The 230686-nt window shown below is 40.8% G+C and carries 221 protein-coding genes, 2 pseudogenes and 3 riboswitches (1 of these 226 cut by a window edge); of the genes and pseudogenes, 156 read left to right on the top strand and 67 right to left on the bottom strand.

What is annotated here, in order from left to right; all coding sequences use genetic code 11:
• The 3 genes from FN960_RS04440 to FN960_RS04430 all read right to left on the bottom strand — a co-directional run.
• A protein-coding gene (locus tag FN960_RS04440; RefSeq protein WP_143847313.1) for a DUF418 domain-containing protein crosses the window boundary here: on the bottom strand, nt 1–122 show its start. The gene continues 991 nt to the left of window position 1, outside the view; only the first 122 of its 1113 coding nucleotides appear in the window; its start codon is at nt 120–122; its stop codon lies beyond the left edge, outside the window.
• Nucleotides 115–708 (bottom strand): TetR/AcrR family transcriptional regulator, encoded by a 594-nt coding sequence (locus FN960_RS04435; protein ID WP_143847311.1) that lies wholly within the window; start codon nt 706–708, stop codon nt 115–117. The genes FN960_RS04440 and FN960_RS04435 overlap by 8 nt, the downstream gene beginning before the upstream one ends.
• 440 nt (nt 709–1148) lie before the next feature.
• Complete coding sequence (locus FN960_RS04430) at nt 1149–2009, bottom strand: alpha/beta fold hydrolase (protein ID WP_143847310.1); 861 nt, start codon at nt 2007–2009, stop codon at nt 1149–1151.
• Nucleotides 2010–2189: 180 nt separating this feature from the next.
• Here FN960_RS04430 and FN960_RS04425 point away from each other — a divergent pair, with 180 nt between their 5' ends.
• Nucleotides 2190–2774, top strand: coding sequence for a CGNR zinc finger domain-containing protein (locus tag FN960_RS04425; protein ID WP_143847308.1), 585 nt, complete (start codon nt 2190–2192; stop codon nt 2772–2774).
• Nucleotides 2775–2810: 36 nt separating this feature from the next.
• Entirely contained in the window at nt 2811–3206 is a 396-nt protein-coding gene (locus tag FN960_RS04420) for a GNAT family N-acetyltransferase (protein ID WP_143847306.1), read from the top strand.
• A 53-nt stretch (nt 3207–3259) separates the two neighbouring features.
• On the opposite strand, the gene FN960_RS04415 is transcribed toward FN960_RS04420, so the two are convergent.
• Entirely contained in the window at nt 3260–3829 is a 570-nt protein-coding gene (locus FN960_RS04415) for a sugar O-acetyltransferase (protein ID WP_143847304.1), read from the bottom strand.
• A 140-nt stretch (nt 3830–3969) separates the two neighbouring features.
• Between FN960_RS04415 and FN960_RS04410 the strand changes: the two genes are divergently transcribed.
• Nucleotides 3970–4863, top strand: coding sequence for a LysR family transcriptional regulator (locus FN960_RS04410; protein WP_143847302.1), 894 nt, complete (start codon nt 3970–3972; stop codon nt 4861–4863).
• 52 nt (nt 4864–4915) lie between these two features.
• On the opposite strand, the gene ahpF is transcribed toward FN960_RS04410, so the two are convergent.
• Nucleotides 4916–6445 carry an alkyl hydroperoxide reductase subunit F gene (ahpF, locus tag FN960_RS04405; protein WP_143847300.1) on the bottom strand — a complete coding sequence of 510 codons (1530 nt, stop codon included), beginning with the start codon at nt 6443–6445 and terminating at the stop codon, nt 4916–4918.
• Between the two features lie 15 nt (nt 6446–6460).
• Nucleotides 6461–7024: an alkyl hydroperoxide reductase subunit C gene (ahpC, locus tag FN960_RS04400; RefSeq protein ID WP_143847298.1), complete on the bottom strand. Its 564-nt coding sequence runs from the start codon at nt 7022–7024 to the stop codon at nt 6461–6463.
• Between the two features lie 323 nt (nt 7025–7347).
• On the opposite strand from ahpC, the gene FN960_RS04395 reads away from it, so the two are divergent.
• From FN960_RS04395 to FN960_RS04380, 4 genes are all read left to right on the top strand, one after another.
• Entirely contained in the window at nt 7348–7905 is a 558-nt protein-coding gene (locus FN960_RS04395; RefSeq protein ID WP_143847296.1) for a putative glycolipid-binding domain-containing protein, read from the top strand.
• A 412-nt stretch (nt 7906–8317) separates the two neighbouring features.
• Entirely contained in the window at nt 8318–9070 is a 753-nt protein-coding gene (locus FN960_RS04390) for a class I SAM-dependent methyltransferase (protein ID WP_143847294.1), read from the top strand.
• A gap of 19 nt (nt 9071–9089) precedes the next feature.
• Nucleotides 9090–9626: an HAD-IIIA family hydrolase gene (locus FN960_RS04385; protein WP_143847292.1), complete on the top strand. Its 537-nt coding sequence runs from the start codon at nt 9090–9092 to the stop codon at nt 9624–9626.
• Nucleotides 9617–10027: a GNAT family N-acetyltransferase gene (locus tag FN960_RS04380; protein WP_260681918.1), complete on the top strand. Its 411-nt coding sequence runs from the start codon at nt 9617–9619 to the stop codon at nt 10025–10027. The genes FN960_RS04385 and FN960_RS04380 overlap by 10 nt, the downstream gene beginning before the upstream one ends.
• A 9-nt stretch (nt 10028–10036) precedes the next feature.
• Here the strand turns inward: FN960_RS04380 and FN960_RS04375 are convergent, their stop codons facing one another.
• Nucleotides 10037–11119, bottom strand: coding sequence for a hypothetical protein (locus FN960_RS04375; protein ID WP_185970914.1), 1083 nt, complete (start codon nt 11117–11119; stop codon nt 10037–10039).
• Nucleotides 11120–11343: 224 nt separating this feature from the next.
• On the opposite strand from FN960_RS04375, the gene FN960_RS04370 reads away from it, so the two are divergent.
• From FN960_RS04370 to FN960_RS04310, 13 genes are all read left to right on the top strand, one after another.
• Complete coding sequence (locus tag FN960_RS04370; protein ID WP_143847289.1) at nt 11344–11814, top strand: DinB family protein; 471 nt, start codon at nt 11344–11346, stop codon at nt 11812–11814.
• Nucleotides 11815–12238: 424 nt separating this feature from the next.
• Nucleotides 12239–13108 (top strand): NAD(P)-dependent oxidoreductase, encoded by an 870-nt coding sequence (locus tag FN960_RS04365; RefSeq protein WP_143847287.1) that lies wholly within the window; start codon nt 12239–12241, stop codon nt 13106–13108.
• A gap of 106 nt (nt 13109–13214) precedes the next feature.
• A complete protein-coding gene (locus FN960_RS04360) occupies nt 13215–15212 on the top strand; it encodes a family 10 glycosylhydrolase (protein ID WP_143847285.1) in 1998 nt (665 codons plus the stop codon).
• A gap of 21 nt (nt 15213–15233) precedes the next feature.
• Nucleotides 15234–17306, top strand: a complete 2073-nt coding sequence (locus FN960_RS04355) for an alpha-amylase family protein (RefSeq protein WP_143847283.1) — start codon at nt 15234–15236, stop codon at nt 17304–17306.
• A 32-nt stretch (nt 17307–17338) separates the two neighbouring features.
• Nucleotides 17339–18295, top strand: a complete 957-nt coding sequence (locus FN960_RS04350) for an ABC transporter permease (protein ID WP_143847281.1) — start codon at nt 17339–17341, stop codon at nt 18293–18295.
• Between the two features lie 29 nt (nt 18296–18324).
• Nucleotides 18325–19203 carry a carbohydrate ABC transporter permease gene (locus FN960_RS04345; RefSeq protein WP_143847279.1) on the top strand — a complete coding sequence of 293 codons (879 nt, stop codon included), beginning with the start codon at nt 18325–18327 and terminating at the stop codon, nt 19201–19203.
• A 162-nt stretch (nt 19204–19365) separates the two neighbouring features.
• Nucleotides 19366–20874: an extracellular solute-binding protein gene (locus tag FN960_RS04340; RefSeq protein WP_260681917.1), complete on the top strand. Its 1509-nt coding sequence runs from the start codon at nt 19366–19368 to the stop codon at nt 20872–20874.
• Nucleotides 20875–20961: 87 nt separating this feature from the next.
• A complete protein-coding gene (locus tag FN960_RS04335; protein ID WP_143847275.1) occupies nt 20962–22983 on the top strand; it encodes an alpha-amylase family protein in 2022 nt (673 codons plus the stop codon).
• Nucleotides 22980–25283, top strand: a complete 2304-nt coding sequence (locus tag FN960_RS04330; protein ID WP_185970913.1) for a helix-turn-helix domain-containing protein — start codon at nt 22980–22982, stop codon at nt 25281–25283. Before FN960_RS04335 ends, FN960_RS04330 begins: the two co-directional genes overlap by 4 nt.
• A 23-nt stretch (nt 25284–25306) precedes the next feature.
• A complete protein-coding gene (locus FN960_RS04325; RefSeq protein ID WP_143847271.1) occupies nt 25307–25927 on the top strand; it encodes a YesL family protein in 621 nt (206 codons plus the stop codon).
• A gap of 364 nt (nt 25928–26291) precedes the next feature.
• Nucleotides 26292–26636 (top strand): ASCH domain-containing protein, encoded by a 345-nt coding sequence (locus FN960_RS04320; protein WP_143847269.1) that lies wholly within the window; start codon nt 26292–26294, stop codon nt 26634–26636.
• Nucleotides 26637–26988: 352 nt separating this feature from the next.
• Nucleotides 26989–27420 (top strand): hypothetical protein, encoded by a 432-nt coding sequence (locus tag FN960_RS04315; protein ID WP_143847267.1) that lies wholly within the window; start codon nt 26989–26991, stop codon nt 27418–27420.
• Nucleotides 27421–27453: 33 nt separating this feature from the next.
• Nucleotides 27454–27978, top strand: a complete 525-nt coding sequence (locus tag FN960_RS04310; protein ID WP_143847265.1) for a GNAT family N-acetyltransferase — start codon at nt 27454–27456, stop codon at nt 27976–27978.
• 42 nt (nt 27979–28020) lie between these two features.
• Here FN960_RS04310 and FN960_RS04305 read toward each other — a convergent pair whose 3' ends face one another.
• The gene (locus tag FN960_RS04305) at nt 28021–28371 is read right to left on the bottom strand and encodes a DUF2200 domain-containing protein (RefSeq protein ID WP_143847263.1); all 351 of its coding nucleotides are present in this window, start codon (nt 28369–28371) and stop codon (nt 28021–28023) included.
• Nucleotides 28372–28485: 114 nt separating this feature from the next.
• Between FN960_RS04305 and FN960_RS23010 the strand changes: the two genes are divergently transcribed.
• The 9 genes from FN960_RS23010 (at nt 28486) to FN960_RS04270 (ending at nt 34362) form a co-directional block, all read left to right on the top strand.
• On the top strand, nt 28486–28575 hold the full coding sequence (locus FN960_RS23010) for a lipoprotein (protein WP_221936791.1): 90 nt from the start codon (nt 28486–28488) through the stop codon (nt 28573–28575).
• Between the two features lie 142 nt (nt 28576–28717).
• Entirely contained in the window at nt 28718–29113 is a 396-nt protein-coding gene (locus tag FN960_RS04300) for a DUF3221 domain-containing protein (protein ID WP_143847260.1), read from the top strand.
• Between the two features lie 86 nt (nt 29114–29199).
• Nucleotides 29200–29736 carry a TetR/AcrR family transcriptional regulator gene (locus FN960_RS04295; RefSeq protein WP_143847258.1) on the top strand — a complete coding sequence of 179 codons (537 nt, stop codon included), beginning with the start codon at nt 29200–29202 and terminating at the stop codon, nt 29734–29736.
• A 75-nt stretch (nt 29737–29811) separates the two neighbouring features.
• Nucleotides 29812–30945, top strand: coding sequence for an MFS transporter (locus FN960_RS04290; RefSeq protein ID WP_143847256.1), 1134 nt, complete (start codon nt 29812–29814; stop codon nt 30943–30945).
• Entirely contained in the window at nt 30942–31382 is a 441-nt protein-coding gene (locus FN960_RS04285; protein WP_143847254.1) for a hypothetical protein, read from the top strand. The genes FN960_RS04290 and FN960_RS04285 overlap by 4 nt, the downstream gene beginning before the upstream one ends.
• A 237-nt stretch (nt 31383–31619) precedes the next feature.
• Nucleotides 31620–31988: a MazG-like family protein gene (locus FN960_RS04280; protein WP_185970912.1), complete on the top strand. Its 369-nt coding sequence runs from the start codon at nt 31620–31622 to the stop codon at nt 31986–31988.
• 20 nt (nt 31989–32008) lie between these two features.
• On the top strand, nt 32009–32170 hold the full coding sequence (locus FN960_RS22720; protein WP_185970935.1) for a hypothetical protein: 162 nt from the start codon (nt 32009–32011) through the stop codon (nt 32168–32170).
• Between the two features lie 85 nt (nt 32171–32255).
• Nucleotides 32256–33326 (top strand): M42 family metallopeptidase, encoded by a 1071-nt coding sequence (locus tag FN960_RS04275; protein ID WP_143847250.1) that lies wholly within the window; start codon nt 32256–32258, stop codon nt 33324–33326.
• Between the two features lie 574 nt (nt 33327–33900).
• On the top strand, nt 33901–34362 hold the full coding sequence (locus tag FN960_RS04270) for a GNAT family N-acetyltransferase (RefSeq protein WP_143847248.1): 462 nt from the start codon (nt 33901–33903) through the stop codon (nt 34360–34362).
• Here the strand turns inward: FN960_RS04270 and FN960_RS04265 are convergent.
• Nucleotides 34357–34815, bottom strand: a complete 459-nt coding sequence (locus FN960_RS04265) for a GNAT family N-acetyltransferase (protein WP_143847246.1) — start codon at nt 34813–34815, stop codon at nt 34357–34359. The genes FN960_RS04270 and FN960_RS04265 overlap by 6 nt on opposite strands.
• A gap of 96 nt (nt 34816–34911) precedes the next feature.
• On the opposite strand from FN960_RS04265, the pseudogene FN960_RS04260 reads away from it, so the two are divergent.
• The 8 genes and pseudogenes from FN960_RS04260 to FN960_RS04225 form a co-directional block, all read left to right on the top strand.
• Nucleotides 34912–35292: pseudogene (locus tag FN960_RS04260) on the top strand (tautomerase family protein); the annotation flags it as partial.
• A 15-nt stretch (nt 35293–35307) separates the two neighbouring features.
• On the top strand, nt 35308–35778 hold the full coding sequence (locus FN960_RS04255) for a DinB family protein (protein ID WP_260681929.1): 471 nt from the start codon (nt 35308–35310) through the stop codon (nt 35776–35778).
• A gap of 19 nt (nt 35779–35797) precedes the next feature.
• A complete protein-coding gene (locus tag FN960_RS04250) occupies nt 35798–36691 on the top strand; it encodes a hypothetical protein (RefSeq protein WP_143847244.1) in 894 nt (297 codons plus the stop codon).
• A gap of 29 nt (nt 36692–36720) precedes the next feature.
• Nucleotides 36721–36996 carry a hypothetical protein gene (locus tag FN960_RS04245; protein WP_143847243.1) on the top strand — a complete coding sequence of 92 codons (276 nt, stop codon included), beginning with the start codon at nt 36721–36723 and terminating at the stop codon, nt 36994–36996.
• A 182-nt stretch (nt 36997–37178) separates the two neighbouring features.
• On the top strand, nt 37179–38507 hold the full coding sequence (locus FN960_RS04240; RefSeq protein ID WP_143847242.1) for a copper amine oxidase: 1329 nt from the start codon (nt 37179–37181) through the stop codon (nt 38505–38507).
• Nucleotides 38508–38662: 155 nt separating this feature from the next.
• Nucleotides 38663–39313, top strand: a complete 651-nt coding sequence (locus FN960_RS04235) for a YdeI/OmpD-associated family protein (protein WP_143847240.1) — start codon at nt 38663–38665, stop codon at nt 39311–39313.
• Nucleotides 39314–39338: 25 nt separating this feature from the next.
• Nucleotides 39339–39632: a hypothetical protein gene (locus FN960_RS04230; RefSeq protein ID WP_143847237.1), complete on the top strand. Its 294-nt coding sequence runs from the start codon at nt 39339–39341 to the stop codon at nt 39630–39632.
• A gap of 115 nt (nt 39633–39747) precedes the next feature.
• On the top strand, nt 39748–40194 hold the full coding sequence (locus FN960_RS04225; RefSeq protein WP_143847235.1) for a hypothetical protein: 447 nt from the start codon (nt 39748–39750) through the stop codon (nt 40192–40194).
• A gap of 63 nt (nt 40195–40257) precedes the next feature.
• Here the strand turns inward: FN960_RS04225 and FN960_RS04220 are convergent, their stop codons facing one another.
• Together FN960_RS04220 and FN960_RS04215 are read right to left on the bottom strand one after the other, a co-directional pair.
• Nucleotides 40258–41043: an SDR family oxidoreductase gene (locus FN960_RS04220; RefSeq protein ID WP_143847233.1), complete on the bottom strand. Its 786-nt coding sequence runs from the start codon at nt 41041–41043 to the stop codon at nt 40258–40260.
• Nucleotides 41044–41169: 126 nt separating this feature from the next.
• Nucleotides 41170–41781, bottom strand: a complete 612-nt coding sequence (locus FN960_RS04215) for an esterase/lipase family protein (protein WP_143847232.1) — start codon at nt 41779–41781, stop codon at nt 41170–41172.
• A gap of 255 nt (nt 41782–42036) precedes the next feature.
• Between FN960_RS04215 and FN960_RS04210 the strand changes: the two genes are divergently transcribed.
• On the top strand, nt 42037–44427 hold the full coding sequence (locus FN960_RS04210) for a right-handed parallel beta-helix repeat-containing protein (protein WP_143847231.1): 2391 nt from the start codon (nt 42037–42039) through the stop codon (nt 44425–44427).
• A 41-nt stretch (nt 44428–44468) separates the two neighbouring features.
• Here the strand turns inward: FN960_RS04210 and FN960_RS04205 are convergent, their stop codons facing one another.
• The gene (locus tag FN960_RS04205; protein ID WP_143847229.1) at nt 44469–45383 is read right to left on the bottom strand and encodes an AraC family transcriptional regulator; all 915 of its coding nucleotides are present in this window, start codon (nt 45381–45383) and stop codon (nt 44469–44471) included.
• 123 nt (nt 45384–45506) lie between these two features.
• On the opposite strand from FN960_RS04205, the gene FN960_RS04200 reads away from it, so the two are divergent.
• Together FN960_RS04200 and FN960_RS04195 are read left to right on the top strand one after the other, a co-directional pair.
• Nucleotides 45507–45770: an Atu4866 domain-containing protein gene (locus FN960_RS04200; RefSeq protein ID WP_260681916.1), complete on the top strand. Its 264-nt coding sequence runs from the start codon at nt 45507–45509 to the stop codon at nt 45768–45770.
• A 26-nt stretch (nt 45771–45796) separates the two neighbouring features.
• A complete protein-coding gene (locus FN960_RS04195) occupies nt 45797–46534 on the top strand; it encodes an SDR family oxidoreductase (RefSeq protein ID WP_143847228.1) in 738 nt (245 codons plus the stop codon).
• A 56-nt stretch (nt 46535–46590) separates the two neighbouring features.
• Here the strand turns inward: FN960_RS04195 and FN960_RS04190 are convergent, their stop codons facing one another.
• Entirely contained in the window at nt 46591–47280 is a 690-nt protein-coding gene (locus FN960_RS04190) for an SRPBCC domain-containing protein (protein ID WP_143847226.1), read from the bottom strand.
• On the bottom strand, nt 47273–47587 hold the full coding sequence (locus FN960_RS04185; RefSeq protein ID WP_143847224.1) for an ArsR/SmtB family transcription factor: 315 nt from the start codon (nt 47585–47587) through the stop codon (nt 47273–47275). The genes FN960_RS04190 and FN960_RS04185 overlap by 8 nt, the downstream gene beginning before the upstream one ends.
• Before the next feature lie 161 nt (nt 47588–47748).
• On the opposite strand from FN960_RS04185, the gene FN960_RS22715 reads away from it, so the two are divergent.
• The 9 genes from FN960_RS22715 (at nt 47749) to FN960_RS04140 (ending at nt 57633) form a co-directional block, all read left to right on the top strand.
• Entirely contained in the window at nt 47749–48573 is an 825-nt protein-coding gene (locus FN960_RS22715; RefSeq protein WP_185970911.1) for a DUF4871 domain-containing protein, read from the top strand.
• A gap of 597 nt (nt 48574–49170) precedes the next feature.
• Nucleotides 49171–49926, top strand: coding sequence for an IclR family transcriptional regulator (locus FN960_RS04175; protein WP_143847223.1), 756 nt, complete (start codon nt 49171–49173; stop codon nt 49924–49926).
• 36 nt (nt 49927–49962) lie between these two features.
• Entirely contained in the window at nt 49963–50952 is a 990-nt protein-coding gene (locus FN960_RS04170) for an ABC transporter ATP-binding protein (RefSeq protein WP_143847221.1), read from the top strand.
• Nucleotides 50949–51986: an ABC transporter ATP-binding protein gene (locus FN960_RS04165; RefSeq protein ID WP_143847219.1), complete on the top strand. Its 1038-nt coding sequence runs from the start codon at nt 50949–50951 to the stop codon at nt 51984–51986. The genes FN960_RS04170 and FN960_RS04165 overlap by 4 nt, the downstream gene beginning before the upstream one ends.
• 11 nt (nt 51987–51997) lie before the next feature.
• Nucleotides 51998–53218 carry a dipeptidase gene (locus FN960_RS04160; RefSeq protein WP_143847217.1) on the top strand — a complete coding sequence of 407 codons (1221 nt, stop codon included), beginning with the start codon at nt 51998–52000 and terminating at the stop codon, nt 53216–53218.
• Nucleotides 53219–53255: 37 nt separating this feature from the next.
• Nucleotides 53256–54887 carry an ABC transporter substrate-binding protein gene (locus FN960_RS04155; RefSeq protein WP_143847216.1) on the top strand — a complete coding sequence of 544 codons (1632 nt, stop codon included), beginning with the start codon at nt 53256–53258 and terminating at the stop codon, nt 54885–54887.
• Between the two features lie 64 nt (nt 54888–54951).
• Nucleotides 54952–55899: an ABC transporter permease gene (locus FN960_RS04150; protein WP_143847214.1), complete on the top strand. Its 948-nt coding sequence runs from the start codon at nt 54952–54954 to the stop codon at nt 55897–55899.
• Between the two features lie 18 nt (nt 55900–55917).
• On the top strand, nt 55918–56793 hold the full coding sequence (locus FN960_RS04145) for an ABC transporter permease (protein WP_260681915.1): 876 nt from the start codon (nt 55918–55920) through the stop codon (nt 56791–56793).
• A gap of 12 nt (nt 56794–56805) precedes the next feature.
• On the top strand, nt 56806–57633 hold the full coding sequence (locus tag FN960_RS04140) for an alpha/beta fold hydrolase (RefSeq protein WP_143847210.1): 828 nt from the start codon (nt 56806–56808) through the stop codon (nt 57631–57633).
• 190 nt (nt 57634–57823) lie between these two features.
• Here the strand turns inward: FN960_RS04140 and pdhA are convergent, their stop codons facing one another.
• The 3 genes from pdhA to FN960_RS04125 form a co-directional block, all read right to left on the bottom strand.
• Nucleotides 57824–58897: a pyruvate dehydrogenase (acetyl-transferring) E1 component subunit alpha gene (gene pdhA, locus FN960_RS04135; RefSeq protein ID WP_143847208.1), complete on the bottom strand. Its 1074-nt coding sequence runs from the start codon at nt 58895–58897 to the stop codon at nt 57824–57826.
• Between the two features lie 123 nt (nt 58898–59020).
• On the bottom strand, nt 59021–59665 hold the full coding sequence (locus FN960_RS04130; protein WP_143847207.1) for a YpmS family protein: 645 nt from the start codon (nt 59663–59665) through the stop codon (nt 59021–59023).
• Between the two features lie 4 nt (nt 59666–59669).
• On the bottom strand, nt 59670–60575 hold the full coding sequence (locus tag FN960_RS04125; RefSeq protein ID WP_143847205.1) for a GDSL-type esterase/lipase family protein: 906 nt from the start codon (nt 60573–60575) through the stop codon (nt 59670–59672).
• Between the two features lie 262 nt (nt 60576–60837).
• Between FN960_RS04125 and FN960_RS04120 the strand changes: the two genes are divergently transcribed.
• From FN960_RS04120 to FN960_RS04100, 5 genes are all read left to right on the top strand, one after another.
• Nucleotides 60838–61437, top strand: a complete 600-nt coding sequence (locus tag FN960_RS04120) for a TetR/AcrR family transcriptional regulator (protein WP_143847204.1) — start codon at nt 60838–60840, stop codon at nt 61435–61437.
• Nucleotides 61438–62607, top strand: coding sequence for a twin-arginine translocation signal domain-containing protein (locus tag FN960_RS04115; RefSeq protein ID WP_143847202.1), 1170 nt, complete (start codon nt 61438–61440; stop codon nt 62605–62607).
• 62 nt (nt 62608–62669) lie between these two features.
• A complete protein-coding gene (locus FN960_RS04110) occupies nt 62670–63659 on the top strand; it encodes an aldo/keto reductase (RefSeq protein WP_143847200.1) in 990 nt (329 codons plus the stop codon).
• A gap of 449 nt (nt 63660–64108) precedes the next feature.
• Complete coding sequence (locus FN960_RS04105; protein ID WP_143847199.1) at nt 64109–64516, top strand: VOC family protein; 408 nt, start codon at nt 64109–64111, stop codon at nt 64514–64516.
• Between the two features lie 19 nt (nt 64517–64535).
• Complete coding sequence (locus tag FN960_RS04100; protein WP_143847197.1) at nt 64536–64892, top strand: hypothetical protein; 357 nt, start codon at nt 64536–64538, stop codon at nt 64890–64892.
• On the opposite strand, the gene FN960_RS04095 is transcribed toward FN960_RS04100, so the two are convergent.
• The 6 genes from FN960_RS04095 to FN960_RS04070 all read right to left on the bottom strand — a co-directional run bounded on the left by FN960_RS04095 (nt 64885) and on the right by FN960_RS04070 (nt 70613).
• Nucleotides 64885–65334, bottom strand: coding sequence for a hypothetical protein (locus FN960_RS04095; RefSeq protein WP_143847195.1), 450 nt, complete (start codon nt 65332–65334; stop codon nt 64885–64887). The two genes, FN960_RS04100 and FN960_RS04095, sit on opposite strands and share 8 nt — an antisense overlap.
• Nucleotides 65331–66116, bottom strand: a complete 786-nt coding sequence (locus FN960_RS04090) for a DUF3100 domain-containing protein (RefSeq protein WP_438799622.1) — start codon at nt 66114–66116, stop codon at nt 65331–65333. Before FN960_RS04090 ends, FN960_RS04095 begins: the two co-directional genes overlap by 4 nt.
• A 5-nt stretch (nt 66117–66121) precedes the next feature.
• Entirely contained in the window at nt 66122–66997 is an 876-nt protein-coding gene (locus FN960_RS04085; RefSeq protein WP_143847191.1) for an NAD(P)-dependent oxidoreductase, read from the bottom strand.
• 12 nt (nt 66998–67009) lie between these two features.
• On the bottom strand, nt 67010–68467 hold the full coding sequence (locus tag FN960_RS04080) for an aldehyde dehydrogenase family protein (protein ID WP_306461601.1): 1458 nt from the start codon (nt 68465–68467) through the stop codon (nt 67010–67012).
• A gap of 102 nt (nt 68468–68569) precedes the next feature.
• Nucleotides 68570–70081, bottom strand: coding sequence for a helix-turn-helix domain-containing protein (locus FN960_RS04075; protein ID WP_185970910.1), 1512 nt, complete (start codon nt 70079–70081; stop codon nt 68570–68572).
• A gap of 145 nt (nt 70082–70226) precedes the next feature.
• Nucleotides 70227–70613, bottom strand: a complete 387-nt coding sequence (locus tag FN960_RS04070; RefSeq protein WP_143847186.1) for a VOC family protein — start codon at nt 70611–70613, stop codon at nt 70227–70229.
• A gap of 135 nt (nt 70614–70748) precedes the next feature.
• Between FN960_RS04070 and FN960_RS04065 the strand changes: the two genes are divergently transcribed.
• From FN960_RS04065 to FN960_RS04030, 9 genes are all read left to right on the top strand, one after another.
• The gene (locus tag FN960_RS04065; RefSeq protein WP_143847184.1) at nt 70749–71759 is read left to right on the top strand and encodes a helix-turn-helix transcriptional regulator; all 1011 of its coding nucleotides are present in this window, start codon (nt 70749–70751) and stop codon (nt 71757–71759) included.
• A 104-nt stretch (nt 71760–71863) separates the two neighbouring features.
• Nucleotides 71864–72421 (top strand): DUF4352 domain-containing protein, encoded by a 558-nt coding sequence (locus tag FN960_RS04060; RefSeq protein WP_185970909.1) that lies wholly within the window; start codon nt 71864–71866, stop codon nt 72419–72421.
• Between the two features lie 308 nt (nt 72422–72729).
• A complete protein-coding gene (locus FN960_RS04055; protein ID WP_143847181.1) occupies nt 72730–77244 on the top strand; it encodes a sigma factor-like helix-turn-helix DNA-binding protein in 4515 nt (1504 codons plus the stop codon).
• A 6-nt stretch (nt 77245–77250) separates the two neighbouring features.
• Nucleotides 77251–77421, top strand: a complete 171-nt coding sequence (locus tag FN960_RS22710) for a hypothetical protein (RefSeq protein ID WP_185970908.1) — start codon at nt 77251–77253, stop codon at nt 77419–77421.
• The gene (locus tag FN960_RS04050; RefSeq protein ID WP_143847179.1) at nt 77421–79412 is read left to right on the top strand and encodes an AAA family ATPase; all 1992 of its coding nucleotides are present in this window, start codon (nt 77421–77423) and stop codon (nt 79410–79412) included. The genes FN960_RS22710 and FN960_RS04050 overlap by 1 nt, the downstream gene beginning before the upstream one ends.
• Nucleotides 79409–79858, top strand: a complete 450-nt coding sequence (locus FN960_RS04045; protein WP_143847178.1) for a hypothetical protein — start codon at nt 79409–79411, stop codon at nt 79856–79858. The genes FN960_RS04050 and FN960_RS04045 overlap by 4 nt, the downstream gene beginning before the upstream one ends.
• A 30-nt stretch (nt 79859–79888) precedes the next feature.
• Nucleotides 79889–81385, top strand: a complete 1497-nt coding sequence (locus FN960_RS04040) for a type I restriction-modification system subunit M (RefSeq protein ID WP_143847176.1) — start codon at nt 79889–79891, stop codon at nt 81383–81385.
• On the top strand, nt 81382–82632 hold the full coding sequence (locus tag FN960_RS04035; RefSeq protein WP_143847174.1) for a restriction endonuclease subunit S: 1251 nt from the start codon (nt 81382–81384) through the stop codon (nt 82630–82632). Before FN960_RS04040 ends, FN960_RS04035 begins: the two co-directional genes overlap by 4 nt.
• A 29-nt stretch (nt 82633–82661) precedes the next feature.
• Nucleotides 82662–85586 carry a type I restriction endonuclease subunit R gene (locus FN960_RS04030; protein WP_143847172.1) on the top strand — a complete coding sequence of 975 codons (2925 nt, stop codon included), beginning with the start codon at nt 82662–82664 and terminating at the stop codon, nt 85584–85586.
• Nucleotides 85587–85618: 32 nt separating this feature from the next.
• Here FN960_RS04030 and FN960_RS04025 read toward each other — a convergent pair whose 3' ends face one another.
• Nucleotides 85619–86341, bottom strand: a complete 723-nt coding sequence (locus tag FN960_RS04025; RefSeq protein WP_143847170.1) for a M48 family metallopeptidase — start codon at nt 86339–86341, stop codon at nt 85619–85621.
• Between the two features lie 67 nt (nt 86342–86408).
• A complete protein-coding gene (locus tag FN960_RS04020) occupies nt 86409–86942 on the bottom strand; it encodes a hypothetical protein (RefSeq protein WP_143847169.1) in 534 nt (177 codons plus the stop codon).
• Nucleotides 86943–87051: 109 nt separating this feature from the next.
• On the opposite strand from FN960_RS04020, the gene FN960_RS04015 reads away from it, so the two are divergent.
• The 4 genes from FN960_RS04015 (at nt 87052) to FN960_RS04000 (ending at nt 90683) form a co-directional block, all read left to right on the top strand.
• Entirely contained in the window at nt 87052–87885 is an 834-nt protein-coding gene (locus tag FN960_RS04015) for a HipA domain-containing protein (protein WP_143847167.1), read from the top strand.
• Nucleotides 87886–87901: 16 nt separating this feature from the next.
• A complete protein-coding gene (locus FN960_RS04010) occupies nt 87902–88639 on the top strand; it encodes an HIRAN domain-containing protein (RefSeq protein ID WP_143847164.1) in 738 nt (245 codons plus the stop codon).
• Between the two features lie 160 nt (nt 88640–88799).
• Nucleotides 88800–89885, top strand: a complete 1086-nt coding sequence (locus tag FN960_RS04005) for a Fic family protein (RefSeq protein ID WP_143847163.1) — start codon at nt 88800–88802, stop codon at nt 89883–89885.
• 87 nt (nt 89886–89972) lie between these two features.
• Nucleotides 89973–90683 carry a Fic family protein gene (locus tag FN960_RS04000; protein WP_143847663.1) on the top strand — a complete coding sequence of 237 codons (711 nt, stop codon included), beginning with the start codon at nt 89973–89975 and terminating at the stop codon, nt 90681–90683.
• Nucleotides 90684–91165: 482 nt separating this feature from the next.
• Here the strand turns inward: FN960_RS04000 and FN960_RS03995 are convergent, their stop codons facing one another.
• Genes FN960_RS03995 through FN960_RS03985 form a run of 3 tightly spaced genes read right to left on the bottom strand, consistent with a single transcriptional unit; the run spans nt 91166 to nt 93378 of the window.
• Entirely contained in the window at nt 91166–91645 is a 480-nt protein-coding gene (locus FN960_RS03995) for a FixH family protein (protein ID WP_185970906.1), read from the bottom strand.
• A 25-nt stretch (nt 91646–91670) separates the two neighbouring features.
• On the bottom strand, nt 91671–92003 hold the full coding sequence (locus FN960_RS03990) for a c-type cytochrome (RefSeq protein ID WP_143847159.1): 333 nt from the start codon (nt 92001–92003) through the stop codon (nt 91671–91673).
• 1 nt (nt 92004) lies between these two features.
• Nucleotides 92005–93378, bottom strand: a complete 1374-nt coding sequence (locus FN960_RS03985) for a PepSY-associated TM helix domain-containing protein (RefSeq protein ID WP_143847158.1) — start codon at nt 93376–93378, stop codon at nt 92005–92007.
• A gap of 113 nt (nt 93379–93491) precedes the next feature.
• Between FN960_RS03985 and FN960_RS03980 the strand changes: the two genes are divergently transcribed.
• The gene (locus tag FN960_RS03980; protein WP_143847156.1) at nt 93492–94505 is read left to right on the top strand and encodes a S66 family peptidase; all 1014 of its coding nucleotides are present in this window, start codon (nt 93492–93494) and stop codon (nt 94503–94505) included.
• 243 nt (nt 94506–94748) lie between these two features.
• Here FN960_RS03980 and FN960_RS03975 read toward each other — a convergent pair whose 3' ends face one another.
• A complete protein-coding gene (locus tag FN960_RS03975) occupies nt 94749–95360 on the bottom strand; it encodes an FMN-binding negative transcriptional regulator (RefSeq protein ID WP_143847154.1) in 612 nt (203 codons plus the stop codon).
• Between the two features lie 156 nt (nt 95361–95516).
• Here FN960_RS03975 and FN960_RS03970 point away from each other — a divergent pair, with 156 nt between their 5' ends.
• From FN960_RS03970 to FN960_RS03950, 5 genes are all read left to right on the top strand, one after another.
• Nucleotides 95517–95885: an ArsR/SmtB family transcription factor gene (locus FN960_RS03970; protein WP_143847153.1), complete on the top strand. Its 369-nt coding sequence runs from the start codon at nt 95517–95519 to the stop codon at nt 95883–95885.
• Between the two features lie 4 nt (nt 95886–95889).
• Nucleotides 95890–98016 (top strand): heavy metal translocating P-type ATPase, encoded by a 2127-nt coding sequence (locus FN960_RS03965; RefSeq protein ID WP_143847151.1) that lies wholly within the window; start codon nt 95890–95892, stop codon nt 98014–98016.
• A 59-nt stretch (nt 98017–98075) separates the two neighbouring features.
• The gene (locus FN960_RS03960; protein ID WP_143847149.1) at nt 98076–98366 is read left to right on the top strand and encodes a hypothetical protein; all 291 of its coding nucleotides are present in this window, start codon (nt 98076–98078) and stop codon (nt 98364–98366) included.
• Nucleotides 98367–98489: 123 nt separating this feature from the next.
• Nucleotides 98490–99173, top strand: a complete 684-nt coding sequence (locus FN960_RS03955) for a DsbA family protein (protein WP_143847148.1) — start codon at nt 98490–98492, stop codon at nt 99171–99173.
• Entirely contained in the window at nt 99174–99593 is a 420-nt protein-coding gene (locus FN960_RS03950; protein ID WP_143847146.1) for a disulfide oxidoreductase, read from the top strand. It begins immediately after the preceding gene.
• A 1306-nt stretch (nt 99594–100899) separates the two neighbouring features.
• Here FN960_RS03950 and FN960_RS03945 read toward each other — a convergent pair.
• Nucleotides 100900–102003: a 5-methyltetrahydropteroyltriglutamate--homocysteine S-methyltransferase gene (locus FN960_RS03945; protein ID WP_143847144.1), complete on the bottom strand. Its 1104-nt coding sequence runs from the start codon at nt 102001–102003 to the stop codon at nt 100900–100902.
• Between the two features lie 87 nt (nt 102004–102090).
• A riboswitch (SAM riboswitch) is annotated at nt 102091–102194 on the bottom strand.
• A 57-nt stretch (nt 102195–102251) separates the two neighbouring features.
• Nucleotides 102252–103412 carry a Gfo/Idh/MocA family protein gene (locus tag FN960_RS03940; protein WP_143847142.1) on the bottom strand — a complete coding sequence of 387 codons (1161 nt, stop codon included), beginning with the start codon at nt 103410–103412 and terminating at the stop codon, nt 102252–102254.
• A gap of 269 nt (nt 103413–103681) precedes the next feature.
• Between FN960_RS03940 and FN960_RS03935 the strand changes: the two genes are divergently transcribed.
• The 4 genes from FN960_RS03935 (at nt 103682) to FN960_RS03920 (ending at nt 106999) form a co-directional block, all read left to right on the top strand.
• The gene (locus tag FN960_RS03935; protein ID WP_143847140.1) at nt 103682–105085 is read left to right on the top strand and encodes a hypothetical protein; all 1404 of its coding nucleotides are present in this window, start codon (nt 103682–103684) and stop codon (nt 105083–105085) included.
• Between the two features lie 99 nt (nt 105086–105184).
• Nucleotides 105185–105415, top strand: coding sequence for a hypothetical protein (locus tag FN960_RS03930; protein WP_143847138.1), 231 nt, complete (start codon nt 105185–105187; stop codon nt 105413–105415).
• 70 nt (nt 105416–105485) lie between these two features.
• Nucleotides 105486–106391 carry a DoxX-like family protein gene (locus FN960_RS03925; RefSeq protein WP_143847136.1) on the top strand — a complete coding sequence of 302 codons (906 nt, stop codon included), beginning with the start codon at nt 105486–105488 and terminating at the stop codon, nt 106389–106391.
• Between the two features lie 2 nt (nt 106392–106393).
• Nucleotides 106394–106999 carry a DUF4166 domain-containing protein gene (locus FN960_RS03920; RefSeq protein WP_143847134.1) on the top strand — a complete coding sequence of 202 codons (606 nt, stop codon included), beginning with the start codon at nt 106394–106396 and terminating at the stop codon, nt 106997–106999.
• 400 nt (nt 107000–107399) lie between these two features.
• Here FN960_RS03920 and FN960_RS03915 read toward each other — a convergent pair whose 3' ends face one another.
• The gene (locus FN960_RS03915; protein WP_143847132.1) at nt 107400–108167 is read right to left on the bottom strand and encodes a class I SAM-dependent methyltransferase; all 768 of its coding nucleotides are present in this window, start codon (nt 108165–108167) and stop codon (nt 107400–107402) included.
• A 102-nt stretch (nt 108168–108269) separates the two neighbouring features.
• On the opposite strand from FN960_RS03915, the pseudogene FN960_RS03910 reads away from it, so the two are divergent.
• Nucleotides 108270–108674: pseudogene (locus FN960_RS03910) on the top strand (carbohydrate ABC transporter permease); the annotation flags it as partial.
• Nucleotides 108675–108834: 160 nt separating this feature from the next.
• Entirely contained in the window at nt 108835–109110 is a 276-nt protein-coding gene (locus FN960_RS03905) for a hypothetical protein (RefSeq protein ID WP_260681914.1), read from the top strand.
• Between the two features lie 48 nt (nt 109111–109158).
• Here the strand turns inward: FN960_RS03905 and FN960_RS03900 are convergent, their stop codons facing one another.
• On the bottom strand, nt 109159–109320 hold the full coding sequence (locus FN960_RS03900; RefSeq protein WP_143847131.1) for a DUF4021 domain-containing protein: 162 nt from the start codon (nt 109318–109320) through the stop codon (nt 109159–109161).
• A gap of 115 nt (nt 109321–109435) precedes the next feature.
• Here FN960_RS03900 and FN960_RS03895 point away from each other — a divergent pair, with 115 nt between their 5' ends.
• Nucleotides 109436–110059: a YIP1 family protein gene (locus tag FN960_RS03895; RefSeq protein ID WP_143847129.1), complete on the top strand. Its 624-nt coding sequence runs from the start codon at nt 109436–109438 to the stop codon at nt 110057–110059.
• Between the two features lie 30 nt (nt 110060–110089).
• Complete coding sequence (locus FN960_RS03890) at nt 110090–110752, top strand: YIP1 family protein (protein ID WP_143847127.1); 663 nt, start codon at nt 110090–110092, stop codon at nt 110750–110752.
• Between the two features lie 546 nt (nt 110753–111298).
• Here the strand turns inward: FN960_RS03890 and FN960_RS03885 are convergent.
• Nucleotides 111299–112564 (bottom strand): ABC transporter substrate-binding protein, encoded by a 1266-nt coding sequence (locus FN960_RS03885; RefSeq protein ID WP_260681913.1) that lies wholly within the window; start codon nt 112562–112564, stop codon nt 111299–111301.
• Nucleotides 112565–112900: 336 nt separating this feature from the next.
• On the opposite strand from FN960_RS03885, the gene FN960_RS23325 reads away from it, so the two are divergent.
• The 4 genes from FN960_RS23325 to FN960_RS03865 all read left to right on the top strand — a co-directional run bounded on the left by FN960_RS23325 (nt 112901) and on the right by FN960_RS03865 (nt 117293).
• Nucleotides 112901–113074: a hypothetical protein gene (locus tag FN960_RS23325; RefSeq protein WP_306461600.1), complete on the top strand. Its 174-nt coding sequence runs from the start codon at nt 112901–112903 to the stop codon at nt 113072–113074.
• Between the two features lie 188 nt (nt 113075–113262).
• The gene (locus FN960_RS03875) at nt 113263–114498 is read left to right on the top strand and encodes an MFS transporter (RefSeq protein ID WP_143847660.1); all 1236 of its coding nucleotides are present in this window, start codon (nt 113263–113265) and stop codon (nt 114496–114498) included.
• Between the two features lie 76 nt (nt 114499–114574).
• On the top strand, nt 114575–115867 hold the full coding sequence (rpoN, locus tag FN960_RS03870) for an RNA polymerase factor sigma-54 (RefSeq protein WP_143847123.1): 1293 nt from the start codon (nt 114575–114577) through the stop codon (nt 115865–115867).
• 85 nt (nt 115868–115952) lie between these two features.
• On the top strand, nt 115953–117293 hold the full coding sequence (locus FN960_RS03865; RefSeq protein ID WP_143847121.1) for a metal ABC transporter solute-binding protein, Zn/Mn family: 1341 nt from the start codon (nt 115953–115955) through the stop codon (nt 117291–117293).
• 58 nt (nt 117294–117351) lie between these two features.
• Here the strand turns inward: FN960_RS03865 and FN960_RS03860 are convergent, their stop codons facing one another.
• Nucleotides 117352–117762, bottom strand: coding sequence for a hypothetical protein (locus tag FN960_RS03860; protein WP_143847119.1), 411 nt, complete (start codon nt 117760–117762; stop codon nt 117352–117354).
• 151 nt (nt 117763–117913) lie between these two features.
• Here FN960_RS03860 and FN960_RS03855 point away from each other — a divergent pair, with 151 nt between their 5' ends.
• The gene (locus FN960_RS03855; protein WP_143847118.1) at nt 117914–118765 is read left to right on the top strand and encodes an N-acetylmuramoyl-L-alanine amidase family protein; all 852 of its coding nucleotides are present in this window, start codon (nt 117914–117916) and stop codon (nt 118763–118765) included.
• A gap of 617 nt (nt 118766–119382) precedes the next feature.
• Here FN960_RS03855 and allD read toward each other — a convergent pair.
• Nucleotides 119383–120390, bottom strand: a complete 1008-nt coding sequence (gene allD, locus FN960_RS03850; protein WP_185970904.1) for an ureidoglycolate dehydrogenase — start codon at nt 120388–120390, stop codon at nt 119383–119385.
• An 88-nt stretch (nt 120391–120478) separates the two neighbouring features.
• Between allD and FN960_RS03845 the strand changes: the two genes are divergently transcribed.
• The 7 genes from FN960_RS03845 (at nt 120479) to FN960_RS03815 (ending at nt 126761) form a co-directional block, all read left to right on the top strand.
• On the top strand, nt 120479–121153 hold the full coding sequence (locus tag FN960_RS03845; RefSeq protein WP_143847116.1) for a GntR family transcriptional regulator: 675 nt from the start codon (nt 120479–120481) through the stop codon (nt 121151–121153).
• Between the two features lie 47 nt (nt 121154–121200).
• Nucleotides 121201–122229: a TRAP transporter substrate-binding protein gene (locus FN960_RS03840; protein ID WP_143847114.1), complete on the top strand. Its 1029-nt coding sequence runs from the start codon at nt 121201–121203 to the stop codon at nt 122227–122229.
• Nucleotides 122219–122710: a TRAP transporter small permease gene (locus tag FN960_RS03835; protein WP_260681912.1), complete on the top strand. Its 492-nt coding sequence runs from the start codon at nt 122219–122221 to the stop codon at nt 122708–122710. The genes FN960_RS03840 and FN960_RS03835 overlap by 11 nt, the downstream gene beginning before the upstream one ends.
• Nucleotides 122707–123981: a TRAP transporter large permease gene (locus FN960_RS03830; protein ID WP_143847112.1), complete on the top strand. Its 1275-nt coding sequence runs from the start codon at nt 122707–122709 to the stop codon at nt 123979–123981. Before FN960_RS03835 ends, FN960_RS03830 begins: the two co-directional genes overlap by 4 nt.
• 15 nt (nt 123982–123996) lie before the next feature.
• Nucleotides 123997–125013 carry a zinc-binding alcohol dehydrogenase family protein gene (locus tag FN960_RS03825; RefSeq protein ID WP_143847110.1) on the top strand — a complete coding sequence of 339 codons (1017 nt, stop codon included), beginning with the start codon at nt 123997–123999 and terminating at the stop codon, nt 125011–125013.
• 105 nt (nt 125014–125118) lie between these two features.
• Entirely contained in the window at nt 125119–125622 is a 504-nt protein-coding gene (locus FN960_RS03820) for a hypothetical protein (protein WP_143847109.1), read from the top strand.
• Nucleotides 125623–125687: 65 nt separating this feature from the next.
• On the top strand, nt 125688–126761 hold the full coding sequence (locus tag FN960_RS03815; RefSeq protein ID WP_143847107.1) for a DNA alkylation repair protein: 1074 nt from the start codon (nt 125688–125690) through the stop codon (nt 126759–126761).
• A gap of 452 nt (nt 126762–127213) precedes the next feature.
• Here the strand turns inward: FN960_RS03815 and FN960_RS03810 are convergent, their stop codons facing one another.
• Nucleotides 127214–131512 (bottom strand): S8 family serine peptidase, encoded by a 4299-nt coding sequence (locus FN960_RS03810; protein WP_438799717.1) that lies wholly within the window; start codon nt 131510–131512, stop codon nt 127214–127216.
• Between the two features lie 450 nt (nt 131513–131962).
• Between FN960_RS03810 and FN960_RS03805 the strand changes: the two genes are divergently transcribed.
• Together FN960_RS03805 and FN960_RS03800 are read left to right on the top strand one after the other, a co-directional pair.
• Nucleotides 131963–132391 (top strand): SRPBCC family protein, encoded by a 429-nt coding sequence (locus tag FN960_RS03805; RefSeq protein ID WP_143847103.1) that lies wholly within the window; start codon nt 131963–131965, stop codon nt 132389–132391.
• Nucleotides 132392–132715 (top strand): ArsR/SmtB family transcription factor, encoded by a 324-nt coding sequence (locus tag FN960_RS03800; RefSeq protein ID WP_143847101.1) that lies wholly within the window; start codon nt 132392–132394, stop codon nt 132713–132715.
• A gap of 263 nt (nt 132716–132978) precedes the next feature.
• On the opposite strand, the gene FN960_RS03795 is transcribed toward FN960_RS03800, so the two are convergent.
• Complete coding sequence (locus FN960_RS03795; RefSeq protein ID WP_143847099.1) at nt 132979–134328, bottom strand: M20/M25/M40 family metallo-hydrolase; 1350 nt, start codon at nt 134326–134328, stop codon at nt 132979–132981.
• Between the two features lie 171 nt (nt 134329–134499).
• Here FN960_RS03795 and FN960_RS03790 point away from each other — a divergent pair, with 171 nt between their 5' ends.
• The 5 genes from FN960_RS03790 to srtD all read left to right on the top strand — a co-directional run bounded on the left by FN960_RS03790 (nt 134500) and on the right by srtD (nt 141034).
• The gene (locus tag FN960_RS03790; protein WP_438799715.1) at nt 134500–134943 is read left to right on the top strand and encodes a Dps family protein; all 444 of its coding nucleotides are present in this window, start codon (nt 134500–134502) and stop codon (nt 134941–134943) included.
• A gap of 1095 nt (nt 134944–136038) precedes the next feature.
• Nucleotides 136039–136557, top strand: a complete 519-nt coding sequence (locus FN960_RS03785) for an Rrf2 family transcriptional regulator (RefSeq protein ID WP_143847096.1) — start codon at nt 136039–136041, stop codon at nt 136555–136557.
• Complete coding sequence (locus FN960_RS03780) at nt 136554–139604, top strand: YhgE/Pip domain-containing protein (RefSeq protein WP_185970903.1); 3051 nt, start codon at nt 136554–136556, stop codon at nt 139602–139604. Before FN960_RS03785 ends, FN960_RS03780 begins: the two co-directional genes overlap by 4 nt.
• Before the next feature lie 147 nt (nt 139605–139751).
• Nucleotides 139752–140360, top strand: a complete 609-nt coding sequence (locus tag FN960_RS03775; RefSeq protein WP_143847092.1) for a DedA family protein — start codon at nt 139752–139754, stop codon at nt 140358–140360.
• A gap of 89 nt (nt 140361–140449) precedes the next feature.
• A complete protein-coding gene (gene srtD / locus FN960_RS03770) occupies nt 140450–141034 on the top strand; it encodes a class D sortase, LPxTATN-specific (RefSeq protein ID WP_143847654.1) in 585 nt (194 codons plus the stop codon).
• On the opposite strand, the gene FN960_RS03765 is transcribed toward srtD, so the two are convergent.
• A complete protein-coding gene (locus FN960_RS03765) occupies nt 141003–143060 on the bottom strand; it encodes a HelD family protein (RefSeq protein ID WP_185970902.1) in 2058 nt (685 codons plus the stop codon). The genes srtD and FN960_RS03765 overlap by 32 nt on opposite strands.
• 254 nt (nt 143061–143314) lie before the next feature.
• Between FN960_RS03765 and FN960_RS03760 the strand changes: the two genes are divergently transcribed.
• The 7 genes from FN960_RS03760 (at nt 143315) to FN960_RS22705 (ending at nt 150747) form a co-directional block, all read left to right on the top strand.
• Nucleotides 143315–143998 (top strand): ABC transporter ATP-binding protein, encoded by a 684-nt coding sequence (locus tag FN960_RS03760; protein ID WP_143847088.1) that lies wholly within the window; start codon nt 143315–143317, stop codon nt 143996–143998.
• Nucleotides 143985–146474 (top strand): ABC transporter permease, encoded by a 2490-nt coding sequence (locus FN960_RS03755; RefSeq protein WP_143847086.1) that lies wholly within the window; start codon nt 143985–143987, stop codon nt 146472–146474. Before FN960_RS03760 ends, FN960_RS03755 begins: the two co-directional genes overlap by 14 nt.
• A 108-nt stretch (nt 146475–146582) precedes the next feature.
• Complete coding sequence (locus FN960_RS03750) at nt 146583–147041, top strand: YozF family protein (RefSeq protein ID WP_143847084.1); 459 nt, start codon at nt 146583–146585, stop codon at nt 147039–147041.
• A 44-nt stretch (nt 147042–147085) separates the two neighbouring features.
• Complete coding sequence (locus FN960_RS03745) at nt 147086–148462, top strand: GAF domain-containing sensor histidine kinase (RefSeq protein WP_143847082.1); 1377 nt, start codon at nt 147086–147088, stop codon at nt 148460–148462.
• Nucleotides 148462–149109 carry a response regulator gene (locus FN960_RS03740; protein WP_143847652.1) on the top strand — a complete coding sequence of 216 codons (648 nt, stop codon included), beginning with the start codon at nt 148462–148464 and terminating at the stop codon, nt 149107–149109. The genes FN960_RS03745 and FN960_RS03740 overlap by 1 nt, the downstream gene beginning before the upstream one ends.
• A 192-nt stretch (nt 149110–149301) precedes the next feature.
• Nucleotides 149302–150591, top strand: a complete 1290-nt coding sequence (locus tag FN960_RS03735) for an MFS transporter (RefSeq protein ID WP_143847081.1) — start codon at nt 149302–149304, stop codon at nt 150589–150591.
• A gap of 12 nt (nt 150592–150603) precedes the next feature.
• The gene (locus tag FN960_RS22705; protein WP_185970901.1) at nt 150604–150747 is read left to right on the top strand and encodes a hypothetical protein; all 144 of its coding nucleotides are present in this window, start codon (nt 150604–150606) and stop codon (nt 150745–150747) included.
• Here FN960_RS22705 and FN960_RS03730 read toward each other — a convergent pair.
• Nucleotides 150712–151155 carry a VanZ family protein gene (locus FN960_RS03730; RefSeq protein ID WP_143847079.1) on the bottom strand — a complete coding sequence of 148 codons (444 nt, stop codon included), beginning with the start codon at nt 151153–151155 and terminating at the stop codon, nt 150712–150714. The two genes, FN960_RS22705 and FN960_RS03730, sit on opposite strands and share 36 nt — an antisense overlap.
• 969 nt (nt 151156–152124) lie before the next feature.
• Between FN960_RS03730 and FN960_RS03725 the strand changes: the two genes are divergently transcribed.
• The 4 genes from FN960_RS03725 (at nt 152125) to FN960_RS03710 (ending at nt 154856) form a co-directional block, all read left to right on the top strand.
• Nucleotides 152125–152901 (top strand): class I SAM-dependent methyltransferase, encoded by a 777-nt coding sequence (locus FN960_RS03725; protein ID WP_143847078.1) that lies wholly within the window; start codon nt 152125–152127, stop codon nt 152899–152901.
• 12 nt (nt 152902–152913) lie between these two features.
• The gene (locus tag FN960_RS03720; protein WP_143847076.1) at nt 152914–153462 is read left to right on the top strand and encodes a class I SAM-dependent methyltransferase; all 549 of its coding nucleotides are present in this window, start codon (nt 152914–152916) and stop codon (nt 153460–153462) included.
• 12 nt (nt 153463–153474) lie between these two features.
• Complete coding sequence (locus FN960_RS03715; protein WP_143847074.1) at nt 153475–154329, top strand: alpha/beta fold hydrolase; 855 nt, start codon at nt 153475–153477, stop codon at nt 154327–154329.
• Between the two features lie 167 nt (nt 154330–154496).
• Entirely contained in the window at nt 154497–154856 is a 360-nt protein-coding gene (locus tag FN960_RS03710) for a nuclear transport factor 2 family protein (protein WP_143847072.1), read from the top strand.
• 257 nt (nt 154857–155113) lie between these two features.
• Here the strand turns inward: FN960_RS03710 and FN960_RS03705 are convergent, their stop codons facing one another.
• Nucleotides 155114–155365, bottom strand: coding sequence for a GlsB/YeaQ/YmgE family stress response membrane protein (locus FN960_RS03705; protein ID WP_143847070.1), 252 nt, complete (start codon nt 155363–155365; stop codon nt 155114–155116).
• A gap of 276 nt (nt 155366–155641) precedes the next feature.
• On the opposite strand from FN960_RS03705, the gene FN960_RS03700 reads away from it, so the two are divergent.
• From FN960_RS03700 to FN960_RS03675, 6 genes are all read left to right on the top strand, one after another.
• A complete protein-coding gene (locus FN960_RS03700; protein WP_143847069.1) occupies nt 155642–156175 on the top strand; it encodes a stress protein in 534 nt (177 codons plus the stop codon).
• 750 nt (nt 156176–156925) lie between these two features.
• A complete protein-coding gene (locus tag FN960_RS03695) occupies nt 156926–159046 on the top strand; it encodes a YecA family protein (protein WP_260681911.1) in 2121 nt (706 codons plus the stop codon).
• Between the two features lie 60 nt (nt 159047–159106).
• Nucleotides 159107–159209, top strand: a riboswitch (SAM riboswitch).
• Between the two features lie 161 nt (nt 159210–159370).
• The gene (locus FN960_RS03690) at nt 159371–160399 is read left to right on the top strand and encodes a methionine ABC transporter ATP-binding protein (protein WP_143847067.1); all 1029 of its coding nucleotides are present in this window, start codon (nt 159371–159373) and stop codon (nt 160397–160399) included.
• Between the two features lie 73 nt (nt 160400–160472).
• On the top strand, nt 160473–161072 hold the full coding sequence (locus FN960_RS03685; RefSeq protein ID WP_438799712.1) for a methionine ABC transporter permease: 600 nt from the start codon (nt 160473–160475) through the stop codon (nt 161070–161072).
• Nucleotides 161073–161095: 23 nt separating this feature from the next.
• Nucleotides 161096–161965 carry a MetQ/NlpA family ABC transporter substrate-binding protein gene (locus tag FN960_RS03680; RefSeq protein WP_143847063.1) on the top strand — a complete coding sequence of 290 codons (870 nt, stop codon included), beginning with the start codon at nt 161096–161098 and terminating at the stop codon, nt 161963–161965.
• A 140-nt stretch (nt 161966–162105) separates the two neighbouring features.
• A complete protein-coding gene (locus FN960_RS03675; RefSeq protein WP_143847061.1) occupies nt 162106–162921 on the top strand; it encodes an arylamine N-acetyltransferase in 816 nt (271 codons plus the stop codon).
• 48 nt (nt 162922–162969) lie between these two features.
• Here FN960_RS03675 and FN960_RS03670 read toward each other — a convergent pair whose 3' ends face one another.
• Nucleotides 162970–163164, bottom strand: a complete 195-nt coding sequence (locus FN960_RS03670) for a hypothetical protein (RefSeq protein ID WP_143847059.1) — start codon at nt 163162–163164, stop codon at nt 162970–162972.
• Nucleotides 163165–163289: 125 nt separating this feature from the next.
• Between FN960_RS03670 and FN960_RS03665 the strand changes: the two genes are divergently transcribed.
• The 13 genes from FN960_RS03665 to FN960_RS03605 all read left to right on the top strand — a co-directional run bounded on the left by FN960_RS03665 (nt 163290) and on the right by FN960_RS03605 (nt 174684).
• Nucleotides 163290–163736, top strand: a complete 447-nt coding sequence (locus tag FN960_RS03665) for a DUF4385 domain-containing protein (protein ID WP_143847058.1) — start codon at nt 163290–163292, stop codon at nt 163734–163736.
• Nucleotides 163737–163755: 19 nt separating this feature from the next.
• Complete coding sequence (locus FN960_RS03660) at nt 163756–164019, top strand: DUF3006 domain-containing protein (RefSeq protein WP_143847056.1); 264 nt, start codon at nt 163756–163758, stop codon at nt 164017–164019.
• A gap of 188 nt (nt 164020–164207) precedes the next feature.
• On the top strand, nt 164208–164780 hold the full coding sequence (locus FN960_RS03655) for a GNAT family N-acetyltransferase (protein WP_143847648.1): 573 nt from the start codon (nt 164208–164210) through the stop codon (nt 164778–164780).
• 86 nt (nt 164781–164866) lie between these two features.
• Nucleotides 164867–165856 (top strand): Gfo/Idh/MocA family protein, encoded by a 990-nt coding sequence (locus FN960_RS03650; RefSeq protein WP_143847054.1) that lies wholly within the window; start codon nt 164867–164869, stop codon nt 165854–165856.
• 64 nt (nt 165857–165920) lie between these two features.
• Nucleotides 165921–166880 carry a carbohydrate kinase family protein gene (locus tag FN960_RS03645; RefSeq protein WP_143847053.1) on the top strand — a complete coding sequence of 320 codons (960 nt, stop codon included), beginning with the start codon at nt 165921–165923 and terminating at the stop codon, nt 166878–166880.
• A 225-nt stretch (nt 166881–167105) separates the two neighbouring features.
• On the top strand, nt 167106–168362 hold the full coding sequence (gene codB / locus FN960_RS03640) for a cytosine permease (protein WP_221936790.1): 1257 nt from the start codon (nt 167106–167108) through the stop codon (nt 168360–168362).
• A gap of 5 nt (nt 168363–168367) precedes the next feature.
• A complete protein-coding gene (gene codA / locus FN960_RS03635) occupies nt 168368–169621 on the top strand; it encodes a cytosine deaminase (RefSeq protein WP_143847050.1) in 1254 nt (417 codons plus the stop codon).
• Nucleotides 169622–169926: 305 nt separating this feature from the next.
• Nucleotides 169927–170634 carry a response regulator transcription factor gene (locus FN960_RS03630; RefSeq protein ID WP_143847048.1) on the top strand — a complete coding sequence of 236 codons (708 nt, stop codon included), beginning with the start codon at nt 169927–169929 and terminating at the stop codon, nt 170632–170634.
• Entirely contained in the window at nt 170631–172169 is a 1539-nt protein-coding gene (locus FN960_RS03625; RefSeq protein ID WP_143847047.1) for a sensor histidine kinase, read from the top strand. Before FN960_RS03630 ends, FN960_RS03625 begins: the two co-directional genes overlap by 4 nt.
• Before the next feature lie 60 nt (nt 172170–172229).
• Entirely contained in the window at nt 172230–173081 is an 852-nt protein-coding gene (locus FN960_RS03620) for an aldo/keto reductase (RefSeq protein WP_143847045.1), read from the top strand.
• 114 nt (nt 173082–173195) lie between these two features.
• Nucleotides 173196–173906: an MBL fold metallo-hydrolase gene (locus FN960_RS03615; RefSeq protein WP_143847043.1), complete on the top strand. Its 711-nt coding sequence runs from the start codon at nt 173196–173198 to the stop codon at nt 173904–173906.
• Nucleotides 173903–174457 carry a TetR/AcrR family transcriptional regulator gene (locus FN960_RS03610; RefSeq protein ID WP_143847041.1) on the top strand — a complete coding sequence of 185 codons (555 nt, stop codon included), beginning with the start codon at nt 173903–173905 and terminating at the stop codon, nt 174455–174457. Before FN960_RS03615 ends, FN960_RS03610 begins: the two co-directional genes overlap by 4 nt.
• A 14-nt stretch (nt 174458–174471) precedes the next feature.
• Nucleotides 174472–174684, top strand: a complete 213-nt coding sequence (locus FN960_RS03605; RefSeq protein ID WP_143847040.1) for a hypothetical protein — start codon at nt 174472–174474, stop codon at nt 174682–174684.
• 30 nt (nt 174685–174714) lie between these two features.
• Here the strand turns inward: FN960_RS03605 and FN960_RS03600 are convergent, their stop codons facing one another.
• On the bottom strand, nt 174715–175650 hold the full coding sequence (locus tag FN960_RS03600; protein WP_143847038.1) for an aldo/keto reductase: 936 nt from the start codon (nt 175648–175650) through the stop codon (nt 174715–174717).
• 316 nt (nt 175651–175966) lie between these two features.
• On the opposite strand from FN960_RS03600, the gene hutH reads away from it, so the two are divergent.
• The 10 genes from hutH (at nt 175967) to FN960_RS03550 (ending at nt 191177) form a co-directional block, all read left to right on the top strand.
• Nucleotides 175967–177454, top strand: a complete 1488-nt coding sequence (hutH, locus tag FN960_RS03595; RefSeq protein ID WP_143847036.1) for a histidine ammonia-lyase — start codon at nt 175967–175969, stop codon at nt 177452–177454.
• Nucleotides 177455–177893: 439 nt separating this feature from the next.
• Entirely contained in the window at nt 177894–179567 is a 1674-nt protein-coding gene (hutU, locus tag FN960_RS03590) for a urocanate hydratase (protein ID WP_143847034.1), read from the top strand.
• Nucleotides 179564–180838, top strand: a complete 1275-nt coding sequence (hutI, locus tag FN960_RS03585) for an imidazolonepropionase (protein WP_143847032.1) — start codon at nt 179564–179566, stop codon at nt 180836–180838. The genes hutU and hutI overlap by 4 nt, the downstream gene beginning before the upstream one ends.
• A gap of 12 nt (nt 180839–180850) precedes the next feature.
• The gene (locus tag FN960_RS03580; protein ID WP_143847031.1) at nt 180851–182161 is read left to right on the top strand and encodes an amidohydrolase family protein; all 1311 of its coding nucleotides are present in this window, start codon (nt 180851–180853) and stop codon (nt 182159–182161) included.
• A 715-nt stretch (nt 182162–182876) separates the two neighbouring features.
• Complete coding sequence (locus FN960_RS03575) at nt 182877–183638, top strand: ABC transporter ATP-binding protein (protein ID WP_143847029.1); 762 nt, start codon at nt 182877–182879, stop codon at nt 183636–183638.
• A 16-nt stretch (nt 183639–183654) separates the two neighbouring features.
• The gene (locus FN960_RS03570) at nt 183655–185481 is read left to right on the top strand and encodes an ABC transporter permease (protein WP_143847027.1); all 1827 of its coding nucleotides are present in this window, start codon (nt 183655–183657) and stop codon (nt 185479–185481) included.
• A 166-nt stretch (nt 185482–185647) separates the two neighbouring features.
• Nucleotides 185648–186661: a LacI family DNA-binding transcriptional regulator gene (locus tag FN960_RS03565; protein ID WP_143847026.1), complete on the top strand. Its 1014-nt coding sequence runs from the start codon at nt 185648–185650 to the stop codon at nt 186659–186661.
• Between the two features lie 68 nt (nt 186662–186729).
• Nucleotides 186730–189045 (top strand): alpha-xylosidase, encoded by a 2316-nt coding sequence (gene yicI, locus FN960_RS03560; RefSeq protein WP_143847025.1) that lies wholly within the window; start codon nt 186730–186732, stop codon nt 189043–189045.
• 14 nt (nt 189046–189059) lie between these two features.
• A complete protein-coding gene (locus FN960_RS03555; RefSeq protein ID WP_143847024.1) occupies nt 189060–190337 on the top strand; it encodes an ABC transporter substrate-binding protein in 1278 nt (425 codons plus the stop codon).
• 150 nt (nt 190338–190487) lie between these two features.
• The gene (locus FN960_RS03550) at nt 190488–191177 is read left to right on the top strand and encodes a YczE/YyaS/YitT family protein (RefSeq protein WP_143847023.1); all 690 of its coding nucleotides are present in this window, start codon (nt 190488–190490) and stop codon (nt 191175–191177) included.
• A 215-nt stretch (nt 191178–191392) separates the two neighbouring features.
• Here FN960_RS03550 and FN960_RS03545 read toward each other — a convergent pair whose 3' ends face one another.
• A complete protein-coding gene (locus FN960_RS03545; RefSeq protein WP_143847022.1) occupies nt 191393–192190 on the bottom strand; it encodes a formate/nitrite transporter family protein in 798 nt (265 codons plus the stop codon).
• A 244-nt stretch (nt 192191–192434) separates the two neighbouring features.
• Between FN960_RS03545 and FN960_RS03540 the strand changes: the two genes are divergently transcribed.
• The 3 genes from FN960_RS03540 to FN960_RS03530 are packed head-to-tail and all read left to right on the top strand — an operon-like array spanning nt 192435 to nt 195271.
• Nucleotides 192435–194036 (top strand): putative polysaccharide biosynthesis protein, encoded by a 1602-nt coding sequence (locus tag FN960_RS03540; protein WP_143847021.1) that lies wholly within the window; start codon nt 192435–192437, stop codon nt 194034–194036.
• Nucleotides 194036–194503, top strand: a complete 468-nt coding sequence (locus FN960_RS03535) for an ASCH domain-containing protein (protein WP_260681910.1) — start codon at nt 194036–194038, stop codon at nt 194501–194503. The genes FN960_RS03540 and FN960_RS03535 overlap by 1 nt, the downstream gene beginning before the upstream one ends.
• A gap of 30 nt (nt 194504–194533) precedes the next feature.
• On the top strand, nt 194534–195271 hold the full coding sequence (locus FN960_RS03530) for a sulfite exporter TauE/SafE family protein (RefSeq protein WP_143847020.1): 738 nt from the start codon (nt 194534–194536) through the stop codon (nt 195269–195271).
• A gap of 986 nt (nt 195272–196257) precedes the next feature.
• Here the strand turns inward: FN960_RS03530 and FN960_RS03525 are convergent.
• The gene (locus tag FN960_RS03525; protein WP_143847019.1) at nt 196258–197736 is read right to left on the bottom strand and encodes an NAD(P)H-binding protein; all 1479 of its coding nucleotides are present in this window, start codon (nt 197734–197736) and stop codon (nt 196258–196260) included.
• A gap of 138 nt (nt 197737–197874) precedes the next feature.
• Here FN960_RS03525 and FN960_RS03520 point away from each other — a divergent pair, with 138 nt between their 5' ends.
• Nucleotides 197875–198858 carry an aldo/keto reductase gene (locus FN960_RS03520; protein ID WP_143847018.1) on the top strand — a complete coding sequence of 328 codons (984 nt, stop codon included), beginning with the start codon at nt 197875–197877 and terminating at the stop codon, nt 198856–198858.
• A 75-nt stretch (nt 198859–198933) separates the two neighbouring features.
• Here FN960_RS03520 and FN960_RS03515 read toward each other — a convergent pair whose 3' ends face one another.
• Nucleotides 198934–199794 carry a DUF1206 domain-containing protein gene (locus FN960_RS03515; RefSeq protein WP_260681909.1) on the bottom strand — a complete coding sequence of 287 codons (861 nt, stop codon included), beginning with the start codon at nt 199792–199794 and terminating at the stop codon, nt 198934–198936.
• 137 nt (nt 199795–199931) lie between these two features.
• On the opposite strand from FN960_RS03515, the gene FN960_RS03510 reads away from it, so the two are divergent.
• Complete coding sequence (locus tag FN960_RS03510; protein ID WP_185970900.1) at nt 199932–200276, top strand: ASCH domain-containing protein; 345 nt, start codon at nt 199932–199934, stop codon at nt 200274–200276.
• A gap of 57 nt (nt 200277–200333) precedes the next feature.
• On the opposite strand, the gene FN960_RS03505 is transcribed toward FN960_RS03510, so the two are convergent.
• From FN960_RS03505 to FN960_RS03475, 7 genes are all read right to left on the bottom strand, one after another.
• A complete protein-coding gene (locus tag FN960_RS03505) occupies nt 200334–201104 on the bottom strand; it encodes an APH(3') family aminoglycoside O-phosphotransferase (RefSeq protein ID WP_143847016.1) in 771 nt (256 codons plus the stop codon).
• A gap of 19 nt (nt 201105–201123) precedes the next feature.
• Nucleotides 201124–201867: a type I methionyl aminopeptidase gene (gene map / locus FN960_RS03500; protein ID WP_143847015.1), complete on the bottom strand. Its 744-nt coding sequence runs from the start codon at nt 201865–201867 to the stop codon at nt 201124–201126.
• A 423-nt stretch (nt 201868–202290) separates the two neighbouring features.
• Nucleotides 202291–203478 carry a CaiB/BaiF CoA transferase family protein gene (locus tag FN960_RS03495; RefSeq protein ID WP_143847014.1) on the bottom strand — a complete coding sequence of 396 codons (1188 nt, stop codon included), beginning with the start codon at nt 203476–203478 and terminating at the stop codon, nt 202291–202293.
• A gap of 10 nt (nt 203479–203488) precedes the next feature.
• Nucleotides 203489–204625 carry an alpha-hydroxy-acid oxidizing protein gene (locus FN960_RS03490; protein WP_143847013.1) on the bottom strand — a complete coding sequence of 379 codons (1137 nt, stop codon included), beginning with the start codon at nt 204623–204625 and terminating at the stop codon, nt 203489–203491.
• A 16-nt stretch (nt 204626–204641) separates the two neighbouring features.
• On the bottom strand, nt 204642–205418 hold the full coding sequence (locus FN960_RS03485) for an enoyl-CoA hydratase-related protein (RefSeq protein ID WP_143847012.1): 777 nt from the start codon (nt 205416–205418) through the stop codon (nt 204642–204644).
• A 15-nt stretch (nt 205419–205433) separates the two neighbouring features.
• Nucleotides 205434–206255 carry a MetQ/NlpA family ABC transporter substrate-binding protein gene (locus FN960_RS03480; protein ID WP_143847011.1) on the bottom strand — a complete coding sequence of 274 codons (822 nt, stop codon included), beginning with the start codon at nt 206253–206255 and terminating at the stop codon, nt 205434–205436.
• A 98-nt stretch (nt 206256–206353) separates the two neighbouring features.
• Nucleotides 206354–206465: riboswitch (SAM riboswitch) on the bottom strand.
• A 75-nt stretch (nt 206466–206540) separates the two neighbouring features.
• Nucleotides 206541–208232: a DUF2207 domain-containing protein gene (locus FN960_RS03475; RefSeq protein WP_143847010.1), complete on the bottom strand. Its 1692-nt coding sequence runs from the start codon at nt 208230–208232 to the stop codon at nt 206541–206543.
• Between the two features lie 115 nt (nt 208233–208347).
• Between FN960_RS03475 and FN960_RS03470 the strand changes: the two genes are divergently transcribed.
• The 3 genes from FN960_RS03470 to FN960_RS03460 are packed head-to-tail and all read left to right on the top strand — an operon-like array spanning nt 208348 to nt 210674.
• Nucleotides 208348–208848, top strand: coding sequence for a PH domain-containing protein (locus FN960_RS03470; protein WP_143847009.1), 501 nt, complete (start codon nt 208348–208350; stop codon nt 208846–208848).
• A complete protein-coding gene (locus tag FN960_RS03465; protein WP_143847008.1) occupies nt 208838–210358 on the top strand; it encodes a PH domain-containing protein in 1521 nt (506 codons plus the stop codon). Before FN960_RS03470 ends, FN960_RS03465 begins: the two co-directional genes overlap by 11 nt.
• 10 nt (nt 210359–210368) lie before the next feature.
• Nucleotides 210369–210674 carry an MGMT family protein gene (locus tag FN960_RS03460; protein WP_143847007.1) on the top strand — a complete coding sequence of 102 codons (306 nt, stop codon included), beginning with the start codon at nt 210369–210371 and terminating at the stop codon, nt 210672–210674.
• Here FN960_RS03460 and FN960_RS03455 read toward each other — a convergent pair.
• From FN960_RS03455 to FN960_RS03435, 5 genes are read right to left on the bottom strand one after another with little or no spacing between them, the layout of a single operon-like run.
• Nucleotides 210671–211015 carry an STAS domain-containing protein gene (locus tag FN960_RS03455; protein ID WP_143847006.1) on the bottom strand — a complete coding sequence of 115 codons (345 nt, stop codon included), beginning with the start codon at nt 211013–211015 and terminating at the stop codon, nt 210671–210673. The genes FN960_RS03460 and FN960_RS03455 overlap by 4 nt on opposite strands.
• A 15-nt stretch (nt 211016–211030) precedes the next feature.
• A complete protein-coding gene (locus FN960_RS03450) occupies nt 211031–213040 on the bottom strand; it encodes a FapA family protein (RefSeq protein WP_143847005.1) in 2010 nt (669 codons plus the stop codon).
• A gap of 13 nt (nt 213041–213053) precedes the next feature.
• Nucleotides 213054–213857: a PP2C family protein-serine/threonine phosphatase gene (locus FN960_RS03445; protein WP_143847004.1), complete on the bottom strand. Its 804-nt coding sequence runs from the start codon at nt 213855–213857 to the stop codon at nt 213054–213056.
• Nucleotides 213854–214177, bottom strand: coding sequence for an STAS domain-containing protein (locus FN960_RS03440; protein WP_143847003.1), 324 nt, complete (start codon nt 214175–214177; stop codon nt 213854–213856). Before FN960_RS03440 ends, FN960_RS03445 begins: the two co-directional genes overlap by 4 nt.
• On the bottom strand, nt 214152–215144 hold the full coding sequence (locus tag FN960_RS03435) for an ATP-binding protein (protein WP_143847002.1): 993 nt from the start codon (nt 215142–215144) through the stop codon (nt 214152–214154). The genes FN960_RS03440 and FN960_RS03435 overlap by 26 nt, the downstream gene beginning before the upstream one ends.
• Before the next feature lie 202 nt (nt 215145–215346).
• Here FN960_RS03435 and FN960_RS03430 point away from each other — a divergent pair, with 202 nt between their 5' ends.
• Together FN960_RS03430 and FN960_RS03425 are read left to right on the top strand one after the other, a co-directional pair.
• Nucleotides 215347–215877 (top strand): hypothetical protein, encoded by a 531-nt coding sequence (locus tag FN960_RS03430; RefSeq protein ID WP_143847001.1) that lies wholly within the window; start codon nt 215347–215349, stop codon nt 215875–215877.
• Between the two features lie 178 nt (nt 215878–216055).
• Nucleotides 216056–216592, top strand: coding sequence for a DUF4269 domain-containing protein (locus tag FN960_RS03425; RefSeq protein ID WP_143847000.1), 537 nt, complete (start codon nt 216056–216058; stop codon nt 216590–216592).
• A gap of 709 nt (nt 216593–217301) precedes the next feature.
• Here FN960_RS03425 and FN960_RS03420 read toward each other — a convergent pair.
• The 7 genes from FN960_RS03420 to FN960_RS03395 form a co-directional block, all read right to left on the bottom strand.
• A complete protein-coding gene (locus FN960_RS03420) occupies nt 217302–218351 on the bottom strand; it encodes a galactitol-1-phosphate 5-dehydrogenase (protein ID WP_143846999.1) in 1050 nt (349 codons plus the stop codon).
• A 26-nt stretch (nt 218352–218377) separates the two neighbouring features.
• Entirely contained in the window at nt 218378–218548 is a 171-nt protein-coding gene (locus FN960_RS22700; RefSeq protein WP_185970899.1) for a hypothetical protein, read from the bottom strand.
• 19 nt (nt 218549–218567) lie between these two features.
• The gene (locus FN960_RS03415) at nt 218568–219599 is read right to left on the bottom strand and encodes a zinc-binding dehydrogenase (protein WP_143846998.1); all 1032 of its coding nucleotides are present in this window, start codon (nt 219597–219599) and stop codon (nt 218568–218570) included.
• Nucleotides 219600–219615: 16 nt separating this feature from the next.
• On the bottom strand, nt 219616–220881 hold the full coding sequence (locus FN960_RS03410; RefSeq protein ID WP_143846997.1) for a PTS galactitol transporter subunit IIC: 1266 nt from the start codon (nt 220879–220881) through the stop codon (nt 219616–219618).
• A 111-nt stretch (nt 220882–220992) separates the two neighbouring features.
• Entirely contained in the window at nt 220993–221274 is a 282-nt protein-coding gene (locus FN960_RS03405; RefSeq protein WP_143846996.1) for a PTS sugar transporter subunit IIB, read from the bottom strand.
• Nucleotides 221271–221759 (bottom strand): PTS sugar transporter subunit IIA, encoded by a 489-nt coding sequence (locus FN960_RS03400; protein ID WP_143846995.1) that lies wholly within the window; start codon nt 221757–221759, stop codon nt 221271–221273. Before FN960_RS03400 ends, FN960_RS03405 begins: the two co-directional genes overlap by 4 nt.
• 20 nt (nt 221760–221779) lie before the next feature.
• Nucleotides 221780–223648 (bottom strand): BglG family transcription antiterminator, encoded by a 1869-nt coding sequence (locus FN960_RS03395; RefSeq protein WP_260681908.1) that lies wholly within the window; start codon nt 223646–223648, stop codon nt 221780–221782.
• Nucleotides 223649–224050: 402 nt separating this feature from the next.
• Between FN960_RS03395 and FN960_RS03390 the strand changes: the two genes are divergently transcribed.
• Nucleotides 224051–224671, top strand: coding sequence for a peptidylprolyl isomerase (locus tag FN960_RS03390; protein ID WP_143846993.1), 621 nt, complete (start codon nt 224051–224053; stop codon nt 224669–224671).
• A 68-nt stretch (nt 224672–224739) separates the two neighbouring features.
• Here the strand turns inward: FN960_RS03390 and FN960_RS03385 are convergent, their stop codons facing one another.
• Nucleotides 224740–225252, bottom strand: coding sequence for a GNAT family N-acetyltransferase (locus tag FN960_RS03385; protein WP_143846992.1), 513 nt, complete (start codon nt 225250–225252; stop codon nt 224740–224742).
• Between the two features lie 95 nt (nt 225253–225347).
• On the bottom strand, nt 225348–225944 hold the full coding sequence (locus tag FN960_RS03380; protein WP_143846991.1) for a TetR/AcrR family transcriptional regulator: 597 nt from the start codon (nt 225942–225944) through the stop codon (nt 225348–225350).
• Between the two features lie 130 nt (nt 225945–226074).
• Here FN960_RS03380 and FN960_RS03375 point away from each other — a divergent pair, with 130 nt between their 5' ends.
• From FN960_RS03375 to FN960_RS03355, 5 genes are all read left to right on the top strand, one after another.
• The gene (locus tag FN960_RS03375; protein WP_143846990.1) at nt 226075–226491 is read left to right on the top strand and encodes a DUF4188 domain-containing protein; all 417 of its coding nucleotides are present in this window, start codon (nt 226075–226077) and stop codon (nt 226489–226491) included.
• A 70-nt stretch (nt 226492–226561) separates the two neighbouring features.
• Entirely contained in the window at nt 226562–227083 is a 522-nt protein-coding gene (locus FN960_RS03370) for an LURP-one-related/scramblase family protein (RefSeq protein ID WP_143846989.1), read from the top strand.
• Nucleotides 227084–227954: 871 nt separating this feature from the next.
• A complete protein-coding gene (locus FN960_RS03365) occupies nt 227955–228761 on the top strand; it encodes an ABC transporter ATP-binding protein (RefSeq protein WP_143846988.1) in 807 nt (268 codons plus the stop codon).
• Nucleotides 228724–229551, top strand: a complete 828-nt coding sequence (locus FN960_RS03360; protein ID WP_143846987.1) for an ABC transporter permease — start codon at nt 228724–228726, stop codon at nt 229549–229551. The genes FN960_RS03365 and FN960_RS03360 overlap by 38 nt, the downstream gene beginning before the upstream one ends.
• A 14-nt stretch (nt 229552–229565) precedes the next feature.
• The gene (locus FN960_RS03355) at nt 229566–230567 is read left to right on the top strand and encodes an ABC transporter substrate-binding protein (RefSeq protein WP_143846986.1); all 1002 of its coding nucleotides are present in this window, start codon (nt 229566–229568) and stop codon (nt 230565–230567) included.
• Nucleotides 230568–230686: the final 119 nt, after the last annotated feature.

Here is a 230686-nt window from a genome sequence, read left to right as displayed (position 1 = left end):
GGCGCACCATTGCCTTGTGCTCCTGTCACCACCATAAAGTTCATAACCAGCATCCCAAACATAGCGAGAGCTCGTGCAAAGTCTAAGCCCTCAACTCTGTTTTTACTTTGGTTATTACTCATGATTTTCTATGCCTCTAAGAACGCTATCTACAGCTTCTCTCCAGATTCGCTCATAGTCTAAATTCATATTGGTTAAGATGAAATTTGTGATGTTATCAAAAACGAGGGCAAGCAATTGAGACTTAATAAGAATGTTTTCGTCCTTTATCGCTTTAATCTCAACAGCATTTGTAAGCATGTCATGAAATGTGTTGAAGAATTCCTGTTGAATGTCTGCAAGCTTCTCTGCGTAATAGCTGTCACGAGTGGCCAGCATGATGTACTGATTAAATAATTGATTAAACGCAAGGTTCTTCTTTTGATGATTGATGGCATTTTCCCCTACATGATATAAGGTTTGCTTCACGTTTGTGGTATTCATTTCCTTTAGATCTATATACGTAATCGACTGGATTTCTTGAACGATGGTGTCAAAGAGGCTCTTAATCAATTCATCTTTAGATTTGAAATAATAATAAATCGCAGGCTTAGATATCCCTATCTCTGCAGCAATACTGGACAAGCTCGTTTGATCAAAGCCTTTTTCTGAAAACATGGAAAAAGCCGTTTCGATAATCTGCTTATACGTTTCTTCTTTGTTACGCATTTTGTTTCCTCCTTTATTTACTTACCGGTAAGTAAATTATATGCGATAACATTTTTTCTTGCAACCAAAAAAATAAAAGAGGTGAAGAAAATTGTAATTAACAAAAAGAAGAACGTAGTGTGATCAAGAAGTTTACTCACGAGCGAGGCAGAGGATTGTCCTTATTATTGTGTAAAAAACCATACTGATGCTTCACCTAAAACAAGAGGTCAAAATAACAGGGCTGACACCTGCGGGATGAAAAGGAGGCCACTGAAAAACGATCTTTATAAGACTGCGAAGTTCTACAATTGTTTAAGTCAGAACGTTAGCTACAGGAGAACCCGTAGACTCCCGCGGATAGCATAGGGTTCTCCTGTAGCGACGGGCCAGGACATTCATTTACACATAAACTTCGACACAGTGTCATTATTCAGTCACTTCAAGACTTATGAAAGAAGTTAATTCAAACGATCTCTCAAAAATTGTTTGATCAAAAATGCACTGGTCTCTAAGTCTTCCTCTAAAGGAAAATGACCGGTATTTAATAAGTGGACCTCGCAATCCTTAATATCGTTTTGGTAAGCTAATGCGCCTTCGGGTCCGAAAAACATATCATTTTTTCCCCATACGACTAGTGTAGGTGGCTGATACGTTCTAAAGAACTCTTGCCATTTTGGATACAATGTTAGGTTGTTTCGATAGTCATAATACAACGCAAGCTGGATGTCGTTATTACCGGGGCGATCCAACACAAATTGATCCATATTCCAGGCGTCGGGGCTAATCCGGTCGGGGTTACGGGTTCCATCGGTATATTGATACTTTGTAAAATCTGCAGATAAAAGGGACTTTAAGTTGTTTTTATTTTCCTCGGATGGATCCTCCCAATATGAGCGTATGGGATCCCACGCAGGCATTAAACCTTCCTCGTAAGCATTGCCGTTTTGTGTAATAATCGCTTGAATTCGCTCTGGGTGTTTGGTCGCCAGCCTAAATCCTACTGGGGCGCCGTAATCGTGTACATATATGCTATATTTCTCTAAATTTATGCTCTCTACAAATTCATTGATCAAATGAGCAAAGCTGTCAAAGGAATATTTGAAATCATCCATACTTGGTTGATCAGTATTCCCAAAACCCGGATAATCCGGCGCGATAATGTGGTATTCATCCATCAATTCAGTTATTAAATTTCGATACATATGAGAGGAAGAGGGGAAACCGTGAAGCAATAAGATTGTAGGGTTGCTTCTGTCACCAGCTTCTCGATAAAAAATATCAATACCATAAATTTTTACTGTTTTGTACTGTACGAACATCGTATCACCTCATAAGATTATTTGAATTCTTTGCCGACGTTAAGCCATCGTACGTTTGCTTCACCTCACTTTATAACCTTTATTAATTATTTTTAGTGGTTATAAACCACATCCTACATCACTTGACCTAACTTGTAAATATACTTTTTAACGGTTATAATTACTCGTGAGGTGAAACACTTGGACAAATTACTATTTTTAATAGGTGGAACGGCCTGGATAAACCTAGTGAATACAACATACATTTCTAATAAACAAAAAATTGATATCCTACAAAATCCAACAAACACATTAAGATGGTTAGAGGAAAATAACCTATTGAGAGAGTCGGATGTTTTGGCCCTAGCAGATGGGGAATTGTTTGATTCGTTATTAGTCGAGCTCCACTCGCTTCGTGATCTTAGCAAAATGATTCTCTCTGATATAGATCAACAAGGAGAACTCTCCCAAGAAAGTACGGATCAATTAAAAACAATTGTTAACCAGCTAAAAGTGAGTGTGTCGCTTGTTCCAAAGGATGAAAAAATAAGTCTGACCACTGAAGGAATAACAACGATAGATCATGTACTTTACACGATTGTGGATTCAATGATTCACACTTTGGACAGTGTTTCAAATAACCGTATTAGGAAATGCGAGCATGAGGAGTGCACGCTCCACTTCGTTGATACATCCAAATCAGGAAAAAGACGCTGGTGCAGCATGGAGCTGTGTGGAAATCGTAAAAAGGTTGCTGAATTTTATGCAAGGAAAAAGAATAAGTAGAAAAAATGATGGACTGACTGTTTGGAGGTGATGAATATGCCTTTAGAAATCGTTTTAAACCTCTCATTATCCCCTCACGAAGTGCCAGACCTTAGAGAGCGAGTGGGCTGGGGCAGAAGAGATGAAGACTATCCCGCTTTATTTGAGCGCTGTAATTTTTGGGCGGGTGTGAAAGATCATCATAATCATCTAATTGCCTTTGGCTATGTGTGTGGTATGGGGTTGGAACATGGATATATGGAGGATATCATTGTGCATCCCGAGTACCAAGGGCGTGGGATTGGAGCCCAATTGGTAAAAGGATTGTTAGAAGAGGCGGAGAGATTCGGTATAGAAATCATGACCGTATCCTATGCGGAGGACAAAGCGAGTTTTTATGAGAAGTGTGGATTTACAACAGGAGCAGGTGGAGTTTGGCGGGTAGTCAATTGAGTGTATAATGAAAAATCCTGTCTAACGCAGGATTTTTTTAATCTAGTGAGTTATTATTTTGAGTCAATCTCTTTAATTACTTTTGCAGGTACTCCAGCAACAATGACGTTGTCTTCAACATCCTTTGTTACAACGGCTCCTGCAGAAACAATAGAGTTTCTGCCTATGGTCACGCCAGGCATAATCGTTGCGTTGATGCCGATCCATGCTCCTGATTTAATATGGATGGGTTTATTATAGGTTGATCGTCGCTCTTCTGGTGAGATGGGGTGGTTGGTTGTAACCAGATTTACCTTTGGTGCAAAGAGCACCTTATCCTCGATGGTAATGCCACCCCTATCCATGAATGTACAGCCCTGATTAATAAAAACATCTTTGCCTACCCGGATATTTTGCCCGTAATCAGTGTAAAAAGGGGGCAGAAGTTCAAATGATTCATGGACTTGTTCACCGGTTAATTCACTAAATGTAGATTGTACTTCTTCTTTCGTATGATACGTATTGTTCAATTCTGAGATTATTTTTTGCGCACGCTCAATAGCTAAAGCCATTTTTGGAAATTCAGGATCTTGAATAGATATGACTTCACCACTTCTGTCTCTATCAAAAAAATCTTTTATCATTGCTTGTAACCTCCCGTTGTTTTAAAGTAGCAGCCCACCTGGCAAAAAGCCGTTTCATTTATTCTAGTTAACCTATCCTTTCATAGCCAATACCTATATCATATAATTAGTTATGTCTTTTAAGCATAGGAGGTCACTTAATGGAGATTAGAGTATTACGTTATTTTCTCACTGTCGCAAGAGAAGGTAACTTTACGGCAGCAGCTAAATTTTTACATGTCACTCAACCCACTTTATCTAGACAGATAAAAGATCTTGAAGAGGAGCTAGGAAAAAAGCTATTTGTTCGTAGTAATCACCGCATTCATTTAACGGAAGAAGGTATCCTCCTAAAAAGAAGAGCAGAAGGCATTCTTGAGATGGTTACTAAGTTAAAAGAAGACATTGCTTCAACTCCTGATACGATCAGTGGTGATGTGTTTATAGGTGGGGGCGAAACAAAAGCGATGAGACTTTTAGGTCGTGTGGCAAAACAGATACAAGATGATCATCCGAGCATTCGCTTTCACCTGTATAGTGGGAATGAGGAAGATGTGACGGAGCGCTTAGACAGAGGGTTATTAGACTTTGGAATCCTGATTCAGCCTGCTGATTTATCTAAATATCACTATATGGATATTCCTGCAAAAGATAGGTGGGGAGTTGTGATGAGAAAAGATAGCCCTCTCGCAGAAAAAAACAAGATACGACCTGATGAATTGATAGGGCTTCCTCTCATTTGTTCAAGGCAGGCTATGAAAGAATCCTATTCCAAAAACGAATTTGCCCATTGGTTTGGCGAAAACTACGATAAGTTAAACATCGTAACAACCTACAATTTAGCCTATAATGCGGCGATTATGGTTGAGGAAGACATGGGATATGCGATTGTGATTGATGACATTGTTAATACATCATCGGAAAGCACCCTATGCTTTAAGCCACTTGAACCTAAACTTGAATCTGGGTTAAGCATTGTGTGGAATAAGCATCAAGCGTTTTCTTCAGCTGCTGATTTATTTTTATCCAGGCTAAAGAATCGCTTTCTATCATAAAGGTGAGAAATCTAATGAAAAAAACTCGCCCGACTGGACGAGTTTTCTTTTTTTAATTTCGTATCAGGTAATCAAACGCTCCAAGCGAGGCCGTTGCACCAGATCCCATAGAAATGATGATTTGATTATATGCGCTATCTGCACAATCTCCGGCAGCAAAAAGTCCGCTGACGCTTGTTGAACCTCGCTTATCAACAACGATCTCACCCATGCGAGTACGTTCAACGGAATCATCTAACCATTCTGTGTTTGGCACAAGTCCAATTTGAACAAAGACACCCTGCAGCGCAACATGATGTTCTTGATCGGTTGCGCGGTCTTTATATGAAATTCCGTTTACGTTTGTGTCGCCTGTAATTTCGGTGGTTTGTGCATTTGTAATCACCGTTACGTTAGGAAGGCTGTGTAAGCGATCCTGTAGAACACTATCTGCTTTAAGCTCTGGAGCAAACTCAAGCACCGTCACGTGGTTGACGATTCCAGCCAAATCAATTGCTGCTTCAATGCCAGAGTTACCGCCACCGATAACAGCTACATCTTTTCCTTCAAATAGCGGACCATCACAGTGTGGGCAATAAGCGACCCCTTTATTTTTAAATTCTTCCTCACCAGGTACATTCACGTTTCTCCAACGGGCACCTGTTGAAAGAATGACTGTTTTAGCTTTAAGAACAGCATCATTTTCAAGTGTGACCTCGAATAGATCCTTTTTCACTAAACGTTTCGCCTTTTGCAGGTTCATGATGTCAACGTTATACGTCTTCACATGCTCTTCAAGGCTAGCTGCAAGCTTAGGACCTTCAGTGTGCGGAACACTAATGAAGTTTTCAATACTTAAGGTATCAAGCACTTGTCCACCAAAACGTTCTGCCACAACTCCTGTGCGAATTCCTTTACGAGCGGCATAAATGGCAGCACTAGAACCAGCTGGACCGCCGCCAACAACTAGGACATCAAATGGATCCTTAGCTGTTAGCTCATCGGCATCAATGCTAACACCCATTTTTGCAATCATTTCTTCCGTGGACATCCGGCCGCTTCCGAAGGGCTGTCCATTTAAGAAGACGGTAGGGACCGCCATGACTTCCTTGCTTTCAACTTCGTCTTTAAAAGCTGCGCCGTCAATCATTGTGTGAGTGATGTTAGGGTTCAACACACTCATCAAATTTAGAGACTGAACGACGTCAGGGCAGTTATGGCAGGTCAGGCTGATATAGGATTCAAAGTGATATTCACCTTCAATGCCTTTTATTTGATCGATCACTGACTGATCTACTTTTGGAGGTCTACCGCTCACCTGTAGTAACGCCAAGACAAGGGAAGTGAACTCATGACCTAAAGGAACACCGGCGAATGTAACGCCGGTGTCCTCTCCTACACGATTTACACTGAAGCTTGGCGTTCTGGGTAGAGCAGCCTTTTCAATCGTAATCTTAGAAGACATGGCAGAAAGTTCATCCAAGAGAGAGACCATATCCGAGGATACCTTGTCCTCTCCCGCGTTCACTTTAATCACAATGTCATTCTCCAAAAGTTGCATATACTGATTGAGCTGAGACTTTATCTCTGTATCCAGAACCATCTATTCATACACTCCTTAGATTTTACCTACTAGATCAAGACTAGGTGTAAGTGTTTCTGTTCCTTCTTCCCATTTAGCTGGGCAAACTTCACCAGGGTTATTACGTACATATTGAGCAGCCTTGATTTTATTTACTAGAATACTAGCATCACGGCCAATACCGTCTGCATTAATTTCAACTGTTTGAATAACGCCATCTGGATCAATCACAAACGTACCGCGATCTGCTAGACCAGATGTTTCATTTAGAACTTGGAAGTTACGTGAAATAGTTTGTGAAGGGTCACCAATCATTGTGTACGTAATCTTTCCAATTTTCTCTGAGCTATCATGCCATCCTTTGTGCACAAAGTGAGTATCAGTAGAAACAGAATATACTTCAGCACCAAGGGCTTTTAGATCCTCATATTGGTTTTGTAGATCTTCTAGTTCAGTTGGGCAAACGAAGCTAAAGTCAGCTGGGTAGAAACAAACAACACTCCATTGACCTTTAAAGCTTTCATCTGTAACCTCAACAAAATCTCCATTTTTGTATGCTTGCGCAGTGAATGGTAGTACTTCAGAACCGATAAGTGACATAAAAGAAATCCTCCTAATATTTACATCAAGCCGAAACTTAATGATAATTATTCTAATTACATACTCATTATTAAATAATTATTAGTGTTTGTCAACAGAAAGTAATTATATAAAGTTTAGCTTATTTCTACTGTGTTGTAAGTTTTGACTATTTCAATTTTAAATAATATTATCAATTATCTTCTAATGAGTGATAAAAAATTGTGACTTTATTCTCGCTTCATAGAGAAGGATTACCCTTTAGCCTAATCTTCTAAACTCATAGCTAACAGACATGCATTTTGTTTTATAATAGAAGAATAGACATTTATAGGAGGGATCCTGTGCAGGCTACATATATTTGGGAGAATCTTGAACATAAGGGGATGGAATATCTAAAGATTAGCTCTTCATCAGACCGCAGAGTTGTCACAAGTACCGTTATTCATACATTAGAGACTACGAAGATTGAATACGAAATAACTCTCACAAAAAATTGGGAATTTGTTCAGCTAATATTAAAAAACGATCAGCTAGATAAAGAACTCATACTAAATAGAAATAGGAATGGAACATGGAGGGAGGACAATACTGCAGAGTTGGATTATTTGGAGGGGGCGTGTGATATTGATTTATCCTGTACACCGTTCACGAATACCCTACCCATTAATAGATGTGGTTGGAAAAAGAATGAGCCAATACACTTTGAAATGGCCTATATAGATGCAAACGATCTTAGCATAAGAAAAGTGAAACAAACCTACACATTAATTACTCAATATCGTACTGAAAGAGTCTTCCATTACAGTAGTGGCTCATTTCAGGCCGATATCCTGGTTAACAAAGAAGGTATCGTTACAGACTATCCAGATTATTTTGGGCTATTATCACCTTCGACATAATAATGACCCAATTACTCGAGTAATTGGGTCAATTTTATAGAAATTAATTAAGGGGGTAATGAACTGTTCCCCGATCAATAGATGTTTAAACATCTATTATTACTTTATGGGATTTTATTTTTGGAGGGAAATTTCACGGGAAAGAAGAGGCACCCGAATAACCTGAAATGCGCGGAAAAAGGCCATAAACGCGCGAAAAGAGATACGAGATGCGCGGAAATTTTAATAATGCGCGAAAACAGAATCTGAATGCGCGCTTCAGCGCAAATATGCTCGATAAATTTAATAATGCGCGGAAAATGAGGGGAAGCGCGCGTTCCTAACATCTCACACCAAAATCTTGTCTATGCAGGATTTTTTCTTTTTGTATTGAAAGGTGTAGAGACGTAGTCCAAAGAGAGAGGGAATAATCATGACATCTAAAATCCTACTACAGAATAAACAAAGCTGGAATCGAGTGGCACATCATTTTAATGGAGTTGATGCGTTGCCTCATTATGGGCCGTTTGCTCAAAAAGAGGATGAACTAAATTTATTTGAAGATGTTAAAGGGAAAAAGGTATTAGATATTGGCTGTGGTAGTGGGCATTCGTTGCGTTATATGTCCAACAAAGAGGCAGCTGAGTTGTGGGGAGTGGATTTATCAGAAACACAATTAGATGCAGCAAGACAAACATTAAAGAATATGAAAACTCACTTATACTGTGGAGCGATGGAAGAGGATGTGGGGTTGCCAGTATCATATTTTGATGTCGTTTATTCAATTTATGCGATTGGATGGACCACAAATTTATCAGAAACATTCAAGCTCATATCTTCCTACTTGAAGCCAGGTGGTTATTTTATTTTTAGCTGGGATCATCCCTTATATGTTCATTTGAAAAGTAATCAGGGTCAGATCTATCTTGAAGGCTCTTATCAAGATGAGGGCAGTGTCACGTATCAGAGGTTTAAAGGCGAAGATGCCCCTATGACTATTCCAAAAAGAAAGCTCAGTACATATATTAATGAATTAATAAAGGCAGGGTTTACGATAGATACGGTTGTAGAAAGTGATGTTCCATCTGACCTTGAATCTATGGAAGAAGAAATTTCAGACAAGTATTATTCTTTATATAAAGCACGAAAATTTCCAAGTACGATGATCATCAAGGCGAAAAAATAAAGATAAAGGAGGCGGCACTTTGATAGAAGATCTCCAGGCTGTATTTATTGATCGAGATGGAACCCTTGGTGGAGACGGCCATTTTATACATCCAAAAGACTTCGCTCCTTATTCTTTCTCAAGAGGCGCACTAAATAAACTAAAACACCACCACATTAAGATATTGGCCTTAACAAATCAGCACAATATTAGTAAAGGAAAAGCAACGGAAGAAGATTTTAGACATGAGTTTAAAGAATTAGGGTTTGATGACTCGTTCATCTGTCCACATAACCCAGCAGATGCATGCAGCTGTCACAAGCCGGAAACCGGATTACTACTAGAGGCTGCAGAGAAATATCATCTAGATTTAACGAAAACCGTTGTCATCGGGGACGTAGGTTCAACAGATATGTTAGCTGCGCACCGGGTGGGCGCAGTAAAGGTATTAGTATCCACAGGATGGGGTGGGCGGTCCAATAGTGACTACCGCCATACGTGGTCAGAGGTGGAAGCAGATTATTATGCAAGGGATTTGGCGGATGCAGTGGATTGGGTGCTTAAGCAATGGCTATGACTATTATTGATTCCGAAGAGTTAGATCCTCATGTGTCGAAGCTCCTTTCCTATGCAACATCAACGAATAAAATCAAAAGTGAGTATAATCTATATGTACATAATTTCAATCGGTCACTCTATGGTTATGAAAGTGGTGGCATCATAGTCGGGTGTGTAGGAATTGAGGTTATTCATTCTGAAGCATGTGAGATAAAGCATATTGCAGTGGATGAAGCACACCGGGGTAACGGACATGGAAGTGAAATGCTACGTTATGTACGTAGCAAATACAGAAAAATAACGGCTGAAACAGATAAGGACGCCGTTCTTTTTTATAGGAGCAATGGCTTTGTCATTACAAGTCTTGGGGAGAAGTATCCTGGGGTGGAGCGGTTTAGGTGTGAGTGTGGTGTATATTAGGAACCCACTTTAAACAGTGGATTCCTTTGATGAAAAGGTTTCTAACTCTTGCGGTACCTTTTTTAAGATCTTTTCAGTTTGAGACATGATATCTTCAAATGTCTCTTCTAAGAAATCAAATTTCCATTTGTAAAGCGAATTATATTCACCAACCTGACGACGGTTTTGAGTTCTTCGTCCGTGCTTAATGTCTAAATTCATACAAATTAATTCAACCTGGTTCCGCAAAGCTATTAACTCATCGGATAACAGATTAGATTGTTCATCTATTTTAACCTTTAAGACAAATTCCTGATAATTAAACTCCCAATAGAATAACACTGCTTTCCCTTTGAACATTTTATTATTCCAACCAGGGGTCCAGTTCATTACGGGATTATTATTTCCGCTATAAATACTCCATTCGGAAGGAGATATAGACTCTAGTTTTAATTGATGATAGAGGTAATAAAAAGGTGAAAACATCGGTCTGTATCCACGATCTCTCCAATAATTTAAGTCTCGTATACTAGTCATTCCAGACATTTCACCTATTATGTTTTGGGATCGCTTAATTTCTTCCTCGAGGCTTGCTATCCAATCTATAAAAATCGTATCAGTAATGTCAGTGTCACAAAATAAGTCAATAATATGATTAACGTTACTAACGTAGAAATCCTCATTATTAGGTAACTTACAAACTTGTGAAGAACCAAATAACATTAGCATAAAACAAACATTTTCTTTATCTACTTGAACTGTATCCAGAAAGTCAGTGACTGTTCCACTAAGTTGTTTTTCATAGGGGATTGAATCCACTTTCATCTCAATAACAACATATTTCGTTGTACCCATATGTAATCTAATTTCAATTACCAAGTCAATTTTTCGTTTGCGGCCAAATGAGAATTCAGGCTTACAATGAATCGATTCAATATCTTCTTCATTAAATGGGAATGAGTTTTCACAGAACTTAAACATTCTTTTTAGTATTAAAAGCTTAGTTTGATTAGATACAGAAGAATTTTTTGTATCTAATATCCACATTATTATGCCAGTATGTACTCTTTCAAACTGATAACCTATAACGTTAACATAATTATTTCTATCCACGTAATCACCCACTTTTTTACATGTTATCATTATATATAACGGTTACTAATAATATGATCTTTAGAGTATGTACTCGTTAATTATCAATTGTGGAGATTTCGGAGTAATAAGGGTTTGAAAGGAACTTTGGTTATAAGGAGATGATTTTAAGTTGCGTTAGGTTTAGAGTAGATGTGTGGAAGATAGACATTACTTAAAAATAAAAAAGAATAGAGGGAAATGAAATGAGTGACTATATTTTTACTCAATTAAGGTTTATTCGGGCTAATACTCTTAGAGATGTTGTAGACGTTAATGATAAAATGTCTGAGATCATTCCTGTTGGCTCCAACAACAATATTAAGTGGAACCTCGGACATATTTATCTCATCCAAGAGAGATTTGCATTTTATTTTACAAAGGAAAACATGTTGCTACCGGAATTATTTATCGAGTCATTTCGTCCGGGGACAAAACCACACAGCAAAGGTAAAATTGAAGTGGGCTTTTCCGAGATCATTCAGCTGTTAGAAGGTCAGGTGGATCGAGTTGAATCAACGTTCAAAAATCGTTTGAAAGAAAAAACAAACGAATCCTATACCACATCAAAAGGCTTGCATTTATCTACTGTGGAAGAATTTCTAAGCTTTTGCTTATATCATGAAGGAATGCATTATGAAAAGGTAAAGGTTATTAAGAAACTTCTAACGACATAGCTGGTCCATACTTGAAGTAGTCTATTCTATTATCCATAAATGTATCGAAGCACGCCATATCGTTATGCTTTGAAAATAAAAAAACTCTGCGAGTGCAGGGTTTTTTTATGATTTTGGACTTTTTTTACGAGCCACGTGTAAAAGAGCATACTCCATTCTCGAATGCACATACCCCCAGTCCTCTAAATAACGAAATGCACGGAAATTCTTAAGACATGCTCTATTAATTTGAGAATCGCGATTCTTGCCTCTAAATACACGGCAGCTCGTCTTCTGATGGGAAAACGGAGTTCAGTATAAAGAGGACATTTTTTGTCCTATCCCTTAAAAACCCTAGTAAATCAATGAATCTCAAGATTTGTCTGTTTTAAGCCGTGCAACTATGCCAGTAAGCTTAGGCTAATCCAGAAAGGGAGTTGGTTCTATGAAAAAAGATGTATCCATTGGATTTATCGGGACAGGTGTTATGGGGAAAAGCATGGCCCGCAATTTGCTGCATGCTGGATATCCTGTACATGTATTTAGCCGGACGAAATCCAAAGCAGAGGAATTATTAAATGAAGGAGCGACCTGGCATGATGCTCCGGATGAGCTTGTTATGCACTGTGATGTGTTGATATCAATGGTTGGTTATCCAAAAGACGTTGAGCAAATTTATTTAGGTTCTAATGGTATCCTTCAGTCGGCAAAGCCTGAAACGGTCTTTATTGATATGACGACATCGAGTCCTATGTTAGCCAAAGAAATTGAAGCAGAAGCAAAAAAACATGATTGTTATTCGTTGGATGCTCCCGTTTCGGGTGGTGATATAGGAGCACGGGATGGAAAGCTTTCCATTATGGTAGGTGGAGATGCTGACATATTTGAAAGGGTTCAGCCGATGCTCGCAGTTCTTGGTACTAACGTTGTCCATCAGGGTGAATCCGGAGCAGGTCAACATACTAAAATGAGTAATCAAATTGCCATTGCTTCTACTATGATGGGGGCGTGTGAGGCGATCAAATACGCAGAAAGATCAGGCCTTGATCCAAACACTGTATTAAAAAGTATAGAAAGTGGTTCTGCGGGAAGCTGGTCTCTTAGTAATTTAGGTCCACGAATTATTCAGGAGAACTATGAGCCTGGCTTTTATGTAAAGCATTTTATTAAGGATATGGGTATTGCGATACAGTCTGCTGAAGAGATGGGACTGAAATTGTATGGGTTGGAATTGGCAAAGGCGCTATATAGTGATTTAGCAAATAAAGGCGAAGAGAACAGTGGAACTCATGCATTGTTTAAGCTTTACGAGTAAGGCAGAAAAAGCAGACATTCTTTGTCATTCATAGAAAGGAACAAAAGATAGCTGTATGATGCCATTTCTTAATTGATTATGGTGAAGCATATGAGGGGAGGCTTCTATGTTTTGGTGGGAACGAAATAACCTAAGGTTGATCCAAACCAATTTACGAGAGGTGGATGCCGCATTAAATGTGGATCAATTAATCTCTGATTTAAAAGAGTTCTCAGCGAACACGTTAATGATGAACGCCGGAGGAATCTTTGCCTTTTATCCAACAAAACTGAGATATCAATATCAAACGCCTTACTTGAAACAAGATGTACTGAAAGAGGTCATTGATAAAACACATCAAGCTGGAATGAAATTTATCGCCCGATTTGATTTTAGTAAGGCGCATGAGAGTATTTTCAAAGAAAAGCCAGAGTGGTTTTATCGTACGAAGGATGGTCATGAGGTAAATTACAATGGGATTGTTCATACGTGTATTAATGGCTATTATCAGCAGACCTATTCCTTAAAGATGATCGAAGAAGTCATCACAAAGTATAAGGTTGACGGTATTTTCTTCAACATGTTTGGGTACCAAACGAGTGATTACAGTAGCAATGATTACGGGATTTGTCATTGTTTAAGCTGCCAGACAAGGTTTAAGGAAATGTATCAGCTTGAACTCCCGCCATCAAATGATCGATCAAGTGAAAGGTACAAGAAATATAAGGAATTTCAATGGAGAACGACAAAAGAGATGCTGGATCGCATTCATGACTTTGTCAAAAAAATAAATCCTCATATCGCCATCAGCACGTATAACGATCACAAGGTCGACATTGTTCGTAACGAATCAAATACGAAATTAACTCGTCCGCATCCTGTATGGCTCTATTCTTCTTCTGAAAATGTAAAAGCAATAGAAGATACGTGGGAAGACAAACTGATTAGTAACTGTTGCATTAATGCGGTTGACTTACAGTATCGATTTATGGGTGTGTCCAAGGAAGAAGTAAGTATTCGGCTGTATGAGAGTATTGCGAGTGGATCAGGACTAGATTTTTGCATTATAGGCGTATTTGATGGCTATTCAGATCATAGGAACTTTCCTATCGTAAAAGAGATTTTTAGGTTTCACGAAGAGAATGAAGATTATTTTGGTCAACTAGCATCTGTTGAAGAAATTGCTCTTATCAAGCCAACAGGCCCAAGGGTTATGAACAACAAAGAGTATTTTGGCATCTTTAAAATGCTAAAGGAACAACATAAACCATTTGATGTGATCTGCCAGCATGAGCTTAATAGCAATGAAGCAAAGCTAGAGTCATTTCAACTCATTGTTATACCCGACATTAGAGAGTGGGAGGACGATCAGCTCGATGTGCTAAGTAGGATACACAAACAAGGTGTTAGGATAGTAGCGACTGGTCAGACTTTTACGGATACAAATCGTGCAGAAATCCTTCAATCTCTTTTTGATGCAACATTCATTAAGAGTACAACAGAGAATGATGCATCCTACTTACTGTCTCAAGGTAAGCAAGGTATGGAGGAAAGCTGGGTTTACATTGATGGGGCGTTTTCCATGATCAACTTTTCAGAATCAGTTGATCAATGGTTCCCTTTTCTTTCGCCATCGACCTTTGGCCCCCCAGAACGAGCATATAACCACAAGTTAAGTGATTTTCATGGAGTTGGTCTTCATCAATCAGAGTATGGATTAAATGCCTTTATCACTTGGCAACCAGGTACATTGTATTACCAGCATGGCTACGAGGAACACAAACAGCTATTCTTACATGTACTCAATCATATTGAACCTCGTTCCATTCTAAAGACAGATGCAGCTAGTAGTGTCGAGGTGTTTATAAACCGTACAGCGAATGAGAAGTATTTAGTCCAGGTCCTCAATTTATCAGGGTTTAATGGGGTCACATATACGGAACCGATTGCGATGGAACGTATTCAAATACAGTTGAATCTGGATAAAGCTCCAAAAAAAATTACCCAATTGAATCACAAAAAAGAGATTCTCTTTGAAACAGCTTCAGATGATACAATCCTTACATTTCACGTAGAGCAGCTTCACAGATATGCTGCTTATGTCATAGAAACGAACAATCAGTAACAGTCCAATGGAGGTGAAGGTATGGACAAACAAACCTATCAAAAAGATCCGGATTTTTGGAATACTAGATTTCGTCTAATTCAACCTAACCTACGAAAAATTGATGCCATTAATCTTGATATAGAAGAATTGATTAATGAGGTAAAAGAATATGGGGCAAATGCGATCCTGGTCAACGGAGGCGGAATTGTTGCCTGGTATCCAACTACAAACGCCTATCAAAAAGTGAACGAATATATGCATGGAGATTTTTTAGGAGACATTATTGCTGCTGCGCACCGAGCAAATATAAAGGTGTTAGTAAGAATGGATGTAAGTAAAAGCCATCCGTATTTGTTAGAAACACATCCTGACTGGTTCAGAAGAGACTCTGCCGGAGACATCATTAAGCATTGGGAGATGTTAACGACCTGCCCAACTGGCCCATATTGGGAGGAATATAACTTCCGTGTACTAGAAGAGCTGTTAAACAAGTATCCGGCTGATGGAATCTTCTTTAATGCCTTTAATTACTTGCGTTGTAATTGTAAGCGTTGTCAAACTTTCTTTAAAGAACAAACAGGATTTGACTTACCTACGGAAGAAAATTGGCAGAATCCAGCATGGAGAGCTTATGTATCTTATCGATATGAGAGACATGCAGATTATAATCGACGGTTAGCAGAGTTTGTAAATAAAGTCTCGCCAGGAACTGTGTTGACGATTGATACAAATATTACGTCAGATTCCTACAAAGGCATTCGTGAAAGTGGATGGCACACAGTGAACTTCTCTGAGAGTAATGGCTGCATTACAAGTGAAGCCTTTAACTTAGTGGATCGTCCTTTTCCTAAGTGGAGCTATTGGGCTGGGGAAGAAGTGAAAATAGGTAACCACTTGAAACAAACATCTATCATTTTAAGTTACTCAAAATCGATTTTTAGCCGAAGGGCAGCACAGCCAGCCGTACAGTTTGGATATGATTTAATGCAGATTGCAGCAAATGGTGGCGCGCCATTTGTAGCTCTTAGTGGAACCTTCGAGCAGGAGGATAAGCAAGCTCTTCCTATGACTAAAAAGATATACACCTATTTAAAGACATTTGATCAAGAGTACAACGATATGACGCCACTAGCAGATGTTGCGATTATTTATTCTCAAAGAACGGCAGATTATTACGGGAAGGAACATCCTGCAGAGCGTTGGCAAGCCCACTATCGTGGCATGTATGAGATCTTGGCTGAGAGCCATATTCCTTTTACTGTGCTTCATGAAGGGTGTTTGTCTATTGAGAAGCTACAAAACTATTCATGTCTCATCCTTCCGAATATCGCGGCACTTAGTGATGAGGAGGCATCTTTAATCGATAGATATGTTGATTCGGGTGGTCACATCATCTCAACCTATGAAACAGGCCTATACGATCATGAAGGACAACGAAGATCTGAGCAAGCATTAAAGTGTGTTGGCAGAGAGGTAAGAGGATCTGTGAAAAACGCATATACGTATTTGGAGGTTCGGAATCAATCATTCATAGAAGATTATCCAGACACAAGCGTACTCATGTTCACGGGGGATTTTTTAGAAACGGTTGAGAAGAAAGATCATATGAGATTAGTAAGTGAAGACTTATATGGGATTCCAAGCGTACGAAATACAACGCCTGAATTTGCTTATTGGGAGAAAGTATCTGATTCTCCTGGTCTAACAATTCATTCACATGGGGAAGGATCTGTTGCTTATCTTCCTTGGAGCCCCGATAAACTCTACCACCTGATGGGCATTCATGAATACAAGTCACTTATTGCTGGATTAGTCAAGCGTTTCTGCGGAGCCCTATCAATGGAGTCTAATGCTCCTGGAGGGGTTGAATGCCTTCTTGCTAAAAGAAAATCTGGTGGGTATCTTATTCATTTAGTAAATGGAGTGGGCACTCAAGGAAAGCCTTTAACTGAAACAGTGAAAGTAGAAGAGATTCAATTAAAGGTAAAAGGAAGATTTCAATCTGCCAAATCCTTAACAACAGGTGAGCACTATAACATTAAAAAAGATGGCGAATACTCTTCAATGATCGTACGGAGTCTGGGATTATTTGAAGCAATCATCATTGAATAGTGGTGGCTTTATGATTAAACAAGTTAGGAGTGATGAAGTTGGAGCAATCGCTTAAGACAAAGAGAGACCTTGCACCATCCTATAATAGGAATCTATGGAATCGAATTGTTTCACATAAATGGATCTACCTTCTGTTGTTACCTGGATTGCTTTATTTTCTAATCTTCAGGATCGCTCCAATGTGGGGGCTTCTGATTGCATTTAAGGATTACAATGCCTACTTAGGGTTTTGGGCCAGTGAGTGGGTAGGGCTGCAGCACTTTAGAGAGTTATTTGGGAGTACGAATTTTTATATCATGCTTCGGAACACGTTTGTTATCAATATCCTTAGCTTGGTATTCTTCTTTCCGCTGCCAATCGTCCTTTCCATTATGTTGAATGAAGTGCGCCATGATTTGTTTAAGCGTGTCAATCAATCTATTGTCTATCTTCCTCACTTTCTATCATGGGTTGTAGTCGCTAGTTTAACGGCGTTTATGTTATCAACGGATATTGGTGTATTAAATAAGTTAATCCATAGCTTAGGATTTGATCGAATTTCATTTTTATCAAATGCTAACTACTTTTGGGGTATCATCACGGTCCAGAATATTTGGAAAGAGCTCGGTTGGGGAACGATCATTTTCTTGGCTGCGATTGCCGGTGTGGACCCATCCAGATATGAGGCAGCTGTGATTGATGGGGCAAGTCGTTTGCGTCAGATTTGGCATATTACTCTTCCTGCTATCCGACCAACGATTATCATTCTCCTCATTCTTCGCTTAGGCAACATGGCAGATGTAGGGTTTGAACAAATCTTACTTATGATGAATCCACTTGTCATGTCAACTGCAGAAGTGTTTGATACCTATGCCTATACTCACGGGATTTTACAAGGTCAGGTTAGTATTGGGGTAACCGTCGGGATGTTTAAAGGTGTCGTAGGGCTAGTCCTTGTTGTAAGTGCTAATTACATTGTGAAACGAATGGGGCACGAGGGAATTTATTAAAAAAAATCTTGAGTAAGGAGGGATAGGTTTTGAGCTTTGTAACAACAAAAAAGATGACGACAGGTGATTGGATTAACTATGGTTGTCTTATTCTCATCTCAGCGATTAGTATCTTCCCATTCTTATATGTATTTAGCGTTTCTTTTACCGATCCTGAGGTTTATGTTCCACTAGGGTTCTATTTATTTCCTGAGAAGTGGTCGCTTGACGCATATTTTTATATTTTGCAAACGAATAGTTTTATTAATGCACTGAAAAGCACTGTGTACGTGACGTTTGTAGGGACCATCCTTAACGTTGTTGTATCCTTTTCAATGGCGTATGCACTGACAAAAAAGAATATGCCTGGACGCAAATATATTCTTGGCATTGTTATTTTCACGCTTGTATTTAATGCGGGGATCGTTCCTAACTATTTATTGATAAGAGAGTTAAATTTGATTAATAGTTATTGGGCGTTAATTTTAATGGCGTTAACGAATGGATGGAGTATTATCGTCATTAAAAGTTTTATGGACTCACTTCCTCCTGAATTGGAAGAAGCAGCAAAAATTGATGGAGCGAATGATATGGGTGTATTCCTAAGAATTATTATCCCCCTTTCAATGCCAGCGATAGCTGCCTTTACCCTTTTCTTTGCGGTAGCACATTGGAACACCTACTTTAATGCTTTGGTGTATTTGACTGATTCATCGAAATGGACATTACAGGTTTTGGTGAAAACCCTTGTTATTGATTCGGATTCTAATTCAATGAATACAGGTGGGGGTGGAGATGAAAGCGTTGTCCCACAGGAAACAATACGTATGGCATCAATTGTCTTATCGATGCTCCCGATCTTAGTGGTTTACCCATTCTTACAGAAATATTTTGCTAAAGGAGTGATGCTAGGGTCGGTGAAAGGTTGATTAATTGGAGGATGAACGGACATTTTTTGTACAGTAATGAATCAGTCAATTAATGTCTGTCCTGATTCTTTACGTATTCGATTAAACTTATGTTAAGAAAGCTGGCTCTATCAAATGACCATTCAACATCTGGTTCAAAATGATGAAACGGGAGGATATTTTATGGGAGCATTTTTTGGAAAGAAGTTTGTAATGGTAAGCTCGTTGCTAACTGTCTCGGTTTTAGCTGCATGTAATAACAGTTCGTCTGACCCAGTAGATAGTGGCGATTCTAACTCGGACGAACCTCTAAATATTCAAATGTTTGCGGGTCTTTATAATGAGTTACCAGAAATGGACAATGCTTTTTGGTCCGAATGGCAGGAACAGACAAACACAGAGTTAGATATTGAATGGGTCCCATCAGGAGACCTTGACACAAAAATGGATTTAGTACTGGCTTCAGGAGACCTTCCAGAAGTACTCTCTTCACCAAATGTTCGTCCACCACTAGTAAACGCGATAAAAAATGGTGCATTCTGGGAATTGTCTGATTTTCTTGGAGATTATAGCGATTATCCGAATCTTAAAAACAACCTCGCAGAAGATTGGCAGAAATATTTATCTGTAGATGGCGAACTTTACGGGTTACCACGTTCTAGGTCTAGAATGGATATCGGCATAAAAATACGTAAGGACTGGCTTGATGAATTAGATATTCCTGTACCCACTACAATAGATGAATATCAAGATGCGTTAAAGCAAATTGTTGAGGAGGATCCCGCAGATAGTAATACGCTTGGACTCATTGGCCACGGCACAATTGTTGCAGACGGAACAGATGCTTTTGCGGCAGCGTTTGGAGCCATGGATCCTTATTTTACGGATGAAGATGGATTGGTGCCGAAGCAATTGACACCGATGTATACGGATATGGTGGAATGGTTTAGTGAGTTATACGATGAAGGGTTATTAGCCCAAGAATTCTCTGTCATGAAGTTAACTCAAGCTGAAGAGTTATACAAAAGTGGTCGAGCAGCATCCTATGCAAGAAGTGTATGGTGGGATAAAGAATACGAGGATGCGATATCCAGAACTCAGCCAGATCCAGAAATTGTGAATCTTGCTTTAGAAGGTCCAGGCGGAGTAAGTGTTAATTTGGCAACTGGAGTATCGGGAGGTTATTTTATTTCTAAAAAAGTCCCAGAAGAGAAAGTCGTAAAGATTCTAGATTATCTTGAGCATACTGCTTCAGAAGAAATAACCGATTTAGCATATTACGGAATAGAAGGTGTTCATCACGAGGTTGTAGATGGACAGAAGGTTCTAAATGAACAAGGCGTGCATGAAATTAATACGACTAGTAAGGGAGCGGGCGTACTAGCTTATGCCAAATGGGGTAAGGTAGAGAGTGCTTCAGGTAGCAAAGAGTATAACGATAATAAAAAACAACAAGTGGAGCATTTTGATGAGATAGGAACTATTGATCCGATGACGGGCCTTCATTCAGATATATGGCTTACGGAATGGGCTAAGCATGTGAATGAGTGGGAAACGATGGTGACAAGAGTCATCGTAGGGCAGGTTAGTATTGATGAATATAAGGATTATATCGATTCAATCAATGAATCTCCGAGAATGATGGAAGCGTTTGCAGAACTAGGGGATGAATACAGAATATTTAATCAGTAAAGGTGATTTCTGAATCCGAAGCCACTCTGGGCTTCGGGTTTGTTAAAAGGATGGAGTGCTTAAAAAATCGTAGTAAGGAGTATGATAATGGCGGATCCCAAATTAGACGTATGGTGGAAAAAAAACCTCCGAGTCATCCAACCTAATTTACAAGTGAAAGATACTGGAAAGATAGATCCTGACAGATTAGCAGACCAACTACTTGAAATGGGTGCAAATACAGTCGTTTTTAATGTTGGTGGCATTTATGCATGGTACCCTACAGAGGTTTCAAGCCATACATTAAACAACTATCTCCCAGCTAATCAAGACTTGTTATTGAACATGATTGAAGCCGTGCATAAACGAAAGATGCGCTTTATTGCGAGATTTGATTTTAGCAAAGCAGAGGATTCCATATATTTAAGAAATCCACAATGGTTTGTAAGAGATCTTAACAACAAGCCGCAGATCATAGGTTCTCACAGACCGGGTAATTGGTCTTTATTAATGTCCACATGCATAAATGGAACATACCGTACTGATGAAGTGGCCATTCCCGTCATAAACGAGGTTATATCAAAATACCCTATTGATGGTATATTCCTTAATAATCCAGGATATATCCCGTGTTATTGTGATACATGTAAAAGAAAGTACGTTGCGTTGTATGGAGAAGAGCTTCCAGCAGAGAAAAAGCTGTTCCACCCTGAATGGGCTACAAAATGTATGGAAGATAATATTGATCGATTGTATAGTGAAATAAAACAGAAAAACGCTGATATGCCTTTAATTCTTTATTATAATCTGTATCGAGATAGCTTGTACGATCGTGCTAAAACGGCGGATATGCTCTGTACAGAGCCTCAGGATATCTTATCATTAGGGTCAAAAAATATCCCTGAATTTTGGAAGCCTGCCCTTAGTACTAAGCTTGGGCGGTCCTTAGAAAACTATCCGCATCCTTTTGGCATCGTCCATTCTAGTCCTGGCATGGACTGGAGACATACAGGATTGCCGCCTGCAGAGTATCAATTTTGGCTATGTCAAATCCCTGCAAACGGTGGTCAAATTTGGCATTCCTTAACTGGCATACCTGATACGATTCACGATAAACGAATACTTGAGGTTGTGACGCAGCATAACGATATGGTCAAAAAAGTGGCTCCATTCATGGAGAAGGCTGAAAGCAATAATGAAGTAGCGTTGGTCTGGAATGCTGCTCCATCCGGTGAAGGCTGGGCAGACGGATTATTAGAAAGACAAATCTCATTTGATGTGTTGCTCCCCGAACAGTTAGAACAACGGGATCTCGGTAAATATCGTGCAATTGTCATACCAGAAAATCTGCAATGGACGGAATCGATGCTTAAAGCACTAAACTCATATACATCTAAAGGTGGGGGACTTATAGTAGAAGGCTTGCCAGAAGATGTAGGTGCTTATGATTTACTAGGTATTGAACCTGAAACTCACAAGGGTGAGGAGTTAACGGCTTCATATCTTCGTTTCGAGAAAAACGGGAAATCCTTGCAAAAGGGTTTAGAAAAAACGGAGCTCATTGCTCATCGTGGGAATGTAGTTTATTGCAAACCTCAAGTAGGATCAGAAACATTAGCTACGCTGGTTCCGCCATTTTCTCCACTTGAAAGCGTGGGTGCTCCTCCAGAAAGAGCTTCTCTTGCTGTTGAAAAAACAGATATCCCACTTGTCATTCATAGGAAAAATGGAGATGGAAGAGTGATATTCCTCCCGTTTTCACTTAGCATGCTTATCAATGAGTTTCGTCTAAATGAGCATTATATATTGTTAGATAATATTGTGGAATATGCAGTGGGCACTAGCCTAAGTATAAAGGTAAACCATGCTCCGGGGTTACAGGTTTCTGTTTTTAAACAAGATAATGGTAATCTTTTGATTCATTTAGTGAACGGTGCTGGAAGAAGACCTTTAACTAGGAACCTCCCTATTCATAATGTAGAAGTAAAAGTAAGGTCATCAGATTTGAAAGCGCTTACTAGCGCAGATGCAGTAATATCTGGTGAAAACCTACATGTAGAAAAGGAGGATGATACGCTAGTAATCCAGCTACCTATATTAACAATATGGGAGGTTCTGTCAATATCATGAAGAACAGAATATCTGGAAAATCTAGAAATAGAACAACCTATTTTAAACGGCTAATATGGTTGGTGTTTATATGTGTATGTATACCTGTCATTTTAATAGGTAGCATCTATTATAAATTATCCGTGTCTCATCTCACGGAAGAGTTAAAGTCACAATACATGACCTCTTTAAACTCTTTTATGGAGAGTACAGAGGATCGGCTAGCCAGTATTGAATATGATTCCTTACAATTTTCGGGAAGCTTGATGGTGCGCGAATCCTTTTTTAGAGAGAATTTCAAAGACGATTATGTTTATCATGGGAACTTATTAGATTCTATGCTTTCCCGTAAAAATGTCCACCCGCCTCTTCAAGAGATGATCTACTACAATGATCAGTACGACATCGTTCTATCTACAGACTATGGGTACGTATCAAAAGATCATTACCTTTACAGTGCAGATATAGATCAAGGGTTTTCTCTAGATAAACAAGCTGGATGGATGTACTTACCGAACGCCAGTAGTCGAGGATATATCTCTTATGTTCGACTACTGCCCGTGCTCGGGTCTACTCAAGCTCAAGGTGCTGTCATTACGCATGTGAAAGAAGAAACGCTATCTCAGGAATTTCAGAAGCATTATGAGTCTAGTGACTATCTTACGTATCGAATTATTGATTCAGGTGGGGTAGAGCTGTTTCATTCCAATAGCATAGATAATCATGGTATGGACGTTTCTACAGATCCCTTATATAAAGAAATATCAGAGATTGAGTCGAGGTCCGGAATTGTATACGGGAAGGATGAGAACGGTCAGGCCACTCTTTATCTGTTTAGCAAAACATTACTTGATCGAATCTATATCACTTCATTAAGTGAAATGGCTATTGCAGAGCAGCTTGGGTGGATTAAGTTTGTCATCATATATACGGTTCTTATTTTTTTGGTCATCGGATTAATCATGTCGTATATCTGTTCAAGATATGTATATAACCCAGTAGAGAGGCTGATTCAGCAAGGGAAAAAGTTAACGGAAAAACAAAGCTTCCCTCAGTCTTCATCAAACGAGTTTGAATACATTACGGAGTGTCTTCACTACATGCACGAGCAAGCTGAATCCCTCAATAAACATTTAAAAGTCATTGAACCTAATATAAGAGATCAATTTATAGGTAAAGTCATAAAAGGAGAGATTTGGGACAAAGAAAGAATACAATCTGAAAGTGAGACTCTCCAGATAGAGGAAGATCAAATGTACACTGTCATTGTTGTGACACCGGAAAAGGCATACAAGTTTTTGCCAGAGGAATGGCCGCTAACGACCTTTGCGATAACGAATATCATGAAGGAACTTCTCCTTAAATATGAACTGAATGGCTATATCTCTAATGGAGATGGCATGGAAATCATTGCTTTAGTATATAGCGATGATATACATTCAAACGGATATATTAATCGAGACCGCTTAAATCGGTTTGCCGAACATACCTGTAATGAAGTGAAAAAGTGTTTATCGCTCACTGTTTCAGTAGGCGTTGGAAGCGAGTATTCCGGACTGAAAAAGGCGTCTGAATCCTACCAAGAAGCACTATTGGCATTACAATATCGAATGTATAAAAGCTCATCACCTATTAATTACTTCGATAGTAATGAGAACGCAAAGAAGCAGACGATGTTTTTCTATCCTAGGGACCTTGAGATGGAGATCTTAGATTACTTAAATAAAGGCGAGCAAGATTTGACTGAACAGTCTTTAAAGAAGTTTGCTGATGTAGTGAGGGCTTCTGAATCCTATAATTTGATCTATCAAAGCTATCATGTTCTGTTATCCTCAATCATTCGTTCAATTGAACAAAAAGGCATTGGATTGCTAGAAATCATGGAAAATAATTGGTTCGATCAGTTAAAAAGTAGACAGACGACAGGCGAGATTGTGGATTGGTTTATTGAAGTGTTATTCCCATTATACTTTGACATTATCGAGGAGAACCAAAATCTTAGCGGTCGAATAGCCGTACAAAAAGTATGGCAGCATGTGAAAGAAAATATCGGCATGAACATCTCACTGACAGAATGCGCCGAGTTAGTAGGAATGAGCCCCTCCTATTTAAGTAGACTTTTTAGACGTGAAACAGGAATCTCATTTGTTGATTATGTTAAGCGCTGTAAGGTAGAAGAAGCCAAAACATTATTAAGAGATAAAGACATGAACATCACACAAATTGCACAGAGAGTAGGTTATTCAGAAAGGAACCTTAGTCGTGTGTTTAAACATGCTGTCGGTATGTCACCAGGTCAATTTCGAGCAGAACATCGGTAATCATATAATTAGGAGGCGTTCTAATGGAATTGCGTGGACCCTTTGGGGTTATATATAATGCATCACTATGGGTAACAAAGCTAGCGTATGTGAATATACTTTGGATCATCTTCTCGCTAGCAGGGCTGATCCTATTTGGACTATTCCCAGCGACGGTCTCCATTTTTGCTATTATTCGAAAATGGAAAAAAGGGGACACAGATTTTCCGATCTTTAAAACATTTTGGACGTTTTACAGAACGGAGTTTGTAAAGAGTAACCAGCTTGGTTTCATCCTTCTTGTCATAGGATTCATTCTATATGTTGATCTTCGAATCCTTTATTTTTCTGAGGGATTCTTACAAATACTCTACTATCCTATTCTGATATTATCTTTTATTTTCATATTGGTATGTCTCAATGCTTTTCCAGTTTATGTGCATTATGAATTAAAGGCATTTCAAATCATTAGAACGTCGTTTATTCGAATTATCATAAACCCTATTCCTACAATAGCCATGTTAGGTGGAACAATTGTCTTGTGGTACTTGTTTACTTTCTTGCCTGGTGTCATTCCGTTCTTTGGTATCAGTTTATTGACGCTTGTATTAGTATGGTCCTTTTTTATTACGATTAAAGAGGTAAGGGGAGTTATCATTAAATGATAAATACAAATGAACATATCAACAGGCTGAGACAAAACATAAAATTTTCATTTTAAACACGAACATTGCAACAAATCCGCTCCAGGAGGATCCCTCGCACCCGCGAGGAACGGCCTCAGCCCTCGAAGCAGAAAACCACCACTTAGATGTCGGTCTGCCTCGTTCTTTTCCACAGGAGTCTCGGGTTCTCCTTACGCTCGTTCAAATAAAATATGAAAGACGAATGACTTAGAATCATTCGTCTTTTCATTATGTTTAATTACTTTTGTCCCTGCTAGTCTAGCTATCAATAGTTTGTAAATTTAATATAATGTATGATAATTAGCGAATGGAAGTGAATTAAAAAGGCAAGGGAGAGTTTCGCTTGAAGCATAGGATGGGGTTATATGAAACACCGTTTAGATCCATACAAAAAACGGCAAAGGTTTTTGAAGTAAGACTAAATGATGAGAAGAGAAGAAACATTAAGGTCGGTGATAGAATTGAGTTTGTATTAGTTCCTACAAAAGATGAGCTTTTAGAAGTGGAAGTACTTGAATTACGTGAATATCCTACATTTGAAGACATGTATCAAGACATCCCATATGACCTTTTTGATTGTAAGGGTTGGACCTTAGAAGAGTTAGTAGAATCAACATACGAGATTTATACGAAAGAACAAGAGAAGAAGTGGGGCGCTCTAGCAATTAGGATAAAGGTTTTGACATAATGAAGTGACCGAAAACCACAATGAAAAACCAAAAAAGACTAAATTCCACGCGTCATTTTTGAAAGCAATGGAAGAGACCAGGATGTTGTTCTAGGAGAGTTTGAGTGACAATTAAGACTCCGAAAAACTTTGGTCGAGGAAAGTTGGTGAGTCCTAGGTATGAAATCTGATGATATGAAAGCTACTTTGATTCCGCTCGGAATGACTTTTGGTGGTGGTCTTGGTGTCATCGTGGGCATGTTTATGGATCCGGCTTTTATTGGTCAATAAACGGCTGACTGAGGCACATACTGTCGTATCTCATTGTATAGCTCATTCCTAATATATCTTAAGAGTGGAGGTTTCTTTGTTCTTGGATAAAAGATTATTCATTATCGTAGCTGCTTGTGTCATGATATCTGCTATTTTTTTGGTCCTCTTATATTATTATTTTGTTGGCGATTCACACCATTCTACTGTGAAATTTTCGGTGGATGCTGACGAAGAGGTTGAGTTCATTTTAAAAGTTGAACCTATGGGGATACTTCAATATTCTCAAGAACATCCTATCTATTATGAAGATCAAGAGGAACGGGCAAAAGATAAGTATTTAAATCTCACTCAGAACAAGCAGCTTAGAAAAATGCTTGAGAAGGAACTTACGTATACTGTAGAGGTTTATCAGACTGACCTAGTAAAAGAGCCAGATGAACGTTTTTACTTACATCAAAACCTAGGTGATCTTATTCATTCGGAAGAAATATTAGTTACAAGAAGAACATCTCATAAGATTTCAATTGAATAAAAAGGTACGCTCTTGCCTTGAAGGAGGAAATATATGGAATATTACACGGATCGATTGCACATCAGACCGTTTAAGGGTAATGACTTGTTTGATACATATAACATTTACAATCAGGATTTTATCTGTAAATATCTTCTGCACGATAAGTGGACTAAAGAGAATATGCAGGAACAGTTTAATAAAAAGCTAGCCAATGATGCTCTCACAAAAGAAACCTCTTTGAGCTTAGCTGTCGTAAAGGATTTAGAAGTGATTGGTGATTTATCTGTTTGGTATACAGGTATGAAGGATACGGTTGAAATTGGTTATAGCTTTTCTACCAAGGCTTCAGGGAAGGGTTATGCTAGTGAAGCGGTGAAGAGTTTAGTCAACAAACTTTTTAATGAATATGGCGTGCATCGCATTCAGGCTACTTTAGATGCAAGGAATGAATCTTCAAAAAAGCTGTGCGAGCGTCTGGGTATGAGAAAAGAAGCTCACTTTATTCAAGATTACTGGAGTAAAGGTGAGTGGACAGATAGTATTGTGTTTGGAATGTTGTATTCGGATTTAGACTAATGAAAAACACCAATTCTCATCTGAGAATTGGTGTTTTTGTTTCTATTTCCGCAAAATTTTCTCCATCGCTTTTCCCTTTGCCAATTCATCAATCAACTTATCCAAATACCGGATTTCCTGCATCAATGGTTCTTCAATATTTTCTACACGGATTCCGCAAATGACACCTTTAATTAGATCGCGGGAAGGATTCATTTCAGGGGCTTCGGAAAAAAAGGTCTCAAAGTCTGTTTTGTTCTCTAGGATCTCTGCAAGCTTTTCCTGACTGTACCCAGTTAACCAACGAATGATTTCATCGACTTCCTCCTTGGAACGTCCCTTTTTCTCAGCCTTCGTCACATAATGAGGGTAGACGCTGGCGAAGCTTGTTGTATAAATACGGTGTTTAGTCATGGTATATCCTCACTTGTTTTTGTTTATTTTATCATGGGAAAGAGTCTCAATCATAGAAGTGAGTAAGTTTGAAATATTTTCAAGGAAGGTATATTTCTAAAGAGGAGGGATCTTGTGAAAACATTGATCGGGCTATTATTTGTTCTCTTTTTAACTGCCTGTGGCAGGAGTGGTGAGCTAGAGGATCGGTATTTCAGTGGGTAGTCAGACAGGAGGAACATGTAAAGCGCATTTATTTTGATGAAAATAATGAATAACCAAGTATTCTTACAATCAGTGGAGAAGAAGAGTTGTTGCCAAAGACCACCTCTTTGGATAAAATTGTATTAAGAAAGAGGTGACTAATATGGTTAACTCTCCAGCCTTTAAACAATTTTTTATCGCTTTTTTAGTGATAGTAGTGTTGATTATTATGTATAACGAAAGCACATCCCTAAAGGTGAGCTCAGTTGATTTAAGCGAGCTACCAGATGATACGTTGACGTTTGAAGGATATGTCGTTGCCAAAAGAATAAATTCAATCTGGATTTCAGAGGAGCCAGTTAGCTTTACTGGAAGGATCTTTGGTCTCTTTAGTGGCTACGGACCGGGAAGTGTGATCGTCTCTAAACATGATGAGGCGCCGGAAGAGGATTTATTTAATCGTCTTAAAACAAATCAGAAAGTGCGAGTGTATGGTGATATATTAAGAGAATCTAATCCACCTAGGACTTCAGCTTATGCTGTAGAGGTCATAGACTAAATTCTTTATAGTAAAATCAATCAGTTGATCTGATTCTTTTTTTACATTATATTTAGAGTGATCATTCTATCTAAAGGAGGGTGAGGATGAGTAAAAAAAAGCAAGCTTTATTAGAGCATTCTGAGAAGTTGTTTTATCAAAATGGATTTCATTCAGTAGGGCTAAAACGTGTTGTAACTGAGTCTGGTGTTGCCTTAATGACGTTATATAACCATTTTGATTCGAAGGAAGAACTGATTCAGGAAGTTTTGAAACATCGGGAGGAACGTTATTTCTCGCAGCTGAAATTGGCTGTTGAAAGATGTGGTTTAAAAAACCATTCTACGCTTGCATTGGAGTTAGCCAACTTGCATATTGAGTGGTTGCGAACGAGCGGGTTCAATGGGTGCATGTTCTTGCGTGCAAAAGAGGAATACTCTTATGAGAATCAAGACATTGTTAATCAAGTGTTAGACCACAAACGAACGCTTCTGTCATTTTTTCAGGAACTAGGTTTTAGTTATGCTGTGAGTGTTCAGTTTAGTATGTTGTTTGAAGGCGTGACTGCGTTGTCAGAAAGCCTCGAGCTAGATGACATAGCTAAAGAGTTTAAAGATATGATCGCACAAGTCATAGAGAAGTAAGCTAGATAAGCTGGCTTACTTTTATTCATAACTAAAAATATAATGATCGTTCTATCAAAAAAAGGAGTGGTTTTCATGTGGAAATTTGTCATGCCAGGAATTGCAATGATCGGGGTGACATATGCTTTTGCCCGTTTTAGTTTTGGGTTGTTCCTTCCTCAGATTTCTAGCACGTTAAATCTTACAGAAAGTCTTGCCGGTTCGATTAGCTCTGTTGCTTTTTTATCGTATACAGTTGCTTTGATTACATCTTCTTTTCTTATACAGAAGTGGGGTTCGTTAAGGGTTATACAATTTGCTGGAATGAGTGCCGTGTTAGGCTTACTTGGAATAGCCTTTTCTAATGGATATTATATGCTCCTCTTTAGTTCTTTTGTTGCTGGACTTGGGAGCGGCTGGTCTTCCCCTGTTTATGCTCAAGTAGCGATCACGCACTTGAAGGAACTAGATAGAGATAGAGGCAACACATGGATGAATACGGGAACTAGCTTCGGGCTTATCTTATCGGGGCCGATTGCGTTGCTGTTTACGGAGCATTGGAGACTTTCATATCTATTATTTGCGGCTATTGCTTTTGTCGTATTAGTTTGGAATACAAAGGTGATTCCTAAAGAAGGTAAATCTTCATCAAAAAGAGAAAACATTCAATGGTTCTCGCTTTTAAAAAGAGCGAAGCTTATGCTCCTCGCATCATTTATTGTTGGACTAAGCTCTTCTTTTTTTTGGACATTCTCGAGAAGCTTTTTAGCCGTCGAATATCAAATGAGTAACTTTGAAAGTGTGTTTTTCTGGGTGCTCATGGGGGTATCGGGAATTATTGGTGGTTTAGCCGGTGGTTTTATTAGTAAAGGGGGTATAGAGCTATCTTTTCGTGTCACCCTGTTATTAATGAGCACGGCTTTGCTATTAATTACAATACCTGGAGCTGTTACGATCTATTCCTCGTCTGTATTGTTTGGAATAACGTATATATGTATGACAGGAATCTTAATTGTTTGGTCCACTCGCATTTTTCCAGACCGCCCGTCTATAGGCGTTAGTTTATCCTTTTTTCTATTAGGGATTGGTCAATCTTTAGGTTCCTCGATTGGCGGTACAGTTATTGAAGCCACTTCTTATCCTTTAGGCTTTATCGTGTTTTTCCTCATTGGATTGTTGGGAATGTTTGTCCCATTTAGGAATCAAAATATCAAGGAGGTATCTGCATGAAAGAAGAAATCAAAGAGTTACTGAACGAGACGTTTAACGGACCTGATGGAACTCGGAGTTGGTACACGGAGACAAAAAAAGGTTCTGGCCTACTAGGAACAATTGAAGGAATATCAGCGGGCGATGCCTCTACAAATCTCCGGGGAACAACGATTGCCGCCCACACACATCACACGATGTACCACATCACTGTGTGTAAAAATGCGATTAAAAAGATTGATGTAAAGTCAGATTGGGGCATTAGCTGGAAGATAAAAGACGTAAGTGAAGACGAGTGGAATGAGATAAAAAAAGGGCTGGAAGATGAATACAAAGAATTCGTTGATTTAATTGATCAAAGTGAACTGTCATCGGTCACATTACGAATGATCTTAGCCAATTTAGCTCATTCAGCTTATCATTTAGGAGCGATAAGGCAGCTGGTGAAGGAGCTCTAGATGGATGAATGTGGTGGAAGACGGATGGAGTATTTTTCACGGCAGTTGAGTTATGAATACGGGTGGAGTTAATAAGAAGAACGCTTGGTCTAGCAAGCAGCTTTCTATTATGCTCCGCTCTAATTTATTTTGTGTTTATTTACTAAAAAGGTATACTGATTTCAGTGATATGTAGATTCATAAGGCGGGGATTAGCTCATGGAATAGCATGGAATCATGCAAAGAAAGGAGATTAGAATGAAAGACACTCAAGAGCACTATCAAAGGTTTCAAGAAGAAATGGGATTTGATCAATTTGATCGGACGAGTTATAAGGAACATAAAATGTTCCTACTATACATACATATGCTTCTCACAACGGAAGTCGCTGAAATAGCAGAGGAATTTCGACATCTGTTTAAGCAAACCGAAACATCTATCAGAGAAGGAAAAGATGAACTAGAAGCCTTTGAAGAGAGTAAAAAGATTATTAATGAAAGTCTCGGGAAAGAATTGGCGGACTGCCTTGCTTATCTCTGTAAATTATCTAACTATTTTGATTACAACCTTGAAGATGAGCTATATAAGAAATTAAATGAAATAAAAGAAGAACGTAGGCAAACGTAATAGATATGGGGGTTATGTAAGTGGGTATTCTTGTTTTTGTCATTATGATTATTTTAATGGTTGTTTTATTAGATCTTGAGAAAATTAGAAAGCAAAATGATAAAGTGATTAAGCTGAATGAAGAGCTTGTTGAACAGAATGGTAGAATGATTTCTTTATTAGAAGAGAAAAAACATGAATAGTGTAGTAGTGGGCAAGTTATTTCGCTTAGCTAAGTAAATTAGGTATACTAATTTTAAAAAAAGAGCTAGCCTAGGAGGAATTAGTGTGCAGAAACTATTAGAGCAACTCACGGGATTACATGGTCCATGTGGGAATGAGCAGCCTGTTAGCAAGTGGGTGAGAGACCGGGTAACAGCTCTTGTAGATGAGGTTCGCGTTGACGCACTTGGCAATGTGTTCGCCACAAAAAAAGGGACAAAGCCTGGTCCTCATGCTGTGATTACTGCGCATATGGATGAAGTAGGTTTTATCGCTAAGAAAATTGAAGAGAATGGATTGATCCGCTTTGAGAAGCTAGGCGGCAATGATGATCGACTTCTGCTGACACAAAAGGTGCAGCTACGGACAAAAAAAGGCTTTTTAACAGGTGTAATCGGAAGTATATCCGCTCACTATGCAAAGTTTGACGATGCATCTAAGGTGCGAAATCATCGGCAGTTATACATAGATATTGGTGCGAAGGATAAGGAGCATGCGCTTGAGTTGGGGGTTGAGGTAGGGACTCCTATCACTTGGAAACCAAACATGGAGTATCTCGGAAATGAGAGCACGGGCCGTTTTGTCGGAAAAGGATTTGATGATCGTGCAGGGTGTGCAGTGATTATTAAGTTGTTAGAAGAATTAGATGGTGTGGATTTTGCTGGTGCGGTGACGGCAGTGTTTACCGTCCAAGAAGAAGTGGGATTACGCGGTGCTCAAGTAGCTGCGCGTCAGGTTGATGCCGACGTTGCGATTGCACTTGATACCACTGCGGTGAGCGATACGCCTGAAGAAACGATGGATCGTTCCCTTGCTCTAGGGGCAGGCACGGGCATCAAGGTGCTGGACTTCAGTTTAATCTCTCATCCGGCTGTGCGAGACAAGCTGATTCAGCTAGCGGATGAGCAGGAAATTATTTATCAGAAAGAGATTTTCCCTGGAATTGGCACCGACGGCGGAGCCATCAGCCTAGCAAACGAAGGTATCCCTACCGGAGTCCTATCCATTCCCTCGCGCTACGCCCACTCCCCGGTGGAAGTGATCGATATGAAGGATTTGCTCGCAACAAAAGAACTGCTCAAAGTATTTATTCTGTCTCTTGAGGATGGGATGAAGTTTTTATTCATAGAAGACTAGATAAGACGAGGCAATCTACTGTGATGACAGTGGATTGCTTTTTTTGATTTGGAGGGGAGTGAGTATGGGGACGGAGTGGCGCGGGGAGGAGAGGGAATCGGCGGGAGGAGGTCTAAAGCGGCGTGAGAGGAGCAGGAATCGATCCATTGTGTCAAGAGGAATCAAGGATGTAGATCTTTATTCAGTCACTTTTGTACATAATTAAGTTAGTATTTAAAATGAGAAGCGGATATCAGGAAAGAGGGTCAGATATCGGAAAAGAGGGTCAGATATCGGAAAAGAGGAGCGGATATCGGGAAAGAGAAGTCAGATATCGGGAAAGAGGGTTGGATATCGGGAAAGAGAGGCGGATATCGGGAAAGAGAGGCGGATATCGGGAAAGAGGGTTGGATATCGGGAAAGAGGGTCGGATATCGGGAAAGAGAAGCCGATATCGGGAAAGAGGGTCGGATATCGGGAAAGAGGAGCCGATATCGGGAAAGAGCGACTGATATCGGGAAAGAAGCAGGATCCTAGGCACCGAGCGAAGAATGTAATGAAGACAGCAGCAGTTCTACATAAAGGAGCTTATTATATGCCATACACTACACTTAGCCACATTCCTTCTAAAGATCGAAAACATTACATTCCTTATTTACTTATGGCGGATGAAGCCGAAATGATTCCAGCCTATCTTACTAAAGGAGAGTTGTACGCTATCCTTTCTTCAGAGGAAGAAATCATTGGGGTTGCGCTTTTTATAGCAATAGACCACGAGACGGTTGAGTTAAAAAACTTCGCGCTTATTCCTGAGGTCAGAGGAAAGGGGATAGGAAAAGACGTTGTCACGTCTTTTTTCATTAGATTTAAAGATAAGAACTTTAAGAAAATGATCGTGGGCACAGCCAATTGCAGTATTGAAAATATTGCCTTTTATCAAAAGGCGGGATTTAGAATGGAACGGGTGGAGAAGGGCTTTTTTCTCAAATATCCTGAACCTATATTTGAAAATGGGATACAGGCAATGGATATGATTGTGTTTGAAAGGGAGTTATAGATCTTGTTGCAGATCTAACTCCATCCATTCATCTGAATCTTTAAAGCCGAATTTTTGATAGATAGGTCTTCCTAATTGAGAGGCTCCTAGCCACATTTTAGAGATGCCCTGTTGTTTTGTTTCATCTATTAACATGTTTAGGAGTTTTGATGCGATCCCCTTTCCTCGATAACTGTCAGCTGTATACATGTTTGTTATATATGCTTTCTTTCCAGTTTGATTGGTGTAGGAGGGAGGAAAGTCATAGATCATGATAGCGCCACAAGCAATCATTTTATCTTGATCCTCCACAACTAATTGAATAAGTGAGTTGTCTTTCAATTTATTAGTAAAGAATTCGTACAGCTCAGTATCAATATCTTTATCGGGGGAAATCCCTTCGTCCACTAGTTGAATTTTTCTCAAAGCCACTAGCGAGTCTATATCAGCTTCTGTTGCTTTTCGTATGTTCATGTCCTTTTGCTCCTGTCATTCAATAGATTGAATTCATTATAACTCAAATTAGTAAAAACGATCCAATTTAAGACGTTCTTAAAGGGAGGCAGGATATTGAGTCAAATCAAGATTTACGGTGAGAAACAGCACCTACAACCTATTAAACAGAGCCTTTCGGATATTATCCATTCGTGTATGGTAGACGCACTTCACCTTCCTTCAAGTAAGAGGTTCCATCGCTTTTTTCCAATGGAGAAAGAGGACTTTTACTATGCGGATGGGCGGACGGAAGCTTATACCATTATTGAGATTAGTATGTTCGAGGGGAGGACAATGGAAGCGAAAAAGCAGTTACTAAGGCTCTTATTTAAGCGTATTTATGAACATCTTCAGATAGACCCTAATGATATCGAGATGACTATCTTTGAAACACCCAAGCATAACTGGGGCATTAGAGGACTACCAGCAGATGAACTATCTCTAGACTATAATGTAAAATGTATAAAGGCATTGGAGGATCAAATGAAAAAAATAGTAGAGCAATACAGTCAGACTATATCTGAGATTTCTATATTAAAGCAGATGGATGAGATTTTATTAATTACTTCTATTAAGGAAGGAAGTTGGTCTATTAGAGAGATCATTGCTCATTTATATGGGTGGGACGACTATAATCTTAAACATATGATAGGAAGTATGGCACCCGGGGCAAATCTGCCAGCGTTTCCTGATCACGATGCACAGAACGAAAGAGCAGTGGAGTCCCTTAAAAACAAAACCGTTTATGAGATCATTGATCTGTTTACTGATAGGAGAAAAGAGTGTGTAGACGCTATTTTAAAAGTTGAACCGAAAACCAGATTTACAATAGGTGGTGGAAAAAGAGCCTTTTCTGCTGAGAGCTTTATAAAAATTTTTGTGAAGCATGATGCCCATCATTTGGGTCAGATTGATGCTTTTATGAAGAAAACTCTTACTTAAAAATAAAAGGAGAAACCCCTTGGAACAATACATAGATCGCGTACTTCAAGATTTGTCTGAAAAGAATCTCCAGTCTTACTGGCAGGATTTTAAAATGGTCGCTTATGCTATTTATGATAAGCAAACGGTTTACTTGTTTAATCATCCTAGTGTTTTAAGCGGACAGTTGTATCTAAAGCTGCTGTGGGATTCTCGTTTTTCGGGGTGTACTCTAATTCTATTTGAGAACTACCCTACAACTATTGTAGACGTTCATTTGTATGATGAGTATGAATCTATTTATTCTATTCTTGTTCATGAGTTGTTTCATGGATTTCAGTATATAAATGGAGAGCGTCGCTTTCCCGATGAATTGCTAGGGATGACGTATCCAATGACAGAAATAAATGTGGAGCTCCGTAATCAGGAGAGAATGAGCTTACTCCATGCGGTTTTAGCAACGGATGCGGATAGCAGGGATCAATGGATTCGTGAATTTATTGGTTTGCGGGAGAAAAGAAGAGATGAGCTACGAGATTATCTAAATTATGAACTGCGAGTAGAAGCGATTGAAGGTCCCGCTTGGTATGTTGAATTAATGGCATACCATGAAAAAAGTTCACAGTCCATAGAATCTCATAAGAAGAGTTTTATATCGTGTCTTCAAGATCGGATGGCGTCATCTCAAAACATTAGAAAGAGTTGTTACCATTCTAGATTAGCTATATGTCTTTTATTAGATGAAGTAGATGTGGATTGGAAGCAATCATTTATGATATCTGAGTGGACAGTTTATGATCTTCTTAAGCAAAACTTTCCTATTGCTGGGGAGGATACTTCAGAAGTGACCATCACACAACACAAGAGACAAAGGAAATTTGCAAGATTATTAACAAAAGTAAAGTTGATACTATTGAAGAATTTAAAGCACTAGCAGGCTATCATCTTGTAATTGAAGGAGAAATGAAGGTTACATCCTTTGACCCTATGAATGTAATCGCATTTGAAGATATACGTCTGTATCAAACATTCTTGAAAGTAGTTATCCATAATAAGGATTATTATATTCAGCAGCCCGTGCTGGCTGAGTTTCATTCAGATAATAAGAGCATTAAATTGATACACGTGAATAGTGAGAACGCCCCCCTAGTACATCCTGATGCGCTGGTCATTAAAGGCATTGGAGAAATAAAGGGATCCTATCAGAAAGAAGGAAATACTTTTTATCTAAAAGCATAGTATCAAGGTAAGTCCGAAACATTCTTTCGGACTTTTTTCAACGTGTGGAATGCAGTGGTGACGGCGATTTCACTAGATTTCTTATCATTACTTAAAATAATTTTTTAAAAAAAGTGATCCTCCTGCCCAATGTTCTCGTTACCTGATTAGATTAACCAAATCGAAAAGGAGAGAACAAAACCATGAAATTTAAAAAGTTTACTGCCGTTGCACTGGGTGCAGCACTCGTTGTACCATCGTTCGCACAAGCTTCAGATGGAGGGGAAAACGGATTTTCAGGAGCGTCTGATTTACGCGCAGATTTAGATCATCTATTATCGGAGCACTTTGTTCTAGCTGTTTCATCGATGCAAACTGCGTATGATGAAGCACCGAATTGGGAAGAAGTTGAATGGGCGTTAGATGAAAATGTGAAAGACATGGGTACAGCCCTTGAGCCACTATACGGTCAAGAGGGAGCAGATGAATTTGTTCGGATCTTTGAATCACATAATGGATACACAGATGATTATGTTCAAGCTGTAAAAGACGGAGATGATGAAGCAAAGCAGGAAGCTGAAGATAATATTGCAGGATTTGCCGATGAATTTTCTACCTTCCTTGATGGTGCAACAGAAGGGAATCTTCCAAAAGAAGCAGCGGAAGAAGCTTTGGTAGCACATGAAGATGACGTACAAAAAACGTTTGATTATTATGCAGCTGGTGACTACATGGAATCCTACACAGCTTACCGTGAAGGGTACGAAAGAATGTATGATATTAGTAAAGTATTATCAGGAGCGATTGTTGCACAGTTCCCTGATATGTTCTCAGGGTCGGTTGATTCACCAGATGCAGAATTACGTTCTACACTGAACCACTTAGCTGGTGAGCACTTTGCTTTGGCTTCACTTGAGCTAGAAAAAGGCTATACACAAGCGGATGACTTTGACTTTGTCACGTGGGCTGAAGATGAGCACACTGCTGACTTTAAGGCAGCAATTGAAAGCATCTATGGTGCAGAAGGTGCTGACCAATTCGAGGCAGTATGGCAGCAAGACCACATTAATGCCCAAAGTGATCTAGCGATTGCGACGCTTGAAGGGGACGACGAAGCACGTGAACAAGCTATTGAGCACCTTAAAACGTTCTCTCATGACTTTGCTGAATTCTTAGATACAGCTACAGAAGGAAATCTTCCTGCAGAAGCTGGTCAAGAAGCGATCTGGATGCATGAAGAGCAAGTCATCAAGACATTTGATCATTTTGTAGCAGAAGAGTATGAAGCAAGTGTACAAACGTATCGTGAAGGCTATGCGTTCATGTTTGGAATTGGTGAAACGTTAGGCGGAGCAATTGTCACGCAAATGCCAGAGCAATTTGGCGGCGAAGCAATGCCTGAAGAGATGCCACAAACAGGGTTCGGTGGAAGTGAACAGAATTCAATGATGGCATGGTTAAGTGCAATGGCAGCAGCTGCACTAGCTGGTTTGTATGTAATCCGTCGTAAAACGAATCAAGACAAGGCCTAAGTAAGAGGTCGTTACCTATTAAGAAAAACCCCTTCTAGTAATATTCACTACTGGAAGGGGTTTTTCTTTCTGCTTGTATTTTTTATACATTGATTTCTAAACAAGTATGGGGCAGAATAAATGCAACTAGTAGCAGTTTAGAAAGGGTCATATATATGTCTATTATAGATAAATTGAAGCTCAACAGCTATAAACACTTAGTTGTTCTTAACCAACCGGACGACTATCAAATATTTGAGGAACAGGATACAAAGTTAGGTACAGAGCATGACGCTATTTTTATCTTTATTGAAACGTTACATGAGATGGTTGAACATACGCAGCGTGTAATGGATCAACAGCCATTACTTGATGGAGGCTATTTATTTTTTGCCTATCCAAAGATAGGAAATAAGCGCTATGACACCTCTGTGCATCGCGATGAAATCTTTCCTGCCTTGAAGGTTGGGGAGGATGGCTATATAGGTGATAGTGATTTAAAATTCTCTCGCATGGTCAGCATGGATGGAGTCTTTACGGTTGTTGGTATTAAACGAACCACAAAAAAAGCTAAGAAATCTTCTGCGGCTAGTCAACGGGTAGCGGACTACGCGGACCGTATAAAAGAGGTTGAAGGCATGCTTGTGGACCATCCGCAACTGTTGTCGTTTTTTCAACGTCTTACCCCGGGATATCAGAAGGACTGGGCGCGGCACATTTTCTCGGCTAAACAGCAATCCACTCGTGACAAAAGGGTTAATCAGATGATTGAGGTTCTTTCAGAAGGGTATAAAACCATTGCATTGTACCGACAGAAGAAAAAATAGCTGATTCCATTAAGGAGTGCATGTTATGCATACATTTAATATTCCGTTATTGACCTTTCTTGCCTTGATTATTGCTTTTGGAGTACTTTATTTACAGTTACCTCGCTCAAAACGTAGGGTTAAAATTGCATTCTTTTTCTTTTTGGCTATCTCCGCTACTCCACTGATCTACATCCTATATGATGATTTTACTCATGCGTATCAGGATGCAAATATTGGACTCGGGTTGGCTTATTTTTATACATGGTTTATGACTGGAATAGTTGCAATCATGGCTATCATTTGGTTTCTACTCAGAAAGAAAAAGAAGCATAGTTAGCTTCTTTTTTTAGTTATTTATTATAATTTCACGTACCGCATTTAAAGTTGTAAACATGTTAGCCTTTCCATAATTAGGGTATAGATCAAAAAAGCATATAAAGGAGCGGGTTCATATGACGAAATTAAATTGGTCTAAGTTTAATAAACCAATGTTTACTCCAGTTATTGATCGGTTTATTATTTTAGGCTTATTAATGATTATGTCTTCACTTAGAATCTTTGCGGGTGATTTTTTTCGATCATGGCAAGGGCTTCTTACAATTCTCCTTGGCTCGGTTGTAATCGTTGTATTTTTAATGTACGTAGGGAAGCAGTGGAGGGAAAAGCGTGGTATTAGTGATGAAGATATAAAGCCTAACGAAAAGACGGAGAAAATATTCATGAACATAGCGGTTGGGATATCGGCATTTTTTTTCATTGGATTACTCATTCTAAATGTAGTCGCATTTGACTCGTTTAACTGGGCGCTCTTTTTATTAACAGGATCAATTCTTATACTCTGTCTAGGGATACGATTTATTCGTGGCAAACGTCTTGAGAATAATGCCACTACAGAATAGGTAACACGTAGGTAAATATAAAGAAGTGCAAACACTTAGGTTTGCACTTCTGATACCTTCTATCTACACTTCGTCCTTCCACACTTCCAGCTCTGTTTCTTTCATTTGGTCTTCCGTACTTTGAGGGAAGGCGGTACGGAATGGGTGATGGTCGGCAGGAATCACTTCAACCATCTTCGCAATCATTTCTTCTGGGTCATGCTGTTGGTCCAGAATTTCTTCTTGCTCAGAGATTGAACTCTCAGGCGTAAAGTTCTTATCTGAGTCATACCATTTCCATCTTTCTTCAAACATGCGATCGTTGAATCCAGTTTCAAATGGGCCTGGATTGATAGTGGCTACCTGCACATTAAATTCCTTTAGCTCCGCTCGTAGTGTTTTTGCAATGGCTTCAACAGCATGCTTGGTTGAGCTGTATGCGCCTAAGTAAGGCATGGCAACAATTCCGACAATCGAGCTTAAAAAGACGATTTTTCCAGATTTTTTCTTAATAAATTGTTTAGCGGCATGTTGTGCCGTCTCAAGCGTGCTGAACACATTTGTTTCATAAATGTCTCGCACACGGTCTACAGGGATTTCTGCTAACGGACCGCCTTCTCCAATCGCTGCATTGGCTACAAATACATCAAAATCAAATTCGTTGATTAAAGATTGATCACGTTTATTTCGAATGTCGAGCTTAATAACCTCAAGCTCCACACCTTCTTTTTTAGCTACCTCTCGTAAGCTTGTAATCTGTGGAAGATTTTCAACTGCAGCTATTACTTTATGACCTTGTTTTGCAAGTCCCAGTGCTGTGCCTTTGCCTAAGCCGGTGCCAGCTCCTGTAATAAAAATTGTCTTAGCCATCGTTTGTTGCCTCCTAGTTATCGTTGTGTAATGGGCTATTCCCATTCTATTTTGTTATTAAACCGGAAGAACAGGATTAAAAATACAAAAAAGACCACCAGATTTACTTGGCGGTCTAGGGTCTACCTAGTTTTCTAATGCTTCTATAATTAAACTCTGCACTCGATTATTGGTAAGAAGACCAAGGTGTGTGACGCCTGTTACGTGGATATTATTTGCGCCTGTAATACGAGATAAGCTATTGGCAACAATTAGATCAGAACTACTATAAATGGAGGTGAAATCTACACCAGCAGGCACAGAGCTTGCTCCTAGGCGATTGGCGCCACCAAGTGTAATGACTTTATCTACGTTACCAACACCATCTAGCTGAGTGAGATATCGTAATGTATTAGAGCCTCCCATACTGTGGGCAATGATATTGACTTCATCTACTTCATATTGGCTAAGGACATCATCAATAAAATCTCTTAATTGACGAGAGTTTCGTAGATTATTACCGGATCTATCATCAAAATCAATAGAGTGTAAATCAGCCCTGTCATACCCTGCATCTCTCAAATGCCTTTCTATGCTAAAAAAGTTATAGCCAGCTCCGCCAATACCATGAACTAACACGACCGGTTTCTCGAAATCAATACTTGCTGCTTCCTGTGCCTGAGCTTCAGAATTAAGAGACATACTCAACGATAGAGCAAAAAGTAGTGTGGCAAAAAATGATAAACGAACAAACTTCATTAAAACCCTCCTAATAATATATTCAAGGGAAAGAATATCATCTATTGGAACCTCTTTGTCTGTAATGTGAGTTATCCCAATAAAGACAAGTCTTAACTATGTGTTGTTATGTCGTCCTTTTGTCACATGATGATGTACAGAGGGGCTGCAGATGGGAGTCATCAAAAACAAATGACTTGAAATATATTGACCGCAACAAAGTAAGCGCTTACAATTTTAAAAGGAGTGAGATATTTATTAAAAGGAGCTGTTTAAATGGTAAAGGTTTTAAAGATATGGAGTATGCTGTTACTCGTTATTTTACTAGTAACTCCGGCACAGATAGCTAGTGCAAATGCTGTAGATGACCTAGTCTGGGAATCGATTACGTTTGGACAATCGACGGATTTAGATTTTGCTGCAAATACGCTACCTGAAAAGGTGGGTGTAAACTTCGCGGAACCCGAGTTCCCTGGAACGATTGAGGGCGACATTTTTATGGAGAGTCGTGGTGGAAAGCTTGCGCCTGGTCATGATGGCTTAACTTTTTACTATACAACGCTTGACCCACGCACGGATAATTTTGTTCTAGAGGCAGATCTAACCTTCCATCAGCTAGGACCAGAAACGGGTGCGTCTCCTAGTGGACAAGAAGGGGCAGGCATCATGGTTAGGGATGTAAATGGAAGTCCGCGACAGGACCCGATGATCCCTGGCTACGAGGAGGTACCTGCTGCCTCTAACTTAGCAGCAGTTGGTTTGATGCGAGGTGGTGTAAGTGCACTAGCGAGAAAAGGGGTAACAGAGCCATGGGGCAACCCGGGCAGTACGTGGATTAACAATGTGATCCCAGGGGTGCCGAACCTACCCATGGATACACCAGTGAGGCTAAAGCTAGAACGAACAGATACGGAATTCGTCATGTCAGCAACATTTACCCATGTAGAGGACGAACCTGTCTTTGAGCAACGTATCGCAGGAGCGGACCTAGTACAGGTGATGGACCCTGAGGCGATGCAGGTCGGATTTTATGCGGCTAGAAACGCGGAAATGACGGTAAGCAATGCAAGCCTTTCTATTAGTGAAGCAAACACAATACCAACACCTGAACAGCCAGTGGCTGAGCCGGATGCCGAGGTTCATATCGTGTCAGCACAGGAGACTGGCTCGGATACCTATGAGTTCAAAACGTTAGCTAACTATGAGGGGACGTTGACGCTGTGGAAGGACGGAGAAGAGGTTGTAACAAATGAGGAAGTTCAGGCAAACGAGGTGTTTGTTTATTCATCAAAGCTACATAATGAAAAGACCTTATTTGAATTAAACTATAGGCCAAGCGGAGCTCCTTCAGATGAAGCAATTAAAAAGGATCTAACTGTAACGAAACGAGTATTCAAAGGTGGACCGGGGCTATTTGTCGCTCCTAATGGTTCAAAGGAAGCAAGCGGAAAAAAGAATGATCCACTAGATTTGGAAACAGCGATTAAGTATGTGAAGCCAGGCGAATCTATTTTCATGCGCGAAGGAATATATTCGAAGGCAATCACAATTAGCCAGCCTTATAGCGGCGAAAAAGGAAAGCTAAAGTCGTTAGTTCCTTATAAAGGGGAAACCGTTGTGTTTGATGGAAATTATCAAGAGGGAAATCTCATTAGCTTAAATGCAGATTATTGGCACATCGCTGGATTTGAGCTGACCCAATCAACGGGGAATGGGATGAGAGTAAACGGAAGCAATAACCTCATTGAGCTAATGACCTTCAGTTATAATCAGAACACGGGTTTTCAGATATCAGGAAGTGGGACAGACCCGGACAAATGGCCAAAGCATAATCTCATAATTAATAGTGAAGCCCATGATAATCGCGACCCTTCAGATATTAATGCCGATGGATTTGCGGCCAAGCTTGGCGTAGGGGAAGGAAACGTCTTCCAAGGAAATATTGCGCGTAATAATATCGATGATGGCTGGGATTTATATAACCGCACAAACGAGGGTGCCAACATGCCAGTCACTTTAAATGGTAATATCTCTTATTCAAATGGCAAGCTTAGTGATGGATATAACGAAGAGGGTACATCTGGTAGTGGCTTTAAGGTTGGCGGGGAAGGACTTCCTGTCGCCCATTCACTTAAAAATAACTTGGCTTTTGATAACAATATGGATGGGTTCACTGACAATTTCAACCCAGGCCGAATCGTCATGAAGAACAATACATCCGTTGATAACAAGCGATACAATTATATCTTTAGAATCAATCCGTACTTTGAGTCCGAAGATCAGGGCGTATTTAAAAACAACATCTCCTTTCATACAGATCCAGAACATGCACTTGGTGATTTTGTTTCCGGAGTAGTAGATGAGACCAACTTTTTCTTTGATGGCACACAAACGATGAATAGTGAAGGGATCATCATTGACGAATCTCATTTTGAGAGCACGACGATGCCTGATTCATATGAAAGAGATAAGGATGGAGCTCTTCTCTGGGGTAATTATATGCGACTATCCGGAAGCAGCTCCTTAATAACGGCAGGAGAGAATGGAAGCTATGTAGGAGCTTTACCACCTACAAGAATTTCTAAGAATCCCCCTCTTCCCAAACGACCGGTCACTCCGCTGGGACCGCCTGTGATTCCACCAGGTCATAAGGATAAAGATAAGTAATATAAGAGCAGTGAACCTTTATTGAGGGGCACTGCTTTTTTTTAATGTAATTTCTTTATTCTTTTGATATCTCTTATAGGAGACATACCAAACATACGAGAATACTCACGACTGAATTGAGAGGGGCTTTCATAGCCTACTTGGAAGCTGGCGCTTGCAGCATCAATAGCTTCAGAAAGCATAAGTCTTCTTGCCTCTTGAAGCCGTATTTGTTTTTGAAATTGTAGCGGGCTTGAACCTGTCACTTGCTTAAAATGATGATGTAGTGAGGACTCACTCATGCTAGCGGTTGATGCTAGTTTTTTTATACGTAAGGGCTGAGCGAAGTCTTGTTTAATTTGGTGGATTACAGTAGCTACACGCTCTGTGTGGCTTCCAGTGATGGCGATTTGTTTTAAAGCGTCTCCCTGTTCATTTTGCAAGACTCGATAAAGAATTTCCTGAATGATAGATGAGGAGAGAATAGGTATGTCCTCTGGAGTATCTAGGAGACGAACCAGTCTTAACACGGCATCAAGTAAAGAGGAATGCATATTGCTGATGTATAAACCACGCTGGGAGTCCTCCGTTTTTCTGTGGAGTTGTTCAGCCTTGGTGAGTAAGTCAAAGATTTGCTTCGGATCAAAATCTAAACGAAGACACAGATAGGGAACGTCCCCAGACGCCTCAATGACTTCACCGGATAATGGCAAATCTACTGACACTACAAGGTAATGGGCAGGGTCGTATTGATAAATGCGGTCTGCTAGGGTCACGACCTTTGATCCTTGAGCAATAATACATATTGCGGGTTCATGTATCTGATGGATAGGTTCAGATGTCTCTGAGGCACGAATGAAACGTAAGCGAGGAATCTCGGTTGAAAAAACGCCATCCATCACACAGTAACGCTGAATGGTTTGTGTTAATTCTGTTTGTTGCTCTTTAAATAGATTATTTGCAATTTCCTCACTCATAAAGTCAACTCCTTTGTTATGCATTAAATCAGTCTGGAGGATTAGGCAATGATCGGCTGTTAATTGGCTACCTGAGAAGACAGGATCTATCGCATACTATGAAAAAAAGAGGTGATTAAAATAGTGCATGAACTAAACAAAAAATCACATTCATATGTCGGTATGTGGGTGACGAGTGACGGCTATATACGACACGAGCTTCTACCTGATGGACGGTATGATGAGGCGCGAGGAAAAAGAAAAAGTGCCTATCAAGGTAAGTATACCATTACAGGCAATCATATTGATTACTTAGATGACACTGGATTTACAGCAGATGGGTACTTCCAAGAGGGTGTTTTGTATCATGCAGGCATGATTCTTTATCGTGAATCGAAGGACGCTTAAAATCAACAAAATAGGAGGAGGCTGTTATGTCTAGTATTGAAGGAAAAGTTGTTGTCATTACGGGTGCAAGTAGTGGAATTGGCGAAGCGACAGCACGGCTGCTTGCTAGTAGGGGAGCGCAAGTAGTTCTAGGTGCAAGGCGAATAGCGAATTTAAGGAACATTACCTCATCCATTCGTTCAGAAGGGGGACGTGCTGACTACCGTGAGCTTGATGTAACCGATGAAAACCAAATGATAGATCTCATCCAATATACAATGGATACATTTGGAAAGGTTGATGTCATTGTAAATAATGCTGGGATTATGCCCTTATCAAAACTTGAAGCTCTTAAAGTGGATGAGTGGAATCGTATGATTGACGTAAATATACGGGGCGTCCTGCATGGAATCGCAGCAGGTCTTCCCATTATGAAGGAACAAGGAGGTGGCCATTTCATTAATATTTCCTCCATTGGTGGTCATGAGGTCTCACCCACAGCAGCCGTATATTGTGCAACTAAATTTGCTGTTCGCGCCATCTCTGAAGGACTTCGAATGGAAGTTGGTAAGGAGATCCGAGTAACTAACATCTCACCTGGAGTAACGGAATCTGAGCTTGCGGAAAGTATCTCAGATGAGAGGGCGCGTCAAGTAATGAAGGAATATCGCAAAAACGCCATTCCCTCAGAAGCGATTGCACGAGCAATCCAGTTTGCAATTGAACAACCTGCTGATGTAGATGTAAATGAAATGATTATAAGACCTACTGCTAATGAAAACTAAGGATGATTGGAAAAAGACTCGTTAACAATGTTAATGAGTCTTTTTTCTATAGATGATTAGGCCGAAGATTCAGTACCAAAAGGAATGGTGCGCAGTGTTACCTCAAATTCTTGGTTCTCTCTTTTCACTAATAATGTCACGTCACGATCGACCTCTAAATGAGAGACGGCCAGCTCAGCTGCATCATAGTTAGATACTTTTTCATTATTCACTTGGAGGATATAATCCCCGCTTTGAATCACTCCATAAGCAGGAGTGTTAGGAATCGTTTTTACTACCTTCACACGATGGTTTTCTGTACGATTCATCAGGCCCAACCAGCTTTTCCAAAAGGCGTCGCGAATATCAACGTTTTCTTCAAGTACTTTTTTAAAATTAAGTAAGAACTGATAGGTACCAAAGAGCATGTTTTCCATTAGGGATAAACCCAAATCACCAAACCAATCACCCGTATACTCAATATTAACGTTGCAACCACCTTCTACCGGAGTTATGAGCCAGGTGGTTGAATGTCCTTTATTCTCAACAGACACTATTTTTTCATTTTCAATGAGTTCAGTGAATGTGCCCTTGTACGTGACATTCCAGCCATAGTCTAAATAAAGTTCTCCACCAATTCGCAAATCAATGGTGCAGGCCCTCGTTTCCCAGCGATTTCGTTCCTCTGGAATCGTAAGGGCACGCCAGATGCGTGAAGCGTCTGCTTTAATGAAAATATCTTTGCTAGCTTTTACATGTCTATTCATTGTTTTCCTCCTCGAGATATCCTTTTAGGCGTTGTAATTTATAATCAAAGATTGTTTCGAGCTCCAGCTGCACCTTTTGCACCTCAAGCGAATAAACAGCCTGGTTTAAACGATAATAACGGAATTTTCCCTCCTTTCTTACAAGCAGTAATTCTTCGCTAATCAATAAATCAATGTGTTTTTTGATGGCTGGCTGAGATATAGAGAATGCAGCAACAAGATCAGTTTGAGTACATTCTTTATATGCGGTCATCGCTATGATTTCTCGTCTTGTTGGATCCGCAAAAGCTCGGTAAAGATTTGGCATTCTCGTATTGTCCTCCTACATATAACCTTTTAGTTATATATTAAGTGTAACGTAGATCTTTTGAAAATTAAAGGGTTATATAAATTATTTTCCAATATAGTAGGAAATAGATAATAAAATGCCGAACTAATAAGGGAGAGAATGATAAGGATGTGAATAGGATGAAGAACCTATTATTAGGTTTCGGCTTACTTGTAAGTCTAGGTATGGTTGGTTGCTCAAATCAGGTAACAGCGGAAGAACTAGAAATTAGTCCAAGCTTCACACATGAGAATGGAGAAATGTTTGGCAATGACCAAAAGCTAGCCATCATTGGAGGCGACGTAGCTGCAGGGGAAGAGCAAAAATGGATGTGGCATTTCTGGGGTGACGATCTAAGTGGTAAGGAATGGGAGGCTCGTGCTGTACATAGTGAGACAGAAGAAGAAGTAGAGCCATTGGTTCAATTCCAAACACCTCTTGCACCGATTGATGGAGATATTGAGGCCCATGCGGTTTCATCAGTCATGTTTCCAACAGAGGGAATATGGAAAGTGCAAGCTTATATTGAAGGAGAGTTTTTTGACGAGATCATTGTCGAGGTTTTACCAGAGGGAGCTTTTGATGAAGAGCGTGAAGCGGCAGAGCAAGAGGAGCAATTGATGTTTGCAGGTTCAGATGAATATGCTGGAGGATATTACTGGGCTAATGCTATCAAAAGTGAAGAACAAGTCGATATTGTGGTTGGAATCAATGTCTCGGAGCAGCAGCGTTTTAATATTGAAGTAGCGGATCGTGTTATCTTTGATCGAAACAACTCCTACACAATAAAAGGAGATGAAATAGCTGTAGATGAAACCATATTCTCAACAAATGAAGAAGGTCATCTTTTAATCAGGTCCACTCACCCTATACGTATGGTGGAGGAGTTGGACCAGATAACGATTCGAATTTTAGATGGAGAGAGTAGGGAAGAGATTTACAAGTTGATTCTTGAAGAAATCTAATTGAGGGGCTCATCATTTACTTGCTGTTTAATCGTAACTGGTTATTACCTTAATACACACAGAAATTAGAATGTCTCTCAAACATGAGTAATGAAAGCGTAGTAATTTAAAAACTACGCTTTTTGTGTTGTTAAGATTTTTTATATCAACCTTCTTAGAAATACCTCGATTTCTCCTTTGAATTTATCATTTTACAACATGTTACTCTCTTTTTTTAAGATCCCAAAATGATAATCATAAAATTCTGTTAAATTATATAACAAGATAATATAGATTAAAAACTATTTTAATAGAGTTTTATATAATAACTTATTGCTTTTTATTATGATAGGCTATTTAATCTCAATGTAATTATATTTACCAATTTTAAGCTTAATTAGCCTATTTATTTTATTAACCTTTCTCTTTTGAACTGAAAAGCGAAAGATTGATTTTATTATCTTAATAAAATTAATTTAGAGGTTTTGCATTTGCATAACAAAATTAATAGATTAAAAAAAGATTGACAAAATATGACGTAGTTCGTAATCTGATTCTATTAATATAAAATTCAGAACATTGGTTCTATTAAAGAACCACTTTCGTTAGGGGGACTAATTGAGTTCAAAGACTGTTCATAAAGCGCTTGATATATTAGAGAAATTTTCAACAGAAACGCCTTCATGGGGACTTAGGGAATTAGCTAGAGAACTTGATTTAAATCATACTGTAGTTCATCGACTATTGAAGACTTTTGAAGAAAGGGGATATCTTTCGAGAAACGAAGATTCTCAAAAATACGAAATTGGTTTAAAGATTCTAGAGCTAAGTAATTTAGTTGATGAAAAATATCAGGTTTCAAAACAACTAGATGCAATTATGCACACAATCTCAAAAGAAACAGGAGAAAGTAGTGTTTTTACTGTTCGTGATAAAGAGCATGGCGTATTCTTGAAAATTGTAGAAGGCAGCAAAACGGTTCGTTTTGCTGAATCAGAAGGTAGAAGGTCGCCTCTGTGTGTTGGTGCTACTCATAAATCAATTCTTGCCTATACTCCAAAAAAAGCATGCAGAGGTGTTATAAAAAAAGCACTTGAAGATCGTTTAATTGACGATGAAAAACTAATTATGAAAGAACTAGAGAAAATCCAAGAGCAAGGATATGCCTATACAAGTGGCGAGACCTTTGATGATGTAGCTGCGATAGCTGTTCCTATTTTTAACTCGAATTTTGAGATCATTGGATCATTAGGCATTGCGAGTCCAACTTATCGTTTAACAGAAGAAGTTGCAAAATCAAAGGTAGATATGTTGATGTCATTTCAGAAAGAGATTCGAGCACTGATAAGTTCAAGAAAAACGATCTTTGAATAATGATGTTAATATTTTTCTTGAGAGGGGGAGAGGAGATTGGCACGTATCTTAGAAGTGGATCACTTGGTTACAGCTTATCGTGGAAAGCAAGGAATGACTAAAGTAGTCGATGGTGTGACTTTTCATATCGATGAAGGAGAAACTATTTGCATTGTCGGCGAATCAGGTAGTGGTAAAAGTGTCACATCTTTGAGTATTATGCGATTAATTGAATTTGAGAATGGTCAGCTACTCGATGGAGAAATTAAATTTAAGGGAGAGGACCTCTCCACTAAAACCCTTGATGAAATGAGAAAAATAAGAGGTTCAGAGATGGCGATGATCTTTCAAGAACCGTTAACCGCATTAAATCCTGTTTTTACTATAGGCAGGCAAATTACAGAAGCCCTCAATTTCCACTTTTCGATGTCAAAAAAAGAATCGTTAATAAAAGCTGAAACCTTGTTAAATCAAGTGGGCATCTCAGAACCTAAGACTCGATTAAAGCAATACCCTCATGAGTTATCTGGAGGGATGAGACAGCGAGTGATGATTGCCATTGCTCTTGCATGCGAGCCAAAATTATTAATTGCAGATGAGCCTACTACTGCTTTAGACGTAACCATAGAGGCTCAGATTTTAGAGTTGCTTCGGAGTCTTCGCAAAGAACGGAATATGTCTATTATGTTAATTACTCATGATATCGGTGTAGCGGCTGAAATGGCCGATCGTCTTATTATTATGTATGCAGGAAAAATAATGGAAGAAGGACGGGCTGACGAATTATTTGATCAGCCGCATCATCCGTATACTAAAGGGTTGCTTGAGTCTGTTCCTTCAATGGATGGAGAAAGAGGAATTACATTAAAAACCATTCGAGGAAGTATTCCAAGCCTGAACAATGTTCCTACAGGTTGTAGGTTTGCCCCTCGTTGCTCATTTGCAACTGAAAAATGTATAGAAGAACCACCTTATATAGCTACGCCTGCTGGTACGGTTGCCTGTTGGCATGTTGACCAAGTTGTGGCTTGCGAGGTGGAAGTATGAATAAACCGTATTTTGACCCAAATAACAAAAAATATATTATGAAAATTTCTAATATTAAAAAATATTTTAAAGTAAAAAAGGGTTTTGAAAAACCTAAGATCGTTCAAGCGGTTGATGGTGTGTCATTCACGATTTATGAAGGAGAGACGCTAGGTCTAGTAGGTGAATCGGGTTGCGGGAAATCTACTCTTGGTCGAAACATATTGAGATTACAGGAACCGACAGAGGGGGAAGTTTACTATAAAGATAATAATATCCTTGAAATAGGACAAAAAGAATTAAGAAAGATTAGAAGAGAACTACAAATGGTGTATCAAGATCCATTTGGATCACTTAATCCTCGTTTTACTATTGGTCAAGCTATCGGTGAAATGTACGAGATTCACGGTCTGGCTAAAGGGGAGGAGAAGGCTCGAAAGATTAAAGAAATGATTGAGCTAGTTGGACTTGATACAAGTCGAGTCAACAGTTATCCTCATGAATTTTCTGGAGGACAAAGACAACGTGTCGGTATTGCAAGAGCTCTTGCACTGAACCCTAAATTTATTGTTGCAGATGAACCGGTTTCAGCCCTAGATGTATCAGTCCAATCACAGATCATCAATTTGCTCATGCGATTGAAAGAAGAGTTAGGTCTGACGATGTTATTTATTGCCCACGGGTTAAATGTTGTAAGACATATTTCTGACCGGGTTGGTGTCATGTATCTAGGTAAGCTTGTTGAAATAGCTGGAACAGATGCTGTATTTGACTCTCCTGCTCACCCTTATACGGCAGCGCTTCTATCAACAGTTCCTGAAGCGGATCCTAGAAAGAAAAAGGAGAGAATTATTCTAAGAGGTGAGGTACCTTCACCGTCTGAGCCACCTTCCGGCTGCCGCTTTCGTACACGTTGTCCAATAGCAACAGAGAAGTGTATCAGTGAGATACCTGAATTGCATGAAATTAGAGAGGGGCATGAGGTGGCTTGTCATTATCCGCTAATTGGCGATATGACACTCCAGCAAGCTATTGCAAATAAACAACTAATTTGAGGAGAGATTAAATGATTACAAAAAAAGAAATTAAAAATAAAAAAGTATATGACGGTTATAAATCTTTTCAATATCTTGAGGCGGGCGAAGATTACAAGGAGTATAAATTAGCAAAAGAAATTGATCGTGTTGAACCCTATGATTATCCGGTATCAGAAGATCAGGAACAAAAGGTTCAACAGATTTTACAAGAGGAACACATTGTCTCTATGCATGAACATACATTTGTTACACCTGAAGATCTTAGTGAATTTTACGAGTTTCGTAGACAAGGGCGTGATTGGACAGGCTATGAAGCTTTAAGCCGCTCAGGATTGGATGTTATTTTTGAAAACTTTATGGATGGAACGGCAATGATCACTTCTCAAGCAGGTTGGAAATGGTCCGATGTTATTCATGATATAGGGATTAGGTTTAGCGACATTGCTCATCAGGATATGGTCATAAAAGCGGAGCGTATAAGTGATTTATATCGTGCAAAACAAGAAGGCAAAATTGCGTTTGTTGGAGCGCTGGAATCCTGCTCGATGATTGAAAATGAATTAGATCGTCTAGATGTTCTTTATGGAATTGGCATTCGGACAATGGGCGTGGTCTATTCAGAGGCAAATGCTCTTGGATCGGGTCTAAGGGAACCTAATGACAGTGGATTAAGTGTTTTTGGAAAACAAGCAGTCCGTAGGATGAACAAACTTGGAATTACTGTAGATATCTCACATGCAGGAGACAAGACATCTCTTGATACGATTGAAACAAGTGAGAAGCCCGTAACAATTAATCATGCTGGTGCCAGAAGCTTATGGGATTCAAAACGTATGAAACCTGATGATGTATTAAAAGCTTGTGCAGATAAAGGTGGAGTAATTGCGATTGAAGCAGCTCCTCATTCAACGATTACAGATAAGCACCCAGCGCACAATATTGAGTCATTTATGGAGCATTTTGAATATACGGCTAATTTAGTAGGCATTAATCATGTGGCATTTGGACCGGATACACTATTTGGAGATCACGTCCGAATTCATGATTTGCTGGCTGGGAAACTTTCAATTAAGTCAGCTCAAAAGAGTGGAATGCAAAAAGTTGAGTATGTAAAAGGGTTGGAAAACCCTGCAGAGTGTTTCCCTAATATTGTAAGGTGGCTGGTGAGCCATGGATACAGTCGTGAGGATATTAAGAAGGTTATTGGTCAGAATATTTTCCGTGTTCTGAAAGAAACGTGGGTTAAGTAAGGGAAATCATGATAAGACATGGGATGGTGAGTTGAACATGATAAGAAAGATCACACTAGGAATGACTTTTGTAGCTAGTTTTAGTTTAATCGCAGCGTGTGCTTATGGTGGTGGGGATGAGAGTGCCCCTGTGACTGGTGGAGGTGATGGAGCTGAAGAAGCTGTAAGCAAGCAAGGCGGACGTGTTTCCATCCCAATTGTAGCAGATCCAACATTTAATCCTTGGCATCCTAATGCATATGCTGAGTCAAATGTTATTAATCGCGTTCTTTTTTCGGGATTGACGAAGCCTGGGAAAGATTTAATTCCCGCTCCAAGTTTAGCTGATTCATGGGAGGCTTCTGAGGATGAACTAGAATGGACTTTCTATTTAAGAGAAGGAGTAACGTGGCATGATGGAGAGGAATTTAACGCAGATGACGTGCTTTATACTTTTAATGAAATTGCATTAAATGAAGAACTTGGTGCAAATAATAGTTCTTTTTTTAAGGATTTAAATGAGGTCGTTGCAGAGGATGATCATACCGTAGTGTTTAAGATGGAAAATCCGGTTGCTGCTTTGCCTGCTTATTTAGGCTTTAACACAGAAATTCTTCCAGAACATCTTTTTAATGGAAAGGATCCTTGGGAGTTCAGTGATTTTAACAAAGCAAATCCAGTTGGAACGGGTCCATTTAAGATAAAAAGCTATACATCTGGTCAAAATATTGTACTTGAACGAAATGATAATTATTTCGGAGAGGCTGCTCATTTAGATGAAATAGAATATAAGGTTTTATCAGATTCCAATACTCATGTAGCACAATTATTGAGTAATGAATTATCAATTTTTGCACTGGATGATACGTCTGCAGTAGAAAGAATTGAGCAAACAGATGGTGTTTCAGTCGATCCTAGAGAGACAACACGTTTCTTTTGGCTCTCATTAAATCAGGAGTATGAACAATACCAAGATGTCCGAGTTCGCCAAGCTATTGCTCATGCTGTAGATCGGGAGAACATTATTGACACGGTTCTTCAAGGGTATGGAACACTAGCGGATGCTGGAATTACTCCTGCTCTTTCGGAGTATTACACCGATGATGTAACACGATTTGAGTACAATCCAGACCGTGCAATCGAGTTGTTAGCTGAGGCAGGGTGGGAACAAAATGATGATGGACTTTTAGAAAAAGATGGTGAAGTTTTTGCAATTAATTTTGAGATAGGAATACAAGGAGACCTTGAACCTATTGCTCAGTTAATTCAGCAATATTTGATTCAAGTTGGTTTTGATGTAAACCTACAAACAATGGAATGGAATTCAATGATTGAAAAAGTGGTCATTAATCGTGACTATGAAATGAGTTTGAATTGGTGGAGATTCCCGAGTGATCCAGACCTTTCACCATACGTACATTCTAATAATGCTGGCACAGGAAACAACATTCCTGGTTATAAGAGTGATGAAATGGATGCACTACTCGAACAAGGAGCACGAACAAGTGATATCGGAGAACGTCAAGACATTTATAAAGAACTACAAGAGTTAATGGCAGAAGAGCAGCCATATATTTTCCTTTGGTATCCACAAGAAGCGCAGGCTAGCATTGATACGCTTCAAGGTGTACCAGAATTAGCTTTTGGCGACGCATTACACTATATAAATGAATGGTATTTAGAGCAGTAACTAGTAGCCCTGCCCCCAAGTGAGCAGGGCTGTTTCTAAAAATAAACAATAAGGAGGGGGAGAATTGGTTAGGTTCCTTTTAAATAGGTTTGGTCAAAGTTTGATTCTATTATTTATTGTTACGTTAATCACTTTTTTTCTTATTAATTTAGCTCCAGGTGGACCTTCTGGAGTCATGAGAATGGAAGCGTCGGAATCGGAACGACAAGCGATGATTGAACGATATCAACTAGATCAGCCGGTAGTAATTCGTTATATAGACTGGATTACAAATGCTGTGACTGGAGATTTTGGTATGTCTTACTCTACAAGTCAGCCAGTTCTTCAACGTGTTATGGAAAGGCTCCCCTATACGCTTGAATTAAGTTTATTTACCATTATCATTGCAGTCGCAGTCGGAGTGGTACTTGGAGTTATTTCATCCGTACGCAGGGGCAAAATAAGTGATCACACTATAAACTTTATTAGTGTAATTGGATTATCTGTTCCAGCATTTTGGCTTGCCCTGATGCTTATTCAGTTTTTTACGATTCAGCTTGGTTGGTTCCCATCATCCGGAGTCGGGGCGAGGGGGGCTGAGTTTAATCTATTGGATTGGCTCTCACATCTTGCTTTGCCTGTGTTTATTTTGGCAACCACAATCTTGCCTAATATAGTGAGATTTACACGATCTTCCATGTTGGAAGTTGTTTCACAAAATTATATAAGAACAGTTCGAGCTAAGGGAGCAAAAGAATCGATCGTAATATATATTCATGCCCTGAGAAATGCACTAATTCCTGTTATATCAATGATTGGAGTTTTAATTCCAAGGTTGTTAAGTGGTGCAGTTATTACGGAAGCTATCTTTGGTTGGCCGGGAATCGGCTCACTCATAATTGAAGCTGCCAAGAGTAGAGATTACCCTTTAGTTATGGGTGTTACAGTCGTCATTACAATTGTTGTTATTCTAAGTAATCTCATTGTAGATATGGTGTATTCGAAGGTCGATCCACGAGTAAAAAATATGTAGAGGATGGAGGTGACAAGTATGGAGTTGATTGATATTCCGATAAATGAAGTCAAAGCGCCAGCTAAACAAAATTTGTTCGTGCGCTTATATAAAAACAAGCTGGCTTTTTATTCTTTGCTTTTTATTATCTTTATTCATTTGATTGTTTTTCTATTACCATTGGTTTATCCACATCACCCTGAAAGACTTACTGAAGCAGGTGTTCATGCAAGTTGGTCTCTTACCCATCCTTTTGGAACAGATGAGCTAGGGAGGGATGTATTGGCACGGCTTTTGTATGGGGGACGAGTAACACTACTTGTGGGACTAGCTGCAATGGCTTGTTCTATTATTATCGGAGTATTAGTTGGTGCGTGTGCAGGTTTTTTTGGAAAAGTAGTTGAAGCTGTTTTGATGCGGATTACTGAGGCGATGATGGCCATACCTAATTATTTTTTTGTTCTCGTGGCTTTAACGGTTCTTGGAACAAGCCCTACAATGGTTATCGTCGTTATTGCTATTACAAGTTGGATGGAGATTGCTAGAGTCGTTTATGGTGAAACACTTCGTTGGAAAGAGTATGAATTTGTTGAGGCAGCTAGGGCTTCCGGCGCGAAAGCGACTCGCATATTATTCAAGTATATCTTACCTCAAATTGTACCATCAATAATTGTGGCAGCCACACTTTGTATTGCGGGCTCTATTCTTACAGAAAGTGCAATAAGCTATCTTGGTTTAGGTATTCAACCTCCCACTCCTACTTGGGGGAATATGCTACAAAATGCGCAACAATATATATGGACTGCACCAGTTCTTGGATTCCTGCCTGGAGTTGCCATTACCTTAGTGGTGCTTGCGTATAACTTTTTAGGTGATGGACTGAGAGATGCTCTAGATCCAAAGAATACGAAATAAGAGGTGAATAAGATGGATATAATTGTAAATAATAATAGGCTTTACTATGAGGAGCACGGAAACCGGAAAGGGGAGACGATTTTTTTCATTCATGGTGCACCAGGATTAGGTGATTGTCGAGGGGATATCAAAGCTTTTTCAAAACTTGGTGATACGCACCGGCTTATTTTTCTTGATATGCGTGGATCCGGACGATCAGAAGATAAGCGTCCCTTCACACACGAGCAATGGACAGCAGATATAGAAGCGGTTCGTCTAGAACTAATCGGTAAGCCAATAATCATACTGGGTGGTTCGTATGGTGGATTTCTTTCATTAGAATATGCCATCCGTTATCCTAATTCAGTAAGTAAAGTGGTTCTACGTGACACAGCTGCTACCCATGAGTTTGATCAGGACTCTGTACAACAAGCACTTGATGCAAATCTAGATGATGTGACAGAGGATGAAATTATTCGCTTATTTGAAGGGGAGGTTCATTCTAATGAGGAATTAAAAAGAGTATTTACGGCAATTCAACCATTGTATACGGTTGAATTTGACAAAGAAGCTGTTCAAAAGAAAATGGATTCCATCTATTATCGCTACGAGACACATAATGACGCATTTAAATATAATAAACCTTCCTATCATATAGTTTCTCAACTAGAAAATATCAAAGTGCCAATGCTTGTAACAGTTGGGCGTCACGATTGGATTACTCCCGTAGTGTGTTCAGAGCAAATAACTGAACATGTACCAAACGCAATATTGCATATTTTTGAAAACAGTGGTCACTCACCACATCATGAGGAGAATGAAGAGTACCTTAAGCTGGTAAAGACGTTCTTGAATTGTTAAGCAGAGAGTGAAAGGTGAGATGTTGATCGGTGTGGGGGTGCAGTAGTGTCTTGATTTTACAAAAAAGAGAAGTGAGATTTTCATCAAATCTTTCATACTATCCAGAATTTGATATGCAAACTTTTACATCCCTCACACTTGAGGGCACCCCACATCTGACAAAAAAGCGGAGACTTAACCCCGCTTACCTTTATTTCCCTTCATATTCTTTGATCTGCTCTTTGATATGTGGCAGTTCTTCTTCGTACATATGCTTTAGTAATTCCGGTACGTCAAGCGGTTCAATGTCTTCGGCTTTTGCGATGGCTTCTTTTATTTCGTCTTCTGCTTGCTTGGATGCAGCTTCTTCGTCTTCTTCTGTCCATAGATTCTTGCTTTCTAGATAGGCTCGGAAGCGAATGATGGGGTCCTTTTCTGCCCATTCTTCATCCAATTCTTCTGTACGGTAACGGGATGGGTCGTCGCCTTGGGTGGAGTGACCACCATACCTGTAGGTGAGGGTTTCTATAAGCGTTGGGCCTTCACCGTTCACTGCACGGTCCCGGGCTTCTTTTGCTGCCTGATAGACTGCAAGAACGTCCATACCATCCACTTGAACACCACGAATCCCTGCGGCTACTGCTTTTTGTGCAACGGATTTGGCTGCTGTTTGCTTCTCGAATGGGACGGATATGGCAAAATGATTATTTTGCACCACAAAAATTCCTGGCGCATTATAAACGCCGGCAAAGTTGATTCCCTCGTAAAAGTCTCCCTGGGAGGATCCACCATCACCAATAAACGCCATAGCAACATTTTCTGGTTGTTTTCGTTTTAACCCAAGGGCTACTCCGGCTGCTTGAATAAAAGCAGCTCCAATAATAATTTGCGGCACAACTACCGGTACATCCTCTGGAATCTGTCCACCGTGCATATGACCTTTAGACCAAAGAAAGGCTTGATATAAGGGAAGTCCGTGGAAGACAGCTTGGGGGATGTCCCGGTAGCTAGGCAGGATCCAATCTTCCTTCTCCAATGCAAATTGTGATCCAACCATTGAGGCTTCCTGGCCTGCGGTTGGTGCATAGAAGCCAAGTCGTCCTTGTCGATTCAGGTTAATGGCGCGTTTCTCCCATGTTCGGGTATACACCATACGTCTCATCATTTCCTTTAGTTGGTCGTCGTCTAAATCAGGAACTTTTGCCTTTTTTGCCACTTTGCCTTTTTTATTCAGAATCTGTATCATCTCTGGTTCGAATTCTTGAAGATTGTTTTCTGTCGCCATCTACATCATTCCTCTCTCCTGCCTCGTTTTTTTCCGTATAAAATGTCTTGTACGTTGTATTAACGAATTAAGAGAATTCTAAACAAAAAAATCCCTCAGCCTAAGATAGGTGAGGGAGGTTAATTATTGCTCTATGGGTTGGGCGTCAATTCCTAAGGTGCGGTAAGGAACAATGATTTTAAAGGCAAGATCGTCCTGTTCCAAATTAATACGCTCTACTTCCACTTGAAAGTTACTCCGGATGTCCATATCAGTTACCGCTACATAAATTTCTTCCTCAGCAGGGTTTACGATAACCCATTCTGGAACGGGCAAGTAACGATCCAAATACTCCATAATTTTTTGGTTAGGAAGCTCAAGTAGACCGAGTGAGATGGATTCCTGTCTCAGAATTAAATCTCCATTTTCCTGAACAACTGGTTCAAAGCGAACAGAGAGGGGGAGTGTTGTTGAAAAGACAGGTAATTCCCCAATTAAATGAATATCTTCATCTATCTCAATTTGATATTGATGGTTTGTTCCTTCTAGAAATTGATCAATATAAGCATTTGAGAGATCATTAATATTCAGTTTAGTTGTTTGCACAATGAATTCGGAGCTTTGACCGTAATCATTGTTTTGATCAGCTGGATAGGTTGCGCTTGGCGCAGGCCAGAAAATAAAGATAACCAGCGCGAGTATAATAGCTATGTTAAAAGCAAAGAGGCCGAAAAACCATAGCTTCCAACTTGTTTTTTTCTTTTCTTGGGTCGCGCGTTCAGTCTGCATGGTCTCATCCTTCGTTTTCACTCAAATAATCTAGTACACGCTGGGCCATTAGCTTATATCCGGTATCGTTTGGGTGAAATTGATCATCGGCTAATAAACTGCCGTCATTATTCTCACTGAATAAGTCCTCAGTCGGAACATAGAAAATTTGCTCATTTTCATCTGAAGCTTCTTCAATCGTGTCATTCCAATCTTCTAAAATGACACCAAGTTCTTCCACATCACCAAAATAATGAAGGTAAGGATTATAGATGCCGAGTAAATAGATGTCGGCATTTGGATTCAGCTCAAATATGGTCTCAGTAATTTCGTCCAAACGCTCTTCATATAAATCCCGCTCTGTATAAAAAGGGTCTAGATCCAGATCCGTAATATTTTCTCTTAGCACTCTCATAATGTCATTGGCACCAATTGTTATCAGGATGATGTCTGATTCTTGAACAGACTCTTCCACTTCAGGAAGACTTAACCGCTCTAACATTTGAGTAGACCGATTTCCCCTAACGCCAAAATTATTCACCGTGACGAGTTGTTCGGATTGGTTAATGGACCGTTCCAAAATACCAACATAACCTCCTTCTTCATTTGTAGCACCAATACCTTGAGTAAGAGAATCGCCGATAGCTGTAATTTTGGTTTCCCTATTTGAAAAGAAGTTAACCGTGTTTTGAGCAGCTCGAACAATAAAATCCGAAAGCGGACCAGATTCTGTTTCTTCCTCTTCAGACTCTTCCTCACTCAACTCCGGGTCTTCCTCTGGAGGGTCCTGCGTTTCAGTCTCTTCTACTTCATCCGAATCTACAATGGTTACCTCTTGAAAGGAAGGCTTAGATTGAGTGGAGAAATTTATATATATACCGATCCCAATTAGGATCAAAATGATTAATAGAATGAGTGTTTTTTTCTTCATTAGTTATCACACCTAGATTTTATGGGATACTTCTTGTTTCATTTGAAATCTCGACAAAAGTCCCTAGTCTACTATTGTATATGACAGAGCGATTGACAATCAATCATTTATATCATTGATAAATTTGGAAGCGTTTAGTTACTAGTCTTAGTCACATCTCTATTCCTCTTCAGGAAGAAATATCCTCTATTTATCTTGACAGAAATAGAGTAAATACTCTATTCTGTATTTAGAGTATTTACTCTATTTGTGGAGGGCTTTTATGAGTAAAACAAAAACGAGAATCTTAGATGTAGCAATCAAGATGTTTAATGAACAAGGAACAGGTTTGGTCTCAACGAACCATATTGCCAAGGAGCTTGGGATGAGCCCAGGTAATCTTTATTACCATTTCAGAAATAAAGCGGAGATTATTCAGGCTATTTTTGAACAGATGATTGTAGATTGGGATGTAGCATGGCAATCTCCTACATTAGATCTAAAGCCTTCTCTTGAAGGGCTTCAAGCAGTGATTCGTTACAGCTTTCAACTAGAATGGAAGTACCGCTTCTTCTATCGTGAATTGATTGTCCTGATAAATAATGATCCTGATTTAAAGGCGAGACATCAAGAAATTCAGAAACAGCGGATGATTGAACAAACCCAATTCTTCGAGCATTTTATTGAGGCGGGAGTCATTCGTAAGCCTGAGGATAGTGGTGTCATCATGGAGGCATTGTTAAAAATAAGTTGGATGATCAGTAATTACTGGCTAGCATTCGTTGAGACAAGTGGAGAGTCAGTGACAGAAGACAAGGTTGAGGAGGGTGTGCAGTTAATCATGACGGTTATCCACCCTTACCTTGTTCAGGAGGACAAATAATTGGAAAAACAGATCTCAAGAAGAGACTTCTTAAAAAGATCAGGAGCAGCTGTGTTCATTCTTTCATGGGCAGGATTAACATGGAGAGCCGTGGACCAAGGTGTATTTAGCACGGGGAAGGGTGCAGCTTATGAACCGTGGGATGGTTCAACTGAGCAAGAAGGCGCGCTTCTATTAGTGAACGATGCCATTCTTGCTTCAAATCCTCATAATACGCAGCCATGGTTATTTAAGGTTAACGCATCCTACATAGAAATATACGCGGATGAATCGCGTAACCTAGGATCACTGGACCCGCTAAGACGAGAGATGTTTATTGGGCTTGGTTGCGCCATCGAAAACCTAATGATATCAGCAAATGCACATGGTTACAGTACTCGCTTACACTATCATCCGAATCCATTAGATTCATCATGTATAGCCCGAGTTGAGCTTGAAAACGAATCTGTACGAAAATCTGAATTATATGATTATATTCCACTGAGACAAACACATAGAGGCGCTTATCATACTGATCGCAAGGTTTCAGCATCGATCCTATCAGACTTAGAAAATCTCATTCTAGACGAACGTCTAGTGAAGCTCAACTGGATTACGACACCAAATGAAAAAAGCAAAATAAGTGACTTAACGGTAAAGGCAACAGAAGCTATTATTGCTAATGAACAGATGAGTGCTGATAGCAACAACTGGTTTAAGGAAAGCTGGAATGAGATTCAAGATGAGCGCGATGGCATTACGCTAGATGCGCAAGGAGGTTCATTTTTTATTCGAACGCTAGGGAAACTATTGCCACCTTTATCACATGAAAAAAACAATGAATTCTGGTTAGCCTCCACTAAAGATACACAAACAGCAACCGCGGCAGCATATGGCATGATTTTAGTGAAAGACGCTGAAGATAATGAACAACGAGCGAGAGCAGGACGTGCATGGCAACGAATGCATTTATATGGAGCGGGTGTGGGCTTAGGCATGCAGCCGTTGTGCCAACTAAATGAAATGGCTGACCACGAGAAGAGTAATGGGCTAAGTGATGACTTTAGAGCGGAATTAATGCAATTAACAAGGGATCCAGGATGGAACAGTATATTTATATTTAGATGTGGATTTCCAGTTAAGGAAACACATAAAAGCCCTCGAAGATCTGTAGAGGATGTAGTGATATAGGTTTAACTCCTAAAAAGAACGGTAATTTGATGTGCATAGTACTTGTTTAGGAGGAGATCATTATCAGGCATATAGACGAAATCTTAGAGCGGAAAATTGGGTTCGGTACAGCGCCGCTAGGAAACATGTTTCGTGAGGTTCCTGAGGAGGAAGCGCAGGCAACAATTAAAGCCGCTTGGGATGCAGGAATTCGGTATTTTGATACAGCACCCTTTTACGGAGCAGGACTCTCAGAAATTCGCTTAGGTGAATTTTTATCAAAGCAAAATCGAGACGATTATATTTTGAGTTCTAAGGTTGGACGTTTGATTGAAGAAGAGGATGAAGAGAAGGAAGGTCTATTTGAATTTGGACGCAAAAACAAAATCGTAACAGATTACACAGCAGAGGCTACCCATCGCTCCATTAAGCAAAGCCTTGAGCGTCTACAAACGGACCGTTTAGACATGGTTTTTGTTCATGACCTCTCCCCAGACTTTCAGGGAGATGAATGGATTGCGAAGTTTGAAGAAGCAAGAACGGGCGCATTTAAGGTGCTAGCTCAGCTTCAGGAGGAAGGCGTTATCCAGGGCTGGGGGCTTGGTGTCAATACAACGGTTCCTATTGAACTAGCGCTCCAGCTTGAAGAATGTAACCCGACATTTAGCCTTCAAGCGACACAGTATACCCTGCTAGATCACCGGGAAGCCCTGCAGCGACTGATGCCTGATGCGAAGGCAAAAGGAATGAAGATAGTTGTTGGCGCACCCTACAGCTCAGGGGCTCTACTAGGGGGAGAAAGCTATAACTATGGAGAAGTCCCTCCTGAAATCAAAGCAAAAATTAAACAGCTGCAGGACGTAGCTGATCGTCATTCCGTTTCATTAAAAGCAGCCGCTCTACAATTTTCCACCGCGAACCCAGCCGTAGCTGCTGTCATTCCTGGCTCTACCAGACCAGATCGAATACAAGAGGATTTAGATGCTATCACCGCAAAAATTCCAGATGCCTTTTGGCAGGAATTAAGAGAAAAAGATCTGATTGCAGCAGAAGCCCCGTTACCAAAAGGATAAAAGGAAGCAGAGAGGTGAATTGTACGGTTTCACCTCTCTTTTGTATTTTTTATAAAGATGCAGCTAATCAAAAACGAAGATAATCGCACAAACAAGTAGAAGTATATTTAGAGGGAGAATCGTTTTCCCCATTTTTATGGCTTTTTCTGTTTCCTCATAACCTGCTTTATTTAATCGGAATTCTATTAAAAAGGTCCAAGCCATGATTAGCGTGATTAACGCAAAATAAGAAATAACATTTTTACTGAAAAACTGCGTCACAATAATGGATTGGAATAGATACAAAACAGTGAAGATAGAAGTACCTCGATAACGATGATAGAAGTCCAGAAATTACACCTCCTATTATTTGGATGATATACTAAACCTATCATTTGAGCTCTAATTAGGCAAATCAATATCTAAAGGCAAACCAGTGTATACTAATAAGAAAAGCTCAGGAGGCAAATATGATACAAAAACTCGGTCAAGTCATGCTATACGTGAAGGATCAAGAGACGTCAGTGGCATTTTGGACAGAGAAGCTAGGTTTTCAAGTGTTGATGGATCATGAAGAAAACGGGATGAGATGGATCGAAATCGCACCACCGTTTGAGGATGGAACCAGCATCGTTCTTCACGACCAAGAGCTTATCGCAAAAATGTCTCCAGAACTCAATCTTGGAACCCCCTCCTTAATGTTCTTCTCGAGCAATGTAGAGCAGCTACACGAAGAGCTTACTGATAAAGGTGTAACCGTGGGAGAAATCGTTAACATGGGTGGAGGCAAAGTATTTAACTTTGCCGATGAAGAAAAGAATTACTTTGCGATCATGGAAAAGCAGGGCGACAAGAACAGAAGAGTGGAATACCTTTAAAAAAGGGAGTGGACATTGGATGATGTCTACTCTTTTTTTTGTATGGGGAGAGTGGCGGGCGGATATCGGGAAAGAGGAGCGGATATCGGGAAAGAGCAGTGGATATCGGGAAAGAGCAGTGGATATCGGGAAAGAGAAGCCGATATCGGGAAAGAGAGTCGGATATCGGGAAAGAGAAGCCGATATCGGGAAAGAGAGTCGAAAATCGGGAAAGAGAAGCGGAAATTGGGAAAGGGAAGCCAATATCGGGAAAGAGAAGCGGAAATTGGGAAAGGGAAGTCGATATCGGAAAAGAGAAGCCGATATCGGGAAGGAGCACCCGATATCCGAAAAAAGGCGGGATCCTTTTCACCAAATGCCAGAACGCACTAGATAATCCCCTGCATCCGTAATATAATCTCTGCAATAATCGCTGAGCCAATCAGTGTTCCAAAAAGCACGCATAGAGCAACAATCATGGCACGCCAACCGAGGGAGACAAAGTCGGTCCAGGAGCGACCGATTGCAATGCCGGCGTAGGCTAAAACGGGTGTGGCGATAGCTAGTAGCTGTAAATGATTAGTATAGGTGATAACGTATTCGCCCCAAGGTGTCTGTGGGAGGGAGGCAACAATTCCGACAGCGATCACATATACGACGCTGGGGATATTAAGTGGAATCAGCTGACTAAGGGCTTGGCCAGCAGCTGCAACCAAGATAAGAATGCCCATCCCGGCAATCGCCTCTATGGAGAAAATGCCATAACCAATCCAGTTGCCGACAAAGGCAACGATACCAACGACAAGTAATAGAAGAATGTATTCTTGAATGTTTTTCAATCTGGTGTGCCCCCTCTCATTTTTCTAAATACCTTGTATAGCTTTTCGGTGATAGGGAGGGCGACAAAGATACTTACAAACATTCCTGTGGAATAAGTCAGTAGGTTACTTGCCCCAGCAAATGCGATGATCTGAGACTCAAGCTCTGGATAGGAGGCGATTAAAGAGCCTGAGGCGGCAGCCATCATACTTCCGCTTCCCACACCTGCGGCCATGGCTAGGGATAAGGGGTGTAGCGGGGTGTAGGTGGCTAATAGTCCAGCAACGAGCCCGTAGAATAAAGCGCCGAAAACCGTTCCGAATACATATACAGAAGTGACGCCTTTACCTTCGGGTGATTCAAAACCATACTTATCGTAGATCAGACCAAGGTTAGGCTCACGCCCAATGGAATGCGTCATGCCAATGGCTTCTCTTTTCATCCCAAGTAATAGTACGGCTACAGGCAGGGCTAAAAAGATGGTACCTAGGTTTCCGATTTCTTGTAAAATGAGTGCCGGACCTGCCGCTATAACATCTGCTAAGCCAGGACCGATGGTAACACCTATTTTGGCAATCAGCAGGGTGACACTGATCGTAATGATTGGTTCAGCATGTTTGGATTGTCGATCTTTGACTAATGGAGTGAAATAAAAGACAAGACCAAATAGAATGGCGAAGAGCATGGGTAAGAGCATGATGACACCGATGCCTACCGGAACTTCAATAATGCCAATGGCTTCAGTTATTATCACAATGATGAGGACTAATAGATGCAGGCGCCAATCCCTTAAAAGCTTCAAATGCTTCACACTCCTTCTGTTGAAAGTACTGAGTAAATAGCTGTAGAATCAAGTGTTCCTTTTTGTTGCTGTAGAGCAAGGCGATAAAGCTGGTTCACTGCTGCTGAGGTTGGTTGAGGCATTTTATGCTCTTTTGATAAATCCATATACAGTTCGATATCTTTAGCCATATGACCCAAGGAAAACAATACCTGGTCAAATGATTGAGCCAGTAAGTTCTCGCCAAATACTTCCATGACGCGGTTATGACCAGAGCTTTTTCTCACGATATCAAATAATGTTTCCGCTTCAACGCCTTCTTTTTCGGCTGCCTGCATGGTTTCACTCAGTAGAGCGGTAATCCCTGCTACAAGCATATTGTTACATAGCTTCACGATTTGACCAGAGCCAGAAGGGCCGATATAGTTAATGCTTCCACCAATGACCTCCAGTACGTCCTTACCTTTAGCTAAGTCATCTTCATTGCCTCCTACCATAATCGTCAATGTTCCATTTTTTGCTCCGGCAGGGCCGCCGCTCACCGGACAATCGAGATAGCCAATGTTATGCTCTGCTGCCTCTTGATGAAGCAAACGGGTAGTTTGGATGTCGGTTGTACCCATATCAAACACAAAACTTCCTGGCTGAAGCTGCTTTAGGAGGCCGCTTTCTCCTAACAGCACGTCTTTTAACACCTGCGCATTTGGTAGAGAGAGGAGAACGGCATCAGCTTCCCGAGCTAGCTCAGACACCGATTCCACAAAAGTGGCTCCAGCTTCTTCTAAATGCTCCTTATAAATGGAATATGGGTCATACGCATAGACGGTATAGTGTTCGCGAAGAAGGCTACCTGCCATGCCAGCACCCATAAGGCCGCAGCCAATCAGGCCAATGGTTTTCATTCGTAATCCTCCCTATGGTCTCAAATAAACAGCTTTTGTCTCCAACCAAAAATCAAGCGCCGTGCTGCCTTGTTCACGTGGACCGATGCTCGAATTCTTTTTACCGCCAAATGGTAGCTGATTTTCATAGTGATTCGAAGGTACATTTACATGTGTTACTCCCGTTTGGATGCGACGAACAAACGTATGAGCCTTATACAAGTCCTTTGTGTAAATAGCAGAGGATAGACCAAAGCGTACGTCGTTTGCTACATCAATCGCCTCATCAAAGGAGTCAACCTCAATGACCGCAACCACAGGACCAAAAATTTCTTCCTGAGCCACCTCCATAGCTGAAGTCACACCACTAATGACTGTTGGTGCCACAAAGTACCCTTGATCACGACCATGGTCTGTTAGACGTCTTCCGCCACATTCAATGACCGCACCATCACGCTTGGCGCTCTCGATGAAATGAAGATACGTATTTAACTGCTTTTCATTGGCCACTGCGCCGTTGTCTACATCTTCAAATCCATTTCCAATTCGAAGACTATTTGCCTTCTGCACTAGTCGTTCCGTGACCTCCTGAGTCATATTCTTAGGCACAATGACACGGCTTGTCCCTGTACAGCTTTGCCCATTATTAAACATGCCACTCAAAATAATGCCATCTATCGCAGCTTCAAGATCCGCATCCTCTAAAATGATTGTGGCATTTTTACCACCCATTTCAGCTTGCATCTTGCCACCTCTTGCATGTACGGCGCGGCCTAACTCCATACCCACCGCAGTTGAACCCGTAAAGGAAATGGCTTTTAGCTTATGATTTCCACCCATCTCCTTACCAACCACTTCACCAGCACCGGTTACCATGTTCAACACACCGGCAGGCATACCCGCTCGATCAAACAGTTTAACAAGTTCAACGGCAATAAGTGCTGTATCATTTGGTGGCTTATAAACCACCGTGTTTCCGGCAAGCATCGCGGGTGCTATCTTGTAAATACCAATACCAAGCGGGAAGTTAAATGGGGTAATCACCCCAACCGCGCCAAGTGGCTCCTGAACGGTATACGTAAAGGTAGCAGGATCATTAGCTGGAACCGTTTCTCCAGCGAGGCGATTAGCTGCCCCACTAAAATGCTTCAACGCCTGAATGGACGCCTCCACCTCTTTTTGAGCAGCGATAAAGGTTTTTCCGACTTCATTTGTAATGATCGTAGCCAGTCGATTTTTCTCTTCGGCCAAAAGGGGAATTAGTCGGTACAGGATATCCGCTCGATGAATAGCTGATTGAGCACTCCAGGACGGAAATGCTGATTCGGCAGCATCAATCGCCTTTTGAGTATCAGAAACAGTGGAGTCCTGAAAGTGGCCCAAAACCTCCTCGGTGTTTGCAGGATTCGTGCTCGCAAAGAGATTTCCTGACTCAGAATCAACCCATGAACCATGTATATAATTTCCATATGTTGTAGAAATAAATCTCACACCTTTCTTTTGATCTGTAAAATCATTATAATTTTCTGATCTTTCAAAGAAAATAGGAGTGCCCACATTCATTTAGACTAAAATGTGTGGACGCTCCTATGTTTACTTCATTGAAAAAGAAAGAACGATGTTAATCCAGTCTTCATCATGATCAAAGGAAACTTGTAGCTCATGCTCAATTTTTTTTAGACGCTGATAGAGTGTATTGGGATGAATAAATAAGGCCTCAGCTGTTTTTGTACGATCGCGATTATGGGCGATTAATGCAGCCAGGGTTTTTTCATACATTGGATCCATTAAAAATAATGGACGCAGATAATCCTGAACAAACTCTTGCCTCTGCCAATCTGGTAATCTGCTCCATAGACGTTTATGACCTAGTTGTTCATAGTAGACGCAGGGTTGTCCAGTTGCATGGTCCACAGCATCATTTGCTTCCTGAAATAATAGGGAGAACTGATCAATATGACGAATGGAGCTAAAGCCAATCGAGATCGGATGAAGTGTCTGAAGTGTTTGGGCTAAGTCCTCAAAGTCTATATCGTCTGCTTTTACATACACATACCAATTTGAACGATACCGGATTATCGTGTACTCGCTTGTTTCACCCAAAACCGCATGCTGCAGCTGGTTATAAGATATAGTCCCGTCAGTAGATAAACAGAGGGCACGTACGAATGGAGTTTTATGAGATTGAAATAATTGCCGTCTGACTCTCAGAGAGTCCGTCTCTAATAGCTTCGTAAACAAGTCTTCTTTTTCCTGTAAGTCATTCTCTTCATTTCTAGATTCATAGCCTAATATCACGGCAATTGCTTGAGTAGCCTGTTTTATCATATTCTCTTGTTCTTTTGTAGGTGAGTGAGATAAGCAAAGCCAGCCATATACTTTATCTTGATTGGAGATTGGATATAAGTAGGGAGAATCTGTTCTTTCTTTTAAAAAGCTGATCGAAAACGCATCATTTAGTAACCGACGCAAGACGGTCAGCATTCGATCAAGATCCCCGGCCTCCATCAACACCTTCATAAATGCGGACTGAATTGTTTTTTGATGCTGCCATTGTTTGTGAATGAAGGCCTCACGCTCAAGATATTGAGCCCGTTCTAAAGCCAACGCACCTTGCATCCCAAGCTGAATCACTGTATTTACATCATCCTGACAAAAGGACTTGCCCGGTCGATAACAATTTACAGCTAATGTGCCTAAGCACCGATCGCCAGCGAGCAATGGCACACTAAAAGAATATCGAACTTCTTTTTCTGCTGTGCCCTGGCGAAACCAACGCAAATTGTCAGCTGAGATATTAGCCATCTTAGCTTTAACATCCTGCTCTCCAAAACAAAGGATCGGTTTTTTACTAGTAAACACCTCTCCGGTCATAGACTCACCGGGTAGAAACGCGATCTGTTTAAGCGACGAATGCACGATGCCAATCCCACTCCCTAAACGAAGCACCTGCTGAGTTGAATCATATTTATACAATATGACCATATCCGCCTGGGGTACGAGTGCCTGAACAGCTGACGTAATCACATCAAATACCTCATGTACCTGCCTGGCTCGTAGAAACGTTTGACTCACCGACCACACCTTAGAAATCATCGTGTCCATGAAACCGTCCCCTTTTGTGAGATAACGTATGTATATAGGTTTCATTTTATCTATAGACTGAATATTTGGCAAATGAGGAAAGTTGAATAACTTAACAGATGATGGAGGCTATTCAGTAGAAGATCTGTGAACTGTCATCAGTGCATCATGATGACGCCTCATCTACATCGCATTGCACATTAAACTTATTTCCATCTGGATCATAAAAGTCCAAAAAGGAATTGCCGAGTCCATCATTTGTGATGGTCTCTACTTTTACTTGATGTTCTAAAAGATGTTGATGCAGTTGATCGATGTCTTTGGTTTGAAAGGCTACGATGGCTTGCTCCTCATCTTTTTTCATAAATGTAGCCCTCGTTGTTACACCTGTTTCAACCAAAAATAGCATCTGTCCAGATGGCAAATTTAATTGGGCTTGTAGCTCCTCCTCGCTATGCCAAACAAAAGATAATTTGAGCACATCACTATACCATTGAATGGAATGTTTTAAAGACTTTACTGGGATATGGCAATATAGAATTTGTTGAAGCATGATTCAGCTCCTTAGCTAATTATTTGATCATTTTAGTTTCGACATGTAGTAGGGAGGTTCCTGTTTATAGTTGTTTTGACTTCTATTTATAGAGACCTTACACTAGTAATATAGGAAAAAACAGGAGGAGTTTCCATGGGTAATAGTCCTGGTACAGTGAAAAGAGATATTCAAAAGGCTGAACGCTTATTTACGATACTGAATTTACTTAAAGAGCGGGAAACCATTACTTCGAATGAACTAGCAGATTATTGTAATACAACGCAGAGAACGATTTATAGAGATATGGCATTGCTTGAGGAGGTCGGCGTACATTATGTGACGGAAGGTAAAAGCGGCTATCGTCTCATTGACAGTCCGGTCACTCCAAACCGAAAATTATCACAGCAGGAGTGGCTTGCTCTAACGGTCTACCCGTTGATAACAAATGACTTTTTACATAATGAGCATCCTGTTCATCATGCTTATAAAACAGGCATTGAAAAAATGAAAGGATTGAGCAAGGACACTACATCGGCTCCTTTACTTGCAGTCAGTGAAGAGCTTGGCGATCGAATTCGTTTTCATGATCAAGTTGGAAATAAGGATAAGAATCACGTAATGCCTCAGCTATTTCAAGCTATTATTGAAAATAGAGCGATTGAGATTGAATATTATGCCATTTACAATGACACAACAGCCAAACGAATCATTCACCCCTATTATGTCCTACCAAGAAGTGGACATCTCTATGTACTCGCATATTGTACGATGAGAGAGGGGTACCGAACCTTTCGCTTAAATCGATTCTTAAGTGTAACCCTTCAAGAAGAAACATTTGAAATAGATAAGACATTTGATGTAGACACCTACTTAGAAAATCGGTGGACAATCATCGCGGAGGATGAGGAAGAAACTACGTTTATGGTGCGTTTTGATCCGAATATTGCTCGTTATGTGGATGAATTTACATTTTATACAGAGACTTCGGTCACAAAAGAGGCAGATGGTGCAGTTGTACTAAAAGCAACCGTCAAGAGCAGAAAAGAGTTTCTCAGGTGGGTACGAGGTTTTGGACTGGACGCGGAAGTACTTGAACCACAAGATATTAGAGATGAAATCCATAATGAGTACAAAATTCAAATGAGTCGCTATCGAAAATCGTGAGCTTACGCACGGTTTTCTTTTTTTATTCTTTTTTTCTGACCTGACAGTTGTTGTCAGTGGGAGCGCTAAGATAAAGATATCAACTAATGAGGAGAATGAACAGTATGAAAAAATGGATTCTATCAGCAGGTATGACTTTAGCGGCAGTAACTGTACTCACAGCATGTGGGGAGGCTTCAATTGAACCAGTTGAAAACAATGAAGCAGAAGGTGCAGAAGTAGATGAGCCAACGGACAATGAGGAAGTAGAAGAGGAAGTAGAAGAGGACGTAGTAGAAGAATCGTTGACCCTTGGGGACAAGGTGAACTTTGATGGATTAGAAATCACTTTAAACGAAGCTTATACCAGCGCAGGCTCTGATTGGGAAACCCCAGAAAATGATCAGTACGTTATTCTTGATCTAACAATTGAAAACACGACAGAAGAAGCAGCCAACATTTCAACATTGCTACAAATGAGCCTTAAGGACGAAGACAGCTACACTCATGATATTGCCCTTTTCACAGATGTAAAAGGCTCACTAGATGGTGAGGTAGGACCGGGACGTGACATGCGAGGGGAAGTCGCTTTTGATGTCGATCAATCCGGTGTTTATGAATTTATCTTTGAGGACCCATTTGCAAGTGGACAGGCGATTTGGACGATTGAAGGAATTGAATAAGTGACCGGGACCCCTGACAGGTAGTGTCAGGGGTCATTACCAATATACTTAGTGGCAGACTAATAAAAAGCTAAAAACTTAGAAAGGCAAAAAAGATAAATCATTCCGTTGTATTTATAAAAAATAGAAGGTCAGAGTATTGAATAAACCAATTGGAACTTTAGATATTATTCGCTGAATATGACTATATGTCCCAAAAACCTCTATAAAAATGTTAAAATATAGATAGTTACATAATACTTTAAGCCTACAAAAACTTAAAATCGAATGAAAAATAGATGATAACTTTTTAGAAAGGGGTATGTGTCATGGGACTTGATTTTTTAGAGCAAATTTCCTCGGAACTTGATTTAATGGGTAAAGAAATTGAGAGACTCTTATTCAAAGAACCACAAGCAGTGCTTTCAAAAACACGTATTGTAGCGGAAGAACTTGCGTTGCTATTAAATCAGCAAGAAGGCATAAAAGAAGTCTATGAGATAAAGCAGGTAGATCGTGTACATAAGCTAGAACGTAAAGGAGTGATTGAAGCCGAGCAGAAAAGTAAGTTTGATTGGCTGCGTCGTGAAGGCAATAAGGCAGCTCATCAACCAAACTATGGATCTGTGGAGCTCGCAATCAATGCGCATAGGAATTTATATGATCTAGCAGGATGGTATGTGGAATGTTATGGAGAAACTGATTTCACCTTACCGCCGTATGAACTACCCCGTATACAAGATAGTGGTGGTGTGGCAACAACTGATATTGAACGTGTCATGGCGCAATTAATGGATGAAAAGATGGCCCCTTTGCTTAATCAGTTTATGGAGAAGCTAGAGCAAGCTCAAAGTACTGAAACAACTGCTCAAAAAGAGATGGCTGCAACTATAGAAGCTGATCCCTCAGCCGAACAGACTGCAACTTCGGCGGTTAAAAAAGAACCTAGTACTTCAAAGTCATCTCAAACTAAGGTTATGCTTGCCGAGTACTTAACAAAACACTTAGGTTATACAATAATTGATAAACGCGAAAATCAAGGAGCTTTATGGGTGGTAGGGGGATGGGATCTGTCAGAACAGTTGCTTGCATTAAAAGAAAACAAAATTTATTTTCGCTATGCGAGTAAAGGGAGCAAAGCAACAAAAGAGGAACCGGCTTGGTTTCTTGTGAACAAACGTTCAGCTTCAAAATTGTTTGTCATGGTTGAAGGTGTAGAAGATACTTTAGAAGATCAAGAGAAACCAGCCGTTCAACCTGATCAGGAAAGTGGCTTAGAACTGAAAGACTATCTAACGGCTAAAGGGTTGGAAGTCATCGACAAGAGGACAACGGGTGGCACGCTGTGGGTAATTGGAGGCTGGGAACTAGAACCTGAATTTAAGCCATTAAAGGAACAAAAGATCTATTTCAGATTCACGAAAAAAGGAAGTAAGGCGACAGGAAATCAAGCTGCATGGTTCTTATTGAATAAGAAAAAAGACAATCTCTACGTCGAGGGGGCTGAAGAGCTTAGTACTCTCACAACGTCCGAGGACTCTAAACAAGAGGAAAGACGGCCCGAAGATTTTGAGGCACTGGAGAAAACTACTAAAGAAGATTCAGAACAACATTTTAAAGAAGTTGAATCGAAGCCATTACAAGAAAACCCTCTCATCACGCCTGAGAGCGGCAATGTAGAAGTTCTGAAAGAGCCAACACTAGAAGAAACCCATCAAATGATGTTTAAGATCATTCGACCACTATCCTCATACCAAGTAGGGGAATGGACCTTGCCACTTCCAGAAGAAGTAATGAATAATGTTATCTCAGATAATAAGGTTGGTCGAGAATTATTAGCAAAAGCAGGACAAAGAACGATCACTTCATTAAAGATAAGCGACATGCGTGAGTTATATCAAAAGAACCAACCTTTGTTCTATGAGCTTATTCAGTTTATGGCAGTAATGGGTATTCGATTTGAAGGCGCATTAAACAATTTCGTACCATTTGAGATAAATACTGAGAGTGGTTTTTTACAAGTTACAAATCAAGATATTTTGTTAAAGGACTTGCTCAGTTCTGTTCATCGGGAGCGGTTAGTTTCCTATGGGATTGATATGACAACGCAATTAAATGGACTGTCCATTTCGTCACTCGAATATCTTTTCAAAGATCTTGATGAAAAACCATTGCATTTTCTAGAACAGACTGTTGAAACAAAGAAAGAAGAGAAGGAACCGTTTTTTTTTCAGCTTTTAGATGATCAATATACATTACCAGGAGATATTTTAGATTTACCCCTATCTACAGAATTGTTCTCTAGATCTACCCGCCTTATGCTCTGTTTGAATAGTGATGGATATCAATACATAAAGGATTTGCCAATTGATTTAAGTCCATTTATTGGTAAATACAAAGGTGTGGGTGTTGGTGTAATGAAAAAGTTCATCCATCAACTTAAGGTAATAAAAATACAAGCGTATGAACACACAAAAGAAGAAATCATACCAAATCAAAACTTACATTATCAGTCTGAGATCATAGAGTTAGATGATTCAAGTCGATCATTTTTATTATCAGATATGACTTTCCAATCAGTTAATATTCTAATCTTGCGTTTTAATGAAGCCGGGTTTCTTACAATTGGTGATCTTCCTCCAAGATTAGAGAAATTAACCGAATTAAAGAGCATTGGCCATACAGCTATTCGTAAATTCTTTGACCAGCTTAGTTCTGAAATTGAACGTTTAGAAAAGAAAAGGGACTATGAAACACTTTCTTTAAGCAACCAGGTTGAATTAGTTATTAATAATTTACGAGAGTCCTTACAAGAACAGAATAAAATAGTAAAGGAACGTCCTCGTGAGATCCTATTAGAACGTTTTACTCGGATGCAAAGAAATGAGCCAGCCACTTTGGAAACACTTGGTCAAGAATTCGGTGTGACCCGAGAGCGCATAAGACAAATTATTAAAAAAACATTATCAACTATTGCGAACGAAGGATCTGAGCTAGTTCATTTACTTACCAAAAAGCTTGGGGATTCACCTTATCTAGAGAATGTATGGTTCAACTCGGGTCATTTCATTGATCATCTCATATTAGAAGCTTTAGAGAAGCAAGCAAATATATTTATAGAAGAGGAAAGTAATCTACTTACTAATATGCCTGAAGTAGTCCGAGAGGAAGAGAAAAAAGGTGTACTACTTAAGTTAAAAGAAACATTTACCGGAGTTGAATCTTCACTGGCTCAAGTCTATAAATGGTTTGCTGAGAATACCCCATGGCCCCTTGGAAAAATGGATGCGGTATTTGCTGAGCATTTTAAACAAACCGCCACTCCAGCTAAAGGTTATGTGTTGGTCTCGTCTACAAAGCTTGAGTTGGCTGAACTCGTTATGCGTCAATATCCAGAAGGTGTTGAAGTGTACAAAAGAGCAGAAGAATTAAATGAAAAAGGGAACCAACTGGTAGAAGGTCTTTTTGCAAGTGAACGAGATTTTTCTGCTCTATGTAATCGAGACGAAGCGGTGGATCGCTTATTACTTTGGGGGAGAGGCATCTATATACATCGAGATTACGTAGATATTCCAACAGAACTGCTAAGAATCATTGAGCAAGACATTCTTCAACGATTTGAGTCTCAAAGTGAGCTACAAATCCGAATAATCTTTGATAAATTTGAAGAACAATTGGTTGCTCACAAGGTCCCAACTGAGTATGCCCTTTATACGTTATTACGATTATTTGGCTCGGGCGTTTTTTATCTACCGAAATATCCCTTAATTACAAAGGAAGAACAGGATTTTCAATATAATGCGGATCGAATTAAGCGGTTTATGAGAGAACATGGGGGAAGGGCCTCTAGCCAAATACTTCGTGAGGAATTTGTAAAGAAACAAGGGTGGAAAGATTATACGTTGCAATTAACTTTGTCAAGCGGACCATTTGTACAAGAACAAAGAGGCGTATATGTGTTGTTTAGCTTTTATGATGACATTCAATATGCAACGCTTAAACCAATTTACGATGCTATTCGTGGTGCTCTTATAACAAAAGAGTTTGTTCTTATTCATAAAATGTACTTAAATCACCAAGTGATGTGTAAGCAGATAGGTATTCAATCACCACAATTGTTATATGTGCTCCTTGCAGATCGAAATCAAGATGAGTCCATTCAATTTAAACGTCATCCGTATGTGTTGTCTGCAGAAGCAAATATTGAACGGCTCTCTAAAGTGAGTCTAGTTGAAGGGTATGCTCGAGAAGAGGAACGAGAAATTCCTCGTGAAGAATTAATTGATTTTATTGATGAGATAGGCGGAGTGTCTGACTACGTAGATCAAGTATTGGTCAAGTCAGAGAATTTATTTTATTACACTCGTGGGAAATTTGGAGAGTACATTCACCGAGATATCATAGAGTGGACCGAAGATAAAGAAAAGAGCTTGAGAACAAACGTAACACACTATCTTACAAGCTCAGACCTACCTTTTGTTCAAGTGGAAGAGCTATATTATGGGGTGGAAAAGCCTGAACTAGCAAATGAGATGACTTGGACGGAGGATCTATTCTCGGATTTGCTCCTTCGTATAGATGGTTTCATTGAGATAGGCAGCATGCGAAAGCTGATAGCTCATAAAGAGAACCTTTGCTCTGATGTGGATTTCCTTACGTACCTCATAACTGATAACTATGGAGGCACCGTCAAAAAGAGTGTGTTGGAAAAACATTTAAGACAGCTAGGCTTTAATAAAAACGGCGTCCTGAGCTTTGAAGCCAATCAAGCTTTGGAAATGGGCCAAACCCCTTTTATTCTGCAAGGGGATGAATTCGTGCTACGAGATTGGGTGGAGGAGTAAATCGTTATGAAACAAGAAGAATTAATGAAACGGATGATTGGGGACACACATGCTTCAGAAATAACGACCACTATCATTAAAAGCGCGGTTGAAACAGCAGAAACAGGACTCTCTGTTCAAGCACAGGCAAAAAGATTAGACCGACAGATTGATCAGCTGTTGAAGGAGGACGTGTAATGATTCTCCATAACCTTACTATGCATCATTTCCGACAATTTTACGGTGAACAATCAATTTCTTTCGCTGCAGATGAAGAGATCGTCACAGTGATTCGCGGTGAAAACGGGCGCGGTAAGACCGGGATTTACCGTGCTGTATTGTTCGCCCTTTATGGGGATGAACGATTAGATCAAGATGGGAATGATTCGAATATTGTCATTCCCAACATAAAAGCGTTAGATGAAGCAAAAACAGTGAAACAACCTGTCAAAGTTATAGTTACTATTGAGTTTTCTCAAGGGCATACGGTGTACAAGCTTACACGATCTCTACTTGCATCAGTTGGAGAAACGGACACATTATATATATCTGATCGAAGTGTCACGCTAACTTTTGACGATAAACAGATAACTAGCAAAGATGAAGTGGACCAAGTTGTGACGACTATCTTAGATAATCGAATGAAGCATTACTTCTTTTTTGATGGGGAGCGGATGGAACGCCTGACGCGAGCCAGCTCAATTCAACGTAAGGACGTAGCAGCCGGAATTAAAAACCTGTTAAATATTGATCAACTGCGTGATGCTGAGAAAGCGATAGCGATTGTAGCCAGTGACGTAAAAAAACAGCTGGAACGGCATTCTACTGGGAGGTTCCAGCAGAACTTACAACGCCAACTTGTTTTGGAAGAAGAGATTGAAAAAGCAAAGACTGAGAGTGAACAATTGACGGAAACCATTGAAAAAATGGACGAGCAATTCGATAGCTTAACGGATCAGCTAAATCAATATGAAGAACAAAGGAAAGCGGAAGAAGTATTCACACAACAACTAGCAATTTTGGACCAGTCAAAACAACAAGAGCAACAGGTTATTGAAGAGCTAATAAAAATGAACCAGCACCTGCCACTGATATTGGCAAAAGACCAACTCTATCGTGTCCAAACATCTATCAACACACTGTTATCAGGAACGACAGAACAGTCGGGTGTAGGAGTGGATTGGCTGAATCATTTATTGGAGGATTTAACGTGCATTTGTGATCGTGCATTTGATAAAGGTTCAGAAAGTTATCAAGCCATTGAGTCCCTTATTGAAGCAGCGAAAAAAAGTGAAGAAAAGAAACAATACTACCCACTTTTGGCTACAACAACTCGACTCATTGGTCAGTTAGAAGGAAAAGCAGAAGAACTGGAACAGCTACTCGAACGCCAGAAGCAAGTAACTAAAAAAAGATTGAATCAAGAAACAACCGTCCAAGATGTCGCTAATAAGCGATATGAACAGGCAGCCGGAACGATTGCTGAGATCATTTCTAAGCGTGACAAGGTTATGGAAGATAGAAGTTCTCATATGGCATTTTTAAGAAAGCAAGAAGTACATTTAAAAGAAGCGGAAGACGAACTTCAAACGTTAAAAACAGAAGCTAACATCTTAAAAGCAAAAAGTGATATCCACAAACAGCTACTTCGGAAACAGGAAGAAGTAGAGAAAGCAGCAATTACATTAAAAGGAATGATACAAACCTTTGAGCAAAGTATGATGCGTGAGTTGGAGGATGTAGCTATGCAAAACTTACAATACTTGCTCGATGAAGGTAGTTTAACTAACATCCGTAAAGTCAAAATAAAGCCTGACTATTCACTTGAAGTAGAAAACGGATTTGGACAAGAGTTCTTGGCTAACATTTCACAAGGACAACGCCAAATCTTGTCACTTAGTTTTATCACAGCACTTGCTCAATTAGCAGGAGGCGAATCAACGCTAGAACTACCATTGTTTATGGATACACCGTTTGGTCGTTTATCCAGTGAGCATCACAACAATCTCATTTCATATATACCAAATGTCTGCTCACAATGGATTCTCCTAGTAACAGACCGTGAATTCACGGACGAGCAGAAAGATATGCTCGAAGACATGGGTCACCTCGGCCACATGTATCAGCTTGTCACAAAAGAAAAAGGCGTAACCGAAATTACAACAGTTAGAAAGGGAATACATGTATGAGTACAATGGCCAAAGACCGCCGTATCAAAGTTCATAAACGCTTTGTCCCCTTCTTCCAAGAATTAAAAGAAGCAAATATCATACAAGACTATCAACAACTATTTATGACCGCTTTTGTCCTCGGTGCCAAACAACGAACCGAAAACACAGACCGCGGAGGCCTAACAGCCATCATCCGTGCTGTTATTTTTGGCAGCGGTCAGTTAGACTTAATACGCACGGTTTTGTACGATCGTGACTCGGTGATATATGAAGATGAAGAATGCCTGACGAAAGCGGAGAGCTTTGTGACGACAGGATTAGAGATACTAACTACAACAGTGATTCATGAATTTGTTTTTACAGCAGAAGATGGAACGGTTCATCTTTTGCCGGGGAAAGAGCAGGAGGCACTACTCGCGTTAATGCGTTATGTGCATGAGGATAGTGTGAGTGTGCCGTTTTAATGAAATAGAAGCATCAAGAAGGAGACAAACATGAGTAAATTAACATTACAACTATTAGAAGCCCATTTATGGAAGTCGGCTGATATCTTAAGAGGTTCCGTTGATTCCAGTGACTATAAAAATTACATTTTTGGCTTATTATTTTTGAAACGCCTTAGCGATAACTTTAAAGAAGAGCGCGACAACTTGTACCAAGAGCACGGCGAAGAAATTGGCGAAATGCTTGCCGATGATTCAGAGCAATATCAATTCTATGTACCAAAAGCGGCTCAATGGGAAGAAATTCGTAAACACAGTGATGACATTGGTTCAAAGATTAATATTGCATTTGAAGCGTTGGAGAATGAGAACACCACACTTGAAGGCGTACTAACACCCATTGATTTTAACCGGAAAGAAGTCTTAACAGATGAAATTTTGCAACGCTTATTACAACATTTTTCCATGATTCAACTGGCAAATAGTAACCTATTTGAACCAGATTTGTTGGGGCGTGCCTATGAATATCTGATTAAGATGTTTGCCAATGACGCCGGCAAAAAAGGTGGCGAGTTCTATACCCCTACAAAAGTCGTTGAGCTTATTGTGAACTTAATCCAGCCAGAGTCAGGAATGCGTGTATATGATCCAACTTGTGGGTCAGGCGGAATGTTGATTCAGTCTGTTGATTACGTACGAAAGAGTGGTGGAAATCCACAATCACTCTCTCTCTTTGGACAAGAGAAGAATCTGGGTACCTGGTCAATCGCAAAAATGAATTTACTATTACACAACTTGCCGGATCATCGCATTGAGCGAGGAGATACGATTCGTAATCCTAAATTAGTAGAAGACGAAGAGATTATGCTCTTTGACCGAGTGATTGCCAATCCTCCATTCTCATTAAAAGAGTGGGGGCGTGAAGAAGCAGAAGCAGACCCATACGGTCGTTTCCAATACGGAATCCCACCTAAAAATGCCGGGGATTACGCTTTTATTCAACACATGGTATCTTCTCTGCGCTCAGAAGGAGTAGCAGGAGTCGTTATGCCACACGGTGTCTTATTCCGTGGCGGAGCCGAAGGGAAAATCCGTCAAGGGTTGCTTGAAGCCGATCAACTAGAAGCAGTCATTGGTTTGCCAGCAAACCTCTTTTACGGAACGGGAATTCCAGCAGCGGTCCTACTATTTAACCGAAACAAAGCAGAAGAGCGTAAAGATAAAGTTCTCTTTATCGCAGCAGAAGACGAATTCCAAGAAGGAAAAAATCAGAATGCCTTACGTGATGAGGACGTACAGAAAATCACCGAAGCCTTTAATGCGTTTGAAGATATTGAGAAGTACGCAAAAGTTGTTAGTATAGATGAAATTAAAGCTAATGACTATAACTTAAATATTACTCGATATGTCGATAAATTAGAAGAAGAAGAACAATTGGATATAGAAGCAGTGTTAGGAGAATTGAACGAACTTGAAGCCAAGCATTCTGAGATTAAGGTAAAGCTTGATGGTTATTTGCAAGAACTAGGGATTGGTGAGAAGAAATGAGTGTGGAAGCGAAGGTAGTACGAGAAGGGTATAAGATGACGGAGTTGGGAGAGATGCCTGAGGAGTGGGAGGTATTAGAACTAGGAGAAGTGTCTGAAGTTATATTAGGACAGTCGCCTCTCTCAGAGAGTTACAATGAAGAAGGTATAGGGTTGCCTTTTTTTCAAGGTAAAGCAGAATTTGGCTGGAAATATCCTGTTGTAAAAAAATGGTGTGATCAACCTAAGAAAATTGCAGAACCTGGAGATATATTATTTTCAGTTAGAGCACCAGTTGGAGAGATTAATTTATGTAACCAAAGGTCTTGCATAGGCCGTGGGTTAGCGGCAATAAGACCAAGTGAGATTTCGCAGATGTATTTATATTTCTATCTAAAGTGTAAAAAAGAGGCATTTTCAACGCTTGGCCAAGGAAGCACTTTTACAGCAATAAACGGGAATGATTTAAGGACCACTCAATTACCCCTTCCCCCCCTCCTCGAACAGCAAAAGATCGCCGAAATTCTTTCGACGGTGGATGAGCAATTGGAAACAATTGAGGAGTTGATTGAGAAAACGAAGGAACTGAAAAAAGGGCTCATGCAGCGCTTGCTGACAAAAGGCATTGGCCACACGGAATTTAAGAAGACGGAATTGGGGGAGATTCCGGTGGGGTGGGAGGTTAAGTCTCTAAAAGATATAGCAAGAGTATCTGGTGGTAAAAGATTGCCAAAGGGGAAGCTACTAACAGAAATACAAACAGAGAGACCTTATATTAGAGTCGCTGATATGTTTATGGGTGGAATAAAAGATCATGATTTTTATTATGTTCCAAATGATGTGATATCACAAATTGAACGTTATAGAATTTTTTATGGTGATTTGTTTATTTCGGTAGCTGGTAGTTTGGGAATAGTAGGGGAAATTCCTAGACGGCTTAGTGGAGCGAATTTAACAGAAAATGCAGACCGTATTTCTGAAATAACATGTGATAATATTTATTTGAAATACTACTTGATGTCAGAATTAATTCAGAAACTAATTAAAAGAGAACAAACACAAAATGCTCAACCTAAATTAGCACTAACTAGAATAAAAAATTTTAAAATTGCTCTCCCCCCTCTCCACGAACAACAAAAAATCGCCTCCCTCCTCTCCTCAGTCGATGAACAACTTGACACCTACGAGAATGAGAAGGAGAAGGTAACCGAGTTAAAGAAAGGCCTCATGCAGCAATTACTAACAGGGAAGATAAGGGTAACGGTGTAAGCCGTTGCCCCTCAACTGGAGGTGAAGTAATGTCGCAACTTGAATATGAAGAGGTGGAGAAGCCGTTTATTGAACAGCTTCAAACCTACGGATATACATATAAAAAAGGTTCTGACCTTGATAGTGAGCGTAGTAGTCGAGGGAGCTTTCTATTGGAAGAACGATTGGCTGCGGTTATTCAACAACTCAATCCGTGGATATCAAAAAGTAATCGTGACAAAGTGATCAAACAACTGACGACGTTCCCAGCAGAAGATACGTGGAGCGCGAACAAGCAAGTCTTCGAATGGTTATTTGGCGATGGCATTTCTGTATTGCAGGATGTAAGTGGAGGGAAGAAGAATCAGACGGTTCGTTTGTTTGATTTTGAGAATGTAGAGAATAATGACTTCCTTGTTGTCAATCAGATCAGTTATGAGAATGCGAATGGCACCATTCGTCCTGATATCGTGTTATATGTAAATGGGTTTCCAGTTGTTGTAATTGAGTGTAAAAGTCCAAAGCTTAAAGGTGATCAACAGCTTCCTGAAGGGGTTCGTCAGTTTGAACGCTATGTGGATACGCATGAACGCTTGTTTTGGTATAATCAAATGCTGATTGTAACCAGTCTACATCGCGCTAGAGTTGGTACACTTTTTGCCAAGGCTCAGCATTATGGCCTATGGAAGGATCCATATCCGCTTACTCATGAAGAAGTTGGAAGTGAGTATGATCAGGCGATTCTCGTAGCAGGCATGTTACGTAAAGAAGCTCTGCTTGATTTGATGCGTAACTTTATTGTCTTTGATGGCAAGGTGAAGAAGCTGGCGCGTTATCAGCAATATCGTGCGGTGAACAAGGCGATTGAGCGCATGGAGAAAGAGGATAGACCAGAGCTCAGAGGTGGAGTTGTTTGGCACACTCAGGGATCAGGAAAATCATTAACGATGGTTTATTTGGCGATGAAGGTACGCCGGCTTGCTAAGCTTGAAAACCCAATGCTGGTTATCATTACGGATCGCCAAGACCTGGATGATCAAATTACAGGCACATTTAGACAGTGCGGTTTCCCTAATCCAACACAGGCTTCATCGGTTGCTGATTTGAAAGTTCAGTTAGGCAAAGGGCCTGGAACGACGGTGATGACGCTTATTCAGAAGTTCCAAACAAACGAGATTGAAGACGATTTTCCAATTATCTCTGAATCAGAGAATATCATTGTCATGACGGATGAGTCTCATCGCTCCCAATATAAAGGGTTGGCATTAAATATGCGTCGAGCCCTTCCTCATGCCACCTTTATTGGATTCACTGGTACACCGATTGATAAGAAGAAGCGTTCTACGACAGGTAAATTTGGCTCATATATCGATAAATATACGATAGAGCAAGCGGTGGAGGATGGCGCAACGGTACCGATTTTCTATGAATCTCGTTTACCGAGTGTTCAAGTAAAAGGAGATTCGTTGGATGAGATGTTCAATCGAGTGTTTCATGAATATGATGATGAGACACGTGATAAGATTAGGCAGAAACATGTGAATGAATCATTAATTTTAACTGCTCCTGAACGCATGCGAGAGATTGCCTGGGATCTTGTAAAACATTTTGAGAGTCATATTCTGGTGAACGGTTATAAAGCCCAGGTAGTGGCAGTATCAAGAGAGGCAGCCGTTGCCTATAAAGAGTTAATAGATGAGTTCGCGGGAGGACAGTTTGAGACAGCGGTCATTTTTTCAGCTGGTCATAATGATAAAGACAATCTTCGGCGTCACCATGTTTCAAAAGATGAAGAGAAACAGCTAATTAAACGCTTTAAGCAGCCTTTTGAAGAGGATAAACTAGCAATGATCATTGTTTGCGACAAGTTATTAACGGGTTTTGATGCGCCGATCGAACAGGTGATGTATTTAGATAAACCGATTCGTGAGCATAATTTGTTACAAGCTATTGCCAGAACAAATCGCAGGTATGATGAAAATAAAACCTATGGACTCATTGTCGATTACTTTGGAGTATCTCGATTTTTGGATGAGGCCTTGGAGATCTTTAGTGCCAATGATGTAAAAGGTGCGCTACATTCAATAAGTGATGAATTGCCACGTCTAGAACAACGTCATCGCTCAGCCATGCGGTTTTTTGATGGCTTATCAAAAGCACAACGGGAGCAGAGTGTGTTGCGTTTAAAGGATGAGGACGTCCGGGCACAATTCGAGGTTCATTATAAACGCTTTGCGGAAAGTATGGACAAAGTGATGCCGAATCCAATGGCAGGCCCATATCTTGAGGATCTGAAGCATGTAGGACTTATACGTCAATTAGCTAAATCACAATTTGCTGAGGATGATGGCATGGATATTGCTGATTGTGGAGAGAAAGTGCGAAGGCTTGTGTACAATCATCTGCAATCCAATGGAATTGATGTAAAGAAGCCTGTATCTGTGCTTAGTTCTAAGATAAAAGAGGAACTTGCGGAATATGAACTACCAGAGTCAAAAGCAGCAAAAATGGAACATGCTTTAAAGAAAGAAATTAGTGTCCGTATGGACGAAGACCCTGTGTTCTATACCACACTTCGAGAAAAAATTGACGAACTACTTGAACGGTTTAAAGAAAGAAAAATTGAAATAGGCGATCTCATTGATGAGTTGCTTAAACAAAGAGAAGAAATGCTTGATAAGATAGAAGGCAAGACTCATTCAGGGTTGGATGCAGAAGTTGAGCCATTTTATAATAAGCTCTCAGAGGTATTGGGAGAACTGAAGCCAGATGAGGAATTAAAAGAGATAGCAAAAGATATTTATCAATTTCTAAACCAAACCATTTCTCAGATTCCGGATTGGAAGGGGAAAAGAGATTTCAAGCGAAAGCTAAACGGTGATTTAAAAATAGTTTTGCTTAAGAAGAAAATTGGATTAGAAGATACGTTAATGTTAGTTGGAGCTTTTAGTGCATTGGCAGAAAGAAATATGTAATAGATAAAAGGACCAGTCTGACTGGTCCTTTTCTATACAGCCAGGCTGCGACCATGGACTCGCAGCCATTCTTTACGTATCTCAAATTCAGGCAAGAGCATCCGTAGCGTCTCCCAAAAAGCTGGTGAATGATCCATATGTTTAAGGTGGACTAGTTCATGAGCGAGCACATAATCAATAATAGAGGGCTTGGCCATGAAAATCCGCCAATTTAATAAAACTTTCCCGCTAGGAGTGCAACTTCCCCAGCGTTGATCCTGTTCTTTCACCACTACATCTACGGGTTCACGTCGAAGCATTAACGTATAGCGTCTCATTCGTTCCTTTGCAAAAGAGGCACCATGGGTTTTCATCCACTCCTGATATAGCGGGTACAACCATTCGCGGTAAGAACGTTCATCAACATGTACCGGTACTTCTGCAAGAAATCGTCCTTGATAAAAACGAAATGATGGATTTTTTATTTCTACTTTTTTTACTTTCAAACGATAATATCTCCCTAAATAAGGGAGCTTTTCACCCGATAAAAAGGATAGGCGTGGAATATGAGCTTCTATCTCTTCGAATCCAGAAATCTGAGTCGAAATCCAACTGCCTTTTTGTTTAAGAACCTTAGTGATTTTTTCTTCATCTGTATCTGAAGGAGCTTTGACCGTAACACCTGTTTCATCAACAAGGATGGAGAGGGTTTTACGCTTATTGCTTCTTGTAATTTGATATGAAATGGTTTGTTTTCCGAATTGAAAGTGTGGCAAGGTTATGGCTCCTTTCTTGCTCTAATAATTATAGCAGAAAGAGTAGTGAAGTTGATGCTAGCAATTTCTAGGTGAATTCGAGCATATCTATCATGTCGCCAGCTGAGGAACCAGTTATTTGTAAACTAGTTTGCTTTGTTCTCATATCCTCTATTATTTTTCTGAATGAAAACAGCTCGACACCCTGTGCTTCTATGTATGAAAGCTCTCTTTCATCTTTTACATTTCCATGTACAAACATGTAGCCCCAATCACCATTTGATATTAACTGCTTACGTAAATTATATTTCTTTGTAGCGGTAAACTTATTTGTGACCCATGCTTTTGCACATTGTTCTAAAATCAATTCTGGTCGTATTTTTGCACTTGTTTTTGTCTTAGCTTGTAATTCAATCTGTGCTTCACTCGTAAGTTTGCTTATATATCCAACCGGTCTGATACTAACTTGTACTTCACAGTGTATGCAATCCCATTCACCATCTCCGGTATTTTTTACAGCAAGGATATCACACTCGTCAATCTTATCCTTCAAACCTCTAATTGTGAAATAGCCGTTCCGATTAAACCACTCTTCAACAAATGTTTCTGCATGTAATGCCACACTAATCCCTCCAATCAGAAATCTTTCGCTTGCTTATCTATTTTATTATAAAGTGTATTATAATAAAGCTACTTAGCTATTAATACATATAAAAAGGGTGGTCTAATCTATGCACTCAGTTGTTGATATTTCAAATTGGGAAGAAGATTGGATCAAACAGGTTTCTGGTACAAGAGAAAAAGTATGGGTTAAAGAACCAAATAATAATGGTTCGTTGCTCTTTAAAATTCCTAAATCAACGTCCAACGAAAATTGGGCTGAGCTAGTTTCATCAGAGATAGGTAAGATGTTAGGCTTAGATATTATGAATGTTCGTCTGGCGATTAATAATGGACAAAAAGGGGTTCTTTTAGATAATATTCAACCAGCTCGAGCGATTATGGAGGATGGTGGAGAATTAATAAAAGGTGTTATAGAAGAGTTTGATCCATTAAGCTTGGATCATTATACTATAGAGAACATAATAAACTCGGTGGAAAAATTCAATATAATACATGAAGTTATATCTATGTGTCTTTTTGATGCACTCATAGCAAATCAGGATAGACATTGTGAAAATTGGGCTGTAATTAGGGATGAGGATAATAAAGTTGTATTCGCTCCTTTGTATGATAATGGAGCAGCACTTGGATTCAATTCTAATAAAGAAACAATGAAAGAAATGTTGCGTGATTCGAACAGATTTCAAGCTTTTACTAATCGTTCAAAGACATTAATCGAAGTAAATGGGAAAAGAAAACCTAAAATGAGTATGCTTTTATCGTATCTAAAGGACATGTATCATCATAAATATACTAAAGAGTTAAAAAGATTTTGTGGCATAAAACGAGGCGATCTTGTAAATATTGTTAATGAAGTACCTGATGATTGGATGTCACATATTGAAAAAGATTGGGTGTGTTCACTAATCAGTTATCGATCGCAATGGCTTCAAACAATCTAAGGAAGGAGCGTTGCTTGTGTCAAACTTACTATGGCTAATTTGGCAAAACAAGGAGAGTAGGTATAAGTATCACGTAGGGAACTTATATTACAAATCCAACGGTTATTATTTTGAATACAATAAAGATGGACATTCTCGAAACGTATTTGAAGCAATGGACAATGGGTTTCTACCTTTGGCAAATTTCCCTACGCTGGGGAAGGCTTATTACTCCCCGACGTTGTTTCCTGCATTCACAAAGAGACTTCCTAACAAGAGAAGACCAGATTACAATGAACTTCTTGAGAAATTCGGTGTAGACACAAAAGCTTCGGACATGGAGCTATTACGTATTACAAAAGGAAAGACTAACATGGACTCAATGGAGCTTATTATGCCTATTACAGTTGATCCGTCTGGTTCCTTTAATTTGACCTTTCACATTGAGGGATGGCGTTATTACAACGGAAGTAAAGTGTGGAGTGACTTAGAAAAGGATCAAACTGTACACTTAATCCTTGAACCTTACAATGAACATGATGATTTTGCAGTATCTATTCATAGTAAGTCAGGTGAGAAATTAGGTTATGCTCCCGCTGTTTACAGTGAATTTATCACTAAGAATATTAATAGATTGAATCAATCTAAAATTTTAAAGAAGCAAGAAACCGCTATTCCGGAAATGAAGGTCATGATCCATCTTCAAGGGGTTGTAGAACAAAGTAGTGTTAACTATACCAATATGAGCCCGGTTGAGGAACATCTTGTGAAATGAATGATTAGACTTAGAGAGAATGAGCGAAGAGAATCTTTGTTCATTCTTTTTATACTTTAGTAGGAAGTTCCTTTAAGCACGGAACTTTTGTATAATTTCAATACGTGGAAAAAATATTCAAATTAAAATGATTAAATGAAACTCAGAAAAGGGAGATTCTATGAAAGTATTGCCAGTAGAATTCACTCCAAGAACCGAGTTATCTTTTTACAAAAAAGTTGTTACAGCCACATCAAACCTCGAAAAATTAAAACAGAAACTAAAATACTCTCTAGTTAATGAGTCTTTGATTCAATTATTTACTATACAGGAATCTGTACAGTCGACAAGAATTGAAGGAACACAGGTGAAGTTTAGTGAAATGCTTGAGGACCTGGTGGATGAGAAAGAGGATTATGAGCGAATTGAGGTCAGAAATTACTTGTCTGCTTTAAATCACGGAGTTGAAATTGTTCGGTCAGGTTATCCGATATCAGAGCGACTCATTCGCAATATACACTCCATTTTGATGAAAGATGCTAGAGGTTCTACAGGAGCATCTGGTGAATATCGAAGAATCCAAAACTTTATCGGGCCAACTACACATATTAAGAATGCTTCTTACATTCCTCCTGAACCTCAAATGATGGCTGAGTATATGACCAACTTAGAACGGTACATGAGTGGTCATGTTTATTTAGAGAATGAGGATGACTCGGTTCATCCTCTGATAAAGTCAGCCGTTGTTCATGCTCAATTTGAATCGATTCATCCATTTTTAGATGGGAACGGGCGGTTAGGTCGTATTTTAATTGTGCTTTATCTTCTACAATCTGAGTTAATTGATTCTCCCATGTTTTTCTTAAGTGAGGAGTTGGAGAAGGAACGATTTAAGTACTATTCAATGTTGAATGGGGTTAGGGGAATTGGTAAGGAGGAACCAGATTGGGAGAGTTGGATTTTATTCTTCTTAGATGCAACGATTCGAATGACTAAGCGGCAATATGAAAAACATGATCAAGCTGAAGAACTTTATAATAGAGGTTTAATGCTATTAGATCAGCCTTCTCATAAAGAGGTTTGGGGAGCATTATTTTCAAATCCCGTTGCGACCGTGCATAAGATTGAAATTGAAACAAGTCTTGCTGCGACTACGATCCGGAAAGCTTTGGCCCATTTAGTACAATTGAATATGGTGTATCAAGATGATCGTAAGAGAAATCGTCGTTATTTCCAATATGATTTAATTCGTATCATTAATGGGTAATCAACATGTTTGGTCAACAGTAAACCTTCTTATATATATTTCAAATGAAAGGTGGTGAATTTTTTGTCATTTCATAAAATAGACCAAATGAAAGAGGAATTAGATAATCTCCGACCGCTTCCTATGGAAACGGTTCAATCGATTAAGGAGGATTTCTTACTGAGAAATACCTACCATTCGAATGCAATTGAAGGTAATACTTTAACACTTTATGAAACAAAGTTTGTTTTAGAAGAGGGTGTAACAGTTGCTGGAAAGTCATTAACTGAACATCTTGAGGTAATGAACCATAAAGAGGCAAGTTTATACATGGAAGAACAGTTAACTGAGCAGCTTTCAGAGAGGGTAATAAAAAATATTCACGCACTCGTGTTAAGTAGGATTGATAAATCGTCTGCTGGTGTGTATCGCAGCCAAGAAGTTCGTATCTCTGGTGCTTCTCACGAGGTGACATCTAGCTTTCAAATTACAAATGAGATGAATTTGTTGATGAAATGGAATCAAAAAAATAAGGAGCTTCATCCGGTTGAGAGAGCTAGTATCCTACACAGTAAGTTTGTGAATATCCATCCTTTTTTAGATGGTAACGGAAGAACGGCTCGTTTACTTATGAATTTCGAATTGATGTCATCAGGGTATTTACCAGTTCTATTTAAGGTAGAAGACCGAGTTCGTTATTATGAAGTGCTTGATGTCGCAGGCTCTTCTGGTAATTATGAGCCTTTTATTAAAATGGTGGCTGAGCTTGAAGAAGAAAGCCTGAATCAGTATTTAACATTATTACGTAAAACTAACTAAGACGGTCAGATGGATTTTTTGTAGCAGAGGATGTATAAAACAAGAGTGATGGATAGCTCAGGTTCTTGGTAATTGCATCAATCTTCTTGGCAACGCCGAAAAAGCTGTTGGTATCGACACTAGGTTCTTGGTAAAGGAGCGATCTCTCTTGGTTAGAGCACTGTTTTTCTTGCTATTGCTGGTTAGGTCATGGTAACTTCAAAGTACTTCTTGCTGTTATTTACTTTCATCTTGGTATCAATCATTTTCTTCTTGCTAACGCGAAATAACGAGGTCAAATTCTTATCATTGTGTAAATAATGATTCCAATACCTATCTAAACAAGCGGAAGAAAATGGAGGGCCGACACCTTTTCATCACGTGGTAAGCGTGCTCCCATTTTCGGGAGCGGCAGCCGAAGGAACAAATCTCATTTACACATCAGCACGGACTCTATCTGAAAATGTAAAAACCCCCTTCCAATTCGGAAGGGGGATTCCTTTTTAATGATGATGATTACTCTCGCCTTGCTCTTCTGAAGAGGCGCCGCCGGCTTCGTTAAAGGCGTTTATATCGTCTTCGGATACGTCGCCAATAATGATTGGTTTGGTTGGCATGGAGTGCATGTCACGGGCGGTGACGTGCGCTTGTACGAGGTAAATGCCGTCCGTTCCAAATTCGTGTTCAATTTGGTAGATGCCGTCTGATTGGAGCTCGGCTTCTTCTAGGCTGCCATTTTCTCGGTCTTGGTATTCCCAGATTTCAATGACAACGTCTCTGGCATCGTCGACGGGTTCCTCGCCTTGTGTTACTTGAACGGGAATGCTGAGTGTCTCGTTGGCAGGAGAGGACTCGGGAATATCAATGTCGACTTCAATAATCTCTGCTACAGGCATTTGGGCATCTTGTTCCGAGTTGCACGCGCTTAACACGAGAAATGTGGAGGCGAGCAACAGGCTTAGGCTATATGCATTTCTTTTCATGACAATCATTCCTTTTACGATAGGCTTATTGGGTGGAGAGCCATTTGGCTAGATTCTCTGCCTCTTCGTCCTGCAGGTTAATCGGAGGCATGGTACCTTGACCATTTCTTAGTATCTCTTGTATTTCGTCTGGAGTAAAGCCGTTGTCTATAAGTGATGGGCCGCTTTGGCCACTAAGATCTCCTCCATGACAACGAATACAGGAGGCGATATAGGTTTCTTCGGCTGCGTTTACATCATATTCTAGGTCGGTTTCTGCTGGCTCTTGATCGGTAATGGATGAATCAAGTTCCGGCTGTGAACCACAAGCAGCCAATAGTAATAGTAAGAATAAGCTTACTGATAAACGTACATTCATATTATCCAGTCCTTTTAGTGTGTTCCTCTGTATTAGAGAATAATGATAGTTTAGATAGAATAAATCGATCTAATAGATAAATAACAATGATTGATATACCAACTAAAGGTAAAAGTATCCCAAAACCTAGCATAATAAAGAATACGACTCTTGTCACTTTTTTATCCTTTGAACGAGGGGGAGCCCCAAATGTTCCACTTGAGCGACGTTTTTTCCACATAACTAGTGAACTTACCACAATGCCCATCAGTCCCAGACAGGTAATGAGGCCAAGCAGCTGGTTTGGCCAGCCGAACAATCGCCCTTCGTGTAAGGCAATGCCTGCTGAAACGAGTTTAGGCATTAAGTCAAAATCCTGAAAGCTTCTGCCGATTAACACGGTCCCACTATATTGGTCGATATGCTTAGTTGATAGATCCAAACGATTGGTTTCATGAGAGATCGTATACACGCCTGTTGGTCCATCAGGTAGAGTCAACGTGTAAGGATACGCCATGTCTTCCATTTCAGCAATGTGAGTGACATCCTCGATGGAAATAGGCAGGTATTCGCTTTCAAATGTAGATTCAGGCATAACCAGGTTTTCGTTTGCCCACGGAATACCGTCTGCTCCATCCTTAGATAAGGTAACTGATTCTGGACGTTCCTGCCAGGTGTATGTGTAATCTGGAGCGGTAGAAAGCTTCTGAATTTGTGGACCTAATACACCAGACCAAGGTAGGCCGGTTGCAATTAATATAAGAATAAAAAGCGAAAGCCAAAAGGCTGGGACCGCATGCATGTCGCGCCAAAATAGTCTTCCTTTTTTTCGAAGTCGGGGGAGAAAGGTTCCCCAAATAGAAGCTTGACTTCTAGGCCACCAGATGTATAAGCCGGTAACAAGCAAAACAATGGCCCAGCAGGCAGCGAGTTCAACAATACGATTACCGATGGTTCCTGCTATCAAGAGTTCACTATGTATTTTTTTGAAGATGGTCATAAGTCTTTGGTCGTCATCTAGCTTGCCTTGAAGGTCGCCAGTATAAGGATTCACAAATACGGAGGCAGCTTGTCCATTTTCACTGATGAGAAATTCAGTAGTCGCCTCGGCGTCCTCTTGAAGGACAAAGGATGAAATGGATGCATCTGGATACGCCTCTTTTACCTGGTCCCTTTGGGCTGAATAAGAGATTCTATTCTCCGCCACTTGGTCGGCAACAAAGTAATCCTGATATAAAAAGGCTTCAATTTGTGGTTTGAACAGGTAAACACTTCCACTAAATGCTAAAATAAATAAAAATGGTGCAAAAATAACGCCCGCGTAGAAATGCCATCTCCACACAGCTTGATAGAAAGAAGCACGTGTTTGTTTTTTATTGTTAGTTGTTGATTTCATCTTAATCCTCCTGGATATTCATTGCATTCGTTTATCATAGCGAGTAGTTGTTAAATGCTTGTGAAGTTTTGGAGGATGGGGAAAATATATTTTTTGTGGAAGGGGACTATTTTATGATTACATACCCTCACTTGAAAAAAGGAGTCACTATCGGGGTCACAGCTCCATCATCGGGTGTGCCAAGCGAGTTGCATTATCTTGTGAGAGAGGCTAGTGAACGTTTTGAGCTACAAGGCTACCGTGTACATTGTGGTGAGACCGCATGGACACAGGACAAGGCAAAGTCAGCTACAGCGAAAGTACGAGCGGAAGAGTTTAACCGGATGATCACCGACGACGCGGTTCATTTACTCATACCTCCATGGGGTGGTGAGCTGTTAATCGAAACCTTGGAATACATTGACTTTGAATCGATTCAGCCAAAGTGGATCTTAGGGTATTCTGATGTGAGCTTGCTGTTACTTGCTGTTACGCTACAGACGGGAATCGCTACGGCTCACGGAACGAACTTGGTTGATTTACGGGGAGAGAAAACGGATCCAACAACGGCAATGTGGGAGCAGGTGCTTGCGACAAAAGCTGGAGGTGAGGTGATCCAGTATTCATCTGAAAAATATCAAAAGGAATGGGATTTTGAAAATCCAACACCACATATATTCCATCTAGACGAACAAACAGCATGGAAAACAACAAACGGAGAATCTGCGGATGTGGGTGGTCGCCTGCTTGGTGGCTGTATAGATGTTATCCATCATTTAATCGGCACGCCATATGGTGATGTGGCTACTTTTAGAAGGAGATTTGTAGAGGAAGAACCAATTCTCTGGTTTTTTGAGAACTGTGAAATGAGTACCACCGATTTGCGCCGCTGCTTGGTGCAGATGAAGCTTGCTGGTTGGTTTGAGCAGTGCTCTGGTATTTTATTTGGCAGAAGTGATGCAAACAAACCGGTGGAAGGCTATACAGCAGAGGATCTGTATCAAGAGCTTGCCGTAGAACTAGGTGTGCCCGTTATTTATGATATTGATTGTGGTCACGTGCCGCCGCAAGTGACTCTAGTGAATGGGGCTTATGCCCAGGTAACTGTAGATAAAGGCAAAGGTAAAGTCGTTCAGCAGTTTTGTTAAAAGAGAGAGAGCTTGTCGGAGTTGAGGCCGACAAGCTTTTAATTTTGTGATTTTCCTACGTTTACATAGTCTATAAAAAAACTAATACCGGCTATAAGCGAAAGAGTTTTTATAGCGATGTCCCACCACGACAAATACGTTCCATTCATCAGGTGAATAAGACCTGTGAATCCATTCATAAGAAAGGTAATGGACAGAAAGAATAAAAACCATCGATTTTTTAACATCATATATCTCCAAGATCTAATCTAGTCTGTTATAAGTTCTCATCCATTGAGCCACTTGCTGCTCATTTTCAGATGTGGATTTTTCCAATTCGTTAATGACTCGTTTTACTCGTTCCATCGAGTGGTTTTGACTTAGCTTTGCGGTGCCTTCTATGGTGTTGATTTTTATTCGGAAGCCAACGACCCCTTTTGCAAGGCCAGCAACGAATTCCTCATCGACTTGATCTAATTGGTAGCAGCTGTCTGATTTCTCGTATTGTGCTACCAACTCATTTAAGGACTCATGTAGCTCCTGCTCTTCAAGGAATTCCAGCTCTCCATAAACATGTACAGCAACATAATTCCAAGTAGGAACGGCACGATTTGTCTCATACCAGGATGGGGAGATGTAGCAGTGCGGCCCTTGGAAAATGGCCAATACCTTTTTGTTTTCGAGCCCTTTCCATTGGGGATTAGCTCGTGCAAAATGACCATGTAAATATGTCCTGTCCTCACTAATCATAAGTGGAAGATGAGTAGCGGTAGGAGCTGTTTGATCGTCTGAAATTAGAATCGCAAAACCATGCTCTTGTATGACTTGATACAGGATCTGCTCATCCGTTAGTTGAAACGGTTTTGGTATATACATTAAGCCACACTCCTTTTTTATAGCTTAGTATAGGTGCTGGCAAACAAAAAGGATAAATTTTCATCAAAACATTCAAACAGGCATTTGATTATTGACATCTGATTATAGTGAGCATATACTAATAATCAAATAAGTATTTGAATGAGGTGTCGATGCATGAAAACAGTTAAGAATCATCAAGATACATGTGAAGTCTTTAGTTATGACGAACAAAAGGTAGCACGGGTTAGTAATCTTGTTCAGGATATAGATTTTGTTTCTGTTTCAGATGTGTTTAAAGCTTTGTCTGATGTGACTCGACTGAAGATTGCTTACGCGCTTTTACAAGAGGATGAGTTGTGCGTGTGTGATGTTGCTAATATTATAGGTATGACAACGGCTAGCACCTCTCATCACCTTAGACATTTGCGAAATTTGCGCATTGCTAAGAGCAGGAAGGAAGGCAAGCTCGTTTTCTATTCATTGGATGATGAGCATGTGCGTCAGCTTGTGACAATGGCTGTTGAACATAGCCAGGAGGTGTAGAGCAATGAGTCAGCAGGATTCTGAAACGAACGTCTATCGTGTGGAGGGCTTTTCCTGCGCCGGTTGTGCAGGAACGTTTGAGAAAAATGTAAAGCGGTTGGATGGTGTGAAGGATGCAAGGGTAAATTACGGGGCCTCCAAGATTACTGTTGATGGTGCAGCAAGCATTGAAGCACTTGAAGCGGCGGGGGCGTTTGAGAATTTAAAGGTAAGGCCAGAGCATGAGCTGCAAGTAAAGGCTGTGGAGGGAAATGGATCAGCCTCCTTTTTACAAAAGCATTTAACCGTGGTTGGTGCTCTGATTTTTCTTGCATTTGGTCTAATATCACAGGCTGTTAATGGCAGCGATAATGTAGTCACGGTTGTAGCGTTTGCCACTTCGATGGTGGTTGGAGGCTATTCATTATTTAAACAGGGCCTTTTAAATCTAACTCGCCTCCAATTTGATATGAGAACCCTAATGACGATTGCGGTTATCGGTGCAGCGATTATCGGTGAATGGACAGAAGGCGCGATTGTTGTCATTTTATTTGCAATTAGTGAGGCTTTAGAACGCTTTTCAATGGATCGGGCGCGCCAATCTATTCGTTCCCTAATGGATATTGCACCTAAGGAAGCTTTAATTAAACGAAATGGCCAAGAAATGACCGTTCTCGTTGATGAAATTGCGATTGGCGATGTCATGATTGTAAAGCCAGGACAGAAGCTTGCGATGGATGGAATTGTAGTGAACGGCCATTCCTCTGTGAATCAGGCAGCGATTACGGGGGAATCGATTCCGGTGGAGAAGCATACGGATGATGAGGTATTTGCCGGTACATTAAATGAAGAAGGCATGTTAGAGGTGCGTGTAACCAAACATGTTGAGGATACAACGATTTCTAAGGTGATTCAGCTAGTGGAGGATGCACAGGCAGAACGAGCTCCTTCGCAGGCGTTTGTAGACCGATTTGCTAAATATTATACGCCGGCCATTATATTGGTTGCTGCATTGGTAGCAGTCATCCCCCCCCTGGTTATGGGAGCTGATTGGCAGACTTGGATCTATCAAGGCTTGGCAGTTTTAGTGGTTGGTTGTCCATGTGCGCTTGTCATTTCAACCCCGGTGGCTATTGTGACAGCTATCGGAAATGCGGCAAAACATGGCGTATTAATTAAAGGTGGCGTCTACCTTGAGGAGGCGGGCTCGCTTAAGGCAATTGCTTTTGATAAAACAGGCACTCTGACGAAGGGTGTACCCGTTGTCACCGATGTTATTTTAGAGAATTCAGTGGATGAGCATGAGCTACTAACCCGCGTGGCAGCATTAGAATCTCTTTCACAGCATCCCCTTGCTTCCGCTATTGTCAAAAAAGCAGAGGATGTTGGACTGCGCTACAAGGAGCAGACAGTGACTAATTTTTCCTCATTAACTGGAAAAGGCATCACGGGAGATGTGGATGGAACAACGTATGTAGTCGGTCGTCCGACTTTATTTGAAGACCGGTTGAGCTCGGTACAAAAGCAACAAATAAAAGAATTGCAGGATCAAGGAAAAACGGTGATGGTTGCTGGTACCGAGAACCAGATACAAGCATTTGTGGCCGTAGCAGACGAAGTTCGTGACTCGAGTAAAAAAGTCATTTCAGCCCTTCATGAGATAGGGATTCGGACAACAATTATGCTGACTGGAGACAATCAAAGTACCGCTAAAGCAATTGCGAGTCAAATCGGTGTAACCGATGTGAGAGCCGAGCTTATGCCTGAGGACAAACTTGCATCGATAAAAGAATTCCGAAAAGCGAACGGGAGCGTGGCGATGATTGGTGACGGGGTGAACGACGCCCCAGCTCTTGCCGCTTCTACGGTTGGTATAGCAATGGGCGGAGCTGGCACGGACACAGCACTTGAAACAGCGGACATCGCCTTAATGGGCGACGACTTGAAGAAGCTGCCGTACACCATCAAGCTCAGCCGAAGAGCGCTAACAATCATTAAACAGAACATTACTTTCTCCCTTGGAATTAAACTACTGGCCCTACTCCTCGTGGTGCCAGGTTGGTTGACCCTTTGGATTGCGATCCTAGCCGATGTGGGTGCAACACTGCTTGTCACAGCTAACGGATTGCGATTGCTTAGGGTGAAAGAGTAGAAATCGGATGGGGAGCGCCAGATGCGTCTGGCGCTTTTTTGGGTGAGGAAGTGGCACGGATGAGGCAGAAGCGGAGGGAGGAGCAGCCGATATTGGGAAAGAGCGGTGGATACCGGGAAAGAGCGGTGGATACCGGGAAAGAGCGGTGGATATCGGGAAAGAGCGGTGGATATCGGGAGAGAGCGGTGGATATCGGGAGAGAGCAGTGGATATCGGGAAAGAGTGGCAGATATCGGGAAAGAGCAGCGGATATCGGGAAAGAGCGGTGGATATCGGGAAAGAGCGGTGGATATCGGGAAAGAGCGGTGGATATCGGGAAAGAGCAGCGGATATCGGGAAAGAGGAGCTGATATCTGGAAAGAGCCACTCATTAATTAAACCGTCTCCCCACCATAAAAAAACGCCACATGAATCATTTAGCTTTCCTGATATACTACATATAAAAAGCGCATGGATAGGAGGATTTACATATAATGAGTCAACTTATAACGATGAAGCGGTTAGTTTTTATTACGATTGCTGTTTTTGTTGTGGCAGTCTCTGCTTTTTTTATTGTAGAGAATTTAATGTCTCCAGACGTGGAGGGAGTTACATATGCTGAGGCTCCAGATAGTGAGGGGCAGCCGTTGAAAGGGGATCCGAGTGCGCCTGTGGTGATTACGGAGTTTGGAGATTATAAATGTCCTTCTTGTAAAGGTTGGGATGAGAGTATTATGCCTCAGCTTGATAGTGATTACATACAACCTGGAGAGGTTCAGATCATTTATATTAATACTCTTTTTCATGGAGAGGAGTCTGGGCTTGCTGCTTTAGCGAGTGAGTCTGTGTGGGAGAATCATCCTGATGCGTTTTGGGAATTTCATAGTAAGCTGTTTCAAGAGCAGCCTCAGGTTCAAAGTCATGATGAACCTTGGGTAACCCCGGAGGCCATGATTGATGTAGCTCATGCAATGGATGCTGACATTGATTTAGAGGTGTTGGCTACAGATATGCTGGAGCAAACCTATATAGATCTGGTTCATAAAGACATGGAGCTAGTGGAGAATTATGAGGTTACGCAAACGCCAACGATTATGGTAGGGAATGTAAAGCTAGATAATCCATTTGATTATGAACAACTAAAGCTAGCGATTGAACAGCAGCTGGAGGAAAATTAAATGAATTCATTTAAGACCTCAAGCTTGTACCTATACCTTGCCTGGCTTATTGCTGTCGTGGCAACGCTTGGTAGTCTTTATTTTAGTGAGGTTCGTGGGTTTATTCCATGTGAGATGTGTTGGTATCAGCGTATCTTTATGTACCCTCTGGCCCTCATTCTTGGAGTGGCAGCGTATTATAGTGATCATCGGATTGTTAAATATGTCCTGCCACTGTCTATTATTGGCGCTATCACTTCTCTTTATCATTATTCGTTACAAAAGCTACCTAGCCTTGTTACTGCATCGCCATGCACGGATGGAGTTCCATGCAATATGCAGTATATCAACTGGTTTGGCTTTATCACAATTCCTTTTCTTGCCCTAGTAGCTTTTGTTTGTATTTCGATTTTCTTGTGGATTGCGAGAAAGGGCGAATAAATTTGGGGGCACTACCAAGAGGGAAGTTGGTTTTACCAAGAGAATCGAAAGACTTATCAAGAAGCAGACCCCGTTACCAAGAGGGATGAGCGTGTAACCAAGAAGACCAGCTCGTTTATCAAGATCGAAGAGGCATTACCAAGAGGAAACCACGCTTCACCAAGAAGAGCAGCCAGTTTACTAAGAAGCAGAGTCCCATACCAAGAGAGATGAGCGTGTTAGCAAGAAGAGCAGCTCGTTTACCAAGGTCGAAGAGGCATTACCAAGAGGAAACCACGCTTCACCAAGAAGGGCAGCCGGTTTACTAAGAAGCAGAGTTCCATACCAAGAAGGATGAGCGTGTTAGCAAGAAGAGCAGCTCGTTTACCAAGGTCGAAGAGGCATTACCAAGAGGAAACCACGCTTCACCAAGAAGGGCAGCCGGTTTACTAAGAAGCAGAGTTCCATACCAAGAAGGATGAGCGTGTTAGCAAGAAGAGCAGCTCGTTTACCAAGGTCGAAGAGGCATTACCAAGAGGAAGCCACGCTTCACCAAGAAGAGCAGCCAGTTTACTAAGAAGCAGACCCCGTTACTAAGAGGGATGAGGGTGTAACCAAGAAGACCAGCTCGTTTACCAAGGTCGAAGAGGCATTACCAAGAGGAAACCACGCTTCACCAAGAAGGGCAGCCGGTTTACTAAGAAGCAGAGTTCCATACCAAGAAGGATGAGCGTGTTACCAAGAAAAGCAGCCAGATTACCAAGAAGCAAAGCACGATACCAAGAGGGGTGAACGTGTAACCAAGAAGAGCAGCTCGTTCACCAAGATCGAGGAGGCATTACCAAGAGGAAATCACGCTTCATCAAGAAGAACAGCCTGTTTACTAAGAAGCAGAGTCACATACCAAGAGGGATGAGCATGTAACCAAGAAGAGCAGCTCGTTTACCAAGGTCGAAGAGGCATTACCAAGAGGAAACCACGCTTCACCAAGAAGGACAGCCAGTTTACTAAGAAGCAGAGTCACATACCAAGAGGGATGAGCGTGTTACCAAGAAAAGCAGCTCGTTTACCAAGGTCGAAGAGGCATTACCAAGAGGAAACCACGCTTCACCAAGAAGGGCTGTCGGTTTACTAAGAAGCAGAGTCGCATACCAAGAAGGATGAGCGTGTTAGCAAGAAGAGCAGCCAGATTACCAAGAAGCAAAGCACATTACCAAGAAGAACCCACTCTCTAACAAGAAGAACCCCCCTTTTACCAAGAACTACTCCACCCCCACCCCCCTCACAATAAAAGAAACGGACATTCGTCCGTTTCCTCATACTACCTTTATCCCCATAGCTCCTTAGAAATCTCAACGATATACTTAAGCTTCTCCCATTGCTCTTCTTCCGTTAAAATATTGCCGTGGTGTGTGGAGGCAAAACCACATTGAGGGCTTAGGCATAGTTGCTCTGCTGGTACATATTGTGTAGCTTCCTCAAATCGAGCTTTGATTGTTTCCTTATCTTCTAGCTCACCATGCTTAGAGGTAAATAAACCAAGTACAACAACTGGTCCGCCATTTGGAATGTGCTGTAGTGGTTCGAAATCTCCGGAACGATTATCGTCGTATTCTAAGAAAAATCCATCTACTTTTTCTTTTGCGAAGAGGGTTGGTGCAATTTTTGCATAGCTCCCTTCAAATGCCCATTTTGACCGGTAGTTCCCACGGCATAAATGAGTTGTGACTACCAAATCTTCAGGCTTGTCCTCTAATACGCCGTTTAGAACACGTAAAGCTAGTTCTATTAATTCTTCACGTGAGTGACCACTGTCGTTAAATGGGATCTCTGGTGCATTTAAGCCGGCGATATAGACATCGTCTAATTGAAGGTAACGACATCCTGCGTCATAGAAGGCTTGTACGGTATCGCGATAGGTTTGAATGACATCCTTTGTATATTCCTCAATGTCCGGATACACCTCGAGATTGCGAATGCCGGCATTAAACAATTGATTTGGGCTCGGAATGGTTTGTTTAGCAATGGCTCTGTCTCCCACGATCTCTTTAAATTGAATAAATTCTTGAATGTGAGGATGGTCTTGGTTAAAAGAGATTTTTCCAGTTACGCGGACATCATATGCCTCTGTATCCTCACCTTTAAATTTAAAGCCATGCTCTGGTATATATCCCTCGACTCCATGTAAATGCTCAAGGAAATCTGTGTGCCAGAATCTACGGCGAAATTCTCCGTCTGTCACGGCCTGTAGTCCAACCTCAATTTGTTTGTCCACCACTCTTTTAATTTCAGTTGTTTCAATGTCATGAAGTGCTTGTGCTGTGATGTTCCCTGCTTGGAAATCCTTTCTTGCCTGATGGATGCTTTCTGGTCGTAATAAACTTCCTACGTGGTCTGCTTTGAATGGTGCTTTTCCTTGTGCGCTGGTCATAACAATCTCTCCTTTTTCTCTCTATTCCTATCAAAAAATCCCCTCTTCCATAAGAAGAGGGGATGTGATTGACATGATAACCTGCTCTTCTTATCTTCATGGTATGACTACCACAGGAGTTGGCACAGTTCTTAAATAAGTCTGTTGCCGAGGTTTCAAAGGGCCAGTCCCTCCACCTCTCTGGATAAGAAAACTATTCAATTATTAGACTAACTATATGGTTTTCATAGACTTGTGTCAATAGCAAACTAGCTACTATATTCTCCCCCAGTTGTGATTCGCTCTGTACCAAACTCCTCCACCTGATAGGTTTTTTCATTAAAATAAATGGTGTGTTCCATAATGCCTTCTTTGCTATAGAAATGATCTGAGGCATCGAGTGGCAAGGATACGGTTGTTTTTTCACTGGCAGATTTATAGATAGCTGTTATCAGCTCTAATGTTTGTCTGCCTTGAATTCCATCAACAAGCACCGGTTTGTTTTCCTTAATGGCGGTGAGTACATCATAAATCTGGCCCCCATGTCCTTCATGATTCAGACTGGGCAGGTTGTTATAGGTCTGTTCCAGTGTTTGCTCGGTTGAGTGATCTTTTGATGGAAACCCGTTTTCGGTCGAAGTGGAGGCATAGACCTTCCATGGAACCGAGACACGTGCTTTTTCGCCTTGGAAGATAAGCTGCTGTTCCTCGCCGTGATGAATGACAGAGCTTGTAACTTGGGCCATCGTTCCATCAGCATACTTTAGAATAGCAACCGAAATGTCCTCGACCTCAGCGTTATCATGAGAGGTATTACTCATAACAGCTGTGACCTCTTGTGGCATTCCATTCATCCATTGCAGAATGTCGATATGATGTACGGCATGATTCAAAGTGCAGCCGCCGCCTTCTTTTTCCCACGTGCCTCTCCACCAAAGATCGTAGTAGCAGCTTCCCCTCCACCAGTAAGAGTCGACCTGACTGTGGACAACCTTTCCAATCAGCTTTTGATCAAGAACTTGTTTAACCTTCATCATCGGCGTGAAAAAGCGGTTTTGGGCAATGACAGAAACGATTCGATTTTCCTCAGCTGCCACCTTGTTAATCTCATCACATTCTTCAAGCGAAGATGCCATTGGTTTTTCAATGAGAACATGTTTTCCTGCTTTTAATAGTCTGATCGCAATATAAGCATGTGTCGATGGCGGTGTACAGATAGAAACTAAATCGATATCAGGATCCTCACAAATTTGATCAAAATCCTTGAAGACAGGAACTGTTCGCAGGTTATAGCTTTTACTTTTTTCCCTTGCTTTTTCTAAATCAATATCGCATAAAGTAGTAATTTGGCACAGTTCCTCAAATTTCTTATAGGCTTCAATATGTGCAGGGCTAATGGCACCAACACCAACAATTGCAACGTTTATCATACAAGCCTCCTCAGAATAAAAGCGTTTTCATTATTAGTTGAATCGTAATGTTGGTTTTAGAAGAAGTCAATACAAAAAATAAACTTCTTAAGTCACGTATTAATGAATTGAAGCATACACCAACCAGAGTCAAATGCGTAAATAAGACCAGTTTTTTTATATTTTTCCCAATAAGAGGGTTAGAAAGTAATGGATAGGGTAACTAAACCTTAGTAAAAAAAGTAAATCTATGGTTGATTTTCTAAATTAGAAAAAAAGGAGAGGCTAGGATGAAAAAATTCTTGATCGGAATGTTGAGTGTGAGTCTTCTGGCAGCATGCAGTCAGGGTACAGGTGGCAATGAAGCTGAAGCGGAGGAAGGTGATTCGGGTGAACAAGAAGAACAGGAGGAGTTAACGGCCGTTTCCGTGTTAGAACGAGCAGAGGAAGCTCATAATAATCTTAGTTCCGCCGAGGTATCTGTTAAAGAAATGGATCATTTCGGAATAAATATTGAGGGTGTTCTCTCATATCAGTTTGATGAAGGCATTGCTTATTATGAGAGCGAGCGTGGCGATGAAAAAATATATAATGACACTGAGGATATCATGTTAATCAGTGATTACGCTCAATTTACCCCGAATGAGGAAGCTTTGAAAGAGAGATACATTGAAACCAAAACAAATGAACATCAAAATCCTTTTTCTTATTACAAAGAGTTTGATCCGGACTTTTACGATAAATTCGAATTAAGTGAGCGCGATGCGATTTATGTACTTACGTATATAGGTGAAGAAGAGGATTATGAGTTACTTGTGGAAGGCTTCGGTGTTCTTCCGATCGCTTCATCCTTGCAACTAGGCGGCTATGAGGTAGATGACATCTCATCAGCAGATACGTCTGTTGATACGTTTCGCCTCTCATTTGATATTGATAAGGAAAGCTTCTTAGTTAAAGGCTATGAGTTACGCTCCTCTTTTGAAGTGGATGTGGACGGTTTTGATCGTGGATTTGATGCAGACGCCACCTATCTCTATGCAAGTACAAACGAAGAGATTGCCATTGAAAAACCTGATGTGGATGAAATGGCGGTAGATGGTTTGACGTACGACGAGCAAACGCGATATGAAGACGAAGCATTTCAATATGTAGATGCTGTCATTCAAGCTAACATTTATCAGAATGTAGATGAGTATGTAGAGCGCGCTCCTATTGGCTCTGAGGAAGAAAAAAGAGAATCGGGAGAAGCTGAACAGCAATCATTTCTCGAAGAATTTGCGATGGCCTTTGGTTTCGGAACGGGAGAGCTTGGTATGTCAGATGAAAAAGTGTTAGAGCTTACTGAAGCCTATGTACAAGGATATTCCCAATCTGAGTATATGATTGTTGATTCAAAAGCTGTAGCAGAGGATACATTCCAGGTTACGGTGAATGTTCAGGGTATTAATCAGGCTGAGATTGAGCGAGAACTAGACCTCTTACTCACAGAACAAGTGATGAATGGAAACCTGAACGAGGAGACAGAGGGCGACGAGATGGCTGATGCAATCATCGATGCGCTAGATAGACTTTATGGCGAAGGGCCATCACTCAATGAAGCCAGGGATATTACAGTAGAAGTCGTTCGTGCTGGCGGATCCTATATCCTGTTTGATCACTCAGAGTATATTAATGGGTTTATTAGCCCGTATTAATAAAAGCAGAGCTTGTCAACTACAAGGGTTGGCAAGCTTTTTGCAGCTTTTGAAACCTAATGTCCCCTCGTGCGTAACAAATGACTAGAGGTGATGGATATGAAAAAAATGATCATTTTTGTAGGGAGCTTCTCCATCTTTTATTTAGCTGTTCAATGGATATCAGGATACATACTAACAATGATGTATGCACCTTCAATCGTAGGAGGCGAGCAGACAGCAGTATCGTTTGGAGGCGTTTCAACACCATTTGTGTTCGCTTTATTCTCTGCAATCTTAGCATTTCTAATATCAAGTCAAATTGGGAAAAGGACTATGGAGGCTGTTTGATTGAAGGACCACTGAGAAGCGAGCTCGGTGGTTTTTCTTACGAAAGAGAACGACATGGAGGCTAAAGTGAATGAAACAACAACCCATATACGTGGAGATACCGATCTATGCCCCTCTTGAGGAAGTATGGCATGCCACGCAAGACCCAGTAAAGCATCAAGAATGGGATTTGAGGTTTTCCTCGATTACCTATCTTCCAAAAAGCGAGGGAGAGCCTCAATCCTTCCTTTATCAGACAAACATTGGATTGGGTCTTACGATCGCTGGGTGGGGTGAAAGCATTGGTTCCCATGATTTAAAAGACGGATCAAAAACGTCTTCATTACGCTTTGGCACAGACCAGATGCGGTCCTTAATTCGTGAGGGAAGAGGCTATTGGAAATATCATCAGCAGGAAGAACAGACCCTTTTTCTAACTCAATATGATTATGATGTTCGGTACGGGGCAGTTGGTCGCTTCATTGACCGGATCGGGTTTCGTCCAATGATTGGCTGGGCTACAGCACTTAGCTTTGATGTATTAAAAAGGGTATTAGAGAGGGGAGAAGCCCCTTCGTCTCAGTTTCTACGTTTTTTTAGTACCTGGCTTATGGTGTTCTTCTTTTGCTTTATTTGGCTTTATCATGGACTGGTACCAAAGCTCATAGCCGTACATCCAGAAGAAGTCATGATGATGCAAAGAGCATTAGGCTCTTCAAGTGAAGTAGCAATCATAGCTGTGAACATTCTAGGGATATTTGAGCTATTCATAGCGGTCATTTGGCTTCTATATCGTAATAAAAGGCAATTATTTCTGCTTCAGATCATCGGGTTTCCTATACTGACAATCACGTCCGCTTTTATCATGCCGGAGTTAGCATCAGCTCCATTTAATCCGATCACATTTAATCTGGCATTAACGGTATTATCGGTGATTGGTTTTTATCATTCAAAGGATATTCCATCAGCAAAAAGCTGTAAGCGTCAAAGGGGTTAGCGATGTCCATTTATAAAAAGGTGTTAGGAGACACATATAATCAATTACACCCAAAGCTTCAGGAGCGGTATCACTTTTCTTTTGAAAGAGAATTCCAAGCAGAGGGAGTCATGAAAAAAATTCGGACCGGCAAGAAATGGATGTATCCATTTTTAATAGTAGCTACAAGGTGGAACTTTCTTTTTCCTGAAAGTGGTGACGACATTCCATTTAAAATAGTAAATCGTGTGATGAGTCATTCAGACGGAAGCGAAGAGGTCCATTGGAATCGAATCTTTCATTTTCCTAATGTAACAAGGCATTTCTCTGCAAGAATGACCATAGATACGGAGAATAGCAGAGTCAGTGACTATTTAGGGGATCCAAGCTTATTTTATTCTGACTTATTTTTTCAAGTGAACAACGATGGTAGCCTGTCAGTGCGCTCGGGAAGGCAGAGACTGGTTTTGGGGAGAGTAGAAATTCCAATACCTAAAAGCTTGTACGGAAACGTGCATGTAGTGGAAGCATTTGATGATAAGGAGGGGGTTTTTACCATCTCAGTTCGAATATCAAATCAATTGATTGGAATGATTATGCAGTATGAAGGGTGTTTTAGCGAGGTGTGAATGGAGAGGAACGGATGAAAATCCGTTCCTCTTGAAGGCGCTAGTCTTCTTGGTAACGCCCCAGTCATCTTGGTAAAGGCACGAAACACCTTGGTAAGAGGAGCATCGATCTTGGTAAAGGCACGAAACATCTTGGTAAGAAAGCAATTCTTTTTGGTAACCCCCAGGACATCTTGGTAAAGGCACGAAACATCTTGGCAAGAGGAGCATCCATCTTGGTAACCCCTGGGACATCTTGGTAACGCCTCAGTCATCTTGGTAAAGGCACGAAACTGCTTGGTAAGAGTACCATCCATCTTGGTAACCCCCCGGACCTCTTGGAAAAGACATGAACACGTTGGCGAGAGACCCATTCTTCTTGCTAACACGCCAACTCCAAAAATACACTGCCATCTATCCTTTAAGGTTTTACCCCCACAACACGTATCCGCTTATAATCAGCTATCCATTTCCCTACCTGATACATAGAGTCCTTTAATGCCTTCTCAATATTCAAAATAATCGTATCGCGACTAGACTCAGACATTCCTTCAAAGAGGCTGCTACCAAACATTAGAATCCAGTTACGTAAGCCGTCCTCTCCTTCTAACGGAGTCGGTCGATCAAAATGCTGAGCTAGGATGACACGAAAGCCTGCCATCTCCATTAAACTCGTATATTCTGCAATGCTAGGAAAGTACCAAGGAAATTCTAGGTGAGCGCTAGGAACATTGCTTTGTTTTAATTGCTTAAACAGTTCATCCGTAATCTGTTTTACGTTTCCTTGTCCCCCGAATTCAGCTACAAAGCGTCCTTGTGATTTTAGGCTTTGAAAAATGGTTGATAGTGCTTGCTCGGGCGGCTTGACCCAATGAAGCACCGCGTTAGAAAAGATGGCATCGTATTCATCTTGATAGGGGAGCTTTGTTGCATTCAGGACGTGAAAAGAGAGATCTGGATATTTTGATTGCGCTTGCTGAACCATAGCAGGAGATTGATCAACGCCAGTTACCTTAGCCCCGGATTGAGCTATTTTAGTAGCTAAATCTCCAGTTCCACAGCCTAGATCTAAAATGGTTTCTCCTTCTAATGGATTTAACATATCCAATAATGCATGGCCATAATTTGATACAAATGAATGCTTGCCATCATAGGCTTGTGCATTCCAGCTATCAGTAGTCTGAGTCATAGCACACCCCTTTTAAGATTTGTTAAAACCCATCTTACCATGCTTCTGCAAGAGTGTTGCTTATCCACTAATATACGTACAAATAATTTGTCCACTTTTCATGTTCCAGGACTAGCAGGGATGGGAAACATATTTCTTATGAGACAATTTATGAAGGGAATACCAACTGAATTAGATGAATCCGCTAAGGTGAATGGTGCCAGTGACTTTGTCATTTTCTTTAGAATTATCCTGCCATTAATCACACCGGTTTTGATAGTTTGTGGTTTATTTTCATTTGTTGGCTCATGGAACGATTTCTTATGGCCAGTTATTGTCTATACAGATCAAAAAATGCCAGTCACTGCAGGGCTTTTGTTATTGCAGGATGTCTATGGCAACTATCGAATGATCGGGCAGTTGATGGGGTCTGCGATCCTCGCCATTATTCCAACTCTCATGCTTTTCTTCTTTGCACAAAAATATTTTGTGACTGCTATTAAGCTAAATTCAGGGATTAAGGAATGATAGCAATGGGAGAACTCATGATAAAGAGGAAATCGGAAAGGTCTTTGCTTACGCAGGATCGTTATGGAATATGATAACGGCCTTGCTCACCATCTTCAGCTATTATAGTTAGTTCGATCGTCAAGGAGAAGCAAGACTTGCTAGCCAAGAGCTTCAAACAATGCTAGCTGGGTCTCAGATGGTTAATAATGTTTTGCAGGTTATATTACTGTTTGGCATTTTTACTCTCATTGGAGCTATTATTACCTTCTTTCTTGCAGTAAAAATGAAAGACCATTCGATTCAAAAAGGCATTATGATCTGGATCGCTGTGTGGGGGATGATTTTGTTGTTTTCTATGGATATCCTTGGATTCTTGCTCTTTCTCATCGCTTTTGTTATCTATCTGGCAAAGAATAAAGCGATAAGATTAGCAGACCAACCTCAGGTGTACTAACCCATAAAGAGCGATCCTTAGAGGAACGCTCTTATATTTTTGGGGGGATTACTCTTTATTGTGTTGTTCATTTTCAGACTCTGTTTCTGGCATGCCGTAATTCCCGTTCATTGCTTGTTCTTCAGGGTCAAGATCAACTACATTTGTTTCGTGATCGCTTTGTTTTTCATTCTTTGCTTGATCTTCGTGTTCTTTTTTTTGATCCCTCATTCATATCACCACCTAAAACTAGGATCGCCGAATCCTATTGAATTATGTATAATTCTAGGTTTAATCTGAGAAAAAAGGGTATAAGTGGGATATCAGCGACTGGAGGAGAACACCTATGATGCTAAACCCTTGGATTCATGTTTGGATTCAGCCAAAGGAAGTTGTTAGGCAGCAGCTTGAGCGCGAGAATCGGGAGAAATATTTTATTGTATTCGCAGTAATGATTGGCATGCTCGTTTTTCTCACTCGATATGAACAGAATCATGTAAGTGTTGATATGTGGAGAGTACTCACCATTTCAGTTTTAGGAGGGGCGATCTTAGGGCCAATCCTATTCTACCTAGAATCATGGTGGGTTTCGGTTATAGGAAAGTGGATAGGTGGAGAAGGGACCCCAAGTGATCTGCGTGTGGCCAATATGCGTGGTGTTATTCTGCCTTCGCTTGTTATTATTCTGTTTCAATTCATTGAGATGTACATACAAGGAGAACGTTACTTTGTTAGCCAATATGCTTTGTATGAAGATGGCCAAATTGGATTAACGCAACTATATCAAGGTGTGGAAGACACGCCAGTACTTACTACTCTCATTTTTGTAGCTTCAGTCTGGCTTTTAGTACTACGATTTAACGCTGTAGGTGAGGCGCATGGTTTCTCTGCTTGGAAAGCGTTACTCGTCCATATTATTTCCATTGCAATCATCGCACTACCTTTATATCTAATCTTAACTATCCTGTAAGTAAACGGACTCATTTAAGGAGTGAAGAAAATGGATGAAAATCAGCGCTCGGAACAATTAAACCCTTGGCTTTACATTTGGATTAAACCTAGAGCTGTTATTAGACAAGAACTAGAAAAGTCTGATCGGGAAAGGCATTTCATTCTTTTAGCTTTACTCATCGGAATTCCAACTTTGTTTACAAGCTATGAACTAAACCATTTTGATGTGAATTATGGATTCATCATTGGAATCAGTTTAATTGTGGGTCCAATTGCAAGTCTCATCATGCTTTATTTGAGTTCTTGGATTAGTGCTGTAGTAGGACGCTGGATTGGCGGAAACGGAAGGGCAGCCGATCTAAGGGTAGCTACGATGAGAGGCTGGATGATTCCGAGCTTAGCTACGTTATTTATTAGTTTTATTGACTTCCTCTTGCGTGGTGATGAGTATTTTATAAGTCCAGCAGCACGAACAGAGCCTAGAGAAATAGTAGGATTCATTGAATCACTTTCCTCAGGCATGAACTCTATCCTTGTTATTCCGTACTTTATCGTTTCTATTTGGGTATTTGTTATATATTTGAAATCAATAGGTGAAGCACATAACTTTTCTGCTTGGATGTCACTTTTGATGACCATCATTATTGTGGCCCTAATATTTATACCACTTGTTTTCATCGTTCTTTTATTTACCGCGGTTTTTGCTTTTTAGTTTAGGAAGCGGCTGGAACAGACGTATTATAACTATTATAAAAGCTGAAGAATGTTGGAGGCTCTCCATTCATTGTTCAGCTTTTTGATTGTATAAAAATAAAAGAGGGTGGATCTCGCTTCGGAGATACACGTTGCTTGTATAAATACATGGAGGAATGGGAGGGTCTCTGAGTATCGTTCTTCGGCTGCCGCTCCCGAAAATGGGGGCACGCTTACCGCGGAAAGGTAATGAGCTAACCCGACTCCGTCGATTTATCTCATTGAACCTTTATATCCCGCAGGTGTCGGCCCTCCATTTTCGTCTGCTAGGTGGGTGGGGGGCATTAAGAATATGAAGATTAAGCTACAAATGACAGTAAATATTGATCAACTTTTAAAAGTCAGCACAAGGGGACTTAACAGCCGCCCCGGAAAGTGAAGTGTATTTCCGAAGCGGAGCCTAACTCTCCCCTTTAAAAAAGAAGTCCCAACGATTATATGTTAAGTCAACATAATTGTTCGCGCACCCATGAGATAAAAACACTTATGTCCCAATCTCATTTCTTTATTCCTCAAGCATTTCTCTAGAAAGCTCTGCGGCTCTGGTTACCGTTTCTTCTGCAGTCAAATCCCCTAAGAACATAAGTTCATACAAATCAGCAAGCTCAGTTGGCAGACCTGCGGCGGTATTCTCGTAATCTGCTACACGCCCAACCTCGCGCGCATCAACTAAGTAATAAATGTGTTCAGGCTCTTGTCCTTCTAGTACTAGTTCATCTATGCCCGTCACAGAGGGAATGGCATTTCCTTCGGCGGTCAGTCTAATTTCTTGTCCCTCTCTTGAGACATAATACGATTGAAATAACTGAGCTGCTTCGAGGTGCTCTGTATTAGCATTAACTGCTAGATACCCCATGCCTAAATGGGCCGTCTCGATTTCGTTATCAGTATTACTAGGCCAAGGGATATAATCAAAGTCTAAGTCGGTTTCCAAAAACATTGGAGTAAGCCATCTGCCTGCTCCTACGAGTCCAACCTGGCTAGACATAAATAGGGCCTCCGTTCCCTGCCCTTCTGGAAGGGTTCCACTGAAGACGAAATTTCCTTCACTCACCATTCTAGAAATAAATTCGTACGCTTCAAGTGTTTTTTCATCGTTATCTGCTACAATAGTTTCTCCATCCGAGAATTTCCCACCATTTGTCCAAATCCAATTTAAAACTACTTCATGAGAATTGCCTTGCACAAAGCCGTATTTCCCAGCTTCTTTTAGTTTATCAGTTATTTCTTCAACGGCATCCCAGTTCCATTCACCTTTATCAAAGTACTCTTGGGGAGATGTGGCCCCTACCTCTTCAAGCAGGCTCTTATTATAATAGAAAAGGTAAGGGTTGGTATCAACGGGTAATCCGAATATTTGTTCATCCTTCATCGTCGGTCCCCAAATGTCTCCGGCGAAATCATCAAACCGTACATAGGATTCATCGGATTCAAGAAACTCACTTACTGGAGCGATGGTGCCATTTTGAATAAGTGTAGAGATATCTCCAGCAGACAAATAAAACAAATCAGGAGCTTGCCCTCCTTGAAGTCTAGTTGTTAATGTTTGAAAGTAGTCCCCGCCAATTCCATTAAATTCGACATGAATATCGTCGTGCTGTTCATTAAAAGAGTCTACGGCCCTTTCATACACCAGCATTTCCTGTGGGTTCCCCCATGCAGAAAATGAAAGATGAATGTCCTTATCTTCACCTGAACTAGAAGAGCTACACGCTGCTAGCGTCAAAGTGCAAATGCATCCAACGAGTGTCATGATTTTTTTATTTTTCAAAAAGACCCTCCTCTAATTATAATAAAGCGCTTTCATTTTTCGAGATATATGATTGTTTTATTATAAAAAAAATAGAGTTCTCTCACTTTCATAATTGTCACTACCTAGTGGAAAAGACGTTTAATATTCTCACAAGAATGAAGAATGAATAAAGCCATCTTCTAAAGAGCAACTTAGAATTAATTAGTTTGATGAGGAAAAGGAGGAGGGGTCGTTATAGACTTACCAACTATTCATACGAATATCTGGGACGCGGTCATTGCAGTTCCATCCATTATCGTCTTATGCGAACTCGTCAAATGGTTTACGAAAATTCCGCATAGTTGGATTCCAACCTTGGCTAATGCCCTAGGACTTTTCATTTCCATATTCATCAGTCATCCAAACGACTGGCCAGCAGGAGTATTTATGGGGTTCTTTTATGGGAATGCAGCAGTTGGTAGCTATGCCGGATTAAGAACAGCTATACTTGCCTATCGTCAAAAGGACGAGGCTCTAAGTAAATCATAGCAACGTGCAAAACAGATTGTATTTCTAAAGTGTAGTCTAAGAGCTGAATCCACAAGGGTTTGGCTCTTCGTTGTGTTTACATATTGTAAAATTTTTGTACAACTATGCTAATCTTCAAACCTCTACTGTACAATATTATAAGGAGGTGTTTTTGATTGAAGAGATTCAGCAAAGCAGAAAGCGGTTGGATGCTTTATGATTGGGCTAATTCAGCTTATTCTGTCATTATTTCAACAGCTATTTTTCCTATTTTTTATAAAGCGAGTGCGGATGCTGCTGGAGTGGATGGTGTGGATTCAACAGCCTATCTTGGCTATACAATTGCAATTGCCACCTTTATATTGGCTATGCTCAGTCCTATTCTTGGCACGATTGCAGATTATGAGGGGTTAAAGAAAAAGTTCTTTGCGTTCTTTTTTGTCATTGGAGTGGTTTCAACCGGGCTACTGGCTGCGGTCCCTTATGATAGCTGGCTTGTACTTCTAGCTCTATATACGATTACTGCTATTGGCTTTGCTGGTGCAAATGTGTTTTATGATGCGTTCTTGGTGGACGTCACGAGGGAAGACAAGATGGATGATTTATCAGCAAGAGGGTATGGCTGGGGCTACATCGGTAGTGCCATACCGTTTCTAGTTTGTATAGCCATTATTATGCTCTCGCAAATGGAGATTCTGCCTTTATCAGTCACAGCTGCTAGTCAGATTTCATTTGTCATCACAGCCATTTGGTGGGCGGTTTTTACGATACCTATGCTGAAGCATGTTCATCAAATATACTTTATTACACGTGAAAAAAAACCTATAACGAATAGCTTTAAACGCCTTGGTGGAACATTAAAGAAAATTCGTCTCTACAAACCATTATTTTTATTTTTGATTGCTTATTTCTTTTATATTGATGGCGTCGGAACCATTATCAAGATGTCTACTGCTTACGGCACAGATTTAGGTATTTCTTCTACTAGCCTATTGCTTATCTTGTTTTTAACTCAGGTTGTCGCTGCGCCATTTGCTATTCTTTATGGGAGATTAGCTGAGCGGTTTACAGGCAAAAAGATGCTATACGTTGGCATAGGTGTGTATATCATTGTGTGTATCTATGCCTATTTTCTAAAGACCACCATCGATTTCTGGATTTTGGCTATGCTGGTCGCTACCTCGCAAGGCGGCTTACAAGCACTCAGCAGATCCTACTTTGCTAAGCTTATTCCCAAAGATCAGGCTAACGAATTTTTTGGATTTTATAATATCTTTGGTAAGTTTGCAGCCGTGATGGGACCCCTTCTTGTTGCTGTGACCGCTCAAATCACAGGGAGTACAAGTACGGGTGTACTCAGTCTGGTTGTTTTATTTATTATTGGTGGAGTGATCTTAGCCTTCGTACCGGAAACAAAACAGGAAGCAGGCATGGTTAGCGAATAATCTGAGATCTCAATCTTTCGGCTTATTCAGTGAATTTCTCCATATGCTATGATAAGTGTAGAGGGGGGATTAACTTATGGAAATGGGCGTGTATCAACAACAACATACTCAATTTTTGATGACTCAGGAACTGAAACAGGCGATTCAAGTGCTTCAATATTCTACTGCTGATCTAAGAGAATTTTTGAAGGAGCAAGCACTTGATAACCCACTTATTGAACTAAGCGAGTCGGCATTCGCTCAGCCACTATTTCAATCACCCCAAAAGATTTCAACGGATGCTAAGCATCGCGCTCTTGAAAATCATTCTGATACAAAAAGCATTTATGACATCTTAACTGAACAAGTCTCTTATATGAATCAACCATTACGTGATCGTAACCACCTCATTTATTTTATCCATTCATTAAATGAAGATGGGTATTTAACAGTTTCGTTAGAGGAGCTCTGCGATGAAAGAGGAATTTCCTTGCAGCTAGGAGAATCGTATATTCGCCTGCTCCAGGATTTGGAACCCACAGGGGTAGGAGCAAGAAGCATGAAGGAATGCTTGCTGCTCCAGCTAAAGAAACATCCTAAGTGGTCCGCGCTCGCTGAGGAAGTTGTTTTGAATCATATGGAACGACTAGCATCAAGAAGGTGGAAGGAGATTGCTAGGCTTTGTGAGGCCGAGCTTTCTGACATTCAAAAGGTTCACGATTTAATTAGCCAACTTGATCCCCATCCAGGAAAGAGCTTTTCTAAGGAGCTTCCACATTTTATTGAGGCAGACGTTATGATAGAAATTGGAACGAATGAGGAACCAGTAATAAAAATACAGGATTCGTTACTCGGCAACGTTCAGATTCATCTTGAATATAAGCATCAGCTATTAACCTGCGATATTCATGAGCACGTCCATTACGCTAAACAAAAGCTTAAAGAAGCCGAATGGTTAATTCAAAGTCTGACACAAAGACAACAAACGATTTATCGAGTAGCCAAGGTGATTGCTACACATCAAAAGGATTTTTTGACAACAAAACACGGTAAAATGAATCCGCTTACATTAAAAGAGATTGCTGAATCCATAGGGGTACACGAATCAACGGTCAGCAGGGCTACAACCAATAAATATGCTCAGACGCCTCGGGGATTGGTAGAGCTTAAGTCATTACTGTCAGCTGGACATCAATCCAAATCTAAAGACACATTAAAAACATGGCTCAAAGAATTTATTGAGTCGGAAAATAAACAACAGCCTTATTCAGATCAAGATTTGGTTCAAATGTATCAAGAGAAAGGAGTAGAACTATCACGACGAGCGATAGCCAAATATAGAGGGGAGCTTGGAATATACTCTTCACCTAAAAGAAAGAGATATAAATAAAATGCATAAATGATTTACAAATAAGAATCATTCCGATATACTGACTCCTATACACAGATCGTAATTATTACGAAAAAGGAGTCGGATGATGAAAAAAGGTTTAGCGATGGCGGGTGCAGCATTGTTATTTTTGAATGCATGCTCAGCTGGAACGGGAGACGAAGCAGAAGAAAAAGACACACTAGAGATCTACACAACGATCTTTCCAATAGAAGATTGGACAAAAAAAATCGGTGGTGACTATGTAGAGGTGACGAATATGGTGCCAGTTGGCTCTGACGCTCATACATATGAACCAACGCCATCAGAAATGGTGAAGGCAGCAAGTGCAGACGCCTTTTTCTATAGTGGAGCGGGTATGGAAGCCTTTGCTGAAAAGGTGGTAAATGTATTAGATGAGGACGTGGCAGTCCTTGAGGCGACCAATGGTGTAGAACTCATTGCTGATAGCCATGACCACGACCATGATTCTGAGGAGGGACATGACCATTCACACGATGAGGAAGAAGATCATGGTCATGAGCACGACCATGACCATGGTGAAGAGCACGAAGACCACGATCATGGTGGGGAAGCTCCAGAGACAATAGAAATAGATGGTCACTCTGATCATTACCACTCAGGCGATCATGTTCATTTAACTGCTACAGCTCCAAATGATGTGACCTCGGATGATTGGCACTGGTACACATTAGCACCAGGTGCAAATGCAGAGGATGAGACAGCTTGGGAGGCTGTGCCAGATAACGGTACAGCACAATATGAAGGGATTGCTGAGGATGGTCAACAAATCATCGCAAAGCTTTTTGGCGAAGATCATGAAGTATTAGCACAATCTGCCCCCGTGACCATTAACGTTGACGATCACGATGACGATGATCATGGACACAGTCACGGTGAATTTGATCCCCATGTATGGCTTGATCCTGTTTTGTCTATTGAACTTGCTGAGAATATTAAAGATCAGTTGATTGAATTAAAGCCAGAGCAGGAAGCTTATTTTACAGAGAACTTCGAGAACCTGGTTACCCAGTTTGAAGAACTAGATGCAGCATTTAACGAAGTAGCTGATAACGCAGAGATTGACACCTTTATCGTTTCACATGCAGGGTACGGATACTGGGAGAACCGCTACGGAATAAACCAAATTGGCATCGCAGGCATTTCACCAACAAATGAGCCTTCACAAAGTCAGCTCGTCCAAACGGTAGATCATGCAGAAGAGCTTGGGCTCCAGTATGTCCTGTTTGAGCCAAACATCACGCCAGCTGTAGCCGAAGTCGTCCAAACGGAAATAGGTGCAGAAGCTTTAACCATTTATCCACTCGAAGCATTAACCGACGAAGACGTAGCTAATGACGAGGATTACTTCTCGCTTATGTATAAAAATGTTGAAACGTTAAAGACGGTTTTATCAGCAGAATAAAGTAAAAGCAGCGACTCCTTTTGGAGGGCGCTGCTTTTCTGTGTTGAGGGTATTAGCATTATCCTTCCACAATCGCATAATAGTTTCTCCACTCACCATCAACCTCAACCATTAACATGTCTCCGTGGTCCTTCGCCGAATAAATCTTAGTTCCTACTGGGATTTTATTAGCCATTTCATCTTCAAAATCTGTGCTTGTTTCGTTTTGGGCTTGTATTTCTCCAACAACATCTTGAGGGGATAAGCTTAATTCATCTACCCAATCAATGTTTGTTTGATAAATGACAGCATTGAATTGAAAAATATCGGCATCTGGGGAAAGAGTTAGTACTTCTTCAGCATCAATATGGTCTATGACTGTTGTTATTTCTTCTGAGTTACCGGTTTCTGTTGTCTCGCCTTCAGTAGAGCAACCAAATAATGTAGCACAGCTAATTAAAACGATTAAAATGTGTATTCTTATTTTCATCTGGTCATCCTCCTCAGATTCTACTATTATTTTACATCAATCATATAGATACCTGCCATTTATTTTAACAAGTGGTGATTATTTTCTAGTAACCTGTCAAAACTAGCTAAAGAGATCAGAGATTAGCAGTGTTTGAGAGGAGAGATTGTGTATGTTTAGTAAATCACGGATTTTGGGGTTGTGTGCTTGTTTTGTATTTCTCTTTTTCTGGAGCGAGAAGGCAATGGCTGCAGAGGTAAACCTGGGTGAGGTGGATACACAAGTTTCGTTGAATGTCCGCGCTGAGCCAAGTGAGCAGGCTGCGATTATTGGCAGTCTTACTCCAGGTGTACAGGTTGAATATATTGAACTTGGGAATGGCTGGGGACAAATTACTTATGAGGGTCAGCTTGGTTTTGTGAGCACAGCTTACTTAATGAAGAAGGAACGTACTCCACAGTCTGAGCAACCTTCTTTACCACAAACGAAAGAATCATTGGATTTTGACCGAATTGTCATTGATGCAGGACATGGAGGCAGAGATCCAGGAGCCATTGGAAATGGTTTATACGAAAAGACAATCGCCTTATCCGTCGCTCATAAGGTGAAGAGTGAACTTGAGCAAGAAGGCATTGAGGTTTTGATGACGAGGGATGAGGATCTCTTTGTTACGCTAGAGGATCGAGTGTTGAAATCAAATCAATGGGGCGCGGATTTATTTGTTAGTATTCATGCCAATGGCTATGCAGACACTTCGGTAAGTGGGGTAGAGACATTCTATTATCATGGTAGTAGTCAGGGAAAGCAGGTGGCTAGTTCGATTCAGCAGCAGTTGGCCGAAAGTACAGGAAGTAGAAGTCGAGGAGTGTTTGCTGCTGACTTCTATGTACTTAAGTACTCCCGGATGCCCGCGGTCCTCGTTGAAACCGGTTTTGTTTCCAATGAAAAAGACGCCAGTTTACTAAAAACAGGAGAATACCAGCAAAAAGCAGCCAAGGCAATACGAGATGGAATCCTTGGTTAAGTGAAATATATTTATGAAGGCCCAAACGAGGATGTTGATTTAACATATCATCGTTTGGGTCTTCTTCTATGGATAAGTAGGCTACACTTCGGAAATACACTGAAAAAGTCATGTAAGAATGAGCTGACTGGCGCCGCTACAGAAGAACCCTACGCACCCGCAAGAACGGCCCCAGCCCTCGAAGTGGAAAACCACCACTTCGATGTCGGTCTGCTGCGTTCTGTTCCGCAGAAGTCTTCGGTTTCTCCTTCCGCTACTGTTCTGATTAACAAATAACGAACATTCTTTTTAAGGAAATGAGGGCTGTTATTGCTTCACATTCAGACACCCTACATTCCCTCCATGTACATATATAGCAGGCGCTTTATGTAATAGACTCTATGTAAGTTATCTCCTGCATCCTTGAATCCTTCCACTTATCAGCGGACGAAAATGGAGGGCCTACACCTGCGGGATGAAAAGGTTCAATGAGATAAATCGACGAAGTCGGGTTAGCTCATTACCTTCCCTCAGGTAAGTGCCCCCATTTTCGGTAGCGGCACCGAAGAACCGATACGCAGATAACCTCCAATCTCTCCATGTACTTATGCAAGCGAACTGTGCAGAACATCGAGAGTTTAGCCTTTTAAAGATGCCCAAACCTGATCAGGAAGGGGGATGCCTTCTTTTTTTCGCTTGAGTGCCGTTTGTGTTTCGATCTCCCCGGGAACGAGTACGCGTTCCGCTCCTTCAGCTGGAGTCACTTGATGTAGCTCTTGAATCATCTGATCAAGTCTTGAGGTAAAGCTATCGAGACCCGTGAAGATTGAAGGGTCAATTGCCATAAAGAAATGACCTAACTCTCTATTTTTATTGTAATCCCCGTACATTTTTGATACGTGTGGACCAAACGCTGCGCCTGTTAATAAGGCTGAGAATATCTCTACAACCATCGCAAGGCCATAGCCTTTAGGCCCTCCGAATGGTGAAAGGAAGGAGACGTTTTCTGGATTGGTTGTAGGTTTACCCTCAGCATCAACGCCCCAAGTATCAGGGATCGCATCACCGTATTCACGAGCATTTAAGATTTTACCAAGGGCTACATTGCTTGTGGCAAAATCAAGAATAACATGTTCTTCTGATTGAGCCGGAAAGCCAAACGCAATGGGGTTTGTTCCGAAAAATGGTTCAGATCCACCAAAAGGAACAACAATTTTATCAGTGTGCGACATCGCTATTCCGATTAGGTTTGCTGAGGCTGCTTGCTCTACAAAATAAGATAGTGCCCCGCAATGACTACTATTTTTAACGGCAATAGCGCTCATTCCTGACATTTTTGCCAGATTGATTGCTTCTGTCATCGCCTGTTTAGAGATGTAATGACCAAATCCGTTATCGCCATCCATGATTAGTGTGGAAGCAGAGGACTGAACGGTTGAGGGGTTAGCATTAGGGTTAATGCCTCCTTCTTTTATCCGCTTAATATAATGCTCCACACGCATGACTCCATGAGAATCAACCCCTCGAAGGTTTGCATGTACTAATACATCTGCAATATCTGCAGCAATTTCTTTTGATAAACCGGATTTTCTAAAAGCATCTACAGTGGTCTGCCTTAATTCTTCTTCTGAAATGATAATAGTCATAAAAGACCTCCTAATGAAAACGGTTAAATTCATACTAGCATACTTGTATGGTAGTGTGGTAGGATCATTTTTAGGAGGAGAGTGCTTCATGTATTTATCAAAAGCTAAAGTATCAACGAGGGATTTTGTATATGATACAATTCATGATTTAATCATGACACTTGAACTAGCGCCAGGGAAGGCTATTTCCGAAAAGGACATTGCTGATGAATTACAAGTCAGTCGAACGCCGGTACGCGAAGCATTCTTAAGATTATCTGAGGATGAATTATTACACGTGCTACCTCAGCGAGGATCCTTTGTTACCTTAATTGATGCGTCCCATGTAGAAGATGCTAGGTTTGTGCGCGAGCATACAGAGGCGGCTATTATTAGACTCGCATGCTCATCTTTTGATACGCATTGTATGAATCAATTGGAAAGCAATCTCACCGACCAAAAAGTTGCAAAAGTTGATGAGGATGAAGACGCTCTGTTCTCACTCGATAAAGAATTCCATCGGTTACTTGCTGAAGGAACAAATAAAATTCGAGTATGGGAAGTCAATCAACGAATGAACGTGCATTTAAACAGACTTAGAAAATTAAGTATGCACTCAAAAATGAATTGGGAGCTCTTGATTGAACAGCATGAGGCGTTAATTGAAGCTGTAAAAATGGGAAAAGCAGACATAGCAGAGCAATTAATGCGTCATCATTTAACTTTGTTGCAATATGATCAAGCAGCTCTAAAAGAGAAGTACCCTCACTACTTTAGTGCATAAAACAAGCTTATGGTTAAAGTAAGCGTTCTCAAAAGGGAGGAAAGAATATGTTTAAAAAATGGACTATTTATACGGCGGCAATCGCACTAGTAGTTTTAGGTGGTTGTTCTTCAGCGGGTTCTAGTACAGAACTTGGGGGCGATGATGAGATCACTCAATGGAAAATGACTCATATTTCAGATTCCAGCCATTTGTGGCATCGTACCGCCGTTGAGTTTGCGAATTTAGTAGACGAAAAGACAGAGGGAAAGGTTCAAATTGAAATCTATCCTAATAGTCAACTTGGTAGTGAAGTAGATAATATTAATTCAATACGTTATGGAGCAACGGATATAACCATTACAGGGGAGACATTAGAGGTCTGGACCCCAAACGCCGTGATGCTTGCGGTTCCCTATGCATTTGAAGACGAAGCACATATGCGTCGAGTCATTGAGGGTGAATTAGGACAGATCATAGAAAATGATATTGAGCGAGATATTGGTTTAACCCCATTATTCTATATGGAGCGAGCTCCACGAAACCTTACCTCGAATTATCCGATATCATCACCTGAAGACTTACGAGGTTTTGGCATGCGTGTACCAAATGTACCGCTATTTCTAGATGCTTGGTCAGAAGCTGGTGCTCAGCCACAGGTTATTAGCTTAAACGAAGTATTTACTGGGCTCCAACAGGGTGTTATTGATGGACAAGAGAACCCTAATGATTTGATTGAAAGCAACGGGTTTTACGAAGTGCAGCAGTATTTAAATACAACGGAACATGTTCGATCTTGGATTTATGTTGTAGTGGGTACGGAGCAAATGGAAGCGCTACCTGAGGATCAGCAGGAAATGGTCAGAGAGGCAGCGGCTGAGGCTGAAGCCTATGCTCAAGATTTACTTGAAGCTGAAACTGAAGCGGTATTAGAGCGATTAGTGGAAAGAGGCATGGAAGTTAATGAAGATGTTGATCATGATGCATTCAGAGATGCCATGATGCCAGCATTAGAAGATTATTTTGAAGAAGAGCAGTATCAGCTTTATTTAGATATTTTAGCTGAGGGTGAAGGAGGGCAAGAGGATGCTGAGTAGAATGGCTAAAGTGGACAGGCTTCTAGGATTTATTTCCATGTGTTTATTTATTGGGCTATTGACGGTAGTCATCATTCAAATTCTAAGCCGTTATTTTCCATTTGATCTTATTTGGACGGAAGAATTATCACGGTATTTGTTTGTTTATTCTATGGTTACAGCCGCACCCATCGCTTTACGTAAACAGGAGTTTATTCGTGTAGACATGCTGATTCTTGCATTACCTGAGAAGACCAGACGTGTGTATGAATGTGTCATTGCGGGACTCGCTTTCATATTTTCACTTGTACTAGTTATTTACGGTTTGCATTTTCTTCAGCTTGGTGCTGATTTTTATGCACCAACACTTGGATTTTCAATGGCTTATGCTTATGCAGCAGTACCCCTTTTGGGCGTGTTACTAATGGTTTACTCGATCGTTTATATGTTCGACCGGTTCAGCCCAACTGAAGAAGTAGAGAAAGGGGACAACCTATTATGATGGCATTAATTATTGTTGGTTTATTTTTAGCTTTTATCGCATTTGGCATACCGATTGCGTTTAGCTTAGGGCTATCTTCATTAATATATCTCCTAATAGCGGGGGTTCCATTAACGGTTATCCCACAAACAATGTTTGCAGGGATCAATTCATTCGTTATGCTTGCTATTCCAGCTTTTATTCTAGCAGGGAATTTAATGAATGCAGGTGGAATCACCAATCGTATTATTGAATTTGCTAATGCCGTGGTAGGACATATTCGCGGGGGACTAGCCCTTACAAATGTAGCCTCTTCACTAGGTTTTGCAGGTATTTCAGGAACAGCTTTATCTGATACAGCAAGTATTGGATCAGTTATGATTCCTGCGATGAAAAAACAAGGATACGGCTCAGGGTTTTCAGCGGCAGTAACCTCTATTTCTTCAACTGTAGGTCCGATGTTACCACCTTCATTACCGATGATTATTATCGGGACGCTTGCAAGTATCTCTATTGGAGACCTGTTTCTAGCAGGAGCAATACCTGGTATTTTACTAGCTATAGGATTTTTAATCGTCACATATATCATTTCCGTAAAAAGACAATATCCCAAAGGTGAGCGCCAGCCGTTATCTGTCGTTGGTAAATCATTCTTAGGTGCTTTCTGGGCGTTACTAATGGTTGTTATTATCTTGTGGGGGATTCTAGGTGGGTACTTCACACCAACAGAAGCGGCAGTTGTCTGTGTTGTGTACGCTCTGATTGTTGGGAAGCTTGTATACCGCGAGCTTGATATGAAAGAAGTACCTTCTATTCTTGTAAGAACATTGAGTTCAACAGCATCCATTCTATTACTAGTCGGCTTTGCCAATACATTCGGATGGATTTTGGTGAGTGAAGGTGTTCCAATCTTAATTGCCGATGGTATCTTATCAATAACTGAAAATCCGTTCTTCGTCATTCTATTAATTATCGTGCTGTTACTAGTACTTGGTATGTTTATGGAGACGATTGCGGCACTCGTTATCCTATTCCCTGTATTACTACCAGTTGCAACAAGTGTCGGAATGGATCCAATCCACTTTGGAGTAGTGATGGTCCTTGCGTTAATGATTGGACTATCAACACCACCAGTTGGGGTATGTCTATTCGTTGCCTCTTCTTTTGCCAAAGTACCAATTACTAAAACGGTGAAAGAATTAATGCCTTACTTTGCTGTAGCGATCGTTGTCTTACTGATCGTTGCATATGTCCCATCACTATCACTGTACCTACCAGGTTTATTTGAATAAAAGGGTGTGTTTTAAATGAAAGTCATTCAAGTGCAAGAACCAGGGAAACTAGATATTGTTACGAAGGAAAAGCCTGAAATTGTTGGAGAGAAAGATGTTATCGTTAAAGTGAAATGTGTGGGCATTTGTGGTTCGGATGTGCATATCTATCACGGGAGTAATCCTTTTACGGTCTACCCACGGGTCATTGGCCATGAAGTTTCAGGAGTCGTAGAGAAGATTGGTCCTGCGGTTGTTGATCTCGTACCGGGAGATCGAGTCGCGCTAGAGCCCATTGTTTCGTGCGGTACATGCTACGCTTGCAGAAAAAATCAGCCGAATGTATGCGTGGAACTTGAGGTTTTTGGCGTTCATCGTGATGGCGGCATGAGCGAGTGGGTGAAAGCAGATGAAGCCAACTGGCATAAAGTCACAGAGAGAGTGACAGACGAAGCGGCAGCCTTGGTTGAACCATTGACTATTGGGGCTCAGGCGATGTATCGAGGGGAAGTGGAACAAGGGGACAGTGTTTTTATTATGGGTGCTGGTCCTACTGGAATTGCATGTTTAATCATGGCTAAAGAAAAAGGGGCCAAAGTGATTATTTCGGACTTTAACCAAAACCGACTTGAATACGCACAGAGTATTGGAGCCGACTTCATCATTAATCCACAGCAAGACAATGTAGAGGATCGAATAAAAACGATTACCAATGAGGAAATGGCTAATGTAGTCATTGATGCAGTGGGCACCGCAGTTACGTTTGAGCAGGCTGTGCAGCTAGCTTCTGTAGCTGGCACCATCGTTACACTTGGATTTAACGAACAGCCCTCAGCCATTCCTTCCCTATTGCTAACTAAAAAAGAGCTAAAGGTCGTTGGCTCAAGGCTACAAACACATCAATTTAAAGGTGTAATTGAAAAGGTGAATGATGGCGATATTCAATCAGATGCCATCGTCTCCCACCGTTACTCTTTTGAGCAAATTGATGAAGCGATGACGTTGCTTGAAAAACATCCTGAAGAGGTTCGAAAGATTGTGCTTACTTTTTAGAGGAAAAAAGAGGATTGTTATTGAAATATATTAGATCAGTTAAGAGGCAGCCGGAACATGTTTGGCTGTCTTTTTTATTGATTAAATAGGGGAGGGGGAAGAGGGGTGTTATACAGAAGTTCGGTTTGTGCCATAGTAATTATAAGTGTTATTTTATCTGCATTCTTTATAGCAAATCCAAACCACACCTATGCCCTAAGTTGTGCTGAAGTTGCTCTTGCAGAAGAAGCCTTTGATCGATCTGCAGCTGTGTTTAGTGGGCGTGTCACTGAAAATAATTCTTATACATACACTTTTGAAGTCGATGAAGTGTACAAGGGATCACCGAATCATACTGTAAAATTAAAAGGTTCTCATTGGGATGAGGAGTACTTTGATACGAATGAGAGGCTGTTAATCTATGCTCAGGAAAAAAATCTCACTAGCTATACAATAGGACTCTGTGGAAGATCGGGAAACTTTAGTGACCTCAAGGAAGATGTTCAAGGAATGACATCAACGACACCCGAACCAGATCCATTTTTAAGTGCACCAATATGGGCGAGTATTTTTATAGCAGGAGCAGGATTAAGTTTGTTACTTTTTAAACGCATTCGTAAAAAAGGATAAACCTTGTTTACGAACGTACATTCCCCTATAATAAAGAGAACTACCGTTGTTAAAAGGAGATTATTATGGAACCGTTAAAAGAGATTTATAATAAAGCGTATGTGCAGAAGCTAACATCAGATATTAAGCAAGTCTATCCTAATTTTGATGTTCAGGCTTGCAGTAAGCTCATCCTTCAGCCTGATTGGTCTGCGCTTGAATTAATGGAACGAAAACGGAGAATAACGGAGTCACTGTATGAAACTCTTCCAGCTGCTTACCCCGATGCCTTAGCGATATTAATTCAAGTAGCCCCTCCATATAACGGCCTGGAAGGCATAGTATTTCCAGACTTTGTCCAATGCTATGGACTTGATTATTGGCAGGAATCTATGGATGCATTGGAGGTTTTAACGGAATATTCCACAGCTGAATTTGCTGTTCGCCCTTACTTTGTTAAGGATACTGAAAAGATGATTGAACAGAGCCTGCAGTGGGCAGATAGTACAAATGAGCATGTAAGAAGGCTGGCCAGTGAAGGTAGTCGTCCGCGTTTGCCATGGGGGCTTTCAGTTCCAGCATTCAAACAGGATCCAGCTCCTATTTTGCCCATCTTAGAAAAGCTTAAGAAGGACGATTCGTTGTATGTGCGTCGTAGTGTAGCAAATAGTTTAAACGACATAACTAAAACCCATCCAGATCTTTTTATTCAAATAGCTAACGACTGGTTTGGTGAGCATGAGGATACAAACTGGATTATTAAACATGCAAGTAGAAGCTTATTAAAAAAAGGGGACAAACACGTTCTTGCCCTCTTCGGCTATGAGAATAGTCATACATTACATATACAGGATTTTCAATTTAAAACAGCAGCAATAAAGATTGGGGAAAGAGTAGATTTTTCCTTTAATCTTCAGGCAGAAGTAGACACCAAGCTGCGCGTGGAATATGCCATTGATTATGTAAAAGCACGAGGCCATCGCACACGTAAGGTGTTTAAGCTCTCGGAAACAGCGATTCAAGCAAATGAAGTAAAAACCTATGCAAGAACGCATGCCTTTAAAGATCTATCTACACGAAAACACCATCCAGGATTGCACCAGTTAACGCTAATTGTGAACGGGGAAGAAAAGGTGTCGGTGGAGTTTGAGGTTGGGTGAGGAGAGATGTCGAGATGGGATACCAAGAAGAAAGAACTCAACACCAAGAGATCGAGGTTGCTTAGCAAGGGCAAGAAGTCGATAGCAAGAAGAAAGAGCTCAACACCAAGAGCCCGTAGTCACTTAGAAAGAGCAAAAAGTCGATAGCAAGAAAAAAAGCTCAACATCAAGAACCCGTAATCACTTAGCAAGGGCGAGAAGTCGATAGCAAGAAGAAAGAGCTCAACACCAAGAACCCGTAGTCACTTAGCAAGGGCAAGAAGTCGATAGCAAGAAGAAAGAGCTCAACACCAAGAGCCCATACTCTCTTACCAAGATCCAAGACACCATACCAAGAGAAACAGTCTCCATACCAAGAACGATACTGATCTACCAAGAACCTCTTCTTCTCCGGCACCACAAAAAAGGAAGAAACGGTCGAATTCGTCCGTTTCTTCCTTTTTTTGATTTCTTTATTCCTCTACATTCACATGAATCTCGGCTTTCGCGACTTCTCTTGTCTCATTTCCGTAGTCGTCTCGTACGATGACTTCGATTTTTGCCCCTTCTACCTCAAGATTAGAGGTGGCGGTCCAATAACCGACGTAGTTTCCTTCGCCTTCTTCTCGCATTGGTAATTCTGTTGCGTTTGATGACGGGATGTTGGTTAACGGCATGCGGATGATGAATGTAGCATCAAGACCAGGCTCACTTGTAAATTCTATTTTGACAGATTGGCCTGATTTAAGGTGCTTATCTTCGTCTGGTTTGAGATTTTCGATAACAGGTGCATCGAATTTGGCGTCGATTGAAATGATTTCTGTTGTCTCGTTACCGGCTTTGTCGGTCGCTGTGACAGTAATTTCATTTAATCCATTATCCAGCATCACTCGTTTGCTGAATGTGCCATCCTCTTGCACGTCTGCATCTTGACCGTCGATTGTAACTTTATCAAGGTACTCATCAGAAGCTGTACCTTTTACAGTGACCGTTTCTCGGTTTGTTTTTGATCCGTCTGCAGGTTCATCTATGGTGAGCTCTGGAGATGTTTGATCTAGAATGACAGTTACGGGCTCAGATTCATCGCTTTCTCCAGATTCTGTCACGGCAACGGCTGTAAGCTCATTCGCACCATCTGATAAATCAATATCCGCAGTGAATATGCCGTCTTCATTAGTTGAAGTTGTTCCAGCTTCGTCTCCATTATTCAAAATACGAATGTCAGTAGTAGGAGAAGACGTGCCCTCTACTGTAATGGTTTCCTCATTCGAAAAGCTTCCATCCTCCGGAGATGTGATGGTTGGTGCACCTAGCTCATAGTTTACCAAGGCACGAATCATAAAGTTTCCATCCATTGGCACGGTTTGAGACCAGCTGCCTCCAACAAATTGCCAGCTTCTTTGAGCAAGTGGGCCGTCTTCATCTGTAGCGAGTCCAGGAGCATTAGGGTGGGCGGCAGCTTGAAGATAGACAAGATAGAAGTCGCCTTCAACGAGTATACCTTCGCCTGACAGATCTATCTCTGTCCAACCACCATCGCGGACAGCTGTAGCATCAATTGGACCAGCAATTTGATTTCCTGGTGATCCATTTGATCCGCTTGCATCATATACAGCAATTTGGAAATCAGTTCCGCCTGGTTCCGGCCACTCTTCATCCCAGAAGCGGAATAATCCACCTGTAACTAAAGCTCGTTCTTCGCCTTCAGCTAATGACATTCTAACGGCCCAACCGTTTCCAGCATCATTAAATGCATGGGCATTTTCAGCGGTGCCATCATCGTAGCCAATTTCACCTTCATAGCCGATAAATGGCTCGAGAGCGATATCTTGAACGGTGTTTGTTTCTGCTTCAATTGTAATTTCTACCTGCTGGCTATAGTAGCCGGCTGCTGTGAATTGTAGCGTATAGTCACCTTCATAGGCTTCTAGCTCATATTCGCCTTGTTCGTTTGTTTGAACAGGTGCAATATGACCGTCCTCGAGTAGTGTCACAGTTGCCCCTTGCACGGGTTCTCCAGTTGCATCATTGCTGACCACACCGGAAACGGTTCCCTTAGGATTCTCCGTTAACGTGAAATGAGCAGTGGTTATTTCATCAGCTGTCACAGATACGGTCTGCTCCTCAGATTGGAATCCATACGCATCAGCAACTAAGGTGAATTCTCCAGGTGCATGGCGTAGCTCATAGCTACCGTCTGCCGGGTTTGTTTTTACTGAGCGCCCACTTTCAAGAACATTAACTGTTGCTTCAACAGGTAATGAAGCAACTTCAATCGGGTTCTCAGTGTAAGCGAAAGCTGGTTTCTTCACGTTCCCTTGTTTTGGTTTTATCTCTTCAGGATTTATTTTTTCTTTCTCATGATTTGTATTAAATATGGTGTGGTTTGGTGGTTCAACAGGGTTTGAAAACGCAATGTTTTTTGACTCATTGCTAAGAGCCACCTTATCAAGGTACCAGCCCTCAAAAGTAAACAAGAAATCAGTGGTTAGGTTAAATCCAATATATACCCTCTGACCTGCGTAGTCTGACAGGTCAATCTCTGTTTCCACCCAATCTCCAGAAGAGCTGTCAAATTGCTCGACGCTTTCCCAGTCTTGTCCATCTGAAGATAAGAAAACCTGCGCATAATCAAAATCGGGCTCTATGTCATACCAATGTGTAAATGAAAGATACGTGGGTCCATCCGCCAGGTCAACTGGAGGCATAACCAACGTCATATTTCCGTTATCAGGATAGTTACCTGACAAGTTGGTTGCATAAACATGATCACCAGTTAACGCTTCTCCTGGACCGGATTGAGGTTCGCCCCATTCCCATACATCATTGGCACCAAAAGAATACCAACCGTGAGGCAATTCACTAAAGTCCTCCTCGTATCCCACTCCAAGAGCCGGTAAAATGGAGAGCTCGTAGACATCAGACTCCACGGTATGCTCACCATAATCGCTAATCGTCCATTTGTATTCAAGAGAATCTCCAGATACAGCTTCTCCAGGAATGACAGCAGAGTACGTACCAGATAAATGATTTCCATTAATGAGATTCGCGGCTACGCTAGTCCATTCACCATCACTACCATAGCTTAGTTCTACATCAATGACACCGACATTATCCTCAGCCAAAATAGTTAATGGAATATCCGCTCCATCGTATCCATTTTCCACAGGCTCGTGTTCGTATGTTGGTGGTTCAGTATCCTCACCGTCTTGGGTTACACTTCCTGTTACCGTTCCTAGACCATCTTGGACGGCTGCAACAGCATCATAGGCATTGACTAAGCCATGACCAAAGCCGTGGTTCGGTGATTCAGGATATTCATCATCTGTTAGTGGGATAGCTGAGCTTGTAAGGATCTCCTCCAAATCATCCACACTCAGTGACGAATCGGCTTGCAACAGTAAGGCGGCAACGGCCGAGACATGTGGTCCTGCCATAGACGTACCGTTCCATCCCCCTTCATAGCCGCCTCCTGGAACCGCTGAACGAATGTTTACCCCGGGTGCAGCAATTTCAGGTTTGATTTCATCGTAAGGAGATGGTCCTCGCAGCGAAAATCCTGCCAAATTGTCTTCAATATCCGTTGCACCAGTGGCAAAGGATTCAGGGTAGTTTGCCGGGTTGGCTACAGAACCAGGCCCACCAGGATTAAAGAGAGTTGTATTGCCTGCTGAAAACTCTGGGAAAATATTAGCTGCTCTCCAGTTCTCAACCATTGGACGATACCACTCATCAAGACCAGGTCCGCCTCCCCATGAATTGTTGACAATGTCTGGCGCTTTTTCAGGCTGTGGATTTCCATCTGCATCAGTTGGTGCGATAATCCACTCACCTGCAGCTAGTAAATCCGCATCCGTTCCACCTGCAGCAGTAAATGCTTTAACACCAATCCACTCAGCACCAGGTGCAACACCAACTGCATTAGCGCCGTCTGGTTCTACCCCAACCATAGTTCCTGTTACATGTGTACCATGGCCGTCATCATCGTAAGGAATAGATTCACCGGCGGTAGCATCAAACCAGTTAAAGTCATGGTCAGGATCCTCTGGGTTAGCAGGATCGTATCCACGATACTGCTCAACTAATCCAGGGTGATTCCATTCCACACCTGTATCAATGGAAGCTACGACAATACCGCTACCATCAATTCCTTGATCCCAAACGGCAGGTGCACCAATGTGGTCAATGTTCCACTCAATATCAGATTCAGCCGAAATGTCTGGAACCTCGGCGTCTGTTTTTTCAACTGGGTTCAGTTGTCTTACTTCGTTAGCAAGAACCTTTTCAACTTCTGGTCTGGCTGCAAGCTTTTCCATTACTTCTTTTGTTCCTGTTACAGCCATGCCGTTGACGATAAAGAAGGATTGATAATCTGTGACTCTATCAGTCTCAAGCTCTTTATCAAGAAAGGCCGTGATTTCAGTCTGAGTGTCTATACTTGTAGCACGTAGGCTTGACACAACAGCAGAACGTTGGCTCAGCTTGATTTGTGATGCGGAGGCGTTTTGTGCCTGTTGGGTTTGAAGAGACTCAGAGGCAATCTCTGTTGTGTTAACCTGTTCTTTAAATTTTAATAGAAAGGTAACAATCTCTTCATTCTCAAATTCCTCATAGACTCTTTCACTAATCTTATCAGCACCGCTTTGGCCTGAATCTAAAACGGACACACTATTTGAATTGGATTGTGCAGATCCCTGATAAGGAACAAGCAAACTAAATACAAACAAAAGAGTTAAAGAAACGGCAAGAAACTGTCTCATCTTAAGGTTTATTGGCATTTGAACTCTCCTTTTTCTTAGTTTATTCTTTCTTTTTCGGCACCTCTTTTTCTGTTTTTTCTTTTATATGTAAATCTAGTTAGTTACACGTATCATAGCTAATCCTTACAGCTAAAACATTAATATTTAGAAAATTAAGAATAAAGTATCGCTTAATGAGGCATGTTGAAAATTGTAGAATGACATGAGTAATACGTCTAATTTGAAAACAAAAATAATTGATTAAGTGTCAGAATGGTATACGCTACAACCAATTTAGAAGATTCATAAGCATGGAGTGTAGACAAATTATTAAGTTTTTTTCATTTCTTACAAGCTCGTCATTTAGACTGAGAGAAAAAGTATGACTATAGTTACAGTAAAGGTCTACTTGAAATGAAACCAAAAGGTGTTATATAATTAAAAGTGAAACCAAAAAGTGTTATAAGTGAAGGAGAATAAACCATGGCAAATGACAAACAAGAATTAATAGATATTAAGAAGACGATCATCATTCAGGCACCTATACATAAGGTGTGGGAATTTGCAGCAACTGCTGAAGGAATTGAGGCCTGGTTTATGCCCAATAACTTTAAAGCAGAGGAAGGGTATGAATTCCAATTGCAATCTCCATTTGGGCCATCACCCTGTAAAGTATTAGAAATAGAAGAACCTCACCGACTCTCTTTTTCCTGGGATACGGAAGGCTGGATTGTTACATTTGAGCTTAGAGAGGTGGATGAGCAAACTGAATTTACGCTTACTCATGGCGGCTGGAAAGACGCAGGAACGATGTTGCCTAAAGCGAATGAGAAAAGCGAGGTCATCCGTGAACGTATGGCTGGAGGTTGGGTAGGGATTGTCGAAAAGCTGAAGAAAGTAGCTGAAGCTTAAATGGCGGCTGCTAAGCAATACGATGTTTTTCAAGCGATTGCTGATCCAACTCGTCGTGAAGTGTTGCGACTGCTTGCAGACAAAGAGCGTCCCATTTCAGAGATTACCTCAAATTTTGAAATGACCCGCACAGCGGTGGCAAAGCATCTGCATATTTTATCAGAAGCGGGGTTAATCCACGGGGAAAAGGTTGGCAGAGAAAAACGCTATCGATTCGAACCGGGTGCGTTAGAAGAGTTGCAGGATTGGCTGAGCTATTTTGATCAGTTTTGGTCCAATAAGCTTTCTTTTCTTAAACATTTGGCTGAAAAGACAGAGGAATAGTCATTAATAACATGTGTTACGGAAACGAGCTGGGACAGAACTTTATCTTGCAGTTTATTGAGATAAAGTGGCAGGGCCAAAGCTAAATACCTTCCCCTGTAAGCGTGCCCCCATTTTTAGTAGCGACAGCGAAGAACCACCACTCAGACACCCTCAGAATTCTCCTTGTACACATTCATGAGAAGTGTACAAGGAGTATCACTATACTCGTTCAGCTTTTCTATTAGTTATAATACTTCTGTCCGACCACTGTTTGTATGAAGTTACGAGCCTAACTCATGAATCACATGCGCTGTACAACGAATACCGTTTAAGAAATTATCAACGGCTATATTCTCATTAGGAGAGTGATTCCGTTGGTCAAAGTTGGCATAAGGCATGAGCATAGAAGGTGCTTCTAAAATCTTCGTCCATACAAAGTCTGGGAGAGAGCCTCCGAGACTCGGTTGAATAAGTGGCTCCTGATTAAAGCTATGGGCGACACCTTTGATTGCTTTTTGTACGAACGCGGTATCAACAGGAGTGCGTGATGGATCCATTGAACCTAGGAAACGAACGTGAGCCGTAGGGTGTTGTTTCTTCACGTGCTGTTCAATTTTGTGAAAGATATCCTTGGGATCTTGGTCAACGACTAGTCTTGTATCAATCTTCACACTGGCTTTAGAGGGAATAATTGTTTTGACCCCTTCATCCAAATACCCGCTTTTTAACCCGAGGATATTAAATGTTGGTTCAAATGTTAATTTACGATGATAGTCTGCACTGTTTAATTGTAAGGAGGGGAAGCCAATCTTTTCGCCGACTTCCTTTGCATTGTAAGGCAGTTGATTTAATAGATCTTCTTCGGTAGAAGTAGCCGGTCTGATATGATCATAGAAGCCATCTATTAACACTTTTCCATCCTGATCTCTCATTGTCTGAAGTAGCTCGAGTAGCTCCCAGGCTGGGTTCGGAACAACATTCCCTGTATTACCAGAGTGGTTATCAAATGCAGCGCCCTCTATCTCAATCTCAAAGGCTAGCATGCCCCTTACGCCTAGCACAACAAGTGGTTGGCCACTATTATGAGACGGACCATCAGCGGTATACACTAAGTCTGCCTGCAGAAGTTGCTTATGTTCTTGAACAAATTCCGGCAAATGGACACTGCCCATTTCCTCTTCGCCCTCCACGACTACCTTAATGTTTATTGGTAGGGATTCAAATGTATCAAGGTACGCTTTTAATCCAAGAAGCTGTGCCACAATTTGTCCCTTGTTGTCCCCGGCACCACGCGCGTAGATTCTACCGTCTCGTATGGTCGGCTCAAATGGGGGAGAAACCCAATCCTCCAGCGGATCTGGTGGTTGAACGTCATAATGCCCATATAATAATAGGGTAGGCGCCTCGTCAATTGTTGACTCTAACTCTCCATATAAGATAGGGTGGCCGTTTGTCTCAAATACCTTCGTTTCAAGACCAACTTCCTTCATTAGATTCTCCATTAATCCTGCACATTCCCGCATTCCTTTGTTCTGGGTACTAATGCTCTCCTGTCGAAGCAGTGTAAATAACTGCTCTAATGATTGCTCCGCATGCTCTTGTACCCATTGGTCGATAGCTTTTAAGCTCATGCAATCCCTCCAAATGTATATGATCTTATGAATATTCTAACTATCATAATATACTTAAACAAAATAGCAAGGAAGATGTGTTGGTCACACTCCTTAATTATAATTATTATTAATTGATATTATATATTAAATGATATATAATATAATTATAAAGAAAAGGAGTGTGTATTGATTATGACAAATCAAACCGTAGTAAACGAATTGAATCAGCAGCTAGCAGATTGGAATGTGCTGTATACTAAGCTTCACAACTTTCATTGGAATGTAACCGGACCAGATTTCTTTACCCTCCATGCTAAATTCGAGGAGTTTTACACTGAAGCAGGCGCACATATAGATGAAATAGCAGAACGAATTCTTGCAATTAAAGGCAAACCTTTGGCAACTATGAAGGAATACTTAACTCACTCCAATGTGGAAGAAGCGACTGGACAAGAGACAGCTCGCGACATGGTGGCTTCCATTGAAAAAGATTTTACAACCGTTTCAACCCATGCAGAAACAGTCATCAAAGCAGCAGAAGAGGCAAATGATGAGTCAACAGCAGATATGTTCATCGCCTTAAAAGCAGAGCTCGACAAGCACACATGGATGCTATCAGCGTATCTCGGGTGATTAGAATTTATATAGGAATGTGGCTGGGACCGAAGTATTATAACTAATAGAAAAAGCTGAGCAATTATGGAGACTATCCATTAAATTGTTCAGCTTTTTTGTTATATAAAAATAAATAAGGGGGGATGTCTGTCTCGAAAATGGGGGTACGCTTACCGTGGGAAGTTAATGAGCTAACAGGCTATGCCCTTCTATCTCAATGAACCTTTTATGTTGATCATTTGTCTGATCGGGAACATGAGCGGAAGGAGAAAACGTAGACTCCTACGGAAAAGAACGTGTCTGAAGACATTGAAGTGGCGCACTTCCACTTCAAGGGCTGAGGCCGTTCCCGTGGAAAGCGAAGTTTTCTCCTGCAACGGTGCAAATGAGCGCATTTCTAGATGACTTTTTCAGTGCCCTCCATTTCGTCCGCTTGGTTGGTCGTAGCTATCAATTTTATAGTCATAGTATGAGGGTGTTCTTTTTGGTCAACATCATAAAAAACTACACAAAATCAAACAGAGATATGAAATTCAGTATTACCTTTAACTCTATTAAATAATCTTACGCGTAAATGTAAATCCACATCATACCTCTATACCTAGCGTAAGGAGATCCGTAGACTCCTCGAGGAATAGCGCGTGGCAGACCGACTCTGTAGCGACTCCAGTAAATCTATTTCTAATTATTTCTCTTTGAGAGACAATCCTAATATCCGACTCCTATAAAGATTTAAGAAAATCTCCTAAATAACAATCGGATCAAGTTGGTAATGGTTCCTAAAATCATTGATATAATTACTGCAAATATAATGGCACCTAATACGGCACCTATCGTTAAAGGTGCCAAAAGACTAGCAAAGATATATATAAATGAAATGATAAAAATGACAATGTAATCGAGCTTTTTCATAGGATTCTCCTTTATTTATCTTTTGAAGTGAATTTGAATTAATTGTAATATGTTTGAATTATATTCCTTTCATTTTGGTTTGTACATTATCTTTTTACTTGTCATTAGGACTTGCAAGTTAATCAAAAGGGGAGTATACTCCTTTCGTAGACAATTAATGTCCATTATGTACAATGAATATCTTCAATGGAGTGATTTTATATGAGAGTTAAAGGCGGAGTGGAGCAAGCGGCTTGTATCCTAGTGATATTAGCTACGCAAATAAAAGATGTGCCTGTGAAAAGTGATGTTATCAGTGAGCGATTACAAGTCTCATCCTCCTACTTAAAAAAGGTGATGAGAAAACTGGTTGTTCATAACCTGATTCAATCTGTATCAGGGACGAACGGAGGGTTTACGTTAGCGAGACCAATTGAAGAGGTTACGGCGCTTGAGTTATTTGAAGCAATTGAGGGGACGGATGAGTTTTTACAATTAGATGGGGTTTTTCAACGTACGTTTCCTGAGTCTTCCTTTCTCGATAAGGGTGAAGAAATATTTAAAGATGCTTTCTTAAGTGCACAGCAGAGCTATCGTGAGAGGCTGGCTGATTTCACGTTAGAGGAAATGCTTAAGCAAATTACTGGATTTAAACAATTGGAGTTACATGATTGGAATCAAACGACACCGCAAATATGGTCTTTGAATACATTTTTGAAAGGCGCAGGAGATACAAAATGAGTATGGTAAAAGCGGAGTGGATCAAGCTTATAAAAAATAGAAAGCTACTTGTTGTTGTGTTAGCCATGTTTATCATCCCAAGTATGTATGCAGGGATTTTCCTAGCGAGTTCATGGGATCCATATGGTAATGTGGACCGACTGCCTGTTGCTGTGGTAAATGAGGACCAACCATTTGAATTTGAAGGAGAGACCTTACAAATTGGTCAGGATTTAATTGATAATCTTGAGGATAATGATAGTCTGGACTGGCATATGATCGAACGAGAGCAGGCGATGAGTGGTTTAGATGACGGCGATTTTTATATGGTTGTTGTAATTCCTGAACACTTCTCAGAGCATGCTTCAACAGTACTTGATGAGGACCCAGAGAAGCTCGATTTTGAGTATTATACAAGTGGTGGACAGAATTACATTGCTCAGAGAATTAGTGAATCGGCTGCAAATGAGCTAAACAAACAAATTGCTACGGAAGTAACGCAGGAATATGCAGAAACCATGTTTGCGAGGTTAGATGATATTGGACAAGGCTTGCAGGACGGAGCTAATGGGGCCTCTGAAATAAAAGATGGGGGTCAGGAGCTTGAAGATCATTTACAAACCCTTGCAGATAGTACGGTAACGTTTAAAGACGGTGCGATGTCAGCTGAAGAAGGAGGACAAGAGCTTGAGGTCGCTGTTGGAGACGCGGTCAATGGTGCAAATAGTCTGGCTGATGGAGTGGAGAGATATACAGATGGTGTTGGTACGTTAACTAGCGGTGTTGAGCAATACGCTGGTGGTGCTGCAAGATTAACGAATGGCGTTCAACAATATGTGACCGGTGTTGGCGATTTAACGAATGGACTGAGTCGGTTTACCTCTGGCTTTGGTACATTAAATGATGGAGTACAACAGTACATCTCCAGTGCAGGGCAGTTAAATGATGGTATGCAGCAATATGCAGACGGGGTCGAGCAACTAAGAGATGGACTCGTCAGTCAAAAGGACGGGGCCCAGGAGATAGCAACAAGTAGTGAAGTTCTGGTAGATGGAAGTGCTCAGCTTGAGTCAGGCATTGGGGAGCTTGCTCCAGGGATTTCTCAATTAAATGAAGGAGCTCAATCTCTCTCAGATAAAGGATTTGAGCTAACAGACAGTTTAAGTGAGCTAGATGAGGGGACATCAGGCTTAGAAGCGAAAGTGGACGAACTGGCCAACTCTCTTGAAGGTTCACCTGAAAAAGCATCCGAGCTTGTTCAAGGGTTACAACAGATTCAAGGCGCATTGCATCAAGTAGGTGATCAACTTGGCGCTCAAGAAATTGAAACAACAATTGGCGCAGCCATAAACAGTGTATCGGAGAGCATCTCTAGTTTAAATGCTCAAATTGAAGAAACCAAATCGTCTAATGATGCAGAAATCCTTCAGGTGATTGAAACGAGTGATGCTGATCTTACAGATGAACAAAAAGAGGTACTGCGAGAGGAAGTATCAACTGCACAAGCTTCGCAAACGCAAACAACCGAAACGCAATCTGTAAGTGATAGCTTGGCAACACTCGAAGCTGCGATCGAGACAGTAAATGAAGAGATACAAGCGGCTAACCAAGCAACTACTGCTGCACCAGAAGTGGTAGCCCAATTTGATCAGTTGGTAGAAGGGGCAGAGTCGCTACAACATGGTTATGCAGCATTTGAGTCAGGTGTTGTGGGGGACGGAGCCGAATCCCTTCAGGGTGGTGTGGCAAAGCTTTCTCAAGGTGTACATGCCGCTCGTAATGGTAGTGAAGAGCTAGCAGGTGGGCTATCGACCTTTGCTGAGCGCTCGCAACAGGCTACGAATGGTGTGTCTGAATTATACGCTGGAGCAGGACAACTGTCAGAAGGTCTAAGTCGTTATACGGAAGCGGTCGATCAATTAACAAGTGGAGCTGGTCAGCTGGCATCTGGTGCAGAGGAGCTAGGGGATAGATCTAGCCAATTAAGAAGTGGTACACAAGGGCTTGCTGACAAGGGTATCGAGCTAGCCGATGGATCGCAACGACTCATTGAAGGTACGGGTGAGTTGTCTAATGGTGTTCAAGAGCTTTCGGACAGAGGCTCAGAGCTCTCAGAAGGAGCTCGTGAACTTGCAGAAAGAGGCCCAGAATTAACAGAGGGAGCACGGCAGCTTGACGAGAATGGTGAAGAGCTGACGAACGGGGCGAATGAGCTTGCTAACGGACTTCCTCAGATTCGAGAAGGGCTGCATTCACTGAATGGTGGATTAAGTGAGCTAGCAAGTGGAGCAGGTCAATTAAATGAAGGAGCAAACGAGCTGAAGGATGGATCCGGGCAGCTTGTTGATGGGGCACGGGAGCTGTCTGACCAGCTTGGAGAAGGAGCGGATGATGTCCAATCCGTATCAACAAACGAAGATAATGCTAGTATGTTCTCATCTCCGACAGAGATGACGGAGAATGAGGTATCAAGCTTACCGAATTATGGCTCAGGTATGGCGCCATATATGATGTCAGTGGCATTGTTTATTGGAGCTGTCATCTATTGCCTCTTATTCCCGATTAAAGAGCCCGCGGAGGAGCCGACGTCCGGTATGATGTGGTGGCTAAGTAAATTCTCGGTTCACTTTGCTGTATCTGTGATTCAGGCAATGGTATTAGTGGCTGTTATGGTTGGTATTATTGGTTTAGAACCTCAAAGCCTAGGTGCTACATTACTAGTTGCCATTATAACTTCCCTAGCCTTTATGGCCTTAGTCCAATTCTTTAACATTTTACTTGGACCTCCGGGAAGCTTTATGATGCTCATTCTGATGATTTTTCAGCTTGGAGCAGCGGGAGGAACCTTTCCTATTCAGCTATCCAATGCATTTTTCCAAGCCATTCATCCATTTCTCCCTATGACGTATTCCGTGGATGCGTACCGCGAAGCCATCACTTTAGGTGGATCGATGACTGGAGATCTCATGGTACTGATAGGAATCTTTATTGTATTTACTTCGGGTTCCATTCTGTATTTTGTACTGAAGGTAAGGAATAATGAAACGAGTGAGCTGAAAACAGAATAGTTTATGAGATTCAAAAAATAATCCGAGCCATGACGGTACCCCCGTGCTGGCTCGGATTTTTTATGGAAAATAACGCTAGCAATCAAACATCATATCTGCTATTTTCAAACTATACTTAAGTCAAATTGAATAAGAGGACGGTGTGGAGTGGAAGAGTGGATTCAATCTTTTATGGAGCAGTATGGTTATTTCGGAATTTTTCTGATGATAACACTTGAGAATCTATTCCCGCCTATACCTTCTGAAGTCATTTTAACCTTTGGAGGGTTTATGACAACAACGACAGACATGTCCGTTTCTGGCGTTATCATCGCTTCAACAGCAGGTTCTGTTTTTGGAGCGATCTGTCTATACGGGGCAGGTTTCCTTTTGGGTGTCAGTCGTTTGGAAAGACTTGTTGATACATATGGACGGATCCTTCGTATAAAAAGAACAGACTTACATAAAGCCGATGCTTGGTTTAATCATTATGGCATGTGGACCGTCTTTTTTGGTCGCATGGTTCCACTCATTCGTAGTTTAATTTCGATTCCAGCCGGCATAGCAAAAATGCCTTTTATCCTATTTTTACTTTGTACGGCGCTTGGTACAGCCATCTGGAATACCGTATTAGTTATTTTGGGTGCGCGACTTGGAGAATCCTGGGAAGATGTTTTGGCTTATATGTCGGTGTATTCAAATGCTGTTTATGCTGTGATAGCTATAGTTGTTATTCTCCTTATCATATTTTTCTTTCGCAAACGCAGACGTCCCTAATTCATTTTTGGTTTCCCGTGATAAGATGAAGTCCTGCCGAGTCACCCTATTTTTACTTTTTTAGATATAGAGAGGTGGAAGAACAAGTGCTGAAATGGTTAAGTAGCTTATTCATTATAGCCGGCCTCGTTTGCTTGGCGGTTTTTGGCTATCAATATATGCAGACAGAACAAGCGCGAGAGCAGTCAATGGCTGAAGCACAGGAATCGATTTCTGCTGGCGGCCAGTCAGAAGAGAATGGAATGCCAATAAACGCAGATGACTTTGATCCTGAGCTTTATGCTGCTATCGGTACATTAGAGATCCCTAAGCTAGAAAAAACCTTACCCATCGTGGAAGGGACCGATCCGGATGCGCTAGATAAAGGCATCGGGCATCTGCTGAATTCGGTCTTTCCTGGGCAAGGCGAACAAATTGTGCTCTCGGGTCATCGCGACACAGTCTTTCGTAATTTTGATCAAATTGAAATTGGTGACCAATTTACGGTAACGATGCCATACGGGACCTATACCTATGAAATTCGTGAAACCGAGATTGTCCCAGAGGATGACACCTCGGTTATTCGCAGTATGGGTGAAGAAGTGCTAGTAGTTACCACCTGTTATCCGTTTCATTATGTTGGGAATGCACCAGAGCGCTTTGTCACGTATGCGTACCCTGTTGATAGCCAGTAAGCAAAGGGGTAAGCTTGCCAGAATAAAGCATTTCAAGATGATGGAGAGCACGTGTTACACCAACATATAAGAGCTTCACATGCTCTGGCTTTTGCGTATAGCTCTCGTCATCTACATCTAAGAGAAGAACAGCATCAAATTCTAGACCTTTCGATAAATACACCGGCAAAATAGAGATACCACCAGAGTAGGTTTGGTCTGCTGCTTGAATAAATGAGATAGCTGGTTCGGTATGATGTAAAAATTGATAAAGGTCCTGGCATTGATCAGTGGTGCGACCCATCACAGCCATGGACTGGTATCCTTGTTCGCGCATAGCATCAATCCAGGCAAGGATCTCAGGTCCCATCTGTTGAACAGAGCGAATGTGAACGGGTGTACCACTACGGAAAACGGGCTCAGCTAAGGTACTCTTGGTAGGGAACTGTTTTAGAATATGGTTCGCGCATTCAATAATCTCATAGGTGGAACGATAGCTTTTATTCATCTCGAAATATGCAGTCTGTGTTGGACCAAATACTTCTTTAAATGCCATCCACTCATCTATTCCCTCTACACTATGAATGCCTTGAGACAGGTCTCCAAGGATCGTAAAGGATTGACCTCGCGTTTGATTTTTTAGAACGGTTAATTGATAGGGTGAAAAATCCTGTGCCTCATCGATGACGACATGATCAAATTTCTCTTCTTTTTTTATTCCAACCCATTTTTGATGGATGTGCAGAAGAGGTGCAAGATCTACAGGTTCAACCTCATTCTTAACAGGTGGTAGGTTTTGCTGTTTAAGGATTTGCTGATAAATTTGGAGGGTGGTTCTTATCTTTATTTTTGAAAGAAACCGCTGCAATCGACGCATGGCCTCCTTGCGAAGCTCTTCCTGTTCTTTTTTATCTAAGTAAAATTGATTAACCTCTATTTCAATCCAGCGCTTCATTCGGGCTTTTAAGCGCTCCTGTTTCTCTTTCACAGAAGAGGTGCGGAAATCATTTATTAGCCAGTTTGTTATGGCTTCACTACTTAATACAGCTCCATTCCAAGCTAGAAAATCCTCCGTTTGAAAAGTCTGCACTTCAATTTGGGTAAGCTCTTTCTCCACAATCATCATAAACTCAAGCGACCCCTTGTAAGAGGTAAGTTGATCATCTGACTGATTTGGATGCTCAAACCGGCTTTTCAGCGTATTCGCCTGATTCTTCAATGAAAGGGAAGGTAGATCAAGCTGTTTAAACACCCAGCTAGTAAAGGTTGTTTGTTGAATATGACCTACGCCAAGCTCTGGAAGTACCTGAGAGATGTAATCAAGAAACATCGCGTTGGGGGCAAAAATGATCATGTGCTCTGCTTTTAACGACTCCCGGTACTCATACAGGAGATACGCGAGACGATGCAAGGCGACCGTTGTTTTACCACTTCCCGCTACTCCTTGGATAATGACAGCTTTGTTTTGTGGATGCCTGATGATTTCGTTTTGCTCTCCTTGAATGGTAGATACGATATCACGAAGGCGATGATCTTTTTGTTCTCCTAATTTATAAAGCAGAAACTCATCTCCGCCACTACTTTCCATTTCCCCTTTTTTATAGCTGTCTACCACTCGATAGAGAGCCCGATCTCGTATGACGATATTTCGTTTCAACTCAATTTCTCCATCAATAATGCCTTCTGGCGCTTCATAGTAGACATCGTCCTCACTACCAGAGAATGCATAGAATAAGCTTGACGCAGGAGCACGCCAATCAAGAATCAATGGGTCGCCGGTATCCTCATCGTAAATACCTGTTTTACCAATATATAATGGCTTTGCCTCTGTATCCTCATATGCCTGAAAATCAAGTCGTCCAAAGTATGGTTCGTGTTGGGCTTTTTTTAAAGACTCTCTCTGGCGTTCGCGACTATCCTCAAGTACTTGCTCATTAAAGTCATCCCCATGGTAACGAGGGATGGCTTCAAGCGTTTTGAGAGAGGATTGGATGTGCTTTTGTTTTTGGGTTAACACGTGCTTTTCTTCGTTATAATTTGAACTCACTGTCATTCGCCTCCTTATCTAATCCTATTTTCGTGGAATTCCAGAAAAAAATATAGACTTATATTTAAATCTTTGCTAAGCTACATACTATACAACTGCCTAAAATAATTTACATATTATGGAAAGAGATGCCGACTGAGGTGTCTCTTTTTTTTTTTGTTGTTTTTTCCTTGAAAAGTTATTTGTGGAAGCGATGGAATATAGTAAACTGATAAATAGTTAGAAAAATAAAAAAATAAGTAAGGGGGAGAAGAATGATCCAATTTCAAGATATCTCACTCAATTACCAGACCTCTCAAGGTCAAATTGTCATCTTAAAGAACGTTTCATTTACCGTACCTAGTGGTGAATGGATATCATTAATAGGCCCATCCGGATCTGGGAAAACCACAATTCTAAAGATAATAGCAGGTTTACTTAAGCCAACAGAAGGTCGTGTTTGCATTCAGGATGTGAATATGTACGAATTAAGTAAAGTGAAGAGACACGAACAGCTTCGGACTAAGGTAGCTTCAGTTTACCAGCAATTCCGACTTTTACCCCAATTCTCCGCTGTTGAAAATATCATGCTACCACTGATTCCATACCAAAAAAGAAAAGAACTCCTTCCTAGAGCCCACTCACTCATAGAGAAGGTGGGTCTTACCCAACGGCTCCACCACTTTCCAGAACAGCTTTCCGGAGGTGAACAGCAACGTGTAGCGATTGCCAGAGCACTTATGACCGAACCAGAAATATTACTTTGTGACGAACCGACTGGAAACCTAGATCATTCAAATCGAGACAATGTGCTTTCACTATTAGAAGTTCTTCACGCTGAAGGAAAAACAATTGTTTTAGCCACACACGATGAGTTAGCAGCTACTCGGAGCAATCGTATTTTAGCTCTTCAGAGCGGCGTACTTGAGGAGAGGATTATGGACTATGATCAGGTATAGTCTTAAATCTATAAAGAATAATATACGTAGCTCGATCCTGTTTATTATGGCACTCAGTGCGATTTTTATAGCGATTCCTTTAAGCTTTTCGTTGCTATTAAATGTTTATGTAACCATAGATTCAGATTTGAGGGAGCATGCTAGAGGCAGTTATGATCTGCTAATTCGTCCAACAGGAAAAGAAGCAGAGGTAGAATCAGAAATAAATATGGTTGAAGAAAACTACATCGGTTTTGGTAGTGGTGGCATTTCGTTAGAGGAATGGGAAGAAATAAAAGAACTACCCGATACAGAAATTGCAGCACCAGTGGCTTCTCTAGGTTATTTCACAGGTAGACATCGTACGATTGAGCTCGCAATGCCTGAAACAAGTAGCTATATCCATGCTACATTTTCCACTTCAGATGGTATGTATGAATACCCTTATAATGAGCACAATCCGACGGGTAGGTCCTATTATTTACTAGAACAGGGTGATTTTTTTCATGGCTTTGATGGCTTGTCTAGAGGAGAAGGGGGATACGCGGCAGGATTCCAGCCGACGTTCTCTGCACCCTATACGTATCATTTATTGATGGGTATTGATCGAGAAGAAGAGGAAAAGCTTACAGGATTTGATTTTTCTGCATTTGAAAATGAGATCTCTGAGAGTGACCAATTTATATATGGAGGAGAATCTGAGGTTGAAGGTGCTGGTGTCGAGCGGTTTATACCTGTTATTTATCTTGAGGACCCCGCTGTTCCATTGAAGATGCACGTTACATTAGACGAGCTGGATTGGTCGGAAGAGGATACAATTCAACTGAAGCAGGAGCTAGGTATTCCGCTGGAAGAACCTCTATATATATATCCCCAATATGATTCATTACTTGAGGAAATTTCTCAACGTAGGATAGGAGAGGAAAGAGAAGTCGTCTTAGATCTATCGCCTTATGTGATGCCCTTCTATTATGATCCCATCGCACTTGATTATGATGGAAATGAGGTGGAGATTCAATCCTATTCGGAGGAAATAGGGGCGTCAGCGCACTATTATACAGCGAATCGAATTAATTATGAGTTTCGTGATAATCAAGTTTCCGTGGCAATGGTTGATGAAGTGGCGGGCATTCCAATATACCGCGAACTTGAATCCCATGGAAGACGAGTTGAACAATTTGAAGCGGCAGAGTATCTACTTTCTCCTGTTGGTTCCTTTACTACGGAAGAATATCAGGAGGTGCTGGCATCAAGCCCACTGGGAATATACCAACAGTCTCCAATGACCACAACAGATGGCACGATAATTAATCAAACGATTCAACCAGGCAGCTTCGTCTCCCCTCCAGCGGAAGGATTAACGAGTATTGAGGATGCGGAATTTTTAAAGGGAGAGCACCCCATTGATGCGATCAGGGTAAAGGTGGCTGGCATTACAGACTACAATGCGGCTGCAGAGAACAAAATTAATGATATGGCAGTGGCAATCTCAGAGCTTGGTGACTTCCAAATTGATGTGGTGGCAGGAGCTTCACCCACACCGTTGACCATTGAGGTTGAAGGGATAGGATCTGTATCTCAGCCTTGGACAGGACTTGGTGCGGCAGCTGATATTGTTGATGGATGGACAACTGCTAATATAATCATAGCGGTCGTGTTTTTGTTAGCAAGTATCACATATATTATGAATCGATTTTTATTTCGCCGGCGTTTAAAACAAAGCGAACGGAATCTTTTAATTGATTTAGGTTGGACTGATCGTCATGTTAAGCAATATTATTTACTAGAAGGTAGCTTATTAACTGTATTTTCCTTCTTATCAGCAGGGATATTACTTAGTCTTTTTATAATGCTTGGTATCATAGGCTGGGATGTGTTTCTATTTTTAGCTTTGGTTGTGGTTTTTACATTGGTGTTTATTTCTGTTCATTCATTACAATCACAACGCCCCATAGCTCCAATGAAAAACTCCCCAAAAGGACAAGCTGTGTGGGTACGTAATATATATTATTATAAAAGGTTATTAATGGTAGCGTGTTTACAGTTGATAATGGTAGCGATTGTTGCTGTATTTGTTACTTCAACCATAACCGCAACTGTAAACCTCACAAATGCAAGCAACCTAGGGAGTTTCATCACAAATTCAATTTTAATTTCATTAACCTCTATTGTTTTAGCTTCTTTTCTTCTTGCTGTTATTACCGTTAACGAAAGTGTTTCATCTTTTCTGCTTGTGAGAAAGCAGGAGTTGCAAATCCTTCGGGACGTCGGTTGGAAACATTCTGATGTTTATCGCCTGTGCATGAAGGAATCAATGATCTGGACATCTTCTGCTATTCTATTAGGTGTAAGTATTAGCTTATATGCTGTCATAAAGATTCACGGGTCGGTGGAACATGCTCTCACAACAGCTATTGCAACATTTGCTGTACTACTTATCATCATCGTTTTAACGGTACACAGGATGGTTCGTCTACAAATTCATTCACTTGAATAGAAAGGAAGGTCGATGAGGGCATTTGTATACTCATCGACTTTTTTGTGTATGTGAGAATAGTCAATGTATCTCTGCAAATGCTATAGGAAAGAAAAGGGAGTGAGACTCTTGAAGAAATTTAGCTTTATCATACTTACTCTAACCATCCTTATGTGGATAGGTTTTGTTACTACTACGCAAGCCCTCACCTTCGATCAATTACCCCAGGTTAAGCAATCTGATCATTGGATTGTTTCAATAAAGGAAGCAAAAAATGATCCACGCCTGGAGAAGCCAAATCCACGAAAATTTGATACGTATGAGTTAGAGATTCAAAACAAAAGTGGTCAGCTAGGGCGAGTCATGGCTCGAGTTTACCGGGACGAACCAGATTCAACTGTACGTTATGGATTAGCTATTCTTGAGGCAGAAAAAACTGCCCACCTATCAGAGCTGGATGGAACAGCCATACACCCCGCCATCTCCGTCTCTAAAGCTGCCAAGAAAATTGAAGTCGATGTTCTTTGGACAACAGGAGAAGAAGGAGACCGCCCGTATAAAGAAACGTTCATTTTTTCTCAGGAGTAAGCAGCTCATGGTACACTGTTAAAAAAAGAAAGTGGTGCTTTTTGATGGACGTCCTTCTGTCATTAAAGGAAATATCCAAGACGCTAAATGAGGGAAGAAATGTACCAGCCATGCTACAGACCGCCCTCTCCAAGCTATTAGCTATCACTGACTTGACGAGTGGATGGATTTTTTTAATAGATAAAAACGGTAGACATTCGCTTGCTGCAAACCATAATGTTCCGCCTGCCCTTGCAAGAGAGGGGTGCTCTCCATTAAAAGATGGCGGCTGTTGGTGTAAAAACAAGTTTATGAAAAAAGAGCTTAACCAAGCAGTAAATGTGATTGAATGCCAACGGATTGAGAAGGCGATTGAACAAAATTGGGGAGATACCTTGCAGATAACTCACCATGCAACGATTCCTATTCTGGCAGGAGAGCAACCGATTGGCATACTAAATGTAGCTAAACCAGGTAAGTTACATTTTGATTCACAGGAATTAAATCTGCTAGAAACGATTGGTTACCAAATTGGAACAGCCATTAATCGAGTTCAATTATATGAACAGGAACACAATCGGGTACAGGAACTAAATCAGTTAAGCGTGTTTTTGCAAGAGTTACATACATTAACAACGGACGCCTCGGACGACCAGCTTGTAGAAGAGATAAAGAAGAGCTTTTCATTTAAAGATGTATCTCTTCAATATTTAGATAGCCACATTCCTATGTTAACCTTTGGTAATCGAAATGAGTGCAGTTCTGAGTTGCATACTCAATTAACAAGCCATATTTATTTGTTTAAAGAACGACAGCGATTACTGAGGCTAGCGGATGAATTAACCCGTGGGGAGGAACGCCAGCAGCTTGCCAGAGATTTGCATGACTCCGTGAATCAGCTCCTCTTTACATTACAATTAAGGTTAAAGGGACTTTCCTTCCGAGTGGACCAGATAGAAGTCAAAAAGGAGCTCACAAATCTTGGAGTGGTTGTTCAAGAAGCGTTAAAGGAGCTTAAAACCATTATTCAGTGCCGGAGAGCTATAGATGATGTCCCGTCATTATCTGAATCTATTAAGCAGTATGCTAATTTAATTGGGCTACGAGTCAAGCTTGTTGAGGGTCATCAGGTGATCTTCACTAAAGAGGAGCAGGAACATCTTTATCGCCTTATTCAAGAGGCGATGAACAATACAAAAAAACATGCCCATAGAGATGAAATTAGTATAACGATCCAACATAATAAAATTGCAAAAGTAATATTGATTGAAGACACAGGAGTTGGTTTCGATCTCGATAAGAATGCAAGGCTAGCCACTCTAGGTATTACAAGCATACGTGCACGGGCTGGTAAGCTTGGGGGTCATGCTAGGCTTACTAGCTCGACTGGTGACGGGACAAAATGGGAAGTAACCATCCCAATTTTGAAGGAGGGGGTATGATGAAGCTACTCATTGTAGATGATCATCATGTTGTTCGGAAGGGGCTGGTCTATTTTCTTGAGGCCGCTTCAATTGTGAAGGATATCATTGAAGCAGGCACCGGAGAAGAAGCTGTGCAGCTTTACCAAAAGCATAAACCGGATGTTGTTTTAATGGATATTGATATGCCGATAATGGATGGCATTCAAGCAACAGAAATGATTGTGAACGAGTTTCCAGAAGCTCGAATTTTAATTCTTACAAGCTTTTCTGATCAAGATTATGTCATCCCAGCATTAAGAGCAGGTGCATGTGGGTATCAATTAAAGGACGTTGAACCGGAGACACTCGTTGAGACCATAAAAGCGGCTCAGAACGGAGAGAGTGCGCTCCATCCGCAAGTGATGAAGCATGTGTTAACTCATGTCGCTAAACCGGAAGATACGTCTAAACAAAGACTTGCCCATCTTACGGAACGAGAGAAAGAAGTACTACAGGAAATTAGCACAGGAAAAAGTAACAAAGAGATCGCCGTGGAGCTTGTCATCTCAGAAAAAACAGTTAAAACACACGTCTCCAATCTCTTATCAAAGCTTGAATTACAGGACAGAACTCAAGCTGCACTATTTGCCATTCAAGCAGGTGTTGCAAAACCAATTAATATATAAATAAGCAGGGGAAATAGCCAGAGGAATGGGCTGTTTCTCCTGTTTTTATTTTGACTCCTTGTATTAAGTGGAATCGAAGGTCCATCAACTACATCAAAAGGCTGAGATAAGATACACCACTAGAACCTTCTGCCAAATATCAGCTGAGTGCTAAAGTGAAGCTAAGCTTACTACTCAGGGGGATTAGAAGAGATGAAACGAATAAAACGACACAGAAAATATAGAGACATACCAATGAACAAAGGTAGGCAGGATACGCGTCTTAGACTTTTGATTACCGCCAACCTACTTGCATCCACAGGCATGGGCGTCTTGAGTATAGGTGTTGCTTGGCTGATGGTGGATCGTGACCAAGGAGAGAAGCTGCTTGGCATTGCAATGGCAGCAACAACGTTTATGCTCTTCTTTTTAGCTCCAGTGATCGGCAACCTGATAGACAGGGTGTCACGTAAAAAAATTCTTCAGTTTAATCAGTGGCTGGTATTGACAGTGGTTGCACCCATGGCCGTTTGGGGATTGCTTCAGGGGGGTTATGAGACGTGGCAGCTGGTCGTTCTCTATGTCACATCCGTTTTGTATTATGGGGTTTATTTTCCAAATAACCTGGCGTTGGTTCAAGAGATTTTTGATCGAAAGCAACATAATAAACTCAATGGCATTTTAGAAATACAGTCTCAAACAGCAAGTGTGATCGCTGGGGGTGTATCAGGTATGTTATTTCATATCATTGATCCCGCGATTATTTTTCTCTTTGTGGCAATATGTAGTATTCTCAGTCTCTTTTTTATTCGGAAGATACCGTATCAAAGTCGAAATCAGCGACAATCGAACCCTTCTCATTCCCCCTCTGATAAAACTGCAGGGCTCTCATTTATCAAACGAAATGTTCAACTTTCATTATGTGTCTTTGCATTAACAATTCCATTTCTAACATTAATGGTGGGTAATTATCTTCGGCCGGTTTATATCCAATCGACATTAAGTGCAGATGCATCTATTTATGGTTTTTCAAATATGACCTATTCCATTGGAGCTGTGGCTGCGGGTGTGTTAATCCCTTTTCTATATTCGCGTTACGGAATTTGGAGAGCAGTATGGGTCTCCATGTTCGTCTATGTTGCATCGTTGTTTGTAGTAGCCACTGTTCCTGTTGTCTCGGTCTTTATAGCTGTGCAAATTTTGCAAGGATTGGGCAACGCCGGAAGCCGAATTTGTAAGCAGAACCTGATGATGGCCAAGATTCCGAATGCTTACATTGGCAGGGTGAACAGTGTGTTTGAAGCGGTTGGATTTGCGATTAGACTGTGTCTGTTGCTGCTATTCACGTATTTACTTGGATGGATACAAGTGCAAACGGCTTTTCTAGCTACAGCCATTCTATCAGGTGTTGGTTTGCTCATCATCTTAACGTGGCGGAAAAGTGTGTTCCGCGATCATCAGTCCGATGTCGATTCATTCCTGTTAACCCCTAAGTCTTCGTAAGGAGGGATTGCTATGAATGTAAAAGAGCTTGCAAAAGAGAAGCATCGTGAATATATTCAACAGGCAAAAAATGAACGATTGGCTAATCTCGCTAAAAGACCTTTTTTATGGAGGCAATGGTTAAATGGACTTTTTGAGAAAACTCTTGGCCGTTAGGTAGCCAGTACCAGCACCCATAATATTCAAGAGGACATCGTCAATATCAATGGAACGGGAGGATATGCCAGCTACATGCAATACGAATTGCCCCGTTTCAATAACAATAGAAAGGAAAAGACCAACGATTAAGGCTTTCCATAACCGTGGTTTCCTATTAAACAGCAGAGTGAAAAATCCAACTGGCATCGTCAACATAATATTGCCCAGGACGTTTACAAAGGCAACCCCTGCGTATCCATGATGTAGCGCATGCCAATAAAGAGAAATGGTATGAAGCGGAATGATATTGTACTGTAGCTGGTTTGAATGAGGATTCTTATAAATCCATACGACATAAAATAAGGCAACCAAATAGAAAATGAAGAAAAGGTATCGACGTATTGCATATGAATGAACAAAAATCATTAGTCCCACCACATCCTATACAAGCCTTTTTATATACCTATTAACTAGCTAGACGTTGAATACCTATTGCTGGTCAAGATCTTATTATTGTGTAAATAGTCATTTCGCCTAATTTAAAACAAGTGGACAAAATAGGAGTGCCGACACCTTCGGGAAGAACAGGGGGCCACTGAAAAAGACGTTTAAACTGAAATCTCATTTGCACTGCTAAAGGAATTTTCATGGGTACGGCCTTAACTTTGAAGTGGTAGGGCGCCACTTCAATGTCGGTCTGCCACGTCGGTGGAGCTTCGTCTTCTCCTTCCGCGTATGTTTCCAATCAGAAATTGATCAACATGCCTAAGTAGACTTGACTGGGCTTACTGGCTTCCGCGCACGCACTCCGCTTTTTCGCGCATCACATGATACTTTTCGCGCATTTTCGTTTTTTTCGCGCACTGGCTTGATATTTCCGCGCATGACCCGATGTTTTTCGCGCATTTTACTTTTTTTCGCGCCTCCCCTATCTATGGTGGTGGTGGATTAGGCTGTGCTTACCGACTTACGCACTCGAGTGTAGATAGTCTTCCGATGTACTTTCTGCACTTTGCGAAGTTTTCGGCTTACTTCCGATGTATCTAGCTCTCCTTCCCGATCTCCTTATGACAAGAGGGGCCTTCTTCATTTCTCACGTCATTAAACAAGCATTTATATTTACGGTAAACCGTCTTTTTTAGTGACCTCAATAAAAAGGTTCATTGAGATAAGATGGCAAAGCCAGATTAGCTTAGTTACTTCCGTGGTAAGCGTGCCCCTATTTTGGGAGCACAGCCGAAGAATCGAATCATGAGCCTTCTATTTACCGATAAACTTTGACATAGTCCCCATTTCACCTGTTTAATCAAACATTTGTTTAAACAGAGGAACTCCACTGAGCTTTGGCGAAGTTAGTTTGGGTAGAGCGATAAACTAAGGAATGGAGATGGTAGGATGAACAAGTTCGATCAGTTAACTAATCAGTTTACCTATGCCGAGAGAGAAGCTCATGAAGACTGGCTTCACCTCATATTAGCCAACACTCAGATTGAAGGGAAAAGAGTAGCGGATATTGGGTGCGGTGGAGGAATCTATACAAGGGTACTTGCCCAACAGCAGCCAGCATCACTTTTTGGAATTGATGGGTCAAAACGAATGCTTGAAGCGGCAAGGTCAAAAAGCTCAGATTCAAGCGTTCAGTTTATTCATCAAGATTGCGAACAGTTATCTGAGATCCCTGATAATAGTCTTGATGTGATTCTTGAACGGGCACTCATTCATCATTTAAAACAGCTACAGCTTAATTTTTCTGAGGTGTCTCGCGTATTAGCTGAACGGGAGTCTGTTTTTATTGTTCAGGATCGTACACCTGATGATTGTTTGCTGGCCGGTTCTCCTACGCATATCAGAGGGTATTTTTTTGAATGCTTTCCGTTTCTCGCCAAAACTGAAAAAGATCGCAGGTATTCGGATGAAGCTGTACGAGATGCCTTAGCGGAGGCGGGATTCACTCGGGTAAACATGCAGCCATTTTGGGAAACGCGAGCAACCTACACATCTGTACAAGAACTGAAAGAGGATCTGCAATCGAGAAGAGGAAGAACCATTCTACACGAATTAACAGATTCGCAATTAGAAGAGCTGATTGATTATATTGAGGAGCGGATTCCTCAGCAAGAGAAAATCATTGAAAAGGATCGCTGGAGTGTGTGGTTTGCTTATAAAGAGTAAGGAGGGAGAAATATGAGCGAGAAAAAAGTGGTCATCGGAGCTGGTGGCTATAACAATAATCCAGGCTGGATTCATACGGAACAGTCTGAGCTAGACCTTTTAGTTGCATCAAGTTGGAGCGCTAACTTTGAACAGGAATCTCTATCCGCGATCTTAGCAGAGCACGTGTGGGAACATCTGACCTATGAAGAAGGCGGAAAGGCAGCAGAGCTTGCCTATCAATACTTAAAGCCAGGTGGGCATTTTCGAGTAGCTGTACCTGATGGATTGTTTCAAAACGATGAGTACCAATATAACATTCAGGTCGGAGGGCCGGGGCCAGCGGATCACCCAGCATTTGATCATAAAATCGTTTATACATATAGTAGCTTGCGTCAATTATTTGAGGAAGCTGAATTTGCTGTGCAGCTGCTAGAATATCACGATGAGAATGGAGTATTTCATTGTGTGGATTGGCGTGAAGAGGATGGGGTTATCTTTCGCTCTAATAGAGTTGATCCACGTAATCAAGGAGAAGTTCCCTTATTTCCATCCTTAATCATTGACGCCATTAAAAAGTAGAGGAGAAGATCTATGTGGAAAAAAGAGATTGTCGAGACAGCTAATGGAGAGTTTGAGCTTTTTATAAATGGAAGCGGACCACCTTTATGTGTGACTCATCTATATTCTGAATTTAATGAGCGTGGCAATTACTTTGCAGATGCTTTTATCCCTCATTTTACTGTGTATCTAATTAATTTGCGTGGGGCGGGAGGTTCAGTGGCAGTAGCTAACCATCATGAGTATAGTATGAGTCAAAGCGTTCAAGACTTAGAGGCAATTAGGCAGGCGTTAAAGCTTGATACATGGAGCTTTGCCGGTCATTCAACTGGAGCCATGATTGGACTTACCTATGCTGTGGAGGCACCGAACAATCTTGAGAAATTAGTCATAAGCGCGGGGGCAGCTAGCTATGAGTATATGCAGCATCCAGATTGTATCTACAGTAAGAAGAATGCTCGTAACGCTCGATTGCTAGAGCTTCTAAGTATTATCAAGTCAGCTGATTCTTCTTTGGATGAACGAAGAGCAGCTGATAGGGAATGGATGGAAATGTCACTTTATCGTCCTGAGAATTATGATGCGTATTTTTCTAAGTCAAGCAGCGGCAAGGTCGTTCCCGCTAGGCTTGATTACTTCTCTTATGAGGAATTACCTAGCTTTAATCTTTTTAATCAATTACCAGAAGTAGAGAAGCCCATTCTCATCTGCTGCGGGAAGCATGACACACAGTGTCCCGTGGATTGTTCCATTCATATTCATCAGGCACTGCCTAAATCAGAATTAATCATTTTTAAAGAAAGCAATCACTCCCCTTTTTTAGAGGAACCAGCAGCTTTTAGTAAAATGACAGAACGGTTTAAATTTCTAGACAGTTCTCATACATGATGTGGATTTTCATCAAGAAGGATGGAAGGTTGCAAGGAGGATTTACAAAGTTAAATAATCCTTTTTCAAGAGGATGCCATACTTACACTAACGGGCAGAATAATATGATGAACAATTGCCCGCCAATTTAAAATATTTACAATGAGAAGAGAAAGGGTTAATCTGAAATGACTGATACTTGTTCTCTAAAAGAAATTTTACTTAATTTAGAAGAGAAATTATTGAAACCGGAGATTAGGGCATCAAAAGATGAGCTTACTCAATTACTTTCAAAAGATTTTTTTGAGATTGGAAGTTCTGGAAATGTATTGTATAAAAATGAAAATATTATTAAAGTTAATCTTGGTGTGGTAAGTATGAAATTAAGTGATTTTGAAATTCATCCATTGTCTGAACAAATAGTTTTAACGACTTACACAGTATATAATAATGTAAATAAACAATATTCCTTACGTAGTTCCATATGGAAACTAACTGATGGAATTTGGAAAATGCAGTTTCATCAAGGCACACTCACATCCGAATAAATAAAACTTATTAAACTAAATGGAGCTCTACTGACAGTAGCTAAATTTAAAATCAGTTTCTAAACGTTGTAAAGGAACTGATTTTTTTGCTTTATTTTCTTTAACGTAGTAAATCCGCAGTTTCCTGATGTTACCCCTTGTACATACATTTTAGGGTATTTCTAATTTGAATTAGTAGCACGACTAGTTTAGTAATTAGTAAAAAAAGAGACGGGCAACAATATGCTCGTCTCTTCTGATTTATACTTTTTCATTCGTTATGCTCTTTTTGATGAACGAAGAATTAAGCTTACAATTAGGACAAGAATAATGGCTCCTATTAAAGCAGGAAGCAATGCAAATCCACCAAGTGACGGCCCCCAGCTTCCCAAAAGCCACGTACCAAGGTTAGCTCCGATAAAGCCGGCGATAATATTACCGATAATTCCAAAAGGAACCCCTTTACCCGTAATAGCTCCTGCTGCCCAGCCAATAAGCCCGCCAATGATTAAACTCCAAATTAAACCCATTTGATTAACAACTCCTTCTCAATAAAAGTGATTACTTCTTCTAAGCATTTACTTATTAAGAGAGAAATATGTCTAATCTACGGCATTTTCCCAAATGTCATTAGTCCTATCTTTATAAGTTTGCCTTTTTAGTTAGGACTAGTTTATACCTATGCCTTCTCCTGGCTAAGTGGTCAATGTCTTAGTTTAAATACTCGTTTTTTCCCAAGTTTTGGTTGGTTGAAGCCGGGTACGTTATCTATGCAAGACCAAAAAACCATAATAGGAGGAGAAACAATGAAGAAATCCAGATCAAAGATAATCAGCACTGTGGCAGGAGCAACGATTCTTGGGATGACGATTGCGATCCCGAATTATGGAATGGTTGGAAATACGGCAAAGGCAGAGGCACCTGAACAAATTGAAATGACTGATGAAGAAAAAGGACAAGCCTTAGCACAAGAAGCGCAAGCTCAATCACCCAATGTAGATATTACCATTGATCCAGTGGCAATTTACGACAGTATCTCTGACGCAATAACCTCAGCTGATAATCGCGAAGGGTTTGTAAAAGCAGCGAGAGAAACAGTGAAATTCCACACAGACTATAGCTTAAATGTCATGGTACTCAATCTAAGTAATGACTACGATGATTCGAGTTATAGTGGTGTACATTACTTTGATACTTTCACCTATGACGGTGTAATATATGGGGTATGGGCATTTGAGGAAGGAACATTTGTGAATAATGGAGATGGCGGATATATTAACTGGGCCTTCTATGGCTGGTTTGACCGTGATGGCGGTACGGTAGAATTTTATCTGCCATAACGTATATAGAGCTTAGGAGACACCTGTTTCAATCTAACGAAGACCCAAACGATGATGTGGATCGAACACATCATCGTTTGGTTTTTTTTGTTTAGAACAGGAGAGATGACGGCTCCGCTTTCCATGGCACGGCCTCAGGCATTATTAATGTGGAAAAGCGTCATCTAGAACTAAGCTCGTATGCAACGCTACAGGAGAACCCTTCGCTTTCCGCGGGAACGGCCTCAGCCCTCGAAGTAGAAAACCACCACTTCGATGTCTTCAGACGCGTTCTGTTCCGCAGGAGTCTACGGGTTCTCCTTCCGCTCATGTTCCCGATTAGACAAATGACCAATATCCTTATCTAAGGAGATGAGGACTGTTTTTGGTGATAAGAAGATTCACTATCATATAAAACTTCTTTTTAAACGACCTCGATGAAAAGGTTCATTGAGATAAGATGACAGAGTCAGATTAGACGGATACCTTCCCGTGGTAAGCGCCCCCCATTTTCGGGAGTGGCGGAAAAGCACCCTCACTTAGATCTCCATGTATTTATGCAAGCGGAGGAATCCCCTGTAGTGACTTCAAGTAAACCTATATCAAATTGAGCTGTATTTAAAACGATCTTTGAGTAATGTCCCAATCGCATTTTTATTAGTAAGCTTAGATCCTTTATTGTTTGTAATAATAACCATTATGTATTTTTCAGCAGAAGCCCTTTAACTTATGTTACATTATAAGCTGACAAAGCGTAATAGAGGTGTAAATATGGAAATGACTGCTGGTAGAAATGAACCGTGTCCATGTGGAAGCGGTAAGAAATATAAGAAATGCTGTATGAATAAACAGCAAGTAATAGATATGAATCAAGCTCGTGAGGAGCGTATTGCGCAACAAAAGCATCAGCTGACAAAGAAGCTTCAAGCATTTATGGATAAACAAATACCTTATAGTGAATTTATAAAGCTTCATTCGGAGTTTCATCAGCGATCTCAAAGGCTAGTACCAGAACAAATTGAAGAAGGCTATGTAAACTTTTGGCTCAATTTTTTCCGGATTCACAAAAACGGCTTACACGGAATTGATTGGTTCCTGAAAGAGGAGGCGCATAGGCTACAGGCGGAAGAAAAAAGCTTGGCTGAACAATGGCGTTCTCTTAAACCTCGAATTGTACAAGCTGTAAATGAAAAGGACAATCAGGTTGTATTTGAAGACGTGTTTACACAAGAGACATTTAACATGGGTAAGGATACGGAGAATCTACCAACCTTTAGACCTTGGTCTGGAACGTTAGGACTTATTGAATTTTTTGGGGACACTCCATTATTTAATGGCATCCGCATTTTCCAAGGGCCAGATCATATGGAACGGAGCAAAGCGAAAGCGATTCAGTTGGCAGCTGAACATCAAATGGAGGTTGAAGAAGCTTTAATTCAATTTTTCCCTGAAGTTCTTGGCTCGCTTTTAGAGGAGGAACAGGGGTTTGTTTCAGAAGACCAACAGTCTGACCCCCAAATTACCATAGAAGCATACGTCACAGATGCGCATTCGTTTGCTACGTTGCTTAGAGACCAGGATGAATTTGTTGTGTATGACTGGCGTGAAGACCGTAAACATCTAACCCAAGCAGAGAACTGGGCAGTGTATAAGGATAGTATTGTCGAGAGTGAGGTCTTACTTGCTGATGCTGTTGCGACCTTAGAATTTACTGGGGAGAGCTTAAAGTACGTCACTTTTAGCAAAGAAAAGGCGGCACAATTTCATGTAATGTTAGAGGAATATCCTCAGTATGTGCGGGATGTAAAAGAATCAATAAATCGCTCGCTAAGTGGAAGAATGGCATTCTCCAATAGCTTAATTCAGATGACTGGTGAAGCACCTGAATACTTCTCTCTTTATGCGCAGCGTGCCAAGGATATGGACCTAAGTAGGCCAATTCCAGCACTGGGTCAGCATAGTATCTATGAGCTTATTGATAACGGTCGATTGGAAGAAGCGGATACTTGGTTTAAACAGATCGAATATAATCTTTATGACCAAGTGATGTCTAAGTATAAGGATATGGAATTCACGTTTGATATGAACCCATTCCGCAAAGAAGCGGGATTATCTCCATCTCCATTTGTTACAAATTTAGAGAAGCGTCATTCAGGTATCAGAAGAATTTATTATCATGACAATCAGTTTCTTTCAGTTAAGAAGGAAGATATAAATATTTATGAAGATTTAGGCTTTAGCCCAGATACAATTGATAGCTTCTTCCATGATCCAATTCTCAGCTTTTTTAAGGAGAAAACAGATGGTAAAGCAGAGGGTACGGTAAGGAAATATCGGTCGAGCCTAAATATCATTCGCTTCTCATTAGAGGTGCAGAAGATTAAAGATTGGTCAAAATGTACGAAGGCATTTTGGAGGAAGCATTTATTAGTTGATCTTTTTGAGGGTGTTGTCATCAGTCAAACACAGGTAAAAGACTTGATTAGTACGATTAAGATGTTCACAAAATGGTTGGATCAAAAGTATAAAACAACCGTTCATGCTCATGCTTCAGCTGTTTGTGCCGAACTTGAAGCATCTTTAATCGAAGCGATTCAAGTCTATAATCATACGACTGATTCAGGTCGTTTTACACTAGCTCTATACAGAGAGAATATTGATCCAGAAGCGCTTGGTGGCTTATACCAGGTGCAATCAGTAACCGAAGAAAAGGTATTGATTCAATCCTCTGATGATAGCGAGGTCTTTTCGATAAAATTACCTAGCAAGGCCCTTAGTTTTGTGCATATTGGATTGATTTTAGAGGCTGTTTTCACTAAAGAGGAGAACGATCAGCCGCATCTCAAGAAACTACTCAATGTCTACCCGAAAGAAGCGCTGAAATACTTGTAGGAAATAATTAGTTCTTGTCAGATTCAAATGGATCTGTTATTGTTTTAACACAACATCATATTCTTATTAAGAGGAGCAGAGGGACTGGCCCGATGACGCTTCAGCAACCCCGCCACGGCGGAAGGTGCTAATTCCTGCAGGAGATGATCCTGGATGATAAGAGCTGAATGACTTACTAAACCATTTCAACCCTCTTATTCATTGTGAATAAGAGGGTTTTCTTATTTTAATAAAGTCTTAATAGAGTGAGGAGTATAGAATCGGGTAAAAAACCAAGTTTTTATATATGTCTAGTTAGTGTTGAGGCGGAAGGTAGGGAGACCATTGATAGAATTTAAACAGGTAAGCAAAGTATTTAGAACAAAAGAACCGGAAGTAAAAGCACTTGATGAAGTAAACCTCCGCGTCGAAAAAGGACAAATATTCGGAGTGATTGGTTTTAGTGGGGCAGGTAAAAGTACATTGATCCGTAGTGTCAACCTTCTGGAGCGTCCGACAGACGGTGAAGTTATTGTGAACGGTCAAAGCCTAACACTTTTAAAAGGTGGAGAGCTACAGAAGGCTAAACGAAATATCGGCATGATCTTCCAACATTTTAACTTATTGCAGTCTAAAACGGTGTTCGAAAATGTAGCGGTTCCTCTTCGTCTTGTTCGTACACCACAAGCAGAGTTAAAAAAACGTGTTGGAGAATTACTTGAATTTGTAGGTTTGTCAGATAAAGCAGGTAGCTACCCCGAGCAGCTTTCCGGAGGTCAAAAGCAGCGAATTGGTATTGCGCGTGCCTTAGCCTCTAATCCTGCGGTTCTCCTATGTGATGAAGCGACATCTGCGTTAGATCCGGAAACAACAAGTTCTATTCTCCAGCTTTTAAAGCGTGTGAATGAGGAATTTGACGTAACGATTTTAATTATTACACACGAAATGGGTGTTATTCGGGAGATATGCGATCGGGTTGCAGTTATGGAGGAAGGAAAAATTATTGAAGAAGGAACGGTTCTCGATATCTTTTCACAACCACAGCATCAGACGACCAAGAATTTTGTTCGCTCTGTGTTTAAGGATCAAATTCCTGCAAGTGTCAGAAGGATATTGGAAAAGGGTTCTGAACAAATCAGAATCTATAAAATAGAGTTCATTGGCGAATCATCAGGCAAACCACTTTTGTCTGAATTGGTTAGAAGGTTTGATGTTGATGTGAACGTTCTGTTTGGCAATATAACTGAGATACAGGATACGCCATTTGGCAGCTTAACCGTTGAGGTTCAAGGAGATCCCGCATCGCTAGAATCGGCCTTCCGATTTATCGAAGAAAAAGAACTGTTGGTATCGGAGGTGAAGCTGGATGCTTGAACGTCTACCTGAGTCCATTAGGCCAAATATCTCAACAGATATATTACTAACGTCACTTTATGAAACATTGTATATGGTTTTCTTATCGTTAATTTTCTCTGCGGTGTTAGGTATTTTACTTGGAGTTGTCCTTGTCGTTACACGCAAGGGTCATATTCTGGAGTGTGCGCCAGTATTTAATGTGTTAAATCCAATCATTAATATTTTGCGGTCTATTCCATTTATTATTTTGATGGTTGCTATTATACCTTTTACAAGATTTATTGTCGGAAGTGCTGTTGGCATGGAGGCAGCTGTTGTGCCACTGGTTGTGTACGCAGCGCCGTATATTGCACGTTTAATTGAAAATTCCCTCTTAGAAGTTGAACCCGGAATTATTGAAGCTGCTGATTCAATGGGTGCTTCGAAAGCTCAAATTATTTTTCGGTTTTTACTTCCAGAAGCAAAAGGATCATTAATCTTAAGTATCACAACCGCAACAATTGGTCTTGTGGGTGCTACTGCAATGGCCGGAGCGATTGGTGCAGGAGGGATAGGAAATGTAGCCATCACTTACGGCTACCAACGCTTTGACAATGCCACAATGGTTATTACAGTCGTACTGCTGATTGTTATGGTTCAAGGTCTACAGTCACTGGGTAATATACTCGCTAGAAAATCTAGAAGAAGATAAAAAGAAAAGGTGGAGAGATGAACATGAAACAATCATTCAAACTAATTGTAGCAGGACTAGGTGTGCTAGCATTAACAGCATGCGGACAAGGAAATGATGATAGTACAAGCGGGGATACAGAGGGGTTTAGTAAAGATAATCCGGTTGATGTGAGAATTGGTATTTCAGGAACAGATTCACGCCAGTGGGACTTTATTTCTGAGAAAGCTGTAGAAGAAGGAATTAACATTGATATTGTGAGTTTTAATGATTATGTACAGCCTAACCAAGCCTTAGCAGATGGAGATATTGATGCCAATGCGTTTCAAACCGTTTCATATTTTGATAACTTTAGAGAAGAGCAAGGTCTTGATCTAGAAGCCATCGGAACTACAATCCTTGCGCCACTCGGAGTTTATTCTGATCGCTATGACTCAGTGGATGACATTCCTGATGGAGCCGAGATCTTAATTGCAAATGAAGTCACAAACCAAGCGCGTAACCTCATGCTTTTACAAGAAGCGGGCTTAATTGAGCTAGAGGATGACTTTGGTATTACAAGTGGATTGGATCAGATTGCAGATAATCCAAAGAACCTTAAATTAACAGAAGTTGTTCCAGCTAATGCACCAAGATTAATGCAGGACGTGGATGCAGCGGTTATTAATAACGGGATTGCTGTTGATGCAGGATTAAGTCCAACTGAAGACTCTCTGGCACGTGAAGATGAGACGGCAACGCCTTACATTAATATTATTGCTGCTCGAACAGATAACGCTGATGATCCAGCGTTACAACGTCTTGTGGAAATTTATCAATCAGATGAAGTAAAAGAGTTTATCGAAGAAGAATATCAAGGAGCAACCATTCCAACGTATATTTCTTTAGAAGAGTTAAATAATTATCCACGTTAAACGGTGGATGTAGGGATGTCTGTACGCAGGCATCCCTTTTGATCTTTAATGGTTCAGTCAAAAGGTTTAGGACAAACCAAACTTTATGACGAGGAAGTGCGTGTTAAGATGTAGTACTCTAAAAAGCATGGAGGTGCTTTATGAAAAAAGAAACAGCCAAGGATTATGTAGAGGCTATGAATCTGTGCATTAAAAATCCAACTATTGAATTTCTAAACGAGCTCTGCAAGGCGCATCTACACACCTTCGCATTTGAGAATATTAGTAAACTATACCTTACAAAAAAAGGTGAGCAATGGGTTCCTTCTGTAGAGAAATTTATAAATCATTACTCGACCTATCAGTTTGGAGGTACCTGCTATACGTTAAATTCATCATTCTTGGAGCTGCTATTAGAGCTTGGATTTGATGGATATCCTATTATGCTCGGCCAAGATCATCTAGCCATTATCGTTAAATTAAATCAACGTGTTTATTATGTGGATGTAGGCTCTGCTGCTCCTATTTTCGAACCAATAGACCTTCACACTAAAGAAAATGCATCAAGAAAGTTTGCAAATGAGGAAATAAAGATCATCACTTCTGAAAAAGGGTATGAATACGTAAGGTGGGTTGATGGGAAGCTGAGACAGACAGAGTGGACATTTGATATTAAGCAAAGCATTGGATTAGAGCAGTTCAAACCAGTCTATCTAAAATCTATTCAGCCGGGAAGAGCATTTATGAAAATCCTTCGCTGTCAGCTTTGGCAGACAGACAAACAGCGATCTTTATCGCTTTTAAATAATGTGTTTACGATTCGCTATGAGGATGGGCATACAACAGCTTTCACTTTAAGTACTGTAGGCGACATTGAGAAAGTACTTGAACAGGAGTTTAGATTAGGGAAATTACCTGTTAGAGGGGCGATAGAAGAATTATCTAGATTAGGTGTGGACGTGTTTACTAAAGAATAGCAGTTAAAAAAACCGAATGAAGTATCTAGCTTTCATTCGGCTCATCCCTCAATCGTCCGGATTCTCGCGTTCATCCTTTGCCTCTTTCCATCTTGTAAAAAAGATACTAATTAGCACAATAGAAGCAAGGACAACAAGCAAGGTTGGAGAAATATTAATAACACCTGATATTTGCAGGATAGCTAGACCAAGAAGTACTAAATTCATCGTAATTCTAATCGAGCGGATTACTTTCATACTCATGGTGTTCACCTCTTTGTTAATGATTCTCTTCATACTATAAAGTAACACACGGTTGTTTACCAGTTCTACTCATGGAGGTGTGGGCGTATACAAATCGGGGTACGTTACTAAGTGAGGTGAGGAAGATGAGCTATTATGATACGATTGATTTTGAGAACACAGACTTTCGCAAAGAGCCTAATAAATATAAGGTCGGTCGTGGGGAACAAGGTGTGTTAATGGTCGAGCCGTATAAGGGTGAAATTCTCCCTAATTGGCGATTTAAGACACCAGACATTGCACAGGTTTCAGCGGACACTATTTACAGTCAGTTTTGTGAGTACAAAAAGAAAGATGATTTTGTAGGCATGGATATGGCTCGAAAGTTTTTGCAGATGGGGTATACACGTGCTAGGCGTTACGCCAATTATCCAGGTGGTAAGAAATACAACAAAGATGGGGATCTAAACGAACGAGATATTGATCAGACCAAAGCAAAATCTGCGGAGATTTTTGAAGAAAAATGGATCCTTGTTCGTGAAGATGAGGAGTACTTAGAAAAGAAAAAAGAGCACCAGAAAAAATACGGATAATAAATAAGGAGGCAAACGTTTGAAGAAAGCTGTTTTGGATCGCTTTGAAGATCATGATCTAGCTGTTTTATTAATTGGGGAAAATGAAAAGGAATACAATGTAAGTCGTTCGATACTTCCGAAAGAGGTCAAAGAAGGCAGTCATTTGTTTGTTAAATTAGAAAATGACATCGTACATTCCGTTACTCTAGATGAAGAAGCAACAAAAGCAACAGAGAATCGAATTCATAATAAAATGGACAAGCTACGAGAGATGAAAAAAATGAAAAGACGTTCAAAATAAAGGCTTTCTGTTCAAATGAACAGAAGCCTTTTTTGTTATGATTTTAAACGTATTAAACAGCTGTAGGTTCTCTTATCATACACCCGGAGCTTTAATTGGAGTATCACCACACATCTTTTACGCTAAGTAGTATAGGACCTGCCCGGCAAACTTATACTTGATATATAGATGTGAAACGGGGTGAGATGATGCTTTCTATGCTGCCTAATGTTCCGCAATCATTTGAGACAGAACGGTTGTTTATTAGGTTGCCTATGCCTGGAGACGGGAAGGCTGTATTTGAAGCACAACAAGCGTCGAGGAAGGAGATGCTCCCTTGGATTCATTGGGCGCACAACCCAACAACCTTGGAGCAAACAGAACATGGCATCCGGTATGCGCATGAGCAATATATTAGAAAAAAGGATCTGAGGCTTCATTTGTTTGATAAGCAAACGGGGGGATTTGTAGGTTCTTCAGGACTTCATCAGATTAATTGGTCTGTCCCAAAGATGGAAATCGGTTACTGGATGGACAGTAGACAAAGTGGAAAAGGGTATATGACAGAGGCGGTTGCCGGTATTACATGGTTTGCTTTTCATAAGCTTGGCGTTCATCGTCTAGAGATTCACTGTGATCCAGAAAACAAGCAGAGCCGTGCTATCCCAGAAAAGCTAGGTTATAAATTAGAAGCAGTGTTAAAGCAGAATAGTGTATCTACAGATGGGAGTAGCTACAGGGATACCTGTCTCTATGCGATGTTAAATAGTGCACATCAATAAGAACTATTGAACTCTACTTGGAATCAAGGTAGAGTTGTACATAATATGAAAGCGCTTAAAACAGTCGCATAAAGGAGTCGAGGTAAATGGGGAAGTTAAAAGCAATTCAAATTGGGGTCGGAGGCTTCGGAGCATCTTGGCTAGAACTCTTATCTACTAACGAAAAGATTGAGCTTGTAGCAGTAGTTGATCAACAGTCAGAAAGTCTTCAAAAGGCAATGGATTTAACAGATCTTGGGCCAAGCCATGTGTTTACATCGTTTCAAGAAGCCATAGAGCGAGTTGAAGCTGATTTTGTGTTAATTGTCACGCCTCCTACTACTCATAAGCTGTTAGCAGAGCAGGCTATTAAAGCAGGCTTACATGTGATGATGGAGAAGCCTTTAACAGATACTACTGAGGAGGCCCAAGAGCTTTTAGCATTCACTAAGCAATATGATTTCAAGGTTATGGTTAGTCAAAATTATCGCTGGAACCCACAAATTCAAACGATCAAACAGCTGCTTGCTGCAGGTAGCATCGGTACTATTGAATATGCAGATTACTATTTTAATAAAGCCACACACTTTGGTGGGTGGAGAGATCAATATGAGGAAATTCTACTTCAAGATATGGCGATTCATCACTTTGACATTCTTCGTTATTTATTAAGTGATGAAGCAGTAACCATTCAGGCGACTAGCTCTAGACCATCGTGGAGTTGGTTTAAAGGGAATCCACATGCTGATGCTGCGATTACATTTAGTGAAGGTGTGCAGGTTCATTACCGTGGCAGATGGGCAGGAAAAGGCAAAAAGACTGGATGGAATGGAGACATCCGATTAGTTGGGGATAAAGGGGCAATTGAATTAATAGATGATCACGTTTTGCTATATCAAGGGGAGGAAGATACACCAGAAGAGATCCCACTCATCAAAACACCTGCCTCTGATCGAATGATATCATTAGATGCCTTCATTCAATCAATTATTGAAGACACGATCCCACCAACTTCTATTGAAGATAATATAAAAAGCCTTCAGTTAACCTGGGCGGCAATTAAATCCTCAAAAACAGGAGAACGTATACGCCTCTAAACTCTTAATCTTGTTCTATACATGATATAGTAAAGTATAGAACAAAACGAGCTAGGGGGTACATATGATACAAAAGCAGGGGATTATCTCACTCGGAGAAGTCTTAGTTGACATGATTCCGTTAAACGAAGAGAATACACAGTATCAAAAAAGTCCGGGTGGTGCTCCTGCCAATGTTGCAGTTGGACTGAGTCGCCTCGATGTGGAGAGTTATTTTATTGGAGCAATTGGTGATGATTTAATTGGTCACTTTTTACGGAAAACATTAGTAGACTATGGCGTCAACATCCAAGGGCTCATACAAACAACAATAGCCAAAACACCACTTGTTTTTGTTGAACTCGCAAAAAATGGGGAGCGCAGTTTTGAGTTTCTCATTGATCATAGCTCGGATCAGGTTCTGTCTATAGATAATCTTAACGAAGAGTTATTTCATCATGCAAATATTCTACATATAGGTTCGATCTCAACGATTCATAAAACGAGTCGGGCAGCCACACATAAAGCCATTCATTTAGCGAAAGAGAATGGTATGCTTGTTTCATTAGATCCGAATCTACGTCTGTCGATTTGGCCAGATGAGTTATCAGCACTAGAACAAATAAAAGCGCTGCTGTTAACAAGTGATATTGTAAAGCTGTCAGAGGAAGAGCTAGAATTTTTAACCGATGAAACGGATGAAGCTGTCGCTGTGTTTAAACTAAAAGATTATCAGATTCCGCTACTAATCATTACAAAAGGTGAAAATGGTAGCTCATTTTATACTGATACACATAAAGTGGATATTCCTGTCTATAAGGTCGATGCAGTTGATACAACGGGTGCAGGAGATGCGTTTGTATCTGCGGTGCTTGCACAGCTGGATAATCTTAAGGAGCCCCTTGACTCTCTTACTCCTGAAGCTCTAAAGCAAATCGGGGCTTTTGCAGCTGTATCAGGTGCACTAGCAGCATCATCAAAAGGAGCAATGACCGCGTTGCCAACTAGAGATGAAGTTCATGCGTTTTTAGAGGAGCGAGGATAAAAGTTGTCAGATAATTTAACAAGTGTCGTTTCCTGACGAATTTTTTGTGCTATGATTCCTTCATTCAAATAAGTAGCTTCTCAGGGTTCCGTTTAGCTGTTTAATCAGTTAGAGGCAGGTCCGGGGAGGCGGCATCCCTGATGCTTAAACTGGGAGGAAAAGTCCGGTGAAGAATCCATTGATTCTTCCCGGGCTTTTTTTGATAAAGACGAATGGAGGATGAAGATGGTTAAGAAGTCAGTAGATCAAGATTTTGCGCTGGAAGCTGTTACAGAGTCACACAGAAGGGGCTTCTGGAAAATGTTTATGCTGATGGTTGGCTTTACTTTTTTCTCAGCAAGTATGCTTGCGGGTGGTACGCTTGGTCAGGGTCTCACGTTCTCTCAATTCATTGTGACGGTATTAATAGGGAACTTGTTACTCGGTGCTTACACAGGTGTTCTCTCATATATAGCGTCTAAAACCGGGTTATCAACACATTTATTAACACGTTATTCGTTTGGAAAGCAAGGGTCGTATCTGCCCTCATTTTTGCTAAGTATCACTCAAATTGGTTGGTTTGGTGTAGGTGTGATGATGTTTGCCTTGCCATTTCAAAAGGTGACAGGTCTAGACATTTGGCCGATTATTATCGTTTCAGGACTGCTCATGACCGCTACCGCTTATTTTGGAATTAAGGCATTGACCGCTTTAAGCTTTATTGCAGTTCCAGCTATTGCTATTCTCGGAAGTGTAACTAGTACGCGCGCGGTGGGCTCAATGGGTGGGTTAGAAGAGCTAATGGCCTATCAGCCAGTAGAAACACTCGGTATCGCTGCAGCTATATCCGTTTGTTTAGGATCATTTATCAGTGGAGGCACGCTGACACCTGATTTTGCGCGATTCGCAAAATCAAAAAAGATTGCCGTATCAACAACCTTGATGGCCTTTTTCTTAGGAAATTCGCTTATGTTTTTGTTCGGAGCAATTGGAACCATCTCAACAGGCCAAGCTGATATTTCAGAGGTAATGTTTACACAAGGACTAATCATTCCTGCCTTAATTATCTTAGGATTAAATATATGGACAACTAATGATAATTCCTTATATGCATCAGGGCTTGGATTTTCTAATATTACAAAACTACCAAAAAAAATGCTCGTTATTATAAACGGTATAATAGGAACACTTCTTGCCATGTGGCTCTACAACAACTTTATGAGCTGGCTTGGCTTTCTAAATATGACTCTTCCACCAATTGGAGCAATATTAATTGTTGATTATTTTGTTCGAAGCAAAGGAAGTTACGAGGTTTTTCAGAACAGGACATTTTCAAGTGTACGTATTCAAGCTATAGCAGCATGGGCTATCGGAGTGTTATGTGCTGTATTTATACCAGGAATTTCACCACTTAATTCACTTCTTGGTGCAACTGTAAGCTATATTATATTAGATAAAATTCTAGAAAAAAATAGAGAACAAATGATGAAAAAAGCGGGGTAGAATCAGTGATTATAAAAAAAGCAGTATTGAGAGATAGAGAAGGACATTGGGACCTTTTAGTGGATCAAGATCAAATTGTTAAAATCGATCGAAGCATTGAGCAAGAGGGAGAAGAGGTTATACATGCAAATGGAAATATGGTTCTTCCTCCCTTTATCGAGCCGCATATACATTTAGATACAACGATGACCGCAGGAGATCCAAACTGGAACCAATCTGGAACGTTGTTCGAAGGTATTCAACGCTGGACGGAAAGAAAAGAAAAGCTCTCTCATGAAGACGTTAAGGAGCGGGCAAAAAAAGCATTAACCTGGCAGGTAGCACAAGGTATTCAGCATGTGCGTACACATGTGGATACAACGGATTATAAGCTAACGGCTGTGAAAGCTTTGCTTGAGGTAAAGCAAGAAATGAAGCATGTAGTTGATCTTCAGCTTGTCGCTTTTCCTCAGGAAGGCATTCTTTCTTATCCGAATGGTCAAGAACTGCTGGAAGAAGCCATTAGACTAGGAGCAGATGTGGTAGGTGGTATTCCTCACTTTGAAATGACAAGAGAAATGGGTGTCGAGTCAATTGACGTCGCATTTAGTTTGGCAGAGAAATATGATAAGCCTCTTGATTTTCACTGTGATGAAACAGATGATGAACAATCGAGATTCATTGAAGTTGTCGCAGCCAAAGCCTATCAAACGGGTCTTGGTTCTAAAGTAACTGCCTCGCATACAACGGCGATGCACTCCTATAATGATGCCTATGTAGCCAAGCTGATGCGCGTCTTCAAAATGGCTGACTTAAATTTTGTTGCAAACCCTCTCGTGAATATTCATTTACAGGGACGTTTTGACTCCTATCCAAAAAGACGCGGGATGACGAGAGTGAAGGAGCTACAGGAAGCCGGGTTGACGGTTTCCTTTGGACATGATGATATCTTTGATCCATGGTATCCACTAGGCACTGGCAACATGCTCCAAGTGCTACATATGGGACTGCATATTGCTCACTTAATGGGCTACGATCAAATCAAACAATCCATTGATTTTATTACCACCAACAGCGCCAAGGTATTAGGCATTTCTGATCAATACGGAATCGCAGAAGGCAAGCCTGCTAACCTCATCATTGTAGGAGCACCAGACGAATTCACTATGATCCGTCAGCAAGCCCCTGTCCTCTACTCCGTGCGTAACGGGGAAATCATCGCCAGAACCACACCTTCCGAACGAGAAGTTGTAGGCAAACCAATAGAATTTATTTTATAAGAATGAGGCCGTCCTAAGGGACGCCTTTTTTTGTTTGGAAGTGCAGGTGAGTTTCACGGAAATTGAAGTGAGTGAAAAAGTGATACACAGAAAGGTTGATATGTTCCAAAATCAGTGTACCATGCGCAATAAATTAATAGTGCGCAGAAAAGCCATTGAGATCGAAACTGTTGCGCATCCATCCAAATGTTATAAATAACTTCTCCTTATACGATCTTAAGAATTTCTTCAGTTTTTCCCTAGTGGAAACTTTAGTTCTGCCATGTACAATGTAATTAACAGAACAGGTAGAAAGAGGTATGCAAATGGCAGATTATACAGTCATGGTGGTTGATGATGATCAGGATATACGTGGTGGCATTGATATCTATTTACAAAATGAAGGATACCGGGTCCTGCAGGCGGAAAATGGTAGGCAGGCACTGTTGCTGCTCGAGCAAAACGAAGTCCATCTGATGATTTTAGATATTATGATGCCTGAAATGGATGGAATTGAGGCGACTTTTACTATTCGACAAGAGCGTAATATTCCGATCATTATGCTCAGTGCAAAGTCGGAGGAAACAGATAAGATCCACGGACTATCGGTTGGGGCAGACGATTACATGACAAAGCCATTTCATCCGATGGAGTTAATGGCTCGAGTGAAATCTCAAATGAGGAGATATACTCAGCTTGGCACCTATGAGAAAAAAGAATCGGTCATTGAGGTGGATGGGCTGATCCTCGATCAGGAAGCAAAATGTGTGCAACTTGATGGCCGTATGATCAAGCTCACAAAGATAGAATATCGAATTACTGAACTTCTCATGCTTCATCTCGGGCGAGTCTTTTCCATTCATGAAATCTACGAGCGAGTTTGGAATGAGTCTGCCTATAACTCGGAAAATATCGTAGCGGTTCACATTCGAAAAATCCGAGAAAAAATCGAAGTGGATCCAAAGCAGCCTCATTATATAAAAGTAGTATGGGGCGTGGGCTATATGATTGAGAAAAGAGGGAGAACGTCATGAGGCAGCATTTCGTCAAAACATTTAGTTGGAGTGCCTTATTAGGTATCGCTTTTGTGGGGTTAAACACGCTGTTAAGTAATATTGGGAATATCGCCAGTCTTATGAGAACCCTAGATGTATTTAGACAAATAGCTATTCCTGTAATCATTATCATTGGAGCGATTGCCGTTATTTTGATGATGACTGTTTTGAAGTTCAAGCTATCCTGGTTTAAAGACAGCTCCATGCGAAAGCAATATGCAGCCGGTCCACTCGATGTACGTTTAGTACTGCTGATGATATCGGCGTGGTTTACTCTTTTATTTTTTTCATGGTCAGGATTCGATGGTTTTCAATTTCTCTACTATATAAACATTGATTTTTTTGTCATGATTACTATTTACTTTTTCTTCATTTGGCTGACTCTACATCAGTTGGTTTGGCTTTATCTAGAAATAGAGGATAGCGAATATTTTATAAATAAAATGAAGAAAGGCTTCGCTGTCAGTACTTATAAAATGTTGGGAGACGCGTTTAAAGATATTTCTCTTTTCTTCAAGTTAATTCTAGTATTTATTGTTATATTTATGTGGGGGTTCGGGACCTCGTTATTATTTATTTCTGAAGGCAGTGTCATCTTTCCATATTTAGTATGTGTCTTCTTCGTTGGCTTTCCTACTCTCTTTCTCTTCTTTACAAAACTCGGCTACTTTAACCGTGTGCTTGCTCAGACAGAGCAGCTGACACAAGGCAGGGTTGGTGTGCCCGTTCAAATCAAAGGCCATTCGTTCATCGCATCCCATGCCACAAACATTAATAAGCTTCGCGAGGGAATTTCTCATTCGGTCACAGAGCAGGCAAAAAGTGAACGGATGAAAACAGAGCTGATCACCAATGTTAGTCATGATCTGAGAACGCCGTTAACGTCCATTATTACCTATACCGATCTGTTGAAAAATCCTGAGCTTTCAGCTGAGGAACGTCAAAGCTACGTTGATGTTCTTGCGCGTAAATCAGATCGGTTAAAGCTATTGATAGATGATTTGTTTGATGTTTCAAAAATGGCTAGTGGGCAGATTGAATTAGATAAAACAGATATTGAGTTGAAACAGTTAATTCAACAAGCTGTAGTGGAGCATCAAGAAGCATTTGAAGCTGAAAATTTAGATTTACGTCTGAAACTACCTGAGGAGGATGTTATTGTTCAAGTTGATGGCCAGAAGTGGTGGAGAATGCTTGACAACTTATTGTTAAATGCGGCTAAATACTCGCTGCCCGGAACACGCGTGTATATTACTGTCAACAGGCAAGGTTCTGCGACTACATTGGTTATCAAAAACACCTCGCGTTTCGAGTTAAGTGAAAATCCAGATGAATTGTTTGAGCGGTTTAAACGCGCAGATGAAGCCCGGCACACAGAGGGCTCGGGACTTGGGCTAGCCATCGCACAATCCATTGCTGAGTTACATGGTGGTTCACTCAAGCTAGACATTGATGGCGACTTATTTAAGGTGACGGTTCGAATCAAACATTCAATACAACCTCTATCGGCTTAAGATAGAGGTTTTTCAATTGGGGTAGAAAGGGAATGATTGAAAACAAAAGGAGGAATCGGCATGGCTATGCAAGTCACATTAAAAGATGGTACAGCCCTTCCGAGTATCGGACAGGGTACTTGGTATATGGGGGAAGATTCATCAAGAAAGCGTGAGGAAATAAAGGCATTACAGCTTGGCTTAGATTTGGGTCTCGAAGTGATCGATACAGCGGAAATGTATGGTGAAGGCTTAGCAGAAGAGGTAGTAGGCGAGGCTATTAAAGATCGGAGAGACCAAGCCTTCCTTGTGTCAAAGGTTTATCCTCATAATGCAGGCAGACCAGAAATTGTGACATCATGCGAAAATAGTCTAAAGCGACTGCAAACAGATTATCTTGATCTTTATTTACTCCACTGGCGAGGGGGCGTGCCCTTATCGGAGACAGTTGAAGGTCTGGAGGTATTAAAGTCAGAAGGGAAAATCAAACGTTGGGGTATTTCCAACTTTGATGTTTCAGATATGGAGGAGCTATGGAGTCTACCCAGCGGGGATCAAGCGCAACTCAATCAAGTGCTATACCATCTAGGTTCGCGGGGGATTGAATATGATCTCATCCCATGGCAAAAGGAAAATCAAGTGCCTGTCATGGCATATAGCCCGATCGCACATGGGGGGAAAGAAAGGCAGCGGTTGCTTGAGAATAAACAGCTAAAAGAAGTTGCAGAGGAATATGGCGTGACGCCATTGCAAATGGCTCTAGCCTGGACCATTCGTACGGGCCAAGTGCTTTCAATACCAAAAGCCGTTCAAGAACAGCATGTTCGTCAAAATGCGGAAGCAATGGCCATTGAGCTGAGTCAGCAAGCCCTCGACCAGCTTGATTCAGCTTTCCCACCACCAACATCTAAACAGCCACTTGATATTATTTAACTTAGAAGCTTAAATCTCTTAAGGGGATTTGAGCTTTTTTAGTTGCATAAACTAATCAGATTAGTTATTATAAAAACTAATCTGATTAGTATTAGCCGAAAAGGGGATGTTTTTATGAAGGTGACCAAAATGGAGCATGTATATCAACTGGCTTTTTTGCCAAATGTCTTTCCTGTGAATTGTTATTTAGTAGAGGAGTCAGACAGCCTGACGCTTGTTGATGCAGCACTTCCTACAAGCTATAAGAAGATCATTGAGAAGGCTGAGAAGATTGGAAAACCTATTAAACAGATTGTGTTGACACATGCTCATAGTGACCATATTGGTTCACTGGATGCCCTTAAAGATAGGCTGCCTAATGCCACAGTTAGTATTTCAAAAAGAGATGTGCTTTTGTTAAAAGGTGATAAAAGATTATTAGAAGGTGAACCAGAAACACCGATTCGAGGTGGGGTTCCGAAAAATATTCAAACGAAGCCGGATCGGACCCTGGAAGAAGGGGATTGGATTGGTTCCTTAAAAGTGATAGCAACACCAGGGCATACGCCCGGTTCAATTAGTCTCATTGATACACGGACAAATTTAATCATTGTTGGTGATGCGTTTCAAGTGCGCGGTGGGTTTGCCGTTTCAGGCACACTAAAATGGTTGTTCCCAGCTCCAGCTTTGGCAACATGGAATAAGGAACTTGCTTTAGAAAGTGCTCGGAAAATTGAAGCGTATGGTCCGTCCTTACTTGCGGCAGGGCATGGGAAAATGGTTTCATCTCCAAGTACGGAGCTAAAAAAGGCAATTGAGGAAGCAGAAAGAGGGTTAGTGACATGAGTCCGAGAAGGGGATTAACGATTTCAGACATTGTGGATTCAGCGGGAGGCATTGCCGATCAAGAAGGATTACATCAGTTATCAATAGGAGCAGTAGCCAAGGATTTGAATATTAAACCACCATCATTATACAATCACGTTCGTGGATTGGACGAATTGCATGATTTACTTGCTGTGCATGGCTGCCAGAGGCTTTATAAGAATCTATACCAAGCCACTGCTGGTTACAATCATGACAAAGCGCTAAAACAATTGTGCTATGCCTATATTGAGTTTGCCAGAGTTCACCCTGGTCAGTACGAGGCCGCTTCACGCTCTGCCCATAAAGGAAATCCTGTTTTAAAAGAAGCGCAGGAACGAGTGGTGGAGGTCGTCCGCGATGTTTTGTATCAATACGGATTAGAAGAGGAACGTTCCGTTCATTTAATTCGTATGCTCCGAAGTATGCTCCATGGTTTTGTGACCTTAGATTCCGCTAAAGGATTTGGGATGCCGTATGATTTACAGGATACGTTAGACATTATGATAGAGACCTTTATACAGGGAATATAGGGGAGATGATAAAAGTGGAATATGAAAAAACAGAATTACTGGAAGCAAAACGTCAAATTGATTCGACCTTACACAAACTAAGAGAGACACTAAAAACACTTGAATCTAAAGAAAATCCGAATCGATATAAGGCTCAAATGACCTTAGCGAAAAGGCGGATAGACGCATTTGATCTTGCCGTATTTTTTATTGAAAGAGAATTGGAGAAGCTTTCTAGCGATAATTGACCCAGGAGAACTTTCTCCTGGGTCAATTCATCAAGCTTTAAAGATGTCATCAATGGCTTTCCACTCTTCAGGGGAAAGTGTAACATCAAGTGTTTTTAGATTATTTGAAACTTGATCCGGGCGTTTAGCTCCTGGAATCAGGGCGTCAATGCCATCCTTCTCAAGATACCAGGCCAAGGTGACATGTGCTGTTTCGACTCCTTTATTGGCGGCAATTTCTTTTAATGACTCAACCTTTTCAAGATTACGTTCGAAAGCATCTCCTTTAAATAATGGGTGGTTTGCTCGAAGGTCATCAAACTTGGTATCCTTTGTGTATTTTCCTGCCAGAAGACCTGCAGCAAGCGGGAAATAGGGGATAAGAGAAAGATTATGTTTGTTTACATAAGGTAAAATCTCCTTTTCCACATCTCTGTTGAAGAGATTGTACTCCTCTTGAAGCACATCAACATAGCCGTCTTTATTTGCTTCCTTTAGCTGATCAATAGAGAAATTAGAGACACCAATGGAGCGGATTTTCCCAGCATCCTTTAGTTCCTTTAAGGCGCCAACAGCTTCATCCTTTGGTGTATGTTCATCGGGGGAATGAATATAAAACAAATCAATGTAATCGGTTTGCAAGCGACGCAACGCATCATCCACTGATTGCTTGAGAAAGGCAGGGGAGTTATCTATTTTAACCTCTTCGCCTTCAAAACGGTGTGCTGCTTTTGTAGCAACGACAATGTCTTCACGACGACCAAATTCTTTAACAACCTCACCGACCAATACTTCGGAATTTTCGGGTCCGTAAATAAAGGCTGTATCTAAAAAGTTGATCCCTTCACTTAGTCCTCTTCTAACAAGCTCTCTTCCTGTTTCATCATCTAAATTGTTAAATAAATTGTGTCCTCCTACAGCGTTTGTTCCGAGCCCAATAGGATTAACAAATAAACCAGATTGACCTAGTTCTACTTTTGCAGTCATTGTCATCATCCTTTCAATGTATGGAGTGCTCTTATCATAGCAAAGCTTATCTATGGGTACTAAGAATATGCATTAGATTAATGGCGTACCCTATAAAACAATGGAGATGATTAAATGATACATCTGTTTAACGTAGGGGTACCGCTTTTGTTTTATGTGATTATGTTGCTTACAGTTATTATGACAAGCAGACTGCCTACAAATAAAAATAATGAATGACAAGGGTAGAAGTGTCATATAGATGAAGTATCTGGCGGGCTGTACTAAGACAATGATCTTAGTATGGTCCGTTTCACGTTAAGGAGAGGGGTGTTCAATGATTAAGTTGACGGGTGATTCATTAACCTTGGATGAATTCTCTCAGATCGTTTTTCAAGAAAGCCCGGTCGCTCTTCATGATTCAGCGATAGATAAGGTAACAAGAAGTAGAGAGGTTGTGGAGCAGCTTGCTTTTTCAACAAAAGTGTATGGGGTCAACACAGGGTTCGGTAAATTAAGTGAAACGACCATACCTCCAACGGATCTTAAATCGTTACAGTTAAATTTAATTCGAAGTCATGCTTGTGGTGTGGGGGAGCCTTATGCAGAAGAGGTAAGTCGTGCCATGCTTTTGCTTCGTGCAAATGCTTTAGCAAAAGGATATTCTGGAATTCGACTAGAGACATTAAATTTATTAATTGATTGCTTAAATAAAAGGATTCATCCATATATTCCGAGCAAGGGATCACTTGGTGCAAGTGGAGATTTGGCTCCATTATCACATTTGGCGTTAGTCTTAGTAGGAGAAGGAAAGGCTTGGTTCAAAGGCAGGTTGATGAGTGGCGAGCAGGCTCTAAATACATCTGGTTTGCAGCCCATTGTCCTTGAGGCGAAGGAAGGATTAGCTCTTATTAATGGTACTCAAGCGATGACGGCAGTGGGTGTTCTTTCTTACTTAGAGGCAAAAGCTCTGGCTGATTTTGCGGACTCCATTGCCGCTTTAACCATAGAAGGGTTACGCGGAGTCATAAACGCATTTTGCCCGGAACCACATCTTGTCAGGTCCTATCCAGAACAACAAGAGGTTGCTGCTCGTATACATGCCTTTCTTGTCGACAGCCAGCTCACAACGACGCAGGGCGAGCGGCGCGTGCAGGATGCTTATTCCATTCGCTGCATTCCCCAAGTGCACGGTGCAGTCAGGCAGGTACTAGCCTACGTGGAGGAAAAATTACTAATTGAAATGAATGCAGCCACTGATAATCCACTGATATTTGCTGAGAGTCAGCAAGTGATCTCAAGTGGAAATTTTCACGGACAGCCCATTGCGTTTGCAATGGATTTTTTGGGTATTGCTGTTGCGGAGCTTGCGAGTATTTCCGAGAGACGAACAGAACGCTTGGTAAATCCCCAGTTAAGTGAAGGGCTGCCGGCTTTTTTAAGTTATAAACCAGGCTTGGAGTCGGGGTTAATGATTGTGCAGTATGTGGCAGCGTCCCTCGTCTCAGAAAACAAATCGCTGGCGCATCCCGCAAGTGTGGACTCGATTCCCTCATCCGCAAATCAGGAGGATCACGTGAGTATGGGCACAACTGCAGCCGCTCAGGCATCTTCAATCATTCGTAACACCCGCACTGTGCTCGCCATTGAAGCGATATGTGCAGCCCAGGCGGCAGAGTTTCGTGGTGTAGATCTACTAAGTACACACACAAGAAAGTTGTATGAGCAGATTCGTGAGGTTGTACCTGATATTAAAGCAGATCGAGTCTTGTCCATCGATATTGAAAGGATGACTGATTTGATAAAGCAAGGGAGAGTTAAGTAAGGGGGGCAGTGATTGTGACCGCGCACCGTAGCTTGATTTCCGTGCAAAGGGTATATATTTGGATAGAGTCCATGCTTATGTGTACATTACATTGATGTAAAGAAAGAGAGAGCGGAGGATGTGTCGTTTCTTCTGCTACCGCTCCCGAAAATGGGGGCACGCTTACCGCGGGAAGGTAATGAGCTAACCCGACTCCGTCGGTTCATCTCATTGAACCTTTATATCCCGCAGGTGTCGGCCCTCCATTTTCGTCCGCTAGTTTAGATAGGTATTGGATTTCGTATTTACACAATAATAAGGGCTTTATCTATTTTTAAGCATCACTGGCCAGATTCCGCGCATCGCAACGCCAAAGTCGCGTTAAACATTTTTTCGCGCACAGCGAAGTGATTCCCGCGCATTTGCCATGGCCATGGCAAATGAATAAAGGAGGAATTTAATGAATGATCAAAGCCGTATCATTACCTCTCCTAGAGGAACAAAGCTTCATACAAAGGGATGGGTTCAAGAGGCTGCACTTCGAATGTTAATGAATAACTTGGATCCAGAGGTAGCTGAGAAGCCGGATGAGTTAATTGTTTATGGAGGGTTGGGGAAGGCAGCGCGGAATTGGCAGGCATATGAACAGATTGTTCGCGAGCTTAAAACGCTTGAATCAGATGAAACATTATTAATTCAATCGGGAAAACCTGTTGCTGTATTCCGAACCCACGAGCATGCACCACGGGTAGTGATGGCTAACTCAAATTTAGTTCCAGCGTGGGCAAACTGGAACACCTTTCATGAGCTTGATCAAAAAGGGTTAATGATGTATGGACAGATGACGGCAGGAAGCTGGATCTATATTGGAACGCAAGGTATCGTGCAGGGCACATATGAAACCTTTGCTGAATGCGGAAGGCAGCAATTTCAGGGTAGTTTAAAAGGGACGATTACAGTCACAGCGGGGCTTGGAGGAATGGGTGGAGCACAGCCTCTTGCGGTGACAATGAATGGGGGAGTTGTTGTTTGTATTGAAGTCGATGAAACACGAATAAAAAAACGAGTACAAACGGGGTACTGTCAATCGTGGGTAACTACGCTAGATGAAGCCATCTCCCTCGCACATCAGGCTAAAAAAGATAAGAAAGCCCAATCAATTGGGCTCTTAGGCAACGCAGCAGATATTCTTCCCGAGATGGCGAAGCGTGGATTTATTCCAGATATTATAACCGATCAAACCTCAGCTCATGACCCGCTCCATGGCTACATTCCTGCTGGATACACTCTCCGGCAAGCAGAGAATCTACGCATACAACACCCTGAAATCTATATCACTAAAGCCAAACAAAGCATGGCGACTCATGTCCACGCGATTCTCGCCATGCAAGAGCAAGGCGCAGTCGCTTTTGATTATGGCAATAACCTGCGTCAGGTTGCGGCAGATGAAGGAGTGAAAAACGCATTTTCCTATCCTGGTTTTGTGCCAGCTTACATTCGACCTCAATTTTGCGAGGGTAGAGGGCCGTTTAGATGGGTCGCTCTTTCAGGTGACGTAGAAGATATAAGGAAAATTGATGAAAAGTTATTAGCAAGGTTTTCGGATAATGAAAGCTTGTGCACATGGATTCATCTGGCACATGAGCAGATCCACTTTCAAGGATTACCAGCAAGAATTTGCTGGCTGGGATATGGTGAAAGGGCCTTGGCTGGCCGTCTTATCAATGAGATGGTGGCAACAGGTGAGGTCTCTGCCCCGATTGTCATTGGACGCGACCATCTTGACGCGGGTTCTGTGGCCTCTCCTAATCGGGAAACAGAAGCTATGCAGGACGGCAGTGATGCTGTAGCAGATTGGCCTTTACTTAATGCCTTAATTAACACAGCAGCAGGCGCAAGCTGGGTGTCCATTCATCATGGGGGTGGAGTGGGGATGGGGTATTCGATGCACGCGGGGATGGTTGTAGTGGCGGATGGAACAACGCAGGCAGCTGAGCGACTGGAACGTGTTCTAACCAGTGACCCTGGGATGGGTATCGTTCGTCATGCTGACGCTGGATATGAGAAGGCCATTCAATCAGCACACGAAAAAAAGCTGAACATTCCTTTTTTAAAAGGGGGAACCTCCCCATGAGCTTACTCTATATTCGCAGAGCCAACCAGCTTGTAACGTTGCAGGGAAATAATCAAAAGCCAAGAATTAGAGAGGAAATGGGGGAGCTTGGAGTCGTAGAGGGTGGCAGTGTCATTATAGAAGGTCCTTTTATCTGCTATGTGGGGACAGATGAGGGAGCTGTGGAATATTTGTCCCAATCTCGAAAACCAGTTCAGACTATTGATACTGAGGAGAAGATTGTTACACCTGGATTAATTGATCCGCACACTCATCTTGTCTTTGCGGGAACACGTGAATACGAACTTGAGCAAAGGTTAAAAGGGCGCTCGTATATGGATATTTTGCAAGCAGGGGGAGGCATTCTTAGTACGTGTAAGGAGACTAGACTGGCTTCAAAAAAAGATTTGTATCAACAGTCTGTAGAACGGTTAGACCAATTTCTTCTACATGGCGTAACAACGATTGAAGCAAAGAGTGGGTACGGGCTTACGATTGAGGATGAGGTTAAGCAATTAGAGGTAGCAAAGGAGTTGGATCAAAAGCACGCAATGGATATCATCTCAACCTTTATGGGGGCACACGCGATTCCTCCTGAGTGTAAAAACAATTCAGATGAGTATGTGGACATGGTTGTAAATAAGATGATTCCAATCGTAAAGGATGCTGAATTAGCGGAGTTCTGTGATGTATTTTGTGAACAAGGAGTCTTTTCCATTAAGCAATCGCAGTACATTTTAGAAGCTGCCAAAAGGGCAGGGCTAAAGCCGAAAATTCATGCGGATGAACTGGTGGCATTCGGCGGGGCAGAACTAGCAGCCAGAGTAGGAGCGGTCACGGCGGATCATCTCTTAAACATTTCAGATGATGGGATATCACAGCTCGCTGCAGCCGAGGTCATTGCTGTTCTATTACCAGGAACAGCTTTCTTTCTCAGGGAGAAGGCGGCAAACGCTAGAAAGCTTATCGAATCCGGTGTTGCCGTTGCACTCTCAACAGATCGGAATCCAGGATCTTCCCCGACAGAATCGCTGCCGTTTATCATGAATTTAGCATGCCTCACAATGAATATGACGCCTGAAGAGGTGCTTACAGCAACCACAATGAACGCAGCACACGCCATCTCTCGCTCCACTACTATAGGCAGTCTTGAGGTTGGAAAACAGGCTGACCTTGCTATCTTTAATGTACCAAATTACCAAACCCTGCAATATCACTATGCGATAAATCACGTTGATACTGTTGTAAAAAAAGGAAAGGTCGTTGTGGAATCAGGAATATTAATTCCATAAAAGGAGGATGTAATGGTGAAGCTATTTACGGCCTCAACGATGCTCGTAAAGGGTGAGTTCCGATACAATGTTGGGTTAATTGTAAAGGATGGAGAAATAGTAGATATGGGTTTGCGTACTGAGCTAGAAACGTTATATCCTTCAGCGGAGGTGGTTGATTTTGGCCATAAAGCAATGGTTCCTGGTACAGTAAATGCACATAATCATTCCTTTCAGAGCTTGCTTCGGGGTATGGCGGTAGATGTTCCATTTTTACAATGGAGGGACGAAGCGCTATATCGCTGTACCCCTTTTTTAAATGAGCAGGCCATCTACACAGGTGCTCTTTTTGCATTTGCAGAAATGATGAAATGCGGTGTAACAACGGTTGCTGACTTTTTTTATGTTCATAACGGTGGTATTCGTTCGGATGAAGCAGTCATTCAGGCAGCAAAGGACATTGGCATACGCCTTGTATTTGCAAGGACGATGTATGATTGGCAGGGGGCACCAGAGAGCTATATTGAAACGGTGAGGGATGCGGTAAAACGGACAAAACAGCTCGCTGTGCGCTATCAAGGTGATGATATGATTTCCATTCATCCAGCACCACATAGTCCGCATGCCGCCTCGCCAGAAATGATTCAAGCAGGTCACAAACTGGCACTGGAGTTAGGTACTCCTTTTCATATTCACGTAGCAGAAGAGCCATTCGAAGTGGAAGAAACACTTGAGAAGTATAGCTTGAGACCCGTCCATTATCTAGATTCATTAGATGTTGTCGATGACAATATGATAGCGATTCATTTAGTGTGGATTGATCCTTCTGAAATAAAATTGCTGGGAGAAAGAAAGACATCGCTTGCTTACTGTCCATCCAGCAATATGTTCTTATCCGATGGTGTTACACCAATCCCCGATTTACTCGACGCAGGTGTCAAGATTGCGCTCGGAACAGATGGAGCCTGCAGCAATAACCGGATCAGCGTCTTTGAGGAAATGAGAATGTGCTCTTTACTACAAAAAGTCTCTAGACTGGACGGCACATGTATAGATGCTAAGAACGTATTTCAAATGGGTACTACAGCAGGCGCAGATCTATTAAAGCTTGAGACGGGTGAGCTGAAAATTGGGTTACGCGCTGACTTTGCTGTGTTGGATGTGGAGGACTTATCCTTACTTCCGAATACTGAGTTATTTGCTAACATGGTGTACTCTATGCAGCCAACTGCTATTACTGATGTTGTAGTAGATGGGAAGCTGGTTGTCGAAAACCGCAGACTTAAAAAAGTATCAGAGCATAAGCTCGTGCGTCAGGTGAATCAACTGGTAGAGAGGTGGTAGGGAGAATAGAATTCATATGTTCTTAATAAATTGAAAACGAATATTAGTAAAATTTACCGATGTCTTAGTGACGAATGTAGGACCTTCTTATCCTTCTTGATAAAAAATAGTAGTAGGGTAAAGTCTTTAATCTTGAGAAAAAAATTACTCACCTAACGAGTGGACAAAATAGGAGGGCTAACACCTGCGGGATGAACAGGAGGCCACTGAAAATGAGCTGAGTGGAGCCGCTACAGGAGAACCCTACGCTTTCCGCGGGAACGGCCTCAGCCATCGAAGTGGAAAACCACCACTTCGATGTCTTCAGACTCGTTCTGTTCCGCAGGAGTCTACGGGTTCTCCTTCCGCTAACGTTCTGAATTAAACAATCGATGAAAGTTCACAGTCTTATAAAGATCATTTTTCAGTGACCTCGATGACAGGTTCATTGAAATAAGTTGGCGTAGCCAGATTAGTTCAATACCCCGTGGTAAGAATGCCCCCTATTTGGAGTGCAGATGAAGAACTTATCATGAGTCACCACATCTACACATAAAGTTGGACACAGTCAATAGCAGTCATCCAATGCTCACTGATAGCATCACAAAAGAGGAATTAAATAAGACTCCCCGAAGCTTACAACCTTGTAAGCTTTTTGTTAGTTAAATCGATACGAGCAGTCCCTACCTGCGTGCTAATCTAGGGTTAACTTAGAAAACGCGGGAGGGCATATTAAATGACTCAATCAGTGGTTCATGTAACAAATGTCGATAAAGTATACGGTAAAAAAGGTCAAAATCAATTCAGGGCCCTAAGCAATGTAAACATGGATATTAAAGAGGGCGAGTTTGTGGGGATTATGGGGCCGTCTGGTTCAGGTAAAACGACACTTTTAAATGTCATCTCCACTTTGGACTCTATTACAGACGGGCAAATCCAAATAGACGGAACGAATATTACCGCGATGAAAGCGAATCAGCTAGCCGACTTTCGAGCACAGAAGCTTGGGTTTATCTTTCAGGATTTTAATTTGCTCGAGAGTATGACGGTGTATGAAAATATCGCTCTACCTTTGTCTTTGCAAAACGTACCCTCCAAAAACATCGAGCCTAAAGTTCAGGAGATTGCCAAAACCTTAGACATTGCAGAGATTCTTGAGAAGTATCCAGCTCAAATTTCTGGGGGACAGAAACAGCGTTCAGCGGCAGCAAGAGCCTTGGTTCATAACCCCAGTATCCTATTGGGCGATGAGCCAACCGGGGCACTAGATTCTAAAAATGCAACGAGTTTACTAGAAACGATGACAAGCTTAAATGAGGATCATGGCATCACCATTATGATGGTCACTCATGATGCGCATGCTGCGAGCTATTGTAAACGAATTGTCCTGATCCAGGATGGAGAGCTATATAAAGAAATTACACGGACGGGTTCACGAGAAGACTTTTTTAAAGAAATTCTAAATGAGTTAGCTGAACTCGGAACAAACAGAGCATAGAGAGGGGAGGTATATCATGTTAGGGAAACTAGCTGTATCAGGAATTAAAAGTAAGGTAAAGGATTACATTGTGTTGCTTGCAGGTTTAGTGATGTCAATTTCGATTTTTTATATGTTCCAAACATTAGCATGGAACAAGGAATTTACAAGTGAGAATGCCATGATTAATAATATTCAACTTGTCTTTAATGTAGGCTCATTTTTGCTTGCTGCTGTCACTTTTTTCTACATTCTTTATACTAATTCATTCTTGCTATCGCTACGCCAAAAAGAATTTGGTATGTATATGCTGCTTGGCGCAAAGAAGAGACAAATTCAGCGAATCATGTTTATTGAGACATTTATTTTAGGGTTAATTTCTTTAGTAATAGGTATAGGACTTGGAGTGGGGCTTGCTGAAGTGGTAGGTCGCTTGCTTATGAATCAGCTTGATATGACCAGCACTACCTATGCTTCATTTTTTGTACCTGCTATATTGATTACACTGGCATTTTACACAGTGCTCTTTACTATCAATGGAATCGTAAATGTGATTAGACTTTCAAAGCTACAGATTCTTGAGCTAGTACATGCTGACCTACAAATAGATGTGGTCCCATCGCAGGCGAAATCACGAGTCATTAGTATGATTATTGGTGTAATCTCTTTAGCTGTCGGGTACTTTGCTTTAATTAATATGGGTAGTCTTAGAGAGTTAGGGTTGGTTACCGCTCCAGTTGCCACAACACTTGGGACTTATTTAATCTTTGCCTCTCTTATACCGTTTGTCGTGAATAAACTTAAGAATAATAAAGCGTTAAATGAAAAAGGTATTCAATCCTTTACATTTGCACAGCTGCGGTTTCGAATCAATGGTTTAAAAAATATGCTCGCTACCGTTACAATGCTAATTGCTTTGGGCGCAGGAGCAATCTCTGCAGGAATGGCTTTTCAGTATAACGTGACAAATATGATAGATTATGGCGAGATTTATGACACAACCATATTTGATGCGAACGCCGAACAGCAGGAGATTCTAGACTCGATTGATTTTAACGAAACAAATGAGTATCGGTATAAAGTCGATGATCAGTATGTATACTTCTTAGGTGAGGATTTAGAGAATCAAGTTCCCCTTGTATACGAATCTACAGACGAAATTGGAACAGTCCCAGATATGATGCGACTTGAAGAGGAGCTTCCTGAAGACACTCGAGGATTGGCATATGAAGAAATTGAATGGAGGTATTATTGGGATCCTTTTCTCCATGGGATAACTGAACCAAATGAAACTGAATATGGTCCCGTTGTTTTAAGTGCAGATGACTATGCAGACATTGACGAGGCAGAGAAGATGGTGTTTATCGGTAAAACAGATGAGTTTACAGAATACCTTCCAGAGTGGCAGCAGCTAGATGACATTCAACAGGACCGATACCAAACGGACTTTTACTTCAGCAAAATCATAAACTATGAAATGCTAAACTCCCTATCAAACGGAACCGTATTCATGGGCTTCTTCTTAGGTATTGCTTTTCTAGCGATGATGGCAAGCTGCTTAATGTTTAAGGTATTGTCAGGTGCCACAAAGGATATCGGACGCTATCAAATGCTACGAAAAATTGGTGTGCGTCAAAGTAAGCTTTCGGGTTCGGTTTACAAGGAACTGTTCTTTATCTTCTTGTTCCCTGGAATATTTGGGATAGTTCACGTATTGGTAGGAATGAATCTCTTTTCGTTCATTCTTTTAGAGCCGTACTACCGAATCTGGCTGCCAATTCTACTCTTTATCGGAATCTACACAGTCTACTATTTAATCACCGTTAACTTGTATAAAGGAATTGTAATGCCTAAGGAAATGTAGTTTAAATGAAAGGATAGAGCTATCTTGAAAAGGTGCTCTATCCTTGTTCTTATTGTTTAACATAACCCCTTTAGTTGACACCTAAAAATCTGCTCAAATATATCTTGCCGATTATTAAAGAATGAGGTACGATAATCAAGAATAGGAGTACAAGGGAGAGAATCCATTGAAAGCGGTTACAAGAACAACGGCAAAAATGATTGCAGATACCCTAGGCTTGTCCATTGCAACAGTGGATCGAGCATTAAACAACCGTGGGAATGTAAAAAAAGAGACCTATCAACGAATTATGGAGACCGTTAACGAGCTGAACTATAAACCAAATAAATTAGCTTCAGCACTTTCCAGGAAAATGAAATATAAAATGGCTGTTCTGTATCCGTCTTCTGCACAATATTTTTGGGATCAAGTTGAAGTAGGACTCGCCAAGGCTATGGATGAGTTAAAGGATTACGGGGTTGAATTTAGTACATTTCGATTCAATTCTAAAAACGAGACGGCTCGGGATCTATTATCAAGAATTATCCAATCAAGTGAATATCATGCTATTGCGATTGCGGCTGGCGAGGACCCATTGGATGACGTCATTAATGATGGGATTCAAAAAGGTATTCAGATTTGCACGTTTAACCAGGATATCCCTAATAGTCAGCGGGTATTTTATGTTGGCGCTGATTATTTAAAGGCAGGTCGTTTAGCAGCTGAGTTAACGTGTAAGTTCGTCGGAAAGTCTGGAAAAATTGCAATTGTAGGTAATAATCAAGACTTTCAAACAATAACAAAGAACGCTGGCTTTATTGAATCCGCGAAGGCTTATCCGAAAATAGAAATAGTTGGACCCTATACCCTACAAGATTTTATTAAGATAGTAAAAGGAAAGAATGTTTCTGAGCTTGCAGGTATCTATGTATCAACTTCTGATATTTTTGAAGTAGCAAACACACTTGAGGATGACAAGAACAACTTGACCATCGTCTGCCATGATTTAAATGATGAGATCTATCATCATTTAATGGAAAACCATATTACCGCAACCATTACACAAGAACCTGTTAATCAAGGTTATCTTGCACTGACACAATTGTTTCATCATCTTGCATTTGGAGAAGAAGGGATTCAAGAACAACAATTAATTAAATTAGAAGTGGTGATGAAAGAAAATGCTATGGATTATTTATAAACGTAGCTTTTCTTTTCACATAAATGATGTACGATAATCATTTTTAAGACTAGGGGGAAGAAGACAAAATGAAATTCAGTAATGGTTGTTGGATGGATAAGGAAGGTTATCAAGTGAAAAGTCCTGCAGAGGTTTATGACTGGAAGCAGGATAAAAATGGACTGACATTATATGCCCCATTCCAAAAAATTAATCACATCGGGCAGACACTTGATGGGGGTGTAATGACCATTGAGCTCTCCTCACCGATGGAGAATATTATTAGGGTAAGAGCTTATCATCATGCAGGCTCTATTGTTAACGAGCCTGCCTTTTTGTTAAAGAATCAAGAGCCAGTTATCGCCATTAAAGAAACAGATGAACATCTAACGTTTGGCACTGGAGCGTTAGAAGCACGAGTAAAGCGTGATCAGTGGAATGTTCAATTTACATATAAGGATAAAGCACTGACATCTAGTGATCCGAGATCAATGAGTTATGTACTTACGGATGAAAATGAACCATATGTGCGTGAACAGCTTTCGCTTGATGTTGGCGAGTTAATTTATGGGCTTGGCGAACGATTCACCCCATTTGTGAAGAATGGTCAGGTAGTTGATATATGGAATGAGGACGGAGGAACAGGAAGTGAACAGACATACAAAAATATTCCGTTCTACGTTAGTAATAAGGGGTACGGAGTATTTGTCAATCATCCTGAAAACGTTTCCTTTGAAATTGCATCAGAGAAGGTATCAAAATCTCAGTTTAGTGTAGCAGGAGAATGCTTGGATTATTATGTGATCGCTGGCGATGATTTAAAAGAAGTGCTGCACCATTATACAGAGCTCACAGGCAAGCCCCCATTAGTTCCATCCTGGTCCTTTGGACTGTGGCTTAGCACGTCTTTTCTTACAAGCTATGATGAAAAAACCGTTAATAGCTTTGTAGATGAGATGATCGAGCGAGACATTCCACTTGATGTGTTTCATTTTGATTGTTTATGGATGAAGGAATTAGAGTGGTGTAATTTTGAGTGGGATGATCGTGTATTTCCTGATCCAATCAATATGCTTGAACGACTAAAAGAAAAGGGATTAAAGATCTGTGTATGGATCAACCCGTACATTGGACAAAAATCACCTCTTTTTAAGGAAGCAGCTGATCAGGGTTTTTTACTAAAAAAAGCAGATGGACGCGTTTGGCAGTGGGATAAATGGCAAGCGGGAATGGGACTTGTAGACTTTACGAACCCAGAAGCTACAAAGTGGTATACCGATAAACTTGATACCCTGATTGATATGGGTGTAGATAGCTTTAAAACAGATTTCGGCGAGCGGATTCCTGTTGATGTTGTGTATACAGATGGATCTTGTCCATATAAAATGCATAACTATTATACACAGCTTTATAATGAAAGCGTGTTCAATCTATTAAACAAACGCTTAGGTGAAAAACAGTCTGTTTTATTTGCCCGCTCGGCGACGGTAGGTGGGCAAACATTACCTGTACATTGGGGGGGGGACAGCCTATCTAACTACTCTTCTATGGCTGAAACATTAAGAGGTGGATTATCTCTGAGCCTTGGCGGGTTTGCCTATTGGAGTCATGATATTGGCGGATTTGAAACGGGCTCAACACCTGATCTTTATAAACGCTGGACTCAGTTCGGATTATTATCATCCCATAGTCGATATCACGGCAGTGGGGACTATAAGGTGCCTTGGCTTTATGATGAAGAAGCGGTGGAAGTCACCAGACAATTTACAAAGCTAAAGTGTCGATTAATGCCTTATTTATTTTCTAAAGCAGTAGAAGCAACCAAAACAGGGGTACCAATGATGCGACCGATGCTTCTTGAGTTCTCGGAAGATGAAACCTGCCACTACTTGGATCGACAGTATATGCTAGGAGATAGCTTGCTCGTCGCACCTATTTTTAATGAGCAAGGTACGGTTCGATATTACCTTCCTAAAGGTGAATGGACTAACTTATTAACAAATAACAAAGTAAGTGGAGAAAGATGGATAACTGAAACACATGACTATCACTCTCTCCCATTAATGGTTAAGGAAAATACTATTCTCGTATTTGGACATGAAGATGCTACAGCAACTTATGATTTTACCAAAGATGTATCGCTTCATCTATTTGCCTTAAAAGACAGTGAACAAACGGAGACGATGGTTGTGAACGAATCAGGTGAAAGAATGGGTTCGGTGACAGCACTCAAAACAGAATCAAGTATAACAGTTAAAACAGACGGATTAACTACTGATTATTCCATCGTTCTCAGAAATGTTCATTCCGTACAATCCATTTCTACTGGAAGACAACAACAAACAGCGGACGGTATTCACATTGCATTGGACGCTGGAGAAAACGAGATCACAATCCAATTATAAGTGGAGGTTTTCTAATGGGAATTTTTAAAACGAGTTTGTTTGGAACGGTTGCTCTTGGATTATTGGTAACGGTGGGCTGTTCAAGTAATGAAAGCTCTGGAGGAGGGGATGTAGCACAGCTTGAATTTATAACATTTGCAGATGCCGCTCAATTAAAGGTTTACCAGCGAGCGGTAGATGCATTTCATGAGGAACACGGTGACGAAATACAAATAAATTTAGCTGGAGTTCCCTCAGATAACTACACCCAAACGTTGACCACTCGATTACAAGGTAGTGAAGGACCAGATATCTATTATGTGCAGGATCATTCCATGTCAACTTTTGTCGCGGGAGGGGCTGCCCTTCCATTAGATGAATTTTTAGAAGGCCCAGATAGTTACGTAACAAAAGAGGAGTTCCCTGATGATATATGGGGACCAACCCAAAAAGATGGTGTAACCTATGGACTTGTACCAGATGCTAATCCATTTCTCATGTATTATAATAAAACGGTTTTTGAAGAAGTAGGGGTGAAATCTCCTCAAGAATACTTCGATGAGGGTAACTGGACATGGGATACATTAGAGGAGATTACCACTGTATTCAAAGAGGCTGGTAAAGCAGGATATATTCAGGATGGAGGACCATTCGGGGTAAATACGTGGATTTATAATAATGGTGGTAGTGTTGAAAAGGATGGAGAAGTTGTTATTGATTCAGACCCTAAGACGATAGAGGCGCTCGAATTTGTCAATCGTATGGTTCAAGAAGGAAACTTTTTATACTCAGGAGCATTAGCTGAAGGACAAGGTCGTGACGCCATGTTTATATCAGATCAAGTGGCATTAGTCGGTGCGGGGCGTTGGATAACCCCACTTGCGTTAGAGTCGAATAAAGATTTTGATTACATTCCATGGCCAACTAACACGGGTGAGCAAATGGAGCCTACTCTCCTCACTTCAGCTTATATTGCTGTGAATAGCGACACAGATTATCCAGAAGAAGCGATGAAGTTTATCAGTTACTATGTTTCAAAGGAAGGTCAGGAAATTCGATTGGCTGACAACGGCAACTCTGTACCTTCTATTGCAGGGCTTGAGCATGTTGTATTAGATGACCCTCAGCCTGAGCATGCTCATTATTTAATGGATGCCATTGAAATTGGCCAGCCCATCGTTTTTGAGTTCGAGACCCCAGGACTTGCAAATGAATTGAGAGATATTTATGAAATAATGTTTATTGGTGATATCACCACAGAAGAAGCCATTGAACGCTTAGGTGATAAGGCAAGAGAGATGACGGAAGAATAGGAAATCACAAAAACCTTTTATCTGGGATGGTCCTGGATAGGAGGTTTTTATCTTGCTGAACCCTTGAACAGTAAAAAGAGTTTCTTTATACTTATTTAGTAGATCGAAATAAATAGTGTGAGGATGTAAAAGATAGAGAGAAGGGTTTAAATGGAGAACGTAGTGGAGGAAAAACGTCTTGGCAAAAAGGGTTTCACTTATTACTCAATTAAGTGGATGGTCTTTTTAGCGGGGCTTTTTGTATTGGCGACGGGTGGAGCCTTTATGATTAAATCAGCGTTCGGATCAGCTACGTGGGACGTGTTACACATAGGACTTTCATTAAGAAGCTCATGGAGTATCGGATTATGGGTGCAAATTGTAGGACTATTGATGATTGGTCTTTCATGTTGGATTGATCGCACAAAACCCCAGGTCGGAAGTTTTATCAACGTTATATTAATTGGGATCTTCTTAAATCTGATTTTGGGGCTGCCCATTTATCCTAGCGTGATGGCCTGGTGGGAAAGTCTATTATTCTTAATGAGCGGTATATGTATCCTTGGATTTGGTGTGGGCATGTACGTCTCAACGGGTCTCGGAGCGGGACCAAGGGACGGACTAACAATCGTATTAGCCAAAAAGACGGGTCTCTCCATACGGCTCGTTCGCACTCTGCTTGAAGGTACGGCTTTACTCCTGGGCTGGCTCCTAGGAGGACCCGTCGCAGCAGGCACCTTCTTATCCGTATTTCTCATCGGACCAGTTATGCAAGCATCCATTGGATTTTGGAGAAAACAATTAGCAAAGCTTGATGCTCCAGAAGACGTCGAAGAACCAGGCTTGAGAGTAAATGGATGAGTGCGTGATAAAGCGGGAAAGTCGAGTGATGGAGTGTCACTGGCCTTACCAATAAGAATAGGCGCTCAATCAAGAGGAAAGCACTGGTTACCAAGAGCCGAGGGGCATTACCAATAAGAATAGTGCGGAATCAAGAAGAAAGCCACTGTTACCAAGAAGTTAAGCGGTTCATATGTATGCGACAAAGCTAAAGCCCTCCAAAAGGAGGGCTTTTCCTATGCTACTTTAAATTTTTTCTGCTTTTTCTTAACGACAGGGTTTAAATAATGGAAGAATAAGCCCATAAATACGGATCCTCCTATAAAATTCCCAATCGTAACAGGGATTAAGTTATGCAACATACCTGTCATTGTCATATCTGCTGAGCCAAGTACAAAGGCAATCGCAAATGTACACATATTCGCAATGCTATGTTCATAGCCGGAGACAAAGAAGCTAAAAACAAGCAACATCATGATAAAGATTTTGGCCATCTCGTTTTTTAATCCCATCGGAATAAAAAAGGCTAAGCAAACTAACCAGTTACATAGAATGGCTCGGAAGAATAATTCATTTATTGGTGTTTCAGTTTTATGAGAGGCGACACTCATGAGAAAGCCGTTTACGCTGGTATCACTAAATAATCCAGTAGCCCAGAGAAAACAAGCGAAAAAGATAGCGCCGATTAAATTTCCGATATACGTCATAGTGAGAAGTTTCCAGACGGATGTCCATTTCATCTTTCCTCTTAACGCTGCAAAGGGAAAATAAAATGTATTTCCGGTGAATAAGTCTGCATTGCCGTATTTTATTAAAATGATACCTACACCAAACGTGATAGCTGCCACAATATAGGCAAGAGGTGAGCCAGATTCGTAAAAGAATGCTCCTGTGCGAAAGGCTACGATAACCCCGAGTCCTAAAAACATGGTTGCGAGTATTGAACGCATGAAGTAATGCATCCGATCCATTTGATACGTTTCTTCTTTCTTAACTGCCAATTGTTCAATTTGTTCTAATGAAGCTTGTTCCATGAATATTATTACACCGCCAATATGATCATTACGGTCCAAACCGCTATCTGATTATACTGGTTTTCAAAGAGAAAAAGTGCTTTATTTAGTTACAAAATAGTTAACTCAGATGTAAATGAAGCCTCAATACACAATATAAGGAATGATAGGGTTTCACATGGTATTTACGATATTCTCTCACCTGAATGAGTGATTGTGATATTCTTATCATAGCTTCTTATGACATGAAAAGGTGAGATTATTAGTGAAGAACCAATTTTTAAGAGGTACGTTTTATTTAACAGGTGCTACCTTTGTATCAAAGATTTTAGGATTCATATACATCATGCCGTTTGTTCTCATTGTAGGAGACTCTGGTTATGCGTTATATAAATATGCTTATGGACCGTATACCTTAATGTTAAGTGTTGCTACTCTAGGTTTGCCAATGGCTGTCTCTAAGTATGTGGCAAAATATAATAGTCTAGGAGACTATCAAGCAGGAAAAGATTTGCTGAAAAAAGGCTTATTAATCATGATGGTGATGGGCTTATTATCATTTTTAGTCTTATTTCTATTTGCTCCAAGCTTAGCTTCCATTGTTATTAACGAAGGTGATGTCAGCGGAAACACTCATGAAGATGTTGTCTTTGTGATTCGGCTAGTTAGTGTGGCCTTATTCATTATTCCACCAATGAGTATGCTGCGAGGATTTTTTCAAGGAAATCAGCAAATGGGTCCTTCTGCACTGAGTACGGTTCTAGAACAAATCGTGAGAATTGTTTTTATTCTGGTCGGTTCTTTCACCGTTCTGTATTTGTTAAATGGAACGATTACTCAGGCAGTCGGCATTAGTACAATGGGAGCGTTTGTTGGTGGGCTTGCTAGCTTAGCGTTGCTTCTATGGATTTTTATTCGTCGGAGAGATTTATTTCCGCAAGCAAAGGATAGCTATCTCACACACCCGAAAATAGAATGGGTCCCGATGTTAAAGGAATTAATAAGCTATGCCATCCCATTTGTTTTAGTTGGACTAGCCATTCCTGTGTATCAGAACATTGATACATTCACGATTAATAGCTTGTTAACATCTGTAGATTACAGCCTGCAAGAGGCGGAGCAGGTCAATGCGATCATTGGTTTAGCTCAGATTCTTGTACTTGTTCCAGTATCGTTAGCAACAGCTTTTAGTATTTCTCTGATCCCTAATATCACTGCTTCCTTTAATAAAGGGGATTTGCAGGATGTCATTCAGAAAATTAAACAAACGTTTAATTTATTAATGTTTGTGCTGTTGCCAGCGGTTGTAGGTATGGTTCTTTTAAGTGAACCTATTTATACCAGCATCTTTGGGCTGAACAATAACCCTGAATTAGGGGGGAGAGTACTGGCTTGGTACGCACCAATGGGTATTCTGTTCTCATTGTTCTCCGTTGCTGCAGCTGTGTTACAAGGAATTAATATGCAAAAGCACGCGATACTCGGGCTAGGTTTAGGGATCCTTGTAAAACTCATTCTGAACGCTTTGCTTATTCCGTCACTCTATGAACTAGGTCCAATCATTGCTACTTACGCGGGTTACTTTGTTTCCGTGAGCTATTTATTCTTTGTTATCTATAAAAATGTTCACATCCCTGTATCGAAATTGATCAAACCACTTATTCCAATGGCAATTATGGTGGTCGTCATGTCTATTGTTGTGGTGTTAAGTAAAGCATTAATACAGCTCATTTTTACAGATCTTGTTGGAGACTATGCGCTATCGTTTCTCGTAACTGGTTTTTCCGTCGTGGCAGGAGCGCTCGTTTATCTGATAGCTAGTGGGAAAACAGGACTTATCCGACTAATTGTGAGGAGGAATGGGTAGTGAGAGCAGAAGAGCTTTGGGATGAATATAAAAGCCAACATCCAGATGCACCAGACACGTATGAGGCATGGGCATTTGGGGACACCCCACATATGGCGAATGATCTACTACATTCAGTTTTAAGCGGTCACAAAACAGCGACCTGCTGTAACTATGAACTGGCAAAGCTACAAGAAGAAAAGCTAGCCGAGGTTGGGCAACTCAACATACTGTTAGACGGACAAGGCTGTGCGAGAGCAATCATTCAAACCACCCATGTGGAGGTCGTTCCTTTTAAAGAAGTTAGAGAGGAATTTGCACTTCTTGAAGGAGAAGGGATCACTTCGCTAGAGGATTGGCAACGATCCCACCAGGAATTTTTCACAAGGGAGTGGGAAGCTGCTGGAGGACGTTTCAACACTAATATGATGGTTTTCTGTGAGACATTTAAAATAGTTTATAGAGCGAAAGGTAATGGACAGTCTTAAAAAGCAAGTAAGTAATAGTGGAGGGCCAACATGATTATCATAATGACTATGTTTTTATTAGGCATATTATTAGGGTTTATTGGAGCGGGTGGTGCAGGATTTGTCATTGCGCTATTAACAGTAGCCTTCGGTTTTCCCATTCATACTGCTCTGGGGACCTCGCTTGCAGCTATGGCCTTTACAACATTATCAGGGGCTTATAGTCATTTTCGTGAAAAAAATGTTGATATCAAACTAGGTACGATTGTTGGTCTCTCTGCTTTTTTTAGTTCGTTCGCAGGCGCAAAGCTTGCAGTCTATATACAAGAAGATCTGCTTCATTATTTTACAGCAGCTATGCTGCTCCTCTCAGCTGTATGTATGTTAATTAAATTATTTATGTCGACTGAATCAAGTGAAAATAAGCTGAAAACACGCCAGCTTTGGAGCAGGGGAATTGTCATCGGTGTTCTCACGGGCCTCTTAGCAGGCATGTTTGGTGTGGGCTCCGCACCGTTTATCCAGCTTGGCTTATTAATCTTCCTTCAGCTTTCATTGCGACAATCCGTCGGTACCACGATGCTTGTCATTTTACCTATTTCAATTGGTGGCGGTCTAGGTTATGTCACAGAAGGATTTGTAGATGGGGCACTGTTGCTCAAAGTTCTCATAGGCACAATGGCCGGCGCTTATGTTGGAGCAAAATTCACCAATCTTGCACCTAAACCAGTATTAAAAGTAGCCGTTATTGCCACCCCCGCAGTGGCTGGGCTACTATTGTTGATTTGAGTTTGTAGGGAGGCACGGTGTGGGGGCATTTAGTGAATCGTATGAAGAAAAACGGAGCCATCAAGATGAAGGGGATGAAAAGCAAGAAGAAAGGGCTCAACAGCAAGAAGATTGGGATGAATAGCAAGAAGCATGCTGGATTTACCAAGAGCGGAGTGGGCTTAGTAAGAAGATTGGGATGAATAGCAAGAAGAGTGCTGGATTTACCAAGAGCGGAGTGGGCTTAGCAAGAGGAATGGGCTCAATAGCAAGAAGCGTACTGGATTTACCAAGAGCGGAGTGGGCTTAGCAAGAGGAACGGGCTCAATAGCAAGAAGAGTGCTGGATTTACCAAGAGCGGAGTGGGCTTAGCAAGAAGATTGGGATGAATAGCAAGAAGCATGCTGCATTTACTAAGAGCGGAGCGGGCTTAGCAAGAGGAACGGGCTCAATAGCAAGAAGAGTGCTGGATTTACCAAGAGCGGAGTGGGCTTAGCAAGAAGATTGGGATGAATAGCAAGTGGCGTGCTGGATTTACCAAGAGCGAAGTAGGTCTAGCAAGAGGAACGGACTTAACAGCAAGAGGTCCCGCTCATTTACCAAGAGAGGAACTGGCTTAGCAAGAAGAACGGGCTCAATAGCAAGAAGTACTGCTCATTTACCAAGAGAGGAATTGGCTTAACAAGAAGAGCGGGCTCAATAGCAAGAAGTACCGCTCATTTACCAAGAGAGGAACTGGCTTAGCAAGAAGAACGGGCTCAATAGCAAGAAGTACCGCTCATTTACCAAGAGCGGAGTCGCCTTAACAAGAAGAACGGGATGAACACCAAGAAGCAACCCACAGTTACCAAGAGCAGCAGCGCCTCAACAAGAAGAACGACCGACTCAGCAAGAAGCTCCGCGCAAATACCAAGAGCGGAACCTCCTCACCAAGAGAAACTACCTCCTCATCAAGACAACCGCCTCATTTACCAAGAGTCAACCTTTCTCCATAGCCATCCAATCCCTTACTCTGTTAATGACACGTCGGCAATGAGCTTTGGTTGTTGGTTGTTCCGTTTTATTAATTTGTTGAGGTGGCGTTTGAATAAATACATGACCCAGAGATGGAACTTTGCTTGGGTAATTGTATAGAGAAACCAAGGTAGTGATGGTTTGTATTCGTGAATGGCGATGAGGCACTCTTGTGAATTGGGTATTTGCCTGAATTCGAGTCGGCCTCTGCCGGGTGTTTTTTCGGGTTTTGCGAAAGCACCACCAGAAATATAAAAAAGTGCTCTTTGATTATGACTTCGTTCGTTTGAATAGGTAAGCTTAAGTAATGGTTTTTTACCGAATAAATAGATGTTGGCGTTATGATTATGGTCCATGGAGGTCCGGATGAATGGACTGCCAAATTCCTCAAGCCAATGGATATACCTAGATGCGGCCCATGATGCATCTTTTCCTTCTGGTAGCAGTACACGTTGGACGGATCGTACATCGGAAATGCTAGAGCTGACCTTAGATGTGGGAGTTGAGTTCTTTTCCTTTTGGGGCTGGTTGTTTTCTTCCTGCTCTTCTTGTTCTAAGGCAAATTTAGCTGCTTCTTTAAATGGTGTTTGCCCATAGCTTAAATCCTTGTCCATATTATCAGGATTTGCTACGAGTGGATGAATCAAGCTTTCAATTAAAGGGTACACCATTTCTTTTGGTGTGCCGGTTGTGACACTGACCCATAAGCGAGACAATTTTACTGTCATAAAGGGAACATTGACAAGCCTTCTATTTTTGCCCATGATTTCAGCAGTGTCAATCATCATTTCTTTATAGGACATGACTTCTGGTCCCCCAACATCAATAGAGGCTCCTGAGAGCTTTTTGTTACCAATACTACCTTTTAAGGCACTTAGCACATCCTTTAGTGCAATCGGGTGTGTTTTTTGGCGTGTCCATTTAGGTAAAAGCATCATAGGTAATCTCTTGACGAGCTTTTTTACGATGGGGAAAGAGGAGCCTTTTGGGCCTACAATTAAGCCAGCTCGGATGGTCGTTACAGGGACATCATAGGAGGAAAGGACCTTCTCCACTTCTAATCTGCTTTGTAAGTGGCGGGAGAGTTCTTCTGCATCTGGTGGAATGATTCCACTCAGGTAAATGATCTGTTTGACGCCATTTTTCTTTGCAGCCTGAGCAAAGTTATCAGCAAGAATTAAATCCATATCTTCAAATTTTGCTTGAGTTAATTTAGCGGAGGGCATCATGGAATGCACCAAATAAACAGCGTAATCAGCACCCTTCAACGCTTCTTCAGCATCCTTTAAAGAATAGAGGTCCGCCGATCTCCATGTTACGTTCTCTGTATTTTCATAGCTATCCCCATTTCGGGATAAGGCGATAATGTCAGCTTGTTTTTCGAGCTTCTTTAGAAGATTATGTCCGATATATCCACTTGCCCCTGTTAAAGCAATAATAGGTTTGCGTTCGCTTGTTTCAATGTCCGTCATAATACACGCTCCTAACAAAATGTCGTTATCATTATCTTAATCGTTTACCCTAATTTTAGCTTAAATAATCTGTAAGTAGGGAAATGGAGTATAATAGAAAAGGAGTTTGCATTCTATTCTTAAAGGGAGTTGAAGGAAATGCAATACAGACAATTAGGTGATACAGAATTAAAAGTAAGTGAACTAAGCTTCGGAACATGGGCGATTGGAGGCTCATGGGGACAAACAAACGATAAAGAATCATTAAAAGCATTAGAAACAGCGATGGATCAAGGGGTGAATTTCTTTGATACAGCGGATGTCTATGGAGATGGGCATAGTGAGGAGCTTCTTGCAAAAGCAACGAAGGGAAAAGAAGATGATATTCACATTGCTACTAAATTTTGTAGAGCGGGAGATATCTACTCTCCAGAAACATACTCCATGCAACAGGTGCGTGATTACTGTGAAAATAGTCTGAAGCGCTTACAAAGGGAGCGTCTTGATTTATATCAAATTCATTGTCCGCCGATTGAGATTCTAAAGAATGGACAAGTCTTTGAAGTTCTAGACAAGCTTCAGGCAGAAGGAAAGATCAGACATTATGGAGTGAGTGTAGAAACAGTAGAAGAAGGGCTGCTCTGTTTAGAAAATCCTAATGTGAAGGCATTACAGGTTATCTTTAATGTTCTAAGACAGAAGCCGCTTGAAGTTTTGCTGCCGAAAGCAAAAGAAAAAGGCGTTGGCATTATCGCAAGAGTCCCACTTGCTAGCGGGCTTCTAACAGGAAAATTCACGAATGAATATACTTTTGAAAGCGATGATCATCGTCATTTTAATCGTGATGGAGAATCGTTTAATGTAGGTGAAACCTTTGGCGGATTAAAGTTTGAAAAGGGAGTCGATTTGGTTCAACAGCTTCTTTGGATCAAGCAAGGTCGCAAACATCTCTCAAGTGCGGCGTTACGTTGGATACTTGATCAAGATGAAGTAACGACCGTGATTCCAGGATTTAAGACAGTCGCCCAGGTGGAAAACAACCTAGAATCATTAAAGGTGCCTTCATTTTCAGAGGAAGAGCTAGAGAAACTTCATACTTTTTATAAAACAGAAGTAGCAGAGCATATTAGAGGAGCTTATTAAAATATATTGATGTGAACAGGGGGAGCCAGACATAAATGGTTCCCCTTTTTACCGGGGTTTTTGATCATCTTGGTATCATGAATGTTTGCCAAAATTCATGTGAATATAGCGCCCATAGATGATTCCATATACACCAAATAAGACAAGACCAAGAGCTACTACCCCAAGAATCCACTGACCAAAAGGCTGCTGTGACAGTTCAAATAAGGCACCATCTATACCCTCGGTTTCCTCAGCGTCAGCTGAGATAGCTGTTTGAATCAGAAAAAAACCAACAGCTCCAAACACAAATGCTCGTGCGGTTAATCCAATTTTTCCAGATGTACGAGCAATGTTCATCTCGTGTTTGCTCATCTCCTCTGATTTGAATTCACGCATGAATATTTCCTTATACACTCTGTAAGCCTCATATAGCGCATAGCCAATCACACCTGCTCCAACCGCTCCAATAATCCACTGGCCATATGGCTGGGATAAAAGGAGTTGAGAATAGGTTTGCTCATTTTTTTCGCTAGATCCCCCAGCATGGTTTGCAAATTTTGCAGCGTTAAAGGCAATACTTGCATAAATTGCAGCACTTCCGATGAATCCACAGCGTATAAATATGCCTTTAATTCCACGGCCGAAATGACCAGTATCCATTAACGCGCGAATGAGCATCCAAACAACATAACCAAGTAGCCCAACAGCCACCAACCATAATACAACCTCGCCAAAGGGGATACCCGCAAGAGATTGAAGAGCACCAGTTGTGTCTTCGGTATCCCCACCTACGCCTATAGCCGCCATAAAGGAAAGAATACCAATCAAAATATAAACAAACCCTTGAGACATGTATCCAAATCGTCCAAATCGCCTAATCCAAGGTTTAGATTCTTTAGTCGCTTCAGAAGCCTTTTGCTTAGTTTGTTGTTTAGAGAACATTTTTTTAGACATTGTTCGTCGTCCCTTCCATATCTATCACTAAACTTCCCCAATTCAACAAACAAAAACCCTTTGGTGATGCATTTAACAAATATAAATCATTTGTTAAAATAGTATGACAACTCATAATGATTGGAGGAGGGTGGATAATGAATCACATGATGGGATTATATGATGAACCATTTGCATTAATGAAGAATGGTAGAAAAACAGTGGAAGTTCGTCTCAATGATGAGAAAAGGCAGCGGCTACGTGTAGGTGATCACATTGATTTTATTAAAGCACCCGTTCAAGATGACAGGTTGAAAATGATTGTTACGGAATTGAAGAAATTTGAGAGCTTTCGCGAGCTCTATGAAAGTGTCCCAATTGAGGATTTAGGAGAGGAAGGAATGTCAGTCAATCAGCTCTTAAATGAAACCTATTTGATCTACTCACAGGAGAGTGAGCAAAAGTTTGGAGCCTTGGCCATATATGTAGAACAGGTTGAATAACGATAAGCGGGGAGATGAATTCGCTTTTCATCTCCCCGACATGTCTATTTGTATTTATTAAAAAAACTCATCTAATAGCTGATAATAGAAGACCTTGTTTTGCTCAAACTCGGTTAGTCCGTAGTGTGTAACAAATGTGCTAACCCATTCTGAACCGAAGTTATGCGTGATGCTTCTCACAGCTAACGCAATATCTTGATATCGGTCTGCGATTCCTGCCCTTCCAAGGTCTATAAACCCCTGACATGCTCCATCCTTTATAATAATATTAGGTAGACAGTAGTCTCCGTGCGTGAAAACCAAATCCTCTTCAAATGGAGGAAACATCTTTAATTCTTCAAGAAGCTCTTCGGAGGACTTCCCTAGGCGTATTTGATCAAAATCATCCTCATCCACAATGCCAGCCTTCACGTGTTCCTCTGCTTTTTTTACCTTTATATGGTTCTGTTCGTTAAACGGGCAATCCCATATATCGATTTGATGAAGCTGTTTTAACCCATCTGCGTAAGCTTGAATAATAGTTGGGAGCTGAGTGGGCTCTGTTATTCTGGAGGCATCCAAACCAGGCAACGCAGTCATCAACAAATATTCAGTTTGACCTGCTTGCTCATAAAAAAGGACATTGGGAACGGGAAGCTTATCTGCTAACCATTCCAGCTTTTGTTTCTCATCGTACAATGACTCGAATGGATGCTTCCTATCTTGTGTTTTAAGAAACAAGGTACGTTCACCTCTAAGTTGATATACATTAGAAGAGGATAATCCAATAGTATTTTGTTCCCAGCTATATCCTTGTATTAGCTCTTCTATTGAAATGGGTAGATTCATTTTAAAACTCCCTTAGCCCTTATTTGGTTAGAATAATCGGCTCATCCTTCGTCACGATAATGGTATGCTCGTACTGAGCTACAAAGCTTTGGTCAACTGTTGTTAATGTCCAGCCATCATCAAGCTGATACACATCCTCTGCTTTAGTTGACACAAACGGTTCAAAGGCAATAACCTCACCCTCTTTAAAAAGCTTCGTGTCTCGTGGGTTGTAGTAATTAAAAATATGCTCGGGTGAATCATGTAAAGAAAGCCCAACACCGTGGCCAGTTAGGTTTTTAATTACAGTAAAACCGTGATCCTTAGCCGTTTGATACACAGCACGACCGACACCATTTTGTTTGGAGCCAGCTTTAAACTTTTTAAGACCAGCAGCAAAGGTTTCCTTCGTTGCATGTAATAGATCCTCTAGGACAGGCTCTCCTTTTCCTACTACAAAAGAATGCCCCGTATCAGCAAAGTATCCATTTAGTGAGCCGGAGACATCAATATTGACTAAGTCTCCTTCTTTAATTACGCGCGAGCCAGGAATTCCATGAGCAACCTCCTCATTCACACAAATACATGTGTATCCTGGGAAGTCGTATGTGCTGATCGGAGCAGAGACAGCTCCGAATTTTTTGAAAAGCTTGCCGCCAATCGCATCAATTTCTTTTGTTGTCACACCAGGCTTCGTGTGTAAGGTTAATTCATTCCGTATCTCAGCCACAATTTTTCCGATTTCTTTTAAGCCGTTTAAGTCTTTATCTGTTTGTACAATCATATTCATTCTCCTTTTTTCGATGGGGGCATTTACTTTATTTATATGTATTTGCTGTATCTTTGTCTTGTGAAAAAATGCTCTAAGTCTTAGTATACCTTACAAAGTATCATTGAAAAAAGGGCGCGCTTCAAAAAAGGAAAATAAGGGGTGGGTACAGTTATAACAAGACTTAGATGATATATAACTGCAAATCTGAGAAAAACGGGTTGCTCATGGGGGAACTGTTTTAATATTAAAAACGAATACCTTAGGACGTTTTTAGATAAGTAGCTTGGGTCTTGGATAAAGGTGGATGTCTTGTTATAGAACTCTTCAATTTTGAATAGGCGTAACTATTTTTGGTAAACAGGCTACGCCTCTTGCAAAATCGTCTAGTTACACGAAAAACTTATCGTGATAATTGATTAGCACTCCCGAAATCCATTATATAATCTTTTGATCTCGCAGGCTGTTAATTTCCCGCTCGTTCCATCCATGCTCCAATAATATTTCGCTTGAATGCTGACCGAGTGTTGGGGCAGGTCTGTTTAGTCTTTCCGGTGTTTCTGAAAATTTAGTCGGAAAGCCAAGGGATTTGAGTGGTCCAAAAACGGGGTGATCGTAATTAATAACCATCTCACGCGAGAGGACATGCTCATTTTCAAGAGTTTCGTTATAACGACTAATTGGTCCAGCTGGAACTCCTGCTAATTCGAGTCTTGGTAGCCAATACGATGATTCTTTAAGTCCAATTACCTCTTGGATGACTTGCTCCAGCTCTTCGCGATGAGAGATTCGATCTCGATTGGTAAGAAAACGTGGATCCTCTAACCAATCCGGGCGCTCAACAACTTTTTCACAAAAAAGCTTCCACAGCTTTTCATTGGCAGCCCCAATCAAAATATGTCCGTCCTTAGTCTGGAAGCCTTGGTAGGGGGCAGATACTCGATGAGCTGATCCGTTGGGAACAGAGACTTCACCAGCTCCAAAGTAGGCAGCAGACTCCCAAACGGTCCAAGCAAGTCCTGCATCAACTAAGGCTAAGTCAATATATTGCCCCTTTTGCGTGCGGAGCTTATATATATAGGCGGCTAGAATCGAATAAATTGCTGTAACACCTGCCGCGATATCATTAACGGCAAAGCCAGACTTGACCGGGGCTCCACCAATTTCACCGGTCATGCTCATAATACCGGACAAGCCTTGCGCCATAATGTCATAGCCACCTTTATCCTTATAGGGGCCAGTTTGACCGTAACCAGATATGGAGCAATAAATAAGGCCAGGATTTATCGCTTTAAGTGTGTCGAAATCAATGCCGAGCTTACTTGCCACACCCGGACGAAAATTCTCGATGAATACATCAGCATCCTCTACCAATTTAAGTAAGATATCCAAACCATCGCGCTTCTTAATATTCAAGCAGATGCTTCGTTTATTACGATTTGCCATGGCAAAGCTGTAGCTTTCTTCACCCTGGAAGGGACCCATGCTGCGTGAGTCATCTCCAAAAGGATAACGTTCTATTTTAATGACATTGGCACCCATGTCTCCAAGTACCATTGTGCAGTAAGGCCCGGCAAGTACTCTTGATAAGTCAATAACCTTTAATCCTTCTAATGCCTGATTCATGTTAGCCTCCTTAACAACCAGTTTGAATGAGGTTTGTAGTCGAAAGTTCGTTTATTGAGTTGGCACCAGATAAAGCAAGAGTTAAGTCTAGCTCGGTTTGCAGGTTTTTGATAATAGATGTGACACCTGCTTCACCAGATACGGCAAGTCCATAGATATAAGGGCGTCCAATTAATACGGCGTCTGCTCCAAGGGCTAAAGCTTTATATAGATCTGAACCACTCCTGAACCCACTATCTACTAATAGAGGTACTCGTTTGTTAACTCTTGCAGCTATTGCTGGGAGTGCATCAATTGAAGCTAGTGCACCGTCCAACTGACGGCCTCCATGGTTTGAAACAATAATTCCATCTAAACCCAGATCTACTGCTTTCTCTGCATCATCTGGATGGAGTATTCCTTTAACTAGAATAGGAAGTAGAGTATGCTCTCTTAAGAATAAGAGATCCTCCCAAACAAGGTTAGGGTGTAATATATTTTTAAGGATCTCCTCTCGAATGTTTTCTTCAGTCCAATGAGGTACACTTTTTCTAAAAGCAGGATCGTTTCGATAATTGGCGTCGCCCATGGCTTCTTTTAATGGGGCAAAACCATTTTTAAAATCACTTTTACGCCAGCCGAGTAACCCAGTGTCAACGGTGACAACGATAGCTTGATAGCCTGCCGCTTCTGCACGTGACACCATACTAGCTGATACCTCGCGATTGTTAGACCAATAAAGTTGAAACCAATTCTTACCGGTGGGAGCGGCTTCGGCTACTTCCTCCAACGAACGTGTTGATACTGTGCTGGTGACAAATGGAATACCAGCTTTTTCAGCGGCACGGGCGGAGGCGCATTCAGCGTCTGGATGAATGATCCCTTGGTAACCAAGTGGCGCCAATAGAAGTGGAAGTGAGATTTCTTGATTTAACAGCTTTGTTCTTGTGGTTGCGTCTGTTACATCGCGCAGGACACGGGGATAGATGGACCACTTATCAAATGCTGCTCGATTGGCAGCTAGTGTTTTTTCATCTCCTGCACCGCTTCTGACATAGTCAAAAGGACCTTTTTTTAGCTTTTCTTTCGCTAGTTGTTCCCATTCTTCAATGTAGATCGGATGATCCTTTGTCTCGTGACCAATTGTTGTAAAAGATTTAGCGGACATTTGCTTACTCCTTTTCTTAATGGAAAGTGGGCTTTCTTTTATCAAGAAAGGCACGAACACCTTCCTTAAAGTCAGCACTATCAAACGAAGCAGATACAAGTTCTTTCGTTTCATTCGTATCTGTATCGCTGCCATCTAAAATGGCTTGGATGATCTGCTTTGATCCTTGAATCGAGGTTTGTGAGCGACTGATTAATACATCCGCAAATTCAATAACGGCTCCTTCTAATTCTGATGCAGCATAGACCCGGTTGATGAGTCCCTTAGCCAATGCTTCATCACTACTCAAGAATGTACCTGTGTATAAAATTTCCTTGGCTGTGGAGGGACCAACAATATCTACTAATCGTTTTGTACTAGCTAAGTCATAAACAATACCAAGCTTAGCAGGTGTGATACCAAATACACCATTTTCCGTGCTGAAGCGAAAGTCACAAGACAGGGCGACATTTAGTCCGCCGCCAATGGCAAAGCCTTGAATAACGGCGATGGTTGGTTTTTTGCAACGATAGAGTGCTTCAATTGCGCTCTCAGCTAACTGATTATAGTGTTCTGCAGACTCTCTACCTGTTCGACTTTCAATGAATTCACTGATATCGGCTCCAGCGGCAAAAGCACGATCATCCACACCTCTTAATACAATGACTTTAATGTCGGCATCGGCTTCTAATTGGCCAATCTGCTTCTTAAGCTCTGTAAAGGTCTCTAAATTCAGGGCGTTTCGTTTTTCCGGGCGATTAAATATAAGCTCTGCAATGTATCCTTGTTTTTGAATAAGTATAGGTGATGACATGGTTGTTGATCTCCTTTACCAAGTAGGTAGAACTGAGCCTTCAAAGTGCTCAATCACAAATTCTTTTACTTCATCAGAGTGATAGGCATTAATAAGCTTTTGCACAACTGGATCGTCCTTATTCTCATCACGGACAACAATAATGTTTGCCCAAATAGAATCTTCCTTCTCTTGGAAGATGGCATCCTCAGACGGATTTAAGTCATTTTTAATTGCATAGCTAGTGTTTATGGCTGAGGCATCAACGTCATCCAGTTGTTTAGCAATTTGTGCTGAATCTAACTCAATAAATTTGATATTCTTAGGGTTTTCTGCAATATCATTTGAGGTCGCCTCTGCACCAACGCCTTCGTGTAAGGTAATGATTCCAGAGCTTTCGAATAGCATGAGCGCACGTGCACTATTAGTTGGATCACTTGGAATACCGATCGTGTCACCGTCTTCAAGGTCATCAAGAGTCTCAATTTTATTTGAATAAACACCCATAGGATTAAGTACGGTTTGATCTAGTCCTGCTAAGCTATCATCATTATTCTGATTATAGTTATCTAAGAAGGGAGTGTTTTGATAGCTATTTGCATCAATCTCACCCTCTGCAAGAGCTGTATTTGGGATGATGAAGTCTGAGAACACTTCAAGAGTGATTTCTAAGCCATCCCGAGCGGCAACTTCCGTCACCTTTTCAAGTATCTCTTCATGTACCCCGGATGTTACGCCGACAGTAATTGAATCTGTAGCTAATTCTTGTCCATCAGCAGAGCTTGATGAGCTTCCGCAGCCAGATAATAATAAAGCTACAATACCCACTGTACCTACAAAATAAAAACGACTAATCATTGAACATATCTCCTCTTTTTAAACCAAAAAGCTCCTCTATCCAGAAGATAGAGGAGCTATTTTATAGGCGCTAATATTACAGTAAAAGCGTTCATAGCTTCTTATCTTTTCTGAAATAATACATTCAGAATGGAAGTAGCACAGTATCTCCTTAGAGATCCGCTGCTAAAGTGTCATCGGGCCATATCCCTCTACTTTTCTGGATAAGAAAGAGTATTCAGTTTGATGTGATAATTCATACTATACGGATTGGTAAAACAGATGTCAAGGACACAAATTGTAAAATCAAAAAGCTCCGGAACCGCCCCCGCCACCACCTGTTCCTCCGCCTGGAGATCCACCAGAAGAAGTCGAAGCTGGCGTAGCAGATGAATTAGCCGAACGAACAGTTGATGATGCAACAGATGACAATGCAATAAATGATGTCATGTCAAAAGAATAGGCATTAGCAGAAGAGGATGCTTGTTTTTTGAAAACATCTGCAATGGAGTTACTTTTATCTTGCAGCTTTTTATCATTTGTTCCTAATCCGTAAATGACTGCTCTCATGAGGTCATCAGATGGCCACGTCATCATTTCTTTCAAAGGTTTAGAGTTGACGTTTCGTTTGTACTGATACCATTCATGACCGATTTTGGCTCCCTTTTCTGTGCGTGGGTGATAGAAACATGCGTATCCAATATATCCAATAAACAAAATGAGCGTGATGGTAAACCACATGAATAATTCATGAATTGGAAATAAAATGATGAAAGGCATAAGCAATAGGCTAGATAGACCAACTGTTATACGATGAGCAGCTTTGTTCTCAAATAATTGGGCTTCTTTCACTTCTTGCCTAATCGCTTTCTTCCAATTTTGGTCGTATAACTGATACGTTTCGTGGTTCTTCTTATCTTTTGCATACTTCTCTAATTGTTGCAGAGTAAAGGACTGACCGTCACCAATTTTCGTAAAAAGCCATTCAATTAGAATGAGCTCTTGCTGTGAAGCGCGATCATGATGCAGCAGCGTAAAATGGTTCGTACCATCTTCCTTTACGTAACCTTGTCGAATGAGATCAAGTAGTCCAGCAGCCAAAGCTTCGGATGGCAAGGCATGACTACGAATAAATGAGATTGTGCCCAGCATGCTCAGCGATTGTTTTGGTATCGTTTTAACGTCTTTATTCTTAAACGATTTATACATTCTGCTAGCTTTCAAGTAGGAGCTAGTAATAAGAAGTAACAATATTAGCCCAGCTACCGGAATGAAGATGGAGGCCAATGTTGATAAGGTCCCCTGTCTGCTTATATAAGCTGCTGCTCCATCTATACCTTCTTGCTCCTGTGTTAGAATCTCATCACGCATAGATTCAATAGACCCACTAGCAGCGGGGAAAAGCTCAGCTGGATAAGCCACTCGAATATCACCATTTTTACCATCTGGCACTTCATTTAAATTGAAGATAACCATACCGTTCGGTTCTATTCTTTCTTTTCCAAAAGAGTGGTCGTAGCCAAAGGCAATGACATCACTTGTTTCCTCAGGTGGGTGAATGCTAATGTTCATATTCTTATAAGGAGTCTCGTTACTTGAATCAAAAAACGGCCAGTAGAAATCCGCAACATCTGAATAGACATCCACACCATCTTTAATTATATAGGTTAATTCGAGTTCAACCGTTTCATAGCTTCCTGTTCGATGTATTTTGTAGAGATCGCCTTCTTGCTCCACCTCTAATTCCTGACCGTTTTCGGTCGCCTGGACGTCAACAATATTCGTACCTTGCTTAGGATAAAGTGTCCTTGTTAGACCATTAAAGTCATCATCAAAATCATAGATGTGTGACTCCACAACCTCCACATCTCCATTTGGACTTAGGTAAGCATCAATTGTAGAGCCAGAAATGGTAAAATCAATAGCAAAAGCCTTGGATGGTGAGAGCAACATGAGTCCCATCAGAATAGCTACTATCATAAATAAACGATATCTCACATCTAACACCCGCTTTCTGTTATGTTTGTATACGAACGATGATCACTTTAGTTTCAATATACGAAACATGTTGGGCTTGTGCCTCGTATAAAGCACAAAAGAAGGGAGCGCACAGATGTTACAGCAAACGATTCCATTTCCTGAAGAAACAATTTCTAAAAAAGCGGTTTATGTATGGAGAATAAGTTCTACTTTGTCTCATGCTATTACATTACTTATTCTCGCAGCTATACTTTTTATGCAAACTTACTATGAGTGGGTTAGCTGGATTGGGACCATCACCTATGTCATAGCAGGGTACGTTCTATTACAGGCAATCTACAAAGTGTGTATCTACCCCGTTTATATGCAAAGAGCCTGGCGGTATCGTATTGATCCAGAGTACTTGCAGCTTAAATATGGAGCCTTAGAGCATGTACATGTATTAGTTCCTATGGTTAAAGTGCTTCATGTGAGTACAACACAGGGTCCGATATTAAGAAGGTTTGGTTTAGCGACAATCATGATTGGGACAACGGCATCTAACCATGAAATTCCGGCTTTACCCATTAAAGTGGCGGAAGAGCTAAGGGGAAAAATCGCTATTCTTGCGAAGGTGAACGAGCATGAATCTTAACGGTATCGAATTACATAAAGCTTATCGATTACACTATTCTTTTATTGTAACAGATGGAATCTCTTCTATAAAAGCATATATCTTTCCTTTAATCTTATTATGGTTTGTGAATGCAAATTCTAGTTCAACTTTTATAACAATTGGTAAGTGGGGCGTCTTAGCTCTGTTACTTATTACTTTATGTGCAACCATTCTTCACTGGCTTCATTTCTCATATGAATTTCGCGAGAATGAGCTCCATATTATAAAAGGTGGATTTATAAAAAAAGAACAAACCATTGCTTACAAACATATTCAAAATATATCTAAAGAGACAAACTTTGTTGGTCGATGGTTTCACGTAACTTCGGTGAAGCTTGAGACAGAAGCGCAATCAAACTCTACTGTTGACTTAAAGATGATCAGCATTAAGCAGGCAGAGCACATTCAAGCCTTTCTTAGCTTAAATGAAAAACGAGCATCAGGATTAGTAAATGAAGAGCAGTTTAGTGAGGAAAGGAAAGAGAAGAAACAGCATTATCTTGTGACGAACAAGGAATTAATTATTGCGTCCTTTACATCAGTTAGCTCGTTTGCACTTATCCCACTACTAGTAGGTCTTTTCTTTAACGTAGATGAGTGGTTTTCGTTAGATGGTTATGTAGAAACGGTTTGGCCTTTTTTACTTGATCATTTAATGTGGTTAGTCAGCGCGGTTATCATTCTCTTAATAATCTCCGTCTCATTTGGTCTCATTCTTACTTTTATACGCTATGGTCATTTTGAAGTCAGAAGTGACAACGAACGAATTTATATTAAAAAGGGACTTTTTCAAACAAAGGAATATTCTATATTAAGGCATAAAGTCCAGGGAGTAAGTGTTTCAAAAACGCTCATTAGGCGTTGGTTTGGGATTGTTGACGTGAAGTTAATTTGTGCAGCAGGAGGGCTTGGAGAAGAAGGCATAGAATCAAGCGTACTGTTTCCTTTTCTAGCTCAATCTAGACTTTACGAGCTGTTACAGGAGATCGTTCCTAACTATGCGCTACACCCACCAGAGCTTAAGCTTCCTCGTCAAGTTATATGGGTAAGACTGTTAACGCCTAGTTACTTTTGGGTTTTAGTATCCGTCATTGTATGGATCCAGTGGAGCGACCTGTGGTATATCTCTCCTTTACTGTTAGCTTGGATCCTCGCAGTTCGATTATTTGACTATGCATATAGTCGATATCGATTAAGTGTAGAGACCTTTCAAGCACAAAGTGGTGTTCTATCATTAGAGTGGACAACAACAAATATGACAAAAATAGACGAAGTACGTATTGAGCAGACCTGGCTGCAGCGCCGATGGGGACTGGCTACTCTTCAAGTGGAAACAAGAGGTTCTCAAGGTACAACCATCATTCGTGACTTGCCGTATGAGCAGGCAAATGAGTATTATGGATGGTATGCTGCATATATTCAGAACAGATTCAATGCACACATGCAAACAATACAGGTATTAAATCTTAGTAAATCCACTCAATCATAGGAGAGGTATAATGAGTTCATTCTTTAATCAAGTATATCGCATCGTAGAGCAAATACCAGAGGGCAACGTGGCAACCTACGGACAGATTGCGCGAATGATAGAACAGCCACACAATGCTAGAGTGGTAGGGTGGGCAATGAGGCAGGCACCAAAAGGCCTGCCGAGCCACCGGGTTGTCATGAAAACAGGGGAAACAGCACCGGAAAGTCTTATTTTTCACGGTGGAAAAACCCAAAAGGAACTACTTAAAGCAGAAGGAGTTCCTTTTTTGGGAAATGGACGCATAAATTTGAAAAGCTGCGTGTGGAATTATTAGGTTTTTACTTGGTAGTCTACCTCTGAATGAGGAACTATGATTCCTTCACCAATAATCTCTGTGACTTGAAGGATTTCAAATACGGAGAGGACCTCTTCTCTTAGGTTATAAAGTTTGACGATGATTTCCTTAGAGGTTAGGGATTCAATTAGGTGTATAAGTAGCCCAATACCTGAGGAATCCACAAATGCCACATTAGAGAAATCAATATAAATTTCAGACTGGGCATCTAAAATCGGGATTAGTGAGGTTTCTATCTTTTCAATGCCGTCAATATCTAGATCACCATCTAGACGAACAAAAAGTCGGCCGTCTCTGTTCTCAGTTACAAAATCAATCATCAAACCACTCCTCTGTCATAGGAATTCAATTATATGTTTTTGTTTATTAAACGATGCTTTCACATTTTCGGAAGCCTGATCAAATGTATATCTCACATCTCCAATCTGTAATACAGTCCCTCCATGTACCATTTTTATATCTATCATTTGATCCTCAGGCACAGAGATTAACGTGACTGCGTTTACTTCAGAACCTACTTCGTTTAATTCAACACCCCCTTGAGCAAATAATTCTCCACCCCTGAAAATGCCGGATCCTATGATTTTACCTTTTGAATGCAGGGTTGTGTTAATACAGCCTGTGCCAGTCACAATGATATTTCCGCTACTATAGATAGAGCTATTGGAGGCATGTTTAAAAATAATGAATGAATTAGGCTCAACGGGCGTTTCACTTAATTGCTTTAATTCTCTTAGTGTAGCAAGCAATTGTTCGAGACCTTGAATGGTAACCTGCTGTTCGGCAGGGGAAATAAATAGAAATAAGTTAGTAGACGATGTTAGAACACCCATCCAGTTTTCATCCTCAAGATAAGGCTCTGCTTCTTTCACTTCTTCTATAAATTGTTTTATTAACACAGGCAGGTGCTTAAAACGGTTTTCCAGAAGAATAAAGATAAGAGAATGAAGACCATTCCTTGAAAAGTTAGATGATTTAAAACCAGGCGCTAATGTGACCTGTTTAATGACAGTAAGTAAAGCATAAAAGACATCAATAATGGGAGTTAATCGTTGACCCAATTCTGAAATTAGAATGTTCTGGCGCCCAGCTGAGATTTCAGAATGAATGATGTTCCCATTAATATTAACACTTCCTGATGTTAAAACCTCGGCATTGTTAACGGCTTTATGAATATGGATATTTCCTTCAGCTTCCACAACCATTCCCTGCTGGACTTCGCCGAATATTTCTACATCCCCTTTAAAGTGAATATTTCCAGTCGCGATGTTTACATCGTTTCGATGAGTTAATTTAGGGAGGATGGATACTCGGTGCAGTTTACCCCTTTTTTGAATGTGTGGTCTTCCAGAATCTATGGCCACAATCTTGTCATCAATAATGACAACACCCTTACCCGACTTTACAACAATTTCTTGATAAGGAATGGCATCTATGGGTTCATTCGTAATGGTATACCCTGGTTTCCCTTGAACAGGCTGGTGTATGAGCGCAATGATTTTACCTTGTTCTATATTTGGGATTACTTTGATTTCTCGATAATTTGCCAGACCTTCTTCACTAATTTGAGGTCCGTTTTTAATATCTAAATTTAATAAAAGCTCAACTCGTCCTTCCCGCCCTTCCCCCGGTTGCTTCCCAGTTGCTACAATAAATTGACCAGACTCTTTTGTTTTGATCGCGTTAATAATTTCTGCTTGATTAAAGCCAATCACCACTTTTTGGTTTTGCAATTCCTGCATGACTTCTTCATAGGTCAAAGAGTTAATAATCGTTGTTTTTTCATTCGTGAGGACTTCAATACGAGTATCCGGCTTTACATCTTCGAGTGTTCGTACCGTTTTAAATCCAGGGTCAATGGACAACACAGCCTCTAGCTTTGTTTGATTCACATCAATCTTCCATTTTGTTCTCCTGTGAGACTCAATTGGGTTAAGTGTATAGCTATTTGAGTCATCTAAAATGATCCGCTTTTCTTCAAGCAATTCTTTTCCACAATACACCTCGACGTTGTTAGGCGCGTGAAGAATAGGAAATGAATCAATCCCATCCTGATGATGTAAGACACCGTTTGTAATCCATGCTTTACCAGCAAACTCTTCTTTTTTAGCTTTAACTGGTTGGGCAGGAAGGCTCTCTTTTGGTGTCAATAATTCTGCAATCGGGTCAGTTGATTGTAATAAGGTTATTTGTACAATAGCTTCTTGCTTGCCAATTCCTAAAAACCCTTTTTTACTTCCCTGAATCACATCGATTTTTACATGTTCCTTCGTGGTGTTAAAGTGGCTTATCCCGGAAGTAATAGCTTCACTTACTGAACTTCCTTTTTTTACAACCTGCTTCACCGCACGACCCCCGTCATAAGTTATTTGATAGTTTTAGGATGACGATGGTAATATCGTCTTTTTGTGGGATGTTATTTATAAATTGATGAACAGAATTCATAATTTCCGTTTGCATAATCAAGGCAGAATGATCTTTTTGCTTTAGCGCAACTTCCTTAAGGGTAGCTAACGAAAAAAATTCATTCATATTATTGTGAGCGTCAATTAATCCATCTGTATAAAAAAGAACAACATCTAATTTATCTAATTGAATTTGTCTCTCTCCATAATTTTGGTCGGGTAATCCACCGAGCATGATCCCTTTTACTTTAGGTAACTCAGTGACTGTATTTGCTTTATTGTGGACATGTAAGGGAAGATTGTGACCTGCGCTTGAATAAGTCAGCACACCTGTCCGTGGGTCCAAATCTGCACAAAATAACGTAACAAATGATTTAAGCTTCCGAAGATCTTTATAAAGCGCCTGATTCATAGATGTTAATGTAGCTCCTGGGGTAGCAGTGTTTTCCGAAGCGCTCCTGAAAGCCCCTCTTGTAAGAATCATAAGCATAGCTGCGGGAATTCCTTTACCCATTACATCACCAATCACAATTCGAATGCAGCCATTCTTTAATTTATAAAAATCATAATAATCTCCACCAATTAAGCGGGCAGGCAATGATAATCCTGAAAGTTCACCTGATTCAAATGAGGGATTATCGCCGTTAAGTAAAGTCATTTGAATGGTTTGGGCTAAATTAATCTCTCGTTGGAGGGTTTCGTTTAGGTCTATATTCTTAATATGAAAGGAATGATCTGTTTTTGGCGTATCTTTCATAATGCCTGCTCCTTTTGATGAACTTGCAATATTTCATATAGACCAACTGTTTGAAACACTTTCTTTATAAGCGTATTTTCTCCTTGGATGGCTAAAGAGAATTGGCTTTCATTAGACATGTAAATGGTGTTAATGATAAATCCAATGCCGGATGAATCGATAAAATCAACGTTTGAAAGGTCCAAAACAATATGATAATTATGCTTTTCTATGCTAAAGAAAGGTTCCATCTGATGAATGGTAGAAATATCTAAAATCCCTTTCAAATAGATTGTGACCTGATCTGCAGATCTGCTAATCTCCATGGATAAGTCCATCATGAGACCCCCTTTTCTTTTCGGCAAAAGGCAAAGACGGAATGGTTGGTTCATTTGTTTTAAACTTTAAAATGACAGTAGATCCTATAGGAGTAGTATATAATTGAACTTGATTAGCTAACTTAATCATAAATGTAAAACCATGTCCTAATGATTTCTTAGAGGAAAAACCAGCTAGCAAAATGCTATTGGGAAGAGCTTCTAAATTAAAGCCCGGACCATGGTCGTTCACAATAAAAATGATTTCATCCGTTTCGGACTTGATTAGTAAAGTCATAGAACCTTGTATAGCGTGAACGATCACATTGGTAATCGCTTCAGAAAGTGCAAGCAGCCAATTCATGATGACTTTCGGTTTATACCCCATTTCAATTAATCTAGCTTTCACATGATTACGGCATGCAGGTATATCCGATTTTTGTGTAATAATAAATGTATCAATATACGTTTTATTAGATAAATCAGGCAGTTCTTCTTTTGAAATTAATTTAAACTTTCCCTGGCTTGAGGCATAGAGCACATCACGGTAAATTTTCCATTGAATCTTATTGATCTCTGGATGAGTCTTGGGAGGAGAATGATGAAAAAACACGTCCTCTTTATATTGGATGTACGTTCTTATCGTAGCCTCCAAAAGATCAGGTGGTAAAGGGATCTTTAGTTGCTTAAGATTCACCAAAACATCCTCCATTTGTTCTTTCCAGTGAATCAGTACTTCACATAAATATAAAATGGTTTCTGCAGAATACGTCTCTTCCATGGGAGGTAGGTATGACAGTCTAGTTACGGCCATTCCACGCAGCCTTTGTTTCTCATTTAATGGCAAATTTAAAAATTCGGCTATTTTATCACTTAAAAACCCTCTTTTTAACATGAATTTTAATTCTTTATAAGAAACATCTGGCTCAAAAACGGGTGTTATGGCAGGCTCGTTTATTAATATTTTTTCGAGCAGTCCCCCTAACAACATCTTTATACCTCCCTTGGATGGAACGAAATAGGCTAATCATACTAAGAGTAATATAGGCTAATTATACTAGTAAATATTACCCTTATTCCATTTGAAAGTAAATTGTTTTTATGAAAATTGATGACAATTTTCGTGGCTATTAGACATTTTTAAGAAGAGGACATAAAATAAAACCATCACGAGCATTTTAGGAGGACATTTTGTGTCAAAAAGAAAATGGTTATCATTAGGTGCATCTATCTTATTATTAATAGGAATTGCCATATATTTTGTTGTTTTTTACCCTACATCAGCTGAGCGTACATATGAAAAAGGATTAACCTATGTAGAGGAAGAGAGTGATCAAGTTCTTCGAATCTATGAACCTGAAGGACACGAGCCATCCATTTATCTATTTGAACAGGAAGGCGAGATTGTATTACTAGAAGCGGCACCAGGAGAGAATATGATTCAGTCGCATGTAGAAAAGAATAATGCAGGTGAGGGGATCAGTATTGTAACCCTAGCCGGGATGCAAAGGCATAGTGCCATATTGATAGATCGTGAAGATGCTGAAGATATCACCAAGGCTTCGCTAAGTAGAGAGGGTGATTTGGTGGCGGAATTTGATATCACGAATGAGCATGATCATTACAGTGGTTTTTTATTGGAGTCTCCTGCATTACGACAAGTCGATACACTCATTATGACAAAGAAAAATGGAGAAACAGAAAAGGTCGAGGTCTCTCTCTAAATAAAAGTGAGGATCGGATATTCATTTTCTTCCAGTCTATTTGAAGCCTGGCGGAGATTTAAACACTTAATTCATAAACCTTACAATGCTGTAAGGAGAATGATAGACAAATCAATTGTTGCTAATCAAATCAGTGACTATACTTTAGTCAAAACTTGATTGGAAGTGGGGGATCGATATGTTTCGAACATTGGATTATCTTATGTCAGGAACACCAAGGCAAAGAGCGGTTTTTCAAGCCATTGATACGTTGGGCGTTATGCGGACTTGGTCAGACTATTCACCAACCTTATGCGGAACCATCCCCATTGGCATTGATGTGAGCACGTCTGATTTAGATATTGTGATGGAGATTCATGAAAGAGACTTCTCCCGAGTGGAAGAAATGATGATTGAAGAGTATGGATATCTAGAAGGCTTCAGAATGAAGAAGATGGAAGTCAAAAAAGTTCCCACAATAAAAGTAAATTTTATATACAAATATTATCAATTCGAGTTATTTGGCCAGCCAAAGTGTGTAACCAAACAGCATGCTTACTTACATATGGTTATTGAAGCATATCTATTAAAGCAACGGCCATTACTCCGTCGAAAGATTATTCACTTGAAGACTTTAGGTGTAAAAACAGAGCCTGCTTTTTGTACGATGTTAGGACTTCAAGGGGATCCTTATGAACAGCTGCTTCAATATGGGAGGGAACATAGGATTATTTGAGCAAGAAGCCTCGGTTGCGAAACCAAGAAGGATGAGCACGTCAACAGGAAAGAAGCTCCTGTTACGAAGAGTCAGGGGGGTGAAACCAAGAAGGACGAGCAGGGCAGCAAGAAAGAAGCCCCGGTTACCAAGAAGCAGGGCACGATACCAAGAAGGACGAGCAGGGCAGCAAGAAAGAAGCTCCTGTTAACAAGAAGCAGTGAGCGGTACCAAGAAGGAAGTGCACAGCACCAAGAGGAGAGCTCCTGTTACCAAGAAGGATGAGCAGAGCAGCAAGAAAGAAGCTCCAGTTACCAAGAAGCGGGGCGCGATACCAAGAAGGATGAGCACGTCATCAAGAAAGAAGCTCAGGTTACCAAGTAGCATGGCGCGATACCAAGAAGGATGAGCACGTCATCAAGAAAGAAGCTCCAGTTACCAAGAAGCAGGGCGCGATACCAAGAAGGATGAGCACGTCATCAAGAAAGAAGCTCAGGTTACCAAGAAGCAGGACGTGATACCAAGAAGGACGAGCAAGGCAGCAAGAAAGAAGCCCCGGTTACCAAGAAGCAGGGCGCGATACCAAGAAGGACGAGCGCACCTCCAAGAGAAGCTATCCTATTACCAAGAAGTAGAACCACGTTATGACAACCTGCAACCAAAAAAGCCAAGATTCAAAACCCGCTTACCGCGATGAACATCGTGGTAAAGCGGGTTTACTTATGTTTTCTCATTGAGTAGGATCCAGCAAGACTTTGCCGTAAAAATCCTTCTGATGAATGATGTCGTGAAACGCCTGTGGTCCCTCTCGAAGGGGGAGTCGATGAGTAATCATAGGGGCTACGTTTAGTTCACCTGTACTCATTTTCTGAATAGTTGTGGTCCACTCTTTGCCTGGAAAAGGGGAAGAGACAGCATTCCACGATCCGTATACTTTTAGTTCATTACGGACAATCTTTTCGAAATAAAATCGTTCTATAGAAACGTCTCCATAGGGTATACCCATGAATACAACCTCTCCACCTTTGCGGGGAAGAGCAAATACTTGTGCGGAGGTGAGGGGGGAACCAGCAGATTCAACCGCTACATCGACACCGTCTCCTTCGGTTAAAGATGATAGTTGTTCATGCGCAGCTACTTCTAAAGGATTAATTATGACATCTGCACCCATCTGCTTTGCCAATTCAAGTTTTTTTGGATCAATATCAATAGCATAGATAGCGGAGGCACCAAAAAGCTTTGCCCAAGCAATAGATAATAGACCGATGTTTCCGCAGCCAAGCACAGCGACAGTGCCACCTGGTTGGAGACTAGTTAGGTAGAGTCCGTGCGCTGCTACTGCCGAGGGCTCGACTAAAGAGGCGTGATCCATGGAAATGGAATCAGGTATGGGCAGGACGTTTCTTGCCGGCAGCTTAGTAAATTCAGCAAAACCACCAGGCTGTTTAGCTCCAATGACGGAAAGGTGATTACATTGTGATGGAAATCCTTTTAAGCAGCTGTTGCAGATACCACAAGCAATCGTAGGGCAGGCCGCTACACGATTTCCTGGCTTCACATGAGTTACGTTCTCGCCAACGGCTTCAACCACTCCTGAAAATTCATGCCCCCAAGTCATCCCCTTCACATAGGGTCCTAGTTTCCGGTATCTCGAGAGGTCTGAGCCGCAGATTCCAGCGATCTTGACTCGTATAACAATATCATCTGCTGCTTTCACCTCAGGAGAAGCGGTGGATTCAAATCGCAAATCCTCAATGTCGTATAGATTTAATGCGTTCATGCTTTATCACCTTATTCAAATGGAATTTACATAGATTCAGAGGTCTTAGCATGTTCTTCTTTTTTTCTGCGCTTAAATAATCCGATCATTCCTGCTCCTACAATGATTGAATTAATGACAAACTGATTCTCCAAATAAAATGTACTTACCATCTTTCCGTGAGGACCAAGCATTGAATCGACCATAAATTGAATCACTGTTACCGACCTCCTCGTTTTAATCTAGTGGCAATAGCGATACCTTAATCGCTTTACCGCTCTTTATCGCTTCGTAGCCTTTATCCCATTCATCAATGTTGAATTCGTGTGTGATGAGTGCTTTTGCATCCACGCGTCCGTCATTCATCATTTCTAAGGATGGTTCCCAGTCTGCAGACTTTTGACTACGCGTTCCAACCACACGAATTTCCTTTTGAATAATTTTCTCGAAATCGATCTCGATTTTCGCTTGTGAAAAAATTCCGACCTGTACGTATTGCCCTTTTTTCGCTAGTAAATCTAATCCCATATTGGCAGCTGGGACTGCTCCGGTGCATTCAAAGATTAGATCTGCGCCATAGCCATTTGTCAGATGGTCCACGCGTTCTTTGATATCTTCCTTTTCAATATTCACGATGTCTTCAATACCGAGTTCTTTTGCTTTATCTAAACGAGTTTGATCATTTGTGAGTCCTGTAATAACCACTCTTGCCCCGAAAGCTCTAGCAACTTGAGCTGTTAATAATCCAATAGGTCCAGGTCCTAGAACAACCGCAACATCCCCTGGTTGAATCGTTGCCTTATTTACAGCATGATAAGCGCAGGCTAGTGGCTCGGTTAATGATGCAGACGCATAATCCACATTCTTAGGAAGCTTATGAACACTGCTTGCCTTTGCGACTAAATACTTTGCAAAGCCTCCATTAACCTGAGTCCCAATTCCTTTTCGGTGATTACAAAGATTAAAGTCACCAGATTTGCAGTACCGACACTCCCCACAAATATAAAAGGTGGTCTCTGATGTAACACGATCACCAACCTGAAAGTCTGATACTTCAGCACCAACCTCGGTCACAACTCCGGCAAATTCGTGGCCAAGAGTAACAGGGGCATTTACTTTATAATTCCCTTCATACGTGTGCAAATCAGATCCGCAGATTCCAGCGTATTTGACTTCAATCTTTACTTGACCTGCTTTGACGGTGGGTTCATCCACTGTTAAGAGGCTGAGATTGCCGAATCCTAGCTTTTCTTTCACTAATGCTTTCATTCATTGCACCCCCGTATTAATTAAACAATTGGAATAGTTTATAGATGACATAATTCACATGGTTTCCACCCTGATCAATACTTGAAATCAAGCTTGTACCCTCAGGAAGTTGGAATGCTGCGCTTTCAGCCATCGCTGTGTGCAGTGGCGCAATCTCTGTAGCCATGTAAAGAGATATACCAATAAGAAACGTACCTACAATAACAGAGTGCATAATATTGCCTCTTGCGGCGCCAACAATAAAGGCGACAATAAATGGAATCGTTGCGAGGTCACCAAAAGGCAGTACGTTATTACCCGGAAGAACAATCGCAAGAATAACTGTAATTGGTACTAAAAGAAGTGCGGTTGCAATAACAGATGGATGTCCAATTGCTACAGCTGCATCTAAACCGATATAAATGTCCTTTGTGCCAAAACGTTTATTGAGAAATTCACGTGCGGATTCAGAAACAGGCATAAGTCCTTCCATAAGGATCTTCACCATCCGAGGCATGAGGAGCATAACAGCTGCCATAGACATACCAATGTTAATGGTGTCACCTACGCTGTAACCAGCAAGAACTCCTAGTAATAATCCGAGTACCAACCCAATAATAAGAGATTCTCCGAATACACCAAAGCGACGTTGAATCGATTCTGGATCTGCATTCAGCTTATTAATTCCAGGTATCCTTTGAAGTAAGCGAACCATTGGAATACCTAAAATCGCATAGGAAATGGTACTTCCCGTTGCTACTGAAATCCCAGGTAACTCAAAGTATTTTTCAAGCATGGGGGCTGTGTAGTCAGCGACCTTTAAGCAGACAATTTGGAAGATCACAGCGGCAACTAGCGCTTGAACAAAGCTACCATCAGAAAGGACAAATACGATGGCTCCAATAAAGGTGTAATGCCAGAAGTTCCAAATATCTACATTCATTGTTTTGGTTGTTTTAGTAACAAGCATAACAACGTTTACGACAAGAGCTAATGGAATAACAAATGCTGCTACCGGACTTGCCCAAGAAATAGTGGCAGCGGCTGGCCAGCCAACATCAATAATATTTAATTCAACACCGAGCCGAGCAACCATTGCTTCAGCTGCTGGACCAAGGTTGTTAACAAGAAGATCAACAACAAGAAAGATCCCAACGAAGGCTACACCAATGGTGATAGCGGAGCGAAAAGCTTTTCCGATTTTTTGACGGAAAAATAATCCTAATAGAAATATAGCGACGGGTAAAATAACGGTAGGACCTAAATCAAGAAATGCTTGTAACCAGTCAATCATCTGTTGCATGAGATATCCTCCTTTAACATTCAAGAATCTATATAGGGTGCATCAATTTTAATCGTTAAAGTTTGAGGGGGGACATACGATTATGAGTGTCCCCCATGTTTAAACATCCGTTTATTTTTTTAATTCATCCAGAATCTCTTGTTTTGTCTCTTCTAAACCAATTCCTGTTAGGAAGGAACGAGCATTAATGACTGGGAATGGGTATTCTGTTTTAACGATGGTTGTTGTAACCAATAGATGGGCGGAGTCGACATATGAAGGAATATCTGAAACTTTAATTTGTAGAACCTCAGCCTCAATCTTGTTTTCCTTAATCATTGTTTCAATGGCTTCATTTACAATGGTGGATGTGGCAATCCCAGTACCACAAGCAACTAAAACACGCTTTTTCATGTATTTTCACCTCCTTCTAAAGTTAAATCCAATTCATCTCTTAATAGAGAAATAATCGTCTCTTTATGTGTTTCATTGGCCAAAGAGAGCAGGATTTGTTCATTTTGAAATACACTCATTAGCTTTTGTAAGAGAGCGAGTTGGGCATGATTTTCATCCATTGCAAGCATGAAAATTAGCTTAACAGGTACTGTTTGCTCGCTTTCACCCATAATGACAAAGTCAACAGGCTCCTCTAATACCCCAACACACAAGCTTTTCTTTATGACGTGCTCTCGATCAGTGTGGGGGATAGCCACAGCAACCCCCTTAGTGGGAAGGCCAGTAGCGTAGTTGTTCTCTCTTTCGATAATGGCTTCAATGTAACTTGCTTTTACAGCTCCTTGCTCATGCATGCATGTTGCCATAAGTCTAAGGGCATCTTCTTTGGAAGAGACCTTTATGCCTTGCAGGATTAATGATTGATCAATATACATTGTGGTCATTGATTTGGGCACCTCTTTATCTATGTTGGTAAGGGTGAATCTTCTGAAATGCTTTGCTTTATAACATGAGCAATTTCATTTGCATTTTTTGATGACTTTAAGTCATTCATAATGTGTGGATTCTGAGAGAGTTTAATAAGTTGCCTAAGTGCTTTTAAATGTTGATATTTATCAGGAGCCGCTATAATGATTACCGAGTGAATCGTATGAGTCTGGGCAAATGTTACGCCTTCTTTAATCTGTAATAGACTCATTGAGACTCGCCTGACGCCTGCTTCCGGGTCCGCATGAGGGATCGCTGTATTTGATCCGATGACTATGTGCGGATCCTCCGTGTCTAGTTTAAGCAGTGCTTCTACATAATTAGGCGTGATGCTTTTGTCAGTTAAGAGAGGCTGTGCGGCTAAAACGATCGCATCCTCCCAAGCATGAACCTTGGTCACGAGTTGTATAGTTGATTCATGTAAAAGGTCTGAAAGTGTAACCGTTGCTGGTTCTAAAACTTTGTTCTCAGGAGCGGAAGAATCTTGTTTAATTAACCTACCCAGCTCCTGTTTAAGTGTTTCCTTATTATGAATCGTGGCGTTATCATCAATGATGTTCATCATTTGCTCTAAATGGACATCAAGTGGAATCACCCCACTGGTTTCAGTCATCACTTGTTTTCGTAAACGTAGCTTCTCCTCTTCATCCATTAAGGATGAAATAATAAACAGCTTTTTCCCCGTTTCAACATATATAGGCGAGAATACGAGATCATAATGGAGGCTGTAAGATTGGAATTCTCTTACAGACAATGCCTCTAAAAAAACAAACTCGGGAAATAGATCATCTAGCTGAGAGAGCATTAATCGAGAGATGGCTACTCCATTCGGGCAAACGACCACGGCTTTTATTTTTTCTTGTAAACTATCGCCTTGTTTTGTAAGCCAGCCTCCTAAAAACATGGTTAAATACATGGCCTCATGGTCAGGAATGGATTCACCTATAAGATTCTCCAATGGTTTCAGCGCAATCTTAGCAATGTGGTGTAGCTCATCAAATTCTGGGCTCGTAGTTTGGTGTCCTTCATTGACATGTGTAAGCTTATATTTGATGCGATAATAAGCAGGTTTTGTGTGAAGCATTAACTTGTTTAGCAGCTGTTCCTTGTTTTTAAGAAAAATGCACGATCGTTTTTCAAACAGTTCAAGCATTTCATTTAAGGCCTCTCGTAGCTCAGGAATAACGTCATCTGAAATACTTTCAGACCAATAGACATTCGTTGAAAGCAAGTGGAGGGTAATGAACAGCCGATCACTAATTGGTACATTTCCTGCATCATCAAGTATTCGTTCTGTCGCACGGTACTCTTTCGTATCAGAGAGTTCATCATAATGAATGTTAAATGAATCAATGGTCTTGGATTTTTTAATTCGTCGTAAGATAAATGCTAAAATATAGGGCATGGCTTCGATTTTGGTGTCTGTGAATTTAAGACCTAGCTCTGCTTCAACACAGTCTATTTTGTGTTGAAAGCTGACTAATTCAGAAGAAGACAAGTTGGTAGCTTGAATAACATAACTTTTTCCATGGTGGATGTTTAAACAGCTCTCAATTAATGAAATAAATAGATTACGTATGGAGAATTCTTTGCCTGACAACTCGTAGCCATATCGTCTGGAATACTCAATTTGTATTTGAAATTGATCAGCATGTAATTGAGCTTTTTTTAAGTCATTTAAAATCGTGTTTTTGCTAAACTTTAATTCGCTTGTGAAATGAAGCAAAGATAATTCCTCATCACGACAGATCAGCATCAAAAGAATCATGATCACTCGTTCATCTTCAGATGGGATGATTTCTTTTAGCTCATTTGTACCTTCAGCACGAATCGTGGATGAAAGCATAGGGCTAACAATAAAGGCCCCCTTTTTTGTCCGTGTTATTCTAGGTAGGTTTTGACTATCAAGCCAATCATTGATTTTATCAAAGCTGTATTTGAGCTGACGTCGATTGAGCTGATGTTTCTTTTCAAGGTCTAAGCTCTTAAGAGCAGGATTTGATACGACTTCATTTAGTAAATTCCTACTTCGGCTGTCAAGATAGATGATGTCGCCCCCCCTTCCATATTTTTAGTCTATCATTGCGAAAAATGGTTTTGTATACGCTTTCATCACACTCTGTTGATTAGTTAATTGTCACATATTGTGATGAAGATACTATTCGTTTTGCTTTCGTCTTTTTTTTCGCTAGGTGATCATGTAGTATGGGAATCAGATAGATACATAAAAATAGAGGAGCGTTTGTAAATGTTAAATAAAGCACGATTAGGCTTAATAGGAGCTTTCATGCTTGTCATTGTTAGTGGCTGTGGAACCTCTGACCCTGAATTAGAAGAAACAGGTTCACCAGATGGACAAGGTGAAAGTACTGAATCACATGGCGAAGTGTCTATTGTGACCATGACAATGGAAAACGGAGATGAAGTAGTAATGGAGCTGTATCCTGAAGTCGCTCCAATTACCGTTGATAACTTTGTAACGTTAGCAGGGGACGGTTTTTATGATGGATTAACCTTTCATCGTGTCATTCCAGGATTTATGGTGCAAGGTGGAGATCCTGAGGGAACAGGCACTGGGGGACCAGGTCATTCCATTGAAGGAGAATTCTCGAGCAATGGATTTGAAAATGATTTAGCACACGAGCGAGGAGTGCTTTCAATGGCCAGAAGCCAAGATCCTGATTCTGCTGGTTCACAGTTTTTTATCATGGTTGAAGATACTCCAAGCTTGGATGGAGATTATGCAGCCTTCGGGAAAGTGATTGAAGGTATGGAGTATGTGGATGAGATTGTTTCTGTTGATACAGACGGACGAGACATGCCTGTGGAAGGACAAGAACAGGTGATAGAGAGTATGACAGTAGAGTAATAGAGAAAAGAAAGAGAGCACCATTTTGTAACCGTATAGCTACAAAGTGGTGCTCTTTCTATATGTGATTATTTGATAGGAACACGTATGTCTTTTTCATAGAAAAAGAAAGGATAGGCTCTTTCAGGCAGCGTTAGGTTTCCAACCGGAAGATAATCAAGCCTTTGAAAAAGCGCTTGTGCTTTTTGATTTAAAGAGTAGGTGTCCACCTTTATTGACTTGAACCCTTTAGATCTTGCATAGGCCTCCGCGTAGTCAATCAGCTCTGAGGCAATCCCTTTTTTGCGTATCGTTGGATCAACCACTAAGCGATGAAATATTAAGGTAGTCTCTAGGGGTTGTTCCCACTCGAACTTATTATATGCATCTGAAAAGTCACAATCGATTGTAATGGATCCTATTACCTTATTATTAGTCACTTTAACAAAAAGCGTTCCATTATCAATATCTTTTTGAAAATGTTCTGGTAAAGGATAGGTCTCATTCCATTGGTCATTTTGTTCCTCAGCCATAATCTTAATTGTATGGTTTACAATGCTCATTAAGTATTGAATATCATCTGATTGAGCTTCTCGAATCATTTCCAATCACCTCGTGCTAAATCTATGTTGTTTCTTCATCATTACAGGTGCGGTTCAAATTGACAAGAAATAAGCATCTTTATCAATGAAAAGGACTAGGTAGTAGGCGATAGTCTTTCAAACATTAACGAATAAAACTCTTCTATTAGTGCAGGAATACGCTCCGGCGAGAGTAACTGGGTTATACGTAAGCCATATGAATACGTAAGGAACGAGGAAGCAGTATGATCCGCATCAATCGTTGAATCAATGACTCCACCCTCTTGCCCTGCCTGAATCCAGCTGCTCGCTTGTTTTTCGCTAAATTGATAAAATTCGTCTAACACCTTTTGTACTGAAGGATTTTCTTTTTTGCTAAGTAAATAGATGAATATGGGATTTGATACATCTTCCTTGTTAAGAAAGTAAGTCAATCCTTCAGCAATGATTTTTAGTGGTTTTGACAGATCTACACACTCTTCATTTAAAATCTCCCAAAAAGATTTATCAATATCTGCAATGTTTTTTTGGAGCATCAAGCCAAATAATTCATCTTTACTTTTAACGTAATGATAGATGGCTCCTTTTGAAACATCGGCCTTTTCCATGATCATTTTTAATGTTGTATGGGCACAGCCATATTCTTTAATAAGAGACTCCGTCTGCTTAAGAATATGAATAAGATTAGAGGTGTAATGAGGTTGTTGAGACATTCGGATCGATCCTCTCTTGACTATTGACAAACCGGCGGTCGGTATTGTACATTCAAAACAGACTGTTGGTTTGTTTTGAATGTAGCAGTTAATAAGTGTTCCTGTCAAATGATACTTGGAGGTGCTATTAATGAAGAAGAACCGTGTGGCTGTTAAACCAGACGCCCCATTAGCTGTTTTTATAATTGGTGTAAAAATTAACAAGCTGTGGGCTGTGCATTCGTGGCTAAAAAGTGTATTGGCGATGAAGCCAATGGTAGATGAGTTATATAGAAACAAGGAAGAACTAGGTTTCTATCATACGGAGTATTATCTTTCATGGCGTGGGGTTACGCTCGTGCAATATTGGAAGTCTAATGAGGCCATTATGTCTTATTCAAGAGGGAAGAAGCACACAAAAGCATATAAACTTTTTTATCAAACGGCAGCAGCAAATACCAGTCTTGGCATCTTTCATGAAGCCTACTCTATAGAGCCTAATCAATATCATTCTCTATATGTAAACATGCCTGAATCTGGGCTTTTGAAGGCACTAGAGAACAATTGATTATTAGCCATTGGAACGCTTTACCTCCTCATTCGTAGACTTATTATTACGAGTGAAGGGGTGTGAGGGGATGGAGCTTTATATCAAGCAAAGAGTATTTTCATTCAGAGACCAATTCTCTGTGACAGATGCTCAGGGAAATCAGCTATACGAAGTACAAGGCAAAGCCTTTTCCTTTGGTGACCAATTAACTCTTACAGAAATAAACGGAGCAAATCAAATCGCGATTAAACAAAAATTAGCTTCTTGGATGCCTCGATACATGATTGAACAGGATAACAGAGTGATATTTGAAGTCGTAAAGAAGTTTTCTTTTTTTAAAACAAGCTTTGATATTTTGCCCTCTAATTGGACAGTGGAAGGCGAGATTTTTAAACATCACTATAGCTTAAAGGACGGTACCAAAGAGCTAATGCTTGTCAAAAAAGAATGGCTCACATGGGGAGATACCTATCATGTCACCATCCATGATGAAGAGTTGGTGTTACCTTGCTTAGCCATAATGATAGTCCTAGATATGGTGCTTCACAACAACAAAAAAAATCAACATAATAATATGCATCACAATACTATGCATCACCACCATCATTGATTATGCAGGGGATAGCTGCCTTAGATCATGAATTGTAGATCTTCGTTTTTCCTAATACGCGCAATATAAGAATAAAAGAAAGTCAAAGCTCCATTATCAAAGGTGAGAAACATTAACTCTTAAAAACTTGTTTAAAAGATATTAAAAAACTAGTATTCATGACAAAATTATTATACTAATAGAAAAGCTGAGCAATGTTGGAGTCTCTCCATTCATTTTTCGGCTTTTTTGTTGTACAAACAAGGACATGGAAGGGGTAGAGGTTGTCTGAATTTCGGTTCTTCGGCTGCCGCTCCCGAAAATGGGGGCACTTACCCGAGGAAAGGTAATGAGCTAACTCGACTCCGTCGATTTATCTCATTAAACCTTTTAATCGAGGCCACTGAAAAAGAAGCATTATATTGAAATGAACCTTATTTCAAATCAAAAACAACCTTGATTTCCTTAAATAGGAATGGTGGTCATTTGTTTAATCCGAAACAAACAGAACGAGTCTGAAGACATCGAAGGGGTGGTTTTCCACTTCGAGGGCTGAGGCCGTTCCCGCGGAAAGCACAGGGTTCTCCTGTAGCGGCGCTATTCAACTCATTCTTACATGACTTTTTCAGTGGTCTCCTTTTTATCCCCCAGATGTCGGCGGTCCATTCTAATGTAGCGTCTTGGTCCGTCTTTTTATCTCTAAGACTAGCTCTGTCAGTCTCTTTTGAATTCCCTTCGTCAATAAATATGACAAAGTACATGCATATTTTCTGGAAATCACTTCATTTATCGACGCTGTTTGCATAGGATAAAACACCTTAACATAGCTAAACGTCCATGAAGCATACAAGCTGTTGTCTAATGAGTGGGGTTTAGAGAGGAGGCGAGGCAGATGAAGCTTGAGATCAAAAATATAGAGAAGTCCTTTTATAAAGAAGGAATCAAAACAGAGGTCTTAAAGCCAACAAACATTCAAATAGAAAAAGGGACCTTTGTTAGTGTTGTTGGACCAAGTGGATGCGGGAAATCCACTCTTTTTAATATTATAGCGGGTCTCATGCAACCATCTTCTGGAGATGTATTGATTGATGGTAAGAGTAGTTTGGATCAAAAAGGTCGAGTGGGCTACATGCTGCAAAAGGATTTGCTGCTTCCGTGGAGATCAATTATTCATAACATCATTCTAGGCCTTGAGGTAAAGGGAGTTCCTAAAAAGAGGGCAATCGAGAGGGCGATGCCACTATTAGAGCGATATGGATTAAAGGGCTTTGAGCATCATTTTCCTAGTGAATTATCTGGAGGGATGAGACAACGTGCAGCTTTACTCAGAACGTTTCTATATGATGCGGATATTATGCTCTTAGATGAGCCCTTTGCGGCATTAGATGCACAAACAAAGGGCCAGATGCAGATCTGGTTATTACGCATGTGGGAGGATGTTCAAAAGACCATCCTATTTGTCACTCATGACATTGATGAGGCCTTGTATCTATCAGATGTGATTTATGTGCTGTCTGCACGTCCAGGGGAGGTTAAATCTGTGTTAACTGTTGAACTAGAGCGTCCTAGATCTCGAGAAGTCCTTTTAACTACAGAGTTCTTGGAGATGAAACGGACCTTATATGAGCTGCTGTCTCAGGAGGAAAGTAGGGAGGATGGACATGGTTACAACAAGCCTAAAGAAGATCAAGGCGGGTGATGGAGCAGAAGAAGGGATAAACACAAAACGATTTATTCTATGGACGGTTATTGGACGCTGTTTGGTGGGATTATTATTGCTTGTGGTCTGGGAAGGCGGTGTCAGGCTTGGTTGGGTGGATTCATATTATTGGAGTTCACCTTTTATCATTGTTGAAAAAGGCTGGTTTCAACTGACACAAAGCACATTGCTCGATGATTTACTCTTTACCTCAGGGGCAACGATATATGGATTTTTACTCGGTACAGTGATCGGTGCAGTAATCGGACTTTCCTTTTGGTGGTCGAAACTGTATGCAGCGATAAGCGAGCCTTATATCGTAGCCTTTAACGCTATTCCAAAGCTGGCACTTGCACCGGTACTCGTCATATTAATTGGAATTGGTTTCTCCTCAAAGGTGGTGCTTGCATTTAGTATGACCGTGATTGTAACAGCGCTGGCGGCATACAGTGGTGTGAAGCAGATGGATTCAGATATGGAGAAGCTGCTCTATTCGTTAGGAGCTAAACGGTACCATGTCTTTATGAAGGTTGTCATTCCATCTTCTCTACCATGGATCATCAGTAGCTTACGCATAAATATTGCCCTTGCGTTGGCAGGGACCATTGTTGGTGAATTTATTGCTTCACGCCAAGGAATTGGTCGAATGATTCTGTATGCTGGCCAAATTCATGATATAGATCTGGTTTGGGTTGGTGTCACCGTTTTATCACTCCTCGCATTATTTATGTATTGGTTTGTTGGTCATATTGAGCGCTGGTTACTCAAAAAAATCGGGCAGGAGCCATAAGGAGGCAAGGAAATATGAAGAAGGTTCAATGGAAATCATTACTTTTAGGTGGTTTATGTGCTGGTGTCTTAGGTCTGATAGGCTGTAGTGATAGTGGAGAAGAATTAAAGAAGGTCTCTATAGCTGAACCAGCGCATTTAACAGGGTACCTGCCACTATATTTAGCCATAAGCGAAGGGTACTTTGAAGAGGAAGGGCTTGAGGTAGAAGTGGTGACTGCTGCCGGAGGGGCACACGTGACGACGCTTGTGAGTGGAGAGGTTTGGGCAAACATTGCTGGACCGGATTCGAATGAGCTAGCCAATGATGGAAGCAGTGACCCCATTGTTGCCGTCGCTAATGTGGTCAATCGTGCTAATGTCTATCTAATGGCAGAAAAGGGTACCGCCCCTGCGGATGATTCTGAGGAAGCATTGGCTGAGTTTTTTAAAGGGAAAAATATTGCTGCAAGTAGATACGGAGGAAGCCCAAATCTATTGACCAGGTCTCTATTGATTGATTTAGGAATTGATTTGGAGCAGGACGTAACCCTAGAAGAGCCAGCTGATGTGACCGCTGTATTAGCATTAGTTGAGCAGGGCACATCTCAAATTGCAAATGGGGCAGAGCCAACCATTACAGAAGGAATGAATAAAGGTGTATGGGAAGAGCCATTCTTTGGCTTTCCATCACTAGGAGATTATCCGTACTCTGTGATAAGTGTAAAGCAGTCAACGATAGATGAAGAGGCAGAAGATGTAGAAGGATTTGTGAAAGCCATTCTGCGTGGTTTAGAAACTGTATACGAGGATCCCGAACTAGCAGAAGAAGTATTAAGAGCCGAATTCCCATCCTTAAGTGATGAACAAATTGAAGCAACCCAACAGCGTGCCTACACAGATGAGCACTGGAGCAAAGACGGCATCATCACCGAAGAAGCACTAGCCAAAACAATGGAAGTCCTAAAGAAAACAGGCATCTACGACCAACCATACTCCTATGAAGATATGGTTGATATGCAGTTTGTGGAGGAGTGATAAAAGAGTTGGGATCTTAAAATTCTAGGAGAGTAGAGATTAATTAGCGGAAGGAGAACCCGTAGACTCCTGCGGAACAGAACGAGTCTGAAGACATCGAAGTGGTGGTTTTCCACTTC

Source organism: Alkalicoccobacillus porphyridii (assembly GCF_007293315.1).
In the GTDB taxonomy this organism is placed as follows: Bacteria; Bacillota; Bacilli; order Bacillales; family Bacillaceae_D; genus Alkalicoccobacillus; species Alkalicoccobacillus porphyridii.
The sequence above is the reverse complement of the archived record's forward strand: the minus strand, read 5'-3'. Positions and strand labels throughout refer to the sequence as shown.

Coding starts and splice junctions, on each gene's coding strand:
- FN960_RS03865 (WP_143847121.1), top strand. CDS start 115,953: ATGATGAAAAAAGGTTTAGCGATGGCGGGTGCAGCATTGTTATTTTTG.
- FN960_RS04305 (WP_143847263.1), bottom strand. CDS start 28,371: ATGACTAAACACCGTATTTATACAACAAGCTTCGCCAGCGTCTACCCT.
- FN960_RS04060 (WP_185970909.1), top strand. CDS start 71,864: ATGAAAAAATGGATTCTATCAGCAGGTATGACTTTAGCGGCAGTAACT.
- FN960_RS03970 (WP_143847153.1), top strand. CDS start 95,517: ATGAAAACAGTTAAGAATCATCAAGATACATGTGAAGTCTTTAGTTAT.
- FN960_RS03495 (WP_143847014.1), bottom strand. CDS start 203,478: ATGAATCAGGCATTAGAAGGATTAAAGGTTATTGACTTATCAAGAGTA.
- FN960_RS03460 (WP_143847007.1), top strand. CDS start 210,369: ATGAGTTCATTCTTTAATCAAGTATATCGCATCGTAGAGCAAATACCA.
- FN960_RS04360 (WP_143847285.1), top strand. CDS start 13,215: ATGTTTTGGTGGGAACGAAATAACCTAAGGTTGATCCAAACCAATTTA.
- FN960_RS04000 (WP_143847663.1), top strand. CDS start 89,973: ATGAAAGAGGAATTAGATAATCTCCGACCGCTTCCTATGGAAACGGTT.
- FN960_RS03950 (WP_143847146.1), top strand. CDS start 99,174: ATGAATTCATTTAAGACCTCAAGCTTGTACCTATACCTTGCCTGGCTT.
- FN960_RS03720 (WP_143847076.1), top strand. CDS start 152,914: ATGAGCGAGAAAAAAGTGGTCATCGGAGCTGGTGGCTATAACAATAAT.
- FN960_RS03505 (WP_143847016.1), bottom strand. CDS start 201,104: ATGAATCTACCCATTTCAATAGAAGAGCTAATACAAGGATATAGCTGG.
- FN960_RS03840 (WP_143847114.1), top strand. CDS start 121,201: ATGTTTAAAAAATGGACTATTTATACGGCGGCAATCGCACTAGTAGTT.
- FN960_RS04165 (WP_143847219.1), top strand. CDS start 50,949: ATGAATAAACCGTATTTTGACCCAAATAACAAAAAATATATTATGAAA.
- FN960_RS04325 (WP_143847271.1), top strand. CDS start 25,307: ATGGAATTGCGTGGACCCTTTGGGGTTATATATAATGCATCACTATGG.
- FN960_RS04035 (WP_143847174.1), top strand. CDS start 81,382: ATGAGTGTGGAAGCGAAGGTAGTACGAGAAGGGTATAAGATGACGGAG.
- FN960_RS03930 (WP_143847138.1), top strand. CDS start 105,185: ATGAAAAAAATGATCATTTTTGTAGGGAGCTTCTCCATCTTTTATTTA.
- FN960_RS03360 (WP_143846987.1), top strand. CDS start 228,724: ATGGTTACAACAAGCCTAAAGAAGATCAAGGCGGGTGATGGAGCAGAA.
- FN960_RS03730 (WP_143847079.1), bottom strand. CDS start 151,155: ATGATTTTTGTTCATTCATATGCAATACGTCGATACCTTTTCTTCATT.
- FN960_RS04230 (WP_143847237.1), top strand. CDS start 39,339: ATGCATACATTTAATATTCCGTTATTGACCTTTCTTGCCTTGATTATT.
- FN960_RS04355 (WP_143847283.1), top strand. CDS start 15,234: ATGGACAAACAAACCTATCAAAAAGATCCGGATTTTTGGAATACTAGA.
- FN960_RS04190 (WP_143847226.1), bottom strand. CDS start 47,280: ATGAATAGACATGTAAAAGCTAGCAAAGATATTTTCATTAAAGCAGAC.
- FN960_RS04330 (WP_185970913.1), top strand. CDS start 22,980: ATGAAGAACAGAATATCTGGAAAATCTAGAAATAGAACAACCTATTTT.
- FN960_RS04085 (WP_143847191.1), bottom strand. CDS start 66,997: ATGAAAACCATTGGCCTGATTGGCTGCGGCCTTATGGGTGCTGGCATG.
- FN960_RS03785 (WP_143847096.1), top strand. CDS start 136,039: ATGAGAGTTAAAGGCGGAGTGGAGCAAGCGGCTTGTATCCTAGTGATA.
- FN960_RS04145 (WP_260681915.1), top strand. CDS start 55,918: ATGGAGTTGATTGATATTCCGATAAATGAAGTCAAAGCGCCAGCTAAA.
- FN960_RS04300 (WP_143847260.1), top strand. CDS start 28,718: ATGGTTAACTCTCCAGCCTTTAAACAATTTTTTATCGCTTTTTTAGTG.
- FN960_RS03625 (WP_143847047.1), top strand. CDS start 170,631: ATGAGGCAGCATTTCGTCAAAACATTTAGTTGGAGTGCCTTATTAGGT.
- FN960_RS03655 (WP_143847648.1), top strand. CDS start 164,208: ATGCTTTCTATGCTGCCTAATGTTCCGCAATCATTTGAGACAGAACGG.
- FN960_RS03860 (WP_143847119.1), bottom strand. CDS start 117,762: ATGAAAATAAGAATACACATTTTAATCGTTTTAATTAGCTGTGCTACA.
- FN960_RS04365 (WP_143847287.1), top strand. CDS start 12,239: ATGAAAAAAGATGTATCCATTGGATTTATCGGGACAGGTGTTATGGGG.
- FN960_RS04340 (WP_260681917.1), top strand. CDS start 19,366: ATGGGAGCATTTTTTGGAAAGAAGTTTGTAATGGTAAGCTCGTTGCTA.
- FN960_RS03735 (WP_143847081.1), top strand. CDS start 149,302: ATGAAACGAATAAAACGACACAGAAAATATAGAGACATACCAATGAAC.
- FN960_RS03370 (WP_143846989.1), top strand. CDS start 226,562: ATGGAGCTTTATATCAAGCAAAGAGTATTTTCATTCAGAGACCAATTC.
- FN960_RS22715 (WP_185970911.1), top strand. CDS start 47,749: ATGAAGAACCTATTATTAGGTTTCGGCTTACTTGTAAGTCTAGGTATG.
- FN960_RS04015 (WP_143847167.1), top strand. CDS start 87,052: ATGCACTCAGTTGTTGATATTTCAAATTGGGAAGAAGATTGGATCAAA.
- FN960_RS03945 (WP_143847144.1), bottom strand. CDS start 102,003: ATGACCAGCGCACAAGGAAAAGCACCATTCAAAGCAGACCACGTAGGA.
- ahpC (WP_143847298.1), bottom strand. CDS start 7,024: ATGTCACTTATCGGTTCTGAAGTACTACCATTCACTGCGCAAGCATAC.
- FN960_RS03990 (WP_143847159.1), bottom strand. CDS start 92,003: ATGAATGTACGTTTATCAGTAAGCTTATTCTTACTATTACTATTGGCT.
- FN960_RS03805 (WP_143847103.1), top strand. CDS start 131,963: ATGGCAAATGACAAACAAGAATTAATAGATATTAAGAAGACGATCATC.
- FN960_RS04285 (WP_143847254.1), top strand. CDS start 30,942: ATGAAAGAAGAAATCAAAGAGTTACTGAACGAGACGTTTAACGGACCT.
- pdhA (WP_143847208.1), bottom strand. CDS start 58,897: ATGGCGACAGAAAACAATCTTCAAGAATTCGAACCAGAGATGATACAG.
- FN960_RS03795 (WP_143847099.1), bottom strand. CDS start 134,328: ATGAGCTTAAAAGCTATCGACCAATGGGTACAAGAGCATGCGGAGCAA.
- FN960_RS03670 (WP_143847059.1), bottom strand. CDS start 163,164: ATGAGTATGAAAGTAATCCGCTCGATTAGAATTACGATGAATTTAGTA.
- FN960_RS03490 (WP_143847013.1), bottom strand. CDS start 204,625: ATGTCCGCTAAATCTTTTACAACAATTGGTCACGAGACAAAGGATCAT.
- FN960_RS04280 (WP_185970912.1), top strand. CDS start 31,620: ATGAAAGACACTCAAGAGCACTATCAAAGGTTTCAAGAAGAAATGGGA.
- FN960_RS03515 (WP_260681909.1), bottom strand. CDS start 199,794: ATGTCTAAAAAAATGTTCTCTAAACAACAAACTAAGCAAAAGGCTTCT.
- FN960_RS04265 (WP_143847246.1), bottom strand. CDS start 34,815: ATGAACATACGAAAAGCAACAGAAGCTGATATAGACTCGCTAGTGGCT.
- FN960_RS03510 (WP_185970900.1), top strand. CDS start 199,932: ATGAATCACATGATGGGATTATATGATGAACCATTTGCATTAATGAAG.
- allD (WP_185970904.1), bottom strand. CDS start 120,390: ATGACTATTATCATTTCAGAAGAAGAATTAAGGCAGACCACTGTAGAT.
- FN960_RS03685 (WP_438799712.1), top strand. CDS start 160,473: ATGGTTTTCTTATCGTTAATTTTCTCTGCGGTGTTAGGTATTTTACTT.
- FN960_RS03905 (WP_260681914.1), top strand. CDS start 108,835: ATGCTAGCTGGGTCTCAGATGGTTAATAATGTTTTGCAGGTTATATTA.
- yicI (WP_143847025.1), top strand. CDS start 186,730: ATGAAATTCAGTAATGGTTGTTGGATGGATAAGGAAGGTTATCAAGTG.
- FN960_RS03845 (WP_143847116.1), top strand. CDS start 120,479: ATGTATTTATCAAAAGCTAAAGTATCAACGAGGGATTTTGTATATGAT.
- FN960_RS03780 (WP_185970903.1), top strand. CDS start 136,554: ATGAGTATGGTAAAAGCGGAGTGGATCAAGCTTATAAAAAATAGAAAG.
- FN960_RS03935 (WP_143847140.1), top strand. CDS start 103,682: ATGAAAAAATTCTTGATCGGAATGTTGAGTGTGAGTCTTCTGGCAGCA.
- FN960_RS03550 (WP_143847023.1), top strand. CDS start 190,488: ATGGAGAACGTAGTGGAGGAAAAACGTCTTGGCAAAAAGGGTTTCACT.
- hutU (WP_143847034.1), top strand. CDS start 177,894: ATGAATGATCAAAGCCGTATCATTACCTCTCCTAGAGGAACAAAGCTT.
- FN960_RS03830 (WP_143847112.1), top strand. CDS start 122,707: ATGATGGCATTAATTATTGTTGGTTTATTTTTAGCTTTTATCGCATTT.
- FN960_RS03630 (WP_143847048.1), top strand. CDS start 169,927: ATGGCAGATTATACAGTCATGGTGGTTGATGATGATCAGGATATACGT.
- FN960_RS03555 (WP_143847024.1), top strand. CDS start 189,060: ATGGGAATTTTTAAAACGAGTTTGTTTGGAACGGTTGCTCTTGGATTA.
- FN960_RS03465 (WP_143847008.1), top strand. CDS start 208,838: ATGAATCTTAACGGTATCGAATTACATAAAGCTTATCGATTACACTAT.
- FN960_RS04160 (WP_143847217.1), top strand. CDS start 51,998: ATGATTACAAAAAAAGAAATTAAAAATAAAAAAGTATATGACGGTTAT.
- FN960_RS03715 (WP_143847074.1), top strand. CDS start 153,475: ATGTGGAAAAAAGAGATTGTCGAGACAGCTAATGGAGAGTTTGAGCTT.
- FN960_RS03915 (WP_143847132.1), bottom strand. CDS start 108,167: ATGACTCAGACTACTGATAGCTGGAATGCACAAGCCTATGATGGCAAG.
- FN960_RS03755 (WP_143847086.1), top strand. CDS start 143,985: ATGATCAGGTATAGTCTTAAATCTATAAAGAATAATATACGTAGCTCG.
- FN960_RS04410 (WP_143847302.1), top strand. CDS start 3,970: ATGGAGATTAGAGTATTACGTTATTTTCTCACTGTCGCAAGAGAAGGT.
- FN960_RS03470 (WP_143847009.1), top strand. CDS start 208,348: ATGTTACAGCAAACGATTCCATTTCCTGAAGAAACAATTTCTAAAAAA.
- FN960_RS03390 (WP_143846993.1), top strand. CDS start 224,051: ATGTTAAATAAAGCACGATTAGGCTTAATAGGAGCTTTCATGCTTGTC.
- FN960_RS04420 (WP_143847306.1), top strand. CDS start 2,811: ATGCCTTTAGAAATCGTTTTAAACCTCTCATTATCCCCTCACGAAGTG.
- FN960_RS03800 (WP_143847101.1), top strand. CDS start 132,392: ATGGCGGCTGCTAAGCAATACGATGTTTTTCAAGCGATTGCTGATCCA.
- FN960_RS03620 (WP_143847045.1), top strand. CDS start 172,230: ATGGCTATGCAAGTCACATTAAAAGATGGTACAGCCCTTCCGAGTATC.
- FN960_RS04295 (WP_143847258.1), top strand. CDS start 29,200: ATGAGTAAAAAAAAGCAAGCTTTATTAGAGCATTCTGAGAAGTTGTTT.
- FN960_RS03575 (WP_143847029.1), top strand. CDS start 182,877: ATGACTCAATCAGTGGTTCATGTAACAAATGTCGATAAAGTATACGGT.
- FN960_RS04335 (WP_143847275.1), top strand. CDS start 20,962: ATGGCGGATCCCAAATTAGACGTATGGTGGAAAAAAAACCTCCGAGTC.
- FN960_RS04290 (WP_143847256.1), top strand. CDS start 29,812: ATGTGGAAATTTGTCATGCCAGGAATTGCAATGATCGGGGTGACATAT.
- FN960_RS04075 (WP_185970910.1), bottom strand. CDS start 70,081: ATGGACACGATGATTTCTAAGGTGTGGTCGGTGAGTCAAACGTTTCTA.
- FN960_RS04210 (WP_143847231.1), top strand. CDS start 42,037: ATGGTAAAGGTTTTAAAGATATGGAGTATGCTGTTACTCGTTATTTTA.
- FN960_RS03985 (WP_143847158.1), bottom strand. CDS start 93,378: ATGAAATCAACAACTAACAATAAAAAACAAACACGTGCTTCTTTCTAT.
- FN960_RS03890 (WP_143847127.1), top strand. CDS start 110,090: ATGGATGAAAATCAGCGCTCGGAACAATTAAACCCTTGGCTTTACATT.
- FN960_RS04040 (WP_143847176.1), top strand. CDS start 79,889: ATGAGTAAATTAACATTACAACTATTAGAAGCCCATTTATGGAAGTCG.
- FN960_RS04100 (WP_143847197.1), top strand. CDS start 64,536: ATGATGTCTACTCTTTTTTTTGTATGGGGAGAGTGGCGGGCGGATATC.
- FN960_RS03760 (WP_143847088.1), top strand. CDS start 143,315: ATGATCCAATTTCAAGATATCTCACTCAATTACCAGACCTCTCAAGGT.
- FN960_RS03965 (WP_143847151.1), top strand. CDS start 95,890: ATGAGTCAGCAGGATTCTGAAACGAACGTCTATCGTGTGGAGGGCTTT.
- FN960_RS03695 (WP_260681911.1), top strand. CDS start 156,926: ATGGAAATGACTGCTGGTAGAAATGAACCGTGTCCATGTGGAAGCGGT.
- FN960_RS04105 (WP_143847199.1), top strand. CDS start 64,109: ATGATACAAAAACTCGGTCAAGTCATGCTATACGTGAAGGATCAAGAG.
- FN960_RS03665 (WP_143847058.1), top strand. CDS start 163,290: ATGAGCTATTATGATACGATTGATTTTGAGAACACAGACTTTCGCAAA.
- FN960_RS03455 (WP_143847006.1), bottom strand. CDS start 211,015: ATGATTGATTTTGTAACTGAGAACAGAGACGGCCGACTTTTTGTTCGT.
- FN960_RS04005 (WP_143847163.1), top strand. CDS start 88,800: ATGAAAGTATTGCCAGTAGAATTCACTCCAAGAACCGAGTTATCTTTT.
- FN960_RS04240 (WP_143847242.1), top strand. CDS start 37,179: ATGAAATTTAAAAAGTTTACTGCCGTTGCACTGGGTGCAGCACTCGTT.
- FN960_RS03395 (WP_260681908.1), bottom strand. CDS start 223,648: ATGCTTTCATCCACGATTCGTGCTGAAGGTACAAATGAGCTAAAAGAA.
- FN960_RS03355 (WP_143846986.1), top strand. CDS start 229,566: ATGAAGAAGGTTCAATGGAAATCATTACTTTTAGGTGGTTTATGTGCT.
- FN960_RS03580 (WP_143847031.1), top strand. CDS start 180,851: ATGGTGAAGCTATTTACGGCCTCAACGATGCTCGTAAAGGGTGAGTTC.
- FN960_RS04205 (WP_143847229.1), bottom strand. CDS start 45,383: ATGAGTGAGGAAATTGCAAATAATCTATTTAAAGAGCAACAAACAGAA.
- FN960_RS03480 (WP_143847011.1), bottom strand. CDS start 206,255: ATGATTAGTCGTTTTTATTTTGTAGGTACAGTGGGTATTGTAGCTTTA.
- FN960_RS03680 (WP_143847063.1), top strand. CDS start 161,096: ATGAAACAATCATTCAAACTAATTGTAGCAGGACTAGGTGTGCTAGCA.
- FN960_RS03650 (WP_143847054.1), top strand. CDS start 164,867: ATGGGGAAGTTAAAAGCAATTCAAATTGGGGTCGGAGGCTTCGGAGCA.
- FN960_RS04235 (WP_143847240.1), top strand. CDS start 38,663: ATGTCTATTATAGATAAATTGAAGCTCAACAGCTATAAACACTTAGTT.
- FN960_RS04430 (WP_143847310.1), bottom strand. CDS start 2,009: ATGTTCGTACAGTACAAAACAGTAAAAATTTATGGTATTGATATTTTT.
- FN960_RS03415 (WP_143846998.1), bottom strand. CDS start 219,599: ATGAAAGCATTAGTGAAAGAAAAGCTAGGATTCGGCAATCTCAGCCTC.
- FN960_RS03825 (WP_143847110.1), top strand. CDS start 123,997: ATGAAAGTCATTCAAGTGCAAGAACCAGGGAAACTAGATATTGTTACG.
- FN960_RS03375 (WP_143846990.1), top strand. CDS start 226,075: ATGAAGAAGAACCGTGTGGCTGTTAAACCAGACGCCCCATTAGCTGTT.
- FN960_RS22705 (WP_185970901.1), top strand. CDS start 150,604: ATGAATGTAAAAGAGCTTGCAAAAGAGAAGCATCGTGAATATATTCAA.
- FN960_RS03410 (WP_143846997.1), bottom strand. CDS start 220,881: ATGCAACAGATGATTGACTGGTTACAAGCATTTCTTGATTTAGGTCCT.
- FN960_RS03405 (WP_143846996.1), bottom strand. CDS start 221,274: ATGAAAAAGCGTGTTTTAGTTGCTTGTGGTACTGGGATTGCCACATCC.
- FN960_RS04130 (WP_143847207.1), bottom strand. CDS start 59,665: ATGCAGACTGAACGCGCGACCCAAGAAAAGAAAAAAACAAGTTGGAAG.
- hutH (WP_143847036.1), top strand. CDS start 175,967: ATGATTAAGTTGACGGGTGATTCATTAACCTTGGATGAATTCTCTCAG.
- FN960_RS03725 (WP_143847078.1), top strand. CDS start 152,125: ATGAACAAGTTCGATCAGTTAACTAATCAGTTTACCTATGCCGAGAGA.
- rpoN (WP_143847123.1), top strand. CDS start 114,575: ATGGAAATGGGCGTGTATCAACAACAACATACTCAATTTTTGATGACT.
- FN960_RS03520 (WP_143847018.1), top strand. CDS start 197,875: ATGCAATACAGACAATTAGGTGATACAGAATTAAAAGTAAGTGAACTA.
- FN960_RS04310 (WP_143847265.1), top strand. CDS start 27,454: ATGGAATATTACACGGATCGATTGCACATCAGACCGTTTAAGGGTAAT.
- hutI (WP_143847032.1), top strand. CDS start 179,564: ATGAGCTTACTCTATATTCGCAGAGCCAACCAGCTTGTAACGTTGCAG.
- FN960_RS04070 (WP_143847186.1), bottom strand. CDS start 70,613: ATGCTTCAACAAATTCTATATTGCCATATCCCAGTAAAGTCTTTAAAA.
- FN960_RS03435 (WP_143847002.1), bottom strand. CDS start 215,144: ATGTTGTTAGGGGGACTGCTCGAAAAAATATTAATAAACGAGCCTGCC.
- FN960_RS22710 (WP_185970908.1), top strand. CDS start 77,251: ATGAAACAAGAAGAATTAATGAAACGGATGATTGGGGACACACATGCT.
- FN960_RS03530 (WP_143847020.1), top strand. CDS start 194,534: ATGATTATCATAATGACTATGTTTTTATTAGGCATATTATTAGGGTTT.
- FN960_RS03380 (WP_143846991.1), bottom strand. CDS start 225,944: ATGTCTCAACAACCTCATTACACCTCTAATCTTATTCATATTCTTAAG.
- codB (WP_221936790.1), top strand. CDS start 167,106: ATGGTTAAGAAGTCAGTAGATCAAGATTTTGCGCTGGAAGCTGTTACA.
- FN960_RS04225 (WP_143847235.1), top strand. CDS start 39,748: ATGACGAAATTAAATTGGTCTAAGTTTAATAAACCAATGTTTACTCCA.
- FN960_RS03940 (WP_143847142.1), bottom strand. CDS start 103,412: ATGATAAACGTTGCAATTGTTGGTGTTGGTGCCATTAGCCCTGCACAT.
- FN960_RS04045 (WP_143847178.1), top strand. CDS start 79,409: ATGAGTACAATGGCCAAAGACCGCCGTATCAAAGTTCATAAACGCTTT.
- FN960_RS04055 (WP_143847181.1), top strand. CDS start 72,730: ATGGGACTTGATTTTTTAGAGCAAATTTCCTCGGAACTTGATTTAATG.
- FN960_RS03545 (WP_143847022.1), bottom strand. CDS start 192,190: ATGGAACAAGCTTCATTAGAACAAATTGAACAATTGGCAGTTAAGAAA.
- FN960_RS03570 (WP_143847027.1), top strand. CDS start 183,655: ATGTTAGGGAAACTAGCTGTATCAGGAATTAAAAGTAAGGTAAAGGAT.
- FN960_RS03955 (WP_143847148.1), top strand. CDS start 98,490: ATGAGTCAACTTATAACGATGAAGCGGTTAGTTTTTATTACGATTGCT.
- FN960_RS03835 (WP_260681912.1), top strand. CDS start 122,219: ATGCTGAGTAGAATGGCTAAAGTGGACAGGCTTCTAGGATTTATTTCC.
- FN960_RS03400 (WP_143846995.1), bottom strand. CDS start 221,759: ATGACCACAATGTATATTGATCAATCATTAATCCTGCAAGGCATAAAG.
- FN960_RS03815 (WP_143847107.1), top strand. CDS start 125,688: ATGGAACCGTTAAAAGAGATTTATAATAAAGCGTATGTGCAGAAGCTA.
- FN960_RS04030 (WP_143847172.1), top strand. CDS start 82,662: ATGTCGCAACTTGAATATGAAGAGGTGGAGAAGCCGTTTATTGAACAG.
- FN960_RS04435 (WP_143847311.1), bottom strand. CDS start 708: ATGCGTAACAAAGAAGAAACGTATAAGCAGATTATCGAAACGGCTTTT.
- FN960_RS03980 (WP_143847156.1), top strand. CDS start 93,492: ATGATTACATACCCTCACTTGAAAAAAGGAGTCACTATCGGGGTCACA.
- FN960_RS04050 (WP_143847179.1), top strand. CDS start 77,421: ATGATTCTCCATAACCTTACTATGCATCATTTCCGACAATTTTACGGT.
- FN960_RS03925 (WP_143847136.1), top strand. CDS start 105,486: ATGAAACAACAACCCATATACGTGGAGATACCGATCTATGCCCCTCTT.
- FN960_RS03710 (WP_143847072.1), top strand. CDS start 154,497: ATGACTGATACTTGTTCTCTAAAAGAAATTTTACTTAATTTAGAAGAG.
- FN960_RS03745 (WP_143847082.1), top strand. CDS start 147,086: ATGGACGTCCTTCTGTCATTAAAGGAAATATCCAAGACGCTAAATGAG.
- FN960_RS03875 (WP_143847660.1), top strand. CDS start 113,263: ATGCTTTATGATTGGGCTAATTCAGCTTATTCTGTCATTATTTCAACA.
- FN960_RS03995 (WP_185970906.1), bottom strand. CDS start 91,645: ATGAAAAGAAATGCATATAGCCTAAGCCTGTTGCTCGCCTCCACATTT.
- FN960_RS03900 (WP_143847131.1), bottom strand. CDS start 109,320: ATGAGGGATCAAAAAAAAGAACACGAAGATCAAGCAAAGAATGAAAAA.
- FN960_RS03975 (WP_143847154.1), bottom strand. CDS start 95,360: ATGTATATACCAAAACCGTTTCAACTAACGGATGAGCAGATCCTGTAT.
- FN960_RS03425 (WP_143847000.1), top strand. CDS start 216,056: ATGTTTCGAACATTGGATTATCTTATGTCAGGAACACCAAGGCAAAGA.
- FN960_RS03705 (WP_143847070.1), bottom strand. CDS start 155,365: ATGGGTTTAATTTGGAGTTTAATCATTGGCGGGCTTATTGGCTGGGCA.
- FN960_RS03615 (WP_143847043.1), top strand. CDS start 173,196: ATGAAGGTGACCAAAATGGAGCATGTATATCAACTGGCTTTTTTGCCA.
- FN960_RS04125 (WP_143847205.1), bottom strand. CDS start 60,575: ATGAAGAAAAAAACACTCATTCTATTAATCATTTTGATCCTAATTGGG.
- FN960_RS04350 (WP_143847281.1), top strand. CDS start 17,339: ATGAAGTTGGAGCAATCGCTTAAGACAAAGAGAGACCTTGCACCATCC.
- FN960_RS04220 (WP_143847233.1), bottom strand. CDS start 41,043: ATGGCTAAGACAATTTTTATTACAGGAGCTGGCACCGGCTTAGGCAAA.
- FN960_RS04415 (WP_143847304.1), bottom strand. CDS start 3,829: ATGATAAAAGATTTTTTTGATAGAGACAGAAGTGGTGAAGTCATATCT.
- FN960_RS03920 (WP_143847134.1), top strand. CDS start 106,394: ATGTCCATTTATAAAAAGGTGTTAGGAGACACATATAATCAATTACAC.
- FN960_RS04245 (WP_143847243.1), top strand. CDS start 36,721: ATGAAGGTTACATCCTTTGACCCTATGAATGTAATCGCATTTGAAGAT.
- FN960_RS03445 (WP_143847004.1), bottom strand. CDS start 213,857: ATGAAAGATACGCCAAAAACAGATCATTCCTTTCATATTAAGAATATA.
- FN960_RS03740 (WP_143847652.1), top strand. CDS start 148,462: ATGAAGCTACTCATTGTAGATGATCATCATGTTGTTCGGAAGGGGCTG.
- map (WP_143847015.1), bottom strand. CDS start 201,867: ATGATTGTACAAACAGATAAAGACTTAAACGGCTTAAAAGAAATCGGA.
- FN960_RS04380 (WP_260681918.1), top strand. CDS start 9,617: ATGGCTATGACTATTATTGATTCCGAAGAGTTAGATCCTCATGTGTCG.
- FN960_RS04155 (WP_143847216.1), top strand. CDS start 53,256: ATGATAAGAAAGATCACACTAGGAATGACTTTTGTAGCTAGTTTTAGT.
- FN960_RS03700 (WP_143847069.1), top strand. CDS start 155,642: ATGAAGAAATCCAGATCAAAGATAATCAGCACTGTGGCAGGAGCAACG.
- FN960_RS03610 (WP_143847041.1), top strand. CDS start 173,903: ATGAGTCCGAGAAGGGGATTAACGATTTCAGACATTGTGGATTCAGCG.
- FN960_RS04065 (WP_143847184.1), top strand. CDS start 70,749: ATGGGTAATAGTCCTGGTACAGTGAAAAGAGATATTCAAAAGGCTGAA.
- FN960_RS04140 (WP_143847210.1), top strand. CDS start 56,806: ATGGATATAATTGTAAATAATAATAGGCTTTACTATGAGGAGCACGGA.
- FN960_RS04390 (WP_143847294.1), top strand. CDS start 8,318: ATGACATCTAAAATCCTACTACAGAATAAACAAAGCTGGAATCGAGTG.
- FN960_RS03525 (WP_143847019.1), bottom strand. CDS start 197,736: ATGACGGACATTGAAACAAGCGAACGCAAACCTATTATTGCTTTAACA.
- FN960_RS04270 (WP_143847248.1), top strand. CDS start 33,901: ATGCCATACACTACACTTAGCCACATTCCTTCTAAAGATCGAAAACAT.
- FN960_RS04215 (WP_143847232.1), bottom strand. CDS start 41,781: ATGAAGTTTGTTCGTTTATCATTTTTTGCCACACTACTTTTTGCTCTA.
- FN960_RS03895 (WP_143847129.1), top strand. CDS start 109,436: ATGATGCTAAACCCTTGGATTCATGTTTGGATTCAGCCAAAGGAAGTT.
- FN960_RS04195 (WP_143847228.1), top strand. CDS start 45,797: ATGTCTAGTATTGAAGGAAAAGTTGTTGTCATTACGGGTGCAAGTAGT.
- FN960_RS03440 (WP_143847003.1), bottom strand. CDS start 214,177: ATGATGGACTTATCCATGGAGATTAGCAGATCTGCAGATCAGGTCACA.
- FN960_RS03485 (WP_143847012.1), bottom strand. CDS start 205,418: ATGTCATCACCTATACTTATTCAAAAACAAGGATACATTGCAGAGCTT.
- FN960_RS04185 (WP_143847224.1), bottom strand. CDS start 47,587: ATGCCAAATCTTTACCGAGCTTTTGCGGATCCAACAAGACGAGAAATC.
- FN960_RS04370 (WP_143847289.1), top strand. CDS start 11,344: ATGAGTGACTATATTTTTACTCAATTAAGGTTTATTCGGGCTAATACT.
- FN960_RS03365 (WP_143846988.1), top strand. CDS start 227,955: ATGAAGCTTGAGATCAAAAATATAGAGAAGTCCTTTTATAAAGAAGGA.
- FN960_RS03960 (WP_143847149.1), top strand. CDS start 98,076: ATGAGGCAGAAGCGGAGGGAGGAGCAGCCGATATTGGGAAAGAGCGGT.
- FN960_RS03855 (WP_143847118.1), top strand. CDS start 117,914: ATGTTTAGTAAATCACGGATTTTGGGGTTGTGTGCTTGTTTTGTATTT.
- FN960_RS03385 (WP_143846992.1), bottom strand. CDS start 225,252: ATGATTCGAGAAGCTCAATCAGATGATATTCAATACTTAATGAGCATT.
- FN960_RS03675 (WP_143847061.1), top strand. CDS start 162,106: ATGAAAAAAGAAACAGCCAAGGATTATGTAGAGGCTATGAATCTGTGC.
- FN960_RS04120 (WP_143847204.1), top strand. CDS start 60,838: ATGAGTAAAACAAAAACGAGAATCTTAGATGTAGCAATCAAGATGTTT.
- FN960_RS03645 (WP_143847053.1), top strand. CDS start 165,921: ATGATACAAAAGCAGGGGATTATCTCACTCGGAGAAGTCTTAGTTGAC.
- FN960_RS03600 (WP_143847038.1), bottom strand. CDS start 175,650: ATGACTGCAAAAGTAGAACTAGGTCAATCTGGTTTATTTGTTAATCCT.
- FN960_RS03420 (WP_143846999.1), bottom strand. CDS start 218,351: ATGAACGCATTAAATCTATACGACATTGAGGATTTGCGATTTGAATCC.
- ahpF (WP_143847300.1), bottom strand. CDS start 6,445: ATGGTTCTGGATACAGAGATAAAGTCTCAGCTCAATCAGTATATGCAA.